Genomic DNA, 230686 nt, shown 5'->3' with positions numbered 1-230686 from the left:
AACTGAAACTATATATCGCTTTTTCCAATTTTACATGGTTCGATAGTTTACACCTTTGCCTCTTCACTAGCATGATTCACCATCACCTCCATGTGATAACAATCACTAAAACAGTTAACATCCGCGCGATTATTATTTTTATAAAGGCGAGTTTTAAGTGAAAGAATCTCGAGATACATTAAATTTTAGTGAATTAAACACAACAAACGCTTGGACTAAACATGATACCCATTGGGTACTAAGTCTGTTTGGTACTGCCGTGGGTGCGGGTATTTTATTCTTACCGATTAACTTAGGTATTGGCGGTTTTTGGCCACTTGTCGTCATGGCGGTACTCGCCTACCCAATGACTTATTTGGCACACCGTGGCCTAGCACGATTTGTGCTGTCATCAAAAGTGAAAAACGCAGATTTTACCGATGTGGTTGAAGAGCACTTTGGCACAAAAGCGGGACGCTCTATCTCTCTCTTGTATTTCCTTTCGATCTTCCCGATTCTACTTATCTATGGCGTAGGTATTACCAACACCGTTGACAGCTTCATGGTCAACCAAGCGGGTATGGAGCCATTACCGCGTGCCCTACTGTCCGGCGTATTGGTGTTCAGCTTAATTGCTATCATGATGGCGGGTGAAAAAGTGATGCTACGTGCGTTTGCTATCATGGTTTACCCATTGGTTGCGATTCTGGCGTTTCTTTCATTTTATCTGATGCCGAACTGGAGCATGCCAGTGATGGATGCGCCGGGAATGTCGTCCTTCGCAAGCACAATGTGGTTAGCGATTCCGGTTGTGATCTTCTCTTTCAGCCACGCGGCAGCAATTTCCACTTTTGCAAATGTTCAACGTCGTCATTATGGTGATGCGGCCGATAGTAAATCAGAGCTGATTCTGCGTCGTACAAGCGTCATGCTGATTGCGTTTGTTCTTTTGTTTGTGTTTTCTTGTGTCTTGGCGCTTTCTCCAGAGCAACTGGCAGAGGCGAAATCGCAAAACGTATCAGTACTGTCTTACTTAGCAAATGCAACAGACAATCCATTCATTGCAACGCTTGGCCCACTTGTAGCATTTGTCGCGATTACCTCCTCTTTCCTTGGTCACTTCCTTGGTGCGCGTGAAAGCTTGAATGGTTTGATCACTAAGCATTCAGATATGCCGAAACGCCGTGTTGATCACATCAGCGTTGTGGTGCTATTCGTGTCTATTTGGATTGCGGCAATCATGAACCCAAGCATTTTGGGTATGATGGAGGCGCTCTCTGGACCGGTTATCGCGATGATCTTGTTCATTATGCCGATGTTGTCGGTGTACAAAGTGAAAGCGTTAAAGCAGTATCGTGGAAAAGTATCGACGTACTTTGTCCTATTGACGGGGATTATTGCAGTAAGTGCGTTGGTTTTTAGCTTGTTGAGTTAAGAAAAGAGACGTGGCTTTTATTTTCAGGGGAATACCTTATTTTTTATTAAGGTAATTCCCTGAATTTTGCTATGGTTTTCTTATTCGGTAATAGAAAGAGACTTTCTCATTACATGAATGTGAAAACACCTACGATCATTAGTACAGACGCGATGCAAGTACGACCGATGATACCAAAGTGGGAAGGTTGAATCATTTCATTGTGCATAGGCAATCTCCTTTTTAGTGAAAACAAGCCTTTTTCTCTTGGCTTACTAACACTATGTCGAAAAAAGCATTTTTCCACAACTCATACAAAGATTAAATTTTTATTACAGTCATGTGAACTTTTAGAGATCGAACGATTTTTTAAGATTGAACTATCATCAAACGGCGTCTTTATTTTTGAATCGGTCAGCGAAAATATCCCCACCAGCCCTCCGACCCTTCTTATATAAATAACCGCAGACAGACTCTACCTTCCTCCTCTACGACAAAGCTGAACTTTTTAAACGTTAACCTTGACCATATGCCTAGTTTCATTGGCTTGGTGAAGAGAATAATAAGCAGAATAAAACCGCTAAATCTATGGCTAATCGCGATTAAGAGATGATAAACTTGTTACGTGTTTCATTATAAGAGTCAGCTTTTCTATCAACAGTCTGATGCCTTTACCGTTAAAAACGCTGCGATTCCTTTTTCCTATTATATTTGGAGTGCTTTGCTCACTACCCAGCCTAGCCGCTGACGCGCCCAAAAAGGAAAGCTACCTAAAGCAACATCTTGCTCGCGCAGATTATCCAATGCTGGAGTTCTACTTCGACTCCATTGGTAAACCTCGTTCAATTAAATCTAGCGATCTGTCGCTGCCACCTAATGCTTCGCCAGAATCTCAAGCACTGTATTACTTTGCCCGTATCTATCTAGAACGCTATGAAGGGGTTCCTTTACCGAAACTTCCCAACCTTGTGGAGTTTGGTAAAAAGCACAAGCTGCCGTGGGTTATTGCAGAAGCCAAACTCAACCAAGCCGTAGAATTGGTAGAAGCAGACGAAGTGTGGCAAGGCGAACTTCTATTACACGAAGTCATCAACACCGCGCGTGAGATCGGTTATGACTCTTTGCAGGGCCGCGCCTATCGCTGGTTAGGTAATGCCGAAGTCCAACGCGCTCAAGTGCAAACAGGCCTAAGACACTACCGTACTGCTTACGATCTGCTTGAACACTCTGAGTTTGAAATCCAAATCGCGATGACGCTCAATAATATCGCTTCTCTTTACATGGAACTGTCCGATTGGAAGCGAGCGAAAACCTACTTAGATCAAGCGATTGATGGGTATTTAAACAGCGATAATCATTACGACAACAGCCTTTTCCTGGCGATCATGTACGCTAACATGAGCGTGGTTTATTTTGGAATGGAAGAGTACCTTGAGTCTGAACACTATTTCGAACAAGCAGCGAAACTGTCGATGGAAACCGGCTCAGTAAGAATCAAACATAATTCTGTTTCCAACCTATCTCAGCTTTTGAGTACGCTTGGTAAGATAGATGAATCATTAGAGCTAGCAGAAGCCTGCTTAGCCTTACCTAACCCTCAGAATCATAAAAGTATCAAAGCCGCTTGTTATGAGGCGTATGCCGAAGCGTACCTCGCAGACAATCAGTTTGATCAAGCAATCTTAAATGCGAAGTTGGCACTCGATAGCTTAAATGAATCGGCTAGCGCTGAAACTAAACAAAAAATGGACCTTCTTCTAGTCATGGTTCGAGCGAATCAAGAGTTGAAGAAGTTTGAAGCTGCATTTGATTACTTAGGTCAGTTACGCAGTTTGGAGCGCAACTTTTCTAGCCATGTCCATGGTGAAGAAATGATTAACATCAAGCTCGATCTTGAGGCAAAGTTAGCGCAAAAAGAGCTGACCTTACTAGAAGCAAAAAATGCGTTGCAAGCGTCTGAGCTTGAATCTCAACGCTATCGTGAAATCTTCTATTTTTGTGTCGTTGCGGCTATCGGTTTTTGGTTGTTCCGTTACATCCGCCAGATGAATAAGATCAACGAAGAGTTGGCGCAACAGAACACAACAGACCCGCTAACTAAAGTCCATAACCGCCGCTACCTTCCTAGCTGGTTGGAAAATATGGCTCGTCGCAGTCCAGATAGAAAGTTTGCCTTAGCGGTCATTGATATCGACCACTTCAAATCGTTCAATGACCAATACGGGCACGACTTAGGCGATAAGATGCTGATACATGTCGCCACTATTTTGGATGAGGCGACACGCTCTGGTGATCTTTTAGTTCGTTGGGGTGGTGAAGAGTTTGTATTATTGTTCGAAATCCGTCACGTCGACGACTGTGCAAAAACACTCAACCGTTTGAGACTTGCAGTAGAAAACAACAATCTAGAGGTTGACTCACAGTCGCTAAGCGCCACAATCTCTCTCGGCGCGGTCAACGAGTTAAGCGCTCAATCGATCAAACAAGAGTGGGATAAGTGGTTCTTTGCCGCGGACCAAGCTCTGTATGATGCCAAACAAGCTGGTCGTAACCAGCACAAAATTCACTCGACGTCATAGAAAAGCACAATGAAAAAAATATGGATTCTTGCTGCATTTGCCCCTTTCTTTTTGGCTGCATGCAGTAACCAACAAGCTTCCCAACTTGGAATGCGAAGTAGCAGTGTTAATGTGTACGCTCAGCAAATGAGTAACATGCAATTATGCGAAACGCTCTACTACAATCGCGCCACAAATCAAACTCGAGTAGCAATCGGTGCTGAATTCAACCGTCGCGGTTTGAACAAGAAATGGTGCGATAAAGAATTTAAGAAGTTTTATGTTGAAAAGGTAGTTGACGGTCTGCTGTCTCGTAAAGAACAAGCCCCTACAGAACCTGAGGCAACCATACAACCTGCCATATAAATCACCTCATTCCATAAAAAGCAGGAAATTACTCTAGTTTTCCTGCTTTTTAAACACCCTATCTTCCAGTCAAATATCCAGAATTCCAAGTGACTTCAAGCAGTTAACGTCAAGATAATGTCGTGCGTCGAAAAATGAACGTAAATAAGATGTAAACAGTTTTCGTCTCCTTAGTTAACCGCTAGCTTTGTTTAGACCTGTTTAAAGGAGTATCGAACAGGGACAAAAATTCCAAACAAAGACAATGAGGTCACAAATGGAAACACGCATTAATCGCCTATTCGCCGCGATGTTGGCAGTAGGTATTTCTCCTGCCGTCTCGGCATACGATCCGCTCTATTCAGAGCAATGGCACTTAAACAACACAGGACAAACGGCGTTCGCGGCCAATCCTGCGGTTGCTGGTAACGATTTAAACACCAACCTGACACAAGCAATGGGTATTGCTGGCGTTGGGGTGAAAGTTGCCGTTATCGATTCTGGTGTTCAAATCGACCACCCAGACCTTGCAGGTAACGTAGTCACAGGCAGCAGAAACTTTGTTGAAGACTCTTCATTCCCAGCCGACTACCCAGTCGATGCAAATGGTCACGGTACTGCCGTTGCCGGTTTGATCAGTGCTGTCGGTAATAACGGTGAAGGCGTTCGCGGTGTCGCTTCTCGCTCTTCTTTGATGGGCTTTAACTGGCTCGCTAACCAAACACTTGAAGGTTGGTTAATTTCTCACGGTGCAGACGCGTCTACCAGCGACGTGCGCGTATTCAACCAAAGTTATGGCTTTAGCCCACTTACCCCTATTCCATTCGACGAGAACGATCCTCAGTTCAAACTCGAAATGGATGTCATGAAAGATGTGAGTGAAAGTAACGCATGGGGCCGTGGAGCAGTCTTCGTTAAGTCTGCAGGTAACGGTTATCGTTACTTCAATACTGGCCGATTCTTCGTTCTTCCAGGCGATTTCTTCGCCGGTGGTGGTAACAAAGGCTTACCAATGCACAACTCACAGCAGTCTTATGACAACGCAAGTTACTACAACCTAGTCACTAGTGCATTACGTGCCGATGGTACACGTGCAAGTTACTCGTCTGTAGGTACAAACGTTTGGGTTGCTGCACCAGCGGGTGAATACGGCCAAGACTTTCCAGCAATGGTAACAACGGACTTAATGGGCTGTGAAGAAGGTCAAAACACCAGCGCAGATTTGGGTATTAATGGCTTGCATGGCGGTACAGAGCAAGATCCAAACTGTAACTACACCAGCACGATGAATGGTACGTCTTCTGCTGCTCCAAACACCTCTGGTGCGATTGCCGCAATCATGTCGACAAACCACGCGTTATCAGCTCGTGATGTTCGTGCTCTTCTTGCAGAAACAGCAAGTGTCACGGACAAAGATCACTCAGGTGTTGCACTTGAATTTGTCAACAACCAAGGTGAAGTTGTCAGTTATGAAGCTATTTCACCATGGCAGAAAAACGCAGCGGGCGTTGATTTCCATTCCTTCTATGGTTTTGGTGCCGTTAACCTAGATGAAGCAATGAAGCGTGCACGTATGACAAACAACGTTCTACCTGCACAAGTCATTACGCCATGGGCAAACAATGCAACTGAAGTGAGCGTTCCAGATGCAAGCTTAACAGGCGGCTCTTCTGCTATTGCGATCACTGAAGACTTAACGGTTGAGTCTGTTCAAGTTAAGCTAACGCTGGAACACTCACGCCTACCAGATTTGGCAATTGAACTAATTTCTCCATCAGGTACGCGTTCTGTTCTACAAACGCCTCGCAACGGCCTTGTTGGTCAATCACTTGATCCAACAGTGGCAGGTTATGAAAACCAACTAATGCTGTCGAACCAGTTCTACGGTGAGAATGCGAAAGGCGAATGGACGCTACGCGCGATCGATACCAACGGTGATGAAGTATTCTCATTCATTGCATATTTCAACTCTTCTGCTATCTATGATGTACCGATGGCAAACAACGCACAACCAGGGGTTATCAAAAACTGGTCTATGCGCATCTTCGGTCACTAAGGAGTCAATCACATGAAATTTATGACTTTTTCTATTCTGGCTCTTTCAACAATGGCGGCAACTGCAAGTGCACAGCAATTGGCAGAGCAACCAACTCCTGAGCTATTCGTCGCTTCTGACGCGTTAGAAGTTAACGGCCAAGACTACCGTAAGCTATCAGTCGATAACTTATCTGAAGCCGCTGAACTGCATGCAGGTGATGAGGTGTTTAAGAACGCGTTTAGTAACGTATCTAAAGCCACAGGCCTTATCTTTGTAACAGTAAAAAGTCCTACGGATGCAAAGGCTGTAGCAAAGGAGCTGAAACTTGAAGTTGTCTTCGCACAAGGTGAATCCGCGGTGTTTAAAGCATCAGAAGGCCAAGATCTTCTTGGCATCAGTGATTACCTAAATGCGGACAGTCGCGTAAAAGCGTCTAAAATTGAACTAAACAGCGGTAAATACCGTGCACAATAATGCTCTAGCAAGAGAAGTTGGCTGATAAAAATGCCTCAGCAATCGCTGAGGCATTTTCTTTACTAATCAGCTTCAATCTAATTTATTGAATAAACCCGATCAACTTCTTGGCAATATCGGTATTGTTCTGTGAGCCCACAAACTTATCAGCCCCTTTCCCGTAAGCGAACACTTGAACATCAACAGCGGTATGGCCCTTCGTCGTCCAACCAGTAAAACTCTTCTTGTTGATGATGTCTTTCACTTCTTTATAAAGCGCTTTCGCTGGTTCTTCACTTAATTTCGCATAAGCGAGTTGTCTACCTTGCTCTTTCGACAATTCCCAATCCACAGAAGCATTCCATGTTTTGATCATATCGTGAGACTGCGCTAATGACATCGCTAAGGGCCATGCAGTTTGATGAACTCCTTTAATCGCCTCTGTATCCCATTGGTATTGTCCATTTGCACCGATAGTTAAACCGCCTGTGGAGTGGTCAGCCGTCACCACCAACAAAGTGTCTGGATGCGCATCGACATAAGCTTTCGCCAATTCAATCGATTTGGCAAAGTCATCCATTTCTGCCATCGCGCACGCAATGTCGTTCGCGTGGCCACACCAATCAATTTGACTGCCTTCAATCATAACGAAAAAACCGTTATCTCGACGTTGCAGCAGTGAGAGAGCTTTGTTGGTCATTTCCTCTAGACGAGTGGGATTCTCATCAAGCGCAAATGGAAATGCCTTATCTGCGAACAGGCCTAACGCAGGTAAAGTTTGCAATGCAGGAAGGTCTTTGAAATCGGTAATGTACTGGTAACCTTGCTGTTTAAATTCTTCAACCAAATTGCGATCTTCACGTTCAAAATAACGCACACCGCCACCAAGTAATAAATCAACAGGTAACTGATCATCGACTTTGTTATCAATGTAGTCATTGGCAATCTCATCATAGTTTCGACGAGATTCATTGTGAGCTGCAAAGCTCGCTGGCGTGGCGTGATTAATTTGTGACGTTGCTACTAATCCAGTCGTCATCCCCTGCTCTTTTGCCATCTCAAGCATGGTTTTAACTGGCTTTTTATCGACATCAACCGCCACAGCACCGTTATAACTCTTAATGCCACTGCTCAGTGCCGTCGCGCTTGCTGCACTGTCAGTAACATAGGTGACGTCATCAGGATACGTCTTTGCCATACCAACTAAGATCGAGTCAAACACCGTCGGCTCAATCTCTTTTGTGGCTGGGTCATCATGATAATAACGGTAGGCAGAGGTAAAGGCAGGTCCCATCCCATCACCAATCATATAGATGATGTTTTTAGGCGCCTCACTGGCAAAGACAGGACTGGCAAATAAGCAGGCAGTTATTAGAGGGGTTTTCAGTTTCATATCTCATCCATGACATAATGCGATGATGCCAATATGGCACTCATCAACTTGAGTATCGTTCTAATGTTAAAGCATTAACGAATACTATCATGCAGTTAGGATGAAACATGGCGTTAGTTCATAGTTTTACAACGCACATCATTTCTTAAATAAGATAACCTCAGTGCGCAGCTCAGCCTGCTCAGTATCATGCGGACTGTTTAAGTAGCGTTCAATACCTAAAGGTTTGTTTTTCACTTTAACACCATCATGCCGAGTCACACTCATCGCCATTGACCACGCATTACCCAGAAACCAATATTCACCTTTATGCTCCACAACAAAGGTGTCACTGGCAGGAATGGTTCCCGCAACAAAATCCCTCATCGCGGCAACGCCAGCTTTAACTGGTAAACAGGTAATAAATTCAAAGTATCCACGCTTCATGTCCATGGATAAGTAATAGCAAAAGAGCTCCCCGGTCACAGGTAGCTTCTCTTTTTCTACGAGGTCAAATAATCGTTCAATGTGATCTTGCATGATTGGTCCCAGATCATTCATCATGCCGGAACCCGTTAAGCCAATGTAGTTAATTTCATTTTGCTGACGACTACCGACTTCAACCAATTCAGATAAGACAGTTCCGGTCTCTAATTGGCGCTTCAGCATGCGCAGCCCACGTTCATAGTCCATCTCAATCATGCTTTTAAACATGCCTTTCAAGAAGAATAAAAACCACGGCACGCTTGATTGCATCTGCCATTCCACCACAGATCCTTTCTCTGATGGCGTGACGATTAACGTCACTTTCGCATGACTTTTAAAAGGGCGGAAAAAGTGCAATTCCATATCTAAACGATGTTCTTGTGTGCTCTCTAAGACCATAGCCCCAGTACCAACACGCTTCCCGTTCCACTGATAGCCGGAACCGACCAGCCCCTGCTCATTGCTGTAAGTTAGCTCGCAATCCGGCTCTAAAATAAGCCAAGGAGACCATTCCGGCCAATTCTTAAAATCTTTGAGGTAATCGATAATCTCGCTTTGCGTCTTTTCGATTTCAACGCTCTTACTTACGTGGTACGAAAGCATAGTCGCTCCTTGAGTTTCCCTTCCACTCCCTAGAGTCTAATTCATATCAGTGTTTTTTCTTTTTTCACTGGCAGTTAGGTACAAAAAACCAGAGTGAAATCTCTGGCTTTTCGTTATTCACACCGTTCGAAGCACTCCCCTAATCGAAGTGCTCAATCAGGAAACAAAGTCGATTTTGGCCGTAAACCTTACACCATCATCCTCTAATTCAAACGGCCAACTCATGCGCTCACAGATGCGTTGCACAATCACAAGCCCACAGCCATAACCGGCATTGTAGGTCTCATTACCATCATGGCGATTCACAACCACCAATTGAGTGCTATTCAGTTCAATCTCGATGTCACCAACGCTGTAGCTGAATGCATTCTTAATCAGGTTATTGATCACAATGGTGATAAAACTCTCAGGCGCATGCACCACACCACTGTCTTTTTCACTTAACTGGTACTCTGCACCTTGTTTAGCAAACAGAGGAGCAAGCTCTTCTAGCTGTTGATTGAGGCAAATAATCAATTCATGGTCGCCGTAGTGCTGCGGCTCAACATTCTCTTTCCCTAACAGTAAGAAAGCTTCCGTTAGAACCCGCATTTCTTCACTGGCCAGTTGAAGACGCGCAATGGCTTTTTGCGCGACGCGTGGTTGATCTGGCACTCGGCTTAAAATATCTGCAGAGCCTTTTATTACCATGATGGGCGTTCGAAGTTCGTGTGATGCAAATCGGCTAAACTCTTGCTCTCGTCGGAAGTAACCTGCGATGTTGTTTTTACTGTCCAGCAAAGTTTGCTCAATATGTCGGGTTTCACTGAACTTAGTATCGACTTCAAACGCGGGTTGGTCCGGCGGCATACAGCCGATTTTGCCTTCAATTTTAGCCAGTGGACGAGAAAGAATTCGCACCATGTAAACACCGTAGCCAACCATGATGATGGAAAACAAGCCACCCAAGAAAAAAGTAAACTGATGCAACGAGCTTTCGTACTCATCCAGATAATCATCGGAATCATCTTGAAAGACGATGTACATCAATCCTTCACCAGATGGGTGCTCGAAGACAACAAAGTGCTTATCCTCTTCACCTAATAGGTATTCATAGAAGCCTGGAAACTTAAACGACAGCAACCAATCAGGTGTCGGAGCTTTGCTCCAGTAGGAATCAAACTCCATCACGTTTGGCAAAGGGGCATCCCAACCCTGCTTTTTGTAATTCTCTTTGTATAGAACCACTTCAGTATCGAGCCAGTGATGCAAGCTCAACACTTCCAGTTTGTTCTCTGCCACATAAATTAATGACCAAAACAACGTAAACATCGCAAACGTCATAAGGCCAAAACCCCAACGAATTTTGCGATAAATGCTTGGGTAATCTTTATGCTTTAAGTCGGTAACCTTGTCCATGAATGGTCTCTAATCTAGAATCATCAAACCCTTTGTCAAGTGCAGTTCTTAGCCCGTAAATATGACTACGCAACGCATCACTGCCCGGAGGTTCATCCCCCCAGACATCCTCAATAACTTCGGTTCGAGATACCGATGCCGGAGCCCGCTTTAATAACAGTTTTAAGATCTTAGTTTGAATACGACTCAGTTTGAGTGCTTTACCCATTCTTGTGACTTGGTCGGTACGCACATCCAAACTAATGTCGGCAAATTTGAGCGTGCCAACATCTTGTCTCGGGCCTCGATTTGCCAGTGCATGCACACGTAAACTCAACTCTTGCATTGCAAATGGCTTCATCAAATAGTCGTCACCCCCAGCTTGAAACGCGGCAACTTTGTCGTCTAACGTATCTTTGGCGGTTAAAAATAATATCGGCGTACCACATAGATACTCTTGACGCAGTTTATGGACGGTACTGATGCCATCAAGTTTCGGCATCATGATGTCCATAATGATCACATCATAATGATTTTCTTGAATTAAATTTAGCGCGGCCTCTCCATGATAAGCGCAATCTATCGTCATCCCTTCCAATTCCAGATAATCGGCAATAGTTTCTGAAACATTGTGATTATCATCGACAATTAATATTTTCATAGGCTCACGTTTCTTCACGAACACTTCACGATACGCATCATAAGATACAACCAAATTCATAAATAAGCTTTCAAAAACAGGTATAAATCATGAAAAAATTAGCGCTTGTAGCCGCAGTGGGCATGGCATTATCGGGTTGTGGTGGTTCTGGTGACGGTGGCAGCTCTTCACCTCAACCGGCAGCAAAACCAAGCTCAGCGATTGGTACGGTTGAGTCCGTAAACGAAGCGAAAAGCACCATTACAGTAAATGGCTACACCTACCGCGTTTCTGAAGTCATGTATGGTTCAAAAGAAACCAACCTTGGCGCCGTTCAGCCAAACATGATGGTTCAAGTGGGTTCTGGAACAGAAAAATCAACAGAGGAACCGGTTGTTGTTACGCTAGAACCGACCATGACTGGCACGGTGACCGCGATTGACCACATAAACAAAACGTTCACGGTAAACGGTGTTGAACTTCATTTTGAAGGTTTAAGTGATGAAATCGACCAAGGCGACTGGGTTATGGTGTCTTCACTACCAACCGCTGATGCGGGCTACAAAGTGCTATCCGTCGTTAAGTTTGATTTCGATTACAACGGTCCTGATGAAATTGAAGGTCGTATCTCAAGCATTGACACCAATAACGGTACATTCAAACTAGGTGCGAACGTCACAGTCTCTTATGACCGAGTTGATGGTTTGAGCGTTGGCGAATGGGTAGAAGCCGAAGGTACGATGCAAGGCGATGTTTTCATGGCTACAGAAGTTGAAGTCGAAAACTACGACAGCTTGATCGGTGATAACGACGTAGAAGGCATTGTTACTTGGGTCGCTAATGACTACAGCCAATTCTCACTAAACTACCGTGGTAACTTCGTTGTCGATAACGCGACCCGCTTTGAAGACGGGACTAAAACCGACTTGAAACAAGGCCAAGAAGTTGAAGTAACGTCTGTAATGAAAAATGGCGTTCGCACGGCGACCGAAGTCGAGATCGACGGCCCAGATTTTGATGGTGACCACGACAGTAACTGGCAAGGTAAAGAGTTTGAATGTGAAGGTGTGGTAACAAACTACAACGTAAACACGGAAACGTTCCAAGTTTCACGCTGTGAAAATGATGCAGACCAAGTCATGTCCAACAACACCGTTGTGATTGACGCTCAAACTCGCTTTGAAGGCTTAGAAAAGCACAATCTAAACGGCACTAAAGTCGAAATTGAAGGTGTGATCATCAACAACCAAAACGTAGCACGTGAAGTAGAAGCAGAAAGTCACGACGACTAACGTAATGTAAATACAAGCAAATATTTAAGAAGCATCACAATTTGATGCTTCTTTTCCTCCCGTATCGACTTTTCTTCTATCCTCTTTACAACAGATACGTATGACCAAATGAGGGATTAATAATGCGTAAAATAACACTGCCTCTAATGATGATTTTCAGCGCTTGTGCTTCAGCAAGCAGTTTTGCTGCAACAAAGGCTGATGCAACACCAGAGCGAGTTGAATCTTTTGAGTGCGCCGGTTTAGTAAACAGCTATAACGCAGACTCCCGAACGTTTGTTCTTGCTTGCCAAAACGAGCATGGGCCTGAATTTCAAACCAAAACCGTCGTGATTGATAGCAATACTCAACTCGAAGGAGTACAGGAAGCCAACCTAGATGGTGCAACGATTGAGGTTGATGGTGTGGTTGTAGGTGATCAAAATATCGCAAGAGAAATTGAGCTCGCGAACGACTAAACTTCCGAAATTACAACAGAAACCCACAAGTGTCGCTTTGGCGGCACTTTTCTTTTCCTGCAAATCAGAATCCCTCAGTTACACTTAATGCATGTTTACATAAATACGGTAACTGGAATGAAAATACGTAATCTGGCCCTCCTTCTTTTCTTGTTTGTTTCTACAGCCAGCTATGCAGGCGTAATGGACCCCGACTGTGATGCTGAAAAAGCCGCGAAAGCAACGGCAACCAAAGCGGTTGTTGGTGTTGGTGGTCGTTGTACCCCAAAAGAAGCGTTGAAAGATACCACCGTAGAAGCGGGCAAAGACGCTCTGCCAGATGAGGGGATTGCAGGTAAAGCAGTTGATGCTGCAATGCCAGAAAAAGAAAAGAAACCTCTTAAGAACACAACCAAGAAAATCATCACGGATTAATGCTGTGTTTCCGCGTACAAAAAGAGCGCCCAGATGGACGCTCTTTTGTTTTTCGCTCGAAATGCTTAAGCCGCTTCAGCTTGACCAATCCAATGGTAATGGTGATTCGCTTTCTTACCGACTAAACCAAGCTCAGCCAATTCTTCAAATACTTTATCAACTTCTTCTGCTGAAAGTCGGAACTGCTTCGCGACGGCTTTCTTAGTACATGTCACTTGATGCCCTTTTAGCGCATCACTCACTTGTTCTAATAACGTCTTTGGTTCTTCTGGCTCAATTGGCACAGACATTTCAGGTTGTTCTTCCTCTTTAATATGAGGTAAGTAACCCGCCGGTTCGAGTTCAATATCACGAACGTTCGCTAGCGTAATACCATCGTTTCTGCGGAAGTAATGACGGAAGCGGTTCTCTTCACCAATCAATCCAACGAAAAACGCTGCGAAGAAGTCCAACAAGATTGATAAGAAGACCACCAAACTCAGCTGCGCTTGAGACGATGTAGTACCGAATGCTTTCGCCAAGCTGTCAATCAAGCCGATCACCGAACCTTGCGCTACTGGCGGTAAGCTGTCGCGTTCCGTCGCTAGGCGTTGCTGTTCTTCACGCAATTTCTTGTTTTGCTCTTGAATACGAGAGACACCTGTCGCGATACGCTCCATTTCGATGTACTTTTGCGCCGCCATGTTGTTCAGTTCAATCTGTTTATCGATTGATGCAATCTGACGGTTGTAGGCTTCAACTTTTGCCTGCTCTACCGAGATATGGCTTTGTGCACTGTTGGTCGCACTGTTGATACCACCAATACTGCCACCAATAGAAATGGCAGCGAGAACCAAATAAAACACCAATGCCGTTAAGGCACCTGCGTAGTTGCGATGGGCACGACGCTCACCGTATTCATACCAAGCGTAAAATTTACCCGCTTCAAATATGATGGCCAAACCGCCAAATAGCGCCTGCATCATTGGGTTTTCATCAATCGACAAAAACAGTAAAAGAGAGAAAATAGTCGATGCTAAAATCGCTGCACCAGTAAACGCATACACGCTCACCATCGCAAAGCGACCTTTAGGATATCGATATCCGATCTGTTGTTCGTATTTCATTGGAGAAATTTCTTAAGATTCCGCAACCCTTATATGACGGGCGCTTCAGGCAACTACAAAGGTGCGGAGAATACCGTATCCTTTATTAAATTACTGTCATAATTCCGTTAATGGAAAACAAGTGAAGAATAGATAGTCACTTTGAATCGAATAAGCGCGATTTTAGCACGTAAAATCACCAATCAAATCCGCACCATTCAGCAAGCCAACAGGTTAAGCTGTGCTGTGAGCAACGCAATTTTAGATATTTATCTTTAGAACAATAATCCACAAAACAAATAAAACACACTCACATCACCTTTTTATAAACTACCAGTTACAATTTAACGCTCATTTGTTAGTATCCCGCGCCGAAACAATGAAGTATCGCGTCGTATGGAAACAGTCAAAATACAATCAGGAAAACCAACTGTAAGCGCAGTAGCGATAATCATCGCAGTGCTGTTTCAGTTGTACCTGACATCCACCGTCGCGCTCAACCCTACGCAAATTCACGGTGAAAACTGGCTCAACCAAGTACAAGATGAGAAGGTGCTACTGTGTACTGCAGATGGCTTTAAATGGGTCGATGTTAACGAGTTAATTCAAGCGAATGCACTTCCCAACTCAGACTTCATTCAAGATCTCAATCTGCACGACAGCATCCAATTTAAATGTCCGTTATTGCAAGCCGCTCAATTCTTTATCTCCGTTGCGTTAGGGCTCTTTCTTGCCACCATCTTTTGGCTGCGACGCCGCAAGCACACATTAATATCCTACGACTTCGCCCTATGTGGTCGACAAGTGTATAAACACGTCGCACCAAAACAATCACCACCTCGTGCTTTCCTTGCCTAATGCTCTGCATGTGGCGCACAACAATAACAATTAATCCGATCGAACAAACGATTCGGAGAAGCAAAATTTCAAAAGGAAAACACTAATGCTTAAAACAATGAAAACCACAGCCTTCGCTCTTATTGCTCTATTAGCGAGCCCACTGAGTCTCGCTCACGAATACGAAGCAGGCAAGATTCACATCGATCATCCTTGGAGTCGTGAAGCACCACCAAATGCGCCAGTAATTGGCGGTTTCTTCCAGCTAAGTAACCTAGATGATGCTGATGACGCGCTGATTGCAGCTTCAACACCGATTGCTGACCGTGTAGAGATTCATACTCACACCAAAGAAGACGGCATGATGAAGATGATTAAGATTGATGAAGTCGTGGTAGAGCCTCAGCAGAAAGTGGAATTCAAGCCAGGCAGCTTCCATCTCATGATCTTCAACCCAACCCAAACGCTAAAAGAAGGCGACCGTTTCCCTGTGACTTTGACGTTCAAAAAAGCAGGTAAAGTGGAAGTAGAAATGGCGGTTGAGAAAAAAGACCACATGGAAAAGCACACGCACCACCATTAATCGCTTAAACGAAAAGAGCCCGCGACTTCAGCGGGCTCTTTTGCTTTTGGTACTTAAGACTTTAATTATGTGTACTTGAGAGATTCCCTACTCGCTCGTGCCCCGCTCTAGGGAGTGACCCCATTTAGTCTTCTATCAAAGTTTGAGTGGCTTAGTGCTCAACACATCACCCTTCGTCACTGCGACGAGCCTAGGCGAGATCAGGAATCTATTAACAGCTAACTCAGTCTTACTTAAAGCAAACCTCTGCCCAGCGCGCTAGACCTGCGGTTACCGAACCAAAGTAGTTACCACTCACCACCGGAATATTTGGCAATACTGTCTGCACTGCATCACGCAAAATAGGTGAACGTGCCGAGCCGCCGGTCATAAAGATTGCATCCGGTTTTACGCCCGCTTGCTCTACCGCTTCTGTTACTAACGCTGTCATCTTATTCTTCGGTGATTCAATCGCTTCAATCATCTCATCACGTTGAACATCGACTTCAATCAACTCAGACAACAAGTTAATGCCCGCATGGTAAGACGCTTGTTCAGAAAGCGCGACTTTCGCCTCTTCCGCACGACGGACAATGTTATAACCCAGAGACTCATGGTAAACCTCTAACAAGCGAGCAAGCTTTTGTGGCTCTTGCGCTTGCTTGTGCAGAAGTTTCAACGCCGAAAGGTTCTCACGAGAATAAAAGTCACTCTGCGCTTCTACGTTGTTGATCGCAATTGGGTTCCAGAACTGTGTGGTTGGCATAACGATGCCCGACTCCATCTTGCTCTCCATACCAAATGGGAACATCAGTTGTTTGAACGCCAATGCAATATCCAAATCGTTACCACCGACACGCTGGCCACTGTGCGCCAACAGACTTGCTGTGCGATCCGCTTTACCACGCCAAGATGGTCCCATTTGAATCAAAGAACAGTCTGTCGTACCACCGCCAATATCGACCACCAGAATGGTTTTATCTTCCGTTAGCGTCGCTTCATATTCCAGACCCGCGGCAACAGGCTCAAATTGAAACTCAACATTTTGGAAGCCAGCACGTTTTGCTGCTCTTAAGAGAATACCTTCTGCTTGGATGTTCGCCGTTTCTCCTCCACGTCCGTGGAAATTGATAGGACGACCAATCACCGCATCAGTAATGATTTGCTGCGCATCGCTCTCAGCTTGCGACTTGATGTTGTCCATCATGGCGCACACTAGATCTTCAAAGAAACTTAACTGAACGTCACGCAGGCCAGATGCACCTAAGAAAGACTTCGGTGACTTCACATAGTAAATATCGCGAGGATCTTCTAAGTAACGATTCAGCGCTGCTTGTCCAAACGCCATATCTTCAGGCTCAAGTTCAATGCTCTCTTCGCGGTTGAAGTTTATAGCGCGACGCAGAACTTGCTCACCCACTTTATCAAAAGGCTTGATATTACGATGACGAAATAGGTGTTCAGACACCGATTCACGCGTTGGTGACGCAAGGGTGGAAGGAATGTAAGGGCTACTCCCCTCAAGATTAAGCAACTGAGGCTCACCTTGTTCCATTTTCGCCACCGAACAGTTTGCGGTGCCATAGTCAAAACCGATGTACATAAGTCCTCCCACTGACAAAAAAGGTCGGCAATCCTACCTCAACAGTCGTGGAAATTCTAGCGCAACAACTTGAATTGAATCTTGCTTTAGTCTTTCTCTACAGGCTCTTTTTTCATTGATGGCAGTACAAACGCAAGAAGCAACGCCAAAAGCAGAAATACCGGAGTGAGCGTAAGCCCATGCCAAATCGAGTATCCATCGTGGAAGAGCCAAAAAATGCCTACTGTAAGTAAGTATGCAAAATAGCTACAAAACACTAAGCTAATCGCTACGAAACGAGTGCGGTTAATGATGAGTATGCGCACCAAATATTGGCTCATGATTCCTGCGCAATGGACAGCAAGTTGCCAATTTATAATAAAGCACGCCAACGCGACAAACCCTGAAACCAACAGCGCATCATGCGTATTAACGATGAAATAGCTACCAAAACGACTCATGATGATGGGATAGTCACCTTCATAAATGATCGACCACGAAATCGCATTCGCAGCCGCAACGAAGTTAGCAAAATAGGCGATGGCATAAAAGGTAGTTTGAGAACTGAATGGTTGAAAGACTTCTGAACAATAGCCTTGCCACTCTTCTTGGTTAGCGGTTGGTCCGACCCAATTGCGTTTTTTACTTGGCACACGCTCGGCAAATGCAGGGCCATTACGAAACAACAGCCAAAAGATATACAGCGCTAGTGCCACCAAGAGTATTGTTAGCATCCCCTTTCCCCTCTAGAAATGTCCTTTCCACTGCCAATGGCGTTGGGGTCGTATACTGCACTTCCCTGATTTATATGCTAAATCTTGTTTTAATGCGTTGCTAAACATCAAATATAAGAACATACGATGATGACTCTTTTATCACTATCGTTATTTAGGTTTAGCACACGATGGACGGAATTGCTGAATCTGGGTAGGACGAACAAGGAGGGGAAACGTCGCCTACCCCGACGATTTACGCTTCGAGCTTTTCCTCAAATACTCCGAGTTCGCGCCCGAGCCAAATCGCATGTTCTGTGTGATCACGTAATTCGTTATCGCTGACTGGATGGATTAAGACAGAGAAGCCACCTCGAATGGTATCTAACCAAGCGATAAATTCCTCGCTCACGGATTCAACGTGCAGTTCAAACATTGGCATCTTATGGGGCCCAACCAATTTACACACTAACGGAAAAACGCGCAGCACGTCTTGGCGTTCTTGACGAATAATTTCATTCAAGGCTTGAGCTTTTTCCTGCTGCTGAAGCGGAAAATAAACATGAATGTGGTACATAACTTCTCCATGAGTATCACAGACTTTAATTATGGGTCACACTACATGCATTCCCCAACCTTGGGAAGTGACAAGTGACTCTATCTAGTCAAAGCGTGACGACGAGAATAACGTGTTACTGAATTATCACCTCAAAGTGCTTAAAAACCATTCAAGTTGTAAAATTTCACAGCGTAATTTTGTCGCAAATTTCTGGTCAAAGTCAGTGATTCCATTCAATTCTGAAAACGTACAATTCTTAAAACCAGTGTTTTATCCTATAAAAATACACTGTAAGCGAAATTTTACTGTGGATCATTGCGTAAATCAAAGCATAATTTAACATTTTGTTTACACTTACAGTATCTGGTTATATCAAGATTCATCACTGGATTAGGCGGTGTAAACAGCAGTATCAAGCGACGCCTTGTATTTTTCCAGAACACAGTTTTGTTAGAGAGACGAACGACAGATGCGTCAATAACTATCAAAAACAACTGCAATCCTAGGTATGACCTTTTGCGCTGATATCAAAGCCTGAGTACCCATACAGGCTGAGATCGAAATAATGAGCAGCTGCAGTCCAAAAGACCCGCAGCGTCAAAAGGAGCTTGAGATGAACGTTCAGGCATTACCCATGCATCGGTTTATCGACCATGATGGGAACCTCGTCAGCCAACTACCCAACTGGGCTGATCTTGAAACTTTGGTCGGATTTTACCAAGACATGGTATTAACCCGGACCTACGATAACAAAGCCGTTGCCCTGCAACGCACTGGGAAATTGGGCACCTACCCATCACACCTTGGCTCGGAAGCTGTTGGTATTGCTGTGGGCAGAGCGCTTAACACCACCGATGTTTTCGTGCCTTATTATCGTGATATGCCCGCCATGTGGTGCCGTGGCATAGGAATGGAAAAGAACCTGCAATATTGGGGAGGCGATGAACGCGGCAGCGACTTCGCGCCTGAAGGCAGTCCTTTTCCTAGTAAAGATCTCCCCTTCTGTGTCCCAATCGCAACTCAGTGTACCCATGCCGTTGGTGTTGCGGCGGCACTGAAAATCCAAGGCAATCACGATGCCGCTTTGGTGATGTGCGGCGATGGCGGCACTTCCAAAGGCGATTTCCTTGAATCCATTAATTGTGCAGGCGCTTGGAACATCCCATTAGTCTTTGTGGTGAACAATAACCAATGGGCGATCTCCGTACCACGCAGTTTGCAATGTGCCGCGGAATTTCTCTCAGAAAAAGCTAAAGGTGCTGGTATCCCCGGCATTACGGTGGATGGCAACGATGTCGTCGCGGTGTTTGATGCAACATTGAGCGCCCTTGAACGAGCGAGAAAAGGCAAAGGCGCAACGTTAATTGAAGCAGTAAGCTACCGTTTGAGCGACCACACCACCGCCGACGACGCGACCCGCTATCGTAACGAGGACGAGGTTCAAACGGCTTGGCAATATGAGCCTGTTCGTCGACTTAAAGCCTTTCTCACCAATCAAGGCGTTTGGAATAACGAGAAAGAGCAAGAGTGGCAAGCACATTGCAAAGAACAAGTTGAACTCGCCGTTGAGCGTTATCTCAACATGCCAAATCAAGCGCCTGAAACGGGCTTTGATTTCCTTTATGAATCCCTGCCCCAAGAGCTTCATGCGCAAAGGGATGAGCTAATCAATAAAGCAATGCGAATGCAGGGAGGGAAACATGACTGAACTCACGTTAGTTGAAGCAGTGAACCTCGCACTGCATCATGAAATGGAACACGACCCAAATGTCATCGTCCTTGGCGAAGATGTGGGTGATAACGGCGGTGTATTCCGCGCCACTGTAGGACTCAAACAAAAATACGGTCTTAAGCGCGTTATCGACACACCACTAGCTGAAGCACTTATTGGCGGAGTCACTGTCGGTATGGCAACGCAAGGTTTACGACCTGTAGCCGAGTTTCAATTCCAAGGCTTTGTCTTCCCTGCATTGGAGCATCTGATGTGTCATGCAGCGCGAATGCGTAACCGAACCCGTGGTCGACTCACCTGCCCTGCGGTATTCCGCGCGCCCTTTGGTGGCGGTATTCACGCACCAGAGCATCACTCCGAAAGCGTCGAAGCGTTATTTGCTCACACCGCAGGCTTTAAGGTTGTGATTCCTTCATCACCGCAACGCGCTTATGGTTTGCTCCTAGCAGCCATTCGAAGCAACGATCCGGTGATGTTCTTCGAGCCGAAACGTATCTATCGCACTGTGAAATCTGAAGTGGTGGATAACGGCGAAGCGCTACCTCTCGACACTTGTTTTACCCTTCGCAAAGGTCGCGACATTACGTTAGTGACTTGGGGAGCGTGTGTTGTCGAATCACTGCAAGCGGCTCAAACGCTGTCCAATCAAGGTATCGAAGTTGAGGTAATTGATTTAGCCAGCATCAAACCCATTGATACCGCGACCATCTTCCGTTCGCTAGAGAAAACCGGACGCCTCTTGGTGGTCCATGAAGCCAGCAAAACCTGTGGTGTCGGCTCAGAACTGCTAGCCAGAACCGCAGAACATGCGATGTGCCTACTCAAAGCGCCACCAAAACGCGTCACGGGCATGGATACCATCATGCCGTACTACCGCAACGAAGATTATTACATGATTCAGGAAGAAGACATTGTGCTCGCCGCGCGCGAACTCGTGGAGGATTGGAAATGAAGACGTTTAACTTACCCGATCTCGGCGAAGGTCTCGCTGAGTCAGAAATTGTGAAATGGCATATTAGTGTTGGCGATATGGTTAAGCTCGATCAAGTGGTGCTTACTGTCGAAACCGCAAAGGCGACCGTAGACGTCCCTGCGCCTTATGGTGGCCGCATCGTGAGCCGTCATGGTGAAGAAGGCGACGTAATCAACATTGGTGCTCTACTTCTGGAAATCGATGAAACGGGAGCAGAACAAACTGTCTCCGAGAAAAAACAAACTGCCGATGCTGCAACCGTGGTTGGTAATGTCTCCCAACATGCACACAGCGTGAATGTGGATGATTTCTGGATTGGTGGCGAACACAACCCATCACCGGATAATCTCATCACAGCACTTCCTTCTGCTCGCTTACTAGCGAAGAAACTGGGTGTGGATTTGGATTTGGTCAAAGGCAGTGGTCCGGACGGTTTGATTGTCGACGCCGACATTTACGACGAAGCCGGCAAACAACGCCCCGGTACAGAAGTACTCAAAGGCGCACGCCGAACCATGGTATCGACCATGGCGGAGTCCCATCACAATGTCGCGGCAGTGACAATTACTGAGGAAGCTGTCTTAGATGGCTGGAAGCAAGGCGAAGACATCAGTATTCGTCTGGTCCAAGCGATCGTGCATGCGTGTCAGGAAGAGCCGGCTATGAATGCATGGTTCGATGCCGAAACCATGACACGTTGTGTCCACAGCACGGTGAACATTGGTATCGCCGTAGACAGCCGACACGGCTTGTACGTGCCTGTTCTGCGACATGCCGACGAATATGAGCCTCAAGAAGTACGTCGTTGGTTAGACCAAACGGTGCAAGGCATACGTGAACGTAAGATCGGTCGTGAGCAGTTGCAGCACGCCACCATTACGCTTTCAAACTTTGGCGCAATTGCAGGCATTTACGCAACACCAGTGGTCACGCCGCCACAAGTCGCGATTGTCGGTGCAGGTCGAATCATTGAGAAGGTTGTAATTCGAGACGGGCAAGCTGTAGCAGTGAAAGCCATGCCGTTGTCGATTACGTTTGACCACCGTGCATGTACCGGCGGCGAAGCGGCAAGGTTCACAAAAGTGCTGGCAGAACACCTAAGAAAAGCGAGCGTTTAAGCAGCTTTTGCCATGAATAACAAAGGGCTTCCGATTTGAAGCCCTTTTGTTTTGAAGATGAATTTAAATGAGAGATTCCCTACTCGTTCATTCTTCACTCTAAGGAATGACGCAGTTTGGTTTTCACTCAGTAAAATCGTCCTAATAATATGATTTTTAATAAGAAACGCCAGCGCGTCATTCCAGCAAGCCTAAGCGCGACTAGGAATCTAATGGCAAAGTGCACTGAAAGGCTTTCATAGCGATATACCAACCGTGCACTTTGACAATAGATTCTGAATCACGCTCGTTCCTCGCTGTTCAGAATGACGACTTAAATTAGTGAGCAAGAATAAGATTCTCTACCCCCCTCATTCTTCGCTCTAGGGAATGAGGCGGTTTGGTTTGCACTCAGCAAAAAGCGACTTAAGAATTTGACTGTTAGCAAGAAACTCTAGCGCGTCATTCCAGCAAGCCTAGGCGCGACTAGGAATCTAAGCACAACGAACACCGAAGGTCTTTCGTAGTAAGAACCCACAGCGCACTTTAATAGCGGATTCTGAATCGCGCTCGTTCCTCGCTGTTCAGAATGACGACTTAAAGTAGTGAGCAAGAAGGGATTCCCTACTCACTCATTCTTCGCTCTAGGGAATGACGCCCGACAAATACCGAACTTAAACCTTCTCCAATAATTCCGGCATAATCTCAAACAAATCACCTACCAAACCATAGTCTGCGACTTGGAAGATTGGCGCTTCAGGATCACTGTTGATCGCCACAATCACCTTGGAATCTTTCATCCCTGCTAAATGTTGAATTGCACCGGAAATACCCACAGCAATGTACAGTTGAGGCGCGACAATCTTACCCGTTTGCCCAACTTGCAAATCGTTAGACACAAAGCCAGCATCTACCGCAGCACGTGATGCACCAATTGCCCCACCAAGCTTGTCGGCAAGTTGTTCCACCAGCGCGAAATTCTCTTTGCTGCCTAATCCACGACCACCAGAGACCACGACGTTTGCCGCCGGTAGTTCTGGTCTTTCGCTTTCCGCTTTTTGTTGTGAAACGAACTCGCTGTGCTCGGCCTTAATGACCGTTTCTAACGTCACGACATTCTCGACTACTGCAGAATCAAGCACAGTAATTGCGTCAAACGCTGAGCTCCGAATCGTCATCACTTTGGTTGTATCGTCCGAGCGAACTCTGGCTAACGCATTACCGGCATAGATGGGGCGAATAACCGTATCGAGCGATTCAATCGCAATCACATCTGACAGTTGCCCTACATCCAGTAAGGCTGCGACACGGGGCATCAAGTTCTTACCGAAGGTACTCGCGGGAGCTAGGATATGCGAATAATCCCGACCAACTTCGGCAATCAAAGTAGATAGATTTTCTGCCAGTGCATGCTGATATTCAGCAGCATCAATCGCAATGATCTGTGAGATACCTTGCACACACTTCAACTCATTCAATACTGAGCTGCACTGATGTCCGACTAACAAGGCGGTGACAGGCAAAGAGGCACCGTATTGTTGAATCTGAGAAGCCGCGCTCAACGCACGTAATGTATCCGCTGAAAGTGATTGGTTATCGTGCTCCACCACGACCAAGGTTGCTAACGGTTTGTTTTCCATGGTTATGCCTCCTAAATCACTTTCGCTTCATTTTTGAGCTTGTCGACTAACTCGCTCACACTGCCAACCATCTCACCGGCTTTACGGGCAGGCGGCGTCATGACTTCCAGCACTTGCTGAGAGTGCTCAACACTCACACCAAAGAAGTCTGGCGTCATTACCGATAGCGGCTTCTTCTTCGCTTTCATGATATTCGGTAGCGAGGCGTAACGCGGTTCATTCAAACGTAAATCCGTACTGATGATCGCAGGCAAATCCAGTTTGAGCGTCTCTAAGCCACCGTCGATCTCTCGCGTAACCAGAACCGTTTCCCCTTCTACTTTCACTTCCGAAGCAAATGTCCCCTGCGGACGATTCGTCAGTGCCGCCATCATTTGCGCGACTTGGTTGTTATCCGTATCGATTGACTGTTTACCCAGAAGCACCAATTGAGCCTGCTCTTGCTCCATCACAGCTTTGAGTAACTTCGCGACCGCAAGCGGTTCTGGTGACTGTTCAACATCAATATGAATCGCACGATCCGCACCTAATGCGAGCGCTGAGCGCAATTGTTCCTGACAACTGGCGTCACCAATCGACACCACTAACACCTCTTCTGCTACCCCAGCTTCTTTAAGGCGAACAGCCTCTTCCACCGCAATTTCACAGAATGGGTTCATCGTCATTTTCACGTTGTTGGTTTCCACACCGGAACCATCAGATTTCACTCTTACTTTAACGTAAGGGTCAATTACACGTTTAATCGCAACCAGTACTTTCACATTCCCTCCTAGCAGATCGCAAAGCGATACGCGTCCTAGCAATTGGGTCATGCGTGACAAAGATTGGTGTTAAAGCTCAGCTTTTTCATTACCTTGCTAACAAAAAATGCATTGTGACATTGTCACTCAAAATCTTTATCACGCCCTATGACGTTACCATTTGAGCTTAGTTTAGTTTACGTTTACGTCAACTGGACTATAGTTCTTTATACGAGCACTGCGTAATAGAAGAAGCACCTGAAACACAAAGAAAGGTTTCGCATAAAGGAAGCAAGAAGATGGAAAGAGAATGCATGGAATTTGATGTTGTGATTGTTGGCGCCGGACCTGCAGGTTTGAGTGCAGCATGCCGCTTAGCGCAACTCAACCAAGAACGTGAGGGTGAGCCGCTGTCTATTTGTGTGGTAGAAAAAGGCTCAGAAGTTGGCGCACATATCTTATCTGGTGCGGTATTCGAAACACGTGCATTAGACGAGCTTTTTCCTGATTGGCAAAGCATGGGCGCGCCTCTTTCCGCCGCTGTAAAAAACGATGCCTTCTTGTACCTAACCACAGAACTTAATCACATTCGTGTTCCCCACTTTCTTACCCCTAACCCAATGCACAATGATGAAAACAACTACGTCATCAGTTTGGCGAACTTGTGTCGTTGGTTAGCAGAACAAGCTGAATCGCTTGGTGTAGAGGTCTATCCCGGTTTCGCCGCATCCACGATTAACTACGACGCATTTGGCGCTGTTACAGGGGTAAACACCAACGACATGGGTTTGGACAAGAAAGGAGAAGCCAAACCCAACTTTGAAGCCGGTATTGAGTTAAAAGCCAAATACACAGTATTCGCCGAGGGGTGCCGAGGTCATCTTGGTAAAGAGCTCATCCAACGATTTGGTTTAGACGACGATAAACAACCGCAACATTATGCGCTCGGGCTTAAAGAGATTTGGGAGTTACCTGTCGATGCCAAAGATCAATCAGGCAACGTGATTCATTCTGCAGGTTATCCCCTGAGTGAATCCAACACCACGGGTGGCGGTTTTCTCTATCACATGGAGAACAACCAAATCGCCGTTGGGCTTATTGTCGACTTGAATTACAGCAATCCTTACTTGAGTCCGTTTGACGAATTTCAACGCTTTAAGCACCACCCTGCAATCGAACAACATTTGAAAGGCGCTCAACGTATCGCTTATGGCGCAAGAGCCATTGCAAAAGGTGGGTTGTCTTCTCTGCCGAAACAGCAATTTCCCGGCGGTCTGTTGATCGGCTGTGATGCAGGTACCTTGAACGTCGCTAAGATCAAAGGCAGCCATACTGCGATGAAATCCGGTTTGTTAGCCGCAGAAGCCATTGCCGAAGCATTCACACAATCCAATTCGGAACCGGATTACCAAACCAAGTTTGAAGATTCATGGTTGTATGAAGAACTCAGTGACACACGTAACTTTAGTGCAAACATTCACAAATTCGGCAGCGTACTCGGCGGCGCACTTTCCACCTTCGAACACAATCTGTGGCAACCTCTGGTTAAGAAACCAATACCGTGGACGATCACTGATCCTTCGCACGATCATGAACAGCTGAAACCAATTGATGAGTGCCAACCTATTCAATACTCGAAACCAGATGGTGTAATCAGCTTCGATAAACCCTCATCAGTATTTTTGTCTGGTACACAGCATGAAGAAAATCAGCCTTGCCACTTGCAACTCGCCTATCCTCATATTCCGATTCAAGTCCATTTGAAGAAGTTTGATGAGCCAAGCCAGCGCTACTGCCCTGCTGGCGTGTATGAAGTGGTAGAAGTAGAAGGCGAGCGAACATTTCAAATTAATGCCGCAAACTGTGTGCATTGCAAAACCTGTGACATCAAAGATCCTTCGCAAAACATCACATGGAAAGCACCTGAGGGTGGCGGCGGACCAAGCTATCAAAACATGTAGCACTTATAATGTGATGGTGATTCGCTATCACGCCTCTTTTATCTGAACAATTGATAATTTAAATCCATCAAAAATCTAACAAATCAATCACGTGTACTATGCTTAGTTTGCCAATTAACTAAGCAGTTCACGGTCAATTTGCATCAATCACAACAAAAGAAATGAATTCTACTTATTGTCCAGGAGGACTCGATGAAGAGGATATTGAGGAAGTTTCTCGTATTGATGAGCGCGGTCGCGCCTGTCAGTCTGTTGGCAGCAGATAAACCCAACATTTTAGTATTTTGGGGCGACGATGTTGGTGTTTACAACATTAGCGCTTATCACAATGGCATGATGGGCGGTCGTACACCAAACATCGACACCATTGCCAATGAAGGTGCCATTTTTACGGATGCTTACGCGCAACAAAGTTGTACTGCGGGTCGTGCATCGTTCATTCTCGGTCAGCACCCATTCCGTACAGGCTTACTTACGATTGGTATGCCTGGAGCAAAAGAAGGGATTCAAGCCAAAGACCCAACCATTGCTGAGCTACTGAAAAACCACGGCTACGTTGCGGGTCAGTTTGGTAAAAACCACCTAGGAGACCAAGACGAGCACTTACCTACTAACCACGGTTTTGATGAATTCTTCGGTAACCTCTACCACTTAAATGCTGAAGAGGAACCAGAATCAGAGTTCTACCCTAAAGATCCTGAGTTCCGTAAAAAATTCGGTCCTCGCGGTGTTCTTAAATCCACCGCTGACGGAAAAATTGAAGACACAGGCCCACTCACCCGTAAGCGTATGGAAAACGTTGACCAAGAGTTTATGGAAGCCAGTCTTGCCTTCATGGAAAAAGCCGTGAAAGACGACAAACCTTTCTTCATTTGGCACAACTCGACGCGAATGCACGTTTGGACACACCTAAGTGAAGAATACAAAGGGAAATCTGGTTATGGCCTTTATGCCGACGGCATGATGGATCTGGACGATCAAGTTGGCGTGATGCTTAAGAAGCTTGACGAACTGGGCGTAGCCGACAATACCATCGTGATTTTCAGTACCGATAACGGTGCAGAGAAATTCACATGGCCAGATGGTGGTACAACACCATTTAAAGGCGAGAAAGGTACAACTTGGGAAGGCGGCTTCCGCGTACCTATGATGGTTCGCTGGCCGGGTCAAATCAAACCGGGTACGGTCATCAACGACATTTTCTCTCAAGAAGACTGGATGCCAACGCTATTGGCCGCCGTGGGTGAGCCAGACGTAAAAGAGAAGCTACTTAAAGGTCATAAAGCCAATAACAAAACCTTTAAAGCGCACCTCGATGGCTATAACCAGTTAGACCTACTTACCGGTAAAACAGATACTGGTGCTCGTAATGAAATCTTCTACTTTGATGCCGGCGGCCACTTAAACGCTCTGCGTTATAAAGATTGGAAGATTCACTTCACCATCATGGAAGGGGCCATCAACGAGGCTTATCGTAAAACGCCAAGCTGGCCGTTGATCGTTAACCTACGTATGGACCCATTTGAAGTAGGACCAGACTCAGCGCTTTATGTCCGACACTTCTACGCAGACCAAATGTGGATGTTTGTCCCAGCGCAGGCTATCGTTCGAAAATTCCTTGAAACCTTTAAAGAGTTCCCTGCAACCAAAGGCAGCTCTTTGAGTATCGAGCAAGTCGTGGATGCCATGACGCAACCACAACGGAATTAATGTTTAACACTTAGTTTGATAAAGCACTAAGCCTACGGAGTACGGATATTATCGCTGGTATCTGTACTCCGTATTTTTATGTCTCAAGCCCTTATACCTCATCTCTAAGAGTCGCATAACCGACGTTCATCACGGTCGGATACTTTTAGAAAAAAGCAGATATCGCCTGTCACCCATAGCGCAGTTCATCGCGGCTTTATTTGCTTTCGAAATACCCCTCCCTACTCCTGCCAATCAGCAAAATGGTCAAGTAGAAAGTTGATGGCCAATCTAGCCCTTAGAGGCAGAAAGTGGCGATTCTGATAAACGATCCAACTGCTATTACCACTTCCCCAATAAGACTCTAAGATTGGTACCAATCGCCCGGAAGAAATGGCGTCGTTAAAGCTACTCTTTGGTAGATACGCCACGCCTAATCCGTCTTCACAAGCTTGCAAAACCGTTTTAGCGTTGTTGCTTTTCCATCGTCCTTGGACTTTCACGCCATCTAGCGCCTTACCATCTTTTTCAAATAACCAAACATCCTTGTTCGTGATGATGCAACTGTGGTGCTTGAGTTGTGTTGGATGAGTAGGAAAACCATGCTCGTCGATATAATTCTGACTCACCGCCGCTGCCATGGGGCGATCGACTAGCTTTCTCGCGACTAAACCAGAATCACTTAGGCGTCCGTAACGAATGGCAAAATCAAAACCATCTTCAATAAAATTGACCATACTTGTATTGAAGTTGACTTCTACCGTGAGGTTCGGATGTTGTTTCGCAAACGCCATCAACGCTGGTGCAACGTGATTTTCAGAAAACGCACCAGCAGCACTCACTCGTAACGTACCACTCAATTGAGTTTGCTGTGTGGTGAGTTGCTCATTGGCTTGCTGAAGCCCAATCACCAACTCTTTACATTGTTGGTAATACGCTTGCCCTGCTTCCGTTAAGCTTACCATCCGTGTCGAACGTGCTAGCAAGGCAACGCCTAAACGTTCCTCTAACTTTGTCACTTGTCGACTCACATGGCTGGTACTGCAACCCAATTGTTTCGCAGCAGAAGAAAACCCTAAGCTCTCCGCAACCGTAACAAATTCGTTGATACCTTCAAAGCTGTCCATAGTCACCTTTGCCATATGGCAATAATGTTTTGCTAATTACCTCTATTATCACCTATCTGATTAGCAATTAGTATGAAGGTGCTCAACAAAATACAGCAACCCAAAAGGACCCCATCATGAAGAAAGTACTCATTGTTGTAACGAACCACGCGACACTCGGCGAAACCGATCAAGCAAACGGCACCTACGCACCAGAGCTCACCCATGCACTTGCAGAATTACTTGGTGCGGGCTTCGATTACGACATTGCTTCTATCAAAGGAGGCCAAGCCCCACTGTATGGAACAAACATTGAAGGTGATGCGGTAAACACAAAAATCTTGGCTGATGATGATTTCCAAAACCGTGTCAACAACACGATTCCAGTTTCACAAATCAACGCTGACAACTACGATGCAATCTTCTACCCAGGAGGTTTTGGTCTACTTTCTGACTTAGCGACCAATGAAGATTTCGCACAAATCTCTGCAAAGCATTATGAAGATGGCGGCATCGTTGCAGCCGTTTGTCATGGTCCAGGCGCCCTACTGCCTATCACGCTTAGCAATGGAGAGAAACTGCTTGCGTCTAAATCGGTGACAGGTTTTACCCGTGAAGAAGAAATCGACTTTGGTACCATCAATGATATCCCTTTCCTTTTGGAAGAATCCCTAGCACGTGGCGCGGCACGCTACTCAAAAGTACAGCCGTGGCAAGAGTTTGTGATTGTAGACGAACGTGTGATCACTGGTCAAAACCCAACTAGCGCACACGGTGTAGGGAAAGCAATTGTGGAACTATTGGGGTAATCAAACGATTGTTAAGCAGCGGATATAGAGCGTGGTAGATGCCATATAGCAACTTCCACGACTTTAATGTTCGCTGCTCAGTACTGCCATAAACCTGTGAAGTATAGTGTTAGACCTGCGAATATAATGGTAGCTGTGCTTCACATGTTTATCCCGATATCAATTCGCCCCTTCCACGCCATAACCACCGACGTCACCTTGATCACCATTCGAAAACTTTAGATGAAAAAGCTAATATTTCCGGTAGTTTACCTACAGTTTTATTTTGAGAAATTGCGTAAACTGCTAAAGATCTATTCAATGTTGCTCTATTCATTGTCGAAACCGTATTCACTAACGGCAAGGCAATTGAGCACCTAAAACTAAAAAGAAAATACTTCGAAAAGGATTCATATATGAAGGCGTCAGTGGTAAACCGAATCCGGTTATCCGGTAAAATGGTGATGGCAACAAGTGGTTTGGCGTTATCCGGTTTTGCTTATTGTTCCACTCCAGAAACTATTGGAGACATTCAGTTCGTCGACCCAAACTTTGCTGATTGCTTTTCTGGCTACGAAGCGTCTTCACCAAATATTTTGACCGAACTCGACTGCTCCAACAATAACATTAGCTCTGTGGAAGAAATTAAATTTTTCCCTACACTAGAAGACCTGATTCTCCTAAATAACAGTATTAAAAGCGTCGATACTACAAATAATCCAAAGCTCAAACGCCTGATCTTGGCGAACAACCAATTGACAGATATCGACCTCTCTCATAACCCGGAGCTTGAAACTCTGACTGTTTCAGAAAACAACCTGACACAGCTCAACATCAATAAGAACTCGAAGCTGAAAAGTCTCTACGCCTACAAAATGCCTATTGCAGAAATAGACGTTCGCCACCTATCACGGTTGCGCGACCTTGGATTCAGTGCCCATAAACTGACAGAGCTTAACGTTAGCCAAAACTCCGAACTCAAGACGCTCTTTCTTGGAAGTGGCAGCCTAACTACGATCGACTTAAGCCATAACCCAAAGCTTTCACACGTATCTCTTCAATCAAACCAATTGCAAGAGATTGATTTGTCGAAAAACGCGAATCTTAAGCACCTTAACGTGCGCAATAATAAGCTCACCAGTTTGGACTTAAGCCAGCAGACACAGCTGCAAGAAGTTAAAGCAGACTATAACCAGTTAGCCGAATTCCAATTGGGTAAAAACCCAGACTTAAAGTCACTAGAGCTAAACAATAATAAATTGACCAAACTGGACCTGACTCAACAACTGGCCTTGAAGAAGTTCACAGCATTCAACAACCCACTTTATGATATTACATTGCCTAAAGGTCATGAGTTTGATCTGTTTTCAGTCGAGGGTTCACCTTATGCCGCCACTCTAACGACAACCTCTCAAGCAAGCGAAGAGAAAAACATCTCAAACCTACTATCTCCTCGTGTCAGCATCATTGAAGGTGGTGTAATAACGCAAGAGGGAAATGAGTACACCGTGACTCCAACACAAATGGTGATGCCAAAACTCGGCCAGTACATTGGCTTTCGATACTCGGTTACGTTGCCCAAGAATGCACAGGGTGAAGTAGAGCCTAGCCTTGCAAAAACCAACAAATTCCCCATTACCGTCCGGATGACGCATCCAAAGATTGTCGATCCTAAAACGGGCAAAGGGTTCACCGAATCCACTTGGCCTGACACCATGTTTAAGCATGATCGTAACCTCGCGATGTGGTATTTCGGCGATAAAAGCGAGCTGGTGTCCGGCCGTTGGAAACTCGAGATACTTTACCGCGATAGCGTGGTAGCAAAAAAAGCCTTCCAGCTAGTCAATATGGATGATCCGAAAGAACTCACTTCAATCAAGGAAGCACTGGTCATGCAAAACTTATTCAGCAAAGGTTCTAGTTATGTTTGTAAAGAAACCGCCTTTCAGCGCTGTTTTGGGTTCGATAGTACTAGTAAATGTGAACAAGCTCTTGAGCCTTATACCAAGAGCTGCCAGTCAGTAATGGCTCAAGAAATCAAAAAACAAAAGGGCAAGTTTGACAGTAAAGACGCTCTGAAAAATGCTTTTCTCTTTTATACAGGGTGTTTAATGGGGAGCTACGCAGAAGAAAATCATTTCGAGCGAACAGAAGTACTTCAATGTATGAAAAGTAAATAAGGTGTTTTTGAATAGAGCCTCCCATCAAGTGAGGCTCTAGTGCCGTTAAGCTTCTACCCCTGCTTCATCTTCTTCTACGATATCCGTTTCTTGGCTCGCCTCTTCCAGCCATTGCTGTAAAGCTTCACTTGCTAGCACCTTCTGTTGGTAGGCTTTGGCACCTTCCGATAGCTCTATGCCATAAGTTTGGAAACGCAATGCCACTGGTGCATACATGGCATCGGTGATTGACCATTCTCCAAATAGCCAACCATTCGGATGCAGCTTGGCTTGCTCTGCCCAAATGGCGTCAATGCGTGCAATATCTTTACGTACACCATCCGTTAGATCGACTTTTCTGCGCGCGCGAATGTTCATTGGGAGTTCGTTTCTTAAGTCAAAGAAACCCGAATGCATTTCTGAGGCAATGGCGCGTGCTTTAGCTCGTTCTGCAGACTTACTTGGCCATGCTCTACCTTGCAAGTATTGCTCGTTAACGTATTCCAAAATCGCTAATGAATCCCACACGGTTGCACCTCCATCCACCAAGGTAGGTACTTTCGCGGTTGGTGTAATACCTTCCAAGGTTTTGTAAAAATCTTCTGTGAATAATTTGAGCTTGGTGACTTTCACATCCAGTTTGAATTGAGAAAAGATCAGCCATGAGCGCAGTGACCAGCTTGAGTAGTTTTGGTTAGCAATAAACAGTTTCATGACGCCTCCATGCGGTTCGTGTTTTGATTACCCAATCACAATATCTGATTGTATTTAAGGGGACTAACGGATAGTTTTGATGGAACACTTCAACAAAAACGATGGATGAGTTTTAGATATGGATATCGATGCGTTACGCAGCTTTCTGGCTTTTGTCGAAACGGGCAGTTTCACTCGTGCAGCCAAGCAGATCAATCGCACCCAATCAGCGTTCAGTGCACAAATGCGTAAGCTAGAAGACGAACTCAGCGTCAGCTTGTTTGAAAAAGAAGGTCGCAATCTTGTCTTAAGTGAAGCGGGATTGGCACTACGCTCTCATGCAGAGCAACTAGTCAGCTTACACAATCAAGCGCTGAAACAGGTGAAACGCTATGAAAATAAGCGTCCTCTTCGCTTAGGTTGTCCAGAAGATTACAACGACATTATCCTGCCTAAAGTCATTCGTGTATTACAACAATCTGAACCCACGTGTTCGATTCAAGTCTTCAGTGAGCCCAGCATCACCTTGAGAGAAAAGCTGGATGAAGGAAAGCTAGACGCCGCTATTGTGACTAGAGCACCGGACAGTGAAGAAGGTTACTGGCTAGCAAGCGACAAAGGTGTGTGGATTGCTCACCCTGACTTTGACATCGAGCACGCTCAACCTCTCCCTCTCGCCCTATTCCAAACCGACTGTAAATACCACGCAGCAGCGGTAGACGGATTAACCAAACGTGGTATTCCTTATCAATTACTGGCGTGTTGCAATACGGCCTCTGCACAACGAGCGATTGTACGTTCAGGCATGGCTATCGGTGCGATGGGCAGTATTAGCGTTAGCGAGGATCTTAAGATCTTAGACGATATGCCATCGCTGCCTTCAGTGGATATCGTTTTGGTCACAAGTGTCGAGCCTCATCCAATACTGGACAAAGAATGCTTAACGCAATTGGTTGAATTAATGGCTTGAGCTTTAATACGATACAAATAAAAAATGCCCCTGCTTGAGAGTCAGTAAGCAGAGGCATCGTGAAATTGAATGTGACGTTAGGAATTACGCAGCTTCGAACGCCAATGCTTTCTTCTCTACCTGACGGAAAATGAGAGTCAGCACACCATTCACCGTTAGGTAGAACGCGCCAGCAATACCAAATACCGTCAACGTATCGTAAGTTTGCGCGTTAATGCGCTGCGCATAGCCCATCAGATCCATGATCGTAATCGTGCTTGCTAGGGACGTACCTTTGAAGACCAAAATCACTTCGTTCGAGTAAGCCGGAACAGCACGACGAATGGCGTATGGCAACAGCACTTTCAGCGTTGCCGTTTTGTTCATACCCAGAGCACGACACGCTTGCCATTGGCCAGAAGGAATCGCGTTAAACGCTCCTTTGAACAACTGAGTGCTGTACGCGGCAGTATTCAGCGCTAGCGCTAACATCGCACAGAACCAAGGTTGGCTTAACCATGTCCAGAATACACTTTCTCTTACTGCATCAAACTGACCCGGACCGTAGTACACCAAGAAGATCTGCACCAACAAAGGTGTACCTGTGAACAAGGTGATGATGCCACGGCTTACCCAATGCAAACCCGGAGTACGTAGGATCAGAGTCAGCGTCATCATCAGAGCTAAGAGACAGCCCACAACCAAGGAAGCGGCGGTCAATTGGAGGCTAGTGCCTAAGCCATCCAGCATTTGCCAAACGTGTTGTTCGTTCATGCGGTCGCCTCCTGTCCCATACTCATGCCTTGAATTGAGAACTTCTTATCAATCACTTTCACTGCACGTTGCGTAACAAGCGTAATCACTAAGTAAATTGCAGCGGCCGTTGCATACCATGTAAAGGCTTCGTGCGTGGCGGCTGATGTTAACTGCGCTTGCTTCAACAAGTCCGTTACACCAATCAATGATACAAGTGCGGTATCTTTTAGCAGAACCAACCATTGGTTAGTTAAACCTGGCAGTGCATGCCTTACTGCTTGTGGCAAAACAATTCGAACAAAAGCGTGTGCTTGACTGATGCCGAGTGCACTTGCTGCCTCTTTTTGCCCTCTTCCAACCGCTTTCAATGCGCCACGTAGAGTTTGAGAAGCATAAGAAGCGAAGATCAATGACAACGCCACCACGCCAGACAAGAACGGGCTAACTTCAATAAAGTCGCCGGTGATTAAAAACAAAACCTGCGTCGAACCAAAATAGATAAATAACACGACAAGGATTTCTGGCAAGCCACGTACAATCGTCACAAACGCCGTCATTGGCCATTTAACGAAAACACGGCGAGACATTTCACCACTGGCGAATACCACTGCCAGAATCAAACCGACTAAAAGGCTTGTGAAGGCTAGCTGGACAGTCATCCAACTAGCTTGAACAAGCGATAAAGAATAACCCGTTAGTGCCATATTACTTACCGAAGTACTTGTTGTAGATTACGTCGTATTGGCCGTTCGCTTTCACTGTTTTCAGAGCCGTGTTCAGCTTGTTCACTAGCTCGTCGTTACCTTTGTTTACTGCGATACCGAAACCGTTACCGAAGTATTTAGGGTTAGTAACGTGCTCACCCACGTACGCTAGGTTATCTTCTTTCTTGAACCATTCTGCTACGACTGCTGTGTCACCGAATACAGAATCAATACGGCCATTCTTCATATCGATGAATGCATCTTGGTAGCTTGAGTAAGGAACCGCTGTTACGCCTGGCATTTGCTCAATCAGGTAGCTTTGGTGTGTTGAACCGTTTTGAACACCAACACGCTTACCTTCTAATGCTTTTTGATCGGCCACTTTTTCTTTGATAGAAACAAACGCTGCTGAGTTGTCGTAGTAAGGGTCAGAAAAGTTCACTTGCTCCAAACGCGCTTCGGTAATGTCCATTGCAGAGATAGCTGCATCGTAACGTTTGAATTTTAATGCAGGGATCAGGCTGTCAAAAGATTGGTTGTGGAAGGTACATTTTGCTTCCATTTCTTTACATAGTGCGTTCGCCAGATCCACATCAAAACCTTGGATTTGGTTGTTTTCATCCATGTATTCGAACGGTGCGTAAGTCGCTTCCATCGCGAATTTTATCTCTTCTTGTGCTGCTGCGTTCGCTGAGACGAGGCCGATTAGTGAAGCTAATAGAATCTTTTTCATTGCAATACTCCGTGTGTACTTAGTGGGCTGACACTCGCAATGACAGCCGAGCTTATCTGTTAAATAGACTGAACTTTAAAAAACGTAATTTAGTGATTTAGATAATCGGCAAACTGAGTGGTTTGCGGATTAACAAATGCGTCGTGCGTGCCGTGTTCTACGATGTGTCCTTGTTCTAGGTATAGAACATGGCTAGCGATTTTCTTGGCGAAATCCACCTCGTGGGTCACAACTACTTGTGTAATTCCGGTTTCGCTTAAATCATTAATAATTTTGACCACTTGATTCGTGATTTCTGGGTCAAGTGCTGCGGTAGGCTCATCAAAGAGCAACACGTCTGGTTTCATCATCAGTGCGCGGGCAATCGCCACACGTTGTTGCTGACCGCCAGAAAGTTGCATCGGCCATGCATCCGCTTTGTCTGCCAAGTGCAGCGTTGCGAGAATTTGCATTGCCTGCGTCTTCGCTTCTTCTTTATCCATGCCAGAAACTTTTACCGGAGCCTCAATCAGGTTCTCCATCACTGTCATGTGTGGCCATAGGTTGTACTGTTGGAACACCATGCCCACTTTACGACGAAGCGCTAAACCTTGCTTCTCTTTGATTTCAGTTGAAAAGTCGAATGCGTCATCAGCGATGTTTAACTGGCCGTTATCCGCCCCTTCAAGAAGGTTAAGAACACGTAGTAGAGAGCTCTTCCCTGCACCACTTGGACCGAGTAACACCAACGTTTCACCGCTTTCACAATTAAAACTGACATCGTGTAGAACTTGGGTATCGCCGTAAGACTTATTGATACTTTTAACTTGAATACTCATGCTGCCATACTGCATTAATTGTCATCTGGAGCTTATACTAGCAAGAAAGAGACTTTATGCAATAAAAATGTATAAAAATTTAGATTGTTAATTTTTTGTATAAGAAACAACCAGCTCAGCAGAGTATATGACTGGTGCAATGAGTGGGGCTTTAACCGGATTTGTTGATCAAAAAAGCCCACAATTTCGCTAGCTTAGAATTCCATTGGAGACTTAAACTGAAGCTCTGCAGCGCTATTGACTGAGAGCATCATTCCGAAAGAAAGTAACTGGTTGCATAAGCACCTTTCCCTCTCATTCTGAGAAAGATCTCGCGTAGCAAATCCCCTATCCTTCAAGATTCAAAATTGAGAATGCCCATGCTTACTTTAGAAGAAGCTGATTCACAAAGATTATTCGAACCATAAAGAATTTATAAAGCAGTTACATTCCGGCCATTTCTTGAATTGGTCATACCTATCGCTAATACTTTTCTCGTATTTTGACTCGCAATTTGAGTTATCGACGTTTTTGATAGGGACAAATCAATGATGAAGCCATATCGTCTTGCGCTGCTTGCGCTTGGTTCTTTGAGCCTGCTTTCGCCTACTATTTGGGCCAGCACTGCGCTCGTATTACCTGGATTACATGAGCAAGGTATCGATTTGCGAGATACTCCTGTTTCCGCTGCCGCGGCACTTGAATGGGAGTTGGATAATGCCGATGTTGTATTTGGTGCTTATCAAAACAAAAGTGATAACGAACGCGTCAACGCCATTGGTTACATGTACAACCAAAAACTAGAGCTCAATTCGAGTTGGCTGGAAAACACAATTCGTAATCAAGCAGACTTAAATGGCATCGATTACGAAGATTACTTTCTGCATTTTTCTGAAGACACCATCATTGCAGAAGTCGATAAAACCCATGGTGAAAACACATTGCTCAATCGAAAACCAATGATTGTCGGTTATACAGCAAGTGCCGACCATGCCGGTTTTTCGCTCTACCAGCAACCGCCTTGGGATGCAGATGTGTTTGAACAAACCAATAATGGTGGCGCATTGTATGTCTACCATTCCGAGCAGTTCGACCGTTTAGTATTTAAATTCTCTCAGTTTGCTCAAGGCGGCACTTTCAAGATTGAGTACCCTTCTGCCGCCAATGCATTTGGTCAAGTATCGCAATGGAAAAGCGTCAATATTAAGAAAGACAAAACCGAAAACATGACCAAAAACCAAACCGTCATTTGGTCGGTTCCTTCAGATTGGATTCGAGCTACCACCCATGATGGTAGCGGATTGAGCTATGGCGGTGGTCAGTATTTTGGCTCGACGTTTTTGCGCGATGGAGGGCGTTTATACACGATTAAAATTACTTGGCAAGGTGACAACGTCGATCATCGCCCTCGCTTAAAAGAAGTGAAGTTAAAAAACACCTTCAAGATCGTGAACCTGTCCGATGCACCAACAACAACGTACAACGGTCAATCTATTGAAGGGTGGCGGAAAATCCGTGGTTTTGACAAATCAGCAGACTTAAATCAAGACAACTATCTCTCTTGGAGTGAGTATAAAAATCGCACGAACAAGCAAGCCACTGCCCGCTTCCGATGGGAATCTCGCGTGATCCCATTTGGTCGTATGTGGAACCAAAGCTCATCATGGGCACTGACCAATCTTACCAATCCACAATTTGCTCAAGCAATGCATAATTATTATCAAACAGAGTGGGCACAACAAGGTTTGAATGGTGCTTACAATGACGATACGAACAAACTCATCGGTCCCAATCAGTTTTATGTTTACTCTGGTGGTACTGTTGAGGAACTAGGCTTTGTGGCCGGTAGTGAAGATGCCGATGAGCTCTATAAAGCACAGTTCTCGGCATTTTTAAACAAACTCGCGACACTGCACATAGATTCGTTGATTGGCCTAAACATTGGGACAGCAAATCTGTACGGAAGAAATGGTCAGTCACACTTAATCAACGCCGGTTCATTGTATCTACGTGAGCACTATCTATTTCCTTCTACGGGCTTTAGCGGCTATGCCGGTTTAGCCAAATTTTGGGATAATTCAGCTCTAGCCAAAGCCGATCAAAAGGTGATTTTTCAAGCGACAACTCGTCATGGTCGCGTTCAATACTTTGGTAACACGGAAGAGAATTGGAAACAGGACCAATATTCTGCACTGGCCGCGTTCTATTTAAACCATCATCCTGACCGTAGCTACTTTAACCAATGGAACAGCAGTTATCAGTACGGAAGTAATAACACCACCGCCGATAACTTTTGGAAGGCTGGTGTACCAAAGAATATTGCTTATCAACCTAGTGCATTGCTTGCTATCGATTTAGGAGCCCCAGCGAATCAAGTCCCAGAGAATATGATGGCGACCCCGTTAATGATGTCCACCAGCACGCCTACTCCTTCGGATTACACCGTCATTGGTGATTCAACTATGAATGAAGTCGTTCATGCCGATCTTCCTGATGGGTTAGCTTACGTATTGCCTACCTATACATACTTTGCTTATCAGTCAGAAACCAATGTAGTCCCTCAAGGCCCAACAGAAATGGTGTTAGCTCGTGAGTTCAGCAAAGGCAGAGTGTTGTACCGCACCGACTTTTTCGGCAAGAGCGTGGACTATTTCTCTGCGCCTAAAATCACCATCACGTTAGACGAGCCGATGAGACCAATAGATAGAAACGGCAACATTGGCGAGTATGTATCGCAAATAGAGATTGGAGGTTATGAAGGGCTGTTTTTGCTGTATTGATAATAGTTTTTTAATCCTTCTTCCTGTCCTACCAACAGTCATTATCAAATCATTTTTGACAGTGACTCAAAGACAGCGCTGTTTATCCTTCTTCACCGCAAGCCTACTATTTCCGTCACAAAGCAGTGCATGACTCCCCTTCGCATTGCTCCTTAATAAGGATTTCAGTATGACTGGTACTCACGCGTCAAAAACAATAAAACTTGGTGTCACTAACCTTTCTTTCCACCGCGTTACCGCTTCTCTTGTTAGCCATGTACTCAATGATATGGGCTTTGAGGTTGAGCGCGTTTACTCTCCCCATGAAGAGAACTTTTCAAAACTCAAAACCGGTGAAATCGATATGCTTTCTTCGGCTTGGTTACCATCAAGTCACGGCATTTACAAAGCGTCGGTAGAGGAAGTACAACCCTTGCTAGAACTGGGCTTACACTACGAGCCTTACGCGCTTTGGGGTGTGCCAGATTACGTGCCTGAAGAACTGGTATCAGAAGTAAGCGACCTGACGAAACCAGAAGTCGTGGCGAAGATGAAATCGGATATTCAAGGCATCAACCCTGGCGCAGGCATTACGCGCTTTTCGATTAAGATGATGGACGAATACGCACTGACCGAAGCAGGTTACCGTTTCCATACGGGGACGGAAGAAGATTGCTTTACTGCATTTGAGAAGGCGGTAGAGAACAAACAATGGGTTGTCGTGCCACTTTGGAAGCCTCAATTTCTTCACTATAAGTACGCAATTCGAGAAATCACAGAACCAAAGGGTTTGCTAGGTATTGTCGATAAAGCCGTATTGCTATTGCGCCAAGACAAATCAGATAAATTTACTCAAGATGAGTTGAGCAGACTGGACGCGCTACGTTTCTCAAACGATATCATTGCGGAGTTGGATTACAAAATCAGTCGTGAAGGACGAGAGTTAGACACGGTGACACGTGAGTGGTTAGACAACCAGATCTAACAAGCTTTACGCGGTTTATAGTGCTTTGCCTTGCTTCCATTGTCACATTACTACATTGCTAAATTGCATGGCAAAGCACGTTAACTTAGTACATGGTATTCCCGTTTGCTGACTCTTTCGAGATTTCTTGCAAGGCATCCCAGTGTTCGACAATCTTGCCGTTTAAATCAAAGCGGAAGAAATCCATCGTTACGTATTCCACGTCATCAGGCCACGTTTGGTGCGTATGCAGCGCTACTAAATTGCCCTCTGCGATTGCGCGAACAAATGCAATGTCTTTTTCTGGGTACTCTTCCTGCATTCTCTCGAAGTAGGCGATAAAAGGATCAGGACCATTACCCACTAACGGGTTGTGCTGAATATACTCGTCCCCTACGTAAAGCTCGACCGCTTTTCTTGGGTTTCCTCGATATGCCATCTCATAGAAAGCAATGGCATTGCGTTTGTTCTCTTCAATATCGATTTGCAAGGTGCTCATGGGGTTCTCCTATTCAACTCACGATCGTCTACAAAGCGTAGTCAAGAATTAAAGCGCGAAGCATTTCCCTCGTAACGAATAAACAAAAATGCCGCACTGTGTCATGCGGCATTTAGAGTTTGATGAGAAGTGCTCTTTACGATCAGTTGGTTGTTTTCTCAAACCTCGCGACAAGGCTGGTTTGGTCGAAATTACGATAACCTCGCACCATAATACTGAACGTCCCTGCCGGTTTATTTAGAACACACTGTTCATTGCTCCCATTTTGAAATGGACGACAATCAAAGTTACTGACTGACACTTGATCATTGTATTTCACAAAGAGATCCGCATCGCCACTTCTTGGCCCAGATAAGGAAATGGTCACCTTCCCCTCCTCTTGAGTTTCAAAACTAAAGAACTGTTCCTCTCCATAGCCTGCGCGTAAATTCTCAACAGGTTCACCATCTTGCAAGGGGGTCACGCCAGTCGTGCTGTCCATGCTTGATTCAATCAAATAGGCGATAGCAAGCTTGGCAAAGTTACTGGCATGCGAGGCGGTCGGGTCTGAATTTTCCAACGTATCAAATTGGGTATGAATATTCGGGTTGTAGTCTTCAAACAAACTTTCGAATGGCATGGCCGCCGGATAGCCAGCATTGTGCCAAGAGGCATGGTCAGAACATGCATAGCCACAGCGATCAAACTGGTAGGTGATTTCAGGCGTGTACACATCAATCAACTCAGACAAAAATGCCGTCAAGTTGCTATCGGTATAATCGGTGATGAACGTAATATCATGCGCAGAACCGCTGTAATTGGTCATGTCTAATTGCAACACGGATAGCACGTTGGCTTTTTCGTTTTTCAGCATTTCAACGATGTCTTGTGAGCCTCTCAGTCCAACTTCTTCCGCTGCATAACCATAGAATTTGATGGTTCTGTCTGGCTGGATACCGCTGGCAATCATTAAGCGAAGTGACTCAGTCACCGTTGCAATACCAGAAGCATCGTCATCAGCGCCCGGAGATATGGTTCCCTCTTCTGTCCATGCGCCAGCTGTTGAGTCGAGATGCCCACCCACGACAACAATTTCTTCGGGATATTTCGCACCCAGCAACGTCACTTCGACAGATTTTTGTGGGTAGCCGCGATGGGAAATTTGTTCCGCAGAAGCATAAGAGACTCCTTCTATTTCTTGGTTCCAACGCGCCAGTAACCAATCAGAGGCTTCAACACCCGTAGCGGTGGTATAAAAACGATTGGTAAATGACGTCATGCCTTCTATGGTCTTCACCAAGTTCGTCGGCTCCACTTGATTGATGAGAGCTTCAACCGTGTCATGATGGCTGATCATCGGTTTGTTAAACGCCTTCAATGTGGTTGGCATGGTTGCAGCTTTCAATGCACTGGCTTTGTCTGGGTGCACCATATAACCACCGCAGCGATGCTTTTCATGATGCATGTGACTGGATAGCGTCGCTAATTGATCTGGCGATATTTTTGCGACCACGGCGGGACGAGCACCAAAGAAGTCAGAATAAACCGTCGCTCCGTGTTTGGTAATAAGGTGCACCGCATCCGCATCGGTGGTGATCCAAATTTGGCCTTGATCGGTCAATTCGTTGGCAACGACGCTACTGTTCAACGTACAGCTCAACAATGCCGATGCTAAAAGACTCTTTTTCATGTTGGTATTTTCCTTTACTAACCTTACTGACGAAAAAAGGGCTCCGTCTGGAGCCCTTTGCTATTGCGTTGTTATTTGTTTGGTTTGATGAATCGGTAACGCTTGGTTTCAGAACATACGTTGCCCGAAGTACACACTTGGTATTCCACGTCGATAGTGCCGTTATGTTCAAACTGGTCGACGTAAGACTTAAAGTCTGTTGCACCTACGTTCTTGCCATTACGTTTAACAATGAAGTAATCGTTAGTGTCATACTTCCAAGACAGCTTCACACGAGCCTTACCATTCGGGAACTTGTTACCGAAGTTGAGTTTCAGCGGGAACGCATCTGTTTGACCTTCTTCAATTGTCACCGTTTGTGTGGTTGATGTGGCACTGCCTGCATCGTCCGTTACGGTTAACGTCACCGCATAATCACCTGCTGCCGCATAAGTGTGCGTCACCACTTCGCCGGTTTGCGCACTACCATCACCTAGGTTCCATTGGTAAGAAACGATGCTGCCGTCGCTATCGCTACTGGTGCTATGAAGTGTCACCGTTTTGCCAGAGACAGACTGATCAAACGAGGCTACTGGAGGAAGGTTTGCACTGCTATCGTCGTACGTTGCCGTTAGCTCTGCACCGTCATACTCAGCGTAACCAAATACGTTCACGGTATAGCGACCTTGCTCTGGGTTCTCAATCACACAAACTTCATCACTAACAGACAAGCTAGAACAAATGTTTTCATTCGGGCTTGGTGCATAATCTAAACCAACGTAAATGTCTGGGTCACCGTTTGGCACCGTTAGATTGATCGTAAGTTGAGGTTTGCCTTCCGGCACTTCGATATCAAAATAGGTTTTCGACCCAGTTGCGCCATCTACGGTCACTGATTGACCGTTTTCAAGACGCTGATATTCTGGCTCTGGCGGCAGTGGCGGCTCAGCACATGGCTCAACACCGACAATGCCGAATGCATCCATAACCGCAGAGGAGTCATACCCTAAGTCGTTTGCTGCGTTCTTGACGCCACATGCGCCTTGCCAAAAGTCACTATCTTGTGACCAGTAGATTTGGTTCGCGAGCACAAACAATTCAAACGCCTTTTTGGTATCCCAACCCGATGTCGTTGCTAAGTGGTAGAAGGCTTTGTTGAAAACACCCGAGCTGTAATGCACATTCAAACCATCATAGTAGTCTTGTGCATGGTTGATGGAAGAGCCATCTCGTGAAGGATCATCCATGTAACGCAATGCCCCATCCTCTTTAAAGATGTCTTTGCCGACCATCCAGTCATTCTCGCCCTTCATGTAAAACTCGGCAGCTTCGCCAGCCATATCTGAAAAGGCTTCATTCATACCGCCAGATTGATTGGCATAAACCAGCCCCGAGTTTTGCTCGGTAAAGCCGTGGCTCACTTCATGAGCTGAAACATCAAGGCTGACCAATGGGTAGAAGTAACTCTCACCGTCACCAAACGTCATTGCTTGGCCATCCCAGAACGCGTTTTCGTAACCCGTTCCATAGTGAACACGCATCATCAGTTTAAAAGTAAGTGGCGCAGTATCGAACCAGTTTTTGTACATGTCGAATACGATATTACCAAAGTAATGAGCATCGTTCAGTGGAGAGTAAGCACCGTTAATTTCTTGAAATTCATTGCGAGGACACTCATAACTGTATGGTGTAGAACCTTCAGTTGCACCATTTAGGTTAACCGTGACAACGTTCTCCGATTCCATTACACAGTTGGTGCCATCTTCTTGTACGTCGAGGTAATGATAGTCGGTGCCATACTCATACATGCCTGTTTTTTCGTTACCACCAGGACCTGTACCGATTTGCGCATGAGCAATCCCTTCCCAACGATCAATAACTTCGCCGCTGTGCGCATCTAACATGGTAAATGGGCGAGAAGGTTGAAGGCTGTTTGCTAGCAAGTAGGAAACTACGTAAACCAATCGCGTTTTTTTACCATCTTGATAAATGAATAAATCATCTTCGACATCTCTTAGAAACTTGCCTGCGATACCTTTATTCTCAAGGTTCTTTGACGCAACTTTTAACGCTTCTGCTCGGTTCAATTTAGGCTTTACAAAGCTTCGGTCTAAATCGTTCACACGTAAATAATCGCCTTGTACGGCCTTTAAAGCACCGCCTTTAAAACTTTGAGTCGCATTAAGCGAATGCCCCCATACGGGAATGCCCCAAACATTTTGTTGAATCTTTACCTTGTAAACACCGCGTTTTTTTAGGTGAATGCTCTTAACCTGTTTAAAGCTAGATGCATTATTAACACCTAATTGCGAATTAAGCCCAGAGAAGTTGGTAAAGTTCACTGGCTTATTTAGTGTGACTGATTCACCTGCATGTACTGACATCGTCATTACACCTGCAACAGCGATAGCTATCAGACGTTTCTTGATTTTCATTTATCTATCTCCTTGATGTATTCGAGTCGAATCTATCAGAAAAAAACACACCGAAGTCGATAATTAAAATCAATAAAATAGTTGTGATACATCAATTAAATAAATTCATGCAACTGGTAAAAATAAAAATTACAATTTTATGACAAGGTCTTTTTTTAGGAAAGAAGATCTCATTTATAAAATGATGGAATATTATTTTTATCACTAGATATTTTTGTTTAAAAATATTGTTTGTTTTATCCAATTATGAATAATGCATACTACTAACACTAAATGATTAGAAATACATAAGGGGGGCAATACTGAACCAAGCGGTGAAGTTAGCATAATTGACTTTATAATTTCAAATACAAAAACCAATAATCAAATATCGCTCTTAAATTCAGAATGAATGCCATCCCAATTAAAAGCCACCACTGAGATTATGATTATAATCGCACTAAAGACTGTTTAATTTAAATGACTAAGTAATACTAAAGTAGATACCAACCACTATAATCCACATTAAAATAAAGGTCATTAGTCGAAAGTAGTCAACATAGAGAATATAAAAACAATAACTCTGAATAGATAAATTACAAATAAGATAATAACAAACAGGTTTTAAACAAGAGGTAAAAGGATAGATTTATTAAAACCATTAAAAACAAAGACTCTGTTTATTGATAGTACAAAATCAAACAAAGTGGATATAAATATAACCACCCAAGTTCGTTATATTTAATAATATTAACAACGGTGGAGTTACCTAAGGAAGAGAGCAACGTTAAGAAAATAAAAAAGGCTACCCTTGGGTAACCTCACATTTTTATTCGTTAATGCATCAATATCAAACTAATTCGCCTGCACCTTGAATAGAACGTTCACTGTTCTCGACAAGGAAAACCGTAGCAGTTTGCTTTAACGTCTCCCACTCGGCATCTTCGACAGCAATACCCTCGTCCCAAGATTGCTTTTGTGCACGGCTCAGTTCTTCCCCTTCTATGTGGATGGAGTACCCTTGTGAGCTTACTTCGATATCAAAATCATTGACGGAGAGCTCAATTGTCATGCTGTGGTAATCCGTACTGTGATCTTCCACTTGGTCAGAGAAAAAAACCTCTGGTGCAATATGCCCTCGGTTAAGTACATACAAGGTGCGTTTTGGGCTAGTCCCGTTTACCCATTGAGCACGACAGGCAATCCCCTTTGCTGAAAGCCTTGCGAGCTCACTGTATGCTAACCATCGATTGTGACATTGTTTGAGTGTAATGGTGACCGATTTCGTGTTAATCATTTTCTCAAGTGCAAAGTCCAACACTGCAGGCAGATGACATGCGACGCTACCATTATGCAATTCGATTTCGATGCTTGAATCCGTATTTCCTGTAATAGTCACTGCACAATCGGAGTCCAAATTAAGGAATAAACTCGCGTTGTTAAAGTGACGAACACCATTCAAACCAACCATCTGTAAATCGGCAACCATATTGGCAATCACATCGGCTTCACCACAATGGCGACGCATACCAAGAAAGGCTTTGTTTACTGCTGCTACCAGCTCGTTATGCGAGACGATCATAATGCAAAACCTCCACTGATTTTTTGATTGTCACCTTGCGCGATTTCTTCACGCTCGGGCATGATGGGAAAGATCCATGTATCGTTATAAGCTGGGTCACGAACCTCATCCAAGAGCGGCGCGCCTTGGAAGAAGGTTACGCGCACCCATCGGTCTGAACGCGGGTCAAACTTGGTCGCGCCAAACACAGCTAGCTTGCAGCGTAGCAAATGCATTGGCAGCGCATCTTCTCGCAGCACATTCATTTGGATGTCGCCCATTTCACGGTTACCAAGGGTCCATACTCGTCGTGTAATCGCTCGGTATTGCGGATTTTGCAATAAGAATTCCGCAAGTGATGTTTCAGGCAGACATTTCAACAATGCATGGTAGTAGCGACTAACTTGTCGACCTATATCCAGTGGCAGCTCTCGCTCTTCACCAATCTCCTCACCTCGAACTCCCATTCGCGGCTCTTCTTTATCTTGTGAACGATACCAAAACCAATAGTTATTTTCTGACAGTGTGTAATCGGCATCAATAGACCAACGATATTTGCTTTCTAGCACCTGAAGAACATCTTGAACACACTTCCCACCCGGAATCGACAAAGATTCATCGGTATTCATTTGGTTCTCAAATTCATCCACCAAAGACGGGTACAGCTCGATCAAACATGATGTTAGGATTTCTTGGGCTTCCAAACTCATTGTTGTCGTTTGTTCGATCAAGCCTCCCCAATTGATGTGATTCGAAATCAAAGCATTTAGATTAATTTGTAACGCTTTAATGTCTTCTATCGCTTTATAATTCAATTGGTCTTGATGTTGATTGATGGTAATCACTTGCTCTAAGTGGCGCTGCGCTTTTGCCAATAACGCGTTTAGTGGCGATTCTTGCTGAGTCTCGCAAGGCATCGCAAACACTTGAGCAATGGCACGTTCGCGCGACGTCATCCATTGGTCAACGATACAAGGATGGTTAATAAGGTATGGTGCCATGCCCAGTCCTGTTGCGTTCCCCACACCAAGATAGCGTTGTAACCCACGATGTAGTGCGATGGCATTATCGCCACCCTGTTGTTGCGCTAAGTAATGAACCCAATCTAGGCTGAACTCACGCAATAGATACACTGCACACATTTGCGCACTGAACGACTGATTGAAATCGGGATTGTTCTCAAGCAACTTGAAATCTGCAATACCAAACTTACCATTTCCATACACCGCGGTCGTACGTAGGATGTACCCTACTTCCGCCAGTTCTTTCGGCTCGGGTTGTTGGCCTTTAGATAACGCCGCAACAATATGTTCAAACACGCGTACGCTCTTATTCGCTCGCGCTAAAACTAGTACATTATTTGGATTTCGCCCGGCTTCCTGCAAAGGAACATTAGCTCTTAACTGCTCTAAAAGTTCGACATTTACGTCGCCTTTCACTAACGCGAATGTCACGTCCCATTTCTCTGCAATGACTCGGTCATTACGCTCTTCATCGGCAATTTCATCGCAGAAGACAACCAAATGATAAACGTATTCTGGCGTCGCCAGTTTGTAGATCACATGGCCAAACCCTCTAGGGCAAAGTTGCCATTCATGCTTGTTGACTTGCCACTCTTGGCTCGCCATTTTACGAATCAGGCTTCGTACAAAGCTAATTCGGTTTTGGTGCATAGCCCCTAGCCTTTCTGGCGCCATGACAATAGCAGCGTCGCGTAGTGTTGTTTCAGTGTAAGTAGAACGATGTGCATCCATTTTGCTCACCACCTATTTTTTATTGTAAGAATATAGACTTATGCGGATGCAGGAGGAATCACCCGCACAAGCTCCACGTTATTGTTTATCAGTTATGGGTTATCGCTTTTTAGCGACTTATAACCCTTGTTCTTTTGCCATCTTGATAGCAATTTGTGGCGCGTTCCAAAGTGATGGCAGCAAAATAAGCGACACAGGAACTGCCGTAATGACAATGAAAGATTGCAAGGCAGAGATACCGCCAGACCCCAGCGAAATCAAAATCAATGCGGTCACACCCATCGCCACACCCCAGAAAGTACGAATGATGGCATTCGGTTCCGTTTCCCCACTGATGACGACGCTGATGGTATATGTCATCGAGTCACCCGTCGTTACGATAAAGATGGTGGTAAGAATCAAGAACAAGATAGAAATCAGCATCGGCATTGGCAGTTGTTGTGTTACCGCAAGCAATGCCCCAGGTAAGTTAAAGCCTTCAAACGCGGCACTGACACTACCAGGGTTTGCGATCTCAAACGCTAGGCCAGAGCCACCGACAATGGTGAACCAGAAACACGTCGTAAGCGGCGCGATGATACTGATGGTCGTAATCAATTGACGAATACTTCGACCGCGGGAAATGCGTGCGATAAAGATCGCCATCATTGGCCCATAGCCTAAGAACCATCCCCAGAAGAACACTGTCCACCAGCTCAACCAACCTTCATCACCACGGTAGGTCGCCATTGGGATAAAGTTGTCCAACATACTACCTACACCTTGAATATAAGCATTAAAGATGAAATCTGTCGGACCGAATATCAGGATGTAAACCATCAACGCCATTGCCAATATTACGTTGTATCGGCTAAGCATTTGCATACCACGATTCAGACCACTTAATGCTGAAACGGTGTAAAGTACGATGGCAAACAAAATGATGATCAATTGCGTGGTAAAGCCATCTGGGATATCAAATAGCACATTTAACGCGTAGCTAACCTGCAAACCTAAGAAGCCGATTGGACCAATCGTCCCTGCCGCTACAGCAATGATGCAGCACGCATCAATCAAAGCACCTGTTTGGCCTTTCAGTGCGCGTTCACCCAATATTGGGTAAAGTAAGATACGAGGTTTAAGCGGCAAGCCTTTATCGTAGTGAAGGTGCATCACCACGATAGACGTCAAGCTGCCAACAATTGCCCACGCTAAGAATCCCCAGTGCATGAAAGACTGTGATAAGGCATTCACCGCACCTTGCTGTGGATTTTCTTGTGGGCCATACAATGGCGGCGGACTCACGTAATGCGCAATTGGCTCTGCAGCTGCCCAAAAGACACCACCACCCGCTAGTAAGGTACAAAAGATGATTGCCATCCAGCGGAAGCCGTCCATTTCAGGCTTGGTCGTTCCACCTAACATCACCTTGCCTGTTCGCCCTGCTGCCAAACCAAGACCAATAAGAAAAGTGAGAAGAAGCAGTAATTGCCAATATGGACCGAAGACTTTTACCGACCACGCGAATCCAGTATTAACCAGTGTTGAAAGGAGTTCTCCATCATACAGTGCGATGGCAACGAACAGGGCAATAAAGCCGCCGCTATACCAAAGTGCGGGATTACTAAGCCCCAACTTATCAGGTGAGTTTTCTTTTGCTGTTGTGTCGTTGTGATTTGCTTGAGACTTCTTTGATGGCACGCTCATCGTTGAAGCTTTCACGCTATTGGTTAAATCAGACATACTCTGACTCCAGAGGTTCATTGCAGCTGCCATTGAACGGCTACAAACAGTGACTTTCACACCCGCCTATTATTGTTTTTTAACGGGCTATTCCTTGTTTAGTTGGGTTAGCTCTCTCTTGCCTCCAGACCTTCTGTGAGGAAGTTGAACCAGTTTTCACCCAGAATTTTTTCTGCCTCGGATTCAGTAAATCCGTGGCGCATTAAGCCGTTGTAAATGTTTTCCATGCCTTTGCTGCCGCTGAACCATGGCAACGCATCTGGCCAACCAGAGTTGTTTGCTGAGCCTTCGCCATAATCCATAGCTTTCGACCAACGACCGTTGCGCATCCACTCAAGCACTTGCTGTGGTTGGTTTAAACAAAGATCACTGCCGATACCTAAATGATCCACACCGAACAGGTCAGCAGTTTTCGCGACCATTTGGCAGAAATCTTCAAGTGTGCACTGGCTACCATTTGGTAAGTGGAATGGGTACAAACTAAAGCCAATCAAACCACCTCGTTCGGTGAGTGCTTTGATGACGGTATTCGATTTGTTGCGCAGCGCGTCGTGAGCAAAGGTTGGATTCGCGTGGCTGATACAAATTGGGCGAGAAGAAAGGTCTATCGCTTCCAACGTTGAGCGCTCTGCACTGTGGGACATGTCGATGATCATACCGACACGATTCATCTCTTCGATGGCTTGTTTACCAAAACGCGTGACACCAGAGTCGTTCTGCTCATAACATCCTGTCGCCAGCAAGCTTTGGTTGTTATAGGTCAACTGCATAATCAGCAAACCTTGGCGACGCATGACTTCTATTAAGCCGATTTCATCGTCAATTGGGGAGCAATTCTGCGCACCAAAAAAGACGCCAACCTTACCCTCTACCTTTGCTTTCTCGACGTCAGCCATCGAGTAAATAGGCATAATCAGGTCTGCATTTTGTTCGAATCTCAGGTTCCATTCGGCAAAGCGAGTTAAGGTTTCTCGTGCGTTTTCGTGATAAACGATCGTTGCATGTACAGCCGTAATGCCGCTCGCCTTCAGCGTTTGGAAGTATTCTCGATCCCAATTGCAGTACTGCAATCCGTCAATCACAATCCGTTGTTGGTACATAACCACTCCTTAAACGTTAATGAGCCTTTAAGGTTAGGCAGCGGAATGCTCGGCTGCCCTATTTCATTTAGTAAGGACGTTGATAAGCGGTTTTCACCACGGTGTAGAACTCTTTTGCGTATTGACCTTGCTCGCGTGGACCAAAGCTCGACTCTTTACGACCACCAAACGGCACGTGGTAATCCGTTCCTGCGGTTGGTAGGTTGACCATCACACAGCCAGTTTGTACCTGCTGTTTGAAGATGGCGCTGTTACGAAGGCTTTGTGTGATGATGCCGCCCGTCAAACCAAAGCGAGTATCGTTCGCTACTGCAATAGCTTCATCCAAATCAGAGACTCGAATCACACTTGCCATTGGCGCGAACACTTCTTCTTGGTTCACTTCCCAACTGTTTTGCGTATTGAGGAAAAGGGTTGGCGACATGTAGAAACCATCATGTGCTAAGTTCAAGCGCTCGCCACCGAACGCTAACTCCGCACCACTTTGGCGTGCTTTCTCAATCCATTCGAAGTTGGCATTCAATTGGTTTCCATCCACAACGGGTCCCATGAACACACCGTCTTCTAAAGCGTGACCGACTTTAAGCTCACTCATTCGTTTGATCAGTGCTTCAACGTAGGCATCGTGAATGCCATCCATGACGACAAGACGAGATGACGCGGTACACTTCTGACCTGCACCAGAGAAAGAGCCTGCAATGGTTGCTTCAACTGCGATTTGAATGTCTGCATCGTCGGCAACCACAAGTGCGTTCTTGCTGCCCATTTCTAACTGACAGCGGACAAAATTCGGTGCCGTTGCTGCCGCTACTTTACGTCCGGTATCAACAGAGCCAGTAAAGCTCACACCATTTACGTCTTTCGAGTTGATAAGCGTGTTACCTACTTGCGAGCCACTGCCCAACACAAGGTTGAATGTGCCTGCAGGTAAGCCTTGACGATGGATAATCTCAGTCAGTGCAACCGCACTTGCTGGCGTTAAGTTCGCAGGCTTCCAAATGACGCTGTTGCCGAAAGCAAGCGCTGGCGCGATTTTCCATGCAGCCGTAGCGGTTGGGAAATTCCAAGGAGAGATAATGGCGATAACGCCAACGGCTTCGCGAGTTACCTCAACGGAAACGCCTGGACGGACGGAAGCCGCGTTATCGCCAATTTGACGCAGCACTTCAGCCGCAAAATATTGGAAGAATTGACCAGCACGGTAGATCTCACCGCGACCTTCTGCAAAGGCTTACCTTCTTCACGAGAAAGCAACGTACCAAGTTCATCACAACGGGCAATCAACTCATCACCGATTGCTTGCAATACCGCTTGTTTACGCTCAATTGGCGTTTTTTCCCACTCTGGCTGCGCAACTTTGGCGGCTTGAATAGCTTGCTCTACTTGCGCTCCACTCGCCTGTGCAAAGTGACCTAAATTTTCACTGATGTCTGAAGGGTTAATGTTGGCAATCGTATCAACGCCCGATTGCCATTCGCCTGCAATATAGAGGGATTTTTCTGCTTGAACATTATTGATAAAAGTCATTGTTCTGTCCTTGTTCTTCCTGACGTCCAGTGGTCTTCCACCAGTTCATTAATCTGACTTACAAAACCAACTAAGTATTGGCTCTGTGCTTTTATAATTTACTCGGGCTGGCTCGCCGATGCGTACACCACAAATTCCACCAACATTTCTTCGCGAGCTAATCCTGCTACCACCATCGCGGCACGGTTTGGAAAAGGCGCCTCAAAATACTCCGCGTACACTTGGTTAACCGTTTTGAGATATTCACGATCAGTCACGTAAATCAGTACTTGTAAAACGGAGTCTAACGATTCACCCGCGCACTCTAAAGTATGGACGAGGTTATTGAAGGTTTGGCGTGTTTGCGCTTCGATACCACCCTCTACAACAGCACCTGTATCATCAATCGGAATTTGTGCCGTGTATAAGGTGCCATTGTTAACGATGGCCCACTCGAGTGGTGCTTTAGAAGCAAACAATGCGGTTTTGACTGGGTATTTTTTCGTAAAAGTATTCACGTGCCTTTCAACCTTTGTAACAACCTTGTTTCAAGATAGTTAAATACTGCACATTGACAGGCGATAAATCGAACGGTAAATTTTTTACATTTGATAAGAAAAATCTATCACCTTATTAAGACTAAGGTAAATAAAGGGATTGCAGAGGTTTCGCCATGAGTATCAAGCTTCAACAATTAAAGCATTTTGTGATGGTGGTCGAGGAAGGTGGTTTTCGAGCGGCATCACATAGAGCGAACCGCTCGCAAGCGGCGCTGTCAACGTCGATCAAAGAACTGGAAAAAAACCTAGGGCAAACGCTGTTTGAAACGGGCAACAAATCCAAGCTCACTCCCTTCGGTGAAATCTGTTTACCTAAAATTATTCAATTTCTCAACATCTACAGTGCATTGGATAATGACTTGAAAGCCGCCGCCGCGGGCCAACAAGGTCGGGTACGCATCGCTAGCGTTCCCTCCGTTGCGGCTAAATTGATTCCAAGTGTTCTAGGCGCGTTTTGCGAGCAGTACCCAAACGTTGAAGTCAGCTTGATTGATGATAACGCCGCTGGCGTCGAAGCCCGTTTGTTATCAGGCGAAGTCGATTTAGCGTTAGGTAACCCATCACATTTAGACGAAGGCGGCATCGAGTTTACCCCATTAATCTCTGACCCCATTGGCGTGGTGTGTTTGAAGGATAACCCTATCGCTCAGCATCCAGAAGGAATCGAGTGGCAAACGCTGTTAGAACAACCTTTTATTCGAAACGGAACTTGCACCCTACTCGATCCCACGCCTGCGCGCGCACTAAGTGAACAAGCTTTGTATTCTGTTGAAAACATCACGTCTTTATTCTCAGTTCTTGAGCTTGGTATTGGTGTCACCACCTTGCCCAAATTAGCGTTCCCGACCAACGAAACTCGACTGGTTTGGATTCCACTTATCGATCCACCTTTAGAAAGACAAGTTGGCATCTTTACTCTGACGGATAGAACCATCTCCCCTCAGGCAAAAGCGTTTCATGATTTGTGCATTCATTACTTGAACTACCAAGAAGAAGTCGAAACTGCGTAAGCATAAAAAATCCCCTGACACGTTAATCATCAGGGGCTTTTTAAAATTTCATGCGTCAAAACACGTTACTTTCTGCGCTTGTAAACCACGCAGAAGTTGCCACGCTTGGTGCGACACTTAGAGCAACGTTCGCAGTCCACTTCGGCGCGGTTACCGTCTTTCCAGCGCTTGATCAATTGTGGCTCTGCCAATAACGGGCGAGAAAGCGCGAAGAACTGAATCTTGGTATTTTCAGCCAAGTTTTCAATCGCGCAGAAGTCGTTTAAGCCACCTACGGTAATTACCGGTACGTTCACATCTTGGCTGATCACTTGACCGTATTCATGGAAGTAGCCTTCTTCTTGTAGCGTGTAACCGTCGAACGAATCACCTACCATGGTACTTGCGTTGCCGTGAATGTTACCCGATACGATGATCGCATCCACGCCCACTTCTTCTAGCTTCTTACAAACAATGCGCGTTTCATCGAACGTCAAACCGCCATCGAAGAACTCTGTGGCTGTCAGCTTCACTAGAATTGGGAAGTCATCACCAACTAGCTTACGTGTTTCGGCATAGATCTCCATAAGGAAACGCATACGGTTCTCAAGGCTGCCGCCGTATTGGTCTTCACGACGGTTGTAGTATGGGCTTAAGAACTGGTTAATCAAGTATGTGTGCGCCGCGTGGATTTCTACACCATCAAAGCCAGAATCTTGTGCACGCTTGCTCGCTAGCGCAAATGCTTTAACGATGTAGTCGATCTCATCTTGAGTCATCGCTTTGCCTTCAGTTTTGGTGCCGCGCTCTGGCACTTCACTTGGAGCAAAAATCACACGCTCGCCAACGTTGAAGGTCGTTTTTGTGCCACCGTAAGCGATCTGCATAACGATCTTAGAGTCATGTTCGTGGACAAGGTCAGTCAGCTTTTTATATTCATCGATGAAAGAGTCGTTGTAGATCCCCATCATGCCTGCGTTCGGCTTCTCTTCTTCTACGATGTTTGCGTAGCCAGTAACGATCAGCCCCACTTCACCTTTGGCAAGTTCTTCATAAATGTCGTACAACTTCTCGGTCATGTGACCGTCTTCTGTCGCCATATTTTCCCACGTTGCACTACGTACAAAGCGGTTCTTTAGTGTCATGTTGCCAATGCGGGCTTCTGAAAACAAAATGCTCAAGTCCAGTCCTCTTAAAATCTGTCTTTTTAGATACATCACTACCGAGCAGGAACGAAAAAGGAACAGCGATACACAAAGCATGGCTGTTCCTTCTCTGAATTTCTGTTCAGTGCGATGAGCGACGCGAACCTTACCGCCGAAACTGCGGCAAAACTTTAATCTGGATTAAGGTTTGGTGAGATAAATAGGTAAGCGAACAAACTCTATTCTACCTCTTCGTGTTCTTTTACTGAGCATTCTGGTTGCATGATTTTCCCTTTGTTGAATGAGACTTCACAGTCGACAAGGACACTCCCACTTTGCAAATAAAAATAATCCAATAAAAAAAACAGCTTAGTGCCTCGTTTTCCGTAATCTTCGACAAAAACGCCTGCAGAGTCAGTAAAAGCTAAAACCTCTTTATCTAATAGAATCGAGTTTATCTTCTTGGAGTCATTAAGCGTATAACTGGGTGTATCAATGGTATCTATCTCAATTAAGGGATTTACTTCCATATTGTGAATCGCAATCCTCACTAACTGCTCATTTACTCGATAGCTACTTACAGAACTTAAAGATGCAGGGAGTACAGCGTAAACACTATAAGGAATCAAAAAAACGATGCACATCAAGATACTTTTCAAATTAGTCATATGAATCACCTTAAGGCTATTGTAGGAACTTAGCTCTAGCCTCAAATCTATCTTGAGGCACACTCTGCCAATTAGCACGGTTACTCATAACTTCTTTGAATGCTTTAATATCATTCCTTACCACAATAGGCTGAATTAATACTCTCGTTAAAGGACTGTAATCACCTCTAAATTTTAAATCAACAAGAACTTCTTTTATTTTCTCATCTAAATTATCCCAATCTGTGACTCCGTAGCGATTAACTACATCTAACTTTTTACAAATTCTAATGACTTCTGATTTTTCATAATCATAACTAATTTTAAATAGCTTAATTTGAGCATCGGTTGTTAGCTCAAAATCTAATAAATCATTATCGATTATGAAGCTTCGCGCTTGAGCGCCTTTTAAACCTCTAGCTTTGAGTAGTATTGTGATTCTCTCTTGATTGACCCCAGAAAATGCAAGGTCACGACGAATTGTTGTGATTGATTTGAGCTTCAAATCATAACCTCTTCCTAGTGTAAGCCCTGAGTTTTCACTTGGTACATGTAGTTTTCTACTATGAAACCTACCTCCCTCATTACCTTCCGAGTTCCAAGTTAACGCTCCTTCTTTCGGTGGACTAATTGACTTAACCGTAAACGTAGTAGCTAAGACTTCTTTAAGAGCTTTAAAAGTATTCCCATTGAGTATGACACTTTCATTTAATAGCTGTTTATGTTGGGTGGATTTCTTAAATTCAAGCAGCGATTTTGATGTTTTTTCGTCAAACACTCCAGTTATGTTGATGATAGGTAGACCCTTTTTACGATTGAAAACATTTAGAAGGGCTTGGATTTTCCTTACATCACTACTTTTGTTAGCTCTATTTTTTCCTACTGACTTCTCTATTATTAATAGCACTTTATATTGCCTAGTCGAAATATGATAAAACTCATTTATGAACAAACATGTTAAACGTAACCAATTTAACTAGGCTGTACTTAGTAAGAAAATTTAGGCATTACTTTTTCGATACTAGCTCAATAAAAATGCAATATATATGTTTATCATAAAAAGCAAATCACGTAGATACGCTCTTTAATGAATAAACGGCAGTGGAATCAACTCTAAACCAAGCACGCCACTGATGCTCATTACGACCAATAACGACACCTTAAACACCGCTTTGGACCATTGGATGTAGTTGTTGTAATTCACTTTTTGGAATGTCACCCGTGTCCACATAAAGCACACCGCTGCCGAGACCGCTAAATACTCGTAACCAGCTTCACCCAACATAAACAACCCAATAGCAACCACCCCAAAAGCCACCACATACGCTTTCATATGTTGATGTGCTTTGGTAATGCCCTCTTTAACGGGAAGAACAGGAATGCCTGCATCGCGGTAATCTTGCATTCGGAACATCGCAATCGCGTAAGAGTGCGGCATCTGCCAAAGACAAAACATGATGAAGAGTAAAATCGCTTCTAAGCTGATGTAGTTCGTCACAGCAAGGTAGCCCACCAACGGAGGAACCGCGCCAGAAATGCTGCCGACTAAGGTGCCGTAGACTGAATTTCGCTTGTACCACATGGTGTAGAAGAAGACGTAAAACACGTAACCCAAGAGTACAACCACAGCCGAGAGCGGATTCACCAATTGGAACAATAACGCTGTGCCATTCAACAACAATACCAAAGCGTAAACAAATGCCGCGTCGATGTTGATGTTTCCCATCACCAATTCACGGTTTTGCGTGCGCTTCATTTTTTGGTCGATATCGCGGTCGAAGATGTTGTTCACCACGCATCCTGATGCAATCACAAGCCCGACGCCAACTAACGTTGTTAGCAACAACAGAAAGTTAGCGGGTTCTGATTTTGCGGCGAGGAAGAACCCCGCCGCAACAGAAATCAGGTTGCCGAAAATGATGCCCGGTTTAGTAATAGACAAATAACTTTTCAGCATACCCTAGCCTACAACTTCATGTTGACGTTCATGTTGTAGATGATCCAGATCGAGCCAGCGATCAGAATCAACACAACAATGGCGGTAAACATCAGTGACACCACGTTCCACTGACCTTCTGACGTTTTCACTTCCATGTGCAAGAAGTACTTAAAGTGCACAAAGATCTGCACAATCGCACAACCAAATAACACGGCATAAGTCGCGGTATCTGGAAGCACTTGCGCCCACACACAGTAGAAAGGAATCACGGTCAGGATCAGAGACGCAATAAAGCCTTTTACGTAATCAGAGGCACCTGTATCTAGATGTTGTTCCATTACATAACCCCCAATAAGTAAACGATGGTGAATACACAAATCCAAACGATGTCTAGGAAGTGCCAGAACAAGCTCAAGCACTGGAATCGCATCGACATGTTATCGTTCAAGCCTTTGGTGGACAGTTGGTGGTAGCACACAGCTAGCCAGATCAAACCAAAGGTTACGTGCAGACCGTGTGTTCCAACCAAAGTGAAGAACGCAGATAGGAATGCACTTTCTTGTGGACCGTAGCCTTCAACAATCAGGTGATGGAACTCGTACACTTCCATCCCGATAAAGCCAGCGCCAAGTAAGAAGGTCACTTTTAACCAACGTTTTAAACCTGCAACGTCTTTGCGCTTCATCGCAATCATGCCGAAGCCAAACGTGATACTGCTGAACAGCAGCAACATGGTTTCTACAAACACGAACGGTAGTTCGAAAATGTCTTTACCGGTTGGACCCGCAATAGATCCGCTTTCTAGTACTGCGTAAGTCGCGAACAAAGTCGCAAACAATACACAGTCACTCATTAGGTAAATCCAGAAACCAAACAGCTTAATGCCTGCAGAATCATGGTGATGATCGTGGTCGTGAACCGCAACATTAGCTTGCATAGGTCACCTCCAGATCGTCTTTCTTATCGTTGTCTGTCACTTCGTTTTTCTTCGCTTCTTCAAGTTGAGCCCGACGCTCCGCCTCAATCGCTTTGATTTCTTCTACTTCAACGTAGTAATCCACGTCGTCGTTGTAGCTGTGTTGGATACACGTCACGATGATGCCAACAAAGCTTGCTGCTGCTAGCCACCAGATGTACCAAATCATCGCGAAGCCAAATACCAATGCCCATGCAGAAACATAAATACCTGTTGGTGTGTTCTTCGGCATGTGAATGCGTTCGTATTCCACTTCTTTGGTTGGATCGAATTCACCACTCTGCTTTTGGTACCAGAACGCGTCTAGCACATCACCTTTTGGTAGGTGTGCAAAGTTGTAGAACGGCGGTGGTGAGGACGTCGCCCACTCAAAGGTACGACCGCCCCATGGGTCACCCGTTAGGTCGCGGTTTTGCTCGCGGTCACGAACACTCACGTAAATTTGGATGAACTGACAAGCCACGCCAAGCGCAATCACTGCCGTACCCGCTGCAGCAACTGCTAACAGTGGGAAGTACTCTGGGTTAAGATCTTGGCTTAGACGACGCGTCATGCCCATAAAGCCCAGTGCATAAAGCGGTAGGAACGCCATTAAGAAGCCAACAATCCAGCAAATGAATGCACGTTTTCCCCATGTTTCGTTCATGGTGAAACCTGTCGCTTTCGGGAACCAGTATGTGATTGCCGCGAAACAACCGAATACCACACCACCGATGATTACGTTATGGAAGTGCGCAATCAGGAACACTGAGTTGTGCAGAACAAAGTCCGCGCCCGGTACTGCCATTAGTACGCCCGTCATACCACCTACAGAGAAGGTAATTAGGAAGCCAACCGTCCACATCATCGGAGTGGTAAAGCGGATTCGGCCTTTGTACATGGTGAATAACCAGTTGAAGATCTTCACCCCGGTCGGGATAGAGATAATCATGGTGGCGATGCCGAAGAACGCATTCACATTCGCACCTGAGCCCATGGTGAAGAAGTGATGCAGCCAAACGACGAACGCCAAAATCGTAATTACGATGGTCGCCCATACTAGTGAGGTGTAACCAAACAGCTTCTTGCGTGAGAAGGTTGCCGTTACCTCAGAGAACACACCAAAAATAGGCAAGATCAGGATGTACACTTCTGGGTGACCCCATGCCCAAATCAGGTTGACGTACATCATTACGTTGCCGCCAAGATCATTGGTGAAGAAGTGCGTACCGATGTAGCGATCCAGTGTTAGTAGCGCGATCGTTACAGTTAGGATTGGGAATGAAATGATGATTAGGATGTTGGCACACAGGGACGCCCACGTGAACACTGGCATCTTCATCATTGGCATAGACGGTGTACGCATGCGCAAGATGGTTGCGAAGAAGTTCACGCCCGTCAGCGTGGTGCCGACACCGGATATTTGCAGTGCCCATATCCAATAATCCACCCCAACTCCGGGGCTTGCTTCGATACCAGACAGTGGCGGATACGCCAACCAACCAGTACGGCCAAACTCACCCAAGCCAAGTGACATATTGGTTAGGATCACACCCACAACAAACAACCAGAAACTCAGGTTGTTTAAGTAAGGGAATGCCACATCACGCGCTCCAATTTGCAGCGGTACAATGATGTTCATCAAACCAATCACCAACGGCATTGCCACGAAGAAAATCATGATTACGCCATGGGCAGTAAAGATTTGATCGTAGTGATGTGGTGGTAGATAACCGGTCTCACCTGCCGCAGAAAGCAGCTGTTGGCTACGCATCATGACCGCATCAGCAAAGCCACGAACCAACATCACCATTGCCACAGCGATGTACATAAAGCCTAGTTTTTTGTGGTCTACCGAAGTAAACCATTCATTCCATAAGTATTGCCACTTACCCGCTTTGGTTATCGCCGCAACGACAGCCAAACCAACGATCGCGATCACCGCTAGAGTGACGACAATAATCGGCTCGTGATAAGGGATTGATTCAAGTGTTAATCTTCCAAACATTGCGATTATCCTAGATTTTCCGGCAAACAGTTCATTGAACCCGGATGCTGGGTCACGACGTCGGTGAACAAAAATGGTGGAATACTAGAGAACATCTTCACAGGCTCCGCCACCGTTGGTGATGCAAGCGCACGGAATTGCTCCCAGTCTTCGATTCGATCAGGGCTGGCTTTCACTTGCTGTACCCAATTCAGGAATGCAGTGCGATCTTCCATTGCCGCTGCGGTAAATTTCATTTGCGAGAAACCCTTACCGCTGTAGTTAGAAGCAAAGCCTTTATAATCCCCTGTGTGGTTTGCAATCAGATTCAACTTGGTCACCATACCTGGCATCGCGTAAATCTGAGTACCGAGACGCGGGATAAAGAACGCGTTCATGATGTTGTCTGAGGTCAGTTTGAACTGAACCGGAACATCTTTCGGAAACGCCACATAGTTCACTGTCGCAATGTTCTCTTCTGGGTAGATGAACAGCCATTTCCAGTCGAGTGACACCACCTCAATGGTGATGGGTTTGACGTCACTTGCGATGGGCTTGGATGGCTCTAACTCGTGAGTAGAACGCCAAGTGATGGTTGCCAGAATCGCGATGATGATGATTGGAATCGTCCACACCACCACTTCGATCTTGGTCGAGTGCGACCAATCCGGAGCGTATTCTTCATCCGTGTTGGATTCTCGGTAGCGATAAGCGAAATAGATTGTCATTAGAATCACAGGGATCACGACAATCAGCATCAGTAAAAGCGCTGTAATGATCAGTTCCTTTTCCTGAACGCCAATACTACCTTTCGGGTCAAGTAGAGCAGAGTTACACCCTGCGAGCATAAGGATGGTCGCCACCAAACTTATCCTCGATAAGATGCGTGTATATCTTGAAGCTTCCATTAACTTTCTCGATGGTTAGCCAACAACAGAGCAAGCCCTGCGATTGGTTGTCTTGGTCATTAGAATATTTTTGTGTTGAGCTTGTGCAGCAATGGACTTCTTGGTGGGAGATATCAAGTTGCTTGATGGTTAAAACCACACTCACAACGTGAGTTTATTGTTACACTTTGAAATACATTGTTACATTCGAGCGCATTATGCGGAGGGAAAAAGGAAAGCTCATTAGCCACAGATGGAAACTAACGTTCCATTTATGAAAGCTTATATTGATATAGGAATAGCAAAACAGGTGCACAACATTAACGTACTACAGCGCATATTCTTTTCTTTACAGTAACTTAAGCAACGCAAACGAGAAGAGTAATCAGTTGCGTATTCGGCGCGAGAGTGTGAGCTACATTAGAAAGTGCGAATTAAGGAAAGCGTGACCAGCATCATAGTTATGAATTCACATACTATTTACATGGCATTTCAAATTTCAATCACTGACAACGACATGACATTTACGAGATCTATGTTTTAGCAAGTAACGGGGAAACCGCCCACTGAACTGTTAACTCAATTTAACACTAAGTAGCGACGTCTTTAGCTTGAGAACATTTCATTCTGTACAATTAAATTTGTGAGTTCATTCGAGATAAAGAAGCTCTGATTTTTGTAAAGTTCTTCAGTTGATTATGCTTTTCAAAATAATCAACTAAACACATATAAATATGAAAGATAACCTCCCCTATCACATTCCTACATCAACTAATGAACAACTCAAGTTTCTAGCGAAAATTACAGATATTCCAGCAAACCTGACACAAAATGGTGGAGTCAAAGAAGTAGAAGCCATAGCCAGTGTAATCTTGTACCGGCATATGAATAGGCATCAACGTATCGAAGCAATGACATTAATTAGGTCTGTGTCCAATCGCGCGTTGATGGGAACATTGATAACTAAAGTACTTGATACAACTTACGTCAATCCCCAATGGGGAGTATGGTCATTATCAACAAATGAACTCGAATCTGACATAAATTTTCATACTGCTATCTCTGACTACGCTGGCTATATCGGAGTTGGAGCATCGGCGTTAAGTGGAAAAGATCTCGTGAAAGAGGTTTGGTCTTTGAAGAAACTGGGAAGAAGGCACTGGTTGCTGCTAGTCATCTGGGGCTCGGTTTATTTCAATAGTAGAGAACTGAATAAGGCAAAAAAAGAACTAAATCGACGCCAAACCACTAATCACTCAAGGCTGTACTAATGTATAAAAACCTTATAGTTACGACAGTTTATTACACCATAGTTTTTTCCTTTGTTGTTTGGTTCTGGTCTGACGCAGACGACTCGACTAAAACTGGTTTGTTTTATTTCGTGTTCGGAATAGCATTCTTTCAAAGTGCTTATTACACACACAAAATTGAGACACTCAAAAACAAGAAAGAGCCGTAGTCGGCTCTTTCTTCACATTCTCATTCCGCCATCCACTTCGAGCACTCGCCCTGTGAAGTAGTCGTTTTCAAGAATGTATTTCACAGCATGAGCAATCTCACTCGTCTCCCCCATCCTACCGACGGGTATCATCTTTTGCAGCCGGTCTATGGCTTCTAGTTTCATTTGATCTGCCATTGCCGTTTTGACGACACCGGGCGCAATAGCCGCAGAGCGAATGCCATATCTGGCGAGTTCTCTTGCCCATGTTGTTGCCATGGTTGCGACGGCAGCTTTCGATGCAGAGTAATTGGTTTGTCCAATATTGCCTGCTCTCGCCACGCTGGAGATGTTAATGATGGCCCCCTTCGAGCCACTCTCGATCATTTTGACTGCCGCTTCTCGACCACACAAAAAGGTGCCCGTGACATTGACGTTCATCACTAGGTTGAACTGCTCAAGCGACATCTTGGTGATTTCGCCGTCTTTGGCTTTGACTAACAATCCATCTCGTAAGACGCCTGCGTTATTAACTAAGCCGTTTAGCTGCCCAAAGTCTTGAAGAATCTCATTAAAGGTATCCTCCACTTCAGATTCATTGGTCACATCAAGTCGATAGGTCAATGCTTTGGCACTGAGCATGCGGCATTGTTCTTGGGTATTCAAAAGTCCCATTTCGTTAACATCAAGCAATGCTAAATCTGCGCCCGCTTGAGCAAGGCTGACCGCCATCATCTGCCCTAACCCTTGCCCCGCACCTGTGATTGCAATGACACTGTTTTTTAAATCCATATCTGTACTCCATTACTGGATAACTTCCATGCTTAAACGCCTGATAGGGAATCTTGCTTTTAGCCCTTCTGGTTCTTATAGAATTCAAACAAGCTTGAGAAATCGAGTTCTGCATGACCTGCCGCGTTATGGAATGCATAAAGGTTACGAGCCAAAGAGCCCATCGGAACAGAAGAGTGGGTTTGCAGCGCCGCATCCAAGCCTAAGCCAAGATCTTTGAGCATCAACTTGCTCATAAAGCCGGGATTATATTGATTACTCGCTGGCGCAGAATCCATCACACCGGGGCATGGGTTATAGAGCTCCAGCGCCCAGTTTCGACCAGAGCTTTGCAGCATGATATTGGATAAGACTTTCGGGTCGAGACCATGATCAATGCCGAGATTGAGCGCCTCACAGGTTCCCGACATCAAGATACCCAACATGAGGTTATTACAGATTTTTGCCATCTGACCGTCGCCCGCTTTACCAGCGTGGAACACGTTCTTACCCATGTATTGCAAGATCGCATTGGCTTTGGAGAACGCCTCATCCGAGCCACCAACAATAAAGGTCAGCGTTGCTGCTTTTGCGCCTGCTACACCACCAGAGACGGGAGAATCGACAAACAACAATCGTTTGTTCTGAGCTTCGTTCGCCACCAAGCGTGCGGAATCTGGATCGATGGTCGAACAGTCAATCAGCAATGCGTTGTCCTGCACAATATTGAGCAGACCGACACCACCGTGTAAATCCCCCAAATACACCGCACGCACGTGTGCACCTGCTGGTAGCATGGTGATGACGGTTCCTGCGCCATCTACGGCTTCTTCTAACGTACCGGCAACCACCGCGCCAAACGGTTCAAGTTGCTTCGCCGCGTTCACATCCACATCGAACACTTGCACGTGAAACCCTGACGCCAATAGGTTTTGTGCCATTGGACTACCCATGTTGCCCAAGCCAATAAATGCAATGGTACTCATGTTGTTTCTCCTTATTTTCCTAGCTGTGCAAGTGGATGTTCCTCTTTTGACCAAAGAGAAGTGAACAAGTTATCGATGACGCTTTCATCGACTTCACTGACGCTGTTAAACATCCATTTTGGATTGCCATCTTTATCAACTAATCGAGAGCGCACGCCCTCTTCAAACTCACCGAGTAATGCGCTACGAACTGACAAGGTTAGCTCTAGACGGAAACAATCCGCCAATGACAAGCGGTGGTACTCTTTGACTTGTCTAAAACAGATATGTGCGGTGATCGGACTGCCCGCAACAAATGATTTTTGTGCGTTCTCAAGCCATTGAGTCTCGCCTTCCATTGCTTGAATACGTTGGGCAATCTGATTTAAGTCATAGCCTTTGCAGGCTTCTTTAATTTGGTCGAGATAAGGGCAAATCTGAGTTGTCGGCTTACTGTCGATGACTTGATCTTCCATCAACTGAAGTAACGCACTGACAAGCGATTTGGCATCGGCTGAACCCCAGTCGACTTGCTTCAGCTCTTCTAACAGTGCCGGATATTGCTCTTCCAACAGCAACCATTCTGCCAGCCCTATAGTGACAGCGTCACTTGAATTCACCATTGCGCCAGTCAAACCAAGGAACAAACCTACCTCTGGGTCGATTTGACTTAAGAACCAAGTGCCACCCACGTCCGGGTAAAGCCCGATATTGATCTCTGGCATCGCAAGACGAGATTTAGGGGTGACGACTCGATGACTGGTGCCCATAAACAAGCCCATGCCACCGCCCATCACAATACCCTCTCCCCAGCCAATGATTGGCTTTTGGTAGGTATGAATCAGGTAGTCGCATTCGTACTCAAGCGAGAAGTAATTAGAACAGAACTCTGCGGTCTCTTCTTTGCTTTTCTCGTGCATGACGTGGTACATGGTTCGTACATCGCCCCCTGCACAAAACGATTTTTCACCCGCTCCATTGAGGATGACACACACCAAATCAGGGTCATCTTGCCATTCGATAAGTTGGTCGTTGAGTTCTGCCAACATGTCGTAAGTCAACGCATTCAAAGAAGCCGTGTTGTCTAACGTCGCGATACCAATTCGGTGCACGCCGTCTAAGCAATCTATTTCGCTAATGGTTACTTTTCCTGTCATGCGACCTCCTATTGATTCTTCCAGTTGGGTTTACGTTTTTCTAAGAAGGCACGAACCCCCTCGGTTTGATCTTCGGTATCGAATAAGTTTAGAAACAGTTCTCGCTCTTTAATCAGACCATGTTTGAGTGGCGCTGAGCGCATGTTTTGGATAAGCGCTTTGCACGCGGTTACCGAAGGAGGCGATTGATTGGCAACCGATTCTGCAAGCTCAATGGCTTTATTAAGCGCTCCACCTTTTTCCACCACTTCTTCCGCTAAGCCAAGTTCTCGCGCTTGTGCTGCACCGACTTGTTCGCCGCACAATATGATGCGTTTCGCCCAACCTTCACCGACCAATGCGGTTAGGTTTTGCGTACCACCAGCACAAGGCAGTAAGCCCACTTTCGCCTCTGGTAGTGCCAGTACGGCTTGCTCTTCCACTACACGAATATCACACGCCAATGCGACTTCTAATCCGCCTCCCATGGCATAGCCGTTGATGGCTGCGATGGAAACCCCTCGAAATGCAGACAGCGTTTCAAAGGCTTCACCAAATATACGCGCCATCTCTAACGCAACCGCTTTATCGCCATCGGCAAACAACTTGAGGTCAGCTCCTGCAGAGAAAAACTTCTCTCCACTCCCTGAGAGCACTAGAGCATAAACGTCTTTGTTATCGTTTAGCGCCAGCACTAGCTCTTTCAACGCGGTTAAGCTTTGTGACGTCCAAGTATTGGCGGGCGGGTTGTTCATGGTCACCACCGCAACATGATTGCTGATGGTATGTTGAATCGCTTGTTGTTCTGTTAGTGACATATCTCTGAATCCTTTCTTGATGAAAATGACCTGAGCGTTATGAATAAAAGCAAAGCTTGTCGGCTGCACTTATAGCAGAGCCGACTCTTCTGCGAGCAATCGACGCGCGATGATCAACCGCATGATCTCGTTAGTACCTTCCAAAATTTGGTGTACTCGAACATCACGGAAATAGCGCTCCATTGGGTATTCTTTGATGTAACCGTAGCCACCGTAAAGCTGCAGCGCTTGGTCACAAACTTGAAAGCCAACATCGGTTGCAAAGCGTTTTGCCATGGCACAATAAGTCGTGGCGTCTGGGTCACCTCGGTCTAACTTGCTAGCGGCGTACCGTACCAGTTGGCGGGCAGCGACAAGCTCGGTTGCCATGTCTGCCAGTTTGAATTGCAATGCTTGGAATTGAGCTAGTGATTTACCGAACTGTTTACGTTCTTGCATGTACTGCGCCGCTTGATTCAACGCTTGCTGAGCCGTACCGACAGAACAGGTCGCAATGTTGATGCGTCCGCCATCCAAACCTTTCATGGCAAACACAAAACCTTGTCCTTCTTCCCCGAGCAGATGTGATACTGGAATAGAAACATTGTCGAAAGTCACCGCCCGTGTCGGCTGACTGTTCCAGCCCATTTTCGGCTCTTTACGTCCGTAGCTAATACCGTCTGCATCGGCGGGGACAACAAACGCAGATACGCCTTTCGCACCAGCATCGCCGGTTCTCGCCATCACGACTAAAACGTCGGTATCGCCTGCGCCAGAAATAAAGGTTTTGCCGCCGTTGAGTATGTAGTTATCACCTTGCTTGGTCGCAGAAGTCGTTAGAGACGCCGCATCCGAGCCTGCGTTTGGTTCGGTTAAACAGTAAGATCCAAGGAATTCACCCGTAATGAGTTTTGGGCAAAACGCGTCTTTTACTTCTTCGGTCGCAAAGCTCGCGACCATCCAAGTAACCATGTTATGAATGGTCATAAATGCAGTAGTCGATGTGCATCCCATCGAGAGTTGCTCGAAGATGATAGATGCATCTAAACGGCTTAAGCCCAAACCACCTTGTTCTTCTGGGGTGTAGAGGCTTAAGAAACCGAGTTCTCCTGCCTCTCGTAGGATGTCTCTCGGGAAGATTTGTTTCTCATCCCACTCTGCTGCCATTGGCGCTAAACGCTCTGCCGCAAACTGCTGAGCCGTGTCGGCAAACATACGTTGATCTTCGTTGAGTTCAAAATCCATATGAGCTCCTTACTTCGTTAGCGCAAGTTAATGGTGAGATTTGGACCGGTTGGGATATCGTCATCAAACCAACGAGCTGTCACGGTTTTGGTTTCGGTGTAGAAGCGCACCGCTTGTTTGCCGTAGGCGTGCAAATCACCGTAAAAGCTGCCTCGCCAACCTGTAAACGAGAAGAATGGCAAAGGCACAGGAATCGGCACATTCACACCTACCTGCCCTACTTGAATCTCATGTTGATACTTTCTCGCTGCGGCACCATTCGCAGTGAAGATGGAAGTGCCGTTGCCGTATGGGTTGCGATTCACGAGCTCTATCGCTTCTTGTAACGTGTCGACCTCAATACACACCAAAACAGGTCCGAAGACTTCTTGGGTGTAAATCGACATCTCGGTAGTGACGCCACTGAATAAGGTTGGACCGACCCAGTTACCCTCTGGGAAGCCTTCTACTTCACATTGGCTACCATCAAGTTCACACACCGCCCCTTGTTGTTTACCTTCTTCAATCAAACGGAGCACACGCTGTTTTGCTTGTGCGCTGATCAAAGGGCCATACGCGGCACTCTCGTCATCCCAAGCGCCAGGATGCACTTTCGCCATTTCCTGTTTTAAATCAGCAATCCACTCTTTCGAACTGCCTACAAACACAGCCACGGAGATCGCCATGCAACGTTGCCCTGCTGCACCAACCGAAGAGCCAACTAAGTTATTCACCACTTGGTTTTTGTTCGCATCTGGCATTACTACCATGTGGTTTTTCGCGCCAGCAAAGGCTTGAACACGTTTGAAGTTCTGTGTGCCTGTGGTGTAAATGTATTGCGCTACAGGAACAGAACCAACGAAAGAAACCGCTTGGATATCGGGATGCTTTAGCAGCAAGTCGACCTGCTCCTTACGACCGTGCACGATTTGCAGCACGCCTTTTGGTGCACCAGCTTCTTCGAACAGCTCAGCCAAGCGAATTGACGTGAGAGGCACTTGTTCAGAAGGTTTGAGGACAAAGGTATTCCCGCTCGCAATCGCGATTGGGAACATCCACAAAGGGATCATGGCAGGGAAGTTAAACGGCGTAATACCGCAGCACACCCCAAGCGGTTGAATCAGCGAGTAGCTGTCGATATCTGTAGCAACATTCTCGACGGTTTCTCCCATCATGTTGCTGGCGATATTGGCAGCTTGCTCGACCACTTCGATACCACGCCACACATCCCCTTTTGCATCCGCAAAGATCTTGCCTGTTTCATGAGAAAGTAGCGTCGCCAACTCATCATGATGTTCTTTAAGCAGATGTTGGTAGCGCAGCATTAAACGCGCACGCTCCGAAACAGCGACATCTTTCCAACAGGTAAAGGTGGCTTTTGCACTCTCAATGGCCGCGTGCATCTCTTCATCCGTTGCGCATGGCAAGCGCGCAATCACATCATTAGTGGCTGGGTTTGTCACTTCTACCCAATCCGTTGCTTGAGATTCACGAAACTCACCATCGATGAATAAGGGAACCGTGCGAGTCATAATCTAGTCCTTCTTTACGTTATTCGATAATTGGAATTAAAGCGGTATCTCGATACCAATAGCAGTGGCTTCACCACCACCGATACAAAGTGATGCAACACCTCGCATCACTTTTTTATTGTTGTTGTCGCCATCTACACCAAGCGATTGCAGTTGGCGTAGGCTATGAATGAGGGTTACTAAAATACGAGCTCCACTTGCGCCAATTGGATGCCCAAGCGCACACGCACCGCCTTTGATGTTTACTTTGTCTTTATCGATCCCTAATTGGCGTAACGCGATTTGCGTGACAACAGCAAAGGCTTCATTGATCTCCCAAAGATCGACCTCGTCCACTGACCAATCGAGTTGAGATAACAACTGCTCTATCGCAAAGACGGGCGCAAGGGTAAATTCGGCGGGCTTTCTGGCGTGGGTTGAGTGCCCTTTGATGATTGCTAATGGCGTTAAACCTTGATGCTGTGCCACCTGCGAGTCCATCAACACCAAAGCTGCAGCACCATCGGATATCGCACTTGAGTTTGCAGCCGTCACCGAGCCGTTTTTATCGAACGCAGGTTTGAGTTCAGGGATCTTGTCGAGCTTGATGGAGCGTGGATGCTCGTCATAATCCAATGTTGAAGTGCTATGACGCATCGTGATTTCTATCGGCGAGATTTCATCGTCAAACAGACGCTGCTCTTGCGCTTCCAATGCTCTTGTCGCGGATAGGATTGCCCATTCGTCCATTTGTTCACGAGTAAACTCAGAACGGTCTGCCGTTTGCTGCGCATAGACTCCCATCAAGTGTCCTTCATACGCATCTTGAAGACCGTCAAGAAACATGTGGTCATAGGTAGATTGGTGACCTATTCGCATACCGTTGCGTGCATCTTTGAGCAAATACGGCGCATTAGTCATGCTCTCCATACCACCAGCAATGGCACTGCGAATGCTGCCCGCTTTGATAAGATCGTGAGCTAACATGACGCTTTTCATGCCAGAGCCACACACTTTGTTGATAGTGGTGCACCCTGTAGTCTGTGGAAGCTGTGCGCCTAGCGCTGCTTGTCTGGCTGGTGCTTGCCCGCACCCCGCAGGTAATACACAGCCCATATAGACTTCATCGACTTCGCTAACCCCGCTCGCATCCATAACCGCTTTGATAGCAAATGCCCCTAATTGAGGCGCTGAGTACCCTTGTAACTGACCTTGAAAGCGCCCGATTGGCGTTCGCTTTGCACTGACAATCCAGATGTCGTTTCCCATGATCTCGTCCCTTCTGACGATAATTCACAGTTCACGAACTCATCCCTCACACCTGCTACCACGGAGCTTTCACATAGAATGTGTTGTCACTCCAGCCTCTCATAAAACGATGAATTTTCGCACTGTGATTTCTTGACGTTTACGTAAGCATAGCACTAACATTTACGTTAACGTAAAGAAACACATTAATAACAACACAAATTTACTCTCATGCTTTTAGCTAGACCGTTTAGTTCAAGGCTTGAAGGGATTTTAAGAAGCCAAACTATTCATTAGAGGGAAAAACCGAGTGGATAAATTCAAGATAAGTGACCTCGCCAAAGAGTTCGATATCACGACCCGAAGCATTCGTTTTTATGAGGACGTCGGGCTGATAGAGCCGGAACGAAAAGGCAATATTCGCGTATATCAACGCAGAGATAAGATCCGTCTCAAGCTGATTTTACGTGGTAAGCGACTGGGCTTTTCGCTTGCGGAGATTCGGGAATTGTTCGAGCTGTACGATACCCAACAAAGCGATGGTCAGCTGCTTAAAATGCTAACCATCATTGATGAAAAGCAAGCGCACTTACAACAGCAACTGGATGATATTAGCGTTGTAATGAACGAGCTAGAAACCGCCAAAGAGCGATGCAAACAAGCGCTAAGCGACAATAAAACTAACAGCCAATAACTAAAAACTTGTAACGACTAAAACAAACAAGAATAACCATAATTTCCAAGCCCAAGCAGTGTAACTCGAACCTTATCCGTACTAATAAGTACTTTCAACAGGGAAATGTTATGAAAAGCAGCTACACCCCACTCAACTTTGGGCTTGGTGAAACCATCGATATGCTCCGAGACCACGTCAACGCGTTCGCCACCGAGCATATCGCCCCTATCGCCGCAGACATCGACCGCGACAACCAATTCCCCAATCATTTGTGGTCCAAGTTTGGTGAAATGGGTTTGCTCGGCGTAACCGTTGATGAAGAGTTTGGCGGTGCAGGCATGGGCTATCTTGCTCACGTTGTCGCAATGGAAGAGATCAGCCGAGCTTCGGCGTCTGTCGCACTCAGTTACGGCGCACATTCCAATCTTTGTGTTAACCAAATCTTTCGCAATGGCTCCCCTGCTCAACGAGAAAAGTACCTACCTAAACTCATCGATGGTTCTCACGTCGGTGCATTGGCCATGAGTGAGCCGAACTCAGGTTCTGACGTGGTTAGCATGCAGCTGCGAGCCGAAGATAAAGGCGACCACTATCTGATGAACGGCAACAAAATGTGGATCACTAATGGTCCTGATGCCGATACCTTAGTGGTTTACGCAAAAACCGATCCCAATGGCGGCTCTCGTGGTATCACGGCATTCATTATTGAGCGAGAATTCGAAGGCTTTAGCCATGCTCAAAAGCTCGACAAACTTGGTATGCGCGGCTCCAACACCTGCGAATTGGTGTTCCAAGATTGTGTCGTGCCAAAAGAGAATGTGTTGGGTGAATTAAACCGTGGTGTCGAAGTGTTAATGAGCGGTTTGGATTACGAGCGCGTGGTATTAGCAGCCGGTCCGCTTGGCATCATGCAAGCCTGTATGGACGAAGTGGTTCCGTATGTTCATGACCGCAAACAGTTTGGCAAATCCATTGGTGAATTCCAACTCGTGCAAGGAAAGCTTGCTGACATGTATTCACGCATGAACGCCGCCAAAGCTTACGTTTATACCGTTGCTGCCGCATGTGACAGAGGGGAATGTACACGTAAAGATGCCGCTGGCGTGATCCTTTACAGCGCAGAACTTGCGACACAAATGTCCCTCGATGCTATTCAGCTATTAGGCGGCAATGGCTACATCAACGAATACGCGACCGGACGTTTACTCCGTGACGCCAAACTGTATGAGATTGGTGCTGGCACTTCTGAAATTCGCCGCATGCTGATTGGACGAGAGTTGTTCGAAGAGTCTCGCTAACCCACCGACAAGGAAGTCACTATGGCAATCATTAAAAGTAAAACCAAGCCAACCGACGAACTGTTTTTGTCGAATAAAGCGGTCATGACCGAGTTGGTGAGCAACCTTAAAGCCAATATCAAAACCATCAAACAAGGGGGCGGACAAAAAGCCATTGACCGCCAACGCCTAAAAGGAAAGCTGCCCGTTCGTGAGCGCGTCATGCTCCTTTTAGATGAAGGCAGCGAGTTTCTTGAAGTCGGACAATTCGCCGCGTGGAACGTCTATGAAGAATCGATTCCATGCGCAGGTGTTGTCGCCGGCATCGGCACTATTGAAGGCATTCAATGCATGGTGATCGCCAATGATCCTTCCGTCAAAGGCGGCACCTACTACCCGCTCACCGTAAAAAAGCATCTACGGGCGCAAGAGATCGCCCAACGTTGCCAATTACCCTGCGTCTATTTGGTGGACTCTGGTGGGGCGAACCTTCCTCACCAAGCGGAAGTCTTCCCTGATAAAGAGCACTTTGGACGGATCTTCTTCAACCAAGCCAGAATGTCGGCACAAGGCATACCTCAAGTCGCGGTTGTGATGGGGCTTTGTACCGCAGGCGGCGCTTATGTACCTGCGATGGCAGACGTTTCCATCATGGTCAAAGAGCAAGGCACCATCTTCTTGGCAGGACCACCGTTAGTAAAAGCCGCAACGGGAGAAATCGTCACCGATGAAGAATTAGGCGGTGCCGACGTGCATTGTCGTAAGTCTGGCGTTGCCGATTACTACGCAGAAAACGACCAACACGCATTGCAACTGGCACGCGAAGCCATCTCGAATACCAACCAATCACTCCCACTTCAAAGCGACAAAACGGTTTTACCACCACGTTACGACGCCGAAGAGATGTACGGCATCGTCAATGCAAATCTGCGCTTGTCTTTTGATGTTCGAGAGATCATCGCTCGCGTGGTGGATGACTCAGATTTTGATGAATTCAAAGCACTTTATGGCAAGAGCTTAGTATGTGGCTTCGCCCGAATCCACGGCAATCTGATTGGCATTGTGGCTAACAACGGCATCTTGTTTTCTGAGTCCTCACAGAAAGGCGCGCACTTTATTGAACTGTGTGCCAAACGCAAAATTCCCCTACTGTTTTTGCAAAACATCACTGGGTTTATGGTGGGCAAAAAACTTGAAGCAGAAGGCATTGCCAAACACGGCGCGAAACTAGTGATGGCGGTCGCGTGTGCGGATGTGCCTAAGTTTACCGTGATTATTGGCGGCTCTTACGGTGCGGGCAACTACGGCATGTGCGGTCGTGCTTATGACCCAACCATGATGTGGATGTGGCCAAACGCACGAATCTCAGTCATGGGCGGAGAACAAGCCGCAGGCGTGCTCACTCAAGTGCGTCGAGAAGTGAAAAAACGCCAAGGTGAAGAATGGCCAGAGCCCGAAGAAAGTGCATTCCGAGAATCTATCGTAGACTTGTATGAGTCTCAGGGTCATCCCTACTACGCCAGCGCACGTTTATGGGATGACGGCATCATCGACCCGAAAGAGACACGTCAAGTATTGGCTCAAGCCTTAAAAGCCGCGCTCAATGCGCCAATTCCTGACAGCAACTTTGGCATATTCAGAATGTAGAAATGTAGAGAGAAAAGGACGTCACATGCAGGATCATCAACCGAGTATCATCCCCAATACCCAACGACAAGATGAAGTACTTTGGAACGTCGATGAATTCGGCGTTGCAACGCTTACGCTCAATCGCACAGAGAAGCACAATGCGTTTGATGCCTGCATGATTGACTTGCTGATCCACAGGCTGGACTACCTCGCTCTGCGCACCGATGTTCGATGCTTGGTGCTTCGAGGAAACGGCAAACATTTCTCCTCTGGTGCTGATTTGAATTGGATGAAATCCATGGCAAGTAGCACCAGAAAGCAAAACCTAGAAGACGCGCAAAACCTTGCACGCCTGATGCATACACTGGACGCTTTCCCTCAGCCTACTATTGCGGTTGTGCAAGGTTCCGCTTTTGGTGGTGCATTGGGCTTGATCTGTTGCTGTGATATCGCCATCGCAGCGGAGAACGCGAACTTCTGTTTGAGTGAAGTCAAACTGGGACTGGTTCCAGCAACCATCTCTCCTTATGTCATGCGAGCGATGGGCAACCGTCAAGCTCGTCGTTACATACTCAGCGCCGAAGTGATTAACGCTGACAAAGCAGAAAAGTTTGGCATTGTGCACGAGGTTCATAAGCTGGACAAAATCGAAGCCGTAGTAGAAAGCTTGATTGATTCTTTACTGATCAATAGCCCAGATGCGATGCGAAAAGCCAAAGCGTTATGCCATCAATGCCACCAAAATCCGATTGATGGTCAGCTTATCCAATACACGAGCCAACTTATCGCCGACATTCGCGTATCGCCGCAAGGACAAGATGGCTTGCAAGCCTTTCTGGAGAAACGAGAACCGGGTTGGATAAACAAGCCAGCTAAGGGCAAGAAATGAATTTGCCAAACAAGGTAAACATTGTCGAAGTGGGAGCGAGAGACGGTCTGCAAAACGAATCACCAGTGTCCACGCAAGCGAAGATCCGCTTAATCAACCTGCTCTCAGATACAGGACTCACCCATATTGAGGCAGGATCTTTTGTGTCGCCTAAATGGGTACCTCAAATGGCGGATTCGCTCGATGTTATGAAGAAAATCACCCGCCGCCACAACGTCATCTACTCAGCACTAACGCCTAATGTGCAAGGCTTTGAAAAGGCGCTAGAAGCCGGCGCTAACCAAGTCGCCATCTTCACCTCCTCATCGGAGGGCTTTTGCCAGCACAACATCAATTGCTCGATTGCAGATAGTCTTAACCGCTTTGAACCAGTAATGGAATTGGCAGTAACCCATAACATTCCCGTTCGGGGTTACTTATCTTGCGTGGCAGACTGCCCTTACGACGGGCCAACCAAACCCGAACAAGTCGCAAGAGTTGCCAACCTGCTAATGGAATTAGGCTGCTATGAGGTTTCACTTGGAGATACCATAGGTACAGGCACGCCGATACGCATCGCTAAAATGTTAGAAGCCGTACAAGTGAAAGTCCCAACCAATAAGCTTGCGGTCCATTTTCATGACACATGGGGGCAAGCGTTGGCGAATATCTACCAAGCCTTAACGATGGGCATCAATACCGTCGATAGCAGTGTGGCTGGGCTTGGGGGCTGCCCTTATGCTCATGGCGCGTCAGGTAATGTTGCTACCGAAGATGTGCTCTACCTTTGCCAAGGCTTAGGAATCGAGACCGGAGTAGATTTAGAGTTGCTCGCCAAAGCCGGATGGATGATCAGTGAAGAATTAAACCGCCAGCCGACCTCAAAAGTCTCGCTGGCGTTAAAGCAGCGTTAGATCTCGTAATTCGCTTTGATACCGATATCGAAATGCAGCGGCATACGCCATTTAGCAAAAGACAGGAAGCCCATTACTAATCCAGCCAATAACATAGTGATGGCAGCAAGGATTGGAAGGTTAAACCACAACGCAAACGTTGCGACAGCGAGAAACACGGGTACCATCTTCAAGCCTGGCACTTTAAAGCAAAAAGACTCTTTAAGCGCAATGCCCGAAAAGGTCACAAAGATAAAGCCAAGCCCTAACCAAGTGCGCTGAAACTCCAAGTCACTCACCATCAATACCAAGCCAATCCAAGACGCCCAACTGATCACGACACGTACGTGTTTGCTGTAAACGTGAACATTCGCGGCAGATAACGCACCAGCCATACAAACCGTAATGACTGAGGTTTGGTAAATCAACGGTGAACTAGAAATTGCACCAGAGACAAGAACCGAAAAAACAAGCAGCGCCATAGCAAACAAAGTAATACCAAAGCGATACAAGCACACGCTGATTTTATCAAGTGAATCCAGCGTCTCTTGATGTTCTGTGTTTGCCATGGAAAGCATCCTGCCTAAAAATGAAAAGGAATGAAAAGCCAACGAGGGTGAAACCGCTGGCTCTATAAACTTGATTACGCCCGTTTTGGAAAGCGGAGTTTACCGCCAGTTCGGTAGATCACCAAAGAGAATAAGATAAGAGCGCAGCCGACGAGTTTATTAGAGGTCAGCACTTCGCCATACCAAATCACACTCAGAATTACAGTCCACACGGGTTCAAGGATCATAATCAGTGCAGCGTTACCCGCTTGGACAAACTTTTGCCCCATGGTTTGCATCACGTAACGCAAACTGGTTGCCAAAAGCGTGCTTAGAGCAAACCACACCCAAATTGATGTAGAAACTTCTGTCGGCGTGGTTTCCAATAGCGAAGAAACCAACAACCCAATCAAGCCTGTCACAAACAGTTGAATGCAAGTCAGCAAAAGTACGGGTAGCTTCTGTGAGTATTTACTGTTGACATTAAAATGCAGTGCAAGCATCAGCGCCGCGCCCAAGAACCAAAGCTGGCTGCTTGATTGTTGCCATCCCCCCGCTAATGACAGACACCCTAGCCCAAGAATCGCGATCGGTAGTGACACCCAAAAAATTCGTTGAGGTCTTTGACGAAACATAATCCACGCGACAATGGGTACAAACAGCATCGATAGGCTCATGATGAATGCGCCCTCACCTAGCGTGTCACTGATTGAAATCGCGTAGATCCAACACATCAGTGCGCCACCTAAAAGCACACCTACGCCTGCCGCGGCAAAAATATCTTTCTTATTGGCAGCACGAAGTGGTTTGATACACAGAGGCAGCAAACACAATGAAGCGATGGTGAATCGCAGACCGATAAATCCGAATGGTGGGAGACCTTGAATGGTTTCTTTGGAGAAGATCCACCCTAATGCCGCGATCATCGTAGTAGCGACGAGCACGAATGCAGCTTTGCGTTCTGAGTTAAGCATAATTACTCACAAAAAAGACCCTGCGAGGGATTCGTCAGGGGTTATTTATCATTGATTTTAATGCGTGATAGCTAGTTATATTTGCATCGCAAATGCTGACTTTATATGTAATTAGAAAGGAGGGTGTTAACGTTTGCGAAACGCTCACAGTATACATGGCAGCTTGATTATCATCGAGATAATTACTGCATTTATCAGCGATTATTTATGCAGTTTATACCGAATGAAATCCCTATCAAATCATCAGGCTAAAGCTCAAATATTGTGCGGAATAACCTCCCTTTCTGGCATCACGAAAATGGTATAATTCAAAAGCAATGAAACAGACATCAGGAGGTGCTTTATGAGACATTCGACCGTACTCTTTTTCATTCTGATTGCCTTGCTTATTATCGCGCCAGTAGGCCTTGGTTCCTTATTCAGTTTCGTCTCTTCTATACGATCTAGTCACTTAGAAGCTGATCCGGTTTCTATTGCCCATATTTACGACATGATGATTTATCGCGGGCGTTAGTTTGTTTTCGATCCTATCTTTCATTCATGGGGTCTTCCGTGAAAAGAAGGCTCCCATACCTTGAAATTCCAACTCACCTAAAACTTTCTTCAAAAGCTCTTTTGTTTGATTTTGTATCAATTCCCATCCATACCCTATTCAACCGTAGCTAACCCGTTATTTTCCTGTCGATTTATTCACCAAAATTTTGCCCTAATCGTTACGTGTTCACGTATTAAATAGAAAAATTCACAACTAAATCGGCTCGTACGTAGCGATATTGCCAGTACCTGCTTACTCTTTAACCTACAACTATAAAAAATACGCCAGTGCATTCACGCCACCAATAACAGTGAAAATCTGGAATATCAGCGCCCGAGTTAGTGAAACACGCATTCAAATTACTAGGGAATCAGTGATGAGATTAAAGAACACCCAAAACATGAGCGCAGCTTTGAGGACGGCTCTCGTCGCCGCTGTGTGCTTCTCTCCCCTCACCTTTGCTGCAGAAGGTGATGAGCAATTCGAAGTCGGCAAAGAAAAAGCGAAAGTTTGTATGACTTGTCATGGTGTCGATGGCATATCGACCATTGATGCATACCCAAACTTACGCGGCCAGAACAAAACCTATCTGATTTCTTCCCTTAAGGACTACAAAGCGAGGGAGCGAACCAGTGGTCTCGCGGTGCTAATGCAACAGCAGGCCGATGCCCTCTCTGATCAAGACATTGAAGACATTGCCCACTACTACTCTCAGCTAGGCAAAGAAGCTCAACCTTAAACGAGGAGCGTTCTTATGGAACAAGCAGCAACTCAATACAACACTAAAGTTGTGAAGTATTTTGTGTTGGCATCGTTAGTTTGGGCTATTGTCGGGATGATCATTGGTGTGATCCTCGCCGCGCAGTTGTATTGGCCAGTACTTAACTTCGATTCTCAATACTTCCAGTTCGGTCGACTCAGACCACTACACACTTCCGGCGTAATATACGGTTTTGTAGTCAACATTTTGATGGGTACCTCTCTCTACATCGCTCAACGCACCGGACGCTGTAATCTCTTTAACCAAAGCTTATCTTGGATGGTTTTCTGGGGTTGGCAACTGGTACTCTTTTTGGCGTTAATCAGTTTGCCCGCTGGCTACACAACTTCAAAAGAATACGCTGAGTTAGAGTGGCCAATCGACCTTTTGATCGTCTTAGTCTGGGTGCTTTATGCGGTGCTTTTCTTCGGCACAATCGCCAAACGAAAAGTCGACCACATTTTCGTAGCCAATTGGTTCTTCGCAGCGTTTATCATTGTCATTGCCATGATCTTCATCGTGAACAACTTGGCCATGCCTGTATCGTTGATGAAATCTTATTCCGTCTTTGCTGGAGCACAGGACGCCATTGTGCAATGGTGGTGGGGTCACAACGCAGTGGGCTTCTTACTGACTGCTGGTGTGATTGGTATGAATTATTACTTCATACCAAAAGTGGCAGACCGCCCTATTTATTCTTACCGTTTATCTGTCATCCACTTTTGGGGCTTGGTTGGTTTTTACACTTGGGCAGGTACCCACCACTTGGTTTATTCATCGGTGCCTATTTGGGTGCAAAACATCGGCATCATCATGTCACTCATTCTTTGGCTTCCATCTTGGGCGGGCGCTTTCAACAGTGCGATGACACTGCTACAAAACAAAGAGAAGCTTAAATCTGACTACATTTGCCTGTTCTTCTTCTCTGCCATTCTTTACTACTGCTTAGCCACATTCGAAGGGCCTCTACTGGCAATTCGCTGGTTCAATATGCTCGCGCACAATACTGAATGGGTCATCGGTCACGTTCATTCCGGCGCATTAGGTTGGGTCGGTATGTCAGGCATTGCGGTGTTCTACTACTTCATTCCTCGTCTATGGAACAAAACAGAGTTGTGGTCAAAGCGTTTGATAAAATGGCACTTCTGGCTCGCGCATGCTGGTGTTGCGATTTACGCCATCGCGCTCTGGGTTGCTGGTATTGGCGAAGGCTACATGTGGCTAACTCAGAATGAGAATGGCGAACTGGTTTACAGCTTTATTGAAGCCATGAATTTTAAAGCGCCATGGTTGTTCCTACGGTTCTTTGGGGGCGCACTCTTTGTACTTGGCCTATTCCTGATGGCATTCAACTTGTACAAAACCGTGCGTTCTCCATCGGTGTTAGTGGCAAAGGAGGCATAAGATGAGCAAAGACTTTACTCACTCAGTGGTCATCTTGATCATAACCACGGTGGTTGTGGCCTCCTTCTCACTCGCAGTTTGGGTTGTGCCGAATATTCTTCGCACCGACGACATCGCCAAAGGCAGCTTGGCCGAGCCTTTAACCGCCATTGAGCTTGCGGGTCGCGATATTTACATCAGTGAAGGGTGTCATGTCTGCCACACGCAGATGGTTCGTCCTCTAGAGCCTGAGACCAAACGCAACGGTCGCGCAAACAAGGAATCAGATGACATTTACGAATTCCCTAACCTATGGGGTTCAAAACGCACAGGTCCGGACTTAACCAACCTTGGCCGTAAATATTCTGACCAATGGCATGTATTGCATCTCATCGATCCTCGTCAGGTCATTCCAACGTCCATAATGCCGGCCTACCCTTGGTTGTTCGAACAAACTCTCTCGGGCGATGCAATTGTCGACAAGATGGAGACACTACGCATATTAGGGGTTCCATACACAGACCAAGAAATTTCCGATGCGCGCTTGCAAGTTCGCGGTAAAACCAAAGGCGAAGCGCTAATTCGTTATCTTCAAAGTCTTGGTCAAGATACAGCACAGGAGGTGGCACCATGAGCACATTCTGGAACTGGTGGGCCGTTGCCTGCACCATAATCTTCTTTGTTCTGATGGTGGGCGTTATCGTCAAGTATTGGCGTAGCAACCACAAAGCGGACCAAGACCACACTATTGCCTCTTTTGATGGGATAGATGAAAAGGACGCACCACCACCTAAGCTCCTCTTCGTTAGTTACGCTGTCGCGTTTTTACTCTCTGCGGGGTATTTGGTTCTGTATCCAGGGCTTGGTGAATGGAAAGGCTTGGCGAATTATGACCAAGCGGACGACAAACTTAGCTCTCCATCAACCACACTCGACCAGCAATTTAGTCAAGTAACCGACACCTCTTTGGCTGCACTTGCACAAGATGCCGATATTGTCCGTAGCGGTCGTATATTGTTTCAAACCCATTGCGCAGCCTGCCATAGAGATAATGCACAAGGTCAAAAACACTTCCCTAACCTTATCGATAAAGAATGGATGTACGGCGGAGATGATGAAGCCATCATTCATTCCATAGCGAAAGGCCGTAACGGTGCGATGCCCGGCTGGGTTGAAGTGATGAGAAAGGACGAAGTGGACAAGGTTTCTTACTATCTTGCGTCGCTCAATCAACGCCACAGCAATGTGCCTGAAGTTAAAATAGAGTTGGGTAAGACCTTGTTCGTTCAATACTGTGCCTCATGCCATGGAGACGGTTCTATTGCTAATCAAGAAACGGGAGTGCCCGACCTTTCTGATAGCGTATGGCTTCATGGTGGCAGTATTGAAGAGATTCAACACACCATCAATTACGGTTTGAACAATTTGATGCCTGCGTTTGAAAACCAACTCTCAGAGCACGAGATCCTCGCGATTGGTGCTTACATCCGCAAAGCCGGCGAAGAAGAAGAGCAGAAACTCGCAGTACTTAACGCTCAATCTGTCGAGCGTGGTGAATATCTGGCACACGCGGGGGATTGCGTCGCTTGTCACAGTGCAGAAGGTGGCGAACCTTTTGCCGGCGGCCTACCGTTTGTTACGCCATTTGGCACAATCTATTCGACCAATATTACTCCTCACGCTAGTGAAGGGATTGGTGAATACGATTACGACAACTTCCGTGATGCTTTGGTACACGGGAAAGGCAAACATGGTTACTTGTACCCGGCGATGCCTTACACCTCTTATCAATACCTTACGGAACAAGACATGACGGATTTGTGGGAGTATATGCAGTCTATTCCTGCCGTGGCGCGTCGTAACGATGAAAACCACATGATGTTCCCATCAAATATTCGTCTTGGCCTCCTTGGCTGGAACATTGTCTTTATGGACACCGACCCTATCGACTACAACCTACCCTCAGAGCTTGAGGGCGCGGTGGATGACGTAGAGAAGTGGCAGAAAGGCAAATACTGGGTTGCAGGCTTAGGACACTGCTCAGAGTGCCACACGCCGAGGAATATTGCTCAAGCATTGATTCCTGAGCGCATCTTCCAAGGTAACTTGATTGACGGCTGGAACGCACCTGACATTACGTCCACGGAGCTGTATGTGGGCGGTTGGGATGAGAAGACTCTGACCGACTTCTTGCACACAGGTCATTCCGACAAAGGCACTGCGTTTGCTGGGATGGCTGACGTGGTCAAGAACAGTTTGAGTTTAATGACTCGTGAAGACGTTGAATCCATGTCCTACTATCTGCTCAATGGTGACGTAAACAACTTCATTGCCACAGATGCTGTTCCTTTGGAGCCTAAAGGGTTTGATGAAGCGGCTTATCAAGAGCCAATCTATGCAACTTACAAGCAAACATGTGGAGCATGCCATGGTAACGATGGTAAAGGACGAGATCCGATAGCACCAACGCTCTTGAACAACGGCATTATCATGCACAGTGACCCGTTTAACACCATTGCTGTAACGGTACGAGGTTTACAACCAACTTACATTGACCCTGAACGTAACTTTATGCCAATGGCAAGCTTTGAAGACATTTTATCAGACGCTCGTTTGGCAGAATTGATTACCTTCGTACGTAAACACCTCGGCGATCAACAATCGCCTGTTACGCCAGCAGACGTTCGAGAAGTAAGGGAAACCTTAGAAGCCGCAGGTTATGCCGGAGGACTGCATACCACACCAGATATGTATGACCGACGAGATAACAACATCCATATCAAGTAACTAAAGTGGCGAGTATCAGGTACAAAAAAAGCCCTTTCCAATCGGAAAGGGCTTTGACTTAGTTCCCAAAATTTTTGCCGTTTTACAGCAGTTCTACCGACTGTTGAGCGATAACCCACTCTTCATTGGTAGGAATAACCAGTGCTTTCGCACCAAGCAACTCAGATGTAGCAACAACACCTGCGTTACCAAATCGAGCGTCTTCGTTACCTTTCACATCTTCAACAAAACCTAGCAGTTTAAGGTTGTTTAAGATTTCACGACGAATTGGCATAGAGTTCTCGCCAATACCGCCAGTGAAGATGATGCCGTCAAATGAATCTAGAGCAGCAAGGTAAGACGCAATGTATTTAGACACACGGTATGTAAACACTTGGAACGCTAGAGTTGCACCTTCGTGCCCCTCTTCCATCGCTTCCAAAATACCGCGTGCATCACTTGTTAGGCCAGAAACACCTAAGAAGCCTGAAGCCTTGTTCAGTGAGTTAAACACTTTCTCTTGAGACCAACCTTTCTTCAGAAGGTACTCAATGATACCTGGGTCTAGGTCACCACAACGTGTGCCCATCATCAGGCCAGACAGCGGCGTGAAACCCATAGATGTATCTACAGACTCACCGTTGTTGATTGCACAAACAGAAGCACCGTTACCTAGGTGAACAGAAATGAAACTTGATTCTTCCACTGGTTTATTCAGCATCTTCGCAGCTTCACGGCTTACGAAGTAGTGGCTCGTACCGTGGAAGCCGTAGCGACGAATTCCAAAGTCTGTGTAAAGTTCTTTAGCAATTGCACCGGTATAAGCTCTTGCAGGCATTGTTTGGTGGAACGCAGTATCAAACACAGCAAACTGAGGGAGCTCAGGGAATGCAGCCATAGAAGCACGCATACCAATCGCATGAGCAAGGTTATGTAGAGGGGCTAAGTCACTTAACGCTTCTACGTCTGCAATAACAGACTCATCTAAACGGACTGTCTTGGTAAACTTCTCACCGCCGTGAACCACTCGGTGGCCAACAGCAACAACATGGTCAATTAATTTGTACTCTTTTACTAACTCAACTAATTTTGCTACTGCAAGTTGATGGTGGTTCTCATTACCTTTAATAGCAAATTCAAATTTTTCACCGTTGAATTTCCAGCTCATACGAGCGTCTGATAGACCAAAGCATTCGCCCAGACCACTTAGCACAGCATCGCCAGATTGTGAGTCGATGACTGCAAATTTTAGTGATGAGCTACCTGAGTTGATCACCAGTACAAACGAATTAGACATGAAATAGTTTCCTGTTGTGGAGCAAAGGTTGTAATTGCGCATCCGCGCTTCGTACTTCTTGTTTGTGCTCTCTATTATTCAATAATTTTTTAATCTTTCAACTATCTTTTAGTGTTAGTTGCTCGTTTGCGTAATTTTTGTTGATCTATGACAAGTTTAAAATTTATTTGAGCAGTGAAATATATCGAGTTCACTCAACTAAAGTGGAATCAGACACTTAAAATCATCAATATATGAGTAAGAAAACAAAAATATTACGAATTTTTTTGAATGAATAGAGTATAGGAGAGCAGAGACAAAAAAGCCGAGCATTTCGCTCGGCTTTCATATTCAACTATTTTTTAATGCAATAGTGTGCAGATACTATGCGTCTTGCGTGCGACGACCACGGCCGTGACCACGTTCACCACGGTGTGCACCACGGTGATCACCACCACGGTTACGGTCGAAACGACGCTCGCCACCTTCACGGTTACCTTCGCGGTTGCCACCTTCACGGTTGCCATCGCGGTTACCACGGAAGCCACCTTCGCGACGACCGCCTTCACGACGATCACCACCACGGTTGCCGTTGCCGCCTTCACGGTTGCCACGGTAACCGCCGCCATCACGACGACCACCATCGCGACGACCACCGTCACGACGACCACCACCACGAGACTCACGGAAGTCATCGAAGTCACAAACTACAGCGCCAACTTCTTGTTGACGGATGCGAAGCTTGCTTAGCTTGCTTGCTGCGTCTGAAGTCATTGCTTTTGGTAGCTGAACAAATGTGTGACCTTGAGCTAGCTTAATCGCACCAATAGAGCCTTTGCCTAGACCAAGCTCGTTAGCTAGAGCACCAACGATGTCTTTCACTTGAACACCTTGCTCACGACCAACTTGAAGCTGGTAAGTATCCCAATCTTGTGTATTGAAGCTGCGACCGCCTTCACGACCACCTTCGCGGCGCTCTTTACGACGTTGCTTGTCACGTTCAATCGCTTCAACCATTGGGTCTTCGCCAATGTAGAATAGAGGACGTTTACCTTGTTGACGCTTAAGAAGCATTGCCGCAAGCATCGCTGGGTCGATTTCTAGAGAAGTTTGTAGTTTCTCTACTAGCTCAGCGAATTTGTCTAGTGACTTGTGCTCTTTCTCTGCTTCCAGTTCAGCAGCTAGTTTGCTTAGACGAGCTTCAGCAACTTGGTCACGTAGAGGAAGTTGGATTTCTTCCATAGATGACTTAGTTACGCGCTCGATAGTGCGAAGCATGCGAATTTGGTTAGTGCGAACAAGCAGGATCGCTTTACCTTTACGTCCAGCACGGCCAGTACGGCCGATACGGTGGATGTAAGATTCAACATCGAATGGGATGTCGTAGTTAAATACGTGTGTAATACGTGGAACGTCAAGACCACGTGCAACAACGTCTGTTGCAACTAGGATGTCGATAACACCTTGTTTGATGTGATCAACAGTACGCTCACGTAGAGACTGAGGAATATCACCGTGCAGTGCAGCAGCTTTAAAGCCACGTGCAGATAGCCAATCAGCTAGACGCTCAGTGTCTTGACGAGTACGTACGAATACGATTGACGCGTCAGTTTCTTCAGTTTCAAGAAGACGAGACATTGCTTCATCTTTCTCTACACCCTTCACTACCCAGAACTGTTGTTGAACTTTGTCTACAGTGTGGTTTTTACCAGCAACGTCAACAGTTACAGGATCACGTAGGAAGCGCTCAACAATGTTTTTCAGCATTGGTGGCATAGTTGCAGAGAATAGAACGCGTTGAGCTGATTCAGGAGCGTGCTCCATGATTGCAGTTACGTCGTCCACGAAACCCATGTTTAGCATTTCGTCCGCTTCATCAAGTACGAAAGTGCTAACTTCGTCTAGATGTAGACGTTCACGGTTGATAAGGTCTTGAACACGGCCAGGAGTACCTACAACAACGTGTGCACCGTTTTTAAGAGCGCGCATTTGATCCACGATAGAAGCACCACCGTAGATTTCTAGAACTTTAAGACCTTTGATATTTTTACCAAGGTTTTTCATTTCAGCCGCAACCTGAATCGCTAGCTCACGAGTTGGAGCAAGAACGATTGCTTGTGGTTTACGCTGATCAAGATCTAGCTTGTTTAGAAGAGGCAGAGAGAATGCTGCCGTTTTACCTGTACCCGTTTGTGCCTTGCCCAGCGCGTCAGCACCTTCCAATAGGTGTGGGATTGCCGCAGCCTGAATTGGAGTTGGTGACACGAAACCCATTCCGTCTAGAGCAGAAAGGATAGAATCATTCAGAGATAAATCACTGAATTGAATAACAGAATCTTGCATTGGGATCCTACTTAATTAAACAAAAAAACAGTCCCATATGCTCTTCCAATTCGATACTGATCCATCCAGATACTAAATCCATTCAGAAAGGAATTAGCACAGTACACAACCGCGATAAGCCATTAGGGACGACTAAGGGAGGCGGATTATTCCTTAAATGCATAAAAAAAGCTAGAAAAAATTGAATTACATCACAATTTATTCTCACTAATGGTAATATTCGCATAAAATTCCACCTACCCCTCCATTCTCCGTAGAGAAAAGCACCACAACGCTGTTCAATTCATCAATAATTCACAGTGAATTTGGGGGCTTTAGGTAGTAATAATAGCCCGCAATGATTATAGTGTGCCCAATTCCATTGGTAAGTTAAGAAAAGATGTTTCAAGATAACCCTCTATTAGCTCAGCTTAAGCAACAAATCCAAGAAAACCTGCCTAAAAAAGAAGGCTCAATCAAAGCAACCGATAAAGGCTTTGGCTTCCTGGAAGTGGACAGCAAAACCAGCTTCTTCATCCCACCAGCGTACATGAAAAAGTGCATGCACGGCGACAAAGTCGTTGCCATCATCCGCACTGAAAACGAACGTGAAGTCGCAGAACCACAAGAGCTGCTAGAACAAGCTGTAACTCGCTTTATTGGCCGAGTAAAAATGTTCAAAGGCAAGCTAAACGTTGCACCTGATCACCCACAGCTGAAAAAGCTCTCTCTTAAAGCGAAACTAAAGAAAGGCTTAAAGCCTGACAATTTCGTTGAAGGCGACTGGGTTGTTGCTCATCTTATTCGTCACCCTCTTAAAGGTGACAACTCATTCTTCGTAGAGATTTCTGAGAAGATTACCGATGCAAACGACAAGATTGCACCTTGGTGGGTAACGCTTGCACAAAACGATTTGCCAAACTCAGAGCCTGCTGGCATTGATAACTGGGAATTGAAAGACGATGCGGATCTAGAACGTGTTGATATGACACACGTACCTTTCGTCACCATTGACGGCGAATCAACCAAAGATATGGACGATGCGCTGTTTGCGAAGAAGACAGAGTCTGGCGACTTTGAACTGACCATCGCAATTGCCGATCCAACTGCATACATTACACCAGAAGACGAAATGGATAAGGTTGCACGTGAACGTGGTTACACTATCTACCTTCCAGGTCGTAACATTCCTATGCTTCCACGTGACCTTGCAGATAACCTATGTTCACTGATTGAAGATGAAGTACGCCCTGCGATTTGCTGTACTGTGACAGTAAGCAAAGAAGGTGTCGTTGGTGATGACATCAACTTCTTCGCAGCAAACATTAAGTCTCATGCACGCCTTGCTTATGACAATGTGTCAGATTGGCTAGAAAACGGCAGCTCAGACAAGTGGCAACCATCAGAAGAAATCGCAACCATCGTTCGTGACCTATATGACTTTTCTCTTGCTCGCGCTGATTGGCGAGAAAAGAATGCCGTAATCTTCCCAGATCGCCCAGACTACCGTTTTGAACTAAGCGAAGACAACGACGTTATTGCAATTCACGCGGACATGCGCCGCAGCGCAAACCGTCTTGTAGAAGAATCGATGATCACTGCAAACATCTGTGCAGGCCGTACACTACGTGACAAATTTGAAACGGGCGTGTTCAACACACACGCTGGCTTGAAAGCTGAGAAAATCGAAGAAGTCGTTCAAATGGTAAACCCTGAGGGTACACTTGAATTCACAGCAGAATCAGTTGCGACACTAGAAGGCTTTGCGGCACTTCGTCGTTGGTTGGGCGAACAAGAAACGACATACCTAGATAACCGTATCCGTAAATTCCAAACGTACAGTGAAGTAGGCAACCAACCACTTCCTCACTACGCAATGGGTCTAGATATCTACGCGACTTGGACTTCACCAATCCGTAAATACGGCGACATGATCAACCACCGCATGCTGAAAGCCGTCATTCTTGGCAAAGAACCGGTTCAAACACCTGATGATGAAGTCGGCGAAGAATTAGCACTGCACCGTAAGCACCACAAAATTGCCGAGCGAAACGTGTCAGATTGGTTATATGCTCGTACTCTTGCAGAAGAGCCAAGTAAGAAAACGTGTTTCACAGGTGAGATTTTCGATATTAATCGTGCTGGTGCACGTGTTCGACTTCTCGAAAATGGCGCAGCGGCCTTTATTCCTGGTAGCTTGATTCTTGATAATAAAGAAAGAATTGAGTGTAACGGTGACAACGGTACCATTTCTATCGATAAAGAAGTGGTATACAAACTGGGTGATACATTGGAAATTGTTCTTTCGGACGTAAACCAAGAAAACCGCAGTTTAGTTGCAAAACCGACCCAGGTATTCGCTGATAAGCCAGCGACACAAACAGAAGAATCTGTGAGTGAATAATACCGGTTAAAGTTTAAAGGCGCTCAACTGAGCGCCTTTTTTATTTGTCATGTAAAAACGATAAGAACGAATATGCCGAACATTGAGATCATTCGCTTTAATCACTTCACTGCTCGCAAAAGTGAACGCTACACCGCCACCCACAACGGGTTATATGTTGTTGAGGAAGGCACCCTTGTTATCAACCAGCCAAGTGGCGAACAATTTGAACTGAAAGCAGGAGATTTCACCCTTTATAATTCAGCGGACTTGAGAAGTGCAGAAGCCAAACCTGGCGGTTTTAAAGCGATTGCCTTGGTCTTTGACATTGGTTTGTTCAGTGAATTCAAATCGGCCCACCCCACGATTACATCAGACACCGACGATCGTCGCTTTTATCCATTTTCAGCTCAAGGCCACCTAGTTATCTCGCAGCTTAAGAGCGCGTTAATTGAATTAGCAGATAACAAAGCACCACAATACGCTCAAAGCCATATTGCCCTCGCCCTGTTGTCACTGATGGTAGAAGTTCAGCCTGACATCTTATCTATCATTGATGACGCAAGCAGCCTAACCGCGTCTCAGAAGGCGATTAAGTATATTGAAAAGAACATAGAAAAAGACATTACGTTAGAAGCGTTAGCAACGCACATGAGTATGTCTATCGCCACACTCAAGCGTAGATTGGCAGCGGAGAACCTTTCGTTCTCTCATATTTTGAAAGTGAAGCGCATCAACCATGCAGCAACCCAACTTCGTGTCTCTCAGAAATCCATTACTCAAATTGCCTTTGAATCTGGATTTAAAAGCGCAGCACATTTTAGTACCGCATTTAAATCGATTTACAGCATCACGCCAAAAGAGTTTCGTAGCCAAATCGCAAAGTAATCGGGGTTGAAGATAAGTTAGCCATCAATCCCAAAAACACGCTTGAGGATCGCTTTCCAGTTCGGCGAGAAGCACCTCAAGCGTTTGACTACTTGGTAGCTTCTCGTAAGGTATCCATACCAGTTCTTCTTCACTATAGGTCGGAACATAAAAGCACCAAAGCTGAGTTTTAGCATCAAATAGGATTTTAGCGATGGGAGATGTGTACTCACTGTGTTGTGAATCAAGTAAGAAGTGCGCATGATAAAGCTCGACACCGTTCTCTATAGGCTCGTACAAGCACTTCCCCAGCGCTTCTACTGGCAAATTGACATTTCGTCTAGCGCAAAGCGTTTGAACCAACTTATGTAGGCGACTGGTCGCCATTTGAGACACGGACATGAGCGTACTCCTGATATGTTGTTCTTAGTATATACCCAAGTGCCTGAGAGAGGCAGAAATCACCATCGGGCATGCGCCCGCTCAAGTCTAGAATAGCATCGCATTTGATGCCGAAAAGCTAACTGCGTCACCTCTTTCACTTCAAATCAGTGAAACCCTCCCATCCGATATTATTGATAGTTATCAACATAAAACGAGCGCAATCGATAATTCGCTATGGATATCAATCTGCATTCACAAAAGTGTAACCTGAACGAAATATGATGAGCGCTGCGATATACCGTATATGGAGTTCAATATGTTACGTTTTACTGTGGCAACTGTATTAGCCATGGCTCTTTCCCTTCCTTCTGCTGTGGCAAAAGAAGTGAATATTTCAGGTTCTACTTCCGTTGCACGAGTAATGGATGTACTTGCAGAAGAATATAATAAAACACACCCTGATGCTTATATTGCCGTGCAAGGTATTGGCTCAACCGCTGGTATCACTATGGTAAATAAAGGTGTGGTTGAGATGGGGATGAGCTCTCGCTATTTAACAGAAAGAGAGAAAGGAGAAGACTTAAACGTATTCCCTATCGCTTATGATGGTCTTGCTGTTGTTGTTAACCGCACTAACTCTGTAGCCAACCTTTCGGAACAACAACTGTTTGATATCTACAAAGGTAAAGTCGACAACTGGAAGCAAGTTGGCGGTACAGACCAACCTATCGCAGTCGTCACTCGTGAAGCCTCTTCCGGTTCTCGTTACAGCTTTGAAAGTCTACTTGGATTAACCAAGATCGTGAACGACCGCCTGGTCTCTGATATCAATCCGAACAACCTTGTCGTCAACAGCAATAGCATGGTAAAAACCATCGTAAACCATAACCCTCACGCGATTGGTTTTATCTCTGTTGGCTCAGTTGACCGGTCAATAAAAGCGATTCAATTTGAAGGCACTGCTCCTACAGCGAGCAATATCGCCAATCACAAATACAAGCTAGCTCGCCCATTTTTAGTTCTGTACAAGGTAGATGGATTGGAAAAAGCAGGCAAAGACTTCGTGAAGTTTCTGAAATCGCAAGAAGGTCAAAAAGCGATTGCAGATTACGGTTACACACCAGTAAAAAGCTTCAATCAGTAAACCACAGATGCAAAAAAGAGAGCCTAGTTGAGCTCTCTTTTTTGTTTGAATCTTTTTATTCCGATTAGAAGTGCAACTGAATCACAGAAACAACTACCGCTCCAGGTCGACGAATACCTTCAATTTCTACTTTGATTTCACGCTCAATCTCAAGGCCTTTCTTGATTGGTGTGATTTTAGTAAGCGTACTTGATGCACGTACATTGTTACCCGCCTTCACAGGGTACGGGAAACGTACTTGGTTTAAACCTAGGTTCACGACCAACTTTGCTGTTGGGAACATTGGTTTTTCTGGATCAACAGAGTCTGTAAGCTTCGGCAAAAGCGCCAGCGTCAGGAAACCATGAGCAATCGTAGTTTTAAATGGTGATTCTGTTGAAGCACGTTCTGGGTCGGTGTGGATCCATTGCATGTCTTCCGTTACCGAACCAAATTGGTTGATACGTTCTTGAGAAACATGAACCCAATCACCCACGTGGATCACTTCACCAACCTTGTCGCTCAACTCATCGAAAAGCACTTGTGCTTCTGGTTTTAGGACAATTGGATCAGGTTGAGAAATCACTTCCTCATTCACAGCAGGCTGCTGATGATCACGTACTTTAGAAAAAAGAAAACTGCTTTGTGCTCGACCTAAAAAGTCACCCCAATAATCGCGTAGCGTTGGAGACATCCAATTCATAAACTCTGATTGGTGAGCAGAGATCGCACCAACTTTGTCTTTAAATAGATTCGTGACTTTCATAAAAACCCTTCGATAAATTCAAGCACAACTGGCTATACCAGTTAATTTTGAATTAACTCACACTATGTTGCAAATACTTTCGGGCGAACACATGTATACTCAAAGTTATTTAATTCTTATTTTTCATGAAGATAGCAATAAAACACTATTTTATTAAGTAACCACAACATAAAGTAAATACTCTACAATATATCGTAACAATCATCTTTTCTACGGTAATTTGTGATATTCACCTTCTAGAAGTGTGACTATAAAACGCGCAAACAGTTCTTTTAGATGAAATCAATACTTTACAACGTTTCTACCTCACCCTATTATACGTCCCGCAACGGAGAGATGGCTGAGTGGTTGAAAGCACCGGTCTTGAAAACCGGCATACGTTAATAGCGTATCTAGGGTTCAAATCCCTATCTCTCCGCCACATTTAGAAAGCCCGTTGAGAAATCAACGGGCTTTCGTCGTTTTAGCATTTGGAAAATTACGGGATTTCTAACTCCCTAGTCGTGTGCGACCCCACTACATATTCTTCCCTTTCACCTTCTTCTAGATTTACTGACCAACTCCGCACTTATCGCAATCGACGAAAAAATCCGCACATCAATTCGTTCTATGCAGACTCAAGACTTGTTATAACTAGGAGCAAGATAACAATAAATCATGGAAGACAGACACAATGCCGATTCAATTTCATCAGCTTACTGCAAAGGAAAACACTTCTACTCTCTCTATCGACGATTGGCAGATTGAAGCCGGGCAATCTTGGGGTATATTCAGTTCTGAGGGCGATATTGGTTCGATGCTTGGTGACTTACTGTGTGGTGAAATTAAACCTGAATCAGGTAAACTGAATATCGAGGATTGTCATATTGCTCAGGTCTCCCTTTCTGAGCAACAACGATTATTGGAACTGGAGATAGAAAAGGACGATACCGACTTCCTCGACCGTATTGACCAAGGCAGTTCCGTTTACCAGTTGATTTTTGAAGTCTGCCGAGACGAAGCTTTCACACAGGATCTGATTGAAGACCTCGACTTATCACATTTAGCAGAAAGCAGTTTTCGAGTGCTTTCAACGGGTGAAACACGACGCGTTATGCTTGCCCGAGCGCTAGCGACCAAGCCTGACTTAGTGTTGCTAGACAACCCGTTTACTGGTTTGGATGTCGCTCACCGCGCCTCATTGGCGGCTTACCTTCAAACACTCTCTCAATCAGTACAAATGCTGATTACCTTCTCTCGTGAATCTGACATGCCTGACTGGATAGAACGTATTGCGCTGTTCAACGCAGGCAAGCTTGATAGCACCATGGATAAGCAAAGCTGGGACCTACACCCTGTCATAGCGCAGATAAAATCGCAGTCAGAAAAACAAAGCGAAGAGATGATGACATTGATTCGCCAACACCAACATTCAACTCACTTCGATAACCCTATCTTTGAGCTAAAAAACGGCAAGGTCGAGTATACAGAGAAAACCATTTTCACCGACTTGAATTGGCGTATCGACAAAGGTCAGCATTGGCAAGTGAAAGGACCAAATGGCTGCGGAAAAAGCACGTTATTAGGGCTGATATTTGGTGACCACCCTCAGTGTTACAGTAATGATATTCAGATCTTTGGTAAAAAACGCGGTACTGGCGAAACCATATGGGAAATCAAGCAATACATTGGCATGGTTTCTTCCGCACTACATCTGCAATATCGAGTCAACTGCAGCGCACTAGAAGTCATTCTATCAGGGTTTTATGACTCAATTGGGTTGTACTCCAAACCAAGTAAGAAAGAACTCAACATAGCTAAAGAGTGGCTGACAATCTTGCATATGGAGCAGTATGAGAAAACGTCGTTCAAACAACTGGAATATGGTCAACAGCGCTTGCTCTTAATAGCTAGAGCGATTGTAAAACAACCAACGTTGTTAATACTGGATGAGCCCTACCAAGGTTTAGATTACCTTGGTCGAGTGCTGGTAAAAAACACCCTTGAGTTAGTTGCAAAAGAAAACCTAAGCCAGCTCCTATATGTTTCTCACTATCAGGAAGATGGCTTAGAGAGTATTCAGAATTATCTAGAATTCAGATTCGACGAACAGACTCAATGCTATAAAGGGAGTACTGAGTAAGCATTTACTGAGAACCAACCACTTCCGAATAAGGAAGTGGTTTAGCATAGAAATAGCCTTGGTGTAGGTTCACACCTAACATCGTCAAGTGTGCTGCTTGCTCCCGAGTTTCGACACCTTCTGCAATCAGATCGACATGTAGATCCTCAGCCAATCTAACAATTGCATTCAATACCGTGGAATTAACGCTGTCAATCCCGATGGTATCAACAAAGCACTTATCAATTTTCAGATAATCGACCTTCATATGTTGCAGAACTGCCAATGCGGTTTGCCCTGTGCCAAAGTCATCGATCAACACCTGAATCCCATGTAACCTGAGCGCCGCAATATGGCACCTTGCCTCCCCATCAATCAATTGCCTCTCGGTAATCTCAATGCTCATCTCAACATTGTATTGTTTCAGTTTCCGATGAATGGTCTCGATTTTTCTTATTACGTGAGCGCCAGCAAGATAACCTGGTGGGACATTGATGCCTAGATGGACTGGCTGTTCGAACTTAAATTGAGAAAAATCCTCACACGCTCTTTCTAATACGAAATCAGTTAGCATCTCCACCAACCCGCTCTCTTCTGCCGCAGGTACAAATTCATCAGGAGAAATAAAACCCTTCTGTTTGTGAGGCCAGCGCACTAAGGCTTCATAGCCAAACGTTTTACCAGTTCTCGAATCTACTTGAGGTTGGTAATGCAATAAGAGCTCCCGCTTCTTAATCGCTTTGCGTAAGTCAGAAACTAAACTTCGCTGAGGATCGATGAAGCGATTTACTAAGAAAATTAAGAGATAAAAGAGTAATAATATTGGAAGCGCTGAAATCACATATGAAAAGCGCTTCTGCTCAACGTAAAAATCGCTGGCTTCCACTAGAGCCTCGTAGTCAAACAACTTAGAGTAGCCGAGTGATACTGCGTTTTCTCCCTGCATAGAAGCATCTTTGGGCGCAGAATCCTTACCAACAAACATAGCCGAACGCTTTAAACGTACATCATTACGATAACCAATCGTCGCGCCAAAGTAGTCTCTATCCACGATAGTAACGGCTTGGTATTCCGGTGCATCCTCTTTGGGGGTGATCAGAAATAAGACTTGGTCAGCATAGCCAGTGATATGACCTAGCGTAAGTTCACCTTTGCGATATAGCTGAACATAGTTCTCCATCGAACGATTCATTGATCCCAGTTTCGAGGAACAAATGATCTGACCATCTTTTACGATCAAGGTCTCGTCAATGTGTCTCTCAAACATTAAATTTTGTTGTATTGCTTCACAACGCTCCGGATTGATCAATGCTGTCCGGTTTTCTGTCTCTATTTGAAACAGGATTTCATCCGCAACTTGCAGATTTTTATCAAGAATATGATCAAGGTTACGTTGAACACTTTGATGCGCTAAATAGAAAACTTCCGCGACAATAAGGGGCAGCGGGAGCAAGTAAATGATGGCTTTTTTCAAAAGCTCTTTATTTATCATCGAGGAATAATCTCTTCTCAATCAAACTTAAAAACAAAATAAAAATAACGCTTCCCTATCAGATACTTAAGAAACCACTTCAAAAGCAACCGCCAGAACCTATCCACTGATTGAGTATGGTTAACAAGCAATAAAGCCGCAAATATAACAATGAGTTATTGATACATGGCTCATTTGAGAGACAGAGTTTACCAACTTTCTTGATTGGAATGCGATCTGTGAAGAGGAATTCACACAAAAATTGCTAATTTAACCAGTAGGTAAAGGTGAAGTCTGCAGGAAGAAAAATCATGACCCGATGCTTAAATGGCGAGCCCTCCTCTTAAAGGAAAAACATTAATATGGCTTTTTCTCACTATATGAGAATATCCAATCCCAATTATTTTCCTTTTCTCAACGTTTAAGAATTATAGTTGTTGCATACCCATTATCACGTTACAACATGCTCATGACGACAAACAAAGCCAACGCTAATCAGGTAAACGAAAAGGCGCTGCAATTGCTCATGCAAGTCGCAGTTAGTCCATTCCCAGTCTCTGCGAAAACGCTCAGTGAACAACTGGCTGTTCCTTTGAGTAGTCTTTATCGACATTTAAAGCTGCTTAAAGAATGGAACTTGATAGAGGAAAGTGTCCACGACAAGACATTTGTAGTCGGCCCAGCCGCTTTGTTGTTAATGCATAGCTATGAGACCGCGCAACATGGCTTAGATATGGTGGAAACCATTTTAGCTCGCCTAGTTCAACAAACAGGCGAAATGGCCGCTTACATGGTGCCTTCTGGTTACCGCGCGCTTTGTGTCAGACAGAAAGAGAGTATGCAGGCGCTTCGATGCAGCTACGTCCAGGGTCAAAGTCAACCATTGCTTCGTGGCGCCTCATCTAAGGTGATGCTGGCTTTCATGCCTCAAAGCCGTTGCGAAAAAATCTTGCGTCATTTTGGGCAAGATCATCGCCTCAGCGAATGGGAACAAGAGCTCAGTACCATCCGTAAGAACGGATACGCTGTCAGTACATCAGAAATCGATCCTGGTGTTTCTGGCATTAGCGCACCAGTCATGAAAGGAAGTAAATTGATTGGCGCAGTCTCGGTAATGGCTCCGGCTCACCGGGTCGAAAAGGATAAGCAGCGTATCATTTTGCATGTGTTGCAGGCAGCGAGAGCGTTGCCGCCAGAAAGGTAATTCATCATGTTAGGCTTTTTCAAACGCTACAAACTTCATCGAGCTCATAAGTCCGTCCACCATTACCCTTTTTCTTTTATGACGGTTTGTGAGCATTTAGCCCCGATGAGCAGTGGCACGTTTGATTTGGCCGATCAAAGTTTAGAGAATGCCAGTGACTGGCTCTATCAACAACACGATCAAGGCTCAGCCGCGAACCTTGGGCACTTTTCCCATCCCCAGATTGAGAGTGGCGATTTTCAAGAGGCATTAAGCTTGTCTCTTTCGCGCCACTCAATACCGGTTGTCTTATCGAATTGTACGGAAGCCATTCTATCCATGTTGCCAGTTGTGGTTTGCGATAATGACGAAATAGGCATCATAAATATCGGGCACCGAATGAGCCTAAAACCGACACTAGACCCTCGCCTTGGCTCCGCTTTTCATTTTGCGCTGTCACGCTACCCAAATGTCCGCATGTTCTTTGCTGGCGCGAGTGAGCAAGATACCAAACAAGAAGCTTGGGACTATGCCGAAGATCAAGGGTGTGATTGGGTTACCGACCGCGAATTTACCTTTCGTTACCGCAATCACCTCAAGCAACAAGTCGGAAGCTATTTAGACCATTGTGATCAGATCGTCATATCAATTGATTTGGCATCACTACTGACAAAAAACAGTCTAGATGGAACACCCGCGCTGGATATACAAATGGTTCTTCGTACGATTCGTCTGTGTCTGGTATCAGGAAAGGTAAAAGCGGTACAACTTGTCGGAGACAAAGATCGTCTTGTCTATTCGAAACAAACGAAAGCGATTCTCCAAGAGCTTTATCAAATGGCTCCTTTGATCGACCATGCCGCATAAGGCGTACTTCTACATCAGAGCCAACATTAAGGTGTTGGCTCTATCCGTTTTGGTCACATATAACCCTTTCTTATTATTTTCTAACAATTTGATACGCTAAAAGTGCGACACATACCCACCAAAACTATTGAACTAAGATCACATTCACGTTTTAATAGACTCATATGAACTTGGTATGACATACGAATAAAAAGCAACCAAAGTTCAATAACTAAGCGGGCATACTATAAAAAACTAAACCGCAAACTTAACTTCGATGAGCCTTTTGCTCACACTCGCTTGGTGCCATTAAGTTCCACTAGATTTAGGATACTTGATGATGCTAAAACAAATATTCATCACACTCGCATCTATTTTTTCCCCCTACGCTCTGGCAACAGTGTTTGATTTAGCTGACATTAAAACCGGTGATGAGGTCGGTTTTTGCCCAGAGAAGATACAGATACAAGAACCTACCGACCAAAAATATGATAAAGCGTACTACTGTCATGGAAACATAACACTTGAGCTAGATGAACAAATAATCAACACCCAAGATACCAAGATTCAGCTTCGTGCTTTTACCGGCTTGAACTTTAAAGGTAGAAATAGCATTGGCTCTCCAGAAAACCCGATAGGTATAAAATCCCTATCCCAAGGCGTAATAGTTAGCAATGCCAACCACGAAACCGACTACACATACATTTATGGCGATGTAAAAACGGATTATACGATTTCACTTGAAAACGTACTTATCGATGGTGATGTAGATTCAAGAGGCATGACTGTCGAGCTAAAAGGCCTCTACAACGTTGTCAACGGTCAAGTAACTGCAAGTCAAGACCTCAAGCTTGAGAACGCTCAAGTCTGCGGAGATGTTTGGTCGTCAGGCGGTTTAGTAGAAGTTGGAGCGAACAAGAATGTTATTGTCGGCGGCCTCTTTTCTTTACAAAATCTAACGCTCTCAAATACCGATGTTTTTGGTGCAATAGAATCCAAAGGTGCAAACATCACGCTAGACAATACTTCGGTTTATGCAAAATATAATGCTATTAAAGCGTTTCATACTGCAAGTTTTGTGGATGGTATCGGCCAAGTGTGTGGGAAAATAGAAGCCCACCGAGTCAACAACGACATCACTCAATACTGCGGAAAAGATGATCAAAGCTGCTCATATGCAACCAGAAATTGTCCAGAGAAAGAAGTCCCTGTTTGCGAGCTAATCCCACCGAGTTATGACGATTTCGACCTTATCGTCACACCAACAGAAGACATCGCACTAATGTGTGGTGATGAACTCCCTCAGTTTACCGTGACTACAACCAACAATGATGAAGTAACGAGCGCTAAAGTATTGGCTACTCTCTCTCATCCTGACCTATTCACGCTTGAAATGGTCGAAGGAAAACAGAAAATTGACAACAACAACTTTATCTCGAAAGATGACGGGACGTTGGTAATAAAAGTCATCCCGCATGATATCGATTCGATTTCACTAGATTTAAATTACACACTGACTTTCACCATGGTTGACGATACGAACAAAGCACAAACCGTGCAGTTTATGTTTACACCATTTATGTTTGAAGCTTATGAAGAAAACTTGAGCTCGATGAAAGAAATTCACGTTGTGGCAGGTAAATCAAAAACCGTGAACACTCGCTTGCTAGCGTGTGCCACTACAGGTGAACAAGTCATTGCGACTAATTACAATGGCACTCCTAAAGTCACTCATCCTCTCATCAAGCCAGCGGGAGGGAGCGAAGGAAACTTTCGTTACTCCGCAGAGTTTTCAGATGGCCTTTCTAGCCATGGTTTAGTCACGAATGAATCCGGATTGTTCTCTGTAAAAATGTCCGATAGATTCGAGTGCTCAGGTTTCGCAGAATGTCCAAATGATGGCTCTGTATACGTTGAAGGTACATTTGATGTCAAATCTCGACCATGGACACTGGCCATTTGCGACGGTTCAACCACACTAGCTTCCGGTACTTCGAAAAGTGGTCCTGGATTTATTGCCGCTGGAGAACACTTCTCACTGACCGTTAAACCCATCATTTGGCAAAGTGGTGGCTCTGTTACTGGTGAAGTAAATACAAAGAGTTATTGCGATGCAGATGTTACTGGCAACTTTATGTTGGAAGATGCACCCTCGGCAAGCATCGTATTAAGCAGTAAACAAAAGACACCGACCGAAACAGCAAACCAATCCGAGAAGTTACTGGAAAGTACCTTGTCACTCACTCGCAGCCATACCGAGAGTGAGAACTCTAAATACACCTTCTCCGGCTTGTACTGGGAAGAAGTTGGCAGCCTAAAGATCAAAGCAAGTTTAAGTAGTCACTACCTTGATATGACGGTTAACGCTGGCTTTCGAAATGTTGGTCGCTTCTACGCCAAATACTTTAAGGTGAGAGAGGCAGAATGGACGTACCCGACGAAACAAAACTTCATTTACATGAATCAACCATTTGAAGAGGTTCGTTATGACGTGGTCGCCCTTAATGCCAAACAAGAAGACATCGAGAATTACGTGTATTTCGATGCCAGTCTTCGAGAACACTTCCATTTGGGCGAATTGAGTGACTACGTAGACCGTTTCATTCCACCAGCAGCGCACTCGGTTGAGTGGAACTTGGTGGGTGACGCAAGTGTTGGCAGTTTCACTATTGAAAAAGCCACTGGCAACGCGAATTGTGACAATAGCCCTTGCTGGGAGAAGGATGCAACTGAAGGCCAGTATCCAGACGGCCCATTCAATAAAGACTCAAAATCAACAAAGAGTGAAATCGGTCTAACTCACACAAACGTCGTCGATGAAATACACTTCTTTGATGACCGACATATCTTAAAAGAACAACCGGATATCCGCTTTGGCAGGCTTAATTTTAAAGACGTTGGCGGTAACCAAGGCATGACCATCAAGGTCCCACTTGACGTCGAAGTTTGGCAAGGTAGCCGCTTTGTGACGCACTTTGAAGACAGCGCAACCACTGCCAACGGAGAACATCATTCCAGAACCCCTATTTGGTCGAATTCTTCACCAAATAACACCAAGCTATCTGGTGAAGGGACAATGCACGCAGGCAGAACGTATGACCTTGTCGCAAGCCAAGTGGACTCTGCACGAGAACAGGTTCGCTTTCATTTAGATCTAAGCAGTGGCGGCAATAACTTACCTTGGTTGAAATACAATTGGGATAAGACCAATAAAGAAGAAGATAACCCGCCAACGGTCGTTACCTTTGGCATTCATCGTGGTAATGACCGTATCATCTATCGAGGAGAGTCCAATTTTATAGGGATGAATTAACCTCTTCATTTCATAGATAAAAAAGCGCCCCTCGGTTGAGGGGCGCTCTTCGTAGAATGTCTTTTTTCAATAAACGATGATTAGTTTGATGAACGACGTGCTTTCAAACGTTTTACCATCGCTAAACGACGTTCTGCTGAGCCTTGGTCCGTAGCCGATTGGTTCGGGTTATTACGTCGACCTTGACGATTTTTGAATGCCGGTTTTGAATTCAACTTCTCGATGTAAGCTTCACGTTGTTTTGGTTCGTAACCAGCTAGTTCGATTCGACGAATATGCTGCTGGATTAGGTTTTCCACCTGTACAACCGTCAACTCTTCTTCACGGTTAACAAACGACACGGCATGACCTTGCTTACCAGCGCGACCAGTACGACCGATACGGTGAACATAGTCTTCTGCTAAGAATGGCATGTCGTAGTTGACTACGTGAGGTAGGTCTTCGATGTCCAAACCACGAGCAGCAACATCCGTCGCTACCATTACGCGTACTTTGCCTGTTTTGAACTCTTCCAGAGCACGACGGCGAGCACTTTGCGCACGGTCACCATGACAAACCACCGCTTTGATGCCATCCAGCTTCAGCTCTTTTACTACGTCGTTTGCGGTTTCTTTATAGTTGACGAAAACCAGCACTTGTTTCCAGTTTTTACGACCAATAAGTTCAGAAAGTAGTTCTGTCTTACGCTCCTGGTCTACTGGGTACAATACGTGAGCAATGGTTTGAGCCGTAGTATTCGCTCGTTCTACTTCGATACGCTTTGGCTTACGTAGAATGTCTCTTGCTAGAACGTTCAATTGGCTAGAGGTTGTTGCTGAGAACATCATGATCTGTGGGTCGGTATCCACATCTAACATGATTTTACGAACCGCATTGATAAAGCCCATATCCAAGATTCGGTCTGCTTCATCAAACACAAGAAAATCAATGTTTGCTACTGAAACGTTACCTTGTTCAATGTGCTCTTCTAGGCGTCCTGGCGTTGCAACCAGAATATCCACACCATTTTCTAATGCTGTCACCTGTGATGACATCTTGCGACCACCAAAAATAGCCGCAACAGAGAGGTTCGTATACTTAGTGTAAGCTTTGATGTTATCAGCGATTTGCTCTGCTAATTCACGAGTCGGAGCCATGATAAGTGCACGTGCTGTCTTACGAGACGCGTTACGACCACTATCAAGCAAACGTTGAATCATTGGCAAAGAAAAGGCTGCGGTTTTACCCGTACCCGTTTGTGCAGTAGCGAAAATATCATGGCCTCGACGAGCCATTGGAATCGCCTTTTGTTGGATTGGCGTTAACTTCTCATAACCGCATTCTGCCAGTGCTTTAACCACTTCTGGCGCAAAACCTTGAGATGAAAATGACATTGAGCGTATTCCTTAAACAAACCACTAGATAGCTTTGAAAATTTAGCCGTGCACTATACCCGAATTCAGGTGATTTATCTCACTTTTTTCAACACCTAATCTGCAAAAAAGGTCACCTTTTTCTGGGTTTTACACCTAGGTTATTTCTTCCTCATTCATAAATTAGCATTTTATAAAATGTTTTTTCATAATGCCTACCACTTGATATATATCAAACTAGTTGTACATTTATAAGCATACACTGCGCGCGTTTTAATCAACCTAATCAATCTAACTATAGAGAATAGAATCATGAACAAATGCTTGTTGGCTCTCGCAATGGTTTCTTTAAATTCATACAGCGCAACCGCGACGATGGGCTGGTCGGGAGTCGTACCTTCGATCGCTCAAGTTCCCGCTAATATTACCGTCGAGAAAGAAACCGTACACTTTGATCTCTACGGAAAACATGTCGAGTTATCAGTAACTAACCTGACAAAGGATCAGATCATTATCGATCAGGCGAACGTTCCTATGCTGGCCTTAGACCTATAATCTGCTTGCCAAGGAGTGGCTGCCTACCTTCTTTTTGGTCACTTTAATTCTCATCCATAATCTCACCAAATTTAATCATCCCCGCAGTCCGGTCGCCTTACATACTGATAGTAAAGAATTGTGATGTCTCATCACTTCAGTCAATAATTAGCATTAAAGAACTTTTTTGACTGGCCGCTATAAAGACGTCGCATAAACAAGGAAGGTTATCATGACAAAGCAAATATTATCGCTAATGCTAATCGCCCTCTCATTCAACGTGAATGCAGCAGGCGCTTTGATGAACTGGTCAGGAAAAGTGAAATCGGTCGCCGTTCTGCCGACTAACATAGAGGTCAAATCAGGTTACCTCGATTATGACCTTGACCAAAAACACGTCCGAGAGAACCTCGGCCTTGACCATATTGATTACACCGCACCCACTCTAGAAAAAGATCAACTTATCGTGTACCAAGCGACGGTACCGATGTTATCGCTAGAGCTTTAAGCAATGGTTTTTAGCCATTTCTAAAGTTAAGGCGCATTGGAATTCCTTCGCAGTATGCGCCTTACTTGTAGAATGGATTATTTTATAAAGTAGTAACGGTTCTTACCTGACTTCTTCGCTTCATACATCGCCATATCAGCTTGATGCATTAGCTCGTCGAGTGTGCAATCCTGCCCTTTTGTATAACAACCGCCAATCGAGGTAGTCACTTGATGGAAGGTCCCTGGTAACACTTCAATTGGATCTTGAATCAACTGAATCAAAGATGCCGCGTAGTGTTCAGGATTTTGCATATGCTCTTGAGAGCTCAACAAAATAGCAAACTCATCACCGCCTAGACGTGCCAGCAAGGCTTTACTACCAAATACACGATGCATTACGGATGCAACATGAATTAAGGTTTTATCTCCTGCTGAATGCCCATATTCATCATTAATGAACTTAAAACCATCAAGGTCGAGGTAGATCAAGCAGATCATTTTTCCTGCTTTTAAGTTTTGATCCAGCGTATTCGTCGCTTGATTTTGAAATGCGCCACGGTTAACGAGACCAGTAAGGCTGTCGTGGTGAGCCAAGTAGTGGATACGTTGATTATCGGCAAAGGCTCGCAGTTGAAAGCGCGCAATAAAGTAAGCCAGAATAATGCTCAATACCACGCCAACCTGCATTAACCATTTTCGTTCGTATTGTGAACTGACGATGTCCTTCCTTTCGCTAAAATCAACATAAGAAACTAACTTCCATGCCGTTGAGCTGTTTTCGCTAACGTGGTAGTCCTGAAAGCAGTATGGATTGATGCGATCAACAGCACCAACGGACTCGATCGTCATGATGCCTTTATCCGTCTCGATCTGACCTGTAGACATATTGCGAATTTTTTCGGCCAACTCTGGAAATGCACTGTAGATGGTCTCATCACTTCGTTGGTTGTACATAAATGCAAACTCAGAATCGCGACGCTGTTTGTTAAACAAAAAATAACCGTCTTTGTTGAGCAACATGTAGTTGGTTCCCATATCGAGATTAAACAACGCCATGCCTTCCATTAGGTATTTCGCGAGATAGTTAACCACAACGATGCCACGCTTTTGCCCTTTTTCATCAAAAACAGGAGTGGCCAGACGAATCATAGGCTTAAGCGGTACTTCAATCTGACCATGCTCAACATTCAAATCTAAAGGCGATACGTAGATCTTTCGGCAACCTAGCTGCAATGCTTTATTGAAGTAGTAACGGTGGCTTTTGTTTTGTAGCTGCTCGGTCGGTACGACCTGTGAGTGTCCATCGTTAAAGTTAATACGAACCACTTCATTCCCTTCCAAATCGAGATAACGAAGTTGGTCATACACTTCTTTACGCTGACTGACTGCTTCCAAAATGGTACTCAGCCTTGTGAGTTCAACATCGCGCTTGGCCACAGGCAACAACGCCACCACGTCGTACACCTTTCTCGCTTCCATAATGTCGGATAACAAAGCAGTTTCTCTTACCACGGAGCCCATTACCCACTCGATGTATTGCTTCTTGCCTTCTAACAGTGCTTTTTGTTGAACACGGATGTTGCTCTTTTCTGCCTCTTCAGACGCAGACTTATCGTAATGAATGATGGCGCCAAATACCGCAACGAGCAGAAAGAAAATCGCGATAAAGCGTAAGCAAAAGAACTTCAACTCAGAAAAAGTAAAGGTAGAATTCAAGTGGTCTCCGGTTTCTTACCTAGTGATAAAACCGGCAATTATAGTGATACAAATCACATATAAATAGGTTCGTATCGATAAAAATTTTCTATCGTCTCAACAGTGAAAGCGAATAAAAAAGGCCCGAGTATCCACTCAGGCCTTGTTCCATCTTGGTTGGTGTCTATTCTGAGATGTCACAAAGCTTTAGTAGAAGCGCTTCCAACTGGTCCCAAGGCATCAATTGAGAGTCAATAACCTCAAGGCGTGATTCGAAGCCCTGTAAGCTCATTTCATTGACTGAAACCACGCCATTCGCCACGTTAAACGCGTAGCAACCTTGGTCTGTGTTCATCACTGCTTTCACACGTTCAGCAGTTAGCTCAGATAGCATGGAGAACAGTTGATCAAAATTGAATGAGTATTCCGCGCCGAACAACCAACCACAGCTGAAGTAACCCTGCCCTTTGTTCTCTTTACGAATGAAAGCCTCACCCGGAGGTAGTTGGAATTGAGGCTCTTGGTGAGCATGATCATGATGATGCGCTTCAATATGAGAAGAAGCACTGCCGTGCACCCGTTCGATATCTAGCACTTCAATCGGTAAGTCACCGTCGTGAATCAGCTTACTGAACACTTTAGAAGGCGTTTGGTCTGTCACCCAGTCATTGAAAACATCAATATCATGGCTTGTACACAGGTCAACTTTGCTACCAATGACCACATCTGCGCTATCAAGCTGATCAACAAAGTTTTTGTTAGAAAGGTACTTCTCGTTACTTAGGTTACGCGGGTCCACCAGCGCAATCGTCGCTTTAAGATCCACATACGGTTGGTACTGCTCAGACGTTAGCGTCGCAACTACTTGCTTTGGATGGCCCAAGCCCGTCGGCTCAATAAGAAGACGGTCAGGGTTCTGGCGCAGCAAAGCCGTAATACCAACAGACATAGGCACGCCAGCCGTGCAGCACATGCAACCGCCCGGCACTTCTTTGATCATCGCGCCTTGGTCAGTCATCATCGCGCCATCGATACCAATTTCACCAAACTCATTGACTAACACAGCCCAGTTCTCGTTCTCTGGTTTGTTTTTCAATAAATTCAAGATAGCGGTGGTTTTACCGACACCCAAAAATCCTGTCAGTATATTGGTTGGTACTCGATTTGACATGCTCTTCTCCGACAAGCTTGTGCTTAAATGCTTTTGCCAAAGTATACGGAGAATGTGACTTGCTTCAACGCTTTTTATCGCGAGGGTCTAAGCCTTTATGCAACGCATTCGCTTTTGTCTGCTGAGATTGTTGGTAATAACCAAATGCATCCGCATTTTTAACACCAGAAAGGTGCATGCTGGTGTGAATCACACAAGTAAAAAACGCGACAATCGCTACAAGGATTGGAAGCAGTCCGAGGGTGTTTTCAAATTTTAAAGCGGCAATAGCCAAAGCGAAAACAACCGCAGAGGAAAGTGCAATGATCTTACTTCTATTGCTTTTCATGATAGTTCGCCTTATTTGAACGAGAGATCAAAGTGAATCGGTGTTACTTATCCATTTCACAGTTCAATGCTACTCCTTTCATACCCCACAAAATTTGAGCGACTTAACAGATACAAAAACACCGAGCTTAATGGTGCTCGGCGTTCATCTAAGGATTTGAATTTGGCTTGTGTATCAACAAATTTGGCCTGCGCTGACTGCAATGTCAGATTCGTTGTCAATCGCGGCTTGAGCCAAGAGCGCTAACCCTTCAACAATAACATCTAACGACATGGTTGGCTGGTTGCCTAAAGCGTCTTGCTCTGGCAAAAGAGGAATATGCACAAAGCCATGACGTACCGATTTATCACGCAAGTAATGCTGGATACCATAAAACAGGTGATTACATACAAACGTCCCTGCCGTATTTGATACTTGGCATGGAATGCTCGCGTTTTGTAAAGCGTTTGTCATCGCCTTGATGGGCAGCGTTGTGAAGTAAGCGTCTGGGCCATCTTGAACTACTGGCTCATCGATTGGTTGATAGCCACCATTATCAGGGATACGGAAGTCGTCTACATTAATTGCCACACGTTCTGGAGTAATCGCTGCACGCCCTGCTGCCTGCCCTACTGTGATGACAATATCTGGTTGGTATTGCTCAATCGCGTTAACCACGGTATCGATAGATTCATAACGTGTGACGGGCACTTGGCAAATCATCACCTCGCCGCCATCGAGTTTCTTTCTATCAAGTCGCTTTATTGCTTCTAAAGCAGGGTTGATGGATTCACCACCAAATGGCTCAAAACCTGTCATTAACACTTTCTTCATCGGACTATTTTCTCTTGATAGTAAAACTCAATGGTTGAGACTCGAATTTACAATAACTTAGCGTCACAAAGCCAAGTATTATTACATCGCGGCAATGAACTGCACAAAACCGCGACTTACATTTGGCGTAAAATTGGAGATAGCCCCTATCTTGAACTTGCAAAGCAATGTTCTGCTGAGCAAATCCTAGCTTGGTTTCTAACGGTAAGTTAGGTAGAGTACGCGACCATTGAGTATCTGCAATTCGAAGAGATCGAAGATAATGAACATTGATAATCACGTTATCGAAACATTGGAAGAGCTAGAAGCTTTCCTACATCTAATTGAAAGTGGCGCGCTAGGTCTTGAAGGCGTCGCTGGCGTAGCATTAGCAACAACCAACACTGATGGCCGTCCATTTGTTGCAGTATTGGACGAAAAGCATCAATTAGTTCTTGGACGTTGGGTTTCTCAACACGTTTACGAACACGGAAAAGACATCGTTCGTCACGGCCCGCAGCGCAAGCATTAATCCTGCTTTTAAATGACAAAAAGCTCGCTTATATCGCGAGCTTTTTTGCACCCTCCGTAAGGCATTTCAGCCCATTCCTACAATGCCCGCTCGCTTTCTAAGCTATTGTTCAAAAATAAAAAATAAGCTTGTCTGCATGGTAACCAGTCGTGACATTTCGCTGACAAAACAAGATAAGAAATTCCTAGAATTTATCTCGGAAGCGATTTCTAATTGTCGTTTCCAGACACCATCGCAGAGCAGTGATCCTAGTTGCTCTGTTTGCCCCTTATAGTCCGCTTGACAGCCTTGGGCTATACGGGGCTTTTTTAGAGATCTCTGTATGCTTGTTATGGCCACTTAATATTAGACAGAAACCTGTCTCAAGTTGACGTGGTGAATGTCAGGAAGTAGCACAGAATTATCGCCTTGAACAACTAAATTTCTACTACGTTCTGTACTTGATAGTGATAGAATCTCCGCATCAAAACTATCGAGCAACTCTATGTTTATCCATCATGTAAACGGCATCGACTGGCTGGTGATTACAGCTTTTGAAGAACTGAAACCTATATTCATCGAAGACGCTGATGCGATCCCCTCTTGTTTCTCTATCGACAGTGAATTGAGCCTGATTGATCAAGCCAAGCGCACTTATGGATATTTGCCTGCACTCAACGGTGTAATCACGGATACCGGCACGTTTGAAAGCCAAGATAACGAAGAAGACTTGAACCCACAGCTAGCATGCTTAGTCGAGGGACGCGGGCGAGTGTTTATCTATCACGGCGGATTTGTCGCTTTTGTGGATGATGACCAAACCTTTATTACCCGAATGAACTGAAAATTATTCCACGAGAAAGGCAATGCTGCGGTTAACTAGCGAGCAGCATGGCTTGCAAGGAATGGGGCAAAAAAGAGTCAGCTTGATAGTCTGACTCTTTTGTATGAAGCCGAGGGTATTGCGAGAAAAGTGGTAGGTAGTTGAATCGGTTGAATCCGCTTATTACTGAGGCTGGTGGCCAGTCTTCTTTGCAAACTCCTGCATCGCTTCGGCAAACGTTGTGGTCCCGCCTTTCGCTTGAACCTGTATCACCTTGTACCCCACCTTTTCCAACGCTTGGCGTTCTGCCAAAACCGCTTTGTCATCTTGCTGACTGCCCTTTGCAGGTTGATGAAGGTAACACCCTTCTAGTTGACCATCTTCGACCAGTTGGTGGTGTTTCAGTGCATTAATATCAAAATTCATGGTAATTCTTTAAATCAAAAATAGGGAGTTTCTGTGGCAGGTTACATGCGCTTTAAAGGCTTAACAACACTGTCCAAGCCTTCAATTTTAAGTGCGAGGCAGAGCTTTAGCAGTTCGCCTAGCTCCCCTTCCGGAAAACCTTTTTTATCGAACCAGAGTAGGTATTCTTCTGGAAGATCAATAAGAACACGCCCAGCGTATTTGCCAAACGGCATTTGCATTCGAGCGAGTTTAATAAGGTTTTCTTTTTCTAACATATACTACTGAGTCTGTTGGGATAAATCTTGGCTAAGAGTAACACCCAAGCGATCGACCCACCAGTTAATTGCATCTTTAGCATCGTCTAAAGAGTCAATCATAGTCGAGAAGTCTTTATTTCCTGCTTGACGATCAATCGCGGCGAACAAAGGCGCATCGCTCTCAGAATCACTCACCAGTAACTCCACCGTCGCAGAACCTACATTGGTATGCTCACCTGTCGTAATTTTTGAGATGGTCGAGATCCCTAAACCAACTGGAAGAATGCTTGAGGTAACCGCAAGAAGAGGGTTAGGCGTTTCTACATTACTGACTGCAATGCTCAAGCGAAGTGTTTTTTCACCGGGTTGGTCGACAATCTTTTTGACCGGTGAGATGCGCGCTTTTAACTGCTCAACCATGTAAGTCGTCAATTCATTGATTTCTTCATCATCGAGCTCAGATTCTTGAACCACAACCATTACTCGGTCAATCACCACGCTATCGTATTCATCCATTTTCTCTTTCAATCGAGTAGCATCGCGCAAACCAACTCTGGCCCAAACAAGATCAACGCCACCCTCTGGTCCGGGACGAAAATCTTCATAACTGGTGAATTTCGTCGCACTGACGACAGGACCACCTGCACATCCACTCAAGATGAAACCCAGAGTTACAACAACCGTCGCCTTAAACAAGCGCTCAACCAATGACTTAAACATACCAACTCCTCAAACTTTGAGTATACAGTTTATCATTCCATATAAATTTGGCTAGTATTTATTCACTTAATGGATGTTTTGTTGAATCAAGTATTGAGCTTCCCGCTGCACAATTTCATGTTAAAGTACGCCGCTTACTGGAAAGCATAACGAGAAAAATAATGAAGTCACCTTGCCGCGCAGCCTGTAAGAACAACGGCGGAATCTGTTCTGGCTGTCACCGAACCATGGAAGAAATCGTGCAGTGGAAAGATAAGTCTGATGCTCAACGAGACGCGATCATCGAACAATTGGTTGGAAATGATTCAACCCACTCTTGTCCTGAGTGTGGCACGAACGCGCACTGCGATATTGCTGCGGGGAAAAAGACGTGCTGGTGCTTTGATATTGAGACCAGAGATTTACCAAAGCCAGAAGCGGGACAGCTTTGTTTGTGTCGTAAATGTTTGGAGAAAAAGCCAGTCGCCTAGCCTATCGAATATAGGACATAACGGACTGGCTATCATTGAAATGAAGGTGAGTTCTGCGAACTATTTCTGCGCTAACGCTTGGGATTCAAACTTCACGCCATCCCAGCCTGTCACCATAAAGTTACGAATGTTTTGATGGTCGTTGTTCTCTGGATGTGCCAATACGTCTTCACGGTAGAAGCGACCAAAACACGCCAACGTTGCCTCTTTGCTTAGGTTATTCAGTTGACCAAAAGCGAAGATCTTGCACGAGCCATTATTCTCACCGGCATTATTCTGCGTTTCACCATTCACAAAAGCCGCTGGCGTAAACGCGTAGTTTGCCTCAATGGCTGCCATTGTCGTTTCAAATTCTACTGTCTCAGGTGATGCCGCTAGCGCATCCAAAAATTCTTTAAGTTCCATTATTTCTAGTTCCTAGTGTCTTTTCATCTTAAGTGTTCGACATACGTTCAGATTAAAACTGACACATTTGTTTCATCAAAAGCCAATATAAGAGTCATAAATCATAAATATATTCAGAGCCTTATTTAACAACACATCAATCAATGCACCATTCCTCACTGTTGTAGTGAATGAATAGATATCTAATTAAGGTGCATTGAGCAACATTGTATCTGCTTAATAAGGAAATATCATGACCACCCCATTTAAGGCAATAGGCGTATTGGCATTATCTTCACTTGCCATCGCATGTTCATCTCAACCTGACGATTCTCTCTCTTCGTTTGCAGCCCAATGTAAAGCACCAGTAGCACCTGTTGCTGGAGAGACATCCATCCAAGGTTTGACCTTTATGGGAACGTCTATCGCTGACGCACCATTCGATACATCAGCAGCAGAAATCGTTCAATATGATGCGTGTACTGACAAGCTTTACGTGGTCAACGCTCAAGCAAAGCGGGTCGATGTACTTTCTATGGATGACAACGGCGCACCAACGCAAACCGCATTCATCGATCTCAACAGCGCGGGCAAAGCGGCAGGCGTTGAAATTGGCGCGGCAAACAGCGTTGCAGTCTTTAATGGTTTAGTCGCTGTAGCGATTGAAAACAGCAATAAGCAGGCGAATGGCATTGTTGGCTTGTACCGTTCGGATGATTTGTCGCTGATCACCACCTTCCCTACTGGCGCATTGCCAGACATGGTTGGCTTCTCAAAAGATGGCAGATACATTGCGACAGCAAACGAAGGTGAGCCAAATGGTGACTACAGTGTCGATCCAGAAGGCAGCATCACATTGATCGACTTGAGCCAAAGCGTCAACCAAGCAGAAGTCACGCAGATTGGTTTCAATGAGTTTGATGGTGCACGTAAGTCTGAGTTACCTGCAGATGTTCGAATCTCTGGTCCAAATGCCACAGTGGCGCAAGATCTAGAACCGGAATACCTCACTTTTGCAGACAACGGCAAAATCTACGTTGCACTGCAAGAAAACAATGCAATGGCAATCGTGAACCCTGAAAGTAAATCGGTAGAGAAGATTGTGGGTCTGGGCGAGAAATCTTGGTCTGACTCGAAACTGGATGCTTCAAACAAAGACAAAATCATTGGCAACTTTAAGAGCTACCCTCAACTTGTTGGTTTGTACATGCCAGATACCCTCGACAGCTACTCGGTAGATGGCAAAACTTACATCCTCTCTGCCAACGAAGGTGACGGTCGTGAATATGGCTTCAAAACAACACAAGCTCTGTGTGACCAAGCGGGCTTTAAGTGGGATGAAGACGATTTCCTCGGTACAGATGAATATACTTCAGAGCGAGGCACCTGTTTAAGCCATGTTGATGAGGTGCGCGGTAAGAAGCTGAAAGTCGCAGCAGATCACCCGCTGGCAGAGGCACTAAAAGACAACAAACAACTCGCGCGTCTAAAAGTGATTAAGCCTGAACAAACGCTTTCTGCGCAAGACAATGTTCAAGCGTATGGTGCCCGTTCATTCTCTATTTGGGATGAAAAAGGCGAGTTGGTTTTCGATAGTGGTGACGATTTCGCGACCATCGCATTAACGAATGAAGGCAAGAACTTCAACAGCACCAACGATAGCAATGACAGCGGCGATGACCGCAGCGACGACAAAGGCATAGAGCCAGAGGCAATTGAAGTGGCACAAATCAACGGTCGTCATTACGCGTTCATCGGCTTGGAGCGTCAAGGCGGCATCATGATTTATGACATCACAGACCCGAAACAAGCGCAGTTCCTGCATTACGTAAACCGTCGTGATTACAGCCAACCAGTTTGTACAGAAGTGGAAGATGGCGAATGCGCGAACGACACTTACAATCCAAAAGCAGGTGATTTGGCGCCAGAGTCAATCAACTACTTTGCTCGTAACGGACAACACTTTATCGCAGTAGGCAATGAAGTTTCAGGCACGACGTCTGTGTTTCAAATTGAGCTTTAATACCCACTCTTCAAGAGAACAAAATTAAAAGTAAAGCGCCCGAACTTCAGTCCGGGCGTTTTTGTTTATAACGAGTGAGCATAATCACTCAACTCTATTCTTCAATCGCCAATGCGTCGCACTTCGAAGCACAGATAAAGTCGTTCTTATGCAAACCTTTAATAGAATGGCTCCACCACGTGATGGTCACTTTGCCCCACTCCAGCAAGATAGATGGGTGATGGAATTCATCTTCTGCAAGCTCGGCAATCTTGTTGCTAAACGCCCACGCTTGTTTGAAGTTCTTAAACTTATAGACCTTCTCAAGTTGAGGAATCTCATCTCTCTCAATGATCTGCCAATCAGATAACTGCAGCAGCAAAGACTGTTGTTCCTCTTTACTAAGTGCAATGGCATCGATACTACAAGCTTCGCATTTTTGTTCATTCAACATGAGCAGGTTCCTTTGGTTCAAAAAGTGGTGGAAGCAATCCGGCTTCAATCGCTAGATCGGCTTGTTTCAATAAATTCAGTTGGCTAATTTGGAAAAGCTGGGACAAATCTTCAATCACGTAGTATTTCGGCTGCATGATGTCGATTCGATAAGGGGTTCTTAGCACAGTTTGCAGGTCAAACTCGTCTCTAATCGCGATGTCGCTTTCCAATGAATAGATGGTTTCTCCCGGAGATGAAAGGATGCCGCCACCGTAGATCTTTGTTTTGTTACCCTCTTGAACCAAACCGAACTCGACTGTAAACCAATATAAACGCGCAAGGTACCCTCGCTGCTTTGGTGTCGCGGCTTGTCCAAGCTGTCCGTAGTGCTCGGTAAAGGCGGCAAAATCAGGGTTGGTGAGCATGGCACAATGACCAAAAATCTCATGGAAGAAATCTGGCTCTTGTAGATAATCAAACTCTTCTCGCGTTCTCAAAAATGTCGCGACTGGGAAGCGTTTATTTCCAAGCAAATTGAAGAAACGATCAAAGTCGATCAATGCAGGTACTGGCTCCACTTGCCAGCCCGTTGTTTCCATCAAAACACGATTGATTTCGGGCAGCTGTGGCACGCGGTCATGTGGTAAATCGAGTAGCTTGAGTCCATGCAGATAAGCGCTACATGCACGGTCTTGAATCACGCTCATTTGTCTTGTGACCAAGTCGTGCCAAATGGCATCCTCTTCATGGCTCCATTCCACCCTTCCATCCTGATCGACGGGTTTTGAATGATACTGAGTCATCGCACATCTCCGTTAACAAATCCTTTACATTAAGCCTATCTACACTCTTTTGTCCTTCCAATCCCCTGACCATTTTCCACTCAAAATTTAGGTGTAACATTTTCTTTACATTAACAGCTAACACATTGATATACATAAGGAGCCAGTTTCTCCAACGAGTTTGACTTTATTTCTGGTTCACCTCAGACTGAAAACGTTAAAACTTTGTTATAGAGGGAGCTATGCGCGAGAGCAACAAAGTCTGGCAGCCGACGGAAGATCGAATCGAGCAAGCCAATATCACGCAGTTTATCGAGCACATTAATCGACAAGGTTTCGAGCTCAAAAACTACTCTGATTTGCACCAATGGTCTTTGGCGCATAACGAGCATTTTTGGAAAGAGGTTTGGCAGTTTTGCGACCTAATTGGCACGCAAGGCGATACCGTTAAAGCGCAAGGTGAAAGCCGTTGGCAATCACCAATGCAAAATCGAGATGCCGTGTGGTTCCCTCAAGCTCAAGTTAACTACGCAGAGAACCTGCTTAGTTTGGCAGAGCAACAAGCCGATGAGCTAGCGATTTGGTTTGAAAACGAACGCGGTGACAGGCAGACCTATACATGGAAACAGCTTTGTGACGAGGTCTCGAGCGTTCAGCAGTGGTTAGTCGAATGTGGCATCAAGCAAGGCGACGTGGTTGCAGGTTATTTACCACATATGTCACAGACCGTTATTGCAATGCTTGCTACCACCAGCTTAGGCGCGACTTGGACGTCTACCTCTCCTGACTTTGGGGTAGAAAGCGTTATTGAGCGTTTCGGGCAAGTGAAGCCAAAGGTTCTCTTTACCTGCGATGGTTATACCTTTAACGGCAAAACCTTCGATATGTCGGATAAGAACCATCACATCGCAGATCATCTTGATGGACTGAAACAAGTATGCCAGATCGGTTACCTCAAACCACATGTGTTTGAGTGCGATGTTTGTACTCACGATTGGCAAAACGTCATTAATCAGTATTCCCCTGTTCCGTTGCATTACACTCGAGTGGAATTCAATAGTCCGCTGTTTGTGCTTTATTCCTCCGGCACAACTGGCAAGCCTAAGTGCATCGTGCATTCTGTTGGCGGTACGATTCTCAATCACCTTAAAGAGCACCAGCTTCATTCAGACATTCAGCCTAAAGACCGCGTCTTTTATTACACAACTTGTGGTTGGATGATGTGGAACTGGCACGTATCTGCTCTAGCGAGTGGCGCATGCTTGGTGATTTTCGATGGCAGCCCAGTTCACCCAACACCCAATGTGTTGTGGGATTTAGCTCAGCGCGCCGAGGTGAGTCTCTTTGGTACTGCCGCCAAGTACCTAGAGGCGATAGAAAAAGCCGGACTGTCGATAATCCAAGATGACTCTCTCCCTGCTTTAAGAACTTTGTGCTCTACGGGCTCAGTGCTTTATCCAGAGCAGTTTGATTACGTGTATCAACACATCAAGCAAGATCTGCACTTGGCTTCTATTTCAGGCGGAACAGACATCTGTGGCTGCTTTGTATTAGGCAACCCTATCTCGCCTGTTTATCGTGGTGAATGTCAGTACGCTGGTTTGGGTATTGATGTTCAAGTGTTCGACTCGCAAGGACAAAGCGTGAGTGAACAACGTGGTGAACTCGTCTGCACCAACTCTATGCCTAACTTTCCTGTCGGCTTTTGGAATGATACCGGCGAACGCTACCACAACGCTTACTGGGACAAGTTCGATGATATCTGGCATCACGGTGACGATGTCGAACGCAGCGCCAAAGGTGGATTTGTTTTTTACGGTCGTAGCGATGCATTGTTGAATCCTGGCGGTGTGCGCATCGGCACAGCTGAGATTTATCAGCAGGTAAATGCCATTGAAGGTATCGTCGATTCTATCGCTGTAGGTAAAGAGGTCGATCGCAATGAGCAAATCTGGCTGTTTGTGCAGACCGCTTCGGGTGTCACTTTAGATGACAGGTTAGTAGCAGAGATTAAGTCGCGCCTCAAAACGTCCTGCTCGCCAAGGCACGTGCCAAGCCAAATCTTCGCCATTAGCGACATTCCTAAAACACGCTCAGGGAAGTTGGTGGAACTTGCAGTCAAACAAGTCATAAATGGCAAGGAAGTCGAGAACTTAGGTGCGATTGCGAATCCAGACGTTTTAGAAGAAATTCGACAACTCACTTTTGTCTAGCGAATCGAAGGAAACAAAAAAGCGAGCTAGATTGCTCGCTTTTCTTATGTTCTTTATCGGAGATTAACGGCGACCTACGCCCATTAATACTGACATTGTGTGCCCGTCTGATGTGATTTCGAAGACCTTCTTCGTTTCTACCTCAGCAAAGCCTGCTTTGATAAGTGCATTCTCTGATTTCGCTAGAGTGAAGCCCTCTTTCGCTGAATCTGCAACCCAATCGAAGTGAACAAAATAGCCACCTTTATTGAGTAATGAATGCGAAATCTTTAATGCGGTTTCAAAATCATCAATGAATGCAAGCACAGAAGATGCCACTACAAGATCAAACTGATTACGAAACGCTGGATGTTGAGCAACCAAACCACGGGTTAACACATCTACTACCGGTTCAACGTTTACAAGTTCTTTCTTATCGAGCTCTTCGATCATAGCTTCGGACGCGTCCAATGCCACAATGTCTTTAGCGGATGGTGACAACAGCTGGCTTAACTGCCCAGTCCCACATCCAAAATCCAATACTTTAATGCCATCAAGCTGAGTAAGCTGTTGTAACTGTGCAAACACCGACTGAGCAAATTGTTCTGTTGCTGGGTTTGATTCCCAATTCTTTGCTAAGCCGTCCCAATCTTGTGCCATCGTGGCCTCCATGTTCACTTCTTGTAACCCCCATAGATTACCGCAAAAACGTTAAAACACCATAGACTTATCTGGCGAATCCGTGTTTTTTTCGATAATCTTTCTTACCATTAGAAAGTCAATTCCAACGTACTGCGCGTTATTACCATTTCACTTTAGGTCTCGTCTAATCATGAACTTAGCTCAAGTTGAAGCTTTTTGTACCATTGCCGAGTGTGGTTCCGTCTCAGAGGCGGCACGCCAATTAGACTGCAATCGAACCAAACTCAGCATGTCGATTAAAGCGCTTGAAAAAGACTTAGATGTTGAGTTATTCCTTCGCACGGGCAATCAACTCATGCTCTCTGAAGCAGGAAAGGCGATTTATAAAGATTGCGAAAACCTGCTTGTTACAGCTCAACGTATCAAGAAAACCTGCGCTCTAGTGTCTGATGGGTTCAACGCAGAAGTTTGGGTCGCACGTGATGACTCCCTTCCTGATGAATTATGGCAAGAGCTATCTCACACACTCAATAATCGCTTCCCCTCAACCACCTTCAACTTAATATTGGCGTCCAGTGGTGACCTTTCAAATTTAGTCAGTACACAACAAGTCGACTTTGCATTTGGTGTGGACTACGAACGTGTCGACGACCCGCATATTGTCTACAATCCATTAGGCAAAATTCGAATGATGTCGGTCTGTGGCTTTGATCACCAACTGAGTAAAATGCGCCGTGTAACCGATGAAGACCTGCGTAACCAAATGCAAGCTTTGATGGTGTACTTGAATGAAAAAGACAACCCGGAACTCCACCCCTTTTCTACTCGATACATTGGTTTTTCCAGTTTTGACTACATGCTAAACACCATTTTGGAAGAAGACGCATGGGGTGTATTGCCAGAGCCTTTGATCCGACATTATTTGAGACATCAGAAACTTGCAGTGATCAAACACACCTATGGTTTGACGCAAGAGGACTACTGTATGTTTGTGCCAAACGGGCAAACAGAGCACCCTGCAATGAGTTGGCTGGCTGATAAATTAAGCGAGTATTTATTCGACTTCTAAACATATTTCACTGAGCGTCAAATATATTGACAGAAAGAAGTAAACATAAGTCACTGAATAATAAGAAAACCACCAAAGAACCATCTCATATCGATTAAATGTCACGCAGTTTTAATTTGCTTAAATTCGCCCAGAAGAGAACAATGTAAGGGTGTAGAAATAAAAGGCATATTTTATGTGTGACAGGACAAGCAAAAACGAAAACCGAATCTTAACCTTCTCAGCCCTTTTAGCTTCTGGGTTTGCAGTCGGTGGGATGGTACTTGGCTTGCTTGTTGGGTCGATCGTCATCGTATTTGACGGTGTTTATTCTCTGGTCAGTCTGCTGTTAACTTTATTGTCACTGGCAGCTTCTTACTACATCAGCAAGCCATCAAAATCTATTTTTCCTTTCGGCAAGGCTGTACTTGAACCTATCGTTATCGCTATCAAAGCAGCGGTTATTCTAATTGTGGTTGCTTTCTCGTTGTTCTCAGCGGTAACCGCGCTGATGTCAGGCGGCCGAGAGGTTGATGCTTCTATTGCAACTATCTTCGGTGTCGTTAATGTAGTTGGTTGTGGTTACGCTTGGTGGTTTATGGCGAAGAAAAGCCGTCGCTTCTCGTCAGGTTTAATCGAAGCTGAGAAAAAACAATGGCAAATGGATACGCTTTTAAGTGTTGCTGTTACAGCAGGTTTTATCGCTGCTTGGTTAGTATCATTAACATCATACGCCCACTACGCCGTCTATGCAGACCCAATGATGATGCTATTAATGGGCTTCTATTTCCTTAAAGTACCATTTGATATGCTAGTTGGTGCCCTACGCGAACTGTTAATGATGACACCAAGCAAAGAGTTGTGTCAGAGCGTTGGTAAAGACGTTTCAGACATCGAAAAAGTGACTGAGCACCAATTGAAACTGGCTGGCGTTACTAAAGTTGGTCAAGAGCTACGAGTAAATGTGAACGTGCATGTGGATGACGACACACTAGAGCTTGATACGCTAGAGCACACTCGTAAGCAGCTTACTAAGCGACTATCGAAGCACAGATTCAAGCTTCAATTACAATTGAACGTCGCGTATTAGAGCACCACCAGAAATCATTAGAACTCAAAAGAAAAGCTCCCAATCTCGGGAGCTTTTTTATTTCTTCGATTGATGCACTTACAACCCCCTCCAACTCCCCCTTTATCGACTTGAGTTGCTTCGCATTTGAATACGGCGATTAAGGGGGAGGGCTATTCTTTGCTAACTTAAGATCGCCACTCCTCTACTGATCCTGCGAATGCTAATAGTGCGCACTAGACTAACCTCGGATGTAGAACCAGTCCCTCCCCTTTGACTCGGGGTGTTGAGAGCTTAGATGCCAAATACAAGGGGAGGTTAGGAGGGGTTGGTGCATTGAACTGTGGTTTGTGAACTTGCCCCCACCAGCTCTCCCTTTTATTGACTGAAATTGCTTCGTGTTTGGATGCGGCGTTCAAGGAGAAGAGCTATTCTTTGCTAACTTAAGATCGCCACTCCTCTACTGACCCTGCGAATGCTAATAGTGCGCACTAGACTAACCTCAGATGTAGAACCAGTCCCTCCCCTTTGAATCGGGGTGTTGAGAGCGTAGATGCCAAATACAAGGGGAGGTTAGGAGGGGTTGGTACATTGAACTGTGGCTTGTGAACTTGCCCCCACCAGCTCTCCCTTTTATTGACTGAAATTGCTTCGTGTTTGGATGCGGCGTTCAAGGAGGAGAGCTATTCTTTGCTAACTTAAGCTCGCCACTCCTCTACTGACCCTGTGAATGCTAATAGTGCACAATGGACTAACCTCGGATGTAGAACTAGTCCCTCCCCTTTAACTCGGGGTGTTGAGAGCTTAGGTGCCAAATACAAGGGGAGGTTAGGAGGGGTTGGTACATTGAACTGTGGCTTGTGAACTTGCCCCCACCAGCTCTCCCTTTTATTGACTTGAGTTGCTTCGCATTTGAATACGGCGATTAAGGGGGAGGGCTATTCTTTGCTAACTTAAGATCGCCACTCCTCTACTGACCCTGCGAATGCTAATAGTGCACAATGGACTAACCTCAGATGTAGGACGAGTCCCTCCCCTTTGACTCGGAGTGTTGAGAGCTTAGATGCCAAATACAAGGGCAGGTTAGGAGGGGTTGGTACATTGAACTGTGGCTTGTGAACTTGCCCTCTCCTACAGAAAACTTATCCAGCAGCTTCGCGCTTCTCTTTAGTGACCAGCCAACACATCAACGAACCAACCGTTACCATTACGACCCCTTGCCAGAAACTGTGGCTTAGAGTGACACCCAGAATAATAGAAGAAAACAGAGCAGAGAAAATCGGCGTAAAATAAGACAAGGTTGCGAGAAACATCATATTGCCGCCAACAATCGCGATATTCCACAACCCGTAACCACCAGCCATTAAAGCTGCAGAAGCCACTAAGTACTCCATCGCTTGCCAGCTGAATGCCATTGGCGGCTCATCAGTAAAGGCGTATTTGATCCACAAAGAGATGGCTGTCGCGATAAAGAACAAAGTAATCGCGTTGTGCTTCGATTGTTGTCTTTGAGTCAGATTGCAATACACAGCCCAGATGACTGAGCCTGCAAATGCCATAAAGTAAACAATCGGATTGCTACTGATGTTCGCCAATAACTGCGTCGGTGATAAACCGCTATCACCACTGACCGTCCAAGCGACACCAATGAATGCCAACATAACTGCCGGGTACAGTAACCAGTTCGGCTTTTTGTTACTGCCCAATACCGCAAACAAAACGGTTAGTGCCGGCCATAGATAATTGACGATGGAAACTTCAATCGCCTGAGAACGAGAATTGGAGTAGCCCAATGCCAGCGCGAGGAAGATCTCGTAGCAGACAAACATCGCCCCACCCAGAACCAAATACTTGGGTGAGAAATACGACAGTTTTGGGATGCCAACCACAATCAACAGAAAAATGGAGCTCAGAGAATACAGCATGGCTGATCCACCCACGGGTCCCAAACTTTCTGTCACCAATCTTGCGATGCCTAGCAAACAGCTCCAAGAGAGAATGGCGATACAACCATAAAGGGTGAAACGAAACTGATAGGATTGCATGTTATCTATGTGACCTACTGCTCATGAATGCCAAAGGAAACTGCAGCTTAACTCAAAAATGATCCGCTTCAACGTACTCTTTTTCCAAAATCGGTATAAAAACCACTCTATTAAGCGGTTGGAGTCGATATGAAACATTTTCTGCCTTCGAGTGTCATGCTGACACCGTTTGTTGTGCGCTACTATGAGGAAGACGACGAAAGTGAAAACGTTGAAACACATTCGGAAACGCATGGTCTAGATAGTGAAGAACAATCTAAGGAACGTTCAGAGTAAAGGAATCCAATCATGAAAAAAGTCGCAGTCATTTTAAGTGGTTCAGGCGTTTACGACGGTTCTGAGATCCACGAAGCCGTATTGGCGCTCTACGCCATCGAGAAGGCAGGTGCAACTTGGCACTGCTTTGCACCTAACATTGACCAACTCCACGTCATCAATCACCTAACCGGTGACGAAATGGATGAAACACGCAACGTCTTGATCGAATCAGCTCGTATCGCTCGCGGGAACATTGACGATGTCGCCAAACTTAACGTTGATGAATACGATGCCCTACTGCTTCCAGGTGGATTTGGTGCCGCGAAAAACTTAACCGACTTCGCCGTTTCGGGTGCGGAGTGTTCGATTAATACTCACGTTGCCCAAGCGTGTCGTGCATTCGCTCAGGCGGGTAAACCTGCAGGTTATTTATGCATCGCACCAACCATTATCCCTATGATTTACGATCAAGGTGTAAAAGGCACTATTGGTAACGATGAAGCCACTGCTGCAGCATTCGGTCATATGGGGGGTGAGCACGTCAATTGTCAGGTGGATGAAATCCATTTCGATGAAAAACACAACGTGCTTTCAACACCAGCTTATATGTTAGCGGAGAATATCTCCCAAGCTGCGTCAGGCATTGAAAAACTAGTAGATAAGCTAGTTAAAATCGCCTAAATCGAAAACGTTTGCTTAAAACACACCATACGAACCCCATTGATAGACTACATATTAATAGGGATTTTTTATACTTTAGTCTAATTGAGAGATAAGCCGTACGAATCTTGTTATTTTTGCCAATCGTTTGCGTAATAAATGAGATATTTCAGCTACGTTAAGTAGGTGTTGCACCATCTCACTGTGCAACAAGACTGTCATCACACTTTCAGCCCTCAAGATACCCCTAAGGGGTTAAACTTGTCCTAGATCAATCTAAATCAAGAACGGGATATGCAAGAGTAAATGACAGATTAAGAAAGATTATTAAAAATAACGACGGAGCAATCCAATATGACAAGTGCATTTTTTATCCCTACCGTAAACCTAATGGGCGCTGGTTGTCTGAAAGACGCAGCAGACAGCATCCAATCTCAAGGCTTTAAAAAAGGTTTGATTGTTACGGATAAGATTCTTAACCAAATCGGTGTAGTAAAGCAGGTTCAAGATCTACTAACAGAGCGCGACGTGGCAACTGTTGTGTTCGATGGCACTCAACCAAACCCTACTATCAGCAACGTTAACGACGGCTTAGCACTTCTTACTGATAACGAATGTGACTTCGTTATCTCTCTTGGCGGTGGTTCACCACACGACTGCGCGAAAGGTATCGCTCTTGTTGCTTCTAACGGCGGCAAAATCGCAGATTACGAAGGCGTAGACCAATCTGCAAAACCAATGATGCCACTTATCGCAATCAACACGACTGCGGGTACGGCATCTGAAATGACGCGTTTCTGCATCATCACTGACGAAGAGCGTCACATCAAGATGGCTATCGTTGATAAGCACACAACACCGCTTATCTCTGTAAACGATCCAGAGCTAATGCTAGCTAAACCTGCTTCGCTAACTGCGGCAACAGGTATGGATGCCCTAACTCACGCGATTGAAGCTTACGTATCTATCGCGGCAACACCAATCACTGATGCGGTAGCAATCAAAGCGATTGAGCTTATCCAAGCGTACCTACGCACAGCAGTGAAAAACGGTGAAGATCTAGAAGCTCGTGAACAAATGGCATATGCACAGTTCATGGCGGGTATGGCGTTCAACAACGCTTCTCTGGGTTACGTACACGCAATGGCACACCAGCTAGGTGGTTTCTACGACCTTCCACACGGTGTTTGTAACGCGATTCTTCTACCTCACGTACAGCGCTACAACGCGCAAGTATGTCCTGAGCGTCTACGTGATGTAGCAAAAGCAATGGGTGTAAACGTAGAAGGCATGTCTGCTGAAGCAGGTGCAGCGGCAGCAATCGACGCTATCGTTACTCTAGCGAAAGATGTGGGTATCCCAGCAGGTATTAAAGAGCTTGGTGCGAAACTAGAAGACATCCCAACACTAGCAGACAACGCACTGAAAGACGCTTGTGGTTTCACTAACCCTAAACAAGCAACTCACGAAGAAATCTCTAAGATCTTCGAAGAAGCGATGTAATCTCGCTACATAAACAATTCTCTAGCCTTAATTCAATCCCCGATCTCGTATCGGGGGTTTTTTACATTCTTATACAATCCATGCTCTGCAAAACGTTCTCTTTTAGTGTTAGCTTTTAAGCATTAATACGATTCATATTGGAAGGAACCATGAGAACGATTGCTGCTGCCCTACTCGCTTGTTTATCCCTTTCTGCCAACGCTGCCGAATACCGCGCTAACGAAGTGGCGAATGGATTTCAGATCCCTTGGGGGATCGAGTTCTTAGATAACCAACGCGTTATCGTTAATGAAAAGAACGGTACGGTTTCGTTGCTGGATATCACATCAGGCAAACCTCAAAAGCTGTTTAACGTCCCCGATGTGAACACCAGTGGGCAAGCTGGCTTATTGGATGTCGCGCTCGCACCGAATGCCGATAAGCAAAACCCGCAACTCTTCTTTACCTACAGCAAGCGCACGAGCAAAGGCAATACGGTGGCGTTAGCGACGGCGCAATTGCAAAACAATCAGCTTGTGGGTTGGAAAGATCTCTTTGTTGCTGATGCCATCACCGACATAGGGCGTCACTACGGCAGTCGACTTTCATTTGTAGACGACAAAGTTTACTTCTCAATCGGTGACCGTGGTGAACGTGATAATGGGCAAGACACTCAAACCCATGCTGGCAGTATTCTGCGTCTCAACCTTGATGGTTCGGTTCCGCAAGAAAACCCATTCAAACCTTCCGAAGCTCGTCCTGAGATATGGAGTTACGGGCACCGCAACCCACAAGGCATGTTTTACGACGAAACAACAAAACAGCTGTGGTCGATTGAACATGGACCACGCGGTGGCGATGAAATTAATCTAATCAAGAAAGGCGCAAACTACGGCTGGGCAAAAGTCTCTCATGGTAAAGAATATTGGGGACCGTTGGACGTCGGGGAAGCTAAGTCGTTACCGGGAATGGAAGATCCAAAGTTGGTGTACATCCCTTCTATCGCACCCAGCAATATGATTTTGTACCGTGGCGATAAATACCCAGAGTTGGACGGAAAAATCCTCGCTGGTGCATTGAAACTGGCGCACATCAACGTGGTCTCTATTGAGAATGGCAAGCTCACCGAATCAAAGAGATTGATGGAGAATCTTGGTGAGCGAGTAAGAGATATAACCATCAGCCCCGATGGTTATATCTACTTTTCTACCGACAGCGGCAAAATATTTCGTCTTGAGGAGAAATAGTTTTCTCTTAAGAGCTAGTCAGACAAAGCTAGCTCTTTAAACTCACTGCCACCGTTTCATTGTCAAAATCGAGCGTCATGGTCGAGCCCAATGGAACGGTGAGCATTGGGTGGGTATGACAGCTGTCAAAGTCATACAAAATTGGCAGTGGTTGACCGTTAAGTACTTCTAATAACACGTCTATAGGTGCTCGTCCTGTGCCTTTATCGTTGAACTTTTCATGCTTGCCGAGCACAATCGCACCAACTTTATCAAACACGCCAGAAAGCTTGAGCAGCGCAAAAGAGCGTTCGACCGTTTCAATGCCCTGCAAACAATCTTCCACTAGCAAAATATCGCCTTGTTCGATACTCGGCATAAACTTACTTGCCCAAATACCCGTCATGGTATTGAGGTTGCCACCAATCAAACGTCCGGTGATCTTGCCTTCGCCTTTAAAGTGCCACTGGTTCGCTAGCGTGTGCTTTGCGCGGTCTTGCTCGCCCCACTCTATCCATTCATCTGTCCAACCTTGAGGCATTGTGTATTGATGCGCCAATCCATCTAACGTATTCACAATCGACTCAAACGAAGCGAAGGTCTCGTCCACCAGTGGCGGGAATTCACCCAGAGATGCCACTAAAGCGGGACCATAGAAAGTAACGATGCCGGTTTGTGCATAAATGCCCATGAGAAGAGCCGTCACATCCGAATAGCCAACAATGATCTTGGGATCTTTCTTCAATGCCTCGTAATCAATGTAAGGCAGCAATGAGTTACTGTTGTAACCGCCAATGGTCGACATAATACAGCGCACTTCAGGATCACGAATCAGCGTATTCAATTCTTCTACTCGCTCTTGAATCGAACCCGAGCGATATTGGTCAGTTTTGCCCGTTAAGCTACCTGCTTTTAGCTGGTAACCATGGGATTCCACATACGCTTTGGCACGCTCAAAACGCGCTGGCGCAAATACCGTGGCTGGAGAGGATGGCGAGAAAAAGCCGATGGTGTCGCCTTTTTGTAATGGTTTAGGAATGATCATGCGCGTCCTTGTTTTGTGATACATCGTTGATTTATTTTCGTACAATCTAAGCAGAAGAATCTAAACTTAACAATAACCTTTTGTTTTTTAAAACGATAGTTCGGTTAAGTTGTACGAGGTCATTATGATTCCATTCCCTTTACAGCTCGATAAAATTAAAGCCGTGGTGTTTGATTTAGACAACACCTTGGTGAGTTCTGATATGAACTTCGGCGAATTGCGACAACAGCTAGGTTGTCCGCAGAGTGAAGATCTATTGGATTTTGTCGACGCACTTAAGCACCCTCATCATCGAGAGCACGCTCATAACGTGATATTTGATTACGAGATTTCTGATGCTGAGCAGTCTGCTCCAATGATTGGCTGCCATGAGTTGCTCGCCCACTTGCATCAAAATGAAATCAAAACCGCTATCGTGACGCGCAACTGCCAAATCGCCACGCAGCGCAAACTAGAGCACAACCAAATCTCTGTGGAGCGAGTCATCACTCGTGAATGCTTCCCGCCCAAGCCAGACCCATTGTCTTTGCAGGTGTTGGCGAAAGAGTGGCGTTTGATGCCTGATGAAGTGCTTTATGTCGGCGATTACCTTTACGACTTGCAGGCAGCGTATAACGCGCAGATGCCCTCTTGCCTTGTGCATCATGGTAATCAAGAAACCTTCAATGATTCAGCCTCATTGGCGCTTAATGAACTCAGTGATTTATTGAGCCGTTTCGAATCCTTACCACGCAAATAAAGCACACATATAAAATACGCAAACAAAAAAAGGGGCACCAACGTGCCCCTTATGACTTATTCCCGATTGTTTCATGCGTTCCCAAGGATTACTTGGGTGATGCGCCACTTAGCCTTGTAGGTAAGCGTTAAGCATCCACATTAATTTTTCTTGCTCACGGATGTAGTCACCCATCAATGCCGCTGTACCTTCGTCATCTGCTTCACCCGCGTTTTGTAGAATCTCACGCTGTTTTAGAAGTAGAACGCTAAAGCCTTGAACCAGACCTTGTACACACTCCTCACCAGAAGTCGCGTTTTGATGTTCTTTAATTTCACTTGCTTCCAAGTAGTTGCTGAATGCATGCGCTGGCGTATGACCCAAAGTTAGAATACGCTCTGCAAGCTCATCGATTTTTGTTTGTAGATCAGTATAGATTTCTTCAAATTTTACGTGCAGTTCGAAGAATTGCGCACCTTTAATGTTCCAGTGGTAACCGCGAGAGTTCATGTACAACACTTGGTAATGCGCTAGCAGTTGATTTAACTGTTGAGCTAGTTGTGCTGATTGTTCGCTGTCTAGACCAATTAGGCTTACTTGTTTGTTCATAATCTTGCTCCTAGAAGGATGATACCAATCGTAGTAACGAACGATTCTCTTACCGGGATTGATATAAAGTTTAAAAATTCTTTTGCAGTATTTGCTGCCGATGGAGTCATATTACGACTCCGGCTCGGTGAAGAAAATTTGGTTTTAGCTATGATTTAAATAGCCAAATCCAATGAGCAAGTAGACGAATATCGGCGTATCATCCAACAAAAATGTATGGTCCGCCCCGTTATTGCAACTACAATTTAGTAATAACGGAGTTGGTTTGCGCTAATGTATTCGGAGTCCACGTTGGGAACATTAACTTCCCCGCTCCACGATGATATCCGCGCCAGATTATCCTTAAAAGCCCCAAAGCAACTAGGTGCTATTTTTTGTATCAGGTTACTAATCTGGCCGATAGACCGTTTTTGTCATCACGTTCATTGGCGTTGCAAACTTGGTTATGGCTATACAGCCTTAAAAGCTTGGCGGTGGTACAACACCGCCCAAGCTATTCTTGCTAGCTTATTGGCAAGTGCGACTACCACTACATTAAACGGCTTTGTTGCTCGTAAATTGACTAACCAATCTCCAAACACTTTTCCTGTTGTTTCTATCCTAGATAGCACGGATACTCGCTCCATGTATAAATAGAGCGCGAAGGTGTTTGTTCCCTCGTTTACTCATGCCTAATAGCTTTGATTTGCCACCCGTTGAATACTGCCTTGGAACGAGTCCTAGCCATGCAGCCATCTCGCGACCTCCACCAAAGTTTGAAGGAGAACTGATATTGGCCACACACAACGTTGCTGTTAAATCACCAATACCAGGAATACTCTTCAAAAGTTCAGCATTTTCATTATTTTCATTATTTTCAGTAATCGCTTTCAGTTTTCTATCTTGAGTAGATACTTGCTCATTTAGGTATTTATAGTGCTCATGAATCGAGAGCAACTCAGCGACCAGACCCGGTGGTAGCTTTATATCTTGCTCGGCCAACCACTGAAATAGCGCTTTCATCTTGGCATGGCCTTTAGGAAAACTCAGCCCAAACTCAAGTAGTATTGCTCCAATTCGGCTCATACAAGCCGTTCGTTCTTTGATATAACCATCCCTCACTCGATGGATAGCTGCGATTACCTGAGCTTCCTCTGACTTGGTAGAGACAAATCTCATGCTTGGTCGACTCGCTGCTTCTGCTATCGCAGCCGCATCAATAAAGTCGTTCTTATTACCTTTGACGTAAGGTTTTACATATTGAGGCGGGATAAGTCGAACTCGATGCCCATAGGCTTCACACTTTCTCGCAAGCCAGTGAGCACCACCACAGGCTTCAAAAGCGATGATGGTAGGTTCAAGTACAGATAAGAAACGGAGTAGTTGGCTTCGACTAAACTTACGGCGAATAACGTCTTTGCCAGTGTGATTGTTGCCAACCGCATGAAAGCAGTGCTTGCCTAAATCGATACCTAAGATGTGAATGGTAGACATATGGTTCACCTCGTTCTGAGAGCCTACTCTAAGCGTAGGGCTTGAGAGTGAGGCGGACCATATAATTAGCCCCAACCCTTTTTGTGTAAAAAGGATTGGGGCTTTTTTACTATTTGGTTAACGTTCAAAAGTAGATGAACAGACGTAAACCTTATCTACGCCGTTTTGAAAGTTGCCATCTGTTGATTCAGCTCGGTAACTTGCTCTTTTACTTGCAATGATGTCTCTGATGCACGTTGGCTGTTATTCGAAACCTCATCCACTGATTGAGTTATATCGGACATCAATCCAGTGATCGAATTGGTCGCATGAGATTGCTGCTCTGCCGCTGCCGCAAGTTCTGCCATTTGTTCATTCAAAGAACCAATTTGTTCAGTAGTGATGAGCAAACGAGTTACCGCTTTTTCAATGTGCTCAGCGCCCTGCTCCGCCAGTGATTGACTGTGTTCAATCTCCTCAACCACCGAATTAGTCGAGCGTTGAATCGCATTAATGATGCCGTTGATTTCTGTCGTCGATTGAGTGGTGCGAGTCGCTAACATACGCACTTCGTCCGCCACCACCGCAAAGCCTCGTCCTTGATCACCTGCACGCGCTGCTTCTATCGCGGCATTCAATGCCAGTAAGTTAGTTTGCTCTGCCAAGCCCTCAATCACCTCCGTAACTCGACCAATGGCTTCGCTCTCTTTGCTTAACTGCGTCACTTGCGTGCTCGCGGTTTCAATGCTGCCATGTAAGCTTTCCATGGTGACTTTGTTTTGCTCTAGTGCATCGCGACCTTGTTCAATCTCGCCTTTTGAATCAGAAAGCTTCTGCACCGATTGATTGGCTTGATCTAGGGTGTTACGCGCGGCTAAAGCGATTTCATCCAATTGGCTTCCCATTTCAACAATGCTGGTCTGTTGCTGTTCAACATTCGATGAAGTGACTTGCGCCGATTCCAATAAAGCCCCCATGCTGGTATCCACTTGGTGCGCTTTCTCACTCACCCCTGCCACGATGCTCGCTAACGATTGGTTCATGCGGTTAATCGAATCGGTAAGGTCTGCCAATTCATCTTTCCCAACAACGGTGAGCGGAGGCTGAGAAACGTCCCCTGAAGCGATCGTCTTTGCACGCTCCGATAAGTTTTTCACTCGACGACCAATGGTATTGCCCATGTATTTTGAAATCGCTACTGCGGCAAACAAAACCAATGCCGCAGCAATCAACATGGTGGTGAGTACGTTCTTGATCGACTGATTAATACCCTTTCCACTTTGATCAGCACGACTTTGCTGAGCCAATACGATCGTCTCTAAGCTTTGGTCTAGTGCATCCGCTGCTGGTAACAGTTCGTTCGCCATCAGCAAGTTTGATTCGTTCCACTCTGGCGATTGACGCAATGCAATTACCTGCTCTGCCAAAGGAAAGTACAGTTGCTGCATTTCTTTAAACAGTGACCACAGTGATTGGTCGTTATCGGTAAGTCTGTCGAGTTTGCTGTCGATTTCCGCCACAGACTGATTATGGTACTTAATCAAGTCGTGGTATTTGTCTAGATGATTTTGCTGCCCGTACAACAGGAAATCTCGCAGAGCAGACAGTGCATTGGCGAGCGAGGTATAACTGTCGGCGTAGACTTTAAACAAACGCTTTCTGTCCCCACCAAATGGGTTTCCTGACTCTTCGTTGATTAAGCTTTGAAGCTGATCAAGTGCTACTTCTGCAATGGGTGCCGCTTCGTTAATAAAGAGGTTGTGCGCGGGTAAGTTCTCATCACTGTGGCTGAGCTCAATCAACTTGTTTAGAGAGACTTTTACCGCGTCCCACTGGCTTTGAATCGCTTGAAAATCCTGTTCAGAGATCAAAGCCTGCAACGTTGGAAGCGACTCGTCTGTTGACGCCATGATATTGCGTACGTCCTCACTCAGACGTGCGCTCGCCTCTTCATCGCCACCTAGCAACATGTAGGCTCGAATAGAAGACAGCGACGCTTGAACGGACTGTTGGATACCGCGGCTGGTGTCGACGGTCGGTAAATCGGATTTAAGTAATGAAGAGGCGTATTGCTCTACGGTGGTGACGTTGCGATACGTGAATACCGCTGATGCCATAAAAAGTACGGCTAGCAGCACAAAACTGAGCTGCAACTTCCCTGATATCGTAAGGTTCATCCATAAACTCCTGAGAACGATGAGCCTTAAATATAACGATGTTTGCAAAAATGTTAAATACAGGTATCAAAAGTTACTAAGAAAACCATGTAAACCACTATTTCAAGCCAAGAAATGGGACTTATTCGAAGTATGGTATGCGCTCACTACGTAAAATCAGATAATTAACGTAAGTCGTTTCTAAGCAGTCTTGCTCCCACAGCGAAAGAATCCGCTTGGTGGCAAAATAGTAATCTTTATTACGCAGTAGCACGCCCACCGTACGACTGAGCTGCTCAAAGCGCTGTTGCTCATTAGCAGAGATGTAATTGTCTTTATTTTGAATGATGGGCGCCAATCCATCGGCAAACCAACTGTTCAGAATTTCACGCATCTCTAGTTCTGACTCCGGCACATCCATACACGATAACTCACGATGCAGTGGCGGCGGTACTATGTACTTTGACGCTTTTGGCGAACTGACATAACGGTACATGTCGCTCCTCCTTGTAATTCACTCTTTAACTAACTAAGAATACTTTTTTCAATTTCCAAGTTTTTTCTACAGCTCATAGAAAGAAATCCGACAAAAAAGCCATGCAAAGTTGGCTCTGCATGGCTTTGGTTTGGGCAGCAATGACACTGCCCTCGTCTATGGTTGGTTACATTGAGCTTTGATCGAAATCGTTGCCTTGGTCAGTACCCGTTTGAGTATCCGAGTCGAAGCTGCCAGAGTCATCCGTGAAGTCAACACCTTGATCTTGACCACCTGCACTTGTCCAGTCGCTGCCGCCAGATTCCATACCCGCCATGTCTGGTTGCTGATCTTGAGCAGAACCTTGCATGGTGTATTGATCATCGACTTCAACTTCAACTGTGTCACTCGCACCTTCTACTGCGCTACCCAATTCGTCGTAACCTTGGAATTGGATTTCGCTCGTACCTTCGTAACCTTCAGGTAGGTCAACCGATACTGGTTGGTTCAGGTTGCCACTTAATGTGAAGCTGCCATCGCCATTATCCAGTGCGTTGCTTACCGATGCACCATCAGGTAGACCGGACATTTCTGCATAATCCACCGATTCGTTACCACTGACCTCATCTGGAACCGAGATAGAAATGGTATCGCCTGGTGCTGCAGTCACATCGGCTGCGCTCTCCTCTTCACTGTCTGCACCGTTTGCTGCTTGCTCTTCAGGTTGTTGCGCTTCGCCAACTTGCTGCTCTGCTGATGCTTGAGCAGTTTGGATTTGTGGCTCGTCGCTTTGCGCTGAATCGTCCGCAACTTGGATGCTCAGATTCTGAGTCGATACTTCACCGTTATCGTTGACCTGAACATCCATAGCCAAATTGCCATCGAAGTCATCGTTCGGCCAGTATGTCCACTCTTCATCACCTGATTTCGCGAAGAAACCTGCATCGTTTGCATCGGCGACATCCAACACTTCTGCTGAAGGGCTAATGCCAAGCTCATCAATCAACTGTGCTTCCGTTAGTGTTAGTGAACCATCATCAGCGAGTGCGTAGCCTTCGCTGGTAGTAGTTTCACCTTCACCTTGGATGTCGACATTAAAGAAGCTCTCAATGCGGTTTTCACCGTCAGTTGCAATAAAGCCAACTTGAACATCTCCGGTGTAGCCTTCTGCTGGTGTGAATTGGTAGTTACCTTGGTTATCGGTCTCTATCACACCTTGACCTTCCATTAGGCTCACTGACTCAATGCTCAAGCTGTCGCCTTCTGCATCGCTCAAGGTCGATAGCATGTCATCATTGGTGAACGACAAGGTGCCATCCGCTGCCATTTCTGTGGTAGAAATGCTGTCGATTTCTGGAGAAGCATTCTCTTGTGGTGCGTCTTCTTTCACGACCACACCTGTTTGCTCATCATGAAGCACACCGTCTTTATCAATCACGTAAGCGATATCCGCTTCACCAGTAAAGCCTGGTGCTGGATTGAATGTCCATGTGCCATCACCGTTATCGACAATCTCACCTTGGCTGCGATCAGCTAGGTGAACGAATTTCACTTCATCACCCGCGTCAGCGTCTACGTTTTCTGCCAATCCGATTAGGTCATCAGCGGTTAGGATAACTGCTTCACCCGCTAGGGTTTCGAAGTCACCTGAATCGATACCATCTTCGAACTCTTCTGGCTCATCGCCATAATCCACCGTTGTTGCGGTCACGGTTACGAAGAACTCGCCATTAAAGTCAGCCGGAGGCGTCATTTGCAGGTCTGAGATATCCCACTCGTTCAAGTCGATGTATTGACCCGGCTCCGTAATGGTAATGGTGTTCACACCATCCGTAACTTCGAAGCCAACAGGGAAACCAGTCATCACTAGGTTACTTAGCGTTTCTGAATCGTCGATTAGACCGACATTCAAGCCTAGGTGACCTGTTTCGTCCTCACCGAAGACTAACGGACCATCATGGTCGGTTGTGATGACTGCGCCATCCGCAACAGGGCGAACAAACACTGGTACATCAAGTACCGTCTCAAACTCACCGTCACTTACCACAACTTGCAAGTCAGAAACACCTGCAAAATCGCCTGTCGGTGTGAATGTCCAAGTACCGTCACCGTTGTCTGTTACCTCACCACCATCTTCACCTTCTGCGGTGATAATGCGTGATACGACTAGGTTTTCAGTATCGATATCGCCGAACAGGTTCATCAGGTCGCCAGCGTCGAAGGTGAATGCACCATCCTCGTCGGTTGCCATAAAGGCATTACCCACATTAAATGGAGCATCGTTGACTGGAATAACATCCACATTCAACGAGCCTTCAACCACTTCTTCACCATCCGTCGCGGTGTAGCCCAGTTCCACCAAACCATTGAAGTCTTGAGTGGTTACCAAGTGGTACATACCATCTGGCTGCTGGGTTAATGTCGCGTTTGCAGGAGCACGAACCGTGATGCTTTCTACGCTGATTTCATCACCATCAAGATCCGTAACTTGATCAGCGATGTAAGCTGGGTCAATCACCATGACCACATCTTCTTCGCCTTGCATCTGGATGGTTGGCGCTTCTGGTGCATCGTTAACCGCTTCGACGTTTAGATTGCCTTCAACCGGCGTAACTAAATCACCATCGCTGACGCCGAACGACATTGGCACATCACCATTGAAGTTCTCAGCCGGAGTGAATGACCAAGTGCCATCACCATTGTCTAGCAAGTCACCGTATTGCTCATCAATCACTAGGTCGACAGCAGACAGTTCGTCGTAGGTGTTGTCGATGTCTGTCGCGTTAGCAAGCAACATGTCCTGTGTGATAAGAATGGTGGTATCTTCAGTGCCAGCAATATTCACTGGCGTTGATTGCGGCGCATCGTTAATTGGGTTCACCGTTAGGTCAACGCCCACTTCCACGCTCGCACCATCGTTATCAATCAAGTCGAAGCTCAGGTCGATATCGCCATTGAAGTTCGCATCAGGCGTAATCGTAAAGCTACCATCTTGGTTCTCAACAACGGTTGCATTGGCTACCGCGGTTAAGTTCACTGCTTCTAGATTATCGCTGTCGACGTCACCCGCTTGAGCCAGTAACTGCTCTTGACTCAATGTGATTGAACCGTCTTCATCGACGCTGTAAGCCAAATCGCCAGATACCGGAGCATCGTTGACTGGCAATACATCAATGTTCGCGTTGGTTGTCGCAGTTGCACCGTCTTCATCAGCCACTACTACGTCTAGACTTACGCCACCGTTGAAGTTTTCATTTGGCGCGAAGCTGTAAGTGCCATCGTCATTCGCCGTTAGAATGCCGTCGCTACCACTGTAAGAGACGCTTTCTAGGCTCACGTCACCTTCCACATCGCTTGATTGCGCTAGCAGTTGCTCTTCCGTGAAGATAATGACTTCATCTTCATTGACAGAGTAACTTGTCGCACCTGCGATTGGTGGATCGTTAACCTCAAGAACGGTAATACCCGCAGTGGTTGAGTCTGTCGCACCCTCTTCATCGACAACGACAACGTCTAGGCTGACCTCGCCATTGAAGTTCTCGTTTGGAGAGAAGGTATACGTACCATCACCATTGTCTTGGAACACACCATCGTTACCACTGTAAGTCACACTGCTGATGTCTACGCCGCCTTCAATATCCGACGAATTAGCCAGTAGTTGCTCGTCACTAATGGTGATCGAGTTGTCTTCATGTACGGTGTAAGACGTGCTGCCTGCAACTGGCGGATCGTTCTCTGGCGTCACACTCACATCAATGTTGGCAGAGGTTGTATCCGTACCGTCTGACACATCGAACGTAAAGTTCACATCGCCATTGAAGTTCTCATTCGGTGCGAAGCTGTACGTGCCATCGCCATTGTCGGTTAGGACACCATCGGCACCTGTGTAAGTCACACCTTCAACTGTTAGGTTGTCACCTTCTACATCCGTCGCGCCTGTTAACAAGTCTGCGTCTGTGAAGGTAAGAAGACCGTCCTCACCCACGGTGAACGCTTGATCTTGTGGCTCTGGCGCGTCATTGACTGGTGTTACTGTTAAGTCGAGACCAGCCGCGACCACTTCTTCCCCGTCAGTCACGTCGTAGGTGAACTCGATGTCACCGTAGAAGTTCTCGCTTGGAGTAATGGTGAAGCTGCCATCCTCGTTCATTTCAACCGTTGCATTTTCATCATTGGTGCTCAGGTTGATTGCACTTAGATCGTCACCATCGATATCAACAGCGTGCTCCAGTAACTGCTCTTGAGTTAGCGTGATGCTGTTGTCTTCGGCAGTTACCGCCGCGATATCACCCGTTACTTCTGGTGCATCATTGGTTGGCGAGATATGAATCGTAACATCTTGCGTCGCTGTCGCCGTTGTACCTGTATCCACATCCGTAGAGATTGCGTTTACGGTTAGCGTCACATCGCCATTGAAGTCCGCAGAAGGGATAAACTCTAGCCCTTCTAGCTCGCCTGGTTGTAGTGACCAAGTGCCGTCCCCGTTATCAACACCAACCGATAGTGCGCTGCCTTCTGGCACATCTTCAATCAAGATAGAGAGGTTTTCTGAACCATCGGTATCGGTTAACGCAGCATCGATATCAAGCGGCACTGGCGTATCTTCGGTACCGATGATTTGGTAATCCGCGTCCGCTACCGTGATTTCGATGTTGTCGATACCAAACGATTCATCCCAAACGTCTTGATTCAAGGTTGAACCGAAGCCAAGTTGCAATTCACCATCCTCGACAGGAACCGTCAGATTGATTTGGTGAGCTTGGTCGTTCCAACCACTGAAGCCTTCGCCTTGTGAAGAGCCGTGGACAACTTCACCTACTTCGTTACCGTTAGAGTCGTAAAGCGTTGTCGTACCATCTTGAGTAAGGAACGCTGAGTTCTCCAAGGTGGTTAGCTGTTCGCCGCCGACAAAGATTTGGAACGACTCGCCATCCCAAGAATCGATTTCGTAGAAGCTAAACGAGATATTCACTTCATTAACATCACTTGGAATATCGTAAGTTTTGCTGACCGCTTCATCACCGCCAGTGCCACCAATACGACCCAGCATGTTGCCCGTTTCGAAGCCTTGTGAACTTTCAGTGTTCGCGTTCCAACCGTTCGAGCCAGACTCGAAGTTATCAGAGGCAATCACCAAGTCTGAAGCAATCGACAGCTCTGGCATATCAACCACAGATTGAACATCAATGTTCGCTTCAGCAGGAACCGTTGCGGTGCCATCGTTGACATCAAACGTCACGTTCACGTTGCCATCGAAGTTTTCGTTTGGCGCGAAGGTGTAAGTGCCATCACCGTTATCAACCAAGGTACCGCTGTCAGAAGCAACGTTTTCAACCGTTAGGTTATCACCATCGATATCACCTGCATTTTGCAGCAGTTGCTCTTCAGTGAAGGTAAAGCTTGTATCCTCTTGCGTGACGAACTGTGGCTGACCAACCGTTGGTAGGTCGTTCACTGGGTTCACAGTCAGATCGGCAGTCGCTTGAATGGTCGCATCGCCGTCCGTAATGTCGAAGCTCAGATCAATGTCGCCATTGAAGTCTGCATCCGGCGTGATAGTGAAACTACCATCATCGTTCGCAACAACGGTCGCATTGCCGTCAACTGTCAGGTTGGATGCAGTTAGGTCATCACCATCCACGTCGCCTGCTTGTGCAAGAAGCTGCTCTTGGCTGAGAGTGATAGAACCATCTTCATCCACGCTGTAAGCCAAATCACCTGATACCGGAGCATCGTTGACTGGAAGAACATCGATGTTTGCATTGGTTGCTACCGTTGTACCATCTTCATCGGTCACGACCACATCAAGACTGACGTCACCGTTGAAGTTTTCGTTTGGTGCGAAGCTGAATGTACCGTCACCGTTATCGGTGAAGATACCGTCGGAGCCGCTGTAGCTCACGCTATCAATCGCAACTTCACCTTCAACGTCAGAAGCGTTCGCCAATAACTGCTCAGAGCTAATGGTGATGACTTCGTCTTCGTTCACTGAGTAGCTGGTCGCGCCTGCGATTGGTGGATCGTTCACCTCAAGTACTGTAATACCTGCGGTAGTTGAATCCGTCGCACCGTCTTCATCGACCACGACAACATCTAGGCTCACTTCGCCATTGAAGTTCTCGTTTGGCGAGAAAGTGTACGTACCGTCACCATTGTCTTGGAACACACCATCCGTGCCGCTGTAGCTGACGCTGTCGATTGCCACTTCGCCTTCGACGTCAGATGAGTTAGCCAATAGTTGTTCGTTACTGATAGTGATTGAGTTGTCTTCATGCACCGTGTAAGACGTACTGCCTGCTACCGGTGGATCGTTCTCTGGCGTCACGCTTACGTCGATATTCGCGGTCACGGTATCCGTGCCATCAGAAACATCGAAGGTAAAGTTCACATCGCCATTGAAGTTTTCGTTTGGCGCGAAGCTGTAAGTGCCATCACCATTGTCGGTTAGGACACCATCTGCGCCAGTGTAAGACACACCTTCAACCGATAGATTATCGCCATCGATATCTGTTGCGCCATCAAGCAGATCTTCATCAGTGAACAGCAAGACGCCATCTTCACCAATGGTGAACGCTTGATCTTCTGGCTGTGGTAGGTCGTTAACTGGATTAACCGTTAGGTCAGCAGTTGCAACAATAGTGTCGGTGCCATCGTTGATATCGAACGTGATATCAATGTCACCATTGAAGTTCGCATCAGGCGTGATGGTGAAGCTGCCATCATCGTTTGCCGTGACCGTTGCATCACCGTCAACCACTAGGTTAGATGCGGTTAGCGCGTCGCCTTCTACATCCGATGCTTGAGCAAGAAGCTGCTCTTGGCTTAGCGTAATTGAATTGTCTTCATCGACACTGTAAGCCAAGTTGCCCGATACTGGCGCATCGTTGATTGGCAATACATCGATGTTTGCGTTAGTTGCCGCAGTTGCACCGTCTTCATCAGTCACGACCACATCAAGACTGACGTCACCGTTAAAGTTCTCGTTTGGTGCGAAGCTGAATGTACCATCACCATTGTCGGTAAAGATACCTTCACTGCCACTGTAGCTCACGCTATCTAGTGCTACCTCACCTTCAATATCGGAGGAGTTCGCCAACAACTGTTCTGCACTGATGGTGATGACTTCATCTTCATCAATGGTGTAACTGGTTGTTCCTGCGATTGGTGGATCGTTCACCTCAAGAACGGTAATACCCGCTGTTGTTGTATCAACCGCGCCGTCCTCGTCAACCACGACAACATCTAGGGTAACATCGCCATTGAAGTTTTCGTTTGGTGAGAAGGTGTAAGTACCATCGCCATTAATTTCTAGCACACCGTCGTTACCGCTGTAGCTCACGCTGCTGATCGCAACATCACCTTCGATATCAGACGAATTAGCCAGTAGTTGCTCATCACTGATGGTGATCGAGTTGTCTTCATGCACTGTGTAAGACGTGCTGCCTGCCACTGGTGGATCGTTCTCTGGCGTGACTGTCACATCGATATTCGCGGTCACGGTATCCGTGCCATCAGAAACATCGAAGGTAAAGTTCACGTCACCATTGAAGTTTTCGTTCGGTGCAAAACTGTAAGTACCATCGCCATTGTCAGTTAGGACACCGTCCGCGCCTGTGTAAGTGACACCCTCAACAGATAGGTCATCCCCTTCAATGTCGGTAGCGCCTGTTAACAGATCTTCATCAGTGAACAGCAAGACGCCATCTTCGCCGATGGTGAACGCTTGATCTTCTGGCTGTGGTAGGTCGTTAACTGGATTAACCGTTAGGTCAGCTGTTGCAACAATAGTGTCGGTGCCGTCGTTGATGTCGAACGTGATATCAATGTCACCATTGAAGTTCGCATCTGGCGTAATGGTAAAGCTGCCATCATCGTTTACCGTAACCGTTGCATCACCGTCAACCACTAGGTTAGATGCGGTTAGCGCGTCGCCTTCTACATCCGATGCTTGAGCAAGAAGCTGCTCTTGGCTAAGCGTAATTGAATTGTCTTCATCGACACTATAAGCCAAGTTGCCCGATACAGGTGCGTCATTGATTGGTAAGACATCGACAGTGAGGTAAGTATCGACCTCTGCGCCGTCTTCATCGCGAATGGTCACATCCAACTGCACTTGACCGTTGAAGTTTTCATTTGGCGCAAAGCTGCAAGTCCCATCACCGTTAACTGAAAAGATACCGTCTGGGCCGTCGTAGTTAATACCAACAAGCTCAACATCCCCTTCGACATCCGAAGCATTCAGTAGCACTTGCGATTCACTAAAGGTTAGAACTTGGTCTTCATCGATAGTGTATGCGGTAGGACCTGCGATTGGTGGATCATTTACCTCTAGCACTGTAATGCCAGCAGTGGTGGAATCTGTTGCACCGTCTTCGTCGACTACGACAATATCTAGGCTCACCTCGCCGCTGAAGTTCTCGTTTGGTGAGAAGGTATACGTACCATCACCGTTGATTTCCAGCACACCGTCGTTGCCGCTATAACTGACGCTGTCGATCGCCACTTCACCTTCAATATCAGACGAGTTCGCTAATAGTTGTTCGTTGCTAATGGTGATCGAGTTGTCTTCATGCACTGTGTAAGCCGTACTGCCTGCAACTGGTGGGTCGTTCTCTGGCGTCACGCTCACATCGATATTTGCCGTCACAGTGTCCGTGCCATCGGAAACATCGAAAGTGAAGTTCACATCGCCATTGAAGTTCTCGTTTGGAGCGAAGCTATACGTGCCATCACCATTGTCAGTTAGGACACCGTCCGCGCCTGTGTAAGTGACGCCCTCAACAGATAGATCATCCCCTTCAATATCGGTAGCTCCTGTTAGCAGGTCTGCATCGGTAAAGGTCAGTACACCATCTTCGCCAACAGTAAACGCTTGATCTTGTGGTTCTGGTGCATCATTGACAGGCGAAACCGTTACCTCTAAGTTGGTTGAGACAACATCATCACCATCAGACACATCGAACGTAAAGGTAATATCACCATTAAAGTCCGCATCTGGCGTTAAGGTGTAAGTACCGTCGCCATTATCCGTGATGGTGATGTTTTCGTCATCTGTTGCCAAATTCAGCGCTGTCAGTTGATCACCATCCTGATCACTAGCATTCGCAAGTAAATCTTCTTGCGAGATAAGGATAGAACCATCTTCTTCAACCTGTGCTGATACTGGCAATGCTTCTGGCGCGTGTTCAATAACAGCGCCTGTGGCATTGATATAAATAGTTTGAGAAACCGTCTCAGCATCACCGTTAGACAACTCAGTGGCTGTAGCCGTTACGTTTACCTCTAGCTGTTGATTGAAGTCTTCTGGAAGCTGAATCTGTAACTCTTGATCAATAGCAGTGGTCGGCAGTGTTACAGAGCCATCAGGCCCAACCGTCACTTCGCCACTGTAGATCTGGCTATTTACTTCACCAACATCAATGGTGAAGTTGAAATCGGAATAATCAGCATCACCACCACCGTAAAGATCCTCAAAACCGTAGACCAACTCACCGTCTTCGTTCACAGTAGTTCGGGTATGTTCAATGCCATCTTGGTTGAGCTCAGAGCTCGAACCACCATGGAAGATCGCATCTCCAAACTGGCTTTGAATCACCGTTTCTGAACCGTCAACACCAACAAACACCAGTTGTGGGTCGACGGTATCCATATTGGCCGGCGAACCATCCGTTGCACGGAATTCATATTGACCATCTGGCAGAGCTTCGAAGTTATTGTGGGCATGACCATTTGGAATTAAGAACAGATTGAAGCTTTCCCCTTCCGAAATTTGGAAGCTAAATTGGTCTTGTCCCGGAACGAGGTCACCACCACCGCCAACTTGAGAAGCGTTTTCGTACACCACTTCAACTCCAGTGATATTGCCGTCTTCATCAACTTTGTAATAACCAGCCGCGTTTTGGTAACCCGCCGTCTCACCTTCAAACGTAACCGTGATTTCAGTATCGTTGAAACTGGTGATACCGTTATCTTGATCGTTAAGTACACCTTCGTTGTCGTAACTGATGACGGAGCCTTCTGGCACGCCATCAACGGTCACAGTCAGCGTTTCAGAAAGGTCTTGGTCTACGAGCGCAGCCGCAATATTCAGCTCAACAATGCCGCCTGGATCAACCAAAATGGCGTTATCATCGATCACAGCACCATCACCATCTGTAATGGCAAGATCAGGTGCATCCGCAACCGCTTCAATGTGGACATTGATGTCTTGTTCTACTTCATCCGTCCCGTCAGAGACAGTAAAGCTGAACTGTAAATCACCACTAAAGTGTTCTTCTGGAACAAAGCTAAACGTACCATCACCGTTGTCGGTGACCGTACCTTCATCACCTGAATAATTGATACTGGTAACGGTTAGGTCATCACCTTCAATATCGATAGCGCCATTGAGCAAGTCCCCCTGAGTAAACAGGATACTGCCATCTTCTTCGATGCTATACATGGCTGGTGCGACAATTGGGATATCGTTGACGGGATTAACCGTCAGCGTCATTTCGGTTGATGTGCTTAGCTCGCCGTCGTTCACTTCATAGGTAAACGCAATTTCACCATTAAAGTTCTCAGATGGCGTCACGGTATAGGTACCGTCACCATTATCAACAATGCTTGCATTTGGATCGTTAGTCTCAAGCGCGGTCGCGTATAGATCATCACCGTCTTGGTCGCTTGCATTCTCAAGCAACATATCTTGTGTCACGAGGATAGAGCCGTCCTCGTCCACATTTGCAATAGTTGGCGCTGCTTCTGGCGTGTCGTTGACAAATTCCACTTTCAAATCGATATTCGCCGCCACCACATCGGTGCCATCGCTCACATCAAACGTGAGGTCAACATTACCAAAGAACCCCTGCTCTGGCGTTAACGTGTAAGTGCCATCACCATTGTCTGTTACTTGAACCGTATCGCTCAAGCTCGTCACGTTCACAACAGATAAGTCATCGCCTTCGATGTCCGTCGCTTGAGCCAGCAACTCTGCTTCAGTAATCGTGATGGCTTCGCCGTCTTCTGTGGTGAAGGACAAATCAGGCACATCTGGCAGGTCGTTCACTGGGTTAACGGTGAGGTTTAGATCCGCAGCGACGGTTTCAATCGCGTCAGTTACGTCATAAGTAAATTCGATTTCACCAAAGAAGTTTTCGCTCGGTGTAATCGTGAAGCTACCATCAGCGTTCTCAACGATGGTTGCATTAGGATCGTTGGTCGACAGGTTCACCGCTTCAAGATTGTCACCATCCACGTCCGTCGCGTTCGCTAACAAGTCTTCTTGAGTGATGGTAATCGACCCATCTTCGTCCACGACTGCATCAATAGGACCGCTGACTTCCGGTGCTTCATTGACGATCTCGACATCAATTGAGGCGGTACTTGGTGCACTTGCTTGACCATCACTGATATCGAAAGTCAGATTTACGTCACCATAGAAGTTCGCTGTCGGCTCGAAGGTAAAGGTGTTGTCGCCGTTGTCTGTCAACGTACCTTGTGACTGGTCAACAAGCAGTAGATTCTCGATATGCAGAATGTCGCCATCCACATCGGTCGCACCTGATAACAGATCTTTTGCTTCGATGATGATGGTGCCGTTTTCTAGCATTTGAGTATGCAGCGGCGCACCAGGAACTGGCACATCGTTGACCGGAATAACGGTCAGATCTAGATGGGTATCGACTTCATCGGTGCCATCGAAGACTTTGTAATCGATGTCGACTTCACCATTGAAGTTTTCATTCGGCATAAAGGTGTAAGTGCCGTCGCCATTGTCGACAAGCTCACCGTTATCACCGCTGTAAGAGATATCAGAGATAGACAGCGCATCGCCTTCCACATCACTTGCATTGGCAAGCAGATCGTCCGCGCTAAACGTAATGCCCACATCCTCATCTGTCGACAACACAATCGGACCAGAAACGATTGGCGCATCGTTTACTGCTTCGAAGTTGATGTTGATGATGTTGTCGTCAGTGAGTTCACCATCTGTAACTTGGTAACCAAGCTCAATCTCACCGTAAAAGTTCTCAGCAGGTGTGACTGTCCATGTACCATCGCCGTTGTCGGTTAACGTCGCGTGCTCCGCATTATCCCCCACCAGCTCTAGGTTTTGAATATCAAGAACATCGCTATCGATATCACTCGCTTGTGCTAGAAGCTGTTCTTCTGTGATAACCACAGAGGCAAACTGCGTAGAACCTTCGGTATCAATGGTCACATTTGGCAGATCAGCAGTCAGTTCGATTTCACTGTCACCTTCACGGATATTCAGTTCGACCGTTTCAGTGATTTCCGTGCCGTCCACACCAATAGATGTAAATACTGCTTCATCATGACAAGTTTGCGAAACCGTCATGTTTTGAACCACATAAGTACCGTTACCTTGAATCGTTCCTAACTCAAAGTAAGACACTGGCTCGTTCACCGTTAGAGTGTAATCCGTCTCATAGCTACCACGATCTTCTTTGTGGTAAGTCATTGAGTCGATCAAGTCACCCTCAGAGTTGAATGCTCGAATTTCGACTTCTGTAAAGTGGCGAGACTCTTCCATAAACCAGCCGCCTAGACCATCTAGATGGAAGCTGATTTCGTTGATGTCTTGACCTTCAACGGTCACAGTTAGTTTTTCATCACCACTCAAGCCTTGGCGGTCAGTATCGCCAATACCATGCCCAATGTGTGTGTTACCATTCCACGCACCAAGAGGGTCATCGTTACTCTGAACGGTAACCGTCAAATCACCATCAGTGAATTGACGCGTATAAGGGTCAACTTCATCCCCCCAATCATCCACACTCGCGTTGTCATCAAACGTACCGATTTGTGTCGTATGTGTACCGTTGGCTAATGCCTCATCGTCTGGGATAAAGCGCACTTCCGTATCCGCAGGAACCTCCTGCCCGACTTCTAGCTGTACCCATTCGTCATTTAGATTCGCTTCAATGATGCCGTTTTCAGGGGCTTGGTCGAGACGTAACGCAGGCTCTTCACGCAGAGAAACACCCACGGTTTGGTCTTCTTCCGCTTGAATAAAGATTTCGTCGCCCGCTTCTGGCGCATCGTTGACAGGGTTAACGGTCAGATCCAGCGTGGTCAGAACATCATTTTCGCCATCGCTGATGTTGTAAGTGAAGTCCAACTCACCGTTAAAGTTTTCGGTGTGCGTAATGGTGAAAGAACCATCGTCGTTGGCTACGATCGTCGCATCTGGATCATTGGTTTGCAGGTTGCTGGCAACAAGGTCATCACCTTCAATGTCTGTCGCATTCGCAAGCAACTGTTCTTGCGTGATGGTGATGGCGTTATCTTCATCCACCTCCGCTTGAATGCCTGACGTTTCTGGTGCATCGTTCACCGCGATAACGTCGATGCCTGCGGTTGTTGTATCCGTTGCGCCATCTTGGTCGATGACCGTAACGTCGAGCGAAATGTTACCGTCAAAGTTCTCATTTGGCGTGAAGGTATATGTGCCGTCGCCATTGTCCACGAAGCTACCGTCGTTACCAGAGTAGCTAACATTCGCCAAGGCTACGTCGCCTTCCACATCAGAAGAGTTGGCTAACAACTGCTCGTCACTAATGGTGATTTGACCGTCTTCTTGAACCGTGTACGACGTAGAACCTGCCACCGGTGGATCGTTCACTGGTGTTACGCTGACATCAATGAATGCTGGTGTTGAACCCGTGCCGTCAGACACATCGAATGTGAACTGAACATCACCGTTGAAGTTCTCATTCGGCGCAAAGCTGTAAGTGCCATCGCCATTATCGGTAAGCACGCCATCCGCACCTGTGTAGAGAACGTTTTCGATAGACAGATCATCGCCATCAATATCCGATGCGCCTTCCAATAGGTCGGCATCCGTGAACAGCAAGGTGCCATCTTCTTCTACCGTGAACTGTTGATCTTGCGCTTGTGGCAAGTCATTCACAGGATTAACCGTAATATCCAGACCAACTTGTACCGAGCCACCATCGTTATCAATGATATCGAAGGTCAGGTCTAGATCGCCGTTGTAGTTTTCATCCGGTGTGATGGTGTAACTGCCATCATCGTTGTATTGAATTGTCGCGTTGTCATCTGTCGATAGATTGATGGCTTCAAGGTTCTCGCTATCAATATCGCCCGCTTTGGCAAGCAACTGCTCTTGGCTTAACGTAATTGAGCTGTCTTCGTTGATGGTGTAAGCCAAATCACCCGATACTGGTGGATCGTTGATTGGTAAGACATCGACATTGATGTGAGTATCAACGGTTGCCCCATTCTCATCTTGAATGGTCACATCCAACTGAACTTGACCATTGAAGTTCTCGTTTGGCGCAAAGCTACAAGTACCATCACCATTAACGGTAAAGATACCATCCGAGCCTTCATAGCTGATGCCAACAAGCTCTACATCGCCCTCGATATCAGATGCGTTGGCAAGAATTTGTGACTCACTGAATGTCAGTACTGAATCTTCGTCAATCGTGTAAGACGTTGGACCGGCAACTGGAGGGTCATTCACTTCAATGACGGTAATGCCTGCTGTCGTTTCGTCAATCGCACCTTGCTCATCCGCCACAATCACATCAAGGCTGATATCACCGCTGAAGTTCTCATTCGGCATGAAGGTGTAAGTGCCGTCACCGTTGTCTTGGAATACGCCATCGGTGCCTGAATAGGTCACGCTATCGATGGACACTGCGCCTTCCACATCCGAAGAGTTAGCCAGAAGCTGCTCGTCAGAAATGGTAATTGCGCTGTCTTCATCAACCGTGTAAGACGTTGAACCCGCAACCGGAGGATCGTTCACTGGAGTGACGCTCACGTCCACATTGGCAGGTACGGTCTCAGTGCCGTCAGAAACACCAAAGCTAAAGCTGACATCACCGTTGAAGTTTTCGTTTGGTGCAAAGGTGTAAGTACCATCGCCGTGGTCAGTCAGCACACCATCGCTGCCCATATAGCTAATGCCATCAACTGTTAAGTTATCATCATCGATGTCGGTCGCGCCAGCAAGTAGGTCTGCGTCGGTAAACTGAAGCGTACCGTCTTCTTCAACACTAAACTGCTGGTCTTGAGGAACAGGAAGATCGTTAACCGGATTAACCGTCAGATCCGCCGTTGCTTGGATAGTGTCTGTGCCGTCCGTAATGTTGAATTGGATATCAATATCACCATTAAAGTCCGCATCTGGTGTAATCGTGAAGCTGCCATCATCGTTCGCTGTGACGGTTGCGTTTCCATCAACAGTCAAATCACTAGCAGTCAGGTCATCGCCCTCAATATCAGACGCTTGAGAAAGAAGCTGCTCTTGGCTGAGTGTAATCGCGCCGTCTTCATCAACGCTGTAAGCCAAATCACCCGATACTGGCACATCATTGATTGGCAATACATTCACATTGATGACGGTATCAACTTCAGCTCCATCTTCATCTCGAATGGTCACATCAAGTTGAACTTGCCCGTTAAAGTTCTCGTTTGGCGCGAAGCTGCACGTGCCATCATCGTTAACGCTGAAAATACCATCCGGACCATCGTAACTAATGCCAACAAGCTCTACATCGCCTTCCACATCCGAGGCATTCAACAGCACTTGCGACTCACTGAAGGTCAGAACAGAATCTTCATCAATGGTGTAAGAAGTTGGTCCTGCGACTGGTGGATCGTTCACTTCCAGTGCTGTAATGCCAGCAGTGGTTACATCCGTTGCGCCTTCTTCATCAGCGACGACAACATCAAGCGTCACTTCACCATTAAAGTTTTCATTTGGAGAGAAGGTGTACGTACCGTCTCCATTGATTTGCAACACACCATCGCTGCCAGAGTAACTCACGCTATCTATCGAGACATCCCCTTCTAAATCCGAAGAGTTTGCCAAGAGCTGCGCGTCAGAAATGGTAATAGAGTTGTCCTCGTGAACCGTGTAAGACGTTGAGCCAGCCACCGGAGGATCATTCACCGGCGTAACGCTCACATCCACATTCGCTGAAACCGTATCTGTGCCGTCGAAAACATCAAAGCTAAAGTTCACATCGCCATTGAAGTTCTCATTTGGCGCAAAGCTATATGTGCCATCGCCATTGTCAGTTAGAACGCCGTCGGTTCCTTCGTAGCTGATTCCCGTTACAGAAAGGTCATCGCCTTCAATGTCGGTAGCACCAGTAAGCAGATCCGCGTCAGTAAATTGCAGCGTGCCGTCCTCTTCCACACTGAATTGTTGGTCTTGAGGAACAGGCAGATCGTTGATTGGGTTAACGGTTAGGTCAGCGGTTGCTTGAACGGTATTCGTGCCATCTGAGATATCGAAGCTGATGTCGATATCACCATTGAAATCTGCGTCCGGTGTGATGGTGAAGCTGCCATCGTCATTTTGAGTCACCGTCGCATTGCCATCTACCGAAAGGTTAGACGCCGTTAGTGCATCGCCTTCCACGTCAGAAGCTTGCGACAACAACTGCTCTTGGCTCAAACGAATCGAGCCATCTTCATCCACCGAGTAAGCAAGATTGCCTGATACTGGCGCATCGTCGACTGGTGTGACGCTTACATCAATGTTGGCAGAAACCGTATCTGTACCGTCGGACACATCAAAGCTGAAGTTCACATCGCCGTTGAAGTTTTCATTTGGCGCAAAAGTGTATGTTCCATTGCCGTTGTCGGTCAGGATGCCGTCGCCACCATCGTAGCTCACACCTTCAACGGTTAGGTTATCGCCTTCAATATCCGTTGCGCCAGTAAGCAGGTCTGCATCGGTGAAGATCAGCGTGCCGTCCTCTTCCACCTCAAAGGTTTTATCTTCAGGCACTGGTGCGTCATTGATTGGACGAACGGTTAAATCGATAGAACTTGAAACGGTTTCTTGACCATCACTGATATCAAACGTTAAGTCGAGTTCACCATTGAAATCAGCGTCCGGAACCACAGTGAACGTGCCGTCACCATTGTCTTGAACCGATGCATTCGCACCCACTTGGACGTTAGACGCAACAAGGTCGTCGCCATCAACATCACTTGCGTATTCGAGTAACTGTTCTTGCGTGAAGGTAATGGTGCCATCTTCATCCATGATGTAAGCCAGATCTTGTTCTACCTCTGGCGCGTCGTTTTCACCTTCGACTTTAATTTGGAACGTTTCGCTCGTGGTTTCTGAGTCGAAATCATCTTCTACTTGCGTTGTAGTCTCTTCGCTAGAGTCTTGAACGTCCACCGCAAAGGTTTCTTCTGTGGTTTCGGAATCTAGGTTATCACCACCTTGTGAACCTTCAGAATCGGATGAAGAGGCACTTGGCGCAGCCGACGTTTGTACAGCTTGTCCTTGTGCTTCATTGCCTTCTGCGTCCGAACCACCTTCGGAGCCAGAGGCATCGCCGCCACCAACAGCTTGTGCACCCGCACCTGAAGCCGCACCGCCGCTGCCAGCCGCCTCTTCACCAGACCCACCGTCTGATGCCACGCTGTCTACCACGTTCGATTGAGCGGCATCCGAACCACCGCTACTCTCTGGCGCGTCTTCTTGTACCGCACCACCGGACGCCGAGGCTTCTTCTTCAGATCCGGCACCACTTGGGTTGTCTTCCATCGCCTGATTGGCTTCGTCTGCTGCGTCGGTATTTTCAGCCCCCGTCGCTACGGTCGAAGCAATCGTATTCTGTTGGTTTTGTTGATTCTGCTGCTGGGAGGGCGTACCCGCGTCATTGGTTTCCGTTTGTTCTACCGCGTCGTTTAGGTCTTTGTTTTGGTTATTTTGATTGTTGTCACCTGCCATTACAGCCTCCGTTGCCATTAGCTAACTGATCGTGTTTAGAGGCAGTAAAGGACACCATTCTGGAAAACCAACTTTTTTATCCAACTTTTTTCATACTCCTGTTGCTTAACCAGAAAGAGGTAAAAAAAATTTGAAAACGCAATTTAAAGATCCTTAGTTATTGTCATTAAAGCAATTAGGGCGGTGGAACAATGATAAACATGACGAATCTGTTGCGCTCAGTCGACAACAGCCACAAAGGGCTGCAATTGCTATTGGGAGATTTTTACAAGGATTTCAGCAGCGCGGCGATCAACATCAAAATGCTGCATAAACAAAACCGTTTCGAGGAGCTGAGCGGCTACTCAAAAAAGCTGAAAACCATTCTCGTATTGCTTTGTGATGATGATTTACCACCCAAGATGGCAAAGCTGGAACATTTAAGTAAGCACCACTTTCCCGCACCTAATGAATTGATTGAGGACATCAAAACTGAGCTCAACAACGTGAACAAACAAATAAGCCAGCTGTTAGATATCGAGAACTCTATCGATGACAGCACTGATGATGAATAACCGAGGTGGATCATGAGTAACAAGCAGATCGAACACCACCTCAGAAAGGCACTCGTTTCCAACAACGAGTCTTCGAAGGTGACTGCAGACGATACGATCGTGCTAGCCAGTGCGATGACCAGCGTACACAAAACATTGCTGGCTATCTTTTTGCTTTCAATGGTGGCGATCGCCGTTGCGTCTCAAGCTCGTATCGACATTGTGGTGTCGGTGCGCGGTGAGCTATTGCTGGAATCTGACGTAGAAAAAGTGCAACACCTTGAAGGCGGTATTCTCGAAGAAATGTTAGTGCGCAAAGGCGAAGTGGTTTACGAAGGTCAACCCATTGCGCGAATTCGTTCTTTGGATAGAAACACTCAACTCGATACGGTAAACACAGAAATCATTCAGCTCGAGTTAGACAAACTCCGTTATGAAAGCCTGCGCGATATGGTAGAGCCCGATTTCTCTGCCTACATCGAAAAATACCCAGAATTGGTTCAGGTAAACATGAATACCTGGCAGCAAGAGTTTTCCAAAAACCGATCTAATGAAGAGTTGATCACTCACGACATCAATCACAAGAACTCGTTGATTGATTCTATGCTTAAGCGCCGCAAAAGCTCCGAGAACCAGCTTTCTTTGATTCGCAAGCAGCTCAATATCAAGAACACCCTCTATAAAGAAGAAATGGCATCTTATGTCGATGTTCTGAATATGCAGGTTCAAGAGTCAAACATGGTGCGTGAGATTGAAAACCTTGATGAGTCAGTCATGAATGAACGCTTCCAACTCGACAAGCTAGAAAAACAGTACCGTGACTTGGTGGAAAATCGCAACTCCGAATACCAAGCGCAAATCATTCAAGCGAAGAAAGATCTCAAGCTGAAACGCATTCTTCGTCCTCAACACTCAGACAAAGTGGATCGTCTTGTGGTCTACGCCCCTATTGATGGTGTGGTGGATAAAGTGCACTTCAACTTCCGTTCTGCCGTGATACCGCCGGGGGAAAGTATCGCGGACATTGCGCCGATCAATAACTCCCTTCATGGCGAAGCGAAGATTCCACGTAAAGACATGGGCTTTGTTGAAATCGGACAGGCAGTCAAAGTGAAGATGGACACCTACAACTTTGCCAAATACGGATTTTTGGAAGGTCGAATCGCGTCGATCAGCCGTTCTTCCTATGAAGAAGAGGACGCTGAATTCTACCTCGCTGAAATCCAAATCAACCAAAACTATCTAGAGCGTGGAGGCACACAATACAAACTGTCCCCTTACATGGAGTTTACCGCCGATGTGAAAACAGGGTCACGTCGGGTTATCGAATACGCTGCGAAGCCGGTTATGTCGGCTATCGAAGACGCGTTCGATGAGAGGTAATGGATGAGTAACAAACCTTCCTACAACATTTCCGTTCCTGTTATGCGCCTAAGCATTGCTTTCAGCTTGGTGCTGGCTGCCCTCGCCTTTTATTTGTATGTCTCTTGGGAAAAAGTGGATTCAGTGGAGCAGGTGCAAAACGCGCCTCTCTTGGTTCAAGCTCAACAACTCAACCAAACCATCGAACTTGATATCCAAACGCTTCAACGCTGTTTAGCTGCGCGTTATTGTAGTACAACAGAGCTCGACTTTGAGGTTCTGAAAAATGAAATTGACCAGTTTAAGTCTCTTGCGTCACTCAACAAAACTGAGTTTAGCTTGGTAGGCGCGACCGAATATACGCAGCTTGAGCTGGCGATTAATCGCTTCTCGGACAGCTCAAAAACACGTGACGATGTGTTGGCACTGTATCTCTCGCTCACCAATAACTACCTACAAATGGACGACAACTATCGCACCATGTTTAACAACCATGCGAGCGACCTAATGATGGAGAAAAACGAGTTCTTCATTTGGTTGTTTATGGTCGTTGTTGTGTTGGTTGGTATCGCCGTTCTATCGAATTTAGTGGCAATCCTTAAACTGAGAAAATCCAGTTCGAATGAGCGCGACATTGATCAAGAATTCGACGGGCTTTATCAAGAACTCAAACAACTGGATTTACAAAGGTTGGAAGAGTTGCTGAATGAAGTGAGCATCAATCCGAAGCAGCGTCAGATCTACTCTCACCTAAAACTGATTTTCAGCAAACTCGAAGAGCAAAAACGTAATAACGATCTCTACAAGCAACTCTATGCTCTGATTGGTTACGAGATTCGTGGCATCACCAACACCATTAACGGCGGCGTGCAATATCTCGTACAAGAGACCGATGAGAGCGGCGTTTTGATGGCGCAAGATATAACCTCGGCTGCCAATACCCTGTCTGAATTGGCAGAGAACTACAATCGACTCATTTCACAAGGGACCGAGAGCAAATCGAAAGAGTTTTCACTGCTGAATGTGCTGTCTGAATTGATGATTCACATCAGCTCCAAAGTGCAGCGAAATGAAGGCGAGCTAGACTGCTTTATCTCGGATAACTTACCAAATCGTGTTGAAGGGCAATCCACCAGCTTATTCTGGGTGTTGTTCCTACAGCTATCGAATGCCATCCAACTCAAAGCCGACAAAAAACTGTTTGTCACCATTGAATCGGGCGCAGCGTCAGACATCGAGAACACCCGCTTAACCATCAATCTAAACTTCTTAACCACACTGGATGTGCCGCTTGCCAAGCTCAATACCCTACACTGGAGCGACCATAAACAGCACACTGCAACCAAAGACGATTTGGCGAAAAGCGTGCTGAAAGATTATGGCTATTACGAGAGCCATTGGTATCAATCGGGCAATCAGGAACGTTTTCAAATTCAGCTCGATTTGAAAGCCAAAAGCTTCCACACCGAGAAAACTCGCTTCGACAATAAACGTTTGTTGCTATGTGCCAACTCTCAGCTGCGCATTGATGTGATGAACAAAATGCTCGTCAACTTGGGCTTAGAGATCACGCCAATTCGAACGCCGAATGAGCTCTTCTCTGCTGCAAAAACCTTTGGCGAATACGATGCCATTATGCTGACCGACACGTTCGAACCAAACAAGCTGCCCTCACTGAGCAAAACGGTGAAATCGCAACTGCGCAATCACCCGAACACCAAGTTGTTGCTTTCGGTCACTAGCACTCAGCAAGCACAAGAGAGCCATACCTTTGTCGACAAGATTCTGAACTCTCCTGCGATTCCGTATGAGTTCATCCCTAACCTATTGGCAATCATGGAAGCGGAAGCCTCTGAAGATCAGATGGAGAACAGCTCATTCCTAATTGTGGAAGATGACCGTGTTCAACAGATTCTACTCAAACGTATTTTGAGCAAGCAAGAATACGAAGCCGACACCGTTGGCGATGGCGCAGACGCTGTTCAGCACTTCATGAATCAGCGCTCGGACATCATTTTTATGGACTGCATCATGCCAGGTATGGGCGGTATTGAAGCAACCAAACGCATTCGACAATACGAACAAGAAAGCGGACAAAACCCTTGCACCATTATAGGTGCGACAGCATTGACCAGCAGTAATGAACACCAAGCTTGTATCGAAGCTGGGATGGATTACGTGATCAGCAAACCTTATAAAAACGACGAAATCATCAAGGTGATCAACAAATATGTGGCGGTACAGAAACTTAACTAGCTGCGTATTGGCAGCACTAACATTGAGCAATGCTCCTTCGGCAATGGCGACCACCTTGCTTGAGGCGGTCAAACTCGGCTTGGAAAACAACTTATCTCTGCGCGCTAGTGACAAAGGCGTGGAGGAAAACGAATACAACATCGACATTAGCCGTTCTAAGTTTCTGCCCTCTTTAAACGGTGCCGCTGATACCACATGGAATGAAAACGAAACCATTTTAACGGGAACACCAGATACGCGTTCTAGCTACAACTCAAACAGCTACAGCGTGTCTTTATCTCAATCGGTGTTTAACCTTGGCGACATCTTCAAATACGGCACCGCGAAACTTGATTTCAACATTGAAGAAATCAAACACGAGAACAAAATCCAGAGCACCATTTCTGAAATCGCGACGCAATATTTCGAGTACCTGAAAAACAACGCGCAAATCAAAGCCACCAAAGTCGAGCTTAAATCGTCTGAAACACGTGAACGCCAAATGCGTCGTAACGTGGAACTTGGCAACACTGCGGCGAGCGAGTTGTATGAGGTGATTGCTCAGAAAGAAGGCATTGCCAATCGCTTAAGAACCTTAGAGAAAGACCGACGTGTGATTTTGAACGGTTTAGAGATTCAAGTTCAATACCCAGTCACCCCATCGCAGGACATCTACGAAAGCGTGCCCTTAGCAGAAATCAGCGAGACCGAACAACGCGTAATTCTTGAACAAGCGTTGAAGCTCAATAACGACTTATTGGTTGCGAAGAAGACCGTAGAACGTAGTCGAAGAGGCTTGAAAGAAAGCGGTTCAAACTTCGTTCCGACCGTATCGCTCTCTGCCAGTTACCGTTACGACGATGCAAACAACTATGACCGAACCGACCCAACCGCAACAGGGGACAGTAACTCCACCAGCGTCGGCTTAAACTTGAATGTGCCGATTTTCTCCGGCGGTTCGGATTACTACGGTTATCAAAAATCATCAACTGCCATCGAGCGAACGGAGTTACTGTACCAAGATTCGTTGTTCACAACGCGCAATAGCGTTAATACCTCAGTGCTCAACATTAATGACTTCTCCCGCGCCATCAGCAGCTACGAGAACATCATCCGTGCAAACTACGCTTCCTACAAAGGCATTCAACGCGCTTACCAGCTTGGTACGCGAACCATTACCGACTTACTGGCAGCGGAAAGTAAACTGTTTAGCGCGCTACGTGATTACGAGAGCGCGCGCTATGACTACATCATTGAATCGATCAATCTTGAACAAATCAAAGGCATGTTGTCGGTGCAATCCATCGAAAGCATCATGCAGTTGATGAGCGATATCGAAGGCAGAAGCAATCAAGACTTAGTTCCAAAACACCTTCTCTCCAAACCATCGATTAAGAAAGGAGGTCGCAATGCAAACTGAGCATTTTTCCCAAAAGATTAACTTTGCAGACAAGTGTTACCTGACTTTCTCGACGGTCATCTCGACGCTGTTTGGCTTAGTACTGCCCTTTTCGATACTGATTATTTTTGACCGAGTTTTACCTAACCAAGCCAAAGACACGCTGTTTCTTCTGTTTGCCATTATCTTGATCACCATCTTCCTCGACTATCACTTAAAGAATCAGGAAGAGAAGATTTCGTCTGTGATCATGAAGCAATTCGAAACCAACTTAACCAACAAGGTGTTTCAATCCATCTGTTTGGCTGAGATATCGAAGTTTCGTCGCCTAGAACCCGGTGAATACTTAGAGCGTATTGCCACCATTCCAGAGATTAAATCCTTCTTTGGCGGAGAATCTGTACGGGCACTGATCAACCTTGCCGTCAGCATACTGACCATTCTGATTATCGGTCTGATCAACATCTGGGCAGGGGTGACTATCTTTCTCGCCTCCATCGTTTTGGCGATGTTCGCACTCAGTCTTTCCAAGCAAAAAATCAACAGCCTAGAAAACAAATCCGACATCGAAGGCTTAACTACCTCTAAAATCATCGAGATCATCTCTAGCCCACTCGATATCAAAGCTCGCAATATGGAGTATCGCGTTGAGAGCCTCATGACACAAATGGTGGAAGAGCGTGAAGTCGAGAACATCAAATACGAGCAAATCGAATCAAACTTCAGCCTTATCTTGTCGCTCATACAACAGCTCTCCATTGCTTGTGTGGTGGTAGTTTTGGCAACGGCAGTTATCAACATGCAATCGAGCCAAGGCATCATGGCAGCCATCATCATGCTTACCAACCGCTACTTCGCCCCATACCAGCAAGTGATGCGCACGGTGAGCCGCTGGGAGTTGAACAAGCTTCATATTCAACGTATCGCCGAGTTGCTTGAGCTTGCTGCGTCTGTAGAACAACAAAATGACACGACAGAAGTCGAGCGCATCTCGGTGAAGTATTCGGAAAAACAACGCATTGAGTTTGAACTCGGTCAGGCTTACTTGCTGACGGGGAAAAGCGGCGCAGGCAAAACCCATCTTGCCAATTGCATTACGCGGCAAAACACCGACAGCAAACTGGACATTCAAATCAACGAGACACCGCTCGATGACGTTAATTACAACGTCTGGCGCAATAGCGTGCTCATGGTCGACAAAACCAGCTCGTTCGTCGAAGGGACCATCATCGACAACCTGACTTGTTTCCGCCCGAGCTTAAACAACACCGCATTTGCGCTTTGCGAAACCATGAACATAAAAGCACAAATCGATGCCCTTCCCGAGGGTTTTTACACCGAACTCAAAGGGCATTTACGCAACCCATTCTCGCGCCAAGTTGCTTATGCCTTGCTGCTAGTGCGTGCCTTGCTTGCAAACAAACGAGTGTTGATCTTCGACGACATCGACTGTGTTTATGATGACGACTTTGCTCGATTGGTTTTGACCAGTACTGCGTATCGTGCCAACGACAAAATACTCATCATTGTCAGCAATAAGATGGACAAACTCAATCATCGCCTCAAACGCGTCAAACTTACCGGAGGTGACCAATGAGTATTCTGGTTGATTTTAATAATGTCCCTCAGCGCTTGTTGGACTTTGAGGCTCGCAGTTATGACGAGCGATACAATCAGTCACCTTTGATTCGTGGTTTAGCTTACACCCTCATTGCACTTGAATGGGAAGGCACACCTTCTATCCTCAGTGACGCTTTTATCCCTAAACCAAAAGACAGCGACAGTTTTATCGCCACGATTGAACGCCTTGGTTACCGTTGTGACGTCACTAAATTAAAAACGTTGGAGCACATCGAGGGGCACCCTCATCCTTGCTTTATCGAGATAGAAAACCTCACTGCGATTTTCTTGGGCACTAAAGACGGCAAACTGATCCTGTTTGATTACACCAATAACAACACCATTGAATACCCGCTCTGCAAGAAGCCATGTTTGTTGGTCTCGATCAGCGAATACTCCCGCTTGTTCCGAGAGCCACCACCTGAATCTCAAGACCGCAGTAACTGGATTAAATACGCGTTTTATCGCTACAACAATGAACTCAAAAGCCTGATTATTCTGAGCTTTGTCATCAGTATCTTGGGCGCACTCCAACCCTTCTTTATCATGAGTGTATACAACTTCGCCTTGACGTCTAGCTCGCAAGCCACGCTCTATTGGCTCACGTTGTTTGCCGTGATTGTTGGATTTTCGGAATACTTTTTTAAGAAGATGCGAGTCAACATCATTGCCACTTCAGGTAAGGACTTGGCGGTGCACATTTCTCAAGCGGTTATATCCAAGCTGTTATGGCTCCCTTATGCTATGACATCCACCGCTGGCGTGTCTTCTCAGTTGGCGCGTTTGAAAGACATCGACACATTCCGCCGATTGGTAACGGCAGAGTCGACCTTGAGCTACTTCGACATGCCGTTTGTTATCGTGTTCATTGTCGCGATTGCCATCATGTCAGGAACCGCTGCGTTGGTCGTCATGGCGGGTTTGATTCTGATGTTGGTGTTCTGTGTTTATTCTCGTTACATCTATTCACAAGCCACGTCGAAGAGCTCTCGCGCTAACGCCATGGTTTCTTACCAATGGAATGAGATTCTTCGCGGCATCAAAACCATCCAAGGCTTGCCACTATTGCGCGTTATTCAATCTCGCTTCAGCGCTTCACACATGCAAAGCACCAACGATGCTGAAAACGTTGCGGTGACCAACAGTAAGGTTCAAGCCGCAGGTGGCAGTTTGATTCAGGTGATTGGCACCGCAAGTATCGTGACCGCGGTTATCGGCGTTATGGATGGCACATCTGATGCCGGTGCCATGCTTGCAACCGTAATTCTAGTCTGGAAGGCGTTAGGTCCGATAATGGGTATCTACAACTCCATTTCCAAATTCCAATCGATTAAGGCGTCCTCTGCGCAAATCAACAACCTTATGGCAATGAATGACGACAAGCTAACATTGGAGAAAAGCCCACCTATTCGCCTCTTCCAAGGCAGCATTGTCGGCAGCGGTGTGAGCCATCGCTACACTGGCGCAGCTACGGGCTTAACCAATCTCGGATTTAAAATTGCCCCAGGGGCGAAGGTGGTGATTTGTGGACCGACTGGTTGCGGTAAAACCACGCTAATTTCCATCCTTGCGGGTTTAGAAGATAGATACCAAGGCGCAGTGTCGGTAGACGGTTACAACATCAAACAGTTCAACAGCTATCGCTACCGAACCTCGATTAACTACATCCCGTTTAATTTGCATATTTTTGAAGGCTCTTTGGAAACTAACTTCATCTTGCATAATGGACTCATCCCTACAGAAAAGATGCAAGAGATGGTGAGCTTTTTCGAACTCGACGCATGGCTGCCAGAAGGATTGAACACTCAGCTAAGCGTAGATAAATGCAAGAATTTACCTAACGGTATTCAACAGAAATTGCGCCTCGCGCTGGGGCTTGGAAGCTGTGAGCAATCACTGATCATCATCGATGAGCCATTTAATGGCGCTGAGCAAGAAAATGCCCAGTACTTCAACCGCTTGTTCACCGATAAATTGCTAAACAAAACCGTGGTGTTCTCTACCAACGATCCGGGCTTGATCGCCACTTCGAACATGAGTTTGGTATTAGAGCCAGACGGCAACTTGAAATATTTTGGCTTAACAGACAAATACTTAAACAGCTTAAGTTAAGACTGTGGCGCTTATTCACAATTAACTCTTTAATCAGACAGATACAATTGACAAAGATATAAACCAGAGAGATGATTCGACCGAGATTTAGAGGTATTTAGGATTCAGATGTATACATTTGTTGCTGACAAATTGGATGTGGTTTATTTATCAGCGATACCGGAAAACCACACATTACAGGACTTTGATGTGCCTGAAGAAGAACTCGAAATCCGCGAGATTGTCGAGGTGTGGTACGAGTGTGCATTTTTGCCTGATTTCAATCTCGAGCAAATCGACATCGCAAACAAAGCGGAGCTAGTGGCAACACAAACTCAAGTGGTGAACAACTACACGAGCACCCTCGCTTTCTTACTCAAGAGCAGAGTGTATCGAGCTGCTCTTAACCGCGTGTTGAGTATCTGGACACTCGAACCCTCCGCGAAAACACAACTTGAGTTACTGCTTTTTGCCGAAGAACAAGCAAAGACCAACTGAGCAACACGCAGATAGAAAAAAGCCAGCAACGACGCTGGCTTTTTAGAAGCTATTTATCGGTGTTTATACCAATCACAGTAAGTAGGTTATCAAAGTTAGCGCAGGAAAAACGCTTGAGAACAAGGCTAAAATTTTCGATAAGTAGTGATTCTACAATTAAAATTTTAAACGACGTTATCGAGCGTTTTAACCAGCTAGATTGATCACTTATTTGCTACGATTGGTATTAAACCCATCCATCAAACTGAAGACGTTTTTGTATTCGCTCTACCGCCTCTTTCTGCATTTGTCTCACGCGTTCGTTAGAGACATTCAGTAAGTCCCCGACTTCAGCTAATGTTTTCACGTTATGTTCAAACAAGCCAAAACGATGAATAAGCACTTGCTGTAACTTTACAGGCAATGTGTTAACGACGTGTTCCAGTGCTTGAGTAAAGCAATAGTCTTCGCAATCTTGCTGTGGATCTGTTGTGTATTCACTTTCGCACTGTTCGAGCACAAATGGCGCATGATTAAGGTCGACAGTCGTTGAAACATCGATAAAACCACTCAACGCAACTAACTCATCAACACGCTCTACCTTTACGCCTGAACAATAGGACAACTCTGAAATCGAGATGTCTTTGCTCATGGTTTTGCTCGCATCATGCTTTTTCGACGCAAGGCTATTTATCTCTTTACAAACGTGAGCAGGTAAACGTACCGTGCGACCGTTGTTCATTAATGCCGCTTCAATGTTTTCGCGAATCCACCACACTGCGTAAGTTGAAAAGCGATAACCCGGCTCAGGATCATACTTGTCGATGGCTTTGATCAAGCCAATGTTGCCCTCTTCAATCAAATCAAGCAGCGTGAAGTTGTTGCCAGTACGTTTTAAGTAGCTTTTGGCAATCTTCACCACTAAACGCAAATTAGATTCGATCATCACCTCGCGCGCTTCTTTATCCCCCGCTCGATTGAGTTTGGCATAATGCAGTTCATCTTCTCGAGAGAGTAAATCAATCCCCACGATGTCTTTTAGGTAATGTGCATAAGGATCTTTACCTGCAGAAAGCGTTTCTTTCATTGGCATCTCATCCGTGACACCTCGGGACCTAGCAAAACACTCGTTGTTCATTTCCCCGTCCTTATCAGCCAACTTTACTGGTGTAGCTCTTTGGCTACTTTTCTCCGTGGCTCAATTAATATGCCACCCAACGAATAACATTCGTTTTACGTTGAGTGTAGACAAGGCTTTTTAGCTTTACCAAGAAATTGCATTTAATTTCATATCAACCCTGCACTCAACTGTCAAAGCGTGAGCGGGTTGGTATTTATGGAGCAGCATTCAGTATCGTATTTACATCAGAGTTGATAGAAGAGTTTCACTTACTAACTGCTAAATAAATTCACTTTTAAAACATATATTTAAAAACTGTATTTAATATTAGCAAACAACAAAGTCGCAGGTACTTCGCCAAACAAACTGCCACTGCTACCGTTAAAGCTTTGGATTACCGTGAACAATTGCCAGTCATTAGCGAGGGAGTAGTTACTCGATATCCCAAGGAAATAGGAATGATCGTCGTAGTAACTGGTTGAGAGAGTGACGCGGTTTAGAGGCGTTAAGTCAAAGCTCACATCGGCATACCATGTATTTCGTGTAAAGCTCAACGTTTTTGCATCGAGAGGAAGGTTCAAATACGCCAATGCGCTTGATGCATCTTGCGGCTCAGAGATAAATAACCACGCTGCACGCCCCATCCAGCTGCGTTTGCCGCCAAAGCTGTAATCCGATTCAATACTGGCAACTGTGGTCTTTTTGGTCGGTTCACCCTCAAATTCTGGATCAATGGGGTCAAACCATGTGAGCTCTCCACGAAAACCCGCATCAAACACATCCGTTGCAAAACCAGCACCGAGTAAGTAATCCATCCGAGCTCGCCCTGCAATAAACTGATAATCCCATCCCGATTGATTGGCGAAATAACGCAGTGAGGCACTGTCTTGCCCTGACTGACGAGCTGGTGAAAACACCAAATCTACGCCGTCGGCAAAGCTCAGCTTTCTGCTCAGCATGACCGCATCCGTGCCTGCCCGCTCTTCATAGTCAAAATCGTAAATCGAATACGCATTGTAGATATCGTTTGGATTCCATATCGTATTCATCGACCAATTGATACGAAAGCGCCCTAGTTGCGCTCCCCAGTCATTTTGCTGCCAAGTGAGATATAGACGATCAAGCTGACTGTTAATGACCACATCATCTTCATGCCAGTTTTTGCTCAAATCCATGTAACCAGAATCCAACGCAACCAAATCGGCATAGCCAGGAAAGTCGGTAGAATCGCCCCAAAGTGCTCGATTTCGTAGCCCAACATTCACACGCCAACTAGAGGAAAAACGGTATTCAAAGTTAAGTCGATTGTGTATCAGGTTATCGAACGTATTATCCGTTCCATCAGGAATACTGTAGGTTGCCATGTATTTGATGTAACCATCCAAATCCCATGACTTTTGAGGCTCTAATCCGGGAACAGCAGACAAGGCAGAACCAGCCTGAAGACTGAGCAATGAAAGACTTAACGCCTTAATAAACACTGCATTTACTTTTGTGCAGGGCAAGCAAGTATGTAATCGGAGAGTTTTGGTGCAAGTCGCAGACAAATAGGAAACAGCTCTATGCATGCGACCTCTCTGCGCGATTATCAATATTGCTGAAATCACGCGCTAAACGACCGTCTTCAAACACGATAATCCGGTGAGCACGTTTTATCACACGCGGATCGTGGGTCGAGAAGATAAACGTCGTTCCCTCTTGTTCGCTAAGCTGCTCCATAATGTCGAGCAGCTCAGCGGTGCTTTGGGCGTCTAGATTGGCAGTAGGTTCGTCCGCCATGACAAAACGAGGCTTCGGCGCTAAAGCACGAGCAACCGCAACACGCTGCTGCTGCCCGCCGGACATTTTACCTGGCACCTTATTCATCTGTTCCGCTAACCCTACTTGTTCAAGCAAGGACGTCGCACGTTCACGACACTCTCGCTCAGTTTTACCTTGCAGGTGCATGACGAATTCCACATTCTCAAGCGCGGTTAACACAGGTAACAAACTGTAGTCTTGGAAGATGAAGCCTATATTATCGCGCCGATAGGCAATCAGTTCTTTTTCTGACATCGATGAAATCATGCAACCGTCGATTTCCACTTTGCCAGAGCTTGGGGCATCAATACCGCCAATCATGTTCAGTAACGTCGTTTTACCCGAACCAGATGGCCCCATGATCGCAACAAATTCACCCTGCTTAATCTCTAAGTCTACCGACTGCACTGCGTGCACAGGGTAATCACCATCGGCGTTGTAAATCTTAGTTAGGTTTTCTAGTTTGATGGTCATTAGCTTTTCTCCGCCATGGTATCCACAGGTCGATGCTTCAAAATTTGTCGTGCGGGATACAGGGCTGCGATAAGGCTGGCAACAAAAATCGCGACAATGATCATTTGATATTCCGCTATTGATACCCGTGGATAAAGCAAGGTATCCACGCCATAAGCCCCTAGCCCTTCCGCCATGCCAGCCAGCGACAATCCGGTAACACTTAGCACCTTAAGCATAATTGCACTCCCGAGTAACCCAAGCGCACAACCGCTTAATCCGAGGAACAAGGTTTCGAAAACAATCAACAAGCGTATCTTGTGTTTTTGCATCCCGACAGCCATTAACACACCGAACTCTCGTGTGCGTTCAAACACCGACATCAGCATGATATTGACGATGCCGAGGGTCATCGCCAGCACAAACACCACCAACATCACTTGGTTGGAAACATCCATCGTGCTCATCATGGTAGAGAGCAAAGGTTGGATCTCCTGCCAAGGTCTCACACTGAGCAAGTCTTTACTCTCCGGCGGCAAAATAGAATGAGTGAACGCCAGTAACTGCTTGAGCTCAGCATCGTCATTAGAAGTAAGGAGTATCGCGATTTCGTGCGTGCCACTCAGCCCCGCTACCTTTTCAAGATCCGCTTTTCGGACGTAAACATTCCCGTCATCAAACCCTGTCGATGGTGTTTTGAATATACCTCGAACACGAAACGCCGCCCCTGCAACCTCCCCGTTCACATCAGACAGAGTAAGTACCACTTTGGAGCCAACGCGTAGCTTCAATCGTTCGGCTATCTTGCTCGAAACCAAAATCGGATTTCTACCTTCTTCACTCAGCCATTCCCCGTCGACAATATGTTTCGAGAGTGGCGTGATGTTTTGCTCTTGCTCGATATTAACGCCGTTGATGCGAATACCACGTGTACTGCGCGCCGACGCTATCATGCCATCTGCTAGAAATCGCTCAGAGATGGCTTTCACTTCTCGGTTACTCGCCAACACTTTGGTTATCTTATCCGCATCGGGAATTACATCTTTAAGCTCAGGATTGACCAAATAGGACTTTTGCTGGATCTTCAAATGACTGGTTTGCCAAGAGATGGCGTTCTTGATCATGCTATCGACCAAGCCATTCATGAACCCCATCATGGCAACCACGCCCATCAGGCCAAATACCATGGCTCCGAGCATAATTGAGGTTCTCAACTTGTTGCGCCACAAGTTACGCCAAGCCAACTTAACCAGCATGAGCACCTCCTTTTAGCCCTGCCGCAATGGGCATTCGAAACATGCGAGCCATTGGGTAAAGCAGACATAACAAAAGAATGAACAGCACGACGGCGATTTGATTGAGCAGTAAGTATGGGGCGAGCGAAACGGGCACAATAGGTTCAAAACCACTTTCGCGCATGAGCTTGGCAGCATCGCCGGTAATTTCGATTGGATTAAAGTAGAAATACCCCAACACAGGGGCACTCACGATAAGCCCAATAAGGATGCCAATGACGGACATAAACAGAGACTCTATCGTGAGCAGAAGGACGAGCTTGGAGCGCAACATTCCGGTTGCCAGCATGACGGCGAACTCGCGCTGGCGTTCCAATGTCGTCATCAAGATTGTCGCGAACAAGCCAAAACCAACAATACCGTAGAGAATGTAAATCAAGAAAATGCCGCCCGCTTTATCCAAGGCGATTTGCTGTGCCATTTCAGGCGACAGCTCTTTCCAATCTTTCACGGCTACGTTATCGCCATACTCGGCTTTAAGCTGTTCAACAGTATCAGGTAGATCTCTTAGACTCTCAGTATTTAAAACCCATGCGGTGACTTGGTCATCCAATGAATACAGGTTTTGCGCAGTATCGAGCGGCATGTACACCAACTGAGAATCAAGCTGCTGCAAAGGAAAATGAAGAATGCCCGAGATTTGATACAAACCTGCCGCGGTCTGTCCTCGATAACCGGCACCGTAAAGTACTAATTCATCGCCAACCTTGAGTTGTAAATAATTCGCTAAACCACCACCAACTAGCACTGATTTTTGCCCCGATTGGATGTAGCTTCCCTCAATCAACTTGTCGCTGATATTGGAGTACCGGTCTTCAGCTTCAGACTCAACGCCTAGTACCATCACGCCTTTTGAGCGTTCGTCTTTTGCGGCTAAAGCAAAAGACTCTACCCGAGGCAATACCACATCAATATTGGGATTGTTTTTCGCCGCTGAAATGAAGGTGTTGGTTTGCGGTAAGACATCATCAATGCTGGAAGAGTCACCAAACTCGGGGTTTTGCAGTTGAATCAACCCGGTATAAAACTTGGCGGCATTTTTGATATTGGACGTGTAACTCCCTTCTTGAAACGCTCGCGTAATAAGCGAAAGAAACAGCACCAATGCCAACGCAGACGCCGTCAGTAGTGTCCTGCGCTTTTGTCGCCAGAGGTTTCGCCAAGCCAGTTTCACAAGCATTGATTCGCTTCCTTCCGTTGATATTTGATTATCCGTTTCTTCTTTTAGCCGTTCGCTCACCCAAACTTAGTCGCGCAGCGATTTCATCTGTTGCTGAGAGAAAAAACTGTCATCGATATCAAAATCAAACTGCGCTTGGTGAGTAATGAGTACGGTTTTGTTTTCTGGCTTATCAAGCGGCTGCATTTCCATTCTGGTTGCTAATTTTCTCCCGCCGAGCTCTTTCACGTCATAAGTCGTCATGACGTTTACTCGCTCATCAAACTCATCGTAGAATTCCACTTTGCGCTGCAGGTAGGTGGATTGAGATATCCACAACGTGACTTTGCTCCAAACCACGGGAGCATCGGGCTTAGCAACCGCATCTATCACCCAAACCTTGTCGCCATCAAATGTATCCTCGCCTTTCAATTGATGCTGATAATCGACCACAATGGAAGACTGGTTGATCAAGTCATCGTTGGTGAAGTCTGAGCCCATCCACGACTGGCGCAATTTTGATGACGCGTTCAATACTCGGCACCCAATTCCACATTTCGCGCTGGCGTTTCAACGAGGCACTTCCTTTGTCCTTGGCCGGTGCTGTCACTAATACGAGCGATAAATCCGTTCCTTTAGTCCAACTTTTCATTGTCATTGAACGTGTCCAATCAGGCCGAACAATCTCCATTGTTGATTCGCTGTAGCTCGAGTCGCCTCGCATTGCTTGATCTGACTTTTTAACAATGTCGGAGGCACTTTCCGCATGCAAAGAACATGAAGCAGTAACACACAGTAGAGATAATAAGGCTTTATACATGACATACCTCAATGTTAGAAAAACAATGATTTACTAAAAAAATAACAATGAAAACAGTAGGTTCAAATCAGTATAGCAAGCAAGATGGAGGGGGTAGCGAGAGGTGGTTCAAAGTTTTACTGAACCTTACGAAGTAACGGCTCAACGTTAGTTCTATTAATGATCTGAAAAACAGCGCGGTTCTTACCATTGGCCTTACCGCAATACATAAGTTGATCTGCGTCTTGTAAACTTAATTTTGCATCGAATGTTGGATAGAAAGCGCATCCTAGGCTGACACTAACGTGCATAGTTTTTCCATCTAGCAATATGGGAAAATCGTTTATCCGAGCACAAATTTCCCTAGCAAGCACTTCTGCTTCTTCCGCGGAGAGTGCTGCTGTCACCAAAGCGAATTCTTCACCACCAATACGAGCAAGCGTCATGCGCTCATCAATAACGGATTGCGCGGTATTCGCAACCGCGACGATCGCTTTGTCCCCAACTAGGTGACCAAACTGGTCGTTAATCGACTTAAAGTCATCGATATCAAACACCATCACAGTCAAGTTGCTGCGAATGGCGCTCAGCGTAGAAAGTTGCTCTATCAAATGACGGCGGTTGTAGAGCTTTGTCAAAGGATCAGTCAGGGTCAATTCGAATAATTGTTGGTTGGCGAGCGTTAACTGCCGAGTTCGTAACTCGACAGTTCGTTTTAATGAAAAGATATGAAACATTGCAGCGATGATAAGAGCAAAAACGGCAACGGGGACAAGGTAAGTGGGGTATACGGTTTTCACATGTATCCAGCGGCTTAAGATGCGATCTTTATCCGTTTCTAGCACTCGTTCAAAGGCATGTGAAATTTTTGCAATGGACATAGGGCTGCCAACACCTGCTGCAATTCTTAAGTCTTTACTATAAAGATGCAACGCAGGAACGAATGTCAGGCCCCCTGGCACGGTTGCCATGTAAAAATTAGTGACTTGCATATCAGCTACGAATAGGAAAATTTTCTTCTCTGCCGCGGCACGCAGCATCGCATCATTATTTGCATAAAGGGTGAGTGTTGCTTTCGGGTATCTTTGCCGTACAAAGAACTCTTCGTAGCCACCTTTTACGATGCCCACTTCCATTGCCGAGTCGCCCTTAAGCACCGCATTGATTTCAAGGCCCAGTATGTCCTTGTTGATATACAGTTGGGTATCAATTGGCATGATCACCGAGCCAAAGTCTAAATAGGTATCCCTCTCTCGTGAATAAATCAACCCAGCATGAATATCAGCCTTGCCCTCTTTCACGGCTTGTAACGATGCTTCCCAGTCTAAGAGTAGAAATTCTACGTGTAGATGATTTCGAGCTGCAAATTCTTTCCAAAAGTCGATAAGAATGCCTTGAGGTTCACCATCTGGCGTTAGGTAAGAAAAAGGTTTCCACGCTTTAGAATTGGCGACAACAAGTGTATCTTGCTGCGAATCATGGCTATAACAAGCAGCACTGTACAACACCGTCATCACCAGCGTTAAAAAGAGCAGCTTTGTGCTTTTCCAACCATAAGAACTATAACGTATGAGGTACATACAAACTTTCGCCAACCTTAGGTTCATCTCGTCTAAGACTTCAATCGAACCTAAGATATAGCAGAGACTTATCAAACTGGTAGAACACCTTATTGATATGAATCTAAATTAATACATATTTTCTCAAAAATGATACTTTTTAGCTATTCGTTACTGCCAATTGATAAGCCTTTGTGATGAATTTTATATCGAGAATAGTATGGTAGAACTCAAACGTTTGCTTAGAATTTTTATGCAGCAGCGAAAACACCTGACATAGCCCACAAAAAAACATAAAAAATGTAATGATTATTCGCTCGATAACTGTGGTTTTTGTTAACTTACGCGCAATTTTTTTGTGACCCGAATTTTTCGCTTTCGCTATGCCTTCTCAATATAGAATTAACAAAATCGTCGAAATTGGCGATACATTGCACCGCAGTGGTTGCGCACCATACAAGGTAGAGAAGTACACTCAACACTATGCTCAAAAGCATGGCGTCGATGTGATGATCCAAGCGACACCGACTGCGATCAACTATCAATTTCCCGATGACAACAACGCTGTGGTTCTTAAGCGCCTAAAACCTGCCTCTATTAATCTAAGCTTGTTAGCGAACACCATTATTCGGATCAACCAACCGAGTAGCGACCCCGTTCCTGAACCTGCGGGCTATCCGCCTTGGGTCATTGCGCTTGCGAACATGGGCATACCGCCAGCGTATTTAATGTTAGTTGGTAGCACATTAGAAGCGGTTGGTTTTGCATTTTTACTCGGTTTTATGGTGTGGGGCTGTCAGCAGGTCTGTCGGGCTCGACGAGCAATAGCCGTCGAGTTCATCGCCGCCCTATTTACAGGCATCATCGTTGCCTATCTTTCCAGCACAGGTTTACCTATACCCGTTTGGGCATTGTGCATCGCGACTATTGTCTTATTTGTGCCGGGACTATCTATCGCCAACTCACTTGAATGTTTAGCATTTAATGATTTGGTTTCCGGAACGAGTTTACTCGGACAATGCGCACTCACATTGATCAAACTGTTTGTCGGCATCACTATGGGTCTCAATATTGGCGAGGCGATTTGGGGGCAAGCCCAGTCCATCGCGTATACCAACGAGATCCCGATTTGGATGCACATCAGCGGCTTATTTTTAATCTCTGCTTGTTTGGGTGTGATTTTTAATGCCCGTCTGATCGATATTCTATTGGGCTTACCCGTTGCTATGCTCGGGATGTGGGGACCTTTCTACCTTGGATTTGAAAGTGGTTGGGTGGTAGGCACATGGGTAACAACCGTGTTGATCACGTTGTACGGTACATGGATAGCGAAAAAGATGGAGTTAACGGGGTCCATTTACATTGTCCAAGGCATCATCATTTTGGTTCCAGGCAGTCGCGTGTTGGTTAGCGCAAGTCAATCTGTGTTTGAACAATCAATTCTACCAATACCAAGTATTGGTCTTTCTGCCCTGTTTATGTTCTCGGCCATCGTTGCTGGACAAATCACCGCTTACTCTATCTACTCGCCAAAAATTGAACGCTAGCCAACATCGATTCTTCAGCCATGAAAAAAGCCCTATTCAAAATCCACTGTAGTGAAAACTTTGAATAGGGCTCTTTGCCTCTATGTTTCGCTTTTCTGTTAAAACTGCCTTTCCCTTTCTTTGCTTTTACTACTCGAGTTTTGAATAGTTGGCTGGTTATTACTGCTTTTAGTGCGTTATCTTTGATTTCGCCTCGGCCGAATTCGGTATCTTGATGACATTCATTCAGCTGAGGAGTCGGTTTTTTCGTTGCCATAAGTCCTCCGCAATGGTCGAACCAGATTGGACAATAATTTTCGAAAATAGTCAAATTTGTAGAATTAAATTCATTTTATTCTTCAAAAACTTCACAACAACGTCATTTATTTGAAATTTCATCAAAAATACAGTGGTTAAAAAGTGACTAAATACAAATATTTGCCCTATAAGCACCAATATATGTTGACTCTGCCTGTATTTAACCTAGACTCTCTCACGGCTAGAAAGAAAGTTCTTTGTTTTCACATTTCGTTGGATTACTCGTAATTCCCCCGTCCTGTGGTACGCAATAGCAATTTATTTTTCCACGCTATAAGCGCCGTATTAGGCGAAGATTTACATAAATTAGATATTTAGGAAATAGACATGTCTAACAAAGCTACTGGTACAGTTAAGTGGTTCAACGAAACTAAAGGCTTCGGCTTCATCCAACAAGAAAACGGTCCTGACGTTTTCGCTCACTTCTCTGCAATCCAAGGTGACGGCTTCCGTACTCTTGTTGAAGGCCAGAAAGTAGAATTCGAAATCACTCAAGGTCAAAAAGGTCCACAAGCTGAGAAAATCACTCTAGTTTAATCCTTTAAGATTTTGATATGGTAGCCAGCTCTAAGCTGGCTATTTTTTTGCCCTTAATTTATTGATACCCCTTATGGCTTTAAAACCGACAATTTACAAGTTTCGTATCGCAATCTCCGATATGAACAACGACCACTACGACTCTAAGAACCTAACCATCGCCCTTCATCCTTCAGAGAAACCACAACGCATGCTCGCGCGTATTTTGGCTTTCTGTCTTAATGCAAAAGATGATTTAGAGTTCACGAAAGGTCTTTCAACAACTGAAGAACCGGATTTGTGGCGGGTGGAAGACGATCAGAGCATCACGCACTGGATCGAAATTGGTGAACCAGAACCGGACCGCATCAAGAAAGCAACCCGCTTAGCAAAACGTGTAAAAGTGTATACCTACAACACAAAAGCATCCGTTTGGTGGGACAAGATGGCAGGCAAATTTGGCATGCTTCCTGTTGATGTGGCAAGTTTGGATTACGACGCTATCGACTTGATTTCACAACACCTTGACCGCGGCACTAGCCTTTCTGTTATGATTACCGGCACCTCAATTTTCGTTGATATAAACGAACAACACGTCGAAGTGACGGTGAAGGAATTACAAAGTAATGACGCCTCTTAATGAACTGATCCAAGAAATGGGGTTCAGAAACATCCCTTTCGTTAACGAGCATAAAGCCGCGAGACGACGTTGGACCAAAGAACAAGCCCCATTGTTCATTAGAGTATGTGAAAACAAGCCTGAAACGGCGCCTGCCCTGCATTTACTCGGCCTTTTGACCAAGTCTCATATTGAAGCCAGCGCACTGTACGAGCAGCATTCCACGTCTTCTCAACATATGCAGAAAGCGCTGAGTGATACCTTAGGCGATGAGCATGCAGACAAGTTTACTAATCAGTCCGCAGAAGACTTAATACTCATCACTCACTTATGGCTGTATACGCAAGGCTACTTAAACATGGATTTTAGTCTTGCTCATGATCATGCAGAACAAACTCAAGAAAGCCTTCAGCACGAACTCGTAATTAAACGTATGGATCTCGATGCTTTCCGTACCGACTTAATGCAGAGCTTCTACCTTGGTAAAGAAGCAACCCCAGCCAAATCGAATGGATTATTTGGTTGGTTAAGGCAACTCTTTTCCTCATAAAAAACATGGTTTTGTCAAAACCCGACACCTGCTAGACTACGCCCTACATACATGCAACGATTTCTTAACTATTGAGCTCGTTGCATGCTCGTAAAGGACACTCATCCATTGAACATCAAGGGATCATTATGACGTTTATCCGTTGGATTTTGGGAAAAATCATTTTACTTCTCAATGCTGTATTCTCTCCTCGTGGCGTTAAACGTAGCGAAGAAGCTCAAAAAAGTGTTGACGAAAAAGCCACACATTACGCGCTATACCAATTTGAAGCCTGTCCTTTTTGCGTAAAAGTTCGTCGAGCGATGAAACGCCAGTCAGTAAACATCGAATTGCGTGACGCAAAAAATGACTCAGTACATCGTGAAGCACTGGAGCAAGGTGGCGGTCGCGTTAAAGTACCGTGTCTTCGTATTGAAAAAGATGGCGAGACACAATGGCTTTACGAATCTTCAGACATCGTGACATACATTGAAAAAGAATTTGCCTAGTTCCCCCTAAGAACATTGGCGGATGTAGAAGAGGCACCTATTGGTGCCTCTTTTCTTTGATGCGAAAACATTATTCTGTTTACTGATCCACAATCAACATTAGTTCTACTCGACGGTTACAAGCTTTACCAGTTGACGTCGCGTTGCTGCATTGTGGTACGTATTCTCCAAAGCCACGAGAAAACACGCGCTGGCGCGGTAAACTCGTCGCCAACAATTGCTTCTCGACTTCACGAGCTCGCTTTTCTGACAAACTGTCGTTGAAACTTGCAGCACCTGTACTGTCCGCATGGCCATCAATCACGACATCGACATCCGTTCTGCCTGATAAATAATGACCTAGGTTACGAATCCAATCTTGAGATTGCGAAGAGAGCTTCGCTGAGCCAGTTTGGAAATGAACCTGCTCTTTCAACCGAATCATAAGATGCTCGCCACTGATGGTTTCGTGGGCGATTTGATGCCTATTTAAAAACATCTCCAGTGACATCACGCCCTGTGGCTTTTTTCCCATCGAACTCGTCGCTTGTGTAGTCTGTCTCGGTGCAGAAACATAAGAAGTAGGTGCGTAACCCCACTCTGGATGTCTTAGCTCTGAATTTGTTCGAGGGGCGGTATCAAGAATGTTCCCCCCTGGGACCATGTTAGGATCCATGCTGGTGCATCCGGCTAACATACCGCATGCAACTAAAAACCAATGCTTCATACTGTTACCAACGTAGAATGAATTCCTGCTCACTGTGTCGGCTCAAAATGTCCAAACTTTAGTGCTTTCGTTTTTCTAATCTATTTTCCAAGCACCTATCGTGCCAATGTTTTCTTTTACTCGACAATTTATCGGTGTTTCCAAAGGTTTAACCGCCTATCCCATCATATGCACATCACTAAGTTGCGACCAAATTTTATGAGCTAACATCCGCTAACACGATTTAGGGCAACAAACCACGCGCCATAACTATGTTTTGACTAAACTTTCTTCGATTGTCTCACTTTAGTGTAACAAGCCGTTTTAATGGTTTTCGTTGATAACGTTAACCGATAAACTATCGATAACTTTACAATCTAGAGCGTCACCCATGTTTAAAACCATTTCTAAAGGCGTTGTCCTTTTTGCCGCAGTAGCGGCACTTGCTGCTTGTGATAACGGCAATTCTCAGCCACAACAAGGTAAACAATACGAAGTACTGCCAACATCATTGACGGAATATGACCTAGCCCCACTGACGGAAGTCTTCTCTCTCAACTGTGGTCACTGCCGTACAATGGAAACCTTTGTTCCTCAAATCGAATCACTCACTGAACAGAAAGTGCAAAAAATGCATGTGACGTTCAATGAAAGCGCGCAAATCAGTGCCATCATCTTCTACACAGCGGTTATGCAATTAGATGGCACACCAGACAAAGCATTCATGGAAGAATTGTTTGCAGCAGTCCAAATGGGGTCAGAAGCGACGACTGATGAGCGTCAAGCAGCAGTAGAGAAAGTATTTGAATCTCGTAATTTAATTAGCCCATACCAATTGGACGAAGCTCAACAAGCTGAGCTGTTTAAGTTCATTACAAAGGCAGAAGAAATCACAACTCGTGGTCAGATTAACTCAGTACCTGCCTTTATCGTAAACGGCAAATACCAAGTGATCACTGGTGGTCATGAAACCGTTGAAGCAATGGCAGACACCATCAACTATCTGCTAAAACAACCAAAATAAGACAAGGAGCAATTGTGTCTAAATTTCTGTTTCCTCTTATCATTTTCATCCTAGCTGGCTTTTTTATTTACCGCACTTGGACAAACCATAAAGTCGCAGATGAAAACTTTGCAAAAGGCCAAGCGTTCTTGCTAGAAAACAGCAAAGCCGAAGGCGTCATTACAACAGAAAGTGGCCTACAGTACTTAGTACTAGAAAAAGGCACTGGTGAAGTCCACCCAACAGCGAACAGCAAAGTAAAAGTACACTATCACGGTACACTTATCGACGGTACGGTATTCGATAGCTCAGTAAATCGTGGCGAGCCGATCTCATTTGGTCTTAACCAAGTGATCAAGGGTTGGCAAGAAGGTTTACAGTACATGGTTGTTGGCGAAAAAATCCGCCTGTTCGTGCCAAGTACACTAGGTTACGGGAAAAGTGGCTCAGGCCCAATCCCACCAGCGAGCGTCTTGATTTTCGACGTGGAGCTATTGGATATCCAATAACCTCTCCATAAACTAAAAAACGCCGCGATAATCGCGGCGTTTTTGTTTTATTGGTTTAGCTTATGAACTCAACATCCAATCGTAGTCAGTATGCAATCAAACTTACCGTCATCTCATCTTCATACTGCCCAGCGGTGGCTCCGGGTACGGCTTTGTTTTCAAAAGCCATGTTGAATCGAGTTTGATTACCACGTCGAGTATTTAAAAATATAGGGCTATCTAAGTCGATATTCTGCCCTTGCAACGAAGTGGTATAAGGGACCTTGTGAGTGGGTTTCCTTGTATTAACAAGATGGCCGTTATTCAATGAATTTAGCTCGAGTTTAACCGATGCATTGCTAATCACAATTATATCCAACGCTCTATGATTTTGGTTAGTCAGGTTCCCCATATCCACGGTGATTCTCGCCCCCGATACGGAAATGCGAGAGCTAGACTTAGCTTCAATCCTAGCACGAACGAAAGGCTTTATGGTGTAATCAAGGCTGGCATTTTTGACGACTGCGTCCACTTGCTTACCAAACAGAGACAGTTCAAAATCAGCTCGATAGTTCCCAGGCTGCATGATTTTACCCTCTGGCACTTGCACCCAAAAATCGACCTGTTTGCCACCACGGTTTGGTAATAAAAAATCACCTTGAGGAGTTCTATTTAAGCTTTTTCTTTGTGCGTTCAAAACTGTCGAATTCACCTTACCTTGAGGCCCTGTAACAACCTGCTGCCAACCATTTGATGGTTTGATGGCAATACCATTTACACAGTTGACCAAGCGGTTATCTAATTCGACTTTACCTTGAAACCACAGGGTGTCAGGTTGCGCCACTTTCAGTTTATACGGCACATCATTGATACTCACTTGAAACGAACCCTCACACTGAGCTTCATTGATATCACTTGCCACCACTGATGAAGTAAAAGCGGTCACAAGCAACATTCCTGCGATTGTTAAGACATCACTGCAACTTATCGTGTTCATCCTATTCACCCTTTCCTTAGCAGTACAATGCACTTGATTACTTGTCATTACTCAGCACCACTTTGATTTCGCCCAAATTAATCAAGCTCGAATCAGATTCCGGAATAGTGATAATGATTGGCTGGGTGCTCAAACCGTAAAGTTGAACCAAGTATTTACCGGGACTCAGTCCTTGAATGAAGAAACGCCCTTGTTTGTTTGTGAAAAACTCAATTTGTTCATCATCAACCAACACACGCCCTTGTCGGTACTCGATAGGTTCACCGCTAAGACGCTTCAAATAACCACTCGCGGTGTATGACGCATCGGAACCTATCGTCAACAAATATCCGGTAGCTGCCGCAGGCATTAGCTCAAGTTTGCCATCCCCCCAGTCATAACCAACGGGAGAATCCATCACGTTATAATCCATCGAATAACGAGCATAAGGTTGCGAGATAGAGACCAGACCATCAATGCTTTGGGTTGCTATCGCTGTCGGCCTTCCTTGGGAGTCTACATCTAGATTCGCTGTCGCTTCCCCCAGTGTTGAGTGTACCTCTGCAACGACAAATGGCCCACTGGTTGCACGCCCCCACCCCCAGTCGCCGTCAACCATACCAATTGCTGTCGCTAAGCGTACTGAAGCTTGGTATTGCTCGGAATCTTCTTTTCTCACCACATCACGGCTCACTTCAGACTCGGCTCTGAATCGGTTTGCGGTGTAGCTAAGTTGAGCTCGTTGGGTATCACGAAACTCATCCCGCTCAGCTTCAATTCTCACTCCGTAATCACCGACATAGTTCAAACCTTCATTACTAAAATACGCTCGGCTTCGTTCATTCTCACTGTTGTAAGAGAGACCTATACGATTTCCATGCTCATCCGAATACCAATTGTATTCAAAGGTAAACAAGAACCGCGTATCCGGTTCGTTATAACGCTCGGATTCTTCGTATTCGGTACCAGCCCCTACGGTAAAACCACCATGCCGCCAATTGAGCAACACAGAACCTCTCAACTCATCGTCATCCGGCGGAAGTTGCGTGACACGCCCCGTTAAGGTCAGATCTAAATCACTATTGATTTGCCAAAAATAATTCGCGAGATACTGCGTATATGAGTTACCCTCTTGAGACTCTTGCCAAGGCTTACTTTGAAAGTCATCCGATTTTTCAATTGCAAAACGTAAGTTCGGCGACTGGCTTTCGCCACTGCCAAAAATACTATTCTCGTAGTCAAGAGATGTTATCCACCCATCTTCGTCTGAACTTGCAGAGCTGAATGAATAACGCGCGGTGACATTACCGACTGCACTCTTAAATGTCGTCAATGCACCCCAAATTGCCCCTTCTTGGGCATACAAACCGTTGACTCCTGTCGTCAACCAATCGGTAACACCATATTCGATATAGCCTGTTGCCACCCATTCGTCTTGATACTCAACTTGACGATTGTCATAGATGATTGGTTGCCCAACGGAAAAAGAGTAATCAATCAGACCTTTTTTCAACAGCTTAGCGTTATAAAATTGAGTAAAGCGTAATACTTCCTGCTTACCAGAAACATAGTTAACGACAACCGTAATATCATTCGCACCGTTATCTAAAATCAGATTCTTAAGGTTGTAGCGCCCCGGCTCTAATCGCCCACCAGAAATTCGCTCACCGTTGACATAAACTTCCACTTCGGCAGATTCAAGCAGGACAAGCTGCTGGCTGCTCTCTGGGCTTGTCTCACGATCCGGCTGCAAGTCTGCATATCGACTCTCAACAGAAAAACCGCCCAGTAACATTCCATAAATATGCCCGGACTCACCGCTGATCACATCGCCGACAGATGTGCGCATTGGTAGGTTAGGTTTGTCATAAAAAGCAATCCACTCACCTCGGGAAAAATTTGTTGTTTCGTTATCCACTTCGAGGTAATTGGCGAAAAGAAAGTTAACACCATTAGCACCACCGATGTTGCCTTGTGACAGCCAATCCAGCGAAGTGTCCCAAGTCTCAACGCTCTCTTGCCAATAATTGTTATAGGCAAAACTAAAACTATTTAACCAGCTTAGCGAGCCACTTTCGGAGGGAACAAAATCGGGGTAACTAGACGATAGATTTATATCTTGCTCGCTAAGGATTTGCGCAGAGAGGCGGACGTCAATAAACAATGATTCAGTGTTGAGAGTGGCTTCTATACCACGCTCAGCGAGCGTTGCGACATCAACGAATGTTGATGATTCTGAGCCAAAAAACTGCTGCCACCATTCTGGGCTCACTCGCGGCCCAAGCAAATTTTGAAGCACATCAACAGATACGCGTTCTAGAGTCATACCGTGTATTTCAACAGGGAGATCGCCAAGCTGATTTTGCTCATATACTAGGGGCAAAGAGAGGCTGTAAGAGCTTCCCCATACAGCCCCAGAAATAAGGACAGCGATCGATACGACGAATGCGCGCCACATTGTAACCTTCCGTGTATATCAGTGACGTTATAAAAACTGGGGGGTCGTTAGTTCACAAGAAGTGACTCGACGTTCACCAGAACTTTCTGATTTGGTACGAGATATTGCATCGGCAGAACCGGTTCTAATTGTTCCCAGTCCCAACGCTTAGTCTGACCTTGCCAATCAACCGAATAAGTGTGTTTGTTTAGCTCAATAACACTTGAACCTGTATTGCTAATTTTCAGGTTCGGCTTCTTGCCATTGGACACAATGATTTCGCTAGAATAATGGTCTTGCGCATCTTGTGGAGACACAAATACAAGCGCTCCGATTCGGAACAACATCTGTATGGCATCTTTCTCAACTTCATTCGCTTTGAGTGGCAATTGGCTCACGATCAAGCGATAGGATTCTGCCACACCCTTAGGTGCACCAATATATTGCACTTTAATGGTCTGAGATTTCCCCGGTTGAATAAGAACTTGCGGTGGAAAGATCATCAAGTCACCGGTTTCAAGAAGCGACTCTTCATTGTTGAATTCGACCAATCGCTTAACACCAGTCACTTCGATAGGCAGAGGAGCAAGAGAGGTATTGGTTACCTTAAAAAATACCGTCGTCTCTTTCCCTGAATCGGAAAGAAATTGCACCATAGGAAAAAGCTCAAAAGCCAACACTTGGGCTGGCATGTAAATCAAGATAAGAAATAATATTCGAAGTGTTTTCATACAACATAATGGCTGAGGGATGGGCAGAGCCTCCCTCAGCACATTCCTTTCTACATGTGGAATAGAGTCACATACATCGCGCCGCTGTATTCACCCCAACGCGCACCAGCTTGAGGTTTAGAGGTAATTGAAAGCTTGTGCTCATCAGTCATCGTTTTATCTAGGTTGTTACTAATTTCAACAACTTGATGGATACGAGCAACGGTAGTGTCAATCCCTTTGTCTTTTAGCTTAGTTTCACCATTGAAGCTGTACTCCATTGGAATTTCATCTTCATTACTGTTGGTAAAACCGAACGGGTCAACTTGGACAATGCCTTTAGTACCGTATGAGTTGCACCATGTTTTAAAGCCAAATTCTTTGGTGTCAGATGATTTGGTCAAGTCGAAATTAATGACGTCCAAATTGCCGTAAGTCATCATTTCACAACGCTTAGGCACTTCACCTTTGAACTTGACATAAAAGTCTGCACGACCTTCGTCAGACCCAACGACCCAAGGGTTCGCAATGGCACCAGCCGATAAAAGTAACGCCATTGCTGCAAAACCTGCTAAACGTTTCATGATTGTTCTCCTTTACATTTATTCCTGCGGTTTAGACCAAAAGTTGAATTAAGTAGACGAGATAAATGTACGCCTTATTAACTTTTTTCCTATCGGTCATCTGACCAGCAATAATGAAATAAAGAATGAGGAAAGTATCATAAAAAAATAAAATTGATTTAGAACAATAAAAACAACAATTACTCCATCATTAAAGCACCAAGCTGATTACGACTCTGCTTCCCTGTTTTACATAAAATATGTGATACATGAGTTTTAACTGTGCTTAAACTTACGTTCATTTGAACCGCAATTTCCTTATTAGAATAACCTTGAACTAAATATAAGAATACTTTTTGCTCTTTCCCCGACAACTCATATTTCGTACCAAGAACTTCCATGGACAGGCCAGTATTTGATTGCCCTCTTACGATGTTTCTCAAGGAATAAGACATTGCCTCTCGACTAAACCAAAGCTGACCAGAGGTAACCATCCTTGTGGCTTTATGGAGAAGTTCTAACGTCATATCTGACTCAAGCAAGCCACACCACCCCAAAGAAATCAGCCCCTTAACACCTTCTAAGTCTTGTTGATTTGCATTCACAAGTATCCAAGCCCCTCCACGTGTAATTGGAGAAATTAAATGAAGAGATGGATTTCCTAGCGTAGAACGATCATAAATAACCAGATCATTTTCACTCAATCCCCAAAGTTTATTGACAGAAGTTTCAATAAAAAATGTATAAGCTTTAAAACTGTGTGAAAGACCCGCAATAACCAACTCAGACCACTCAGGATTTTCTGAAACAACAAAAACCTTTTGTGAGATCTTCATAATGCATCCTTTTAAGGATTGTAATAATTAAAAATAACAATTATAGAGAGTCTGAGTATATTACTTTATTATCAGATTGATATTTTGACTATCTTCACAATACAGTTTTTATTTATCTGGGTTGAATTTCGAAAACAGAAAATAAAATTAAAACAAAAACGCCGCGATTATCGCGGCGTTTTTTCTATCAGATAAAGCTATACCCAAGTAATCTCAAAGTGATTAGCTGTATTAAGCTTTCGGGTAAAATACCAGTTTATCCCCTTCCACCATGACACAATCCATGTCCGCGGCATGAGCGGCTTTTTTGCCAAGCTCGGTATCTTCAAATACCACACACTCTTTCGCGTTTAAGCCAAGCTGTTTTGCTGCCATCAGAAAAGTGTCTGGGAAGGGTTTGTGATTTTCTACGTCAGTAGCCGTCACGACTGCGTTTAGCTTCTTCAAGATACCCGCTTTCGTCAGTAATCGCAGTGCACTGTCACGTTGACTGCCAGTCCCAACCGCGATCTTCTTTTCGCCAAAGTATTGGTCAAGAACCGTATTGGTGCAGGAAATGATTTCGCCATGCAGTTCCATCTCTGCAAAGGTTTCCATCTTGAAACGAGAGACAGTTTCAGGATCGAGAGACAAACCATGCTCACGGTTCACTTCACCTACAATTTTGAAGCTTGGCATTCCACCTAAGCTGTGTAACCAGTCTTGATGAAATGGGAAGTCAAATCGATCGGCTGTTGCTTGCCAAGCGGCCAAGTGCGCTGGCATGGTATCAATCAATGTGCCATCCATATCGAAAATCAGACCTTTGTAGGGGCTTAAATCTATCGTGTTCATGTCAATTCTTCTATTTATACATCTCTAGTGGTAATTTATCAGCCATTGCAACAAACCATATTGGCATTTAGTAAACATGCTCAAAATTTCGAACTCCGTCACAATTCAAGACTGGGAAATCCAATTATCCCCCATCCGCGCTCAAGGAAATGGTGGGCAAAACGTTAATAAGGTATCGTCCGCGATACATTTGCGCTTTGATGTACGTCATTCCACATTGCCGGATTTCTATAAAGAGCGGTTACTTGCGTTGTCAGATAGCCGGATCACCAAAGAGGGAGTGATCATCATCAAAGCACAACAATTTCGGACGCAAGAGCAGAACAAAGAAGACGCATTAAACCGATTACAAGCGTTAATCCAATCTGCTAGCCGGACGGATAAGAAGCGTATTAAAACCAAACCAACACGCGCTTCGCAACGTCGCAGACTTGATAGTAAAAACAAGCAAGCGACAAAAAAACAGCAACGCCAAAGAGTGCTGTACTAAAAACGTCAGAGCTAACCATTGGGAACCTTTTTGGGCTCCTTACTTTAGTCAACTATTCAGGACAAGCTTTATGACTATCAGGCACAAGCTCTACTCCCTAGGAGTGATCGCCATTTTGGGTATCGTCACCCTGTTGGCCACCTCGTCACACTTTGCTAACCAAAGCCAAGAGCTCAACCACGCGATTAAACTCGTCGGAGATTTGGAAATCCGATTACTCAACCTTCGCCGTAACGAAAAGGACTTTTTATTACGCGGCAACAACAAATACCTTGGTAAGTTTGACGGAAACGTTGATAAGTTCCTTAGTACCGAACAAGAATTGGCAGGCATTCTTAGCCGTTATGACCTCCCTTCTAGCCACCAATTCAAACAAGACCTATTATCTTATCAAGCTGGCTTTCAAAAACTTGTAGCGGCCTATGAACGTTTCGGATTGGATGACCAAAGCGGGTTGCTTGCACCGTATCAGCAAGCGCTGTCTGAAGCCAAGATAACCGCTAATCACGAACAAGTGATCGCTTTGACTCAATTCGATGAACTCGTAAAAGCAGGCGAAGTTAATGAGAGCATATTACAAGGCTTATATGTACCAGCATTGATTGAGAGTGCGCGTCAGCTTTCCGCTCAGAAACGAACCATAGGCGTTGCTTACAATAAAGGTTTATTGGGCGAGACTCGTGCCCTCTCTCATACTGTGGAAGAACAATTTAAGACGTTCTCTTCAGCACTGACCAATGCGGCTCAAGAACGCGATACTCAGAATGCTATCGTGAAGCAAAGCATCACTGTGCTGGTTTTGGTGGTGATATTTGCCCTTATTATGCAGATATCTCGGTCTATTAACTTACGAGTCAGCAGCTTATTAGCCACGATAAAAAACATCAGTGAAAGCAACAATATGGGTTTACGTTCTGAGCTAAAAGGCAAAGATGAGCTGGTAGACATTAGTCACCACTTAAATGATCTATTAGATAAACTAGAACACTTAATCCATGGCACCCAAGAAAAGTCCGCACAGTTATCTGCTAGCACAGACAATATGCACCGCGAACTTGAAGGTGTGATGGAGCAATTCCACGCACAAGCTGACCACACCTCTTCTATGGCAACCGCTGTACAGCAAATGGTGGCGACAATTGGAGAGATTTCAGAAAGCACATCCGTCGCTGTAGAGGGCGTCCATCAAGCCGCAAGCAACGCAGAACAAGGTCGTACTGTCGTCGAGACTACAGTAACGAATGTCGGCCAGTTAACGGGCATTCTGTCTAATAGCCAACAATCGATTGGTTCTTTGAACGAACACGTTGCGAAAATTGGTGGTGCAGTCAACATCATCCAAGACATTGCAGAACAAACTAATCTACTTGCTCTCAACGCAGCAATTGAAGCGGCGCGTGCTGGCGAACAAGGACGCGGTTTTGCGGTCGTTGCAGATGAGGTTCGTGCATTGGCAAGCCGCACACATCAATCGACAGAGGAGATTACTCGCGTGGTGTCAGACATTCAATCGCAAATGTCGATGGTGGTTTCAGATATTGATCAATGTAATGACCAAGGGCAACAAACCCTATCGGCATCAGGACAATTGGATTCAAGCTTACAACAAATCATTGCCGACATGAACGCGATTCAAGGCAACTCGGAGCGCATCGCATCAGCTATTGAAGAGCAAGGCATTGTGATGAACCAAGTCAGTGATTCGATAACCGAACTGAATGTAATTTCCGAAAATAACATGCAGTCAGCCCAAGAATGTTTGCACGAGGTGAACTCGGTTTCTGCACAAGCTCATGATATGGACGATGCCGTCGCTAAATTTAAGACACGCGACGTATAGACAGCAACAATCACTAAGCATTCTGTGAATACGCCAGTTTCGCTCTACCTTCATCCTAGTGAGAGTATAGGGATGTTTAAAGTGCTCAATAACTTCGACCTAGCGTCACAAGATTTGAGCCCATATGAAAACGTCGAAGGTTGGAGCAAGCGCCAAGAGCTTGGCAACTGATGCCTTTTCACTATCAACATCAACAAAAAGCCCGAGGCACTCACATGCATCGGGCTTTTTATTTTCAGAGTGAACTCAGCGTTTATTCATCATCAAGAGGAACAAGCTTGGTACTTCCGCCATGAATTTTCTCACGCTTTCTCTGTACCAATGCGTAGAAGCCTGGTATCAAGAAAGTACCTGCTAGCAGCACGCAGAGTAGCCCCCCTATCAACGAGATACCCAACGAATTCTGACTCACGTGACCTGCACCCGCCGCAAAGATCAGCGGGAAGATACCCAAGATGAACGACCAAGAAGTCATGTTCACCGCACGGAAACGCAGTTTACCACCTTGAACAGCCGCACTATCGATATCCACACCTTTCTCTTCACGCTCCTGCTTGGCGAATTCCACAATAAGGATTGCATTCTTCGCCGCGAGCGCTATGAGTAGGACGAGACCTATCTGCGCGTACAAGTTGAGAGGTGTGCCTGTTAGGTTCAATGCGAGGAAGGACCCCAACGTCGCTACTGGCACCACTAGGATAATTGCAAGTGGAATCGTCCAACTTTCGTATTGCGCAACCATGAACAAATAAATGAAGATCAACGCCAACGCAAACGCATAAATCGCTTGGTTACCCGCTAGCACCTCTTGGTAGGCCATGCCCGTCCATTCGTAAGTGTAACCTTGTGGCAGAACTTCTGCCGCAACGCGTTCCATTGCTGCAATGGCATCACCACTTGAGTAACCCGGAGCTGGCTGACCTTGGATAATGGCACTGCGGTACATGTTGTATCGCCATGCTACATCCGGTTCAAACACTTGCTCATAACTCACTAGCGTACTCAACGGCACCATATCACCACCAGAAGAACGAACGTGGAAACGCTCTAAATCTTCCATGCTGCTACGGTGTTCACTGTCTGCCTGCATGGTTACGCGGAAGTTCTTACCGAACATGGTAAAGTCATTCACGTAAAGTGAACCAAGGTTACCTTGTAGAGTTTGGAAAATAGACGACAGTGGGATGCCTAACTGTTGCGCTTTTTCACGGTCAATGTCGACGTAGTAATGCGGAACGTTGGCACGGAACGTACTGAAAGTGTAAGCAATTTCAGGCGCTTGGTTAGCAGCCTGAATCATCTCGCCCATAACCATTGATAGGTCTGTACGGCTGCGGCCTAGCGTATCTTCAAGTACGAATTCAAAACCAGATGCCGCACCCATACCCGGAACCGCAGGTGGTCCCATGGCAAAGACGATAGCTTGAGGAAGCTCCATTGCAGCTCGACCGTTAATACGGTTCGCAATCGCATTGGCAGAGTGCTCTCCATCTAAACCATTTCGCGAATCCCAATCATGCAGTTTGATAAACAGAGACGCACCGTTTGATGCTGCGGCACCTGTCATGAATGAGTAACCATTCGCAACGGTAACACCATCCACGCCCGGTTCCTGTTCCACCATCTTCATCAGATCATTTGTCACTTCCTCAGTACGAGAAAGCGAAGCGGAATCTGGAAGTTGCACGTTAACCAGCAAGATGCCCTTATCTTCTTGGGGTACAAACGCCGTTGACGTCGTTTTCGCAAAGAAGGTTACTGCAGCAACCGCAACAAAGAAGAAGGTGATCAGTAGGATCGACTTCTTCACTAGGAAGCCCGCAATTTGACCATAGCGCGCAGTCACTCGCTCAAGACCACGGTTAAACGCTTGGAACCAGTTTGCCGTGTTGCCACCACCCTGTTTCAATACCAACGAACATAACGCTGGAGACAGTGTTAATGCGTTAATCGAGGAAATAACAACTGAAATACAGATGGTCAGTGCAAACTGACGATACATGATGCCAGTGATACCCGGAAGCATGGCAACTGGAAGGAATACTGCTAATAGAACCAAAGTCGACGTAACAATTGGACCCGTCACCTCTTTCATTGCGATCAAGGTTGCTTTACGCGGTGAAATACTCGGGTCTTTCGCCATCGTGGTATCCACGTTTTCGATAACCAGAATCGCATCATCTACAACGATACCGATAGCGAGAATCAAACCAAACAGCGTTACTGTGTTTATGGTGAAGCCTGTGGCCTGCATGATGGCAAAGGTACCAATAAGTGACACCGGAATGGCCACCACTGGAATTAAGGTTGCACGCGCACTCCCCAAGAACAGATAAGTCACTGCGATTACCAGCAAGATTGCTTCAATCAGCGTTTTGACAACGCCCTTAATCGATTCGGCAACAAATACGGTTGTATCGTAACTGGTTTCGTAAGCCATACCTTCAGGGAAGTTCGTACTTAGGCGATCCAGCAAGTCCATGACCGCCTTACCACTTTCTAGTGCATTCGCATCCGATTGCAAAGACAGCGCCACGATAGAAGCGTCTTGACCACGGAACTTACCGTTACCGTCGTAGAACTTTTTACCAAGTTCAACACGAGCAACGTCTTTCAGGTACACCGTTGAACCGTCTGAATTAGCACGAAGAACCACGTCTTCGAACTCACTCACGCTTTCCAAACGACCTTTGGTCACTAGGTTAAACTGAACTTCTTGCGGATTATTGTAAGGCGCAGCGCCAACACGTCCCGCAGCAACTTGAACGTTTTGTTCAGCTAACGCAGCGTATACGTCGCTCGTGGTTAGGTTGAGGTTGGCCATCTTCTCTGGGTCCAACCAAACACGCATTGCGTATTCACCGCCACCGATAACGTTAACTTCACTGATGCCTTTAACACGCGCTAACTGGTCTTTCACGTTCAGGTTGATGTAGTTGATAAGGAACTTGTCATCATACTTACCATCTGGCGAGTAGAAGTTCAGAACCATCAACAGGTCCGGAGAACGCTTTTTCACCGTGACACCGACCATACGCACTTCTTGAGGCAACTTGGACTCAATCTGTGACACTCGGTTTTGCACGTTAACCTGAGCCATGTCTGGGTCTGTGCCTACATCAAAGGTGACATTTAGGCTGTACGAACCATCATTCGCGCTTTTCGAAGACATGTAAATCATGTTTTCTACGCCATTGACGGAGGTCTCTATGGGGTCGGCTATCGCCTGTTCAACCACTTCGGCACTCGCGCCAGTGTAAAACGCCGTCACGCTCACCGATGGCGGGCTGATTTTAGGATATTCAGCAACGGGTAGGATCGCTAAAGAGATGGCACCTGCCAACGTCAAAATGATCGAAATTACCAGTGCAAACTTTGGTCTTTGTATAAAGAAACGACTTAACATTCCGCCTCCTACTGCTTGTCTTCAGCAGGTGCTTGAATGCGCACTTCTACGCCGTTACGCACACGTTGCAGACCTTGTGTAATGACCGTATCGTCCTGTTCTAGACCTTCATTAATGATGATGCCCTGCTCGACTTGTGGACCAAGCTTCACATTGCGACGTTCAGCAACATTACCTTCTGCCGTCACCATAACGAAGTCACCTTCGAGGTCAGTTTGAACCGCACGACGTGGCACAACAATCACGTCTTTCGCGTTTTTATCACGCAAGTTCACTTTAATATGCTGACCAGGAAGTAATTTCTGTTCTGGGTTTGGCACCAAAGCACGCATAGCAATCGTACCCGTCTGAGTATTGATACGGTTACCCAAGAAATCCAACTGACCGAGATGCTCGAAGTACTCGCCGTTTTCAAGTTCAAGTTGAACCTCTACCCCACTCGACTCAGCACTCCCATCACCTTTGATACGATCCATTCCAAGCGTTAAACGCTCACGTTCGCTCACGCTGAATGAAGTATGTACTGGGTCTAAGCTAACCAGTGTCGTTAGGATGCCAGAAGATGGAGAAAGTAGATCGCCCGTACTTACTTTACTGTCACTGATGCGACCGCTAAATGGCGCTCGGATTTGCGTATAAGAAAGGTTAACTTCCGCCAGTTTAAGCTGTGCATTTGCGGCTTCCAATTCAGCACGAGCACCAAGTAACGTTGCCGTTAATGCATCAAACTCGGATTGCGAAATACTGCCACGAGGAAGCAAGTTTTTACCGCGTTGGTGATCAAGCTCCGCTTTTTTCAATGCTGCTTTCGCTTGAGCTAGTGCCGCTTTAGCGCTCGCCACTTGAGCTTCGAAAGAAGAAGGCTCTATGGAGTACAACAGCGCCCCTTTTTCGACCATTTGACCTTCGTCAAAATGGCGAGCTTCGAGGTAGCCGGAGACTTGTGCCGTAATATTCGTATCTTCTACTGCTTCAATGCGGCCGATGTAAGATTTACTCGGCTGGTAGTCGATAATTGTGACATCCTGAGTCACAACAAGAGGAGCTTGGCTCCCCTTCTGGGCATTGTTTGCTTCTCCGCATCCCGCGAGGATAGCTGTTGCCGCCATTAATGCGACGAGTGGTTTCTTTTGCATGTATATACCGTCTTTATAGAACAGGATTCAATTGACAATACCCTAACCTTACAGGGAGCTTTGTCCGAAAACTTCAAGAGAAATAAGGGAATGTGTTTCAAAGTGTAAGCTGATGAAACGACTCGCAAACATAGTAATAATGGCGCTAAAAATGTTGCGATCATGTTCGTGGTTTAACATGAAAATCATCTTGGTAACTCACTTCATCATTGCCATTTTTTTACGCAATCATTGTTATATGAGTTAATAAAGTGAAAACTTCGTTGAGAGGAAGCATGATTTGACTATTTTTTTAAACAGAATGGGTTATCATGCAATTAATTCAAAGCTTTCGACCGAGGATGAGTATGATTTCTAAATGGGAGAAACGTTTTTACCAAATGGCTGAGTTAGTGGCGTCTTGGAGTAAAGACCCATCTACACAGGTCGGTGCGGTAATCACTAAACAGAACCGCATTGTTTCGGTAGGCTTCAACGGCTACCCACATGGCGTGTCTGACAGCGTTGATACAGATGAACGTGAGCTAAAATACCTCAAAACACTACACGCAGAAGAGAATGCGATTCTGTTCTCTAAACGCGATTTAGACGGTTGTGATATTTGGGTAACCCACTTCCCTTGTCCAAACTGCGCAGCAAAGATCATCCAAACCGGGATCGCTCGAGTAAGCTGTCCAGAACAATCAGAAGACTTTTTGTCTCGATGGGGTGACAAGATTCAAGTGAGCCAAGATATGTTTGACCAAGCAGGCGTTGAAGTAAACTGGTTACCAATAAGCGACATTGAAGAAAAAGATGTTCGCTAATTCTGATTAAGACGCCAAAAAATAAGAAAGCCCAGACACTGTCTGGGCTAATTATATGGTCCGCCTCACTCTCAAGCCCTACGCTTAGAGTAGGCTCTCAGAACGAGGTGAACCATATGTCTACCATTCACATCTTAGGTATCGATTTAGGCAAGCACTGCTTTCATGCGGTTGGCAACAATCACACTGGCAAAGACGTTATTCGCCGTAAGTTTAGTCGAAGCCAACTACTCCGTTTCTTATCTGTACTTGAACCTACCATCATCGCTTTTGAAGCCTGTGGTGGTGCTCACTGGCTTGCGAGAAAGTGTGAAGCCTATGGGCATCGAGTTCGACTTATCCCGCCTCAATATGTAAAACCTTACGTCAAAGGTAATAAGAACGACTTTATTGATGCGGCTGCGATAGCAGAAGCAGCGAGTCGACCAAGCATGAGATTTGTCTCTGCCAAGTCAGAGGAAGCTCAGGTAATCGCAGCTATCCATCGAGTGAGGGATGGTTATATCAAAGAACGAACGGCTTGTATGAGCCGAATTGGAGCAATACTACTTGAGTTTGGGCTGAGTTTTCCTAAAGGCCATGCCAAGATGAAAGCGCTATTTCAGTGGTTGGCCGAGCAAGATATAAAGCTACCACCGAGTCTGGTCGCTGAGTTGCTCTCGATTCATGAGCACTATAAATACCTAAATGAGCAAGTATCTACTCAAGATAGAAAACTGAAAGCGATTACTGAAAATAATGAAAATGCCGAACTTTTGAAGAGTATTCCTGGTATTGGTGATTTAACAGCAACGTTGTGTGTGGCCAATATCAGTTCTCCTTCAAACTTTGGTGGAGGTCGCGAGATGGCTGCATGGCTAGGACTCGTTCCAAGGCAGTATTCAACGGGTGGCAAATCAAAGTTATTAGGCATGAGTAAACGAGGGAACAAACACCTTCGCGCTCTATTTATACATGGAGCGAGGTCCGTGCTATCTAGGATAGAAACAACAGGAAAAGTGTTTGGAGATTGGTTAGTCAATTTACGAGCAACAAAGCCGTTTAATGTAGTGGTAGTCGCACTTGCCAATAAGCTAGCAAGAATAGCTTGGGCGGTGTTGTACCACCGCCAAGCTTTTAAGGCTGTATAGCCATAACCAAGTTTGCAACGCCAATGAACGTGATGACAAAAACGGTCGAACGGCTAGATTAGTAACCTGATACAAAAATAGCACCTAGTTGCTTTGGGGCTTTTAAGGATAATCTGGCGCGGATATCATCGTGGAGCGGGAAGTTAATGTTCCCAACGTGGACTCCGAATACATTAGCGCAAACCAACTCCGTTATTACTTAATTGTAGTTGCAATAACGGGGCGGACCATACATTTTTGTATCTAGCGTGACACTTAGCTATGCTTCTTCGCGGTAAGTTCAGCAATTTTCACAATGACTTGTACTGATTTCTCCATCATTTCTACCGAGATAAATTCATGAATGCCATGGAAGTTATAACCGCCGGTAAAGATGTTCGGACAAGGTAAGCCCATAAATGATAGGCGCGCACCATCTGTACCACCGCGTATCGGTTTAATAAGTGGCTCTACATCGCACTCTTCCATCGCTAATTTAGCGAGTTCGATAATGTGAGGGTAAGGCTCTACCATCTCTCGCATGTTGTAATAGCTGTCAGTTAACTTCAATTCAACCGAGCCATGCTTCAGCCCCGCGTTCATGTCATCGACTAGCTTCTGCATAAAGGCTTTACGACTTTCAAGTCCTTCACGATCGAAATCACGGATGATGTAACCTAGCTCACTGCGGGCGATACCAAGTTCACCAGATTTAAGATGAAAGAAACCTTCGTAGCCTTCTGTCGTTTCTGGCGTTTGATCTTCTGGCATCTGCACTTGGAATTTCGCAGCCAAGTTCATCGCGTTAACCAGTTTACCTTTAGCAGTGCCTGGATGAACACTTACGCCATGGAAAATAACGTCTGCACTGGTTGCGTTGAAGTTTTCGTATTCCAATTCTCCTTGAGGGCCACCGTCGATAGTGTATGCCCATTGCGCGCCAAACTTTTCTACATCGAACAAATCAGCACCGCGACCAATCTCTTCATCGGGAGTAAAGCCGATACAAATATCACCGTGTGGGATTTCTGGGTTTTCGATCAACATAGCAACGGCAGATAGAATCTCTGCAATACCCGCTTTGTTGTCAGCGCCAAGCAACGTTGTGCCGTCAGTGGTAATTAGGTTGTGGCCATGAAGTTCATGCAGATCTGGATACTGCACCGGAGAAAGCACTTCATCACCTAGACCAAGAGCGATATCACCGCCTTGGTAATCTTCAATAAACTGGGGATTTACGTTTTTGCCTGAAGCATCAGGCGCGGTATCCATGTGAGCAATAAAACCGATAGCAGGCACAGCGTAATCAACATTCGACGGTAATTTTGCCATTAGGTAACCATTGTCACTCAAGGTCACATTGCTTAAACCGAGTTCAATCATTTCTTTTTTAAGCTGCTGAGCAAATACAAGTTGCCCGCCACTGCTTGGGCAAGCTGATTCGTGGGGATTAGATTGAGTATCGAACGTGACGTAGCGAAGAAATCTTTCAACTAAATGCTTCATAATTATTCTCATTGTTTTGGTGAAGGCCCGCACAAGGGATACATGGGAGTGCGAGGATCCTATCCAACATGGTTCGACAAGCCATGTTACGCTCATGCCACAATAAGAATTTGCTTTGAATCAGTTTTTCATCAGAAAGTGCTGGTATGCCCTACCAGCACTCACACTAACAGGTTGTTTTATCGAGTATTAATTCAGTAGTTCTTCAGCAAGCTCACGCCATTCACGAATTTTGCCATGAAAATGTCGCCATTGTTTGTCACTCATCGATTGGGATATATCTAGAGTGAATTGATCCGTCAGTTCGATATTACGATCAATATTGTCCCTCAATTGATCACTATAATAACTTTCCGGCTCGAATAAGAGCTTCATGAATACCTGCTGGTAAACAACCGTGTTGGTTTTATTTTCGAAAAGGTACTCTAACTCCTGAATTATTGACGAGCGGTAATCTCGCCATAACGGACTATTTATAATCACCTCTTTAGAAAGTTGTTTCGCGCGCACTTTTTGCTGGTTAGATAATTTACCAAGCCACTCTTCCATCCACTCTTCTGTATTCTCTAAGACAATTTCTCGCAGCTCTTGTTCCGTTTTCCCTGCGTATTTTTCATCTCTTTCCTTGTAACGCTCTTTTACACTGTCGACAAACTCCGATTCTTGCTTAGTGTCTAACTGCATACTCAGCGAGAAGAGGTCCGGCGCGGCTTTCGAGACGAGACGTTGGTAGTGGTCTCGCATTTGATCTCGGTTCGCTTGCAATGACTCTAGCGTCACGTTGTCTTTATTCAGTGACTCTAATTGTTTTAAGTGATCGATATATAAAGGTAATTCTTCCTCTTTATGCCAATCGGCCAGTAATAAAATACGCTCTTCAAGCAACGACTCTTGCTCTCCATCAAGAGAAACGTAATCGTCTAAATATTCAATCACAACCCAATCTATATTGCTGTATAAAAACTTTTTTGCACATCCGGCTAACAACACAATAGATATCAATACAAATCCATATCGAACCGCTTTATTGGATAAACTTTTAAATTTCATCACCGATCCATATTCCCTTTTTTATTGATTAAGTTCTATACTCACCCTAAATCACTTAGTATTGCGGCAAACTTTCGTCAGTATGGCAAAGTCTTTTTGCCACCCTCGTAGTATATAGAGTTTGAAATTAACTTTTTTATCACAACTATCCGCAAAAAAGTGAGTTAGTGCGCAATTATCGGCCAAAACATGAACGAGACGGCGTTCCTTAAATGGCATATAAATTGCATCAATAACAACAGGATAGTTTATGGAGGCGTAGCATGGCTGCTGCTGAGCAACTTGATACGATTGTAGAGTACGAAATTCGTTACTTTGAACAGGGGAAAATACACAGTATGAGAGTGGTCGCGGAAGATAAAAAAGCGGCACATCATTACTATTTAGAGTGCGGTAAATACAACAGCGATTTGTACTCTATTCGCCCAGACAAATAAAAAAACCGCCTAAATTTGGGCGGTTTTTGCATCTAAAGCACTCAGAGTAAGTTACTTTATTTCACCAAAGCGCTCTAGGTAAAGCACGGTTGCTGCAGTACGTGAAGGTACTTTCAGCTTTTTGAGTAGACTCTTCATGTGTACTTTTACCGTCGACTCAGAGATAAACAGGCGATCTGCGATCTGTTTATTACGGAAGCCACGTGCTACCTCTTGTAGGATCTGCGTCTCGCGATCGGTCAGCGAGTCAAACACATCCTCTTGTCCTGAACGCTCGTTCAAGTATTTCGCAACCGCTTGGCTGTAGGCCTTGTCACCTTCATGTGCTTGTTTTAGTAGCTCAACTAATTCATCTGGTTCGGTATCTTTTAGTAAGTATCCGTCTGCTCCGCTACGCACAATCGCTTCAATATCCGCAGGGCTATCAGAAACCGTCAGGATTACAATGCGAGCTTCACAACCATCGGCACGAAGTGCTTTAAGCGTGTCCAACCCGGACATACCTTTCATATTCAGATCCAGAAGCACCAAATCCAGCTCGAGTTCGTGAGCTTTTGCGACCGCATCCGCACCACTACTGGCCTCTGCGATAACTTCAAAGTCTGACTCAAAACTTAGCAACTGATGAATACCACGTCTCATGAGTGGGTGATCATCCACCAGCATTACTTTACACACTGTCAATGTTTACTTCCTTACTATGTTGGAATTCTAGTCTCACGATACAACCATCGTTCTTTGCCGCCTCTACACTGAGGTCTGCGTGCAATCTTGCAGCACGTTCTTGCATGATACTCATACCATAATGATTTAATTTCTCGTTCTGTTGATCAAAGCCTATACCATCATCGGCTACGGTCACTGTGACTTTCCCACCAGAATCAAGACATTGGATCTTAATATTCTTAGCTTGAGCGTGTTTTATCGCATTTATTGTCGCTTCTCTGATCAACTGTAGTAGATGCACCTGTTGATGCGCGTCTAATTCCGTTGATGAAAGCTTATTATTCAAAGAGATTTCCGCTGTTGTTTGTTCGTCTAACGTCGCGACCATTTCTTGAAGCGCTTGCCCAAAACTGCCTTCTTTGATGGTAAGACGGAAGGTGGTCAAAAGTTCACGTAATTGGGTGTACGCGGCTGACAATCCGGTATCAAGCTCAGCAATCACCTGATTGGTTTGGGCTATCGCTTTCTCATCGGGAATATTCTTCACACTGCGTTTAAGCAACGAGACTTGTATTTTTAAATAAGACAAAGCCTGTGCTAAAGAGTCATGCAACTCTCGGGCAATGGTTGCTCGCTCTTCCATCAACAACAACTGCTCGGCTTGTCGCTGCGCACGATTGTAATATACCGCACGAGATAAAATTTGGACAAAGTTGCCAATCAATGTTTCATTTGGGCAAGGTAATCCGGCTTTCCAATGTAAATAACCAAGATGCTCACCATCTAACGTTAATGTCTCACTGTGACAATCGGTATCACAACCGTGTCGGCACTTTTCCCCTTCAGTCAGTATCCAATTTGGCTCACCAATTTGGTCAATTTCAAGCTTAACTGCACGAATTCCTTCCAAACTTGCAATATGTTGTAAAATCGCCTGAAAATTTTCTTGATGAATACGTGACGCCGTCAGCTCTTTTGACGAATCGTAGAGTACTTGGAGCGACTGATTTGCGTGTTGTAACTTGCGAGTTTTCTCATCAACCGCTTTTTCGAGACCACGATACAAATTGCCTAGATCCATCGCCATCCGATTGAATGTTCGGGTTAAAATGCCCATCTCATTGTCACTTGATACATTGAGAGACACATCAAATGAGCGGTTTTTAATCTGCTCACTTGCCGCTACCAAAGCGCGTAACGGCCTTACCACTTCTAACCGAATAAAATGCACAACAAACATGCTTGCGCACAGAATCCCGCCAAGCCCCAATCCACCAATCCATGCTAGGTTGATGAGTTTTTGCTCAGAATAGTTTTGTAGCTTAAAAACAAAGGCATCAATTTGTTGAACAAAACCAGCGACTAAAACCAAGTATTGAGTCCGATCTTGGCTCTTTAATACCGATTTAAGTTCATGCCAACGCAGAATCAGCCGGTAATAGTCTTTTGTGATGTCTTCGGGCACCGTCCAATGCTGAAGCGCTCTCATAGAATGTGAATAGATTGAAGCTTCAAATAAATCAATGTGTGAAGAATAATCAACAGATTCACTTTGAATATCATGAGCTAACCGATAACTCTGCATTCGCATTGAACCAGCAACGTTTACTGCCTCTGCATCGTTCAAGCTTGATGCTAAAGTGAAAATAGCAAAGCCAGTAGTCGCCACAGAAAGAAGTAAAATCAACATCATGGCAGATGCAATTGTACGTGTTACTGACTTTTTCACATTTTTAAACAACTCTGAACTCCGCTCATTTGATAACCATGTTTGCCTTTATACAACACGTATTATCTTTCAACTTTATCAATATGTGATCACCTGCGTTGGAATTTATTGATCCAAAACAATATTGCATTCGAATTACCCCCTAAGAGGTATTTATAGATATATGTCAAAAACTACAATTTCGTGTACTTAAATGACAGTTTATTAATGAAATTGTGGACTATGCTTAGTTTGGGTTTCTAATTTTGAGGTGACTAAGTGGTAGACCTTTCTCGAAGAAGACTTTTTGCTAGAAAAACGCAACAGGATAATTCCTTACGTCTTCCTTGGATAGCGAAGCCAACGCAGTTTACAGACGACTGCACTCGTTGCGGTAAATGCGTCGAGGCATGTGAAACCAAAATTATAATCAAAAGCGACGGTGGATTTCCTGCGGTCGACTTTTCTATCGATGAATGCACTTTTTGTTATCAATGCGCCAATGTTTGTCCTGAACCCTTGTTCTTATCAGAAACAGAACAGCCATGGCAGGCAAAAGCGAGCATCACCGATAGTTGTTTAGCTAAGCAAAATGTCGAGTGCCGAAGCTGCGGGGACATGTGTGACCCAATGGCAATCCGGTTCAAATTGGAACTGGGCAAGGTAGCACAACCAAATTTAGACCTTGATGAGTGTAACGGCTGCGGCGCATGCGTTTCAGTGTGCCCTACTTCATCCATCAATGTGAGCAATATAACAGCCTGAACCGTCAGTGGTCGGTGAAAGGCAATAAAACGAGAGAGACGTATGTCACTAAACGAAGTGCATATTTCAAGTCTGGTAGTGCATGTTCTGCCTGAACATTTAGCAGAGACGAAAACCCAGATCGAAACATATGAAAATGCGGAAATCTACGGCGACAGTCCTGAAGGCAAAATCATCGTTGTGCTTGAAACAGAGAACCAAGGTTTCATCACAGACACTATCGATGCGATTAATAATTTACCGAATGTCTTGAGCACGGTTTTGGTTTATCACCAAATCGAAACTGGGCTAGAAGAAACGGACGAAAAAGACACTGGAACACAACATTCCCAAATTGAGGGTGAAGTATGAAAATGACAAGACGTGCGTTTGTGAAAGCAAACGCGGCTGCATCAGCTGCTGCTGTCGCAGGTATTACACTACCAGCTTCTGCAACAAACCTGATTGCAAGCTCTGATCAAACCAAAATCACATGGGACAAAGCGCCTTGTCGTTTCTGTGGTACAGGCTGTTCTGTTCTTGTTGGTACTCAAAACGGTAAAGTAGTAGCAACACAGGGTGATCCTGAAGCACCGGTAAACAAAGGCCTGAACTGTATCAAAGGTTACTTCCTTTCAAAAATCATGTATGGCCAAGATCGTCTGACTACGCCAATGCTGCGTATGACAGATGGTAAATATGATAAGAACGGTGATTTCGCACCGATCTCTTGGGACGCTGCTTTCGACATCATGGCGGAGAAATGGAAAGCATCTCTAGAGAAAAAAGGCCCAACTAGCGTGGGTATGTTCGGTTCTGGCCAATGGACCGTAATGGAAGGTTACGCTGCTGCAAAAATGATGAAAGCAGGTTTCCGCTCTAACAATATCGACCCTAACGCACGTCACTGTATGGCATCTGCTGTAGTTGGCTTCATGCGTGCATTTGGTATCGATGAGCCAATGGGTTGTTACGATGACTTCGAGAACGCTGATGCATTCGTTCTTTGGGGTTCAAACATGGCAGAAATGCACCCTGTACTTTGGACTCGTATTACTGACCGTCGCCTAAGCCACCCTCACGTTAAAGTGAACGTGCTTTCTACTTACTACCACCGTTCATTTGAGTTGGCAGATCACGGCTACATTTTCAATCCTCAGTCTGACCTAGCGATTGCTAACTTCATCGCAAACTACATCATCGAAAATGATGCAGTGAACTGGGATTTTGTAAATAAACATACTAACTTCACCCAAGCTGACACTGATATTGGTTACGGTCTACGTGATGACGATCCACTACAAAAAGCGGCGAAAAATCCAAACTCAGGCAAAATGAGCCCGATCAGCTTTGAAGAGTACAAAGCATCGGTTGCGCCTTACACTGTAGAAAAAGCATCAGAGCTTTCAGGTGTTGCACCTGAAAAACTGATCGAGCTAGCGAAGCAATACGCGGATCCAAACACAAAAGTCATGTCCCTATGGACGATGGGTATGAACCAACATACTCGTGGTGTATGGATGAACAACTTGGTTTACAACATCCACCTACTGACCGGTAAGATTGCAACTCCGGGCAACAGCCCATTCTCACTAACAGGCCAGCCATCAGCATGTGGTACAGCTCGTGAAGTTGGTACGTTCGCGCACCGCCTACCTGCTGACATGGTTGTTGCTAACCCTAAACACCGTAAAATTGCAGAAGGTATCTGGAAGCTGCCAGAAGGCACTATTCCACCAAAACCAGGTTTCCACGCGGTACTGCAAGACCGCATGTTGAACGATGGTGTATTGAACTGTTACTGGGTTCAATGTAACAACAACATGCAAGCTGGTCCTAACATCAATGCTGAACGTCTTCCTGGTTACCGTAACCCAGAAAACTTCATCGTCGTATCTGACCCATACCCAACAGCAACCGCGCAAGCTGGTGACCTTATCCTTCCTACCGCGATGTGGATCGAGAAAGAAGGTGCATATGGTAACGCAGAACGTCGTACTCAAGCTTGGTATCAACAAGTGGGTACGGTAGGTGAAGCGAAATCTGACCTATGGCAAGTAATGGAATTTTCAAAACGCTTCAAGATGGAAGAAGTGTGGCCAGAAGAACTACTAGCTAAAGCACCGGAATACCGTGGTAAAACCATGTACGACATGCTCTTCAAGAACGGTCAGGTAGACCAGTTCCCAATTGAAGAAGCTCGTGAACTAAATGATGACGCACACCACTTCGGTTACTACATCCAAAAAGGTCTGTTTGAAGAGTACGCAACGTTCGGCCGTGGCCATGGTCACGATCTAGCACCGTATGACGTTTACCACACCGTACGAGGTCTACGCTGGCCTGTGGTTGATGGTAAAGAGACATTATGGCGTTACAAAGAAGGCTCAGATCCATATGCGAAAGCTGGCTCTGGTTGGGACTTCTACGGTAAGCCAGATAACAAAGCATTGATCATCTCTGCACCATACGAAGCGCCACCGGAAGTACCAAATGAAGAGTTTGACATGTGGTTATGTACTGGCCGTGTTCTTGAACACTGGCACACAGGTACAATGACGCGCCGTGTCCCTGAGCTATACAAAGCGGTTCCAGATGCGGTGTGTTACATGCACCCTGATGACGCTAAAGCTCGCAACGTTCGCCGTGGTGAAGAAGTTCTGATGGCAAACAAACGTGGCGAAGTTCGCGTACGTGTAGAAACTCGCGGCCGTAACCGTCCACCAAAAGGCTTGGTATTCGTACCATTCTTTGATGCTCGTATTTTGATTAACAAGCTCATCCTTGATGCGACTGACCCACTGTCTAAACAGACAGACTTTAAGAAGTGTCCAGTCAAGATCACTAAGATCGCTTAATACTCATACCTCGATTGCATGGCCGCTGTCCGCAGCGGCCAAATAAAGAATTAAGCCATAAGGCGGAGATTGTAAGATGAAAAAATTACTTGTTGCACTTTTGTCAGTAGGTGCCCTGATCAGTGGTAGCGTGTTTGCAGAACTTGATAATCCAGGTGGTACTGGTGGTCTAGATTCATTGCGCGGCGCTTCTCAGCTTGAGGACACTCGCCCTGCTGATGATTTCAAGAAGTTCCCTCGCGAACAAGTTCTTGATAGCAGCTTCGTATACCAACCACCATTGATCCCACATAACATCCGTGGGTACGAAGTTTCTCTAAACGCAAACAAATGTCTTTCATGCCATAGCTGGAAAAACGCGAAAGAAATGGGCGCTACCAAAATCAGTGTGACCCACTACGTTAACCGTGACGATGCTGTACTTGCAGACATGTCACCACGTCGTTACTTCTGTTTGCAGTGTCACGTTCCTCAAGCTAATGCTAAGCCGCTTGTTGAAAACGAATTCAAGAGCGTTGACGCACTGAAATAAGTGCTGCGTGGAAAGATAAGAGGCTATCTATGAAATTATTGAAAGCGTTTTGGAAGAGGCTAACAAGCCCGAGTAAAGCTGCGGTTGGCGTAGTATTATTCTTGGGGTTTGCTGGTGGTCTTCTATTCTGGGGCGCATTTAACACCGGGATGGAGGCAACCAACACGGAAGAGTTCTGTTCTGGCTGTCACGCCCCTATCGTTGCAGAAATTCAAGAAACGATTCACTATTCTAACCGTTCTGGTGTTCGTGCAATTTGTTCAGATTGTCACGTACCGCACGAATGGACAGATAAAATCGTACGTAAAGTTCAGGCATCCAAGGAGCTATTTGCTCACTATGTGACGAAGACCATCGATACTCCTGAAAAATTCCAAGCTCGCCGCGCACACCTCGCGGAGCGAGAATGGGCTCGCTTGAAGAAGAACGACTCTTTAGAGTGTCGTAACTGTCACGAGTTTGAATACATGGACTTCTCAGAACAAGGTTCACGAAGTGCAAAACAACACTCAACAGCACTCGCAAATGGCGATAAAACGTGTGTAGACTGTCACAAAGGTATTGCACATAAACTGCCAGACATGCACGGTGTTGAAGGCTGGCAATAAGGAGAAATACGGACGATGAGTAATCTTGAATCCTTCATTTGGCATTTCCTTGGATACAGCGCAATGCCATTTATTATTCTTTCCGGCTTTGTGGGGGTCGCAGCAGTCTCTCTATGGCTACTTTCACTAGGTAAGGATAAAGAGGTGTAATTAGCCTCTAGCGAGTCGACATTTTTGCCTATTTTGTTGACGGAAAACGCCAAGCAACTGCTTGGCGTTTTTTCTTTCTAACGGGCAAAGAGTGCGCTTTGGTTATTGCTCTCCATATACAACCCACCCAAACTAATCACCTTCCCTACGGTTCAATCTAAGGCTATTTGGGGTCAACGAATTAGAAGTGATCTAAGAGAAGTAACACAGATAAAAAAGGCGACCCTATAGGCCGCCAAATAATACTGCTGTGAGGAGCAGTTTAGGACTCTTTAATAGGCAGAACTTGTCGAACGTATTGACCCGGAGCTTCATCAATAGCCGGATTTTGCTCAGAACCAACTGGGAACGGTTCGACCTGCTCTTCTGGGTTGAACTGCATTAACCATTGATGCCAGTGTGTCCACCAAGAACCCTCCTGATGGTTAGCATTGTTAAACCATTCATCAGCAGAATCATCAAGGTTGTCGTTTAACCAGTAGCCATACTTATTTTTAGCAGGATGATTAACGATCCCCGCGATATGACCAGACTCACCCAACACAAAGGTCTTATTGCCGCCAGTATTGAGTGCACCACGATAGGTTCCTTGCCACAATGCGATATGGTCTTCTTTGGTCGATACAAAGTAGCTCGGGATCTTAATCTTATTCAGATCGATCCAGACGCCACCGATCTTCACGCCCTTGTCTTGAACAAGCTTGTTCTCTAGATAGAGTTCACGCAATAAGAAGTTGTGGGAAGCAGCGCTCACATTGGTGCTGTCGCTGTTCCAGTACAGAAGATCAAAGTCTACAGGGCTGTTGCCTTTGAGGTAATTGTCCACGTAGTAGTTCCAGTACAGACTGTTCTCGCGTAATAGGCTGAAGGTAACGCTGAGTGAGCGGCCATCCATGTAACCTTTCGCGTTGTTTTGCGTCTCAATTGCACTGATGATGGTATCGTTGATGTACGCCCCTACTTCGCCCGGCTGAGAGAAGTCCAGTAGAGTGGTAAAGAAGCTTGCAGATTTAATGCGTTTCTTCATACGTTTCGCAGCATAGTACGCCACGGTACTGGCCAAGACCGTACCACCAATACAGTAACCAGCCGCATTTATCTGCTCTTGGCCCGTTACGTCTTCGATGGCCGTAACTGCTTTGGCGACGCCTTCCGTCACGTAGTCACCAAACTCAACTTGAGCTTGCTCTTTACCTGGGTTGCGCCAGGACATCATAAACACGCTGTGGCCTTGCTCTAACAACCAACGAACCATAGAGTTCTTTGCCGTTAGATCAAGGATGTAGTATTTGTTGATAAACGGCGGGACGATAAGCAGTGGCGTTGCATTGATTTTTTCTGTCAAAGGACGGTATTGAATGAGCTCAAACAACTCATTTTGAAACACAACATCGCCTGCGGTTGTCGCCACATCATCACCAACACGGAAAGCATTGTTGTTTGTCATTCGTACTTTCAGAATGTCTGCGCTTGACTCTACGTCCTCTTTCAGCTTTTCCAAACCCGTTAGAAGGTTTTCACCATTTTTCTCTAACGTCAGTTTAAGCAGCTCTGGGTTAGTCGCGATAAAGTTTGAAGGAGAGAGTGCATTGATGGCTTGGCGAGAGAAGAAGGTAATGCGTTCTTTCGTCTTCTCATCCAACCCTTCAATAGAATCCAGAGTGTCGAGGTAAGTCTTACTAAACAATAGGTAGGATTGTTTGATGAAGCTGTACATCGCTTCGTTTTGCCAAGCTTCGTTAGAGAAACGCTTATCGCCCTTCTCTGCTTCGATGATTTGTGCCTGATTGCCAGCTAACGCCACGTTCTGCCATATTTGCAGTTGTTGCTCCCACCACTCAGCTTGGAGTTTTAAAATCGCAGCTGGTTGATTGGCGGCTTGTTCGAACAGTTTAGCCGTGTCTTCGAAGTTCACTTCTTGCATGGCCTTATTCAAAGGAGAATTCACGACTGCCTTGTTGACTTCGAAATCATGCCACCACTGATGATTGGTTTCTTGAAGCTTAACAAGATAGTCCGAAAAGAAGTGCTGAAACATAGTCTTACTCCTATATTCGGAAAGAATAACGCCGCCCAAGAACTCGGGCGGCGAAAAGTGGACGTATTACGCAGGAGTAACAGTCTTTAGATTTTCCGAAGTCATTTGTTCAACATCTTCTTTGAATTCTTTTGCGATAGATTGCAACTTGTTGCTGTCATCCATCATTTGTTGAGAAAGCTTTGTAAGCACGCTTAGTTGCTGGCTGTTAAACGCCGTTAAAGAAGTGACGTCTTTGATTTCTGACGCTGCTTTCATTTGGTTTAGGCCAACTTCGCTATATGTGCGGATTGCATTCAGTTGAAGCTCTGTAAGCACTTCTACATTCTTGGTCACTAGCTTGTTGAACTTCAAGTATGGTTCAAGGTTCTTTTCAGTTTGATCGCTAAAAGTTTTGAAGAAATCAGTGTACATGGTTTATCTCCTAGAGAAAGAATTAAAATATCCGTTTAAATAACTACTTAACTGCTTTTACAACCACAGCCGTGCCCATACCGCCGCCTACACAAAGTGAAGCAACACCGTACTGACCGTCTTGTTTGTGAAGTTCGTGTACTAACGTAACCAAAATGCGGTTACCTGATGCACCTAGAGGGTGGCCCAATGCGATTGCACCACCATTAAAGTTGGCTTTGTCTTGAATTGAGCTCACTGGAACTTGGTTGGTTTCTGCCAATTTATGAATCACACCCAAAGCTTGTGCAGCAAAGGCTTCATTCAACTCATAAACGTCAATATCGCTGGTTTTCAGGTCGGCTTTGTTCAACGCTTTGTTTACCGATTCAACCGGACCAAGACCCATAATTTTTGGATCCAGACCAGACTGCGCATAACTTACGATTTCAGCGATTGGCGTTAAGCCGAGTTCCTGAACTGCACTCTCAGAAGCAAGGATAATGGCACTAGCACCGTCATTAATGCCGGAAGCATTACCTGCTGTTACCGTACCTTCACGGTCAAAAGCTGGGCGCAGTTTACTCAAGCCTTCCAGTGTTGCGTTTGCTTTAGGGTATTCATCCGTATCAAACACGACGGTTTCACGACGTTGTTTAACTTCGACCGGCACAATTTCGTCTTTGAACTTACCCGCTTCAATCGCAGCGACAGCCTTTTGTTGGCTCGCTAGCGCATATTCGTCTTGCTGTTGGCGCGTCAAACCAACCTCTTTCGCAACATTTTCGGCGGTAACACCCATGTGGTATTGGTTGTAAACGTCAGTCAAACCGTCAGCAATGAGGAGATCTTTCAACTCCATGTTGCCCATCTTATTGCCATCACGTACAACGCTAGGCACGATGAATGGGATTTGTGACATTACCTCGACACCTGCAGCCACAACCACTTGTGCATCGCCACTGCGAATATGAGAAACGCCATCCATGACAGTTTTCATACCACTGCCGCAAACCATGTTCACGCCATAAGCTGGCACAGACTCGGGAATACCGGCAAACATCGCGGCTTGACGACCAACGCCCATACCTTGCCCTGCTGCGATAACGTTACCAACGATCACTTCATCAACTTTATCGCCCGTTAGTGACGCCGCCTCAAGCGCACCTTTAATTGCAACCGCCGCTAGATTGCCCGCTGACGTGTTTTTTAAGCTTCCGCCAAACGCGCCAATCGGTGTACGTTTCGCTGCAATAACAAATACTTTTTCCATCATCTTCTCCTTAGCTCATGTATAGGCCGCCGTTCACCGACAGTGTTTCACCGGTGATGTAAGCGCCGGCATCACTCACTAAGAAGCTTACGGATGATGCAATTTCTTCAGGCGTTGCTAAACGCTTCATTGGGATCTGGTTGGTGATAGACTCCAGCACTTCCGGTTTCATTTGTTCAACCATTGGTGTCCCTGTGTAACCCGGAGCAATAACGTTTACCGTTACGCCGGAGCGAGCCCCCTCATATGCCAATGCTTTAGAAAAACCAATCATGCCAGCCTTAGCCGCTGAATAGTTTGCTTGACCAAACTGGCCTTTCAGACCATTAACAGAAGAGATGTTAATAATACGACCACCACCTTTTTCGCACATAGTTGCAAAAAGCGGCTGTGTCACGTTGAACAAGCTATTTAGGTTGGTATTAATGACGTCGTTCCAAGCTTGTGCAGTCATCTTTTTAAACACGCCATCGCGTGTGATTCCTGCATTATTGACGACGACATCAACGGTTCCTTCTTCCTCAAGTAAAAGTGCTAGTTTTTCAGCACATTGAGCGGTGTTAGTTACATCTAGTTCAAAAAGACGTACCTGATCTTTATTGAACCCTTTTTCATTAAACCATTCCAACGCACACTCATAGTTACCAGTAAAGTAAGTAGCAATTACTCGGTAACCATCATTAACTAATTGAGAGGAAATAGCAGAACCAATTCCGCCTTTTGATCCAGTGATCAAAGCGACTTTCTTCATTGAAGACTCCATTCTTAACGGCATTAAAAAGCGAATTAAGACACTGGCGAAATATTTCACCAACTGACATATAAATTTATTCTTGTGGCAACAAATCCTCTGTTGCCTTTTATTTTAAGTTAACCTAGAAATATTACATTTCAAATAAAAAACTCATTCATTTGCATAAGATTGATTTAGATCTCACTAGCAATGAAATGTTATAGAAAGGTTAAATACGCTTAAGGGATTGATTTAAAAAGACTTAAACTATAGACAACTTAATCAACAATGATTAAAACCATCTTTATTTCAGTCACTTATACGAATTTTTATGTTTATTGCATTTACAAAGAGTGAAAGATCATCTTTGGTTTCTAAACTAATAATTCTTAATTAAATCATTGGAGTAATAGTTCCAATAGATGACCTTACAAATATTAAATATATCATTTATTTAGATATCACCTTGCATTAAAATTTTAATTAGCATCAAACCTTTAATGACAATTAAATCAACGTAAAATAAATAAAAACCCAGAAATATTTTCCTTAATATAGGCTTATTTAAAAACCGATTTTTTATAAATGTCACCATTTGGTGCATGCAAGCACTAATATGTCGCAATCATTTAATTACTATTTTATTTTTATTAAATAGTTGAAAGGTAGATGGATGTCCAAGAAGGTAACGACTTTTATCTATGGCATCGAAGAGCACTTTGCACTATCTTTGTTGCCTGACTAGCTAATAATACAATAATCACTAATATGAATACCGCTTTGCTGACCATGTTTATCCCCACCTTTTTCTTTGTTTCTATCACGCCTGGTATGTGTATGACACTCGCGCTCACGCTAGGCATGAGCATCGGCTACCGAAGAACCCTGTGGATGATGGCAGGAGAATTAGTTGGGGTGGCGTTGGTTTCTGTCTCTGCAGTACTTGGTATTGCCGCAATCATGCTCAACTACCCGTGGCTGTTTACTGCGCTCAAACTGATTGGCGCTAGCTACCTGCTCTATCTGGGAATTGAAATGTGGCGTTCACGAGGTAAGCTCGCAATCAATGTTGATAGTATTGATGTACCGACTAGTGGTAACTGGGATTTGGTACTTCAAGGGTTTATTACAGCCATCGCAAACCCGAAGGGGTGGGCGTTCATGATTTCACTTCTCCCTCCGTTTATCGATCAAAGCGCAGCACTCACGCCTCAACTTGTTGTTCTCGTCTCTATTATTTTGTTATTTGAGTTCATCTGTATGTCTCTTTACGCTACTGGTGGCAAAGGACTTAAACGTTTACTAGGCCAATCAAAAAACGTGCGCTTGATGAACCGAATTGCAGGCACTTTGATGATGGGTGTCGGTGTTTGGTTGTTATTGAGCTAATTCAGCAAGCAATGACACACATCTTATATAAGTTCAAACAGACCATTCGTGAGGCACTCGATTTTCAGGCTCGCGTGTGGGTAGTAAACGTCTATACGGGAGAGCACAAAGGCGAGTCTTATGTGGTGAATGAGGACAGCTTTTCGGAACCATTACAGTGGATGAAGAAGAAAGGTTATCAAGATGCCATGCTCACCAAAGTTGAATCGATGAAGCGTTCCCAAATCATAGAGTTCGATCTTGGTTCAGTGAAGCATCGCCTAATGCGCGTTAAGTAACACCTTCTTTTATTTTATTTCTCGTTTCTCGTTTCTCGTTTCTCGTTTCTCGTTTCTCGTTTCTCTAGATAAAAAAGCGCCACTCAAGTTGAGTGGCGCAAGCACTTTTACCTTAAACACCAAACATTATGGTGCAGTGTCGATCTCTACTGGTAGGTAGTGTTTTGGTTCTAGCTTCAACCATTCCGGAAGCACCGTACCAATCGAGATAGATGACCACGTACCCGATAGTACGCCGATAAACATTGCTGTTGAGAAACCAGCAAGAGCTGAGCCCCCCATTATCCATAGTGCTCCAACAGTGATAAGCGTTGTACCAGACGTCACCATAGTACGGGAGAACGTCGCCAGTACCGCTTCATCGTTAATTTGTTCCGTTTTCCAACTTTGCTTAGCAACCAGTAATTCACGAATTCGGTCTGCAATGATAATCGAGTCATTCAACGAGTAACCGAGAATAGCGAGAATCGCTGCGAACACCGTTAAATTGAATTCCATTTGGGTAATAGCAAAGAAACCCAGAACGAGAATAACGTCGTGCGCGAGAGCGAACAATGAACCACTTGCTAAACGCCACTCAAAGCGGAAACACAAGTAACCAAGAATTGTCAGTACTGAAACCAGTAGCGCTAAACCACCTTGATCGAACAAATCCTGACCTACTTGAGCCCCTACGATACTGTTACTTACAACTTTCACTTCATGTGAGATCGGCTTAAGCGTCTCTGCCACACTTGGTAAAGTTTGACCCTCTGTTGGTGCTGAATAGCGAATCACCCAACGACCATCCTCACCAGAACGAGTTACTGATGTCGAGTCACCCAACTTAGGTTGCAGTGCATTCAATAAATCGTGGTTCGTTAGTTGTTTATCGACTTTCACTTCGGTAACCATACCACCAGTGAAATCAAGACCTAAGTTTAGTCCCTTCATACCAAGGGCGACCAGCGCAATGACCGTTAGAACAACAGAAACAAACGTTGTGAAGTAACGAATCTTGCGGATATTTTGTTTTAGCATTTCAACCATGATTTAAACCCTTACATCACGACGGCCATCACGGCCCCAAATTAAATTAATCATTGCACGAGAAGCGAATACGCCAGTAAACATACTGGTCATCAAACCCAAGCCTAGTGTTAAAGCAAAGCCCTGAATTGGACCGTTACCGATCGCGTATAGAATCACTGCTGTGATCATGGTGGTGATGTTGGCATCAAGGATGGTTGCAAATGCACTATCAAAACCGAGGTCAATCGCTTGAGCGAAGCTGCGACCCTCTCGCATTTTGTCCTTAATACGTTCAAAGATAATTACGTTGGTATCCACTGCCATACCTACGGTCAATACCAAACCGGCAATACCAGGCAATGTAAGTACCGCGCCTGGAAGCAGCGCGATTAAGCCAAGCAAGCAAAGCATATTTGCACAAAGTGCTACGTTTGCAACCCAACCTAAACGACGGTACCAAAGCGCCATAAAGGTGAGCGTTAAGCCCATACCTAGCGCAAGCGCAGCAAAGCCGTTTTGAATGTTTTCTGCACCAAGAGAAGCACCAATTGTGCGCTCTTCAACAATCGTTACTGGGGCAGTTAGAGAGCCTGCACGCAGAAGCAAAGCTAGTTGTTGCGCTTCATCCATGCTGCCAGCACCTGTGATGCGGAATTGGCTACCAAGTTGAGATTGAATCGTTGCAACACTGATGACGCGTTCACTGCGCTCTGTCATGCCGCGTTCATTTGTCTTGTACTCACGGTACACGGTCGCCATAGGCTTACCAATGTGAGTCGCGGAGAAGTCACTCATCTTCTTACCACCCGCGTGGTCTAGAGAGATGTTTACTTCTGACATGCCCATTTTATCCACACCAGCACGTGCGTTTACAATGTGCTCACCAGTAAGGACAGGACGTTTAGCAAGAATAACGGTACGGCCGTCGTTGTCTTTTAGAACAAGATCTTGGCTGCTTCGTGCTTGGCTTGCATCTTTCACTTCATAGAAAGCAAGACTCGCTGTTGCACCGATAACGTTTTTCGCTTGGGCAGGATCTTGAACACCAGGAAGTTCGATACGAATACTCTCTTTACCTTGACGTTGAACCATCGCCTCGGTAATACCGAGTTCTTCTATACGACCGCGCATGATCTTCAAGTTTTGTTGCAACGTAGTCGTTTGGAACTCTTGGATATTTTGTTCACTTGGTTGAAGTTCAAAGCCGCGGTCTGTGCTTGTCATCGTCCAGCCAGGGTAGTTTTGGCGAAGGAATTGGCTTGCTGCTTTCAACCCTTCCTCGTTTTCACTGTTTACCGCAATATGGTTGCCCGCTTCGGCGCGAACCTGAACACCACGAACACGCTCTTCACGAAGGCTTGCTTTGATCTCGTCTACTAATGCGTCACGTTGTTCTTCGAATGCTTTATTTACATCGACGTTCAGCAGGAATTGCACACCACCACGCAAATCCAAACCTAGCTTGATTGGGCTAAAGCCCATTTCATTTAGCCACTCTGGTGCAACCGATACGTAAGAGAACGTAATGCTGTCGTCTTTGTTTAGTTGTTCGTTTAACAGAGCACGCGCTTTACTTTGTGCATCTTCGCCATCGAAAACGATTGTGGTTTGGCCGTCTTTCTCAATGATCTTCGACGCAGGAATGTGATGCGACTTTAATAGCTGATCCAATTGAACCACTGACATCGCACTGTTGTTTTGGTCAGCAAACGTAACCTGAATAGACGGCTGCTCGCCAAACCAAGTTGGGATTGCGCTCAAAGTTAAGATGATAACGGTCGTAATTAATACGACATATTTCCATGCTGAGTAATGGTTCAGCACTTTTCTGGTTTTTTGTGGTTTCGGTGTTTTCTTCATGTAAACATCATCCATTCACTAATCAGTGAATATTCAAATAGTTAAATTCAAGACACGACAAAACGATTACCCAACTAAAAGCAGGTATGGAATGCGCAGAACGATCACTCGCCCTGTAAAAATGTTGTCGTGTTAAGAATGCACAAGATGTGCAGAGTGATGGTGTTTAAGCTGAAAACTGACTATTGAGAGCGACGTACATGGCATTGGTGTCTTTCCAACCAGCAATACGATGGTCACTAACAAAATGGTGAAAGGTAGATTGGTTTTGACGCCAACTGATGTCCATTAGGCTATACGCATAGCCAGCATCGGCGTAAAAAGGACTGGTTAGATCGCCAACGAAATCAACATGTTCGTCGTCGATATTCTCACGTAGGTGCGATGTCCAACGCTGAGAGTTAAAAATAGCGAATGAATCTTGGCTGGCATGCCCCTCTGAAACAGGAGACTGAGTAGACTCTTCTGTCAGCTCGGAGATATCAACCGGAGAGTTCGTTGCGGAGTTAGCAACCGTAAAAGGTTGTAACTTAGAGAAGTGAGGTAAGTGCGATTTATGTTCTAACTGCGCAGCAGACGCTTGCATTGGCGATAGCACCATTGCAAGTAGCAGCAAAAACAGTTTTCTAACGTAAATCCAAGGCATGATAGCTCACTTAAAACAAAACGAGCCGAGTTCTTCAACTCAGCTCGCAGATAGTATTCCTATTGCTTATAGTTAACAACTAAAAAGTTATAAATCTCTGTTTCCAACCTTGGAAAACAACATCCACCAGCGTTCAACAGACATTCATCGATAAAATATTTCACCTTTATCGACATCTAAATAGATTTTGTTTTCTTGTTCTAGCCCGCCGCAATATATGAAATACACATTGCGCTTTTTATACGTCACAGAGCGAACCCATCCACCAAGCTCTTCGAAGTCACTAGGCGCACACGTTTCGTCATCAAGCAATTGCTGCGTTTTATTACGGAATATATCTAAGTGTACTTTCAAATCATCGGACTTTTGTAAGTAGTTGTCCAATATTTCCAAGCGCTCTTGTTCTTTAATCACCGGTTGTGAATCCGATAGCCCTTTCGCATCGACCCATTCTGCCGTTTCTTCCCCGCCCTCTTCATAAACAATGTAATCCGAGAGGCGAAACCAACCATCAGCTTTCTCCAGCACCGATACTTTCTCACCCTTATATAGGGCATCAACAATCAATGATTGGTTATCGGGTTTGTTATACACGTTGATGCGGCGTTCTGTGACATAGTATTCGGTGACCTCTGGAGCAGGCACTTCTAAATCCATGATAGGTTTTGGTTCCTCTTTTGGACCCACCTCTTTTTCAGGCTTAAACGGCGCTTCAGCGACAGGCTCGTCTTTTTGCATAAAGAAGAAGTAGTACCCTGCCCCAGCGCCTCCAAGCAGCAATAAAATGACCAGTGCAATCAGTGCTTTCTTCATGTCCTATTCCTTTTCTTCTTTGTATCAACGGCGCCCATACAGCATCTATACTGATAGCAGATGCATAACTTACGTGACAACAATGATGAACAAGCTCAAATGGATATTGCTCCTAGTTCCACTTCCAGCATTCGCCAATATTCAATGTGACCACGCTTCGTGGAATGACAATCTTACCCAATTCAGTCGTTTAGAGTCCAATTACAATGAACATGCTCGCTTGTTTAATGAGAGCCTAAAAGAATACAACGATAGTCAGATGTACTCACAAACATTTTCAACGGATGAGTTAAGCAAACTTTGGCGTACGCCTTCCAATAAAAACCGCTTGAAAAAGCAATTGTTGGAGTCAGAGGAACAACGAGAGGATTTCATCGAAATGTCACGCGCTATAAACGCCCTGATGCATCGCTCTCAAACCATCGCTGAAAATTGGAAACGCATTGTCTTTTATTGCCAGAAGGAAGGCGCTAAGTCGAACGAGATCACGGCGAACTGGTATCTGACCAATACATTAGAAATGCAAAATGACTTCCGAATTTTGGCAGGAAAGTACCTCACACTTGCCAATCAATATGGCATGGAAATCGACGCTATTAATTATGCACGAAACAGCTCTGAATGATTCTGTTCATATTGGGATTGTTCCCCCTTTCAAATTGAGCAATTAATAATCAAACAGGCCAATTTATAGAGACATCTGTCACAATAACGCTTTACTTACGACCAGTTTTTGGGTAATTTACCCATTAACAAAATTTAATATAAAGTCACATTTGGCTGGAGATGATGCTACAAAAATGGTTATCAATCGATTAAGTAACAGGGATTGTCCTAATGCTACCAAAGCCAAGTTTTTGTCAGTAGTTAGGCACGTTAAACAGTTCGGTTCAATCAGTGACTTGGACCTTTGTAAAATCTTCGGAGAGACAATTTGGAGCGATGGGAGGGAATACCATTCAGCCGCGTTCTCATTTAAGGTTGATAGACACACAGGTAACTGTGAGATCTCAAAATACAAATACCAATAAGGCTTAAAAGAATCACCAAGCGGAGTCAGGCAACTGACTCCGTTTTTTATTGCTCGCTAAACGAAAGGCGATTTAATGTTTTGGCATCACAATAGTGAAATCGTGCTCGGAATACCCTTCAACCAAATAACTGTCCTTACATAACAGTCGGCAATAACGCAGTATTCCCTCTTTGTTGTGCGATTCAAGCATCTTCATACTCGGTAACTTTGCCTCATCCAATAAGTTAAACGCACAGGCTATCTTCGCCGCCCGATACATCTTCTCAATCATCTCGACAGTATGATTTGGATTAGCTGATTGATAATTCAAAGAGCCAGAAGCCAAGACATAGTCCGCACTCGGCAGCACAAGTTTGGAAAAGTCTCCTCGTATGTAATCCGCGTGTGTTTTAAAGGCTCTTTGCCTAGCCACAGAAATGAACTGCTTCTGCTGGTCAATTCCGATATAGCCAGATAAGCAGATATCTTTTTGCTCTAAATATTCAAGTAAATCAGCATAACCACATCCGATATCTACAAGGCTCGCACCATCAAGCGGCAAATCATGACACAAGACTTCAAAGCGACTTACTTGGCTAAACTTGTCCTGCCAACCTAATGTTTTTGCCTTGTCGTCACCAAATTGCTTATATCGTTTACGGTGATAATGAGCGATACGCAGCCTATCTAACCACTTCATGTTTACTTACCTTTCGAAACCACTTTATGATTTAGCATCAACTTAAGTCTGAGTATAAATAGGAAGATTACCATTACCCTTCACTTGTCGAATGGCTAAGTGCGTGTGGATGTCTTTTACATTTTCCAATCGCTGTAATTTTCGAGTAAACGACTCATAACCCATCAGATCTTTGCTTACTACTTCGAGCAGATAGTCGTATGCCCCAGAAACAACATGACAAGAGATGACCTCTTCCATATCACCGATGGCCTGTTCAAAGTCATCAATAGAGGTTGCTTGGTGATTATTCAAACTGACCTCAACAAACACCGTCATCGCGATGCCTGCTTTATCACGTGAAATCATTGCCCTATAACCGCTAATGACCCCTTCCTGCTCTAGCCGTTTGATCCTTCTTGCACAAGGTGAGGCAGAGAGTCCGACTTTATCTGCAAGCTCACTCGTCGTCATCGTCGCGTCTTGTTGAATCAAATGAAGTAATTGGCGATCTATTTTATCCATTTCATCATCCATGCCAAATTTCACCAACAAAAGCTTTCATTGAGATTAAAACCATCAATATTAAGCAATATAGCGCTATATTTTGCCACCATTAATCGTCACTTTCATCCGATAATTAACACATTATTCACAAAGTATTGGACACATGATGGCTTTAGGATACGCCGCGATGCTCACCACCCTTTTTCTTTGGGCTGGTTTTTTTCTGTCCCTCAAAGGCGGGGCGATTTCTAATCTTGAGCCAGCAGACATTGCTCTCACCCGATTTCTCATCCCGGCCTTAGTCTTATTTCCATTTGTCATCAAATCGATGGATCACGTGCGCGCGGTCCCCAACAGATACCTCCTCGGTCTCCTTCTTGGCAGTGGCTTGCCTTACTTGTTGATTGTTGGCACTGCAATGCAGTTTGCCCCTGTCGCGCATGGCAGTGCTCTCGTCCCTGGAACCTTGCCTTTATTTGTATCTGCTATCGCGGTAATTTGCTTTCAACAACCACTCAGCCGGCATCGAATTATTGGTCTCTCGGCGGTGTTGTTTGGTATAGCTGTTTTTTTATTGTCCAACTTGGGAAGTGAATACAATTGGCCCCAACTTAAAGGGCATTTTTTGTTTTTGCTGGGTAGTTTGATGTGGGCCACGTTTACTATCAGTGCTCGTGTAGCAAATTTGAGTGCACAGGTTTGCGCTGGGTTTGTATCGATCATCTCGTTTGCGATGCTTATCGTTGCCATCGGTTTTGGTTGGACAGACAGTTACCTCGCCATCACTCCCTTAAACAAATGGCCATGGAGTGAACTCTTTGGACATATCTTACTGCAAGGTGTTGGCGCTGGGTTAGTTGCCTCTTTCACCTTCCTCTATGCCGTAAAAAACATTGGGGCAGAAGCGAGTGCAGCCTTTGGTTCCTTAACCCCGGTGCTCGCGACCTTGCTGGCGATACCGGTTTTCAATGAAAGACCAGATATCTTAACTTGGTGCGCACTCTTTTTGGTTACGTGTGGCAGCATCGTGGCAAGCAATGTTTTAATGAAACAAGACCCTGGACAAAAATATCAGCCCCCCGTTCACAGATAAGAATAAAAATGCACGACTTTTGTCTCCGACTATTGAAAGCCAAAACGGCGTTTTGATAACCTGTTGGGCATAATAAATTACAACGTCAGATGTTATGCCTTCAACTCACAGCAAAGACGAATTACATCGATTTTTAAAAACAGGAATGCGCCTCTGGGTTAACTTCGAGTTCAGCTCGGAAGAAAAATACAGTTACGCTGCGACTTATATTGGATTGAAAGAAAACGCTTATATCATTCTCGATATTCCGACACGGCTACTGGAAGAACAAGCACTCCGTAAGCTCAATAATGTCGATGTGGTCATCCGAGGCGTTTCAGATACGGATTTGGGACACGTGATTGCTTTTAAAACCAGCGTTCTGATGAATATTCTACGTCCATCTCCGTTGTTGTTTATTCGTATTCCCGCCACATTCGCGACCAAGCCCGTGCGAGAACATGAACGCTACAAGCTACAGCTGGGTTGCGCTATCGACCATATGAACAATAAATACGAAGGCTGCTTGATTGATTTCTCGTTATCCGGTTGTGGGATCTCAACCATGATAGAACCAGAGTTCTTAGTAGGTGATAGGATCACGATAGACTCACCTCTAAGTGGTTATATTGATGATGACAATCGCTGCTCCGTTGCAAACATTAAGAAACTTGCCAAGGGTTGGATTATTGGAGTGCAATTTGCGGAGCCTTTGAATATGACGGAAGAACTCAAAACAGAGTTGCTTGAACAATCCTTTTCTGCAGCGACAATATAACGAATCAATAGTGTCAACGATAAGAGGGGCCACTACGCCCCTCTGTTTCGGTTTTTAATTACGTTCTTTCTACTAAGAATCGCTGCTTGAAATCGACAAATGCCTCGTGCAATGCGTTCTCTTTGATCGGTTTGAGCAGCACATAGTTCGCCCCTGCTGCCATAAATGCATCACTGGTTTCTTTTGCAGTATCTGCAGTACAAGCGTAAATAGGCGTGCCCAGCCGTAAATTCTGGCGTATCTCGTGCGTCGTTTCGATACCACCAAGGTGCGGCAGTTGATTATCCATCAATATCAGATCGTAATTATTGTCAGACAGATATTCCATTGCCTCTAAACCGTCTTTCGACCAATCCACCTGCATTTTGTATTTCTTACAAAATGCTTGAAGGATAAAGGCATTGGTATGATTGTCTTCCACCAGCAAGACTTTTAAGCTTTCATCGAACAAGGCTTCTGGTTTCACACGCTGACTGGCATCCAAAGGACGAAGTACACGCGCTCGGTCTTTCACAGGTAGCGTGACGACAAATGTGGTGCCATGTCCTTTACTACTACGAACTTGAACGTCACCTTCTAGCATGTCGACAAGGTTCTTCACGATGGTCAAACCTAGGCCACTACCGCCGTATTCACGAGTGGTTGTTGCCTCTTCTTGCACGAAAGGTTCGAACATTTGGTCAAGCTTATCCGATTCAATACCAATCCCTGTATCGATGATCTCAACAACCAAGACACTGTTCTCTGCGCCATAAAATTGCTCTAACTCTGCTTTTAGATGAACACTTCCGGATGGCGTGAACTTCACCGCATTACTGACTAAGTTAAACAAAATCTGATTGAGTCGAACTTGATCAGTAAAGATTTCGACATCTTGATCGAGCTTGTTCTCAATGATGAGTTCAACGCTCTTGTTATTACAAATTGGACGATAGATGTTGTCTAGCGTGCGAATGGTGTCATTAAACGAAAACGGGTGCTTTTGAATATTGAACTTACCTTGCTCAATCTTGGAAAAGTCTAAGATATCATTCAAAACTGCCAATAAATGCTCACCACTATGGCAAAGCACATCGATTTGATTCTTCTGTTCTTCGGTTTCCACCGTGTCTTTTAATAACTGTGCGACACCCAAAATACCGTTAATCGGCGTTCGAATTTCATGGCTCATCTTTGCGAGAAAATCAGCACGAGCTTGCGCGGACTTTTCTGCCTCACGCCGTGCAATGTTACTCTGCTTTTCGGCTTCGATGAGGGTCGTGATATCTTGACCCTGAACGATAATACCGCTGATGTCACCATCAACTCGAATTGGCGATAAATTCCAACGGTATATCTTGTTGCCAATAGGTACGTTAACCCCTGTCAATGTCGCTCCTTGAGCAGCCATTTTCAGGTGTGGGGTCAGTTTCTCTTTGAAACCTTGGAAGACCGGATGCATGGTTTCATGATCGTCATCTATCACCAACTCTTTGCGTGCTGCTGGGTTCATCTGAATCAAGATACTTTCTTCCGACCAAACCATGATTGGCGATAACGCAAAATTAAACAGATCTCGGAAAGACTTCTTCTGCGCTTCTAGCTCTTCAAAGGTGCTTTCCAGCGTTGATCCTATATGATCAAACTCTTCAATATTTGAACCGTTAAATCGTTCAAACCCTTTTTCCTCACGCGCGGAACGCGTGTAAGACATCAATGATTCCAGTTGAGCCGAGACTTTACTCTCAATCCATTCCTTGGTCAGCAACGCAATCATAATCATGCCAACAATCGAAGCCAGCATGGCTAAAAGGTGCTGGATTTGCAGCGTCACGACACTGTGATTATCTTGCGCCGTGAGCAAACACAATTCTGTCGTCACCGCATTAACTTCAATCGGAGTTTCTATGACGAGCAGCTTATCGAGTTTCTTTTGTGATCCTTTACGCTGCAATACGTCTGCAACACTGTATGCTTCATCTCCTATGAGAGAGTTTGCTAGCGGGACATTGTTGGCAACCATTACGACATTATCCACGTTACTCTCGCTTTTGAGTTTTTCCATTAGTGCGAAATTGTTATCTAACACAACAACATTAAAGGAGAAACCCAAAACCTCTCCGGTCGGCGGGGCTATTACAGGTACACGGCGAAGCAACATATGTCGAGAACCAATCGAGGTCATCACATTAACGTAATACCAGTTATTACTGAACGTGACGCGATTGGCGAGACTATCAAGGATAAGATCGTTCACGCCATAAAAGTGTGCGTTGCCATCATCCCAAATGATGCCTTTATGGTCAGTCAGAAAACGAAATTCTGGTGTATGAGCAGGATCGCTTTGGTCAATACTGAGGAAGAAGTAATTCAACGCATCTGTATTTCTGTCAACGTAAAAATTACGAATCACTTCACTTTTTGTATTGCTATCGTGATGGATTTGAATCGCCGCGAAATGGCTATCGAAAATGTTGTGTATCAGAGCAGAAGTTTGTTGCTTGGTCCTGTCTACTTCTTGCCAAATGATCTGTTTAGAGAAGTAATAGCTCTGAATAAAAATCCCGAGAATGATCGGGGCGAGAACAAGAATGATGATCTTTGTAATGAGCGTCGCAAGAGAGCGACGCTTTTTGGCGTTTGAACGTATTGTCATCAATTATCTGAGTATCTAAATGCACGCTTCTTAAGCGCTTCGATTCTTTCCGGTGAATCCGCTTTCGTGACAATTTCAAAATCACCGGAATACACGGTAGGTACCGGCTTTCCTTCCAAGTCCCACTTAATGGCTTCTGCCATCGCAATCCCGGTGTCGTCATTCATACGCATGACAGTAATGTCGAGATCGCCTTTTTGGATGGCGTCTAACTCGGCAGAGCCCCCACCCCATCCGTTAATCATAATGTCTTCTCTTCCCAATTCAGAAAGTGCATCAACCGCACCCAACGCCACATCAGTAGAGCAAGCATAAATAAAATCAACATCTGGGTATTTGGCTAAACTCGCTTTCGCAGCATCATAACCAGACTGCTTTGTTGCTTTTGTATAGTAGGCTGATTGTAGCTCAAAGTTATTATCACGGTTAACTTGGTGAATAAAAGTATCACCTCTTACGTCACTAATGTAACCCTCAGAAAAATAAAGCACGCTGTAATAAGTGTGTTTTGGGAAGTACTTTCCGAATTCCGTTGCTAATTCTCGACTGCCTTCTGCATGGTCAAACCCAACATATAAAAACGGCTGATGTTTGTCCCACTCTCGTACTGGCGTAGTGATATTTTGTAAAATCAGCTTGGTATTTGTTGAATCCAATACATGTTCAACAAATTTACGATGTCTGGTGGTATCCAGAGTGAAGATTAAGTAATCAGATTTACTTTTTAATGCTTCCATTAAAGACAAACTCTGTTGCTTTATATCGGCATTCGGACGCGTAAACACTTGGTTAATTTGATAGTTAATATTCAACTTATCTAAACGCTTTTCAAAAGCAGCAATGTTTCGTACCCAGTAATCTGACACTTGTTGACCCGGATATACGACGGATATTTTAAGTGGACGTGTTCTGGTTTTAGAGAATGGCACAGGACGTTCGCGAACGGCTTCTGCTAAGGCATTGGTCAGCTTTCTTTGCTCAGGAAACTCATCAAGAAAATCTTGGTATGCCCAATAGCCATTAAGCACTTGTGTCGCATGTGAAATCGGTGAAAAACCGATCATAGAAATCAGAGAAAGTAGTACCGCTTTTTTCATGTGTTGCTCTTATAGTTTTTTATGGAGCATGTCGCTGCTCTATTTTATTACCTAGCCGAGTCATCCTTTACCCTATTTGCACATATCCATAAAAGCCCGCTTGTATACCCAAGTAACTTCAGATGCTTGGGTCTCTATAAATGTTTCTATTAAGCCTTGCGGGGCATTACCGTATTATGTGTTACTACCGACGGAAATGATACCCACCCCCGTCAAAAATAAACCGCCATTTGAAGGCGGTTTGTCTTTTTGAAAAAGAAGTGTTTGCTTGAGGTATCAAACCTTGGATTAGCAGCACAGTTTTGCATTTTCTGGCTCATTCAACATCGCGTTTGAATGGCGTTATTTTTGCTCTTATTTTTCCGTGCACGTTTGACTTACCGCATTTGAAAAGAAAGCGTTTGATTGTCATCGACGTTGATCTTCGCGACTTCTTCTACCAATTGCTCTTTCTTTGTTTTGGTCAGTTGTTTGATGAAATATTCCGCTTTCATCGCAACACTTTTACTTTCAAAACAAGATGACCACTCCAAAGTCAGTGGCCCCTTCCCTTTCAGTGCTTTCGCACCTTTTCCCGTTTGATGCTGTTTAAAGCGTCGCTGTACATCATTCGTCACACCACAATACAGTGCATCGCGGTTGTTTCGGATCAGATACACACTCCAGCTTTGCTCGGCAATGTCACTCATGAAAGCAGCGACGCGACCTGTTCTTTTAGTGCTTCTAATTCTTCACGAAGTTGCACTACTTCTTGTTCTAGCTGAGCAATGCGCTCGGCACCGGCAGAAGAAGGAGCAGATAACGCTACGGCCAGTTCGCTCATGTCAACTTCACCACAGAATAGGTGCATGTAACGAGACTCACGTTTACCTGCCTCACGAGGAAGTTTTACAACAAGCGGGCCTCTTTCTTCACCAGCTAAAAGCTCAAGTGCGTTTTCAACTTCTTTAACATCATTGAAAGTAGCAAGACGGTTTGTTCGCGTACGGATCTCACCCGGCGTTTGAGCACCACGTAACAGCATGCAACACACGATGCCTTTCTCTTGTACGCTAAGCTGTAAATCGCCGAACTCTGTATTACAGAATCGATGCTGATACTTACTCACTCGACTGTTAAAACTGCTTTCATCACTTACAAGTCGACGCTCAATGAGCGCATCCACTGCATCTAAAACGTCAGCTTCAGATAAAGACATAACCGGCTCGCGGTTACTTTTTTGATTGCACGCATTCGTTAGCGCGTTAAGGCTGAGAGGGTATTGGTCGGGGGTAGTCACTTCTTTTTCGATCAAGCAACCAATTACTCGTGCTTCAATTGCCGTTAGCTCAACTTTCATAATGCATTTCCTTATTATTTTTGCATTTGAATTTGGGTATCAGGCTAAAGCATAGCGTATGGACCTGACACCCTTTGCGATTCGGGGTAGGTCTTAATGCTCTGATAAGATCGACACTTTGGTCATCTTTCCATTCTCATCAACCATCATTATCTTCGAACGGTTGAGTTCGACTTCTGTGATTTCGAGTTGTGTTCTTGCTGTAACGTAAGCCGCTTTAAGTTTATCTGCCAATGAGTCGGTGGTTGATTCCATTTCTTGGCTTTCGACTTGCTCCGCAGTATTACCAGAGTTCATTTCGAGCTTCATCATATTGTCTTTAATAAAGCTGATAATATAGCGTCAAAACTCCTATGACAACGAGTCGGTGCATTTCAGTGAACGATAATCCAAGCTTTTCAGTAACGAGTGTTAACAACACATCAGAATTGGTGGATAAATGTTCAACCCTACGCCACGTTTGATCTAAAGACTGTTATGCCACGAGATGTTGTGCTTTAATCGAGTCAGATATTCACAAATTAGGAAAGGGAACCATGAGTAGCGTATTTGAAATCGTGAACCAAGCTCGTCGTAAAAACAAACTAAAACGTGAGCTGCTTGATAACGAGAAAAAAGTTCGTGATAACCGTAAGCGTGTAGACCTTCTAGAGAACCTACTAGACTACATCAAACCTGAAATGACTCACGACGAAATCGTAGCGATCATCAAAAACATGAAAGCTGATTACGAAGACCGCGTTGACGATCACATCATCAAGAGTGCAGAAATCTCTAAAGCACGTCGTGACATCAGCCGTCGTATCCGCGAACTGACTGAAGAAGACAAGCAAACTAGCGGCAAAAAATAAGTCGAATTAGTTTCAGAATTCAACCCCGAGCAGGGATAACTTGCTCGGGGTTTCTTTTTGTCTCTTTGTTGTACACTGTGTACAATAAAATCAACTTCAGTTCCAAAAACATTCAACGTTCCTATGCCTTTAACTTCTTCTACCGCACAACCGACGCTAGCAAAACAACTGTTTACGATGACATGGCCAATGCTCTTTGGTGTGTTGTCGTTGATGAGCTTTCAGCTAGTCGACAGCGCCTTCATAGGCCAACTAGGTGTGCTGCCTCTCGCTGCACAGGGCTTTACTCTACCACTTCAAATGGTGGTTATCGGTATTCAAGTCGGCCTTGGCATTGCAACAACCGCTGTAATTTCAAAAGCATTAGGCGCAAACGATACCCGCTATGCAAAGCAATTAGGCGGTCTGGTTTTAATGATCGGATCGGTGGGCGTAGCAGTATTCGGCTTGCTCATTTGGTTGTTGCGCTACCCTATTCTCTCACTGTTGAGCGCACCTGATACCGTAATGCCAATTATCGACAGTTACTGGCCTTGGTGGCTGTTGAGTTCTTGGGTAGGTGCGGTGCTGTATTTCTACTACAGTATCTGCCGCGCAAATGGCAACACCATGCTACCTGGCACCATGATGATGGTCACCAGCGGCGTGAACTTAGTGCTCGATCCGTTGTTTATCTTCACGTTTGGTTTGGGGATTAACGGCGCAGCAATTGCCACCGTCATCGCCTTTGGTTTCGGTATATTGGTCGTCGCTCCTCGTGTTCAAAAAAACCATTGGGCAACCTTCCAGTGGCAGGATTTGAATGTGGTTAAGAGCATCACGTCCATCGGTAATATCATGGGCCCAGCGATGATCAGCCAGCTTCTACCACCTCTATCATCTATGTTAGCGACCAAGCTACTTGCAGGCTTTGGTACGGCGGCAGTTGCATCTTGGGCTTTGGGCTCGCGCTATGAATTTTTTGCGATTGTATCGGTATTGGCGTTAACCATGTCAATGCCGCCGATGGTCGGACGCTTATTAGGTGCGAAAAACTACACCGACATTCGCGCATTGGTGTCTATTGCCGTTAAGTTCATCCTTGGTTTCCAGTTGTTGATTGCGCTAGTAACCTTTGCCGCAGCTAACCCACTCGCCTTACTTATGACAAGTGATACTCAAGTAGAACAAGTCTTGCACATGCACTTGATGATTGTCCCAATCAGTTTAGGTTCACTTGGGGTGTGCATGTTGATGGTGTCGATTTGTAACGCACTGGGGAAATCTTATACCGCACTAACCATCTCAGCCCTGCGCCTGTTTTTGTTCTTCCTACCGTGTCTATGGGTAGGGGCTCAGGTGGGAGGCATTCAAGGTCTACTGATTGGCGCTTGTATTGGTAACCTTATGGCTGGAATCGCGGCTTATATTACGTACCAAAAAACCATTAATAAGCTCTCAGCTCAACAAGTCTCAATGTAACGACGCTTTCGAGTAACGCCGAAAAACAAAGCCCTCACTTCAACGGCGAGGGCTTTGTTGTTTTAAAAACGAGAAGTTGAACGAACTAACCTCAACTAAGTAAAGACATCTTATCAGCAGGGAAAACCACGCCAGTTTGCCTTCTTACTTCGGTCAGTACTTTTGCAACGGTCAATGAACGCTGCTTCATTTGATCATCCATCACACCCAGTTTAAGTTGTTTAGCAAAGGCTTGAGCTTCATAGAACATGTGGTTCTCTTCTTGCGGCAGCGTTAGGGCTTCTTTATCTTCACCGCGCGGAATGCGTTCAACACCACGACCTGTCGCAATCATATCGACAATCACACTACCCCGCTCACCTTGAAATTCACTTGGAATGAGTGAATCACTCACCTTAGAGTGTAATAGGTTCACATTAAAGCCATCGTACGCCAGTGTTACGCTGCCACAACCATCTACGCCTGATGATAAGATGTGAGCACTTGCTTGAACACTATTCGGCTCACCAAACAGTTCAATCGCAGAACCAACACAGTAATAACCAATGTCCATGATTGAGCCATTAGAGAACTCTGGGTTGAAGGTATTTGGGTTTTCACCGTTTAGGTATTTCTGGTAACGAGAGGAGTATTGGCAGTAGCTAATCGTTGCATGACGAATAGGGGCAATCGTCGGTAAGCTGTCTTTCAACACTTGGAAGTTTGGTGTGTATGGCGACATGAAGGCCTCGAACAGCACCACGCCATTTGCTTCTGCAGCCTTAAACATGGCTTGTGTCAAAGGATAGTTAGACGCCATGGGCTTTTCACAAATGACATGCTTACCAGCGTTTAGCATTTGAATAGCTTGAGGCGCATGAAAAGAGTTAGGGCTAGCAATGTAGACCGCATCGATATCTGAGTCTTTACTTAAGGATTCTAAACTATCGTAATAAGACGCTGCGCTATAAGGTTCACCAAACGAACGTGCCTTATCAATATCACGTGAATACACCGCTTGTAGGCAAAATTCTTTACTTTGAATGGCCGCTTCAACAAATTGTTGGGAGATCCAGTTAGTTCCAATAACAGCAAGTTTGAACATGTTACTTCCTTTTTTCATTATCGTTCGGTAGCCATAGGGCCCATCAGAGCGATTTAAGCAAGCTTTAGTTCATTAAACAACTCAAATAGTTGGTTCGATTTGTAAGGTTTCGGTAAGTATGCATCCATCCCCGCCGCAAAGCAGTTCTGAATGTCTTCCTCTAGTACGCTCGCGGTCAAAGCGATAATGGTGATCTTATCGCTGCCCACTTCTTTTTCCCAACGACGTATCTCTTTTGTGGCGGTTAAGCCATCCATCACAGGCATCATGCAATCCATCAGAATCGCATCAAATTGCTCTCCTTTTGTAATGGCTTCTAATGCTTCTTGTCCATTACTGGCAATTAAATAATCGTAGCCCGCTTTATCAAGAAAGAAACTGGCAATCTTTTGGTTCATCAAATTGTCTTCTGCAATCAATATCCGGCGATGAGTTCGAGATTGGTTAATGTTATGAATGACAGCTGACGCCGTGACGTCGTAACTTTTATTATTCTGTTCGACTTGAGCAAGCTCATCAATGGCATGTCTGAAGCGATTACCAAGGAAGGGTTGAGTCAACACCGCATGAATGCGCTCTGAGTTGGTATAGGTCGTAGCGAGATGATGCTGACAAACAATGATTCGACTCACATCGACATATTTCTCTAGTTCATCGATGGCCGAGTCCAATGTACTTTTACCATCATGGCAGTAAAAAATGACTTCGGCTTCTCTTGAAGAAAAGGTCAAATCATCAATGCGCTTAACCTCTGAAAGTTGTATTCCTGCTAAACGGCATTCTTTAACGATTTGGTCGGTGTAAGGGTATTGGTCTGTGATGAGTATGCCCGTTCGAATTAATTCTGAACGCCAACCAACAATTGGTAGCACTTCTACCTCGATTGAGAATTCGAAATGGGTTCCTATCCCTTTCGATGATGTCGCGGTTAATTTGCCGCCCATCATGGCAACCAATTGACGACAAATCGCTAAGCCTAATCCAGTACCACCAAACTGACGCGAGATGCCTTCATCTTCTTGGGTAAAAGGTTCGAAGATGGTATTCAGTTTGTCTCGCTCAATGCCTATCCCTGTATCTGTCACTCTAAACGTTAAGAAAACGCTCTTTTGCGTCGTCGATTCTTGGTAATCAACATCGACAGAAATGTGCCCTTCATGAGTAAACTTCACCGCATTCGAGACTAGGTTCATGATGATCTGTTTGATGCGGTGATCGTCGACCATAATGCGTGGAGGAATACGTTCATCCAGGTTAATGTTTAGTTCCAGTTGCTTGGACGTTGCTTTAGATTGAAACAAAATCATTGACTGATAAACGACCTCGCGAATGTCAGTCTCGATTAAGGAAAGCTGTAAGTGACCAGATTCAATTTTCGATAAATCGAGAATGTCGTTTAGAAGAGTCAGCAACGTATGAGACGAAGTATCGATATCGGTTAAGACTTCTTTCTGATGAACTGAAAGGTCACTTTGGGACAGAATCTCCGTCATCCCAATAATGCCATTCAATGGGGTTCGTATTTCATGGGACATGCTGGCAAGGAAAACTGACTTTGCTCTGTTAGCCGAGATAGCTGACTCTTTGGTTTTTAGAATCTCTTCTGTCTGTCGGTTTTGCTCTTCCATCATACGATTGACTTGCTGCGCGAAAATGGTGAACTCATCATTACCATCAACGGCCACTTTCTCCCCTTTAACGTGTTCATGGATGAGCGTGTTGAGAGAGTGAATGATAGAGTCCAGTTTGCTGTGCACTCGATACCAAGTACCAAACCCCAGCCAACACAATAAGACGATGATGACCATGACTCCCGACGTCATCAGCGTGATGCTTTGTTTTTGCGAACTGACTTGTACTAACAATGCACTCTCGACTTGTTGAGTGAACCCTGCCGTCATTACTTGTAAGCGTTGTACGCGGTGGTCAAGGTCTCTAAGGTAAGTTACATAATCCGATTGCGATAACTCACCTGCCATCAAACGCCCACGAGCTTCAATGCTAGAAAGATAGCGCGGCGATGTGTACAGGCCCAGTAGTTTCTCAACTTGCTCATTTGAAGCCCCCAGCTTTATGAACCCTTCCAAACTTTGCTGCTGCCGCTCAATTGATTGGAAAAACATGCCTTGATTGGGCTTACTCTCCGGCTCTAACACCAAGCGATAGGTCAGCCACGCCTCTTTTTGCGTCCAATAAGAAAGCTGTGCGAGGTAAGCAATGAAGTCTTGCATCCAATGCGCTTCGTCACTGTCAAATAGATGGTAATGCTGAACCAATGCCTCAGACATCTCCTGTAATAGTCGAAATGACCAATCTCCTGCATCCACACTGTCCTTTATGTCGCCGGAGATCACATCTAGCATGGCTTGCTTTAAATCATTGGAATATTCCGCTGTGTGACTGTTTTGCATGAACTTGTCGTAAATCGCGAGGGCTTTGTCTCGTTGAACTTTGACTTCGATCGGAAGAGGTTGCTCTTCTCCATATTGATGACGTTCTTTCTCCATCTCATACACAAAGTGGGATGCTTCAGAAATCAACTTCAAGCCTTGAATATTACTGACGGTTTGGTTGAGTCTGGCTACTCGTTGAGAGTTAATAGAAAATTGGTGAACGGCGAACACAGAAATAACCACCGCAGGTAACAGTGCGAGTAGAGCTAAACGTAATTTTATAGAAAGTTTTATCATCCGTTCGCCCGAGTTAAGAAAAGGCCCTCGAATTAATACTAGACTACTTTCATAGATTGAATATGAACTTATGCGAAGCGTTTTATTGGCGCTTTTGCTTCGCTTATCTGCTCAAATAGGCAAAAACAACACTTAGCGCCCTTTGTTGCACCAAGGTTAACCGAACAAAAAGTGTGACTGCTTGCAAAATTTTGCAGCATCATTTTTAAACAGATTTGGTTAAATCGACATAGACCATTGGTGAACCCTAGACGGTCATTAAAAAGTTGATAAGACGTTTACCATTTTCGTGTTAAAGAATACAAACATCACAAATTCCAAATGGTAACTATCATTGTTGCAACCTTTCTATTTGAGATGATCCTTTATAATCACGAATTAAGTTTCATATTTGTAAAAAGTCAATCCCCATAAAACCCTGCCTTAGTCACATTAATCAACTAATCAAAAGACGATTTGCCACACTTTAAGCTGGATTTATTTTTCCTAGCAGAATAAGACCTCCGCCCGTACAATCCGCACACATAATTATTACAACCCAATTACATAACACCCTCACTTTACGCTCTACCGTTGAGGTAACAGCTGAAAGTAAGGTCAGCCCCCAAAACGTGAAAGGTCCGAAACAACAATGAGTCCAGAGAAATATCTCCAAGACTGGCAAACAAGCCAAACGATTGCTGAATCTATTTCCCCTCTTATTGGTAAGCTATATCGTCAAAAAGGAATTGAAGTAGTTCTTTTTGGTAAGACACTTATCAACGCCACCACCATCGACATTCTCAAAACTCACCGCATTGCAAGACGTTACACTGGAAGTCCTCTATCTCTTGAACAAACCATGCCGATCATTCAAGCGTTGTGCGAAATGAGCATCTCATCTTGCCGTGTTGATGTTGGCCAGCTTGCTGGTATGTACTGGAAAGATCACGAAGACACCTCTGCCCTAAACGACTTCTTGCACACAGCTTTGCACGGTGCCCGTGATGCTGATTCTTCTTTAGCGGCTCGTGATGTGGTTCTTTATGGTTTCGGTCGCATTGGTCGCCTATTGACTCGCCTCTTGATTGAAAAGAGCGGCCCAGGTTACCCGCTTCGTTTGCGTGCGATTGTGGTTCGTGGCGGTAAAAAAGGCGACCTTGAAAAACGTGCGAGCCTATTGCGCCGTGACTCTGTACACGGTCAATTCAATGGCAGCATCGTTATCGATGAAGACCGCAAAGCCCTCATCATCAACGGCAACTACATTCAAATCATATACGCAAACAACCCAAGTGATGTGGACTACTCGGTTTACGGTATTAACGATGCACTTGTTGTTGATAACACCGGTGTTTGGCGTGATGCAGAGGGACTAAGCCAACACCTAGCATGTAGCGGGGCAGAAAAGGTGCTGCTTACTGCGCCAGGTAAAGGTGAAATCAAGAACGTCGTATTTGGTGTGAATGAATCTGTGATTCAAGAAGATGACACCATCATCTCTGCGGCGAGTTGTACAACCAACGCCATTACACCGGTCCTTAAAGCGTTAAATGACAAGTATGGTGTTCTTTCGGGTCATATTGAAACGGTACACTCTTATACCAACGACCAAAACCTCATCGACAACTTCCACTCTGGCGATCGTCGTGGTCGCAGTGCCTCTTTGAACATGGTTCTCACTTCAACAGGTGCTGCGAAAGCCGTCGCAAAAGCACTGCCTGAACTAGCTGGTAAGTTATCTGGAAACTCGATTCGCGTCCCTACTCCAAATGTATCAATGGCTGTTGCAAACCTAAACTTAGGTGAAGATGTAGACCGTGATTCACTGAACGACTACCTGCGTGAAATGGCGTTAAACTCAGAGCTTTCTGCTCAAATAGATTACACAGATTCGACAGAAATCGTATCAAGCGACCTAGTTGGATCTCGTCACGCAGGAGTGGTGGACGGACAAGCGACCATCGCACAAGACAAGCGTTGTGTATTGTACATCTGGTACGACAACGAATTCGGTTACAGCTGCCAAGTTGTGCACTGTATGGAACAAATGATGGGTGTTCGTTACCAAACATTCCCTCGATAAGGTGAAACCTTGCTCCACAACGTTAACCACAATAGGTAACGAGTAGCACCGCAGCATTTGTTTTTAATAATAAGCGCCCCGCGCATTACTAATAGCTCTTCCCCGTTTATACGCCTGATGACCTCAGGCGTTTTTTCGTTTTTAAGACTCTTTGACATTCCTCAGACATTAATTAACCAACTTGAACGCTATATTCATGTTTCGTTCATGTTCAGAGCACTAATATGAACCCATAGATTGAAAGAGAGGTCATGATTATGAATCGAATTATCGTTACTGCACTAGCACTGATTACTGGCTTTTTTACTTTGGTATTTAGCCTAATCATGGCGATTCCTTTGACCATCGCAGCCCTGATCACTGGTAAACGTATTGAAAAGCGCGTGAAGCAAATGCAGCAAGAAATGCATGAAGAATATGAATTCAATACGGGCAAATCCGACGCGATTGAAGGCGAGTTTGAAGAAGTTCGTCGCTAGCGTTTCTGAAGGTTCCACACTCCCCCTATGTTCCTGAGCAACCTTCTTTGCTGACACCCTATCTCGTTAAGAGTTAGGATGTTTTTTTGTCTGCCATATACAAGAAAGGCTACCATCGCGGTAGCCTTTCTGCTTTTTAAACAATGCGTTCAGCTTAATTAAATCGTCACAACCACTCGCACCGCCAATAGCATTAAAACGATGCCGGATAGTCGGTCAATCAATACTGCCTTTGAGCGAATACGGTCCACAACGCGCGAGTTAGACAACACCAAGGTAATAAAGGTATACCACAAACCATCGACAACAAATGGCGTCGCGACGATGATCATTTGGTTGCTTAGATCATTACCTAGTGCAACAAATTGGCTGAACAATGCAATAAAGAACAGTGCGATTTTCGGGCTTAGAATCGAAATAAGAAAACCTTCTCGCGCCGATTGTAAAACCGTCGTCTCTTCACCAGATTCTAGCTTCGCTGCTACACCACCTTTTGAGCGTAAAGCATTGAAACCGAGATACGCCAAGTAAGCAGCACCTGCCAAACTGATTGTCTTAAATAGCAATGGGCTTTGTTGAAGTACCACTGCCAAACCTATCAAGGTAATGAACGCATAAATACCAATACCAAACGCGTGCGCCCATGCGGTAGCCAAACCATTCACGCGGCCACCAGCTAACGAGTGCTTAGCAACAATCGCTAAACTTGGACCTGGCGACATTGCCCCTAATAAACACACGGTAAAAAGTGATAACCAAACTGTTAGTGTCATAAGAATCTCCCCTCTTTGACGCTAATCTATCAACGGAACAGGTATAATTAGAAATCAAAGTTTTTCATACTAACCATGATTTCAAATCATAACTAAATAATGCATTTATTATCGAATGGAATATTCTGAAATCTGCATGACCGAACGAATCTCTTCCCGCACCCATCTATGCGCCGGATCCGTATCGTATTTTGGATGCCACATTAACCAATACTGATGAATAGGCGTTTCGAGAGGCAGTGCTTTATGGGCCAAGTCCCAATGCTTCGCAAGATTGACCGCAATATGCTCAGGAACCACCATCAGATGTTCACTAGAAACTAAGCGATTGATGGCAGCAGAGAAGAAAGGCACTTTGAACGTAATATGACGCATATGACCTAGCTCTCTTAATGCTAAATCGGTGTACGAATCTTTGTCCCCACCACCTGTGACTTTAATGTGGGAGTAAGAAATTAAATCTTCAACACTGATGCTGTCTTGCTTTGCTAACGGGTGAGAAGCTTTCATCAAACAAACTGATGAGTCTTCACCAATCTTCACACTGGATACGCCCTGAGGCTTCTCTGGATACATGGAAGACGCGATATGAATACCAGTTTCATGAAGCTTATCTAGAAAATCTGGCTGCCACAGTCGGTACGCCATATCTAAATGAGGAGCAAAGCCACTCAGATGAGAGGCAATATCAGGGAGGACGTATTGGGCGACATAATCACTCGATGCAAATACTAACTCCGCTTTCCAATCCTCAGGTTCAAAAGGCTTGTCATCGAGAAGGTGATCGAATTCCGCTAACAAGTCATCTAACTTCTCTTTTAGAAGCAATGCTCTTGGTGTTGGGATCAGTTGGTTACCCTGTCGAACCAATAAAGGGTCACCGCACAATTCACGTAACTGCGCTAATTGACGGCTTACCGCCGATTGGGTGATGTACAAACGCTCAGCAGTTCTGCTCACATGGCACTCTTCAAGTAGGACATGTAAAGAGCGCAGTAGATTCAGGTTGATGTTATTCAGCACGCTCAACCCATTGAGCACGCCAATCTGCCGCGGCGTAATCTTCCGGCCAGTATTCCACTTGTTTGCAAATCAGGCCATCACGGACAGTATGAAAAGTAATTACCCTATCCGAACGTACACCATCACTAACGATTACATCGGTAACGACTTGATCAGCATCAGCCACGATGCGTTCGATAGTAAAGGTCCATTTCCCGTCCGCAGGATAAGCTGAATTGAGCTCTGCAAAGTTTTTTCTACCTCGAATCACTTCTTTAGTTAATGGCCAAATCACGGCGCAGTCAGCTGACAAACACTCTGCCGCCGCATAGAAGTCATTGCTTGCCATTACGTTCCAAAAATTGAGGACGATGTCTTTTTCGTTCATTTTACAAACTTACTCCCTGTGGTATTGAAAAACTCCGTTAACACGGTATGTGTCATCACGTTACGAAGCTCTGGATAGCTTTGGATATAATCTCGAATCTCGTTGAGACGCGCGATATTAGGCACTTCGACAAACAGCATCATATCGGTTTCACCACTAATAGCGTGACACCATTTAACACCATCGATTTTATACAGGTCATTAGCGTAATTGTCGCAATGATGGCTAGAAGCGGAGGTATCAAATTTGAGTGCCATGTAAGCACAAATCGTCGACTCTTTAGATATCGCAATATCGGCATGATAGCCAAGGATGACTTGGTCATTTTCAAGCTTTTTGATCCGAGCTGTCACAGCTGAACGTGACAGGCTAACTTGCTCTGAGATTTCAGTAATAGAGAGACGGGCGTTCTGCCGTAATAGGTCTATGATCTGATGATCAAATTTGTCCATAACATCACCAAGCTTTCCTTAATTTTGCCATTCTACTCAATTACAACTTATTGAAAACCGACAATTTGCGGTTTATCGGCAAAACAACCGTCATTTTGACGGTCGACAACATCATTTTGCTGTGCAGAATTTAGATATGCTTGTGGCTCGCATTACCTAGACGTTCAGAGGTCGTTATGGAACAACTCAAAAAAGACATTACGCTGATATCCGGAATCGGTCAGCTCTCAACTACCTTAATGGGCACGGGTCTATTTATGATCCCAGCGATTGCCGCTGGCATTGCAGGTCACTTCTCACTTTGGGCTTGGATTATTTTATTCATTGCCATTTGCCCTATCGCGCTTACCTTCGCTCAGTTAGGCAAACGCTATCCAAGTGCTGGTGGTACAGCATTTTTCGTCCGTAAAGCCTTTAATAGTAAGCTAGAAAGCAGCGTGGCGTGGTTGTTCGTTAGCGTTATTCCTGTTGGTGTGCCTGCTGCTGTCGCACTTGCTGCAGGCTTTTTACAACAACTGTTACCAGAGTCCATTAGTAATCACCTTTTCGCTCAAATTCTCACGGTCGCTCTGTTAATGGTGGTCAACTTGCTCGGCACAAAATCTTCTGGTCGCTTACAAACCATTATCGCACTGAGCATTTTTGCTCTGGTCGGTGCATTTCTGTGGAAAGG

At 45.4% G+C, this 230686-nt stretch carries 195 protein-coding genes, 1 tRNA gene and 3 pseudogenes (1 of these 199 running past the window's edge); 91 read left to right on the top strand and 108 right to left on the bottom strand.

Going from position 1 to position 230686, the window contains the following annotated elements:
- Positions 1-157: 157 nt before the first annotated feature.
- The 5 genes from ITG12_RS18845 to ITG12_RS18825 all read left to right on the top strand — a co-directional run bounded on the left by ITG12_RS18845 (position 158) and on the right by ITG12_RS18825 (position 6808).
- Positions 158-1414 (top strand): aromatic amino acid transport family protein, encoded by a 1257-nt coding sequence (locus ITG12_RS18845; RefSeq protein ID WP_038878136.1) that lies wholly within the window; start codon positions 158-160, stop codon positions 1412-1414.
- Positions 1415-2196: 782 nt separating this feature from the next.
- A complete protein-coding gene (locus tag ITG12_RS18840) occupies positions 2197-3972 on the top strand; it encodes a tetratricopeptide repeat-containing diguanylate cyclase (RefSeq protein ID WP_248874724.1) in 1776 nt (591 codons plus the stop codon).
- Positions 3973-3981: 9 nt separating this feature from the next.
- The gene (locus ITG12_RS18835; RefSeq protein ID WP_038873503.1) at positions 3982-4317 is read left to right on the top strand and encodes a hypothetical protein; all 336 of its coding nucleotides are present in this window, start codon (positions 3982-3984) and stop codon (positions 4315-4317) included.
- A gap of 256 nt (positions 4318-4573) precedes the next feature.
- On the top strand, positions 4574-6352 hold the full coding sequence (locus tag ITG12_RS18830; protein WP_102387562.1) for a S8 family peptidase: 1779 nt from the start codon (positions 4574-4576) through the stop codon (positions 6350-6352).
- Positions 6353-6364: 12 nt separating this feature from the next.
- The gene (locus ITG12_RS18825) at positions 6365-6808 is read left to right on the top strand and encodes a hypothetical protein (protein ID WP_039974230.1); all 444 of its coding nucleotides are present in this window, start codon (positions 6365-6367) and stop codon (positions 6806-6808) included.
- Positions 6809-6890: 82 nt separating this feature from the next.
- On the opposite strand, the gene ITG12_RS18820 is transcribed toward ITG12_RS18825, so the two are convergent.
- From ITG12_RS18820 to ITG12_RS18805, 4 genes are all read right to left on the bottom strand, one after another.
- Positions 6891-8180 carry an alkaline phosphatase gene (locus ITG12_RS18820; protein ID WP_038873495.1) on the bottom strand — a complete coding sequence of 430 codons (1290 nt, stop codon included), beginning with the start codon at positions 8178-8180 and terminating at the stop codon, positions 6891-6893.
- A gap of 138 nt (positions 8181-8318) precedes the next feature.
- Positions 8319-9248, bottom strand: coding sequence for an SRPBCC family protein (locus ITG12_RS18815; protein WP_038877126.1), 930 nt, complete (start codon positions 9246-9248; stop codon positions 8319-8321).
- A 156-nt stretch (positions 9249-9404) separates the two neighbouring features.
- Positions 9405-10646: a HAMP domain-containing sensor histidine kinase gene (locus ITG12_RS18810; RefSeq protein WP_038877127.1), complete on the bottom strand. Its 1242-nt coding sequence runs from the start codon at positions 10644-10646 to the stop codon at positions 9405-9407.
- The gene (locus ITG12_RS18805) at positions 10618-11286 is read right to left on the bottom strand and encodes a response regulator transcription factor (RefSeq protein WP_038873507.1); all 669 of its coding nucleotides are present in this window, start codon (positions 11284-11286) and stop codon (positions 10618-10620) included. The genes ITG12_RS18810 and ITG12_RS18805 overlap by 29 nt, the downstream gene beginning before the upstream one ends.
- 89 nt (positions 11287-11375) lie before the next feature.
- Between ITG12_RS18805 and ITG12_RS18800 the strand changes: the two genes are divergently transcribed.
- The 3 genes from ITG12_RS18800 to ITG12_RS18790 all read left to right on the top strand — a co-directional run bounded on the left by ITG12_RS18800 (position 11376) and on the right by ITG12_RS18790 (position 13429).
- The gene (locus ITG12_RS18800) at positions 11376-12557 is read left to right on the top strand and encodes a DUF5666 domain-containing protein (RefSeq protein WP_248874722.1); all 1182 of its coding nucleotides are present in this window, start codon (positions 11376-11378) and stop codon (positions 12555-12557) included.
- 122 nt (positions 12558-12679) lie between these two features.
- Positions 12680-13015: a hypothetical protein gene (locus ITG12_RS18795; protein ID WP_038877131.1), complete on the top strand. Its 336-nt coding sequence runs from the start codon at positions 12680-12682 to the stop codon at positions 13013-13015.
- Between the two features lie 117 nt (positions 13016-13132).
- A complete protein-coding gene (locus ITG12_RS18790) occupies positions 13133-13429 on the top strand; it encodes a hypothetical protein (protein ID WP_038877133.1) in 297 nt (98 codons plus the stop codon).
- Between the two features lie 65 nt (positions 13430-13494).
- Here ITG12_RS18790 and ITG12_RS18785 read toward each other — a convergent pair whose 3' ends face one another.
- The gene (locus ITG12_RS18785; protein WP_038877135.1) at positions 13495-14535 is read right to left on the bottom strand and encodes a hypothetical protein; all 1041 of its coding nucleotides are present in this window, start codon (positions 14533-14535) and stop codon (positions 13495-13497) included.
- Positions 14536-14910: 375 nt separating this feature from the next.
- Between ITG12_RS18785 and ITG12_RS18780 the strand changes: the two genes are divergently transcribed.
- Together ITG12_RS18780 and ITG12_RS18775 are read left to right on the top strand one after the other, a co-directional pair.
- Complete coding sequence (locus tag ITG12_RS18780) at positions 14911-15372, top strand: hypothetical protein (protein ID WP_038877137.1); 462 nt, start codon at positions 14911-14913, stop codon at positions 15370-15372.
- Between the two features lie 85 nt (positions 15373-15457).
- Positions 15458-15934 (top strand): copper chaperone PCu(A)C, encoded by a 477-nt coding sequence (locus ITG12_RS18775; protein WP_038877139.1) that lies wholly within the window; start codon positions 15458-15460, stop codon positions 15932-15934.
- A gap of 229 nt (positions 15935-16163) precedes the next feature.
- Here the strand turns inward: ITG12_RS18775 and yegD are convergent, their stop codons facing one another.
- The 3 genes from yegD to ITG12_RS18760 all read right to left on the bottom strand — a co-directional run bounded on the left by yegD (position 16164) and on the right by ITG12_RS18760 (position 18785).
- Positions 16164-17516, bottom strand: coding sequence for a molecular chaperone (gene yegD, locus ITG12_RS18770; RefSeq protein ID WP_038877141.1), 1353 nt, complete (start codon positions 17514-17516; stop codon positions 16164-16166).
- An 86-nt stretch (positions 17517-17602) separates the two neighbouring features.
- Entirely contained in the window at positions 17603-18229 is a 627-nt protein-coding gene (locus tag ITG12_RS18765; RefSeq protein WP_038873467.1) for a hypothetical protein, read from the bottom strand.
- Between the two features lie 235 nt (positions 18230-18464).
- Complete coding sequence (locus ITG12_RS18760) at positions 18465-18785, bottom strand: DOPA 4,5-dioxygenase family protein (RefSeq protein WP_038873466.1); 321 nt, start codon at positions 18783-18785, stop codon at positions 18465-18467.
- Positions 18786-19380: 595 nt separating this feature from the next.
- On the opposite strand from ITG12_RS18760, the gene pdhA reads away from it, so the two are divergent.
- From pdhA to ITG12_RS18745, 3 genes are read left to right on the top strand one after another with little or no spacing between them, the layout of a single operon-like run.
- Complete coding sequence (gene pdhA / locus ITG12_RS18755; RefSeq protein ID WP_038877143.1) at positions 19381-20475, top strand: pyruvate dehydrogenase (acetyl-transferring) E1 component subunit alpha; 1095 nt, start codon at positions 19381-19383, stop codon at positions 20473-20475.
- Positions 20468-21451: an alpha-ketoacid dehydrogenase subunit beta gene (locus tag ITG12_RS18750; RefSeq protein ID WP_038873460.1), complete on the top strand. Its 984-nt coding sequence runs from the start codon at positions 20468-20470 to the stop codon at positions 21449-21451. The genes pdhA and ITG12_RS18750 overlap by 8 nt, the downstream gene beginning before the upstream one ends.
- On the top strand, positions 21448-22590 hold the full coding sequence (locus ITG12_RS18745; protein WP_038877145.1) for a dihydrolipoamide acetyltransferase family protein: 1143 nt from the start codon (positions 21448-21450) through the stop codon (positions 22588-22590). Before ITG12_RS18750 ends, ITG12_RS18745 begins: the two co-directional genes overlap by 4 nt.
- Before the next feature lie 653 nt (positions 22591-23243).
- Here the strand turns inward: ITG12_RS18745 and ITG12_RS18740 are convergent.
- Together ITG12_RS18740 and ITG12_RS18735 are read right to left on the bottom strand one after the other, a co-directional pair.
- Positions 23244-24209: an FAD-binding protein gene (locus ITG12_RS18740; protein ID WP_248874720.1), complete on the bottom strand. Its 966-nt coding sequence runs from the start codon at positions 24207-24209 to the stop codon at positions 23244-23246.
- An 11-nt stretch (positions 24210-24220) separates the two neighbouring features.
- Entirely contained in the window at positions 24221-24970 is a 750-nt protein-coding gene (locus ITG12_RS18735) for an electron transfer flavoprotein subunit beta/FixA family protein (RefSeq protein WP_038877151.1), read from the bottom strand.
- A gap of 278 nt (positions 24971-25248) precedes the next feature.
- On the opposite strand from ITG12_RS18735, the gene ITG12_RS18730 reads away from it, so the two are divergent.
- On the top strand, positions 25249-26910 hold the full coding sequence (locus ITG12_RS18730) for an electron transfer flavoprotein-ubiquinone oxidoreductase (protein ID WP_081634937.1): 1662 nt from the start codon (positions 25249-25251) through the stop codon (positions 26908-26910).
- A gap of 192 nt (positions 26911-27102) precedes the next feature.
- Complete coding sequence (locus tag ITG12_RS18725; protein WP_038877155.1) at positions 27103-28620, top strand: arylsulfatase; 1518 nt, start codon at positions 27103-27105, stop codon at positions 28618-28620.
- Positions 28621-28841: 221 nt separating this feature from the next.
- Here the strand turns inward: ITG12_RS18725 and ITG12_RS18720 are convergent, their stop codons facing one another.
- Positions 28842-29726 carry a LysR family transcriptional regulator gene (locus ITG12_RS18720; protein ID WP_038873443.1) on the bottom strand — a complete coding sequence of 295 codons (885 nt, stop codon included), beginning with the start codon at positions 29724-29726 and terminating at the stop codon, positions 28842-28844.
- 116 nt (positions 29727-29842) lie between these two features.
- Between ITG12_RS18720 and ITG12_RS18715 the strand changes: the two genes are divergently transcribed.
- Together ITG12_RS18715 and ITG12_RS18710 are read left to right on the top strand one after the other, a co-directional pair.
- The gene (locus ITG12_RS18715; RefSeq protein WP_038877157.1) at positions 29843-30514 is read left to right on the top strand and encodes a type 1 glutamine amidotransferase domain-containing protein; all 672 of its coding nucleotides are present in this window, start codon (positions 29843-29845) and stop codon (positions 30512-30514) included.
- A gap of 395 nt (positions 30515-30909) precedes the next feature.
- Positions 30910-32673, top strand: a complete 1764-nt coding sequence (locus ITG12_RS18710) for a DUF3859 domain-containing protein (protein ID WP_248874718.1) — start codon at positions 30910-30912, stop codon at positions 32671-32673.
- Between the two features lie 45 nt (positions 32674-32718).
- Here ITG12_RS18710 and ITG12_RS18705 read toward each other — a convergent pair whose 3' ends face one another.
- On the bottom strand, positions 32719-33366 hold the full coding sequence (locus ITG12_RS18705; RefSeq protein WP_038877162.1) for a glutathione S-transferase family protein: 648 nt from the start codon (positions 33364-33366) through the stop codon (positions 32719-32721).
- Positions 33367-33484: 118 nt separating this feature from the next.
- Between ITG12_RS18705 and ITG12_RS18700 the strand changes: the two genes are divergently transcribed.
- Positions 33485-34315, top strand: a complete 831-nt coding sequence (locus ITG12_RS18700; RefSeq protein WP_061034590.1) for a LysR family transcriptional regulator — start codon at positions 33485-33487, stop codon at positions 34313-34315.
- An 84-nt stretch (positions 34316-34399) separates the two neighbouring features.
- Here the strand turns inward: ITG12_RS18700 and artM are convergent, their stop codons facing one another.
- The 4 genes from artM to artP form a co-directional block, all read right to left on the bottom strand.
- Positions 34400-35068, bottom strand: a complete 669-nt coding sequence (gene artM / locus ITG12_RS18695; RefSeq protein ID WP_005388569.1) for an arginine ABC transporter permease ArtM — start codon at positions 35066-35068, stop codon at positions 34400-34402.
- Complete coding sequence (gene artQ / locus ITG12_RS18690) at positions 35065-35754, bottom strand: arginine ABC transporter permease ArtQ (protein ID WP_248874716.1); 690 nt, start codon at positions 35752-35754, stop codon at positions 35065-35067. The genes artM and artQ overlap by 4 nt, the downstream gene beginning before the upstream one ends.
- 1 nt (position 35755) lies before the next feature.
- Complete coding sequence (locus ITG12_RS18685) at positions 35756-36487, bottom strand: arginine ABC transporter substrate-binding protein (protein WP_039974207.1); 732 nt, start codon at positions 36485-36487, stop codon at positions 35756-35758.
- Between the two features lie 89 nt (positions 36488-36576).
- Complete coding sequence (gene artP, locus ITG12_RS18680) at positions 36577-37305, bottom strand: arginine ABC transporter ATP-binding protein ArtP (protein WP_156144386.1); 729 nt, start codon at positions 37303-37305, stop codon at positions 36577-36579.
- A gap of 530 nt (positions 37306-37835) precedes the next feature.
- Here artP and ITG12_RS18675 point away from each other — a divergent pair.
- Positions 37836-40064 carry a hypothetical protein gene (locus tag ITG12_RS18675; RefSeq protein WP_248875060.1) on the top strand — a complete coding sequence of 743 codons (2229 nt, stop codon included), beginning with the start codon at positions 37836-37838 and terminating at the stop codon, positions 40062-40064.
- Between the two features lie 169 nt (positions 40065-40233).
- Entirely contained in the window at positions 40234-41028 is a 795-nt protein-coding gene (locus ITG12_RS18670) for a glycine betaine ABC transporter substrate-binding protein (RefSeq protein ID WP_248874714.1), read from the top strand.
- A gap of 85 nt (positions 41029-41113) precedes the next feature.
- On the opposite strand, the gene ITG12_RS18665 is transcribed toward ITG12_RS18670, so the two are convergent.
- From ITG12_RS18665 to ITG12_RS18625, 9 genes and pseudogenes are all read right to left on the bottom strand, one after another.
- The gene (locus tag ITG12_RS18665) at positions 41114-41506 is read right to left on the bottom strand and encodes a nuclear transport factor 2 family protein (RefSeq protein ID WP_104027170.1); all 393 of its coding nucleotides are present in this window, start codon (positions 41504-41506) and stop codon (positions 41114-41116) included.
- 142 nt (positions 41507-41648) lie between these two features.
- The gene (locus ITG12_RS18660; RefSeq protein ID WP_248874712.1) at positions 41649-43175 is read right to left on the bottom strand and encodes a M28 family metallopeptidase; all 1527 of its coding nucleotides are present in this window, start codon (positions 43173-43175) and stop codon (positions 41649-41651) included.
- Positions 43176-43246: 71 nt separating this feature from the next.
- On the bottom strand, positions 43247-45589 hold the full coding sequence (locus ITG12_RS18655) for a M4 family metallopeptidase (protein ID WP_248874710.1): 2343 nt from the start codon (positions 45587-45589) through the stop codon (positions 43247-43249).
- A gap of 829 nt (positions 45590-46418) precedes the next feature.
- Positions 46419-47150, bottom strand: a complete 732-nt coding sequence (locus ITG12_RS18650) for a DUF3726 domain-containing protein (RefSeq protein WP_248874708.1) — start codon at positions 47148-47150, stop codon at positions 46419-46421.
- A complete protein-coding gene (locus ITG12_RS18645) occupies positions 47147-48883 on the bottom strand; it encodes a hypothetical protein (RefSeq protein WP_248874706.1) in 1737 nt (578 codons plus the stop codon). Before ITG12_RS18645 ends, ITG12_RS18650 begins: the two co-directional genes overlap by 4 nt.
- Before the next feature lie 117 nt (positions 48884-49000).
- Positions 49001-50605 carry a BCCT family transporter gene (locus tag ITG12_RS18640; protein ID WP_038866535.1) on the bottom strand — a complete coding sequence of 535 codons (1605 nt, stop codon included), beginning with the start codon at positions 50603-50605 and terminating at the stop codon, positions 49001-49003.
- Between the two features lie 107 nt (positions 50606-50712).
- Positions 50713-51705, bottom strand: a complete 993-nt coding sequence (locus tag ITG12_RS18635) for a membrane dipeptidase (protein WP_248874704.1) — start codon at positions 51703-51705, stop codon at positions 50713-50715.
- Positions 51706-51772: 67 nt separating this feature from the next.
- Positions 51773-53232, bottom strand: a pseudogene (locus ITG12_RS18630) (aldehyde dehydrogenase family protein).
- A gap of 98 nt (positions 53233-53330) precedes the next feature.
- Positions 53331-53729 carry a RidA family protein gene (locus ITG12_RS18625; protein ID WP_248874703.1) on the bottom strand — a complete coding sequence of 133 codons (399 nt, stop codon included), beginning with the start codon at positions 53727-53729 and terminating at the stop codon, positions 53331-53333.
- A gap of 155 nt (positions 53730-53884) precedes the next feature.
- On the opposite strand from ITG12_RS18625, the gene ITG12_RS18620 reads away from it, so the two are divergent.
- Positions 53885-54781, top strand: a complete 897-nt coding sequence (locus ITG12_RS18620) for a LysR family transcriptional regulator (protein ID WP_039975208.1) — start codon at positions 53885-53887, stop codon at positions 54779-54781.
- 65 nt (positions 54782-54846) lie between these two features.
- Here ITG12_RS18620 and ITG12_RS18615 read toward each other — a convergent pair whose 3' ends face one another.
- From ITG12_RS18615 to cyoA, 8 genes are all read right to left on the bottom strand, one after another.
- A complete protein-coding gene (locus tag ITG12_RS18615) occupies positions 54847-55941 on the bottom strand; it encodes an NADH:flavin oxidoreductase (RefSeq protein WP_248874700.1) in 1095 nt (364 codons plus the stop codon).
- A gap of 203 nt (positions 55942-56144) precedes the next feature.
- Positions 56145-56573 (bottom strand): hypothetical protein, encoded by a 429-nt coding sequence (locus ITG12_RS18610; RefSeq protein WP_248874698.1) that lies wholly within the window; start codon positions 56571-56573, stop codon positions 56145-56147.
- A 16-nt stretch (positions 56574-56589) separates the two neighbouring features.
- Positions 56590-57459, bottom strand: coding sequence for a hypothetical protein (locus ITG12_RS18605; RefSeq protein ID WP_248874697.1), 870 nt, complete (start codon positions 57457-57459; stop codon positions 56590-56592).
- A gap of 177 nt (positions 57460-57636) precedes the next feature.
- Complete coding sequence (gene cyoE / locus ITG12_RS18600) at positions 57637-58509, bottom strand: heme o synthase (protein ID WP_005451612.1); 873 nt, start codon at positions 58507-58509, stop codon at positions 57637-57639.
- A gap of 8 nt (positions 58510-58517) precedes the next feature.
- On the bottom strand, positions 58518-58829 hold the full coding sequence (cyoD, locus tag ITG12_RS18595; RefSeq protein WP_005443825.1) for a cytochrome o ubiquinol oxidase subunit IV: 312 nt from the start codon (positions 58827-58829) through the stop codon (positions 58518-58520).
- A complete protein-coding gene (gene cyoC, locus ITG12_RS18590; RefSeq protein WP_005451611.1) occupies positions 58829-59428 on the bottom strand; it encodes a cytochrome o ubiquinol oxidase subunit III in 600 nt (199 codons plus the stop codon). The genes cyoD and cyoC overlap by 1 nt, the downstream gene beginning before the upstream one ends.
- On the bottom strand, positions 59418-61454 hold the full coding sequence (cyoB, locus tag ITG12_RS18585) for a cytochrome o ubiquinol oxidase subunit I (RefSeq protein WP_248874694.1): 2037 nt from the start codon (positions 61452-61454) through the stop codon (positions 59418-59420). Before cyoB ends, cyoC begins: the two co-directional genes overlap by 11 nt.
- 5 nt (positions 61455-61459) lie before the next feature.
- Positions 61460-62341, bottom strand: a complete 882-nt coding sequence (cyoA, locus tag ITG12_RS18580) for a ubiquinol oxidase subunit II (protein WP_080774367.1) — start codon at positions 62339-62341, stop codon at positions 61460-61462.
- Positions 62342-63054: 713 nt separating this feature from the next.
- Here cyoA and ITG12_RS18575 point away from each other — a divergent pair.
- Positions 63055-63591, top strand: a complete 537-nt coding sequence (locus ITG12_RS18575; RefSeq protein ID WP_038893656.1) for a hypothetical protein — start codon at positions 63055-63057, stop codon at positions 63589-63591.
- 200 nt (positions 63592-63791) lie between these two features.
- Here the strand turns inward: ITG12_RS18575 and ITG12_RS18570 are convergent, their stop codons facing one another.
- The 7 genes from ITG12_RS18570 to ITG12_RS18540 form a co-directional block, all read right to left on the bottom strand.
- Entirely contained in the window at positions 63792-64550 is a 759-nt protein-coding gene (locus ITG12_RS18570) for an SDR family oxidoreductase (RefSeq protein WP_248874692.1), read from the bottom strand.
- Positions 64551-64609: 59 nt separating this feature from the next.
- Positions 64610-65515, bottom strand: a complete 906-nt coding sequence (gene mmsB / locus ITG12_RS18565) for a 3-hydroxyisobutyrate dehydrogenase (protein WP_038877209.1) — start codon at positions 65513-65515, stop codon at positions 64610-64612.
- 11 nt (positions 65516-65526) lie between these two features.
- Positions 65527-66651 (bottom strand): enoyl-CoA hydratase/isomerase family protein, encoded by a 1125-nt coding sequence (locus tag ITG12_RS18560; protein WP_248874690.1) that lies wholly within the window; start codon positions 66649-66651, stop codon positions 65527-65529.
- A gap of 8 nt (positions 66652-66659) precedes the next feature.
- Complete coding sequence (locus ITG12_RS18555) at positions 66660-67448, bottom strand: enoyl-CoA hydratase (protein ID WP_038877213.1); 789 nt, start codon at positions 67446-67448, stop codon at positions 66660-66662.
- A gap of 69 nt (positions 67449-67517) precedes the next feature.
- Complete coding sequence (locus ITG12_RS18550) at positions 67518-68672, bottom strand: acyl-CoA dehydrogenase family protein (protein WP_038877215.1); 1155 nt, start codon at positions 68670-68672, stop codon at positions 67518-67520.
- Between the two features lie 17 nt (positions 68673-68689).
- On the bottom strand, positions 68690-70183 hold the full coding sequence (locus ITG12_RS18545; RefSeq protein WP_248874689.1) for a CoA-acylating methylmalonate-semialdehyde dehydrogenase: 1494 nt from the start codon (positions 70181-70183) through the stop codon (positions 68690-68692).
- A 36-nt stretch (positions 70184-70219) separates the two neighbouring features.
- Positions 70220-71431: a thiolase family protein gene (locus ITG12_RS18540; protein WP_248874687.1), complete on the bottom strand. Its 1212-nt coding sequence runs from the start codon at positions 71429-71431 to the stop codon at positions 70220-70222.
- A 289-nt stretch (positions 71432-71720) separates the two neighbouring features.
- On the opposite strand from ITG12_RS18540, the gene ITG12_RS18535 reads away from it, so the two are divergent.
- The 5 genes from ITG12_RS18535 (at position 71721) to ITG12_RS18515 (ending at position 76774) form a co-directional block, all read left to right on the top strand.
- A complete protein-coding gene (locus ITG12_RS18535) occupies positions 71721-72104 on the top strand; it encodes a MerR family DNA-binding transcriptional regulator (RefSeq protein WP_009704658.1) in 384 nt (127 codons plus the stop codon).
- Positions 72105-72214: 110 nt separating this feature from the next.
- Entirely contained in the window at positions 72215-73384 is a 1170-nt protein-coding gene (locus ITG12_RS18530; RefSeq protein ID WP_038866579.1) for an isovaleryl-CoA dehydrogenase, read from the top strand.
- 21 nt (positions 73385-73405) lie between these two features.
- Positions 73406-75010 (top strand): carboxyl transferase domain-containing protein, encoded by a 1605-nt coding sequence (locus ITG12_RS18525; protein WP_248874685.1) that lies wholly within the window; start codon positions 73406-73408, stop codon positions 75008-75010.
- A gap of 25 nt (positions 75011-75035) precedes the next feature.
- Positions 75036-75881 (top strand): enoyl-CoA hydratase-related protein, encoded by an 846-nt coding sequence (locus ITG12_RS18520; protein ID WP_039975188.1) that lies wholly within the window; start codon positions 75036-75038, stop codon positions 75879-75881.
- On the top strand, positions 75878-76774 hold the full coding sequence (locus ITG12_RS18515) for a hydroxymethylglutaryl-CoA lyase (protein ID WP_248874683.1): 897 nt from the start codon (positions 75878-75880) through the stop codon (positions 76772-76774). The genes ITG12_RS18520 and ITG12_RS18515 overlap by 4 nt, the downstream gene beginning before the upstream one ends.
- Here ITG12_RS18515 and ITG12_RS18510 read toward each other — a convergent pair.
- Both ITG12_RS18510 and ITG12_RS18505 read right to left on the bottom strand, forming a co-directional pair.
- A complete protein-coding gene (locus tag ITG12_RS18510; protein WP_248874681.1) occupies positions 76771-77322 on the bottom strand; it encodes a DUF2301 domain-containing membrane protein in 552 nt (183 codons plus the stop codon). The two genes, ITG12_RS18515 and ITG12_RS18510, sit on opposite strands and share 4 nt — an antisense overlap.
- A gap of 74 nt (positions 77323-77396) precedes the next feature.
- Positions 77397-78275 carry a DMT family transporter gene (locus ITG12_RS18505; protein ID WP_042605307.1) on the bottom strand — a complete coding sequence of 293 codons (879 nt, stop codon included), beginning with the start codon at positions 78273-78275 and terminating at the stop codon, positions 77397-77399.
- 343 nt (positions 78276-78618) lie between these two features.
- Between ITG12_RS18505 and ITG12_RS18500 the strand changes: the two genes are divergently transcribed.
- From ITG12_RS18500 to ITG12_RS18480, 5 genes are all read left to right on the top strand, one after another.
- Positions 78619-78789, top strand: a complete 171-nt coding sequence (locus ITG12_RS18500) for a hypothetical protein (protein WP_164492026.1) — start codon at positions 78619-78621, stop codon at positions 78787-78789.
- A 397-nt stretch (positions 78790-79186) separates the two neighbouring features.
- Positions 79187-79549 (top strand): cytochrome c, encoded by a 363-nt coding sequence (locus ITG12_RS18495; protein WP_020197235.1) that lies wholly within the window; start codon positions 79187-79189, stop codon positions 79547-79549.
- Positions 79550-79564: 15 nt separating this feature from the next.
- On the top strand, positions 79565-80974 hold the full coding sequence (ccoN, locus tag ITG12_RS18490) for a cytochrome-c oxidase, cbb3-type subunit I (RefSeq protein WP_038877236.1): 1410 nt from the start codon (positions 79565-79567) through the stop codon (positions 80972-80974).
- 1 nt (position 80975) lies between these two features.
- Positions 80976-81587, top strand: coding sequence for a cbb3-type cytochrome c oxidase subunit II (locus tag ITG12_RS18485; RefSeq protein ID WP_248874679.1), 612 nt, complete (start codon positions 80976-80978; stop codon positions 81585-81587).
- Positions 81584-83740 (top strand): c-type cytochrome, encoded by a 2157-nt coding sequence (locus ITG12_RS18480; RefSeq protein ID WP_248874677.1) that lies wholly within the window; start codon positions 81584-81586, stop codon positions 83738-83740. The genes ITG12_RS18485 and ITG12_RS18480 overlap by 4 nt, the downstream gene beginning before the upstream one ends.
- 82 nt (positions 83741-83822) lie before the next feature.
- Here the strand turns inward: ITG12_RS18480 and ITG12_RS18475 are convergent, their stop codons facing one another.
- Together ITG12_RS18475 and ITG12_RS18470 are read right to left on the bottom strand one after the other, a co-directional pair.
- Entirely contained in the window at positions 83823-85016 is a 1194-nt protein-coding gene (locus tag ITG12_RS18475; protein ID WP_038866598.1) for an acetate/propionate family kinase, read from the bottom strand.
- A 363-nt stretch (positions 85017-85379) separates the two neighbouring features.
- Positions 85380-87338, bottom strand: coding sequence for a DEAD/DEAH box helicase (locus tag ITG12_RS18470; protein ID WP_038866599.1), 1959 nt, complete (start codon positions 87336-87338; stop codon positions 85380-85382).
- Positions 87339-87717: 379 nt separating this feature from the next.
- Here ITG12_RS18470 and rnb point away from each other — a divergent pair, with 379 nt between their 5' ends.
- Both rnb and ITG12_RS18460 read left to right on the top strand, forming a co-directional pair.
- Positions 87718-89721 (top strand): exoribonuclease II, encoded by a 2004-nt coding sequence (rnb, locus tag ITG12_RS18465; protein WP_038866600.1) that lies wholly within the window; start codon positions 87718-87720, stop codon positions 89719-89721.
- Positions 89722-89793: 72 nt separating this feature from the next.
- Positions 89794-90588, top strand: a complete 795-nt coding sequence (locus ITG12_RS18460) for an AraC family transcriptional regulator (RefSeq protein WP_038877240.1) — start codon at positions 89794-89796, stop codon at positions 90586-90588.
- 24 nt (positions 90589-90612) lie between these two features.
- On the opposite strand, the gene ITG12_RS18455 is transcribed toward ITG12_RS18460, so the two are convergent.
- Positions 90613-90969, bottom strand: coding sequence for a DUF3024 domain-containing protein (locus ITG12_RS18455; protein ID WP_039975181.1), 357 nt, complete (start codon positions 90967-90969; stop codon positions 90613-90615).
- A 298-nt stretch (positions 90970-91267) separates the two neighbouring features.
- On the opposite strand from ITG12_RS18455, the gene ITG12_RS18450 reads away from it, so the two are divergent.
- On the top strand, positions 91268-92095 hold the full coding sequence (locus tag ITG12_RS18450; protein ID WP_248874675.1) for a phosphate ABC transporter substrate-binding protein: 828 nt from the start codon (positions 91268-91270) through the stop codon (positions 92093-92095).
- A 64-nt stretch (positions 92096-92159) separates the two neighbouring features.
- On the opposite strand, the gene ITG12_RS18445 is transcribed toward ITG12_RS18450, so the two are convergent.
- Positions 92160-92840, bottom strand: coding sequence for a MaoC family dehydratase (locus ITG12_RS18445; protein WP_038866605.1), 681 nt, complete (start codon positions 92838-92840; stop codon positions 92160-92162).
- A gap of 330 nt (positions 92841-93170) precedes the next feature.
- On the opposite strand from ITG12_RS18445, the gene ITG12_RS18440 reads away from it, so the two are divergent.
- Both ITG12_RS18440 and modF read left to right on the top strand, forming a co-directional pair.
- A tRNA-Ser gene (locus tag ITG12_RS18440) sits at positions 93171-93261 on the top strand.
- A gap of 252 nt (positions 93262-93513) precedes the next feature.
- The gene (gene modF, locus ITG12_RS18435; RefSeq protein ID WP_248874673.1) at positions 93514-94962 is read left to right on the top strand and encodes a molybdate ABC transporter ATP-binding protein ModF; all 1449 of its coding nucleotides are present in this window, start codon (positions 93514-93516) and stop codon (positions 94960-94962) included.
- A 4-nt stretch (positions 94963-94966) separates the two neighbouring features.
- Here modF and ITG12_RS18430 read toward each other — a convergent pair whose 3' ends face one another.
- The gene (locus ITG12_RS18430) at positions 94967-96433 is read right to left on the bottom strand and encodes an EAL domain-containing protein (protein WP_248874671.1); all 1467 of its coding nucleotides are present in this window, start codon (positions 96431-96433) and stop codon (positions 94967-94969) included.
- A 448-nt stretch (positions 96434-96881) separates the two neighbouring features.
- On the opposite strand from ITG12_RS18430, the gene ITG12_RS18425 reads away from it, so the two are divergent.
- From ITG12_RS18425 to ITG12_RS18415, 3 genes are all read left to right on the top strand, one after another.
- Positions 96882-97616 carry an IclR family transcriptional regulator gene (locus tag ITG12_RS18425; RefSeq protein WP_038869667.1) on the top strand — a complete coding sequence of 245 codons (735 nt, stop codon included), beginning with the start codon at positions 96882-96884 and terminating at the stop codon, positions 97614-97616.
- A gap of 6 nt (positions 97617-97622) precedes the next feature.
- Positions 97623-98462 (top strand): arginase, encoded by an 840-nt coding sequence (locus ITG12_RS18420; RefSeq protein WP_038869659.1) that lies wholly within the window; start codon positions 97623-97625, stop codon positions 98460-98462.
- 319 nt (positions 98463-98781) lie between these two features.
- Positions 98782-101754, top strand: coding sequence for a DUF6701 domain-containing protein (locus ITG12_RS18415; protein ID WP_248875057.1), 2973 nt, complete (start codon positions 98782-98784; stop codon positions 101752-101754).
- Between the two features lie 80 nt (positions 101755-101834).
- Here ITG12_RS18415 and ITG12_RS18410 read toward each other — a convergent pair whose 3' ends face one another.
- On the bottom strand, positions 101835-103127 hold the full coding sequence (locus ITG12_RS18410; RefSeq protein WP_038869656.1) for a DEAD/DEAH box helicase: 1293 nt from the start codon (positions 103125-103127) through the stop codon (positions 101835-101837).
- A 291-nt stretch (positions 103128-103418) separates the two neighbouring features.
- On the opposite strand from ITG12_RS18410, the gene ITG12_RS18405 reads away from it, so the two are divergent.
- Together ITG12_RS18405 and ITG12_RS18400 are read left to right on the top strand one after the other, a co-directional pair.
- On the top strand, positions 103419-103661 hold the full coding sequence (locus ITG12_RS18405; RefSeq protein WP_039976164.1) for a hypothetical protein: 243 nt from the start codon (positions 103419-103421) through the stop codon (positions 103659-103661).
- A gap of 211 nt (positions 103662-103872) precedes the next feature.
- Entirely contained in the window at positions 103873-104148 is a 276-nt protein-coding gene (locus tag ITG12_RS18400; protein ID WP_038869654.1) for a hypothetical protein, read from the top strand.
- A gap of 77 nt (positions 104149-104225) precedes the next feature.
- Here ITG12_RS18400 and ITG12_RS18395 read toward each other — a convergent pair whose 3' ends face one another.
- The 4 genes from ITG12_RS18395 to pcp form a co-directional block, all read right to left on the bottom strand.
- A complete protein-coding gene (locus ITG12_RS18395; RefSeq protein ID WP_248874669.1) occupies positions 104226-105845 on the bottom strand; it encodes a diguanylate cyclase in 1620 nt (539 codons plus the stop codon).
- 163 nt (positions 105846-106008) lie between these two features.
- Positions 106009-106995 (bottom strand): GTP-binding protein, encoded by a 987-nt coding sequence (locus ITG12_RS18390; RefSeq protein WP_038882276.1) that lies wholly within the window; start codon positions 106993-106995, stop codon positions 106009-106011.
- A gap of 64 nt (positions 106996-107059) precedes the next feature.
- Positions 107060-107323 (bottom strand): hypothetical protein, encoded by a 264-nt coding sequence (locus ITG12_RS18385; protein WP_038869651.1) that lies wholly within the window; start codon positions 107321-107323, stop codon positions 107060-107062.
- 174 nt (positions 107324-107497) lie between these two features.
- Positions 107498-108136, bottom strand: a complete 639-nt coding sequence (gene pcp, locus ITG12_RS18380; RefSeq protein ID WP_248874666.1) for a pyroglutamyl-peptidase I — start codon at positions 108134-108136, stop codon at positions 107498-107500.
- A gap of 30 nt (positions 108137-108166) precedes the next feature.
- On the opposite strand from pcp, the gene ITG12_RS18375 reads away from it, so the two are divergent.
- From ITG12_RS18375 to ITG12_RS18365, 3 genes are all read left to right on the top strand, one after another.
- Positions 108167-108349 carry a hypothetical protein gene (locus ITG12_RS18375; RefSeq protein ID WP_038869648.1) on the top strand — a complete coding sequence of 61 codons (183 nt, stop codon included), beginning with the start codon at positions 108167-108169 and terminating at the stop codon, positions 108347-108349.
- Positions 108350-108398: 49 nt separating this feature from the next.
- Entirely contained in the window at positions 108399-108647 is a 249-nt protein-coding gene (locus ITG12_RS18370; RefSeq protein ID WP_038869647.1) for a hypothetical protein, read from the top strand.
- 484 nt (positions 108648-109131) lie between these two features.
- Positions 109132-109470, top strand: coding sequence for a hypothetical protein (locus ITG12_RS18365; RefSeq protein WP_038869644.1), 339 nt, complete (start codon positions 109132-109134; stop codon positions 109468-109470).
- 162 nt (positions 109471-109632) lie between these two features.
- On the opposite strand, the gene ITG12_RS18360 is transcribed toward ITG12_RS18365, so the two are convergent.
- From ITG12_RS18360 to ITG12_RS18350, 3 genes are read right to left on the bottom strand one after another with little or no spacing between them, the layout of a single operon-like run.
- The gene (locus tag ITG12_RS18360; RefSeq protein ID WP_038869642.1) at positions 109633-109875 is read right to left on the bottom strand and encodes a hypothetical protein; all 243 of its coding nucleotides are present in this window, start codon (positions 109873-109875) and stop codon (positions 109633-109635) included.
- Between the two features lie 41 nt (positions 109876-109916).
- Positions 109917-110132: a DUF3820 family protein gene (locus tag ITG12_RS18355; protein WP_005433583.1), complete on the bottom strand. Its 216-nt coding sequence runs from the start codon at positions 110130-110132 to the stop codon at positions 109917-109919.
- Positions 110133-110135: 3 nt separating this feature from the next.
- Entirely contained in the window at positions 110136-110834 is a 699-nt protein-coding gene (locus ITG12_RS18350) for a DUF3313 domain-containing protein (protein WP_038869640.1), read from the bottom strand.
- A 161-nt stretch (positions 110835-110995) separates the two neighbouring features.
- Between ITG12_RS18350 and ITG12_RS18345 the strand changes: the two genes are divergently transcribed.
- A complete protein-coding gene (locus ITG12_RS18345) occupies positions 110996-111304 on the top strand; it encodes a cysteine-rich CWC family protein (RefSeq protein WP_248874664.1) in 309 nt (102 codons plus the stop codon).
- A 60-nt stretch (positions 111305-111364) separates the two neighbouring features.
- On the opposite strand, the gene ITG12_RS18340 is transcribed toward ITG12_RS18345, so the two are convergent.
- Positions 111365-111709, bottom strand: coding sequence for a HopJ type III effector protein (locus tag ITG12_RS18340; RefSeq protein WP_005442588.1), 345 nt, complete (start codon positions 111707-111709; stop codon positions 111365-111367).
- A 232-nt stretch (positions 111710-111941) separates the two neighbouring features.
- Here ITG12_RS18340 and ITG12_RS18335 point away from each other — a divergent pair, with 232 nt between their 5' ends.
- Complete coding sequence (locus ITG12_RS18335; RefSeq protein ID WP_248874661.1) at positions 111942-113711, top strand: choice-of-anchor I family protein; 1770 nt, start codon at positions 111942-111944, stop codon at positions 113709-113711.
- A 94-nt stretch (positions 113712-113805) separates the two neighbouring features.
- Here the strand turns inward: ITG12_RS18335 and ITG12_RS18330 are convergent, their stop codons facing one another.
- Positions 113806-114144: a 4a-hydroxytetrahydrobiopterin dehydratase gene (locus tag ITG12_RS18330; protein WP_005433587.1), complete on the bottom strand. Its 339-nt coding sequence runs from the start codon at positions 114142-114144 to the stop codon at positions 113806-113808.
- The gene (gene phhA, locus ITG12_RS18325) at positions 114134-114928 is read right to left on the bottom strand and encodes a phenylalanine 4-monooxygenase (protein ID WP_248874660.1); all 795 of its coding nucleotides are present in this window, start codon (positions 114926-114928) and stop codon (positions 114134-114136) included. Before phhA ends, ITG12_RS18330 begins: the two co-directional genes overlap by 11 nt.
- 221 nt (positions 114929-115149) lie before the next feature.
- On the opposite strand from phhA, the gene ITG12_RS18320 reads away from it, so the two are divergent.
- A complete protein-coding gene (locus ITG12_RS18320) occupies positions 115150-117120 on the top strand; it encodes an acetoacetate--CoA ligase (RefSeq protein WP_248874658.1) in 1971 nt (656 codons plus the stop codon).
- Between the two features lie 63 nt (positions 117121-117183).
- Here the strand turns inward: ITG12_RS18320 and ITG12_RS18315 are convergent, their stop codons facing one another.
- The gene (locus ITG12_RS18315) at positions 117184-117759 is read right to left on the bottom strand and encodes a methyltransferase domain-containing protein (protein WP_042605292.1); all 576 of its coding nucleotides are present in this window, start codon (positions 117757-117759) and stop codon (positions 117184-117186) included.
- A 172-nt stretch (positions 117760-117931) separates the two neighbouring features.
- On the opposite strand from ITG12_RS18315, the gene ITG12_RS18310 reads away from it, so the two are divergent.
- Together ITG12_RS18310 and ITG12_RS18305 are read left to right on the top strand one after the other, a co-directional pair.
- Entirely contained in the window at positions 117932-118810 is an 879-nt protein-coding gene (locus ITG12_RS18310) for a LysR family transcriptional regulator (RefSeq protein ID WP_038869630.1), read from the top strand.
- A gap of 175 nt (positions 118811-118985) precedes the next feature.
- On the top strand, positions 118986-119879 hold the full coding sequence (locus tag ITG12_RS18305) for a cation diffusion facilitator family transporter (protein WP_248874655.1): 894 nt from the start codon (positions 118986-118988) through the stop codon (positions 119877-119879).
- Between the two features lie 1121 nt (positions 119880-121000).
- Here ITG12_RS18305 and yddG read toward each other — a convergent pair.
- A complete protein-coding gene (gene yddG / locus ITG12_RS18300; protein ID WP_248874653.1) occupies positions 121001-121903 on the bottom strand; it encodes an aromatic amino acid DMT transporter YddG in 903 nt (300 codons plus the stop codon).
- A gap of 129 nt (positions 121904-122032) precedes the next feature.
- On the opposite strand from yddG, the gene ITG12_RS18295 reads away from it, so the two are divergent.
- The 4 genes from ITG12_RS18295 to ITG12_RS18280 all read left to right on the top strand — a co-directional run bounded on the left by ITG12_RS18295 (position 122033) and on the right by ITG12_RS18280 (position 125550).
- Entirely contained in the window at positions 122033-122179 is a 147-nt protein-coding gene (locus ITG12_RS18295) for a hypothetical protein (protein ID WP_005453721.1), read from the top strand.
- A 12-nt stretch (positions 122180-122191) separates the two neighbouring features.
- Positions 122192-122842, top strand: coding sequence for an isoprenoid biosynthesis glyoxalase ElbB (gene elbB / locus ITG12_RS18290; RefSeq protein ID WP_005442612.1), 651 nt, complete (start codon positions 122192-122194; stop codon positions 122840-122842).
- 333 nt (positions 122843-123175) lie between these two features.
- On the top strand, positions 123176-124324 hold the full coding sequence (yiaY, locus tag ITG12_RS18285; protein ID WP_005442614.1) for an L-threonine dehydrogenase: 1149 nt from the start codon (positions 123176-123178) through the stop codon (positions 124322-124324).
- 149 nt (positions 124325-124473) lie between these two features.
- Positions 124474-125550 carry a PQQ-dependent sugar dehydrogenase gene (locus ITG12_RS18280; RefSeq protein ID WP_038881914.1) on the top strand — a complete coding sequence of 359 codons (1077 nt, stop codon included), beginning with the start codon at positions 124474-124476 and terminating at the stop codon, positions 125548-125550.
- A gap of 28 nt (positions 125551-125578) precedes the next feature.
- Here ITG12_RS18280 and ITG12_RS18275 read toward each other — a convergent pair whose 3' ends face one another.
- On the bottom strand, positions 125579-126574 hold the full coding sequence (locus ITG12_RS18275; RefSeq protein ID WP_038881915.1) for a S66 peptidase family protein: 996 nt from the start codon (positions 126572-126574) through the stop codon (positions 125579-125581).
- A 124-nt stretch (positions 126575-126698) separates the two neighbouring features.
- Between ITG12_RS18275 and ITG12_RS18270 the strand changes: the two genes are divergently transcribed.
- Positions 126699-127313: an HAD family hydrolase gene (locus ITG12_RS18270; protein WP_038881916.1), complete on the top strand. Its 615-nt coding sequence runs from the start codon at positions 126699-126701 to the stop codon at positions 127311-127313.
- 108 nt (positions 127314-127421) lie between these two features.
- On the opposite strand, the gene ITG12_RS18265 is transcribed toward ITG12_RS18270, so the two are convergent.
- The 5 genes and pseudogenes from ITG12_RS18265 to ITG12_RS18245 form a co-directional block, all read right to left on the bottom strand.
- On the bottom strand, positions 127422-127901 hold the full coding sequence (locus tag ITG12_RS18265; protein WP_005388254.1) for a Dps family protein: 480 nt from the start codon (positions 127899-127901) through the stop codon (positions 127422-127424).
- A 449-nt stretch (positions 127902-128350) separates the two neighbouring features.
- Positions 128351-129374 (bottom strand): annotated as a pseudogene (locus tag ITG12_RS18260) (IS110 family transposase).
- Between the two features lie 155 nt (positions 129375-129529).
- A complete protein-coding gene (locus tag ITG12_RS18255; RefSeq protein WP_038881956.1) occupies positions 129530-131530 on the bottom strand; it encodes a methyl-accepting chemotaxis protein in 2001 nt (666 codons plus the stop codon).
- A gap of 121 nt (positions 131531-131651) precedes the next feature.
- The gene (locus ITG12_RS18250) at positions 131652-132005 is read right to left on the bottom strand and encodes a hypothetical protein (RefSeq protein WP_038881953.1); all 354 of its coding nucleotides are present in this window, start codon (positions 132003-132005) and stop codon (positions 131652-131654) included.
- Positions 132006-132171: 166 nt separating this feature from the next.
- Positions 132172-149718, bottom strand: coding sequence for a tandem-95 repeat protein (locus ITG12_RS18245; protein ID WP_248874651.1), 17547 nt, complete (start codon positions 149716-149718; stop codon positions 132172-132174).
- A 200-nt stretch (positions 149719-149918) separates the two neighbouring features.
- On the opposite strand from ITG12_RS18245, the gene ITG12_RS18240 reads away from it, so the two are divergent.
- From ITG12_RS18240 to ITG12_RS18210, 7 genes are all read left to right on the top strand, one after another.
- Positions 149919-150272 (top strand): hypothetical protein, encoded by a 354-nt coding sequence (locus tag ITG12_RS18240; RefSeq protein WP_248874649.1) that lies wholly within the window; start codon positions 149919-149921, stop codon positions 150270-150272.
- Between the two features lie 12 nt (positions 150273-150284).
- On the top strand, positions 150285-151634 hold the full coding sequence (locus tag ITG12_RS18235) for an HlyD family type I secretion periplasmic adaptor subunit (protein ID WP_248874647.1): 1350 nt from the start codon (positions 150285-150287) through the stop codon (positions 151632-151634).
- 3 nt (positions 151635-151637) lie between these two features.
- Positions 151638-153869 carry a response regulator gene (locus ITG12_RS18230; protein WP_248874644.1) on the top strand — a complete coding sequence of 744 codons (2232 nt, stop codon included), beginning with the start codon at positions 151638-151640 and terminating at the stop codon, positions 153867-153869.
- Positions 153844-155268 carry a TolC family protein gene (locus ITG12_RS18225; protein WP_038882257.1) on the top strand — a complete coding sequence of 475 codons (1425 nt, stop codon included), beginning with the start codon at positions 153844-153846 and terminating at the stop codon, positions 155266-155268. The genes ITG12_RS18230 and ITG12_RS18225 overlap by 26 nt, the downstream gene beginning before the upstream one ends.
- On the top strand, positions 155258-156844 hold the full coding sequence (locus ITG12_RS18220; protein WP_038882258.1) for an ATP-binding cassette domain-containing protein: 1587 nt from the start codon (positions 155258-155260) through the stop codon (positions 156842-156844). The genes ITG12_RS18225 and ITG12_RS18220 overlap by 11 nt, the downstream gene beginning before the upstream one ends.
- On the top strand, positions 156841-158979 hold the full coding sequence (locus ITG12_RS18215) for an ATP-binding cassette domain-containing protein (RefSeq protein ID WP_005442632.1): 2139 nt from the start codon (positions 156841-156843) through the stop codon (positions 158977-158979). Before ITG12_RS18220 ends, ITG12_RS18215 begins: the two co-directional genes overlap by 4 nt.
- Positions 158980-159087: 108 nt before the next feature.
- Positions 159088-159456: a hypothetical protein gene (locus ITG12_RS18210; RefSeq protein ID WP_038881798.1), complete on the top strand. Its 369-nt coding sequence runs from the start codon at positions 159088-159090 to the stop codon at positions 159454-159456.
- A 226-nt stretch (positions 159457-159682) separates the two neighbouring features.
- On the opposite strand, the gene ITG12_RS18205 is transcribed toward ITG12_RS18210, so the two are convergent.
- The 7 genes and pseudogenes from ITG12_RS18205 to ITG12_RS18175 form a co-directional block, all read right to left on the bottom strand.
- Positions 159683-160573: a sigma-70 family RNA polymerase sigma factor gene (locus tag ITG12_RS18205; protein ID WP_038881799.1), complete on the bottom strand. Its 891-nt coding sequence runs from the start codon at positions 160571-160573 to the stop codon at positions 159683-159685.
- A gap of 290 nt (positions 160574-160863) precedes the next feature.
- The gene (locus ITG12_RS18200; protein WP_038881800.1) at positions 160864-162123 is read right to left on the bottom strand and encodes a hypothetical protein; all 1260 of its coding nucleotides are present in this window, start codon (positions 162121-162123) and stop codon (positions 160864-160866) included.
- On the bottom strand, positions 162116-162829 hold the full coding sequence (locus tag ITG12_RS18195) for an ABC transporter ATP-binding protein (protein WP_038881801.1): 714 nt from the start codon (positions 162827-162829) through the stop codon (positions 162116-162118). The genes ITG12_RS18200 and ITG12_RS18195 overlap by 8 nt, the downstream gene beginning before the upstream one ends.
- On the bottom strand, positions 162829-164064 hold the full coding sequence (locus tag ITG12_RS18190; RefSeq protein WP_038881802.1) for an FtsX-like permease family protein: 1236 nt from the start codon (positions 164062-164064) through the stop codon (positions 162829-162831). The genes ITG12_RS18195 and ITG12_RS18190 overlap by 1 nt, the downstream gene beginning before the upstream one ends.
- Entirely contained in the window at positions 164054-165283 is a 1230-nt protein-coding gene (locus tag ITG12_RS18185; RefSeq protein WP_038881803.1) for an FtsX-like permease family protein, read from the bottom strand. The genes ITG12_RS18190 and ITG12_RS18185 overlap by 11 nt, the downstream gene beginning before the upstream one ends.
- A gap of 66 nt (positions 165284-165349) precedes the next feature.
- Positions 165350-166082 (bottom strand): annotated as a pseudogene (locus ITG12_RS18180) (outer membrane lipoprotein-sorting protein).
- A 116-nt stretch (positions 166083-166198) separates the two neighbouring features.
- Positions 166199-167641, bottom strand: coding sequence for a sensor domain-containing diguanylate cyclase (locus ITG12_RS18175; RefSeq protein WP_038881806.1), 1443 nt, complete (start codon positions 167639-167641; stop codon positions 166199-166201).
- Between the two features lie 362 nt (positions 167642-168003).
- On the opposite strand from ITG12_RS18175, the gene ITG12_RS18170 reads away from it, so the two are divergent.
- Positions 168004-169167, top strand: a complete 1164-nt coding sequence (locus ITG12_RS18170) for a threonine/serine exporter family protein (protein ID WP_038867439.1) — start codon at positions 168004-168006, stop codon at positions 169165-169167.
- Here ITG12_RS18170 and ITG12_RS18165 read toward each other — a convergent pair.
- Entirely contained in the window at positions 169139-169423 is a 285-nt protein-coding gene (locus tag ITG12_RS18165; RefSeq protein ID WP_038881808.1) for a ribosome alternative rescue factor ArfA, read from the bottom strand. The two genes, ITG12_RS18170 and ITG12_RS18165, sit on opposite strands and share 29 nt — an antisense overlap.
- Before the next feature lie 368 nt (positions 169424-169791).
- Here ITG12_RS18165 and ITG12_RS18160 point away from each other — a divergent pair, with 368 nt between their 5' ends.
- From ITG12_RS18160 to ITG12_RS18145, 4 genes are all read left to right on the top strand, one after another.
- On the top strand, positions 169792-170001 hold the full coding sequence (locus tag ITG12_RS18160) for a cold-shock protein (protein WP_005433440.1): 210 nt from the start codon (positions 169792-169794) through the stop codon (positions 169999-170001).
- Positions 170002-170074: 73 nt separating this feature from the next.
- A complete protein-coding gene (locus tag ITG12_RS18155; RefSeq protein WP_038867436.1) occupies positions 170075-170620 on the top strand; it encodes a YaeQ family protein in 546 nt (181 codons plus the stop codon).
- Positions 170607-171149 (top strand): hypothetical protein, encoded by a 543-nt coding sequence (locus ITG12_RS18150; protein ID WP_038881811.1) that lies wholly within the window; start codon positions 170607-170609, stop codon positions 171147-171149. Before ITG12_RS18155 ends, ITG12_RS18150 begins: the two co-directional genes overlap by 14 nt.
- A gap of 128 nt (positions 171150-171277) precedes the next feature.
- Entirely contained in the window at positions 171278-171637 is a 360-nt protein-coding gene (locus tag ITG12_RS18145; protein WP_038867434.1) for a glutaredoxin, read from the top strand.
- 79 nt (positions 171638-171716) lie between these two features.
- Here the strand turns inward: ITG12_RS18145 and ITG12_RS18140 are convergent, their stop codons facing one another.
- Entirely contained in the window at positions 171717-172343 is a 627-nt protein-coding gene (locus ITG12_RS18140) for an OmpA family protein (protein WP_038881812.1), read from the bottom strand.
- Positions 172344-172713: 370 nt separating this feature from the next.
- Here ITG12_RS18140 and ITG12_RS18135 point away from each other — a divergent pair, with 370 nt between their 5' ends.
- Together ITG12_RS18135 and ITG12_RS18130 are read left to right on the top strand one after the other, a co-directional pair.
- Positions 172714-173346: a thiol:disulfide interchange protein DsbA/DsbL gene (locus ITG12_RS18135; protein WP_038881813.1), complete on the top strand. Its 633-nt coding sequence runs from the start codon at positions 172714-172716 to the stop codon at positions 173344-173346.
- Positions 173347-173360: 14 nt separating this feature from the next.
- Positions 173361-173834: an FKBP-type peptidyl-prolyl cis-trans isomerase gene (locus ITG12_RS18130; RefSeq protein WP_038881814.1), complete on the top strand. Its 474-nt coding sequence runs from the start codon at positions 173361-173363 to the stop codon at positions 173832-173834.
- A gap of 85 nt (positions 173835-173919) precedes the next feature.
- Here the strand turns inward: ITG12_RS18130 and ITG12_RS18125 are convergent, their stop codons facing one another.
- The 6 genes from ITG12_RS18125 to ITG12_RS18100 form a co-directional block, all read right to left on the bottom strand.
- Complete coding sequence (locus ITG12_RS18125) at positions 173920-174858, bottom strand: hypothetical protein (protein ID WP_227741162.1); 939 nt, start codon at positions 174856-174858, stop codon at positions 173920-173922.
- A complete protein-coding gene (locus tag ITG12_RS18120; protein WP_038881815.1) occupies positions 174848-177247 on the bottom strand; it encodes a fimbria/pilus outer membrane usher protein in 2400 nt (799 codons plus the stop codon). The genes ITG12_RS18125 and ITG12_RS18120 overlap by 11 nt, the downstream gene beginning before the upstream one ends.
- Positions 177248-177294: 47 nt before the next feature.
- Positions 177295-177957, bottom strand: a complete 663-nt coding sequence (locus tag ITG12_RS18115; protein WP_038881816.1) for a fimbria/pilus periplasmic chaperone — start codon at positions 177955-177957, stop codon at positions 177295-177297.
- Between the two features lie 50 nt (positions 177958-178007).
- Entirely contained in the window at positions 178008-178520 is a 513-nt protein-coding gene (locus tag ITG12_RS18110; RefSeq protein WP_038881817.1) for a hypothetical protein, read from the bottom strand.
- A 179-nt stretch (positions 178521-178699) separates the two neighbouring features.
- Entirely contained in the window at positions 178700-179335 is a 636-nt protein-coding gene (locus tag ITG12_RS18105) for a response regulator transcription factor (protein ID WP_038881818.1), read from the bottom strand.
- Between the two features lie 231 nt (positions 179336-179566).
- Positions 179567-180169: a beta-phosphoglucomutase family hydrolase gene (locus tag ITG12_RS18100; RefSeq protein ID WP_038881819.1), complete on the bottom strand. Its 603-nt coding sequence runs from the start codon at positions 180167-180169 to the stop codon at positions 179567-179569.
- Between the two features lie 76 nt (positions 180170-180245).
- Here ITG12_RS18100 and arfB point away from each other — a divergent pair, with 76 nt between their 5' ends.
- Positions 180246-180659: an alternative ribosome rescue aminoacyl-tRNA hydrolase ArfB gene (arfB, locus tag ITG12_RS18095; RefSeq protein ID WP_038867424.1), complete on the top strand. Its 414-nt coding sequence runs from the start codon at positions 180246-180248 to the stop codon at positions 180657-180659.
- Positions 180660-180729: 70 nt separating this feature from the next.
- Positions 180730-182499, top strand: a complete 1770-nt coding sequence (locus ITG12_RS18090) for a methyl-accepting chemotaxis protein (protein ID WP_248874642.1) — start codon at positions 180730-180732, stop codon at positions 182497-182499.
- Between the two features lie 253 nt (positions 182500-182752).
- Here ITG12_RS18090 and vmeZ read toward each other — a convergent pair whose 3' ends face one another.
- On the bottom strand, positions 182753-185905 hold the full coding sequence (vmeZ, locus tag ITG12_RS18085) for a multidrug efflux RND transporter permease subunit VmeZ (RefSeq protein ID WP_038881822.1): 3153 nt from the start codon (positions 185903-185905) through the stop codon (positions 182753-182755).
- An 8-nt stretch (positions 185906-185913) separates the two neighbouring features.
- Entirely contained in the window at positions 185914-187041 is a 1128-nt protein-coding gene (gene vmeY / locus ITG12_RS18080) for a multidrug efflux RND transporter periplasmic adaptor subunit VmeY (RefSeq protein ID WP_038867417.1), read from the bottom strand.
- Positions 187042-187388: 347 nt separating this feature from the next.
- Between vmeY and ITG12_RS18075 the strand changes: the two genes are divergently transcribed.
- Together ITG12_RS18075 and ITG12_RS18070 are read left to right on the top strand one after the other, a co-directional pair.
- Positions 187389-187847 (top strand): cytidine/deoxycytidylate deaminase family protein, encoded by a 459-nt coding sequence (locus tag ITG12_RS18075; protein WP_038867415.1) that lies wholly within the window; start codon positions 187389-187391, stop codon positions 187845-187847.
- A gap of 116 nt (positions 187848-187963) precedes the next feature.
- Complete coding sequence (locus ITG12_RS18070) at positions 187964-188977, top strand: IS110 family transposase (RefSeq protein ID WP_102778931.1); 1014 nt, start codon at positions 187964-187966, stop codon at positions 188975-188977.
- Between the two features lie 255 nt (positions 188978-189232).
- On the opposite strand, the gene pepT is transcribed toward ITG12_RS18070, so the two are convergent.
- Positions 189233-190462: a peptidase T gene (gene pepT, locus ITG12_RS18065; RefSeq protein ID WP_038877596.1), complete on the bottom strand. Its 1230-nt coding sequence runs from the start codon at positions 190460-190462 to the stop codon at positions 189233-189235.
- A gap of 189 nt (positions 190463-190651) precedes the next feature.
- Positions 190652-191512 carry a DUF6279 family lipoprotein gene (locus ITG12_RS18060; protein WP_038877598.1) on the bottom strand — a complete coding sequence of 287 codons (861 nt, stop codon included), beginning with the start codon at positions 191510-191512 and terminating at the stop codon, positions 190652-190654.
- Between the two features lie 263 nt (positions 191513-191775).
- Here ITG12_RS18060 and ITG12_RS18055 point away from each other — a divergent pair, with 263 nt between their 5' ends.
- Positions 191776-191949, top strand: coding sequence for a hypothetical protein (locus tag ITG12_RS18055; protein ID WP_038867409.1), 174 nt, complete (start codon positions 191776-191778; stop codon positions 191947-191949).
- A gap of 51 nt (positions 191950-192000) precedes the next feature.
- On the opposite strand, the gene ITG12_RS18050 is transcribed toward ITG12_RS18055, so the two are convergent.
- Together ITG12_RS18050 and narQ are read right to left on the bottom strand one after the other, a co-directional pair.
- The gene (locus ITG12_RS18050; protein ID WP_227740525.1) at positions 192001-192633 is read right to left on the bottom strand and encodes a response regulator; all 633 of its coding nucleotides are present in this window, start codon (positions 192631-192633) and stop codon (positions 192001-192003) included.
- The gene (narQ, locus tag ITG12_RS18045) at positions 192620-194356 is read right to left on the bottom strand and encodes a nitrate/nitrite two-component system sensor histidine kinase NarQ (RefSeq protein ID WP_038877600.1); all 1737 of its coding nucleotides are present in this window, start codon (positions 194354-194356) and stop codon (positions 192620-192622) included. The genes ITG12_RS18050 and narQ overlap by 14 nt, the downstream gene beginning before the upstream one ends.
- Before the next feature lie 246 nt (positions 194357-194602).
- Between narQ and napF the strand changes: the two genes are divergently transcribed.
- The 6 genes from napF (at position 194603) to ITG12_RS18015 (ending at position 199215) form a co-directional block, all read left to right on the top strand.
- Complete coding sequence (napF, locus tag ITG12_RS18040; RefSeq protein WP_081634951.1) at positions 194603-195088, top strand: ferredoxin-type protein NapF; 486 nt, start codon at positions 194603-194605, stop codon at positions 195086-195088.
- A 42-nt stretch (positions 195089-195130) separates the two neighbouring features.
- The gene (locus tag ITG12_RS18035; protein ID WP_038877602.1) at positions 195131-195439 is read left to right on the top strand and encodes a chaperone NapD; all 309 of its coding nucleotides are present in this window, start codon (positions 195131-195133) and stop codon (positions 195437-195439) included.
- Positions 195436-197925 carry a periplasmic nitrate reductase subunit alpha gene (gene napA, locus ITG12_RS18030; RefSeq protein ID WP_038877605.1) on the top strand — a complete coding sequence of 830 codons (2490 nt, stop codon included), beginning with the start codon at positions 195436-195438 and terminating at the stop codon, positions 197923-197925. Before ITG12_RS18035 ends, napA begins: the two co-directional genes overlap by 4 nt.
- 76 nt (positions 197926-198001) lie before the next feature.
- A complete protein-coding gene (locus ITG12_RS18025) occupies positions 198002-198457 on the top strand; it encodes a nitrate reductase cytochrome c-type subunit (RefSeq protein WP_038877609.1) in 456 nt (151 codons plus the stop codon).
- A 29-nt stretch (positions 198458-198486) separates the two neighbouring features.
- Positions 198487-199065 carry a NapC/NirT family cytochrome c gene (locus tag ITG12_RS18020; protein WP_038877611.1) on the top strand — a complete coding sequence of 193 codons (579 nt, stop codon included), beginning with the start codon at positions 198487-198489 and terminating at the stop codon, positions 199063-199065.
- Positions 199066-199080: 15 nt separating this feature from the next.
- The gene (locus ITG12_RS18015) at positions 199081-199215 is read left to right on the top strand and encodes a TIGR02808 family protein (protein ID WP_080869628.1); all 135 of its coding nucleotides are present in this window, start codon (positions 199081-199083) and stop codon (positions 199213-199215) included.
- Between the two features lie 262 nt (positions 199216-199477).
- On the opposite strand, the gene phaC is transcribed toward ITG12_RS18015, so the two are convergent.
- The 4 genes from phaC to ITG12_RS17995 all read right to left on the bottom strand — a co-directional run bounded on the left by phaC (position 199478) and on the right by ITG12_RS17995 (position 203670).
- Positions 199478-201253: a class I poly(R)-hydroxyalkanoic acid synthase gene (gene phaC / locus ITG12_RS18010; RefSeq protein WP_038877613.1), complete on the bottom strand. Its 1776-nt coding sequence runs from the start codon at positions 201251-201253 to the stop codon at positions 199478-199480.
- A 66-nt stretch (positions 201254-201319) separates the two neighbouring features.
- Complete coding sequence (locus ITG12_RS18005) at positions 201320-201667, bottom strand: phasin family protein (protein WP_038867394.1); 348 nt, start codon at positions 201665-201667, stop codon at positions 201320-201322.
- Positions 201668-201710: 43 nt separating this feature from the next.
- The gene (locus ITG12_RS18000) at positions 201711-202919 is read right to left on the bottom strand and encodes an acetyl-CoA C-acetyltransferase (RefSeq protein WP_038867390.1); all 1209 of its coding nucleotides are present in this window, start codon (positions 202917-202919) and stop codon (positions 201711-201713) included.
- Between the two features lie 10 nt (positions 202920-202929).
- Positions 202930-203670: an SDR family oxidoreductase gene (locus tag ITG12_RS17995; RefSeq protein ID WP_038867388.1), complete on the bottom strand. Its 741-nt coding sequence runs from the start codon at positions 203668-203670 to the stop codon at positions 202930-202932.
- Positions 203671-204420: 750 nt separating this feature from the next.
- Between ITG12_RS17995 and ITG12_RS17990 the strand changes: the two genes are divergently transcribed.
- The gene (locus ITG12_RS17990; RefSeq protein ID WP_038867386.1) at positions 204421-205041 is read left to right on the top strand and encodes a LysE family translocator; all 621 of its coding nucleotides are present in this window, start codon (positions 204421-204423) and stop codon (positions 205039-205041) included.
- A gap of 11 nt (positions 205042-205052) precedes the next feature.
- A complete protein-coding gene (locus tag ITG12_RS17985) occupies positions 205053-205319 on the top strand; it encodes a hypothetical protein (RefSeq protein ID WP_038877804.1) in 267 nt (88 codons plus the stop codon).
- Between the two features lie 126 nt (positions 205320-205445).
- Here ITG12_RS17985 and secF read toward each other — a convergent pair whose 3' ends face one another.
- The 4 genes from secF to ITG12_RS17965 form a co-directional block, all read right to left on the bottom strand.
- On the bottom strand, positions 205446-206348 hold the full coding sequence (gene secF / locus ITG12_RS17980) for a protein translocase subunit SecF (RefSeq protein WP_038867383.1): 903 nt from the start codon (positions 206346-206348) through the stop codon (positions 205446-205448).
- A 3-nt stretch (positions 206349-206351) separates the two neighbouring features.
- Complete coding sequence (secD, locus tag ITG12_RS17975; RefSeq protein ID WP_038867483.1) at positions 206352-208190, bottom strand: protein translocase subunit SecD; 1839 nt, start codon at positions 208188-208190, stop codon at positions 206352-206354.
- Positions 208191-208356: 166 nt separating this feature from the next.
- Complete coding sequence (locus ITG12_RS17970; RefSeq protein ID WP_038877615.1) at positions 208357-208836, bottom strand: hypothetical protein; 480 nt, start codon at positions 208834-208836, stop codon at positions 208357-208359.
- 144 nt (positions 208837-208980) lie between these two features.
- On the bottom strand, positions 208981-209649 hold the full coding sequence (locus tag ITG12_RS17965) for an SH3 domain-containing protein (RefSeq protein ID WP_038867378.1): 669 nt from the start codon (positions 209647-209649) through the stop codon (positions 208981-208983).
- A gap of 82 nt (positions 209650-209731) precedes the next feature.
- Here ITG12_RS17965 and ITG12_RS17960 point away from each other — a divergent pair, with 82 nt between their 5' ends.
- The gene (locus ITG12_RS17960; RefSeq protein ID WP_038867376.1) at positions 209732-210274 is read left to right on the top strand and encodes a hypothetical protein; all 543 of its coding nucleotides are present in this window, start codon (positions 209732-209734) and stop codon (positions 210272-210274) included.
- Positions 210275-210449: 175 nt separating this feature from the next.
- A complete protein-coding gene (locus tag ITG12_RS27805; protein ID WP_080774283.1) occupies positions 210450-210680 on the top strand; it encodes a hypothetical protein in 231 nt (76 codons plus the stop codon).
- Positions 210681-210752: 72 nt separating this feature from the next.
- On the opposite strand, the gene ITG12_RS17955 is transcribed toward ITG12_RS27805, so the two are convergent.
- Together ITG12_RS17955 and ITG12_RS17950 are read right to left on the bottom strand one after the other, a co-directional pair.
- Complete coding sequence (locus ITG12_RS17955) at positions 210753-211361, bottom strand: class I SAM-dependent methyltransferase (RefSeq protein WP_042600211.1); 609 nt, start codon at positions 211359-211361, stop codon at positions 210753-210755.
- Between the two features lie 42 nt (positions 211362-211403).
- Positions 211404-211865 (bottom strand): Lrp/AsnC family transcriptional regulator, encoded by a 462-nt coding sequence (locus ITG12_RS17950; RefSeq protein ID WP_038867482.1) that lies wholly within the window; start codon positions 211863-211865, stop codon positions 211404-211406.
- 148 nt (positions 211866-212013) lie between these two features.
- On the opposite strand from ITG12_RS17950, the gene ITG12_RS17945 reads away from it, so the two are divergent.
- Positions 212014-212940, top strand: coding sequence for a DMT family transporter (locus tag ITG12_RS17945; protein ID WP_038877807.1), 927 nt, complete (start codon positions 212014-212016; stop codon positions 212938-212940).
- A 94-nt stretch (positions 212941-213034) separates the two neighbouring features.
- Positions 213035-213697 (top strand): flagellar brake protein, encoded by a 663-nt coding sequence (locus ITG12_RS17940; protein ID WP_038877621.1) that lies wholly within the window; start codon positions 213035-213037, stop codon positions 213695-213697.
- A 58-nt stretch (positions 213698-213755) separates the two neighbouring features.
- Here ITG12_RS17940 and luxQ read toward each other — a convergent pair whose 3' ends face one another.
- The 5 genes from luxQ to ITG12_RS17915 all read right to left on the bottom strand — a co-directional run bounded on the left by luxQ (position 213756) and on the right by ITG12_RS17915 (position 219077).
- On the bottom strand, positions 213756-216332 hold the full coding sequence (gene luxQ, locus ITG12_RS17935) for a quorum-sensing autoinducer 2 sensor kinase/phosphatase LuxQ (RefSeq protein ID WP_038877624.1): 2577 nt from the start codon (positions 216330-216332) through the stop codon (positions 213756-213758).
- Positions 216332-217429 (bottom strand): autoinducer 2-binding periplasmic protein LuxP, encoded by a 1098-nt coding sequence (locus ITG12_RS17930; protein WP_038867368.1) that lies wholly within the window; start codon positions 217427-217429, stop codon positions 216332-216334. Before ITG12_RS17930 ends, luxQ begins: the two co-directional genes overlap by 1 nt.
- A gap of 377 nt (positions 217430-217806) precedes the next feature.
- On the bottom strand, positions 217807-218118 hold the full coding sequence (locus tag ITG12_RS17925) for a GIY-YIG nuclease family protein (RefSeq protein WP_038877626.1): 312 nt from the start codon (positions 218116-218118) through the stop codon (positions 217807-217809).
- The gene (locus ITG12_RS17920) at positions 218115-218768 is read right to left on the bottom strand and encodes a YceH family protein (RefSeq protein WP_038877628.1); all 654 of its coding nucleotides are present in this window, start codon (positions 218766-218768) and stop codon (positions 218115-218117) included. Before ITG12_RS17920 ends, ITG12_RS17925 begins: the two co-directional genes overlap by 4 nt.
- Positions 218769-218861: 93 nt before the next feature.
- Positions 218862-219077 (bottom strand): hypothetical protein, encoded by a 216-nt coding sequence (locus tag ITG12_RS17915; protein WP_042604483.1) that lies wholly within the window; start codon positions 219075-219077, stop codon positions 218862-218864.
- Between the two features lie 227 nt (positions 219078-219304).
- Here ITG12_RS17915 and ITG12_RS17910 point away from each other — a divergent pair, with 227 nt between their 5' ends.
- Both ITG12_RS17910 and ITG12_RS17905 read left to right on the top strand, forming a co-directional pair.
- Positions 219305-219619 (top strand): DUF496 family protein, encoded by a 315-nt coding sequence (locus ITG12_RS17910; RefSeq protein ID WP_005373603.1) that lies wholly within the window; start codon positions 219305-219307, stop codon positions 219617-219619.
- 123 nt (positions 219620-219742) lie between these two features.
- Entirely contained in the window at positions 219743-221080 is a 1338-nt protein-coding gene (locus ITG12_RS17905; RefSeq protein ID WP_038877631.1) for an MATE family efflux transporter, read from the top strand.
- 91 nt (positions 221081-221171) lie between these two features.
- On the opposite strand, the gene ITG12_RS17900 is transcribed toward ITG12_RS17905, so the two are convergent.
- Both ITG12_RS17900 and ITG12_RS17895 read right to left on the bottom strand, forming a co-directional pair.
- Complete coding sequence (locus ITG12_RS17900) at positions 221172-222164, bottom strand: Gfo/Idh/MocA family oxidoreductase (RefSeq protein WP_104026547.1); 993 nt, start codon at positions 222162-222164, stop codon at positions 221172-221174.
- Positions 222165-222217: 53 nt separating this feature from the next.
- Positions 222218-224854, bottom strand: coding sequence for an ATP-binding protein (locus ITG12_RS17895; protein WP_038877636.1), 2637 nt, complete (start codon positions 224852-224854; stop codon positions 222218-222220).
- 631 nt (positions 224855-225485) lie between these two features.
- Here ITG12_RS17895 and ITG12_RS17890 point away from each other — a divergent pair.
- Positions 225486-226919, top strand: a complete 1434-nt coding sequence (locus ITG12_RS17890) for a glyceraldehyde-3-phosphate dehydrogenase (RefSeq protein ID WP_038877638.1) — start codon at positions 225486-225488, stop codon at positions 226917-226919.
- A 257-nt stretch (positions 226920-227176) separates the two neighbouring features.
- Entirely contained in the window at positions 227177-227398 is a 222-nt protein-coding gene (locus ITG12_RS17885) for a hypothetical protein (protein WP_005442428.1), read from the top strand.
- A 158-nt stretch (positions 227399-227556) separates the two neighbouring features.
- Here ITG12_RS17885 and ITG12_RS17880 read toward each other — a convergent pair whose 3' ends face one another.
- From ITG12_RS17880 to ITG12_RS17865, 4 genes are all read right to left on the bottom strand, one after another.
- The gene (locus tag ITG12_RS17880; protein WP_005433441.1) at positions 227557-228171 is read right to left on the bottom strand and encodes a LysE family translocator; all 615 of its coding nucleotides are present in this window, start codon (positions 228169-228171) and stop codon (positions 227557-227559) included.
- A gap of 108 nt (positions 228172-228279) precedes the next feature.
- Positions 228280-229194 (bottom strand): LysR family transcriptional regulator, encoded by a 915-nt coding sequence (locus tag ITG12_RS17875; protein WP_038877640.1) that lies wholly within the window; start codon positions 229192-229194, stop codon positions 228280-228282.
- Positions 229184-229561, bottom strand: a complete 378-nt coding sequence (locus ITG12_RS17870; RefSeq protein ID WP_038877641.1) for a nuclear transport factor 2 family protein — start codon at positions 229559-229561, stop codon at positions 229184-229186. Before ITG12_RS17870 ends, ITG12_RS17875 begins: the two co-directional genes overlap by 11 nt.
- Positions 229558-230013, bottom strand: a complete 456-nt coding sequence (locus tag ITG12_RS17865; protein WP_038877644.1) for an Lrp/AsnC family transcriptional regulator — start codon at positions 230011-230013, stop codon at positions 229558-229560. Before ITG12_RS17865 ends, ITG12_RS17870 begins: the two co-directional genes overlap by 4 nt.
- A 176-nt stretch (positions 230014-230189) precedes the next feature.
- Between ITG12_RS17865 and yjeH the strand changes: the two genes are divergently transcribed.
- A protein-coding gene (yjeH, locus tag ITG12_RS17860) for an L-methionine/branched-chain amino acid transporter (protein ID WP_038877647.1) crosses the window boundary here: on the top strand, positions 230190-230686 show its start. 766 nt of this gene lie beyond the right edge of the window; 497 of the gene's 1263 nt are visible here — the first part of the coding sequence; it begins with the start codon at positions 230190-230192; the stop codon falls past the right edge of the window.

Origin of the sequence: Vibrio sp. ED002 (genome assembly GCF_023277445.1) — a bacterium.
GTDB lineage: Bacteria > Pseudomonadota > Gammaproteobacteria > Enterobacterales > Vibrionaceae > Vibrio > Vibrio jasicida.
The sequence above is the reverse complement of the archived record's forward strand: the minus strand, read 5'-3'. Positions and strand labels throughout refer to the sequence as shown.

What these genes read in the sequence shown, in the direction of transcription:
- ITG12_RS17910 (WP_005373603.1), top strand. Translation starts at nt 219,305, where the DNA reads ATGAGTAGCGTATTTGAAATCGTGAACCAAGCTCGTCGTAAAAACAAA.
- ITG12_RS17900 (WP_104026547.1), bottom strand. Translation starts at nt 222,164, where the DNA reads ATGTTCAAACTTGCTGTTATTGGAACTAACTGGATCTCCCAACAATTT.
- ITG12_RS18575 (WP_038893656.1), top strand. Translation starts at nt 63,055, where the DNA reads ATGAAAGATAACCTCCCCTATCACATTCCTACATCAACTAATGAACAA.
- ITG12_RS18765 (WP_038873467.1), bottom strand. Translation starts at nt 18,229, where the DNA reads ATGCTAACAATACTCTTGGTGGCACTAGCGCTGTATATCTTTTGGCTG.
- secF (WP_038867383.1), bottom strand. Translation starts at nt 206,348, where the DNA reads ATGGTTGAAATGCTAAAACAAAATATCCGCAAGATTCGTTACTTCACA.
- ITG12_RS18185 (WP_038881803.1), bottom strand. Translation starts at nt 165,283, where the DNA reads ATGCTTGTGAAACTGGCTTGGCGAAACCTCTGGCGACAAAAGCGCAGG.
- ITG12_RS18150 (WP_038881811.1), top strand. Translation starts at nt 170,607, where the DNA reads ATGACGCCTCTTAATGAACTGATCCAAGAAATGGGGTTCAGAAACATC.
- napA (WP_038877605.1), top strand. Translation starts at nt 195,436, where the DNA reads ATGAAAATGACAAGACGTGCGTTTGTGAAAGCAAACGCGGCTGCATCA.
- ITG12_RS18455 (WP_039975181.1), bottom strand. Translation starts at nt 90,969, where the DNA reads ATGTCCGTGTCTCAAATGGCGACCAGTCGCCTACATAAGTTGGTTCAA.
- phaC (WP_038877613.1), bottom strand. Translation starts at nt 201,253, where the DNA reads ATGTTTCAGCACTTCTTTTCGGACTATCTTGTTAAGCTTCAAGAAACC.
- ITG12_RS18650 (WP_248874708.1), bottom strand. Translation starts at nt 47,150, where the DNA reads ATGATCGTCTCGCATAACGAGCTGGTAGCAGCAGTAAACAAAGCCTTT.
- yegD (WP_038877141.1), bottom strand. Translation starts at nt 17,516, where the DNA reads ATGTACATCGGTTTTGACTATGGCACCGCAAACTGTTCGGTGGCGAAA.
- artQ (WP_248874716.1), bottom strand. Translation starts at nt 35,754, where the DNA reads ATGGCACTAACGGGTTATTCTTTATCGCTTGTTCAAGCTAGTTGGATG.
- ITG12_RS18280 (WP_038881914.1), top strand. Translation starts at nt 124,474, where the DNA reads ATGAGAACGATTGCTGCTGCCCTACTCGCTTGTTTATCCCTTTCTGCC.
- ITG12_RS18710 (WP_248874718.1), top strand. Translation starts at nt 30,910, where the DNA reads ATGAAGGCGTCAGTGGTAAACCGAATCCGGTTATCCGGTAAAATGGTG.
- ITG12_RS18020 (WP_038877611.1), top strand. Translation starts at nt 198,487, where the DNA reads ATGAAATTATTGAAAGCGTTTTGGAAGAGGCTAACAAGCCCGAGTAAA.
- ITG12_RS18225 (WP_038882257.1), top strand. Translation starts at nt 153,844, where the DNA reads ATGTGGCGGTACAGAAACTTAACTAGCTGCGTATTGGCAGCACTAACA.
- artP (WP_156144386.1), bottom strand. Translation starts at nt 37,305, where the DNA reads ATGAGTATTCAAGTTAAAAGTATCAATAAGTCTTACGGCGATACCCAA.
- ITG12_RS18460 (WP_038877240.1), top strand. Translation starts at nt 89,794, where the DNA reads ATGCCGAACATTGAGATCATTCGCTTTAATCACTTCACTGCTCGCAAA.
- ITG12_RS18335 (WP_248874661.1), top strand. Translation starts at nt 111,942, where the DNA reads ATGACCACCCCATTTAAGGCAATAGGCGTATTGGCATTATCTTCACTT.
- vmeY (WP_038867417.1), bottom strand. Translation starts at nt 187,041, where the DNA reads ATGCAAAAGAAACCACTCGTCGCATTAATGGCGGCAACAGCTATCCTC.
- ITG12_RS18070 (WP_102778931.1), top strand. Translation starts at nt 187,964, where the DNA reads ATGTCTACCATTCACATCTTAGGTATCGATTTAGGCAAGCACTGCTTT.
- ITG12_RS18195 (WP_038881801.1), bottom strand. Translation starts at nt 162,829, where the DNA reads ATGACCATCAAACTAGAAAACCTAACTAAGATTTACAACGCCGATGGT.
- ITG12_RS18015 (WP_080869628.1), top strand. Translation starts at nt 199,081, where the DNA reads ATGAGTAATCTTGAATCCTTCATTTGGCATTTCCTTGGATACAGCGCA.
- ITG12_RS18250 (WP_038881953.1), bottom strand. Translation starts at nt 132,005, where the DNA reads ATGTACCGTTATGTCAGTTCGCCAAAAGCGTCAAAGTACATAGTACCG.
- ITG12_RS18800 (WP_248874722.1), top strand. Translation starts at nt 11,376, where the DNA reads ATGAAAAAATTAGCGCTTGTAGCCGCAGTGGGCATGGCATTATCGGGT.
- ITG12_RS18100 (WP_038881819.1), bottom strand. Translation starts at nt 180,169, where the DNA reads ATGAACACGATAGATTTAAGCCCCTACAAAGGTCTGATTTTCGATATG.
- ITG12_RS17885 (WP_005442428.1), top strand. Translation starts at nt 227,177, where the DNA reads ATGAATCGAATTATCGTTACTGCACTAGCACTGATTACTGGCTTTTTT.
- ITG12_RS18160 (WP_005433440.1), top strand. Translation starts at nt 169,792, where the DNA reads ATGTCTAACAAAGCTACTGGTACAGTTAAGTGGTTCAACGAAACTAAA.
- ITG12_RS18660 (WP_248874712.1), bottom strand. Translation starts at nt 43,175, where the DNA reads ATGAAAAAGAGTCTTTTAGCATCGGCATTGTTGAGCTGTACGTTGAAC.
- ITG12_RS18090 (WP_248874642.1), top strand. Translation starts at nt 180,730, where the DNA reads ATGACTATCAGGCACAAGCTCTACTCCCTAGGAGTGATCGCCATTTTG.
- pcp (WP_248874666.1), bottom strand. Translation starts at nt 108,136, where the DNA reads ATGAAGAAAGTGTTAATGACAGGTTTTGAGCCATTTGGTGGTGAATCC.
- ITG12_RS18400 (WP_038869654.1), top strand. Translation starts at nt 103,873, where the DNA reads ATGACAAAGCAAATATTATCGCTAATGCTAATCGCCCTCTCATTCAAC.
- ITG12_RS18530 (WP_038866579.1), top strand. Translation starts at nt 72,215, where the DNA reads ATGAAAAGCAGCTACACCCCACTCAACTTTGGGCTTGGTGAAACCATC.
- luxQ (WP_038877624.1), bottom strand. Translation starts at nt 216,332, where the DNA reads ATGACAATACGTTCAAACGCCAAAAAGCGTCGCTCTCTTGCGACGCTC.
- ITG12_RS18025 (WP_038877609.1), top strand. Translation starts at nt 198,002, where the DNA reads ATGAAAAAATTACTTGTTGCACTTTTGTCAGTAGGTGCCCTGATCAGT.
- ITG12_RS18510 (WP_248874681.1), bottom strand. Translation starts at nt 77,322, where the DNA reads ATGGCAAACACAGAACATCAAGAGACGCTGGATTCACTTGATAAAATC.
- ITG12_RS18700 (WP_061034590.1), top strand. Translation starts at nt 33,485, where the DNA reads ATGGATATCGATGCGTTACGCAGCTTTCTGGCTTTTGTCGAAACGGGC.
- ITG12_RS18805 (WP_038873507.1), bottom strand. Translation starts at nt 11,286, where the DNA reads ATGAAAATATTAATTGTCGATGATAATCACAATGTTTCAGAAACTATT.
- ITG12_RS18430 (WP_248874671.1), bottom strand. Translation starts at nt 96,433, where the DNA reads ATGATAAATAAAGAGCTTTTGAAAAAAGCCATCATTTACTTGCTCCCG.
- ITG12_RS18620 (WP_039975208.1), top strand. Translation starts at nt 53,885, where the DNA reads ATGAGTATCAAGCTTCAACAATTAAAGCATTTTGTGATGGTGGTCGAG.
- ITG12_RS18000 (WP_038867390.1), bottom strand. Translation starts at nt 202,919, where the DNA reads ATGGAAAAAGTATTTGTTATTGCAGCGAAACGTACACCGATTGGCGCG.
- ITG12_RS18215 (WP_005442632.1), top strand. Translation starts at nt 156,841, where the DNA reads ATGAGTATTCTGGTTGATTTTAATAATGTCCCTCAGCGCTTGTTGGAC.
- ITG12_RS18345 (WP_248874664.1), top strand. Translation starts at nt 110,996, where the DNA reads ATGAAGTCACCTTGCCGCGCAGCCTGTAAGAACAACGGCGGAATCTGT.
- ITG12_RS18665 (WP_104027170.1), bottom strand. Translation starts at nt 41,506, where the DNA reads ATGAGCACCTTGCAAATCGATATTGAAGAGAACAAACGCAATGCCATT.
- ITG12_RS18750 (WP_038873460.1), top strand. Translation starts at nt 20,468, where the DNA reads ATGACTGAACTCACGTTAGTTGAAGCAGTGAACCTCGCACTGCATCAT.
- ITG12_RS18820 (WP_038873495.1), bottom strand. Translation starts at nt 8,180, where the DNA reads ATGAAACTGAAAACCCCTCTAATAACTGCCTGCTTATTTGCCAGTCCT.
- ITG12_RS18210 (WP_038881798.1), top strand. Translation starts at nt 159,088, where the DNA reads ATGTATACATTTGTTGCTGACAAATTGGATGTGGTTTATTTATCAGCG.
- ITG12_RS18140 (WP_038881812.1), bottom strand. Translation starts at nt 172,343, where the DNA reads ATGAAGCATTGGTTTTTAGTTGCATGCGGTATGTTAGCCGGATGCACC.
- ITG12_RS17920 (WP_038877628.1), bottom strand. Translation starts at nt 218,768, where the DNA reads ATGAAAGTTGAGCTAACGGCAATTGAAGCACGAGTAATTGGTTGCTTG.
- ITG12_RS18145 (WP_038867434.1), top strand. Translation starts at nt 171,278, where the DNA reads ATGACGTTTATCCGTTGGATTTTGGGAAAAATCATTTTACTTCTCAAT.
- elbB (WP_005442612.1), top strand. Translation starts at nt 122,192, where the DNA reads ATGAAAAAAGTCGCAGTCATTTTAAGTGGTTCAGGCGTTTACGACGGT.
- ITG12_RS17925 (WP_038877626.1), bottom strand. Translation starts at nt 218,118, where the DNA reads ATGAGTGACATTGCCGAGCAAAGCTGGAGTGTGTATCTGATCCGAAAC.
- ITG12_RS18310 (WP_038869630.1), top strand. Translation starts at nt 117,932, where the DNA reads ATGAACTTAGCTCAAGTTGAAGCTTTTTGTACCATTGCCGAGTGTGGT.
- ITG12_RS18240 (WP_248874649.1), top strand. Translation starts at nt 149,919, where the DNA reads ATGACGAATCTGTTGCGCTCAGTCGACAACAGCCACAAAGGGCTGCAA.
- ITG12_RS18500 (WP_164492026.1), top strand. Translation starts at nt 78,619, where the DNA reads ATGAGACATTCGACCGTACTCTTTTTCATTCTGATTGCCTTGCTTATT.
- ITG12_RS18450 (WP_248874675.1), top strand. Translation starts at nt 91,268, where the DNA reads ATGTTACGTTTTACTGTGGCAACTGTATTAGCCATGGCTCTTTCCCTT.
- ITG12_RS18230 (WP_248874644.1), top strand. Translation starts at nt 151,638, where the DNA reads ATGAGTAACAAACCTTCCTACAACATTTCCGTTCCTGTTATGCGCCTA.
- ITG12_RS17890 (WP_038877638.1), top strand. Translation starts at nt 225,486, where the DNA reads ATGAGTCCAGAGAAATATCTCCAAGACTGGCAAACAAGCCAAACGATT.
- ITG12_RS18365 (WP_038869644.1), top strand. Translation starts at nt 109,132, where the DNA reads ATGTTTATCCATCATGTAAACGGCATCGACTGGCTGGTGATTACAGCT.
- yiaY (WP_005442614.1), top strand. Translation starts at nt 123,176, where the DNA reads ATGACAAGTGCATTTTTTATCCCTACCGTAAACCTAATGGGCGCTGGT.
- ITG12_RS18330 (WP_005433587.1), bottom strand. Translation starts at nt 114,144, where the DNA reads ATGTTGAATGAACAAAAATGCGAAGCTTGTAGTATCGATGCCATTGCA.
- ITG12_RS27805 (WP_080774283.1), top strand. Translation starts at nt 210,450, where the DNA reads ATGGTTATCAATCGATTAAGTAACAGGGATTGTCCTAATGCTACCAAA.
- secD (WP_038867483.1), bottom strand. Translation starts at nt 208,190, where the DNA reads ATGAAGAAAACACCGAAACCACAAAAAACCAGAAAAGTGCTGAACCAT.
- phhA (WP_248874660.1), bottom strand. Translation starts at nt 114,928, where the DNA reads ATGACTCAGTATCATTCAAAACCCGTCGATCAGGATGGAAGGGTGGAA.
- ITG12_RS18760 (WP_038873466.1), bottom strand. Translation starts at nt 18,785, where the DNA reads ATGTACCACATTCATGTTTATTTTCCGCTTCAGCAGCAGGAAAAAGCT.
- vmeZ (WP_038881822.1), bottom strand. Translation starts at nt 185,905, where the DNA reads ATGTTAAGTCGTTTCTTTATACAAAGACCAAAGTTTGCACTGGTAATT.
- ITG12_RS18425 (WP_038869667.1), top strand. Translation starts at nt 96,882, where the DNA reads ATGACGACAAACAAAGCCAACGCTAATCAGGTAAACGAAAAGGCGCTG.
- ITG12_RS17950 (WP_038867482.1), bottom strand. Translation starts at nt 211,865, where the DNA reads ATGGATAAAATAGATCGCCAATTACTTCATTTGATTCAACAAGACGCG.
- ITG12_RS18035 (WP_038877602.1), top strand. Translation starts at nt 195,131, where the DNA reads ATGTCACTAAACGAAGTGCATATTTCAAGTCTGGTAGTGCATGTTCTG.
- ITG12_RS18390 (WP_038882276.1), bottom strand. Translation starts at nt 106,995, where the DNA reads ATGTCAAATCGAGTACCAACCAATATACTGACAGGATTTTTGGGTGTC.
- ITG12_RS18320 (WP_248874658.1), top strand. Translation starts at nt 115,150, where the DNA reads ATGCGCGAGAGCAACAAAGTCTGGCAGCCGACGGAAGATCGAATCGAG.
- mmsB (WP_038877209.1), bottom strand. Translation starts at nt 65,515, where the DNA reads ATGAGTACCATTGCATTTATTGGCTTGGGCAACATGGGTAGTCCAATG.
- cyoE (WP_005451612.1), bottom strand. Translation starts at nt 58,509, where the DNA reads ATGCTGAAAAGTTATTTGTCTATTACTAAACCGGGCATCATTTTCGGC.
- ITG12_RS18125 (WP_227741162.1), bottom strand. Translation starts at nt 174,858, where the DNA reads ATGACAAGTAATCAAGTGCATTGTACTGCTAAGGAAAGGGTGAATAGG.
- ITG12_RS17985 (WP_038877804.1), top strand. Translation starts at nt 205,053, where the DNA reads ATGACACACATCTTATATAAGTTCAAACAGACCATTCGTGAGGCACTC.
- ITG12_RS18275 (WP_038881915.1), bottom strand. Translation starts at nt 126,574, where the DNA reads ATGATCATTCCTAAACCATTACAAAAAGGCGACACCATCGGCTTTTTC.
- ITG12_RS18720 (WP_038873443.1), bottom strand. Translation starts at nt 29,726, where the DNA reads ATGGACAGCTTTGAAGGTATCAACGAATTTGTTACGGTTGCGGAGAGC.
- ITG12_RS18270 (WP_038881916.1), top strand. Translation starts at nt 126,699, where the DNA reads ATGATTCCATTCCCTTTACAGCTCGATAAAATTAAAGCCGTGGTGTTT.
- ITG12_RS18540 (WP_248874687.1), bottom strand. Translation starts at nt 71,431, where the DNA reads ATGGGAAACGACATCTGGATTGTCAGTGCAAAGCGAACGCCAATCGGG.
- ITG12_RS18155 (WP_038867436.1), top strand. Translation starts at nt 170,075, where the DNA reads ATGGCTTTAAAACCGACAATTTACAAGTTTCGTATCGCAATCTCCGAT.
- ITG12_RS17970 (WP_038877615.1), bottom strand. Translation starts at nt 208,836, where the DNA reads ATGCCTTGGATTTACGTTAGAAAACTGTTTTTGCTGCTACTTGCAATG.
- ITG12_RS18340 (WP_005442588.1), bottom strand. Translation starts at nt 111,709, where the DNA reads ATGGAACTTAAAGAATTTTTGGATGCGCTAGCGGCATCACCTGAGACA.
- ITG12_RS18445 (WP_038866605.1), bottom strand. Translation starts at nt 92,840, where the DNA reads ATGAAAGTCACGAATCTATTTAAAGACAAAGTTGGTGCGATCTCTGCT.
- ITG12_RS18115 (WP_038881816.1), bottom strand. Translation starts at nt 177,957, where the DNA reads ATGAAAACACTTCGAATATTATTTCTTATCTTGATTTACATGCCAGCC.
- ITG12_RS18315 (WP_042605292.1), bottom strand. Translation starts at nt 117,759, where the DNA reads ATGGCACAAGATTGGGACGGCTTAGCAAAGAATTGGGAATCAAACCCA.
- ITG12_RS18305 (WP_248874655.1), top strand. Translation starts at nt 118,986, where the DNA reads ATGTGTGACAGGACAAGCAAAAACGAAAACCGAATCTTAACCTTCTCA.
- rnb (WP_038866600.1), top strand. Translation starts at nt 87,718, where the DNA reads ATGTTTCAAGATAACCCTCTATTAGCTCAGCTTAAGCAACAAATCCAA.
- ITG12_RS18515 (WP_248874683.1), top strand. Translation starts at nt 75,878, where the DNA reads ATGAATTTGCCAAACAAGGTAAACATTGTCGAAGTGGGAGCGAGAGAC.
- ITG12_RS18525 (WP_248874685.1), top strand. Translation starts at nt 73,406, where the DNA reads ATGGCAATCATTAAAAGTAAAACCAAGCCAACCGACGAACTGTTTTTG.
- ITG12_RS17940 (WP_038877621.1), top strand. Translation starts at nt 213,035, where the DNA reads ATGCCTTCAACTCACAGCAAAGACGAATTACATCGATTTTTAAAAACA.
- modF (WP_248874673.1), top strand. Translation starts at nt 93,514, where the DNA reads ATGCCGATTCAATTTCATCAGCTTACTGCAAAGGAAAACACTTCTACT.
- ITG12_RS18255 (WP_038881956.1), bottom strand. Translation starts at nt 131,530, where the DNA reads ATGAACCTTACGATATCAGGGAAGTTGCAGCTCAGTTTTGTGCTGCTA.
- ITG12_RS18165 (WP_038881808.1), bottom strand. Translation starts at nt 169,423, where the DNA reads ATGGCAACGAAAAAACCGACTCCTCAGCTGAATGAATGTCATCAAGAT.
- ITG12_RS18120 (WP_038881815.1), bottom strand. Translation starts at nt 177,247, where the DNA reads ATGTGGCGCGCATTCGTCGTATCGATCGCTGTCCTTATTTCTGGGGCT.
- ITG12_RS18205 (WP_038881799.1), bottom strand. Translation starts at nt 160,573, where the DNA reads ATGAACAACGAGTGTTTTGCTAGGTCCCGAGGTGTCACGGATGAGATG.
- ITG12_RS17905 (WP_038877631.1), top strand. Translation starts at nt 219,743, where the DNA reads ATGCCTTTAACTTCTTCTACCGCACAACCGACGCTAGCAAAACAACTG.
- ITG12_RS18725 (WP_038877155.1), top strand. Translation starts at nt 27,103, where the DNA reads ATGAAGAGGATATTGAGGAAGTTTCTCGTATTGATGAGCGCGGTCGCG.
- ITG12_RS18670 (WP_248874714.1), top strand. Translation starts at nt 40,234, where the DNA reads ATGACTGGTACTCACGCGTCAAAAACAATAAAACTTGGTGTCACTAAC.
- ITG12_RS18825 (WP_039974230.1), top strand. Translation starts at nt 6,365, where the DNA reads ATGAAATTTATGACTTTTTCTATTCTGGCTCTTTCAACAATGGCGGCA.
- ITG12_RS18470 (WP_038866599.1), bottom strand. Translation starts at nt 87,338, where the DNA reads ATGCAAGATTCTGTTATTCAATTCAGTGATTTATCTCTGAATGATTCT.
- ITG12_RS18610 (WP_248874698.1), bottom strand. Translation starts at nt 56,573, where the DNA reads ATGACTAATTTGAAAAGTATCTTGATGTGCATCGTTTTTTTGATTCCT.
- pdhA (WP_038877143.1), top strand. Translation starts at nt 19,381, where the DNA reads ATGAACGTTCAGGCATTACCCATGCATCGGTTTATCGACCATGATGGG.
- ITG12_RS18775 (WP_038877139.1), top strand. Translation starts at nt 15,458, where the DNA reads ATGCTTAAAACAATGAAAACCACAGCCTTCGCTCTTATTGCTCTATTA.
- ITG12_RS18815 (WP_038877126.1), bottom strand. Translation starts at nt 9,248, where the DNA reads ATGCTTTCGTACCACGTAAGTAAGAGCGTTGAAATCGAAAAGACGCAA.
- cyoC (WP_005451611.1), bottom strand. Translation starts at nt 59,428, where the DNA reads ATGCAAGCTAATGTTGCGGTTCACGACCACGATCATCACCATGATTCT.
- ITG12_RS18645 (WP_248874706.1), bottom strand. Translation starts at nt 48,883, where the DNA reads ATGGATGCACATCGTTCTACTTACACTGAAACAACACTACGCGACGCT.
- arfB (WP_038867424.1), top strand. Translation starts at nt 180,246, where the DNA reads ATGCTCAAAATTTCGAACTCCGTCACAATTCAAGACTGGGAAATCCAA.
- ITG12_RS18740 (WP_248874720.1), bottom strand. Translation starts at nt 24,209, where the DNA reads ATGGAAAACAAACCGTTAGCAACCTTGGTCGTGGTGGAGCACGATAAC.
- ITG12_RS18570 (WP_248874692.1), bottom strand. Translation starts at nt 64,550, where the DNA reads ATGGATTTAAAAAACAGTGTCATTGCAATCACAGGTGCGGGGCAAGGG.
- ITG12_RS18405 (WP_039976164.1), top strand. Translation starts at nt 103,419, where the DNA reads ATGAACAAATGCTTGTTGGCTCTCGCAATGGTTTCTTTAAATTCATAC.
- ITG12_RS18545 (WP_248874689.1), bottom strand. Translation starts at nt 70,183, where the DNA reads ATGACTCGCACGGTTCCCTTATTCATCGATGGTGAGTTTCGTGAATCT.
- ITG12_RS18520 (WP_039975188.1), top strand. Translation starts at nt 75,036, where the DNA reads ATGCAGGATCATCAACCGAGTATCATCCCCAATACCCAACGACAAGAT.
- ITG12_RS18385 (WP_038869651.1), bottom strand. Translation starts at nt 107,323, where the DNA reads ATGAAAAGCAATAGAAGTAAGATCATTGCACTTTCCTCTGCGGTTGTT.
- ITG12_RS17915 (WP_042604483.1), bottom strand. Translation starts at nt 219,077, where the DNA reads ATGAAGCTCGAAATGAACTCTGGTAATACTGCGGAGCAAGTCGAAAGC.
- ITG12_RS18485 (WP_248874679.1), top strand. Translation starts at nt 80,976, where the DNA reads ATGAGCAAAGACTTTACTCACTCAGTGGTCATCTTGATCATAACCACG.
- ITG12_RS17965 (WP_038867378.1), bottom strand. Translation starts at nt 209,649, where the DNA reads ATGAAGAAAGCACTGATTGCACTGGTCATTTTATTGCTGCTTGGAGGC.
- ITG12_RS18715 (WP_038877157.1), top strand. Translation starts at nt 29,843, where the DNA reads ATGAAGAAAGTACTCATTGTTGTAACGAACCACGCGACACTCGGCGAA.
- pepT (WP_038877596.1), bottom strand. Translation starts at nt 190,462, where the DNA reads ATGAAGCATTTAGTTGAAAGATTTCTTCGCTACGTCACGTTCGATACT.
- artM (WP_005388569.1), bottom strand. Translation starts at nt 35,068, where the DNA reads ATGAACGAACAACACGTTTGGCAAATGCTGGATGGCTTAGGCACTAGC.
- ITG12_RS18075 (WP_038867415.1), top strand. Translation starts at nt 187,389, where the DNA reads ATGATTTCTAAATGGGAGAAACGTTTTTACCAAATGGCTGAGTTAGTG.
- ITG12_RS18475 (WP_038866598.1), bottom strand. Translation starts at nt 85,016, where the DNA reads ATGTCTAATTCGTTTGTACTGGTGATCAACTCAGGTAGCTCATCACTA.
- ITG12_RS18235 (WP_248874647.1), top strand. Translation starts at nt 150,285, where the DNA reads ATGAGTAACAAGCAGATCGAACACCACCTCAGAAAGGCACTCGTTTCC.
- ITG12_RS18785 (WP_038877135.1), bottom strand. Translation starts at nt 14,535, where the DNA reads ATGAAATACGAACAACAGATCGGATATCGATATCCTAAAGGTCGCTTT.
- ITG12_RS17880 (WP_005433441.1), bottom strand. Translation starts at nt 228,171, where the DNA reads ATGACACTAACAGTTTGGTTATCACTTTTTACCGTGTGTTTATTAGGG.
- ITG12_RS18635 (WP_248874704.1), bottom strand. Translation starts at nt 51,705, where the DNA reads ATGTACCAACAACGGATTGTGATTGACGGATTGCAGTACTGCAATTGG.
- ITG12_RS17960 (WP_038867376.1), top strand. Translation starts at nt 209,732, where the DNA reads ATGATGAACAAGCTCAAATGGATATTGCTCCTAGTTCCACTTCCAGCA.
- ITG12_RS18005 (WP_038867394.1), bottom strand. Translation starts at nt 201,667, where the DNA reads ATGTACACTGATTTCTTCAAAACTTTTAGCGATCAAACTGAAAAGAAC.
- ITG12_RS18495 (WP_020197235.1), top strand. Translation starts at nt 79,187, where the DNA reads ATGAGATTAAAGAACACCCAAAACATGAGCGCAGCTTTGAGGACGGCT.
- ccoN (WP_038877236.1), top strand. Translation starts at nt 79,565, where the DNA reads ATGGAACAAGCAGCAACTCAATACAACACTAAAGTTGTGAAGTATTTT.
- ITG12_RS18055 (WP_038867409.1), top strand. Translation starts at nt 191,776, where the DNA reads ATGGCTGCTGCTGAGCAACTTGATACGATTGTAGAGTACGAAATTCGT.
- ITG12_RS18675 (WP_248875060.1), top strand. Translation starts at nt 37,836, where the DNA reads ATGAAGCCATATCGTCTTGCGCTGCTTGCGCTTGGTTCTTTGAGCCTG.
- ITG12_RS18840 (WP_248874724.1), top strand. Translation starts at nt 2,197, where the DNA reads ATGCTGGAGTTCTACTTCGACTCCATTGGTAAACCTCGTTCAATTAAA.
- ITG12_RS18505 (WP_042605307.1), bottom strand. Translation starts at nt 78,275, where the DNA reads ATGCTTAACTCAGAACGCAAAGCTGCATTCGTGCTCGTCGCTACTACG.
- ITG12_RS18220 (WP_038882258.1), top strand. Translation starts at nt 155,258, where the DNA reads ATGCAAACTGAGCATTTTTCCCAAAAGATTAACTTTGCAGACAAGTGT.
- ITG12_RS18355 (WP_005433583.1), bottom strand. Translation starts at nt 110,132, where the DNA reads ATGTTAGAAAAAGAAAACCTTATTAAACTCGCTCGAATGCAAATGCCG.
- ITG12_RS18745 (WP_038877145.1), top strand. Translation starts at nt 21,448, where the DNA reads ATGAAGACGTTTAACTTACCCGATCTCGGCGAAGGTCTCGCTGAGTCA.
- ITG12_RS18835 (WP_038873503.1), top strand. Translation starts at nt 3,982, where the DNA reads ATGAAAAAAATATGGATTCTTGCTGCATTTGCCCCTTTCTTTTTGGCT.
- ITG12_RS18705 (WP_038877162.1), bottom strand. Translation starts at nt 33,366, where the DNA reads ATGAAACTGTTTATTGCTAACCAAAACTACTCAAGCTGGTCACTGCGC.
- ITG12_RS18370 (WP_038869647.1), top strand. Translation starts at nt 108,399, where the DNA reads ATGAACATTGATAATCACGTTATCGAAACATTGGAAGAGCTAGAAGCT.
- ITG12_RS17865 (WP_038877644.1), bottom strand. Translation starts at nt 230,013, where the DNA reads ATGGACAAATTTGATCATCAGATCATAGACCTATTACGGCAGAACGCC.
- ITG12_RS18420 (WP_038869659.1), top strand. Translation starts at nt 97,623, where the DNA reads ATGTTAGGCTTTTTCAAACGCTACAAACTTCATCGAGCTCATAAGTCC.
- ITG12_RS18640 (WP_038866535.1), bottom strand. Translation starts at nt 50,605, where the DNA reads ATGTCTGATTTAACCAATAGCGTGAAAGCTTCAACGATGAGCGTGCCA.
- ITG12_RS18375 (WP_038869648.1), top strand. Translation starts at nt 108,167, where the DNA reads ATGGTTGAGACTCGAATTTACAATAACTTAGCGTCACAAAGCCAAGTA.
- ITG12_RS17995 (WP_038867388.1), bottom strand. Translation starts at nt 203,670, where the DNA reads ATGAAGAAAGTCGCTTTGATCACTGGATCAAAAGGCGGAATTGGTTCT.
- ITG12_RS17955 (WP_042600211.1), bottom strand. Translation starts at nt 211,361, where the DNA reads ATGAAGTGGTTAGATAGGCTGCGTATCGCTCATTATCACCGTAAACGA.
- ITG12_RS18795 (WP_038877131.1), top strand. Translation starts at nt 12,680, where the DNA reads ATGCGTAAAATAACACTGCCTCTAATGATGATTTTCAGCGCTTGTGCT.
- ITG12_RS17990 (WP_038867386.1), top strand. Translation starts at nt 204,421, where the DNA reads ATGAATACCGCTTTGCTGACCATGTTTATCCCCACCTTTTTCTTTGTT.
- yddG (WP_248874653.1), bottom strand. Translation starts at nt 121,903, where the DNA reads ATGCAATCCTATCAGTTTCGTTTCACCCTTTATGGTTGTATCGCCATT.
- ITG12_RS18480 (WP_248874677.1), top strand. Translation starts at nt 81,584, where the DNA reads ATGAGCACATTCTGGAACTGGTGGGCCGTTGCCTGCACCATAATCTTC.
- ITG12_RS18200 (WP_038881800.1), bottom strand. Translation starts at nt 162,123, where the DNA reads ATGCATAGAGCTGTTTCCTATTTGTCTGCGACTTGCACCAAAACTCTC.
- ITG12_RS18685 (WP_039974207.1), bottom strand. Translation starts at nt 36,487, where the DNA reads ATGAAAAAGATTCTATTAGCTTCACTAATCGGCCTCGTCTCAGCGAAC.
- ITG12_RS18415 (WP_248875057.1), top strand. Translation starts at nt 98,782, where the DNA reads ATGCTAAAACAAATATTCATCACACTCGCATCTATTTTTTCCCCCTAC.
- cyoB (WP_248874694.1), bottom strand. Translation starts at nt 61,454, where the DNA reads ATGTTTGGAAGATTAACACTTGAATCAATCCCTTATCACGAGCCGATT.
- ITG12_RS17930 (WP_038867368.1), bottom strand. Translation starts at nt 217,429, where the DNA reads ATGAAAAAAGCGGTACTACTTTCTCTGATTTCTATGATCGGTTTTTCA.
- ITG12_RS18110 (WP_038881817.1), bottom strand. Translation starts at nt 178,520, where the DNA reads ATGAAACGTTTAGCAGGTTTTGCAGCAATGGCGTTACTTTTATCGGCT.
- ITG12_RS17895 (WP_038877636.1), bottom strand. Translation starts at nt 224,854, where the DNA reads ATGATAAAACTTTCTATAAAATTACGTTTAGCTCTACTCGCACTGTTA.
- ITG12_RS18170 (WP_038867439.1), top strand. Translation starts at nt 168,004, where the DNA reads ATGCCTTCTCAATATAGAATTAACAAAATCGTCGAAATTGGCGATACA.
- ITG12_RS18555 (WP_038877213.1), bottom strand. Translation starts at nt 67,448, where the DNA reads ATGTCACTAACAGAACAACAAGCGATTCAACATACCATCAGCAATCAT.
- ITG12_RS18780 (WP_038877137.1), top strand. Translation starts at nt 14,911, where the DNA reads ATGGAAACAGTCAAAATACAATCAGGAAAACCAACTGTAAGCGCAGTA.
- ITG12_RS18830 (WP_102387562.1), top strand. Translation starts at nt 4,574, where the DNA reads ATGGAAACACGCATTAATCGCCTATTCGCCGCGATGTTGGCAGTAGGT.
- ITG12_RS18265 (WP_005388254.1), bottom strand. Translation starts at nt 127,901, where the DNA reads ATGAACAAACAAGTAAGCCTAATTGGTCTAGACAGCGAACAATCAGCA.
- ITG12_RS18560 (WP_248874690.1), bottom strand. Translation starts at nt 66,651, where the DNA reads ATGACAGGAAAAGTAACCATTAGCGAAATAGATTGCTTAGACGGCGTG.
- ITG12_RS18655 (WP_248874710.1), bottom strand. Translation starts at nt 45,589, where the DNA reads ATGAAAATCAAGAAACGTCTGATAGCTATCGCTGTTGCAGGTGTAATG.
- ITG12_RS17945 (WP_038877807.1), top strand. Translation starts at nt 212,014, where the DNA reads ATGGCTTTAGGATACGCCGCGATGCTCACCACCCTTTTTCTTTGGGCT.
- cyoA (WP_080774367.1), bottom strand. Translation starts at nt 62,341, where the DNA reads ATGGAAGCTTCAAGATATACACGCATCTTATCGAGGATAAGTTTGGTG.
- ITG12_RS18190 (WP_038881802.1), bottom strand. Translation starts at nt 164,064, where the DNA reads ATGCTGGTTAAGTTGGCTTGGCGTAACTTGTGGCGCAACAAGTTGAGA.
- ITG12_RS18350 (WP_038869640.1), bottom strand. Translation starts at nt 110,834, where the DNA reads ATGTTTAAGTCATTGGTTGAGCGCTTGTTTAAGGCGACGGTTGTTGTA.
- ITG12_RS18550 (WP_038877215.1), bottom strand. Translation starts at nt 68,672, where the DNA reads ATGGATTTTGAACTCAACGAAGATCAACGTATGTTTGCCGACACGGCT.
- ITG12_RS18295 (WP_005453721.1), top strand. Translation starts at nt 122,033, where the DNA reads ATGAAACATTTTCTGCCTTCGAGTGTCATGCTGACACCGTTTGTTGTG.
- ITG12_RS17870 (WP_038877641.1), bottom strand. Translation starts at nt 229,561, where the DNA reads ATGAACGAAAAAGACATCGTCCTCAATTTTTGGAACGTAATGGCAAGC.
- ITG12_RS18105 (WP_038881818.1), bottom strand. Translation starts at nt 179,335, where the DNA reads ATGAAGATCTCACAAAAGGTTTTTGTTGTTTCAGAAAATCCTGAGTGG.
- ITG12_RS18135 (WP_038881813.1), top strand. Translation starts at nt 172,714, where the DNA reads ATGTTTAAAACCATTTCTAAAGGCGTTGTCCTTTTTGCCGCAGTAGCG.
- ITG12_RS18730 (WP_081634937.1), top strand. Translation starts at nt 25,249, where the DNA reads ATGGAAAGAGAATGCATGGAATTTGATGTTGTGATTGTTGGCGCCGGA.
- ITG12_RS18245 (WP_248874651.1), bottom strand. Translation starts at nt 149,718, where the DNA reads ATGGCAGGTGACAACAATCAAAATAACCAAAACAAAGACCTAAACGAC.
- ITG12_RS18790 (WP_038877133.1), top strand. Translation starts at nt 13,133, where the DNA reads ATGAAAATACGTAATCTGGCCCTCCTTCTTTTCTTGTTTGTTTCTACA.
- cyoD (WP_005443825.1), bottom strand. Translation starts at nt 58,829, where the DNA reads ATGGAACAACATCTAGATACAGGTGCCTCTGATTACGTAAAAGGCTTT.
- ITG12_RS18810 (WP_038877127.1), bottom strand. Translation starts at nt 10,646, where the DNA reads ATGGACAAGGTTACCGACTTAAAGCATAAAGATTACCCAAGCATTTAT.
- ITG12_RS18360 (WP_038869642.1), bottom strand. Translation starts at nt 109,875, where the DNA reads ATGAATTTTGATATTAATGCACTGAAACACCACCAACTGGTCGAAGAT.
- ITG12_RS18410 (WP_038869656.1), bottom strand. Translation starts at nt 103,127, where the DNA reads ATGTCATTTTCATCTCAAGGTTTTGCGCCAGAAGTGGTTAAAGCACTG.
- ITG12_RS18175 (WP_038881806.1), bottom strand. Translation starts at nt 167,641, where the DNA reads ATGTACCTCATACGTTATAGTTCTTATGGTTGGAAAAGCACAAAGCTG.
- ITG12_RS18060 (WP_038877598.1), bottom strand. Translation starts at nt 191,512, where the DNA reads ATGAAATTTAAAAGTTTATCCAATAAAGCGGTTCGATATGGATTTGTA.